Below are 230686 nucleotides of genomic sequence, written 5' to 3'. Positions count from 1 at the left end.
CGGGAGCGCGTGTTCACCTGAGTGGCGCAGCCGGGATAACACTTTACCCGCCACTTTTGATTCAAGTTTTGGCTCTCCCTTGTTTGCGGCGCGGATGGCATCGGCGATTTCCGCCGCTTTTGAGGTTTTCAATAGATAGCTGAGCGCGCCAGCTTCAATGACTGGATATACTTTGTCATCATCAATGAAGCTTGTGAGCACAATAATTTTCGGGTCGGGAAGTTCCCGGCAAATTTGCTTTGTGGCTTCAATGCCATCCATGCCCTCCATGACAAGATCCATTAAAATCACATCAGGCGACAGCTCGGCAGCAAGCCGTACGCCTTCTCTGCCGTCAGATGCTTCGCCGATGACTTCAATGTCGGGCTGCGCCTCCAAAAAAGCCGCGAGTCCCATTCTTACCATTTCATGATCATCAATCAATAATACTCGAATCACGTTCGTTCTCTCCTTTTTCTTCCGGGAAAATCGGAACCTTCACTTCGATTTGTGTGCCTTTTCCTTCTACTGATATCACTTCGGCGACTCCGCCGATTTCGCTTGCACGTTCTTTCATAGAGTTCAAGCCGTATGAGGATGCTTTTACCTGATCCATTTTAAATCCTTTTCCATTATCTATCACCTTCAGCCGGAGCTGATTGTTCTTTATGCCCAGAATCACTGATACTTTTGAGGCTTTTGAATGTCTAAATACGTTTGAAAGGGCCTCCTGGACGATTCTGAACAAATGATCTTCAACACCTTTGGATATCGCTGTTTCTTGAATATCCCAATCGATATCAAGCGGCTGTTTCTTCCGGAACTCGTCCAAAAGCTCCGTAAGCCCCTCCTTCAGCCCTTTTCCTTCAAGAGTAACAGGCCTTAAATGGAGCAGCAGCGCCCTCATTTCATTTTGGGCTTCACCTGCCATATGCTCGACCATCTTGATCCGCTTGACTGTTTTATCATCAGCATCCTTCACGTGTTCCAGCACAGCTGATGTCATCATTGATATGGCAAAAAGCTGCTGGCTGACTGCATCATGCAGATCTCTTGCCAATCGCTGGCGTTCTTCTGATATGACCGATTTCTTCATTTGTGCCTGCCACTCTGCACGTTCATTGGAAAGTTTCTGCAGGGAAGCGACTTGGAGCTCCACGCGCTTCGCCATTTCGTTCAGCTGATCGGCGGCCAGGCCAATCTCATCATCTCCAAGCGGCGGTATCCGATAAGCGAAATTGCCGTTTTCAAAGGTTAATATTGATTCGACCAATGTATCAACCCTTGTCTTCAGCCGGTTGCCGTACATATACCCTGATGCAAAGCCGACCGTCACGCTGATAAGCAGCAATATTAGGATAAACGGAATTCCGAACCAGCTTGACGACAGCAAAACAAGCGGATCAAGCCGATAGTAAAACATCATAAAAGAAATCAAGCAGGCAAAAAGCAGCAGGCTGATTCCCGTTGTCATGCGGATGGCGCGCCACTGGAGGCTCACAAGCAGTTTATTTCTCATACGTACTTCACATCCACATCACCGATAAATAAGGAAACGGACACTTTGACCCGGCGCTTTGACTCGCTGAAATCAGATGACGCGGCATATACCTTCGTGCTTAATCCGCTTTTCTTTGTGCCGATCAGATTGATATCCCCAATAAAAACAGCCGAGCTGACAGCTACTTCAAGGTCTGATGGCACATAAATATCCACGTTTCCAATGACTCCGCTTATGACGATCGTACTTTCTCCCTCGGGAATCATCGCTTTAGACAAATCGATTTTGATATCACCGATAAAACCAGAGATATTTAAATCATTCAGGTCAAACGGCTGCTTCATCATTTGCAGCTCTCCGATAAAAAAGCTGCGCATGTCGGGATGTTTGACATCTTTTGGCGGCTCATGCTGTTCTTTTTTATTGAGGTTGACCCGTTTCTCATTCGGTTCAAATACCGGCTTCCCTTTCACAAGCCTGTAGCCGGCGTAAATCAGAAATGCGGCAAACGCGTAGCCGAATAAATTAAAGGTGATGCTGAAGAGGTTTTTCAAAAATAAAAACGCGGCAAAGATGTACATGACGGAGCCAAGCCAATCACGGGAATATTTTTTTAAGAAATAGCCGGCAATCAGAAAAAAGAGCGGCCAAAACAGCAGATCGCCTATTCCGATAATTTGCAAAAACATACTGATGCCGAATAAAGCAATGATAAATCCAAGAAGCTGTTTTTTTGTCATTCCTGGTGTCCGCCTCCTTTCTTCTGCCTGGTGCTACCGTATCACCAGATCCCCGCTGTCCGTTTTGATTTCGATTAGATGCCGGCCGCTTCCTTGCGAGCCTGTGAGGTGATGCTGTTCTTTATGTGCTGTATCAGCAAATGAATACGATGAACTGACGTCGCCGCTCGCTGATTTCGCATCGACTGTAAAGCTGCCGTTTTGGGGAAGGGTCAGATCCGCATCGCCGCTTGTCAGCATGACAGATACATGGCCCGTTACCTTTTTCAGTGAAGCCTCAAGATCTCCTGAAGTCATTTTTACTTCAAGAGAGCCTGATACATCAGCCAGGTTAGCGTCTCCTGAAGCGATATCAATGCCGGCCGTTTTGGATACGGTATTTGAAATGGTGACATCTCCCGATGACCCCTTCACGTTCAGGTCTTGAAGGCGGACATCCGTCACACTTATATTTCCGCTCGCAGATATTGCGTGCAGCCCGGAAATCGCAAGATGATCATTCCCGTCTACAGATACGTCGCCGCTCGAGGTTCGCACCGTCAGGTCACCTTTATAATCATAAGGAACGCGGACGACAAGGGAAGAATCGTTAAATCCATTCAAAAATTGAAATTCTTTTTCCTTTGCGGTCAGCTCCAGTTTTCTTCTGTTTTCAGTAACAAATAACTTTCCAGAGTCTCCAGAGATGCCTGCCGATATGTCATTTCGTTCTTCCGCTATGATCCGGACATTCTTGTGATCCGACTCAATGACTACGCTGTCAATGTCCCGCGGTGATGCACTGGCTGACTCGGCTTCTGTGCCGTTTATGAGACCCAAGCCTGCTGCAAAAACATCTTTTACAATGACGGCAAACAATATGAGAATACCGGCAATGATCAGCAGTCTGCCCAGCATTTTTTTCATTTCATTTCATCCTTCTCATTCATTCTATTATAAAGGAAAAGCCTGTGAATTGATACGTGCGGAAGGGAAGGACTTGACCGCAAATCCTTCCCCGTTCTGCTTATTCATTTGCTGCTTGTGATGCCTTATCTGATTTTTGCAGCGAAAGCGCCCGCATTTTTTCAATCTCCGCTTCCACATCGTCTGCGAATTCTTTGCGTGTGAGTTCTGTGCCGGCTTCCGCTGACTTTGAATAATTTGCTCGGATTTCCATTTCCTCAATACGGTTTTCAATACGCAAAAACTCACGATATGCGCTTTCGCTGTCAATTTTGTCAAATGTCGTATTCATATGCTCTTTTGCTTTCGCCGCATTTGCCCGCGCAATCAGCGCCTGTTTTTTATCCTTTACGTCCTGAAGTTTTGTCTCAAGTGCAGCCAGCTGTTCTTTCAGCTCTGCAAGCTGACTGTTCGCTTGTTCATAGGACGCTTTATGCTCAGCAGCCTTTCCTTCTAAATACTTCATTTCAGTCAGCGCCTTTTTCGCCAGTTCTTCTTCACCTGCGTCAAAGGCTAGCTGTGCCTGTTTTTTGCGTTTTCCTGCCACTTCAGCTGCTTCTTCATATTGTTTCTTAAATTGATAGGCAATCGTATGCTGTTTTACAATCGTTTGTTTTGCTTTTGCTATGTCGCTTTCCATATCGCGTACATATTGATTCAGCATCACCTTTGGGTTCTCCATTTTATCAAGCCCTTCATGAACTGACGCAACAAACATGTCTCTGATTCTTTTTAATACCATACCTGATTCCTCCTCATATCCTGTTATTATTTTTTCTTCAAAAATTCTTCCCATTCATCATCAAAGTGAGATTGGTAGCCAGTTGAAGCCGGTTCAGGGTCAAAAGATGACACACCGTTATCAGCTGATCCGTTTTTCATCAGCTTCCAGCCGTAATACACCATAGCGGCCGCAAGCGCGATCCCGACGATAAACGGAAGTGAGCAGATAAGCATGATCGCTCCGATACCGCCCAAGATGACTCCTGTGATGGCTTTTCCTGCAGCAAACCTTTTGATTCCTGCGTATGTCATCAAGCCCCCGATGGCGAGCGGGATGATAAAGCTGAAGCTTCCTCCTCCAAAAAAGACGGAGATTCCAAATATAATTAATAAGAATCCGCCTATCGTTTTTTTGTTTATCTTCATGCAGATCCTCCTTTCGTTTTCCTTGTCTTCATCTTAAACAAATTGGCATTTGTGCAAAACGAATCAGAGATTGATTTTGATATAAGACCGGAGTCGTATCTTGCACCAGACCCATCGGCACAAAAAAACGCCATGCACGAGGCATGGCGTTTCAAAACCCTTTATAGATGAACACTCGCTTCCCTTTCTTTGATCAGGTCTGACCGTTCTGCTTTGGCCAGCTTTGTAAACAGCAAAATTCCGATACCCGCAATAATTTCGACAATCCCTCCGGCAGCGATCACCTTCCCTGAACCAAAAGCGTTTGCCGCATACCCGCAAATGACAGCTCCGGCAGGGATGGAAATATTTGAGATCATGTGTATAACAGCGTAGACCTGAGGCTGATCCTCACTATCCACAGATGTCTGGATAATCGTGTACTCAGGAACATTAACAGCACTGACTGCGGCGCCAAAGGTAAACGCAGCGAGAAAGACGAGCGGCAAAAAGGTGTTCATCCCGGTAACAAAGAAAGCGAATCCTTCAATAATGCCGGCAGTTACGAATAACAGGCCGTACCTGTTTACTTTGACTTTCGCCAACACAAATCCCAGTAAAAACGCGCCTGCGGCGGTGGTGGCCTTTAAAAGCGAGTAAACGATCGGCTGACCGTTTAAATCTTCCGCAACGTAAACGGCTGAGAGTGCCTCCCAAGGGGCAGCCGCGAAATTCATGAAGATACAATAAATGGCGAGCGGATATAAAATCTGGTGTTTTCTCACAAGCATAAAACCGCGTTTCAGCCTGCCGATATATGTGCCTCTTTGCGTAACGGCAGCAGACTCTGATTGAGATTCAACCGCAGTATACTTAATAAAAAGAACCAGAAATCCAGACACCAAATAAAGTATAAGTGCGATAAGCATCGTATAAGAAGGGCTGATAAATGTAAGAAAAGCGCCGCATAACGTGACAGCTCCAAGCCGGACAATTTGAGCGGAGGATTGCAGCACAGCGTTTGCTTTTTGAATACCCTGTTCATTAACGATTTGGGGAATTAATGCTATGGAGGCGGGATTGTAGGCAGCACCCGTAGCAGAATGCACAATCATAAGCGTCATGACAAACCATAACGGAGAAAAGCCCGCAAAATGACAAAGAGGGATAATTAAGACAATCGCTGCCCTTGTCAGATCTGAAAAGTACATCCAAAATTTCAGCGTGTTCTGTTTCATGAACGGACCGGTCACAGGCGCCAGCACAGCTTCCGGCAAAAAGGTGACAGCAATCAATAAAGCAGTGCCGATCGCACCCTTACCGTCATAAATTAAAAACCATAGTATCGAATTGAATGCGAACATATCGCCGGATATCTTGACTATTCTTGAGAAAAAAAGATAATTGAAATTTCTCTTCCAGATGCTATCACTTTCAATTAATTTCACCATCCATCAGAGCCCCCCACTGCCTATTTTTTACATCTATTTGTTACAATATCTCATTTTCTTATTTTTCAGTCAATAATTCATATGGTTCATTTTTTGTCGTAAAATGGGAGATTGACAGAATGAAAAACAAAAAAGCCGGCATGCAGGGAACACGCCGGCTTTTGTTTTCCTTTTTTATGATTCGCTGCTGTTTTTGTCCCGAAACACTATAGCACTTCTTTCATATTCTACATCGCCAATGCCGCTTCTCACATTCACAACCCGTGCAGCAGCAAAGAAATAGTCGGACAGACGATTGAGATAACGCAGCACTGTTTCATGAATCTCCTCCGATTTCATCAGCGCCACCACTCGGCGTTCCGCCCGCCTTGTAATGGTGCGCGCTGCATGGAGAAGCGATGCGCCCCTTGATCCACCCGGAAGAATAAATTTCTTCAGTTCTGGCGCTTCTGCTGTATAGGCATCAATACGCGATTCTAAAAAGGAAACGGATTCTTCCGTTAATGTATAGTCTTTTCTTTCTGTAACGATTGCCAGATCGCCACCGCAGTCAAAGAGCTCATGCTGGATGGTCAGCAGCTCGGCTGTCAGATCCTCAAAGCGGGGCTTCCCGGAAAGCTCTGCTAAAGCAAGCCCGACAAAGCTGTTCAGTTCATCAATCGTGCCGTAGCTTTCGACGCGGAGGCTGTCCTTGTCTGTTCTGCCTCCGACTAAGCTCGTTTGTCCCTTATCGCCTGTTTTTGTATATAATTTCATACATATGTCTCCTTTACAGACTTATTCAAACACCTTTGCAGCCTCTTTTACGCATTCAGCAATTCCTGACTGTATCAATTGGTTCATCTGCTTTTCTGTATGTCCAGATTGAGTAGTTTGCGTCGCGGCGACAAGAATATCACCCTCTGCCCGTCCGTCTCCCAGCACTTTCGTCCGCTCTGCTTCGGCAGCCATAAGAGCCTTAACAAAGAATTGATCTGCCGCATAGCCATTGATCAAAATCCATATCGAAAAGCCGGCCATGACGCATATCGTAATAGATAGCTCGCCCTCTTCATACGTCCGATGCACGAAACGGTCAAGCCTTCGAGGAGAAGCCATCGCACAAGTTTCCGGCAGATGAAAACCGTTTTCTGACAGATAAACTGTAAGCCCTTCTACAGGATCTGTCTGAACCGGCAGCCATTTATGTATCAGTGTCCTGCTCCATGAAAATCCTGCACCGACAGGCGCTGAAGACAATGTACGAAGCGGGATTTCTGTTTGCAGAAGAATGTCATCTTGTTCCGCTTGGAGCAAAGCTTCAAATGGGATAGGCTGCTTCTTTAAGCTGTCTTTTTCAGGCTGAATTGCAATCATCGGTTTAGGTGAGCTGTGATGGGCCAAGGTGGTGACATCCGTATCGTACACCGCTTTTATGTGATGTTCTGTGACTGCATATTCCGGTTTTTGCTTAGACCCCGCTGTACCGTTTTTCATAAACAAGAGTTCGTCACAGTACAGGCTAGCGGTGTTCAGGTCATGAAAAACGCTGACAGCCGCCAATCCGCTTTCTCTTGTCAGGCGTTTGATGAGATCAAGCAGTTCCTTTTGATAAGCCAAATCGAGAAAATTTGTAGGCTCGTCTAGAAATAAAATACGCGGCTGCTGCGCCAAAGCTTGGGCCAAATATACCCGCTGCTGTTCTCCTCCGCTAAGATCACGGATCGATTTTTCCGCAAAAGCAGCCACTCCAGTTTGCTCCATTACTTCCCGTACAATGGCTTCATCCTTTTCAGTCTGCTGTCTAAACAGTCCTGTTTGGAATGGATATCTCCCAACGGCTACTGTTTCTTTGACGGTGAAGGTAAAGGCTTGATCCGTTTTTTGCGGGAGGACGGCCATGATTCGCGCCAGTTCCTTCGGTTTATAGTCCGCAAGCGGTTTGCCTTCCAAATAAACGCTCCCTTCCTTGGCGGGCAGCGTACCTGTGAGCAAGTGCAAAAGCGTGGTTTTTCCGCTTCCATTAGGACCGAGAATTCCGAGAAATTCACCCTTCTCCACTGTTAAACTGACATGATTGATCAAACAGCTGTCTGCGTATCCTCCTGACAGCCCTTCTGCCTTCATCATAAGCTTCTCCCTCCGCGGTGCTGGCGAATTAAAATAAGAGCGAAAACAGGCGCCCCTGTCAAAGACGTAATAATCCCAATCGGCAGTTCAATCGGCTCAATAATCGTTCTGGAAAGCAAATCGGCCAAAACGAGAAAACCCGCTCCTAGCAAGGCTGACAGCGGCAGTAAATGCCGATGGTCAGTCCCCCACAAAAGCCGGGTGATATGCGGAATCACAAGGCCGACAAAGCCGATCGTGCCAGATACAGCCACAGCGCTTCCCGTCAAAAGAGACCCGGCAATCAAAATCAGCATTTTTTTCTGCTGAACGCTGACTCCGAGAAGCTTTGCTTTGTCTTCTCCATATGTCATTACGTTCAGCTCTCTTCCGTTTATGATCAGTAAAATGGTTCCTAAAAGAAAAAACGGGAGAAACAGCACAACATAGCTCCAGCCTCTCATTGAGACGCTGCCAAGCAGCCAATGCACAATCGGAAGCAGGTTGTCGCCTGTCAGGGCAATGATAAGAGAAATAAATGCGCCCAAAAATGAGTTGATGATGACACCGGTCAAAATGAGGGTGGCAACAGACATCGATGCGTGAACGAGGCGGCTGAAGGAAAGGACCGCCGCCATCGTGACAAGTGCCGCGGCTACACTCATAACCGGGAGTGTAAACCCTCCAAGGACGGGAAGCTGCAGGCTAAAGAATAGGGTCACAACCGCCCCCACTGATGCACCGGATGAAACACCGAGCGTGTAGGGATCCGCAAGCGGATTTTTCAACAGCCCCTGAAAAGCGGCCCCTGCGATAGAAAGAGCCGCCCCCACTAGGGCGGCCAGCACAACTCTTGGCAGTCTGATATTCATCATGATATTGGTGTACATCGGATCATCAGAGCCGATAGAGCCGCCGAAGCCTTCATGCCAAAAGACACGAAAGATAGCAGGGACAGGAATTTGCAGGCTGCCGCAAGAAATTCCTAAGATGATGCTCACGGCTAAAAATGAGAAACCGATGATATATGCAGCAAAACGATTATTCCTTAAACGTATCCGGGTAAATGCTTTCCGCAAGTTCTTCGATCCCTTCGATCAGACGGGGGCCGGAACGTGTCACAAGATCAGGATCCACATCATACACGCGATGATGTTTCACAGCATTGATTTCGCTCCAGCCATCGCGTTTTTCCACTGCTTTCGCTTTCACTCCGTCTGTTGTCACGATAGCATCAGGATTAAGTTTCACGATCGCCTCGTCTGTCATTTGCACCCAGCCTGTTTGGTCCGCTGCTGCGTTTTTAGCATGGATGACATTCAGCATTTCATTCATAAACGTGTCTTTTCCGGTTGTATAAATGTCAGGATCGGGAGAAACCTCGATAAATACGCTTTTCTCCTCGTCTTTTGATATGGTCTTCGCTTTTTCTTGAATATCCTGCAAATCTGATTTCATGCTTTTCACGAGCTGATCGGCTTTTTTCTCTGCCCCGGCAGCTTCTCCGATCATTTCGATTGATTTGTACACCTCGGAAAATGATTGTGCGTCATTGACAGTCAGCACGGTAATGCCCGCGTCCTTCAGCTGTTTGATGGCATCCGCTGAGGCTGACATGGAAGACTCATGGGCAAGAACGAGATCCGGCTTTAGAGAAACGACTTTCTCAACGTTTACATTCATGTCTCCCACCTTTTCCACCTTTTTGACTTCCTTTGGGTATGTATCATTTGTGGTGACGCCAACCACTTTGTCACCGAGGCCGAGAGCGTATGTAATTTCTGTGTTGCTCGGCATTAATGAAACAATCTTTTTCGGCTCCTTTTTGATTGTCACATCTTGCTTTGATGCATCATCAATAGTGACAGGAAACGCTTCTGACCCTTCAGTCTTTTCTTTTGCCTTAGAATCCTTCTGATCTGCATTGCCGCAGCCTGCCAGCATAACAGCAGATAGCAGAAGCACAGTCCATATTCCGGCTCGTTTCTTCATAACCTTTCCCCCTAAATGAACTAAAAAAAGCATCCCTACGCGGTAAAGATGCTGTAAACAACACAAATAAGCCTATTGTTTACACATCATCTGTCCTCGCAGACTTCGTGCTGATCAAACAGGCAGGTATCCTGGCTCTTGGCGCTACGGCCAATTACAGTGGCGGGACCGCACCGGCTTTTACCGGTTTCCCTATTAAGCCGGCTGTTGTTCACGGACCGGCACCTGTTTGACATTCGTATCCTTTTTTCGGAGTAATTATACTATATGACTGACAGGCTTGTATATCGTCCTGAATGACTTTTCCCCCATATGATGCATGGAAGCAAAATCCTCGTAAACACTAAATTTGATCTTGTATACTTAATACCATCATCAATCAAAAGGAATGATTCTAATGGATTTACAGCTAAAAGACAAACTCGTCTTAATCACCGGCTCGACGTCCGGCATCGGGAAAGCCGCAGCAAAAAGCTTTCTGCAAGAGGGGGCGGCTGTCATTGTCAACGGACGCAAGCAGGAGACTGTTGACCGCACGGTAGAAGAGCTTTCTGCATATGGAATGGTGCATGGTGCGGCTGCCGATTTGTCAAAAACAGATGAAGCAGCTGCTTTTATTGAGAAAGTAAATAAAATCGGTGATATTGATATCCTTGTCAACAACCTTGGTTTCTTCGAGGTAAAAGACTTTGCCGATGTAACTGATAAAGAGTGGAATCAATATTTTGAAGTAAACGTGATGAGCGCGGTTCGGACAAGCCGTCACTTCCTTCCAAAAATGCTTGCCAAAAACAGCGGCCGCATTTTAAATATCGCAAGTGAAGCAGGCATCAAACCGCTTCCGACGATGATTCCATACTCCATGACAAAAACAGCGCTGATCAGCCTTTCAAGAGGGATGGCCGAAATGACGAAAGGCACAAATGTAACGGTCAACTCAGTGCTTCCGGGCCCTACTTGGACAGAAGGCGTCGCATCCTATATGGAAGGTGCCGCACAAGCTGCCGGCCAGGATACAGATACATTCATTAAAGACTATTTCAAAGTCAATGAGCCGACTTCTCTTATCCAGCGATACGCGACAGCAGAAGAAGTTGCTAAGACAATCGTATTCCTCGCGTCTGACGCTGCATCCGCCATCAACGGCACGGCGCAGCGTGTGGAAGGCGGCATTATCCGGTCTCTGTAATATGCAAAAAAACGCATCCGTATGTCGGATGCGTTTTTTTATACGTCTCCACCGAAAGGAACCGGCTGGTATCCGCCTGTTTCCAGTTTTGCTGAAAACAATCCTCCCGCGTGAGGCTGCTCGTATCTCTCTTTTTCCGTCATTTTTTCTGTTGCCGTTGTAATGTAAAGGGTTTTTAAATCTCTGCCGCCGAACGCGCAGCACGTGACATATTTGGCCGGCACGCTGATTGAATTGATTTCTTTTTTCTGAAACGGGTCTATGTGAACCACGCGGCTGCCGCCAAACAGCGCCACCCACAGCATGCCATTTTGGTCGATTGTCATGCCGTCCGGCAATCCGTCTGATTGATCAAAACGATAGACAGGTTCTGGGTTTGAGACATCTCCGCTTTCAGGATCATAGCTATAGCGCACAATCTCCTGTGTCGGCGTGTCGATGTAATACATCAAATTCCGCTCGCGATCCCAATCCAAACCGTTTGAGGTAGAGACTTGATCCTTCATTTTGACAAGACTGCCGTCTAGATTCAAACGGTACAGTGAGGCCTGTTTTTGCTCGCCTTCCATGCTCGTCGTCCCCGCCCAAAGCCTTCCGTACGGGTCACATTTCGCATCGTTAAAACGCAGGCTCTCATGCATGTCCTTCGGCTGTTTGATCTTTTCCAAGCTGTCATCCTGAAGGTGATACAGGTAGAACCCGTCCTTCATCGTCATAATCAGCTCATCCTTTGTATATTTCGCAAGTGCCGTCACAAAGGACTTGAATTTGATTGACCGGTTGATTTTTTGTTCAGGGTCAAAGATGTGGAGCTCGCTTCCTAAGATATCCACCCAATATAAGCGGCCGTTTTCTTCATCCCATAACGGGCCTTCACCAATCACTGCCCGAGTGTCTGCTTCCAATACTGCATCCATGTGTTACACCTCTTTAGCTTCAGTCTATATATTGTTATTCCCGGCAAAGAGGTGTCCAAACCACATGTTTATTGTTTTTTGAAAAGGATGGTAATGACAGTTCCAATGTTCATCCTGCTGTTCACATGGATCGTCCCGTTATGCAGATGGACAAGCTCCTTGGCAATAGCGAGCCCGAGGCCCGTTCCAGCGGATGGATCTTTTGTGTTCGTCCCCCTGTAGTAACGGTTAAACAAATGGGTAATCGTTTCTTCATCCATTCCTTTCCCATTATCCTTAACCTTCAAAGAAATGTGGTTTTTTGTTTGTTCCAGAATGACCTGAATCTCTGTTCCTTTGTCATTATGCTTCACAGCATTCCCAAGCAGGTTTTCTAAAATGCGCCTGAACCACGCCTCATCAAGCGCAAATTCAATATGCTCTTCTTTGGAAACAAAGGAGATATCATACCCTTCAGAAAAAGGATTTTTCTTGAAATCCTCAATGACATTTTTAAAAAACGGGATAAGGCTTGTGAGCTTTCTCTCAATAGGAAGCGCATCATTTTTCAGCCGATATGTTAAATTTAAGTCTTCAATCAGCTTGGACATATATTCAGATTTTTCTCTGACAACCTGTCCCATTTCTTTCACTTCTTCCGGCGACCAGTCATACTGCTTCGACTCAAGCATCATGCTGTAGCCGTAAATGCTGCTGAGCGGTGTTTTTAAGTCATGCGACAAACCGGCAATCCATTCTTCCCTTGTGGCCTGGATTTTTTCCCTGTTTCTTTTATCCCGTCTCAGCGTTTCAGTCAGCTGATCCATGGATTCAAAAATCTCACCGAAGAAGCGGTACGGCTGTTTGATTTTCCCCTTTTTGTTTTTGCTGACAGGACGGCCTTTCCGGTTTTTCGGTTCCTCAAGCTTCCCTTTTGATAGATTGACCAGCCATTTAATCGTGTGAAAAATCGGCAGCCCGAATCGGAACATATACCAAACGGTCATCCAAATGATATACAGAAACAGAACCCCCATAATCAGGAACATCGCCTTTAGCACAACCTTCAGAAACGATTTGTTAAACTCCTGATCGGTCACATAGACAGGGTTCGGAACCGTGGCGACCATCCATCTGTCTTTATTGAGGATCTTAACGGAGATTTCCCGCTTATAGTTCCAAGGCTTAGAGCTGTATTTAAGGAGCTCCAGCTGGTTCATCGTTTTTCTTTCACTCTTAGTGCTGTTGATGCTGTCGAGTATGGTTCCATTGCTGTCTAACAGGTAAATAGCGCCCTTTGCCCGTTTAATATAGTCGATGGTACTGGACTTATAATGTGCTAGAGAATCTATTTTTTGTTCGCGCTTTTCAACGGAAGTCAGCAGCTGTTCGCTCTTTGATTTCCAGCCGGACAATAGAAGATACGACTTATCTTCAATATTGATGGCCCAATAATTCAGCTTATAGTTATGAAGCTTTTTGGTTTTATAAATAGACAGAAGCTCTTTCTTGGTATACGTGCCGGGCACGTCTTTCGGCACGCTGTAGGAATAATCTGTTTTCCCTTCGGAATCAATGATTTGCATCCAGCCATGCTGTTTATCGACAGATTTCTTCAGAAAATTATCCACTTCCCATGATCCGTCTTCGTTTACATCGAGATATGCTTCAAGTGTATCGGTCGTTGCCTTTGTCAGCCCAGAATTGGATTCCGCATCGCTAAATCGAGCGTCCAAATAGAAAAACGATGCAACAAGCATAATCGTAAGCAACAGGATCACAATGAGCATCTGCCCGAAAAAGTGAAACAGAAACTTCCATCTTAACCTCATGGCCGCTTGCCTTCAGGATTTGGGATAAAACGATAGCCGAGACCGCGAACAGTTACAATATACTCCGGATTGCTCGGATCGCGTTCGATTTTTTCCCGAAGCTTGCGGATATGAACCATGACGGTGTTGTTATCACCGTAGGAAGGATAGCCCCAAACTTTTTCATAAATTTGATCTTTGGAGAGCACCACATTGGGGTGTTCACAAAAATACTGCAAAAGCTGCAAAAGCTGAGCTGAACAAGCAACGGCTTCCCCGCCTACGATCAGCTCGGCATTTTGCGGAGAGAATGTAAAATAATCATATGTAAAGGTTTGAGTTGAGCTCATTTCTTTCGGCTGATATGTGCGCTTGAGGTGCGCCCTGATCCGCGCTGCTAATTCCAGCGGATTAAATGGTTTTGTAATATAGTCATCAGCCCCAACCGCGAAGCCCGACAGTTTATCCGCGTCGGATGATCTTGCCGTCAGGAAAAAAATCGGAGCGTCTGAATACTCTCTGATCAGCGTACAGGCTTCAAAACCGGACATTCCGCCCATCATGACATCCAGAATGATCAAATCAACCTTATTGGCTTTCACAACCGGAATCGCTTCCTCTGCGCTTGGCGCATCAAGTATATTTCGATAACCTTCTTTTTCGAGAACGCGTTTGATCATATCCACAATCGCTTTCTCATCGTCTACGATTAAAATTGACGCATTTTCCACTTTTATGTTCCTTTCTGTCACTGTTTTTTTCATCTTATCATTATATCGTTTATTTTTGGTACATTTTTGAATAGGAAGAGTCTTGCCGGGCATGACAAACAGAAAACGGGAACATGGAAGTTCCCGTTTTTTCATATTTTCAGATGATAAAAGTTATGAGTTCTCATCTATCATATACAAAATAAACTCCCAAAACCCCGGAACGTCCTGGCATAAAAGCATATCAGCCTTTTCGAACATTTTGATCTTCAGCTCCTGCTCTAAATCTTCTCTTTCTTGATAGGACGTATTGCTGAGTTTTTTTCTGATCATCGGTGAGAAGCATGCAATCAGATGTTCAATGTCATACACGTCGTCGTTTTGTTTCTTTTGTTCAAACTGGCCGTTCACAGCTACTTTTCCCCCTTTTTTTGCGCCGCGAGCTGCTTTCTGATATTCTCAAGCCCCTTTTTATGAATGTTGGAGATGTTTTGCCGGGACTCCCCTAATGAATCCGCAATCTCCTGCATCGTGGCACCATGAAGATAAACTTTCGTCAGCACACTTTTTTGTTTGTCAGTCAGCTTCTGGATCGCTTGATAGAGCTGATAATCCTGGACATGCTGGCTCAAATCATCCTGCCGGTCTAAAAATGCCTCAAACGCATCGCTTCCCGCTTCGGAAGGCAGGCGTTCTCCTGCTTCCGGATGATCGACCGTCAGCGGATACCGTTTTTGGTTTTTGCGAACCCGCTTATCAAAATCAATAGAAAAGATGCGAATCATAGAATTCATATACTTGACGATGCGAATCTCCTTATAAAATTGCTTAAATTGCTCGTCCAATGATTTTGCATCTTTTTCGTTCGGGCTTTCCATTATGTTTTTGAACAAACGGTAATGCTGAGGGTTGCTCAAAAAATGCTTCACGATGGGATGCTTCATTATCTCCTTACATTTTGACCGCAAAAGACCTTGATAGTCCATCAAACCGCCTCCCTACTAAATTAAATGAAGGAAAGCAAAAAAAAGTAAACTACTACTTTCTGACTAGCGATTTCGTGAATGCTCCTGCAGTTTACATTTTCTTGGATTTCCTTCACTTACATACATGACTGCCAAAAAAGAAGGGAGGTATTTTCCATGGATCAGGTTTTTATAGAGGAAGTTGTCAAACAGATTGGCAATCTGGGGTTTCCTGCGCTGATTGCCATGTACCTGCTGACACGATTTGAGAAAAAGTTTGATCAGCTTATAGAACTGATGACAGAGCTGAAAGATCAGAAAGCAAAAAATTAATTTTCAATCGAAGTTGACGTTTCACTGTTTTTTTTCACTTAACAAGACAGAAGGGAAAACGAAAGGCCTTTCACCTTCTCTTTCTGTTCACACATTTATTTTTAAGGAGGAGAAAATTACATGAAAAAGCAAAATGATATTCCGCAGCCAATCAGAGGGGACAAAGGAGCAACGGTGAAAATCCCGCGCAATATTGAAAGAGACCGGCAAAATCCTGATATGCTCGTTCCGCCTGAAACCGATCATGGCACCGTCAGCAATATGAAGTTTTCGTTCTCTGATACTCATAACCGATTAGAAAAGGGCGGATATGCCCGTGAAGTCACTGTACGGGAGCTGCCGATTTCAGAAAACCTCGCATCCGTAAATATGCGGCTGAAGCCAGGTGCCATTCGCGAGCTGCATTGGCATAAAGAGGCAGAATGGGCTTATATGATTTACGGTAGCGCAAGAGTCACAATTGTCGATGAAAAAGGGCGCAGCTTTATCGATGATGTAGGAGAAGGAGATCTTTGGTACTTCCCGTCTGGCCTGCCTCACTCCATTCAAGCGCTGGATGAAGGTGCCGAGTTCCTGCTCGTGTTTGACGATGGATCGTTCTCCGAAAACAGCACGTTCCAGCTGACTGACTGGCTTGCCCACACCCCTAAAGACGTCATTGCTGCGAATTTTGGTGTGACAAAAGAAGAAATCGCCAATTTGCCTGGCAAAGAAAAATATATATTTGAAAACCAACTCCCAGGCAGTTTAAAAGATGACATTGTGGAAGGGCCGAACGGCGAGGTCCCTTACCCGTTTACTTACCGCCTTCTTGAACAGGAGCCGATTGAATCAGAAGGGGGAAAGGTGTACATTGCAGATTCGACAAACTTCACAGTGTCTAAAACGATCGCATCCGCGCTCGTGACGGTGGAGCCCGGCGCCATGAGAGAGCTGCATTGGCATCCGAATACTCACGAATGGCAATATTACATTTCGGGCAAAGCAAGAATGACCGTTTTTGCATCTGACGGCCATGCCAGAACGTTTAACTATCAGGCCGGTGATGTCGGATATGTTCCATTTGCTATGGGTCATTACGTTGAAAACATCGGGGATGAACCGCTTGTCTTTTTAGAAATCTTCAAAGACGATCATTATGCCGATGTCTCCTTAAACCAATGGCTTGCCATGCTTCCTGAAAAATTTGTTCAGGCGCACATTGACTTAGGCAATGACTTTACCAATGTCCTTTCGAAAGAGAAACATCCGGTAATAAAAAAGAAATGCAGGAAATAATAGACTTGCAGCTTGCAGAGAGCACTCGTTCTCTGCAAGCGCTAAAAAGGAGCTGAACCAGTGAAACATCAAACTTCTTCTAAACGCTTATTGCGGCTTTCCGTACAGTACGTGCTGGCTGCAGCAGCAGTGGTGTTAACCTATTTTGGAATCATGTTCACGTTGTTTTCTTTAGCGGGAACGAGCTACCGCTCAGCAGCTCATGTCCTGCTTTTTGCCGTGATGTTCCTTGTTCTCGGGTTATGCTTTGAACCATTTGAACGCCTGATGATACATAGTTTTACATTTTTCAAAACAGGAAAACGTCTATTCATTCTTCTTGCCGGAATTGTACAGCTGCTGTTTTTGTGGATGACTGCTCATACAACAGACCAATTGATCAGCGACATCTGGCTATCCACCACAGAAGAAATGATCGTCGCAGCCGTTTTTCTGGTTTTAGACAAATGCAACTCGGCTCTTCCAAGCTAAAAAAAGAACGCATTCCGATTGGATGCGTTCTTTTTATTCATAGCGAAGCGCGTCTACAGGCTGAAGCTTCGATGCCTTGATGGACGGCAGCAAGCCGAAAATAATGCCGACTGCCATTGAAAAGATAAGTGCTCCGACAACCGCCGGAACGGAGACAATAAAAGGCATCGGAAAAACGACCGTCAGCAGCTTAGCAATGCCGAAGCCTGCCAGCACACCGAGTATTCCGCCAATACTTGTCAGCACGACAGCCTCAGTTAAAAATTGAAATAAAATCACACGCCGCTTGGCACCGAGCGCTTTCTTAATCCCGATTTCCCTCGTGCGCTCCGTTACGGAAACGAGCATAATGTTCATGACGCCGATACCGCCAACCAAAAGTGAAATACTGGCGATTCCGCCAAGCAGCAATGCAAATGACTGATTAAAGGATTCCACTTCCTGCGCGATCTCCTGAAGATCCATCACACTGTACTCTGCTTTTTCCAGCTCAGCATCTGACAGCCCTTGGTTTAAAAGATCCGCAGCCATTACACCGGCTTCTTGGATATGCTCAGAAGAATCGGCCTGTACGGCAATTTGCGTTGGTGCATCAAATCCTTCAATGAGCGGCCACACTTTTTTCGGAACATACAACACCGGGTTTGCGTAATCTCCTTCAAACATGCTTTCCTGCTGATTTTTTTCTTTAAAAACGCCTGCAACCTTAAACGGCACACCATTCATCTCAATGTTTTTATGCAGCGCGTCTCCGTCTGGAAACAGTTCATCTCTTGCAGCTTCATTGATCATCACCACTTGGTGTGTACTGTTTAAATCGTGTTCTGTCAGTTTTCTCCCTTCAGTTATACGGATTGGGAACATATCGAAGTAATCATCGTCAACTCCGTACACTTGAGGGTATGAGACATTTGTTAAGTGAAAAACACTAGCGCCTTCAGACAAATAATATAAGGATAATCCTTTGACCATAGGATCAGATTTAATCGCTTTTACTGTTTCTTCGGCTACAGGCGGAGCGGACGTATATGAAACCTGAGAGCCGCCGCCCTCCTCTTCCCCGCCCGACGGCTGGTAGACAACATTGATGGCGTTATTTCCCATGCCGATCATGCTTTGCTTTAATTGCTCGCTTTGGCCCTTCAGCAACGAAACAATTGCGATAATTGCCGCTATGCCGATAATGACACCGAGCATTGTCAGAATCGATCTTAATTTATGAGAGAAGATCGATTGAAAGGAGATTCGGATATTTTCAAGCATGGCTGATGTCCCCTCTCTCATCTAATACCAGTTCTCCATCCCTGATAAAAACCGTTCTGTCAGCTTTTTTGGCGACGTCCGGGTCATGGGTAATCATAATAATGGTCTTGCCTTCCTGATGGAGTTCAGAAAACAGCGACAAAATTTGTTCGCTTGATTTGGTATCAAGCGCCCCGGTAGGTTCATCAGCTAAAATAAACCTTGGCTGATTGACAAGAGCCCTCGCTATCGCCACCCGCTGCTTTTGTCCGCCGGACAGCTTTGGCGGCTTGTAAGAGACCCTGTCTTTTAAACCGACCTTCTCCAGCGCTTCATAAGCTCTTTGCCTTCTCTCTTTTTTCTTCACTTTATTGTAGATCATCGGCAGCTCGACATTTTGCAGCGCGGTCAGGCGCGGCAGGAGATGAAAGGTTTGAAACACAAATCCGATTGATTCGTTGCGTATCTCGGCTAAGGCACCGTCTTTCCCTTTCAAAATATCTATCTGGTCAAGCGTATAGGTTCCGGAGGTCGGCCTGTCCAAGCATCCGATGATATTCATCAGCGTTGACTTTCCAGAACCGGAAGGCCCCATAATAGCCAGGAACTCACCAGCCTGGACAGTCAGATTGATATGTTTCAAGATTGGAACTTCTTCTTTTCCCAGCTTGTACGATTTCGAAATATTATTCAGTGTCAGCATTGACTGTAACCTGCTTTCCTTCCTTGACCGCGGGATCAGGATAGATCACATAATCTTCCGGCGTCAGGCCGCTCTTAATTTCTACCATGTCATTTTCATCAGTCTCCCCGATTTCAACAGGCTGTTTGATCGCCTTCTGCTCCTCATCAGCTTTCCACACATACGGTTCGCCATCATCCTGAATCACCATGTCGGACGGCAGCTTGATCTTGTCCGCATCAGCATCATCACTCATTACTTCGATGTTGACATGATAGCCGACTTCAAGACCCTTATGGCTGTCTAATAAAATGGTGAAAGGATAGTTAGAGGATTGAGGATTCATTTCTTCTTCAGCAAAACTTTCTGATTCCTCTCCCTCGCCTGCTCCCGCAGGAAGCTTGCCGATCGAGGTGACCTTTCCTTTCCACTCGCCTTCACCGCCTGTTTTCAGCGTGACTCTCACTTTGCTGCCTTTTTTGATAGTGTCCATTAACAGCTCATTGATTTGGCTTTTGACTAGATATTTGCCCGTCGAAACAATTTGGATATACGGTCCTGCTGCCTGGTCACCTGTTGCCCCGTCAGCGATATCCTGATTGACGCTTTGAACGATCCCATCATGCTTGCTTGTAATGACATTGGAACCTTTGTTTTTCGTCAGGGCAGCAAGCTCCTTTTGGTGCTGCTTCAGTTCAAGCTGGCTTGTTTTCAAATCGAAATTGGCCTGATCAAGTTCATCTTGAAGCTGTGATTTCTCTTCTTTCCCGGCCGTTTTCAGTTTCTTTTCCGTTTCCGTAATTGATTTTTGCAAACGGCTGATTTGCAGGTTTGTCATTTCGATTTGTAAATTGGCTTGCTCAACTTCGTCAGAATGATCCTCACCCTCATACTCAAAAAGCTTATCGCCTTTTTTGACCTGGTCGCCTTCTTTGACGTATGTTTTTTTAATGCTGCCTTTTTCTGAATCTATGTATACTTTCTGCTGTTTCTCTGGTTCAACCTTTCCAGAAAACGTTTGGCCTGATTCTGATTCTCCGCCCATGTATACCGCTACCGATTCAGCATAGGGCTCTGATGATACGGCAACTTGGTTCATGTGGGTAAAAAAGTAAAAACCGCCGGCGCCGATCCCTGCCAATACAAGCACTCCGGCACATATTGCACCGCCAATAAGCCATTTTTTCTTCTTGGACACAACGATCTCCTCTTTCTGTAAACAATGTAATATTTTCGAAACATTCTAACCAATATTATCTATTAATTCAAAAAGACTTGCAATCTTTTTATTGAAAGGATAAAACCAAATAAAAAAATGGTATTTTTCACGGCCGAAAATAAAAAATCCCGGCTTTGAACCGGGATTTTTCTCACACTGAAAGAAGCGTTTTTTCGTTTTTAATCAGGTCATAGGTCAAGCATACAGGTTTATTTGTGCGTGGATCAGTCACGATTTCGGCATCAATCTGAAATACTTGCTTCAAAATGTCCGGGGTCATAACCTCCAGTGCGGTGCCTTCTCTGATCACCGTGCCTTTTTTGAGCGCGATCATATAATGAGAAAAACGGGCCGCATGGTTAAGATCGTGAATGACCATTAAAATCGTCCGTCCCTGCTCTTTGTTGAGTCTGTCAAGCAGCTGCAGAATTTCAAGCTGATGTGCAAGATCAAGATACGTGGTGGGTTCATCCAGCAGCAGCAGTTCTGTCCCTTGCGCAAGCGCCATGGCAATCCACACACGCTGTCGCTGTCCGCCTGACAGTGCCTCAATCGGACGGTCAGCGAATTCAGCCATGCCTGTTTCTTCAAGCGCCCATTTGATAATTTGGCGGTCTTCATCATTTAATCTGCCGAATCCTGATTGATGCGGAAACCTGCCGTACGATACCAATTCATACACCGTTAAACCGCTAGGCGCTTCAGGTGTCTGCGGCAGTATCGCCATATCTTTCGCAATGTCCTTTGTAGACATTTTATGAATCGCTTTGCCGTTTAAATAGACGGCACCTGCATGTGAACGCATAATTCTGGACATTGTTTTTAAAATCGTTGATTTCCCGCAGCCGTTCGGGCCAATTAAGGTGGTAATTTTCCCTTTAGGAATCGATATATTTAAATCTTCTACAATCACCCTATCGCCATATCCGATTCCAAGCTGCTCCGTTGATAATGAATTCATATTCGGCCCCCTCCTCTAGTTCGCTTTCATCAATAAATATATAAAGTAAGGCGCACCTAACACAGAAATGACAAGTCCGACCGGAATTTCCGACGGTGCCAATACATTTCTCGCCAGCGTATCAGCAAGCAAAAACAGAAATGCGCCGATAAAGGCGGAGACCGGTATCAGCGTCTGGTGGCGGGGACCGGTAAGCCTTCTTGCCACATGCGGCGCGATCAATCCGAGAAACGCGATCCCGCCTGCAGCTGCCACGCATGAAGCGGCAAGCGTGACTGCTGCGAGAAGAAGAATTCGTCTCTCCCTTTCAACAGCAGTACCCAGCCCGGTCGCTAACTGGTCTCCTAGCTGCAAAATGTTCAAATAACGTGCCTTATATAAAGTAAACGGGAGCAAGACTACAATCCAAGGCAGGATCGCCCAGATCATATTCCAGTTCGCCCCCCATATCGAGCCGGATATCCAAACTGCGGCTTGCATAAAATCATGAGGGTCCATCTTGAGCTGAAAAATCAGCAACATGGCGTTGAATCCGGCATTCACCCCAATGCCGACTAAAATCAGCCGAATCGGTGTCACGCCTTTTTTCCAAGCCAAAAGATAAATGAGAAACGCGGCGAGGATTGCACCTGCCAAAGCGCTGAACGGCAGCATAAATGTTCCGAAAAAGCTGAGATCTGAAGCTGATCCTTGATAAAAGTAAATAAAAAGTACAACAGCAAGTGAGCCGCCGGCGTTAATTCCGAGAATACCAGGCTCAGCCAGATCATTTTGAGCCACGCTTTGCAAAATGGCCCCGGCAACAGCGATTCCTGCACCAACGAGCAAGGAAAGGATGATCCGCGGCAGCCTGAACTCAAATAAAACAAGCTCATCACGTGCCGTTCCCTGGCCAAAAAAGACCTGGAGCGTTTTAAGCGGTGCAATTTTGATAACGCCCAGATTCAGGCTGATAAAAAAGACCAGCACGATGAGCAGAAGGGTTACAGCCATGACAACGAGCGGTTTTTTCGTATTTGTTTTCATTACAGCCCTCTCCTTTCACGACGCGCCAAATAAAAGAAAAAGGGAACGCCGATGAGAGAGGTCAGCGCACCGACAGGCGTTTCAAAGGGCGCGTTTACAAGTCTTGCCGCAATGTCAGCAAAAACAAGCAAAACAGCGCCCAGCACCGCCGAGCAAGGAATGATCCACCGATAATCGACACCGACCAAAAACCGGGTCACATGCGGAATAATTAAACCGATAAATGCGATGGTGCCGGCAATAGAAACCGCAGCTCCCGTCAAAATGACAACGACAAGCATGCCAATCAGTTTCACTGCTGATGTGTATTGTCCAAGCCCTTTCGCCAGATCGTCACCAAGACTTAACACTGTCACAGACCGGGCGATGATCAACGCAAGACTCAAACCGACAGCCCCTGCAATAAGCAAAAGGTGGACTCCTGACCATTTCACACCCGCTACCCCGCCTGCGTACCAAAAGCTGATATCCTGAGCGACATCAAAGCGGATGGCAATGGCGGTTGAAATGCCGGTAAAGAAATACGTAACTGCTGTTCCCGCCAGCGCAAGCTTTACAGGTGTAAGTCCGCCCCGTGAAAACATGCCGATGCCCATTACCGTTGATGCCCCAAGCCCCGCTCCTGCAAAGGACCATAGCACAAGGCCCATAGCAGAGAGCCCGGGAAAAAAGGCAAATGCAATCGAAACGGCAAACGCAGAGCCCGAGGTGACCCCCATAATCGAAGGCTCCGCCAATGGGTTTCTTGTCATCCCCTGCATGATTGCCCCCGACACCGCTAACAAAGCGCCGACAAGCGCAGCAGCAGCCGTTCTCGGCAGCCGAAGATCATGTATAATTTGGTGGGACGTCTCTTTCGGCTGGAAATGAAAGATGGCGTCCCATACAGTACGCAAATGAATATCCGCAGCACCGAGGGATATGGATAAAAGTGCGCCAAGGCATAACAAGCATAGCCCTGCAATAAGCACAATGACCGCGCTGAATGACCTTGACGTCCATTGGATTTCTTCTGATATCGTCGGTATATTTTTCTTTTGACTCAACAGCCGTACTTCCTTTCTGATACTGATAATGATTATCAATTGCTGTTCCAGTATATCACTTTTTTCTGCTGATGTAATAGAGCGTTTTGAACAAAAATGAGAATATAATTGCAAAAAATATCGTGTCAACTGGCACTTGTAGTGGTATAATCACATCGATAATGATTCTCTTTATCATCTATTTTTATCAGAAAGAAGGTATGAGATATGACCCATACATATAAGAAACTCGGAGCCGCGTTTTTCGCTCTGCTATTGATTGCAGCGCTGGCAGCCTGCGGGAATAACTCAGAAAGCAAAGGCTCTTCCTCTGATTCAAAAGGCGAAGAAACCTTTACATACAAGGCTGAAAACGGAAATGTAAAAATTCCCAAGCACCCTAAACGGGTGGTTGTCATGGCTGACGGCTACTACGGGTACTTCAAAACACTTGGCATCAACGTTGTCGGTGCGCCTGAGAATGTATTTAAAAACCCATATTACAAAGGAAAAACCGACGGTGTCACAAACATCGGAGACGGCACTTCCGTAGAAAAAGTCATCGATTTGAACCCAGATTTGATTATCGTCTGGACAACGCAAGGCGCTGATATGAAAAAACTGGAAAAAATTGCGCCGACTGTTGCGGTAAAATACGATAAGCTCGACAATATCGAACAGCTGAAAGAATTCGCAAAAATGACGGGAACTGAAGATAAAGCAGAAAAATGGCTGGCTGAGTGGGATAAAAAAGTGGCGGCGGCTAAAACAAAAATCAAAAAAGCCGTCGGTGACAAAACCATATCCATTATGCAAACGAACGGAAAAGACATTTACGTCTTCGGTAAAGATTTCGGAAGAGGCGGAAGCATCATTTACAAAGATCTCGGCCTGCAGGCGACCAAGCTGACAAAAGAAAAAGCCATTGACCAGGGGCCTGGATATACAAGTATTTCATTAGAGAAGCTCCCTGACTTCGCCGGAGATTATATTTTCGCAGGCCCATGGCAATCTGGCGGTGACGATGGCGGCGTTTTTGAAAGCTCCATTTGGAAGAACCTGAATGCCGTTAAAAATGGCCATGTCTACAAGATGGATCCGATCGGATTCTATTTCTCTGACCCGATTTCATTAGAAGGCCAACTGAAGTTTATTACAGAAAGCCTAACAAAATAAACAAAGGAGCCGCCTTAGATGCGGCTCTTTACTTATTATTAAAAAAGAATGGCACGATTCACAGTAAACAGTACCTAATTCGCTTCAATAACTTGAATTTGACATATCGAAAAAAATCGATATATAATATGACCATGAAACCGATCGATGTATTCAAGGCCTTATCAAATGAAACTCGGCTGAACATTTTGCATTGGCTGAAGGAACCAGAGAAGCATTTCCCTAAACAAGGCGCTCACCTGCCGAAGGAGGTCAGTGTTAAAGGAGGGGTATGTGTAGGGGATATACAAGAAAAAGCCAAAGCTTCTCAATCTACAGTTTCACATTACTTACATTTGATGCAAAATGCCGGCCTGCTTGAATCTGTTCGTTATGGCCAATGGACCTATTACAGAAGAAATGAACAAGTGATTCAGCAGATAGCTGAGTATTTTAAAACAGAAATCTAAGATGGATGATTTCTGTTTTTCAATCCGCTTAATATCGAAAATTCTAGATATTTGAATATATAAGGAGAGGATTTAATGCGTTACATTGCATATATACTGGCATTATTAGCAGGGTCAGCACTTAGTTTTGAGGGAGCAATCTACGGTGAACTAGGGAAAACAATAGGCCAACTGGAGACTAGTTTTTATAATTTCTTGATGGGGTCAATCATTATGGGTTTACTGTGGATATTTTTTGGAAAAGGGAAACTTTCATATGCTGCTGAAGCACCGAAATGGTCACTTCTTGGAGGGGTTTTAGGTGTTGTCTATTTAACATCAATTGTGATTAGTGTTCCTTTTGTTGGTGTTGGACTCACCATGGTAGCAGTCATTATCGGCCAATTAATCATGAGTATGATTATTGAACATTATGGTTGGCTTGGCAGCAAGAAAACGAGAATCAATAAAGAAAAAATATGTGCAGTTATTTCGATGATTATTGCTCTTATTTTAATTTACTAGGAGGCCTGAAATGGGTATATTGATGATTTTATTCACTTTATTAGGCGGGATCACATTAAGTGCGCAATCGTCTATTAATGGCTCCTTTAGCCGAAAAGCTGGAACAATTGAAACAACACTCTTAACCTTTATAACCGGATTCATGTTTCTTGTCATTTTTATTCTTTTTTTCGGTCATGGAGATGTGCTTGCTATACTAGAAGCGCCTAAATGGCAGTTAAGCGCTGCATTTTTGGGAACGATGTATTTGCTTCTAACTGTTATGGCTGTACCAAGAATCGGGGTCATTGCAACGAATATTGCTGGGATTATTGGCCAGCTTGTCATTGGATTGATTATTGACCATTTTGGCTGGTTTAATAGTTTAGCCATACCTTTAGATTTGAAACGTTTTTTTGCATTACTCTTTATGTTGATTGCCCTTTATTTTATCTATAAAGGAAATAAACGCCCAAACGATGAAAAACAAACACAACGTAAATAAAACGCTGCAATCGATATTGCAGCGTTTTTCATTGAAAAGAAAACCTATTTAGAAGCTAAACAAGATGTACCTTTTCGGATTATTATGCTTGTTTTTCTTTCGAGAATTTCTTAATCACAAACGGATAAATCGCCAGACCGACAAAGAACAATCCGATGCCGAGAATAAATGTCGTTAAATCTGCTGTGCCTGTTACGATAACAAACACTGAGTACGCACACGCTAATATCGCAATCAATCCGTCTTTTACACGGGAGCCTTTCAGCTGGTCATACGTTTCGCCTTTGATGACAAGCTTTAAGCTGTAGATCGCTGATACCAAATACGGAATTAAATACGCAAGCGTTGCCGCTGTCGTTAAAAACGTAAATGCGTCACTTATTGTCCGGGAAATAACCGAGAAAATGAAGACCTGTGACATAACGTTTGTAATAATCAGTGCAATAACCGGACTTCCCTTTTTATTCGTTTTTGCAAAGAATGCCGGGAAATCCCCTGCTTTAGCAGCTTGATATGGAACCTCTGAGCCAAGCAAAATCCAGCCGAGCATCGTTCCGAATAAACAAAGAATAGCCAAAAGTGCCATAATCACGCTTCCCGCGTTACCGACAATCGCATACAGCACATCAACGAAAGGTTTTTCAGAGCCGACAAGCTTATCATGCGGCAGAACACCCATCGTAATTAAAGTGACAATAATATAAATGCTTAAGGCAATCAGCAAGCCGGTAATTGTCGCCCGTTTTACATCACGCTGAGAGCGTGCACGGCCGGATAGGATTACCGCTGATTCAATTCCGACAAACGCCCACAGTGTAGAAATCGCGGCGTTATGCACCTGACCGCCAATTCCAATGTTTGTGCCGTTTTCTCCTTGAACCGGAAAATAAAAATGATCGAATAATGTTGTTTGAAACACAAACAATCCGGCAACGATAAAGAAGACAAAACCTAAAACTTTAGAAAGCGTTGTAACAAAGTTCAATTTACTTGCACCGTTAATGCTTGCAACGAGAATCGTGTGCGTTCCCCATAACAGGATCGTACATACAGCAAACGTCAGCAATTGGCCGAGTGTCACCTCTTGCCCGCCGATCGAAAACATTTCACGTTTATCAACCAAGATCGGGAAGAACGAAGTCAAGTAACCGGCGAGACTTGTGATGATCGCCACGTTACTGATCCAGCTCGCTACCCAGTAGCCCCATACCATTGTGAAACCGGCAGCGTTCCCTTTCTTCGGATCAGAGAACAGCGCTCTTGCATAACTTTGCGGTCCCGCTGTCAGCTCAGGCTTGCGGATGGACAAGTGCCCAAAAACAAGCGCGATCATCAGCACACCGGCACCTGTCAAAAGCCAGGCGGACGTCGCGCCAAACGGACTCGCGATTGAAGCAAGCGAGCTCGGCAGGGAGAAAATTCCTGATCCAACCATATTTCCAACGACAAACGCCGTTAATAACCAAAAACCCCATTTTTTTGTCTGTTCCATTCCAGTACCTCCATGATTCTTTGTACGGACCAGACCCCGAGATCATATAAACGCAAAAAAAGCCTGAACAAAAGTCCATGCTTAAAGAAACACACACCCTTGATCTCCGGATAGCCCTCCGCGAAAAAGCACGCGGCAGTCCTGCACTTATTCAGATACAGTCCCAGCATAGAGAAGGATCGGCTTTCTCCACACTTCGGCGCTGATGCCTTTTACACATGTTTAACAGCCCCTGTCAGCCTGGCATGTGTGACTCATCATCCGCGCAACCTCTACCTCACTGAGAAAGAGTGAGGATTTAATTATTCAGTTACTCCCAGAAGGTTATCAAAGAAAGGATGATCTGTCAAAGGGAACAGATGGAAAATACGGATAGAGCCAAGCTCTATCCGCATGTGGTTATCGATTATTTTTCTTTTTCTGCACAGCTTCTTGAAGCGGATCATCTTTTAGAGCTGAGCCCGCATCTTCAAGAGCTCCCTGGATTACGTTTTTCTCTTTTTCGGAACGTTTTCCTTTATCTTTATTAAAGAAACCCATTCGAATCACCTCTTTTAGAAAAATAGGTACATGCTTAAGATGCCTTTTTCCTTAAAAATTATGCGGGAAATTTTTATCGTCCAAAGTCCTGTTGATCAAACATACATTCTCTTGATATATTTGTAATTCAGAGATTTTTGCAAAAGATAAAAGGAGAAGCGGGAAATGACAGGAAAAACACACATCATGGGAGGCATCGCTTCTTGTACGGCAGCGGCTTATTATTATGGATTTGATCCAGTGCTTATGGCTGCGTCCGGCGCGGTTGGAGCATTAATTCCCGATATCTGCCACACACAAAGCAAAATCGGGAGAAGATTTCCTATCTTATCGAAAGCGGTCAGCTCCATTTTTGGCCACAGAACCTTTACGCACAGCTTGCTGTTTCTGCTCATCATGTTTTTTATCACAGCCACATATATTCCAGATAAAAACATATCGGCCGGGCTGATGATCGGAATGGCGAGCCACTTAATCCTTGACGCCTGGACGGTGAACGGAATCAAATTATTATTCCCTTCTACGATTCGCGTGCGGCTCCCATTATATATGAAGACAGGCAGTTTTTCTGAGCAGCTTGTGTTAGCCGGCTTGACAATTGCTTCATGTTATTATTTTTATATGCTGTTCCATGGGCGCATGTTTTAAACATAAGTGCTAATACTTGTCTGAATGGACTGTTTTTAGTAGGTTTTACATAAGAAGCATTTCATGCAGAGATCAAGGAAACGTGAGGAGTCATATTGATGAAAGGAACCTTTTTTCACAATCAGCGTTTTTTATGTTTTTCGATTGTATTCATGTGGATCAAAACGTATGTGATCTATAAACTGGGCTTTGATTTGCAGATCAATACTCTGTTGGAGGAGCTGATTTTGCTGATCAACCCGCTCAGCTTTATCCTCCCTTTATTCGGGATCGGCCTGCTTCTGAAAGAAAACAAGCAGCGGGTCTTTTTGCTGGTTGCCAATTTGGTTCTGACTGTTATCTTGATCTCCAATACGATTTTTTACGGCTTTTATATCGATTTTATTACCATCCCGGTTTTATTTCAGGCCAGTAACATGAGCGATATGGGCAGCAGTGTAAAAGAACTGTTCAATCCTCTGTTTATCGCCCTATTTGCGGATTTGGCTTTTCTTCTGCTGCTTGCCCGAAAAGAGAAGCGCCCGCAGATAAAAGCTGCCCCCCGTACAATTAAACGGTACTATGCAGCATCCTGCGGCATGGTTTTATGCACCCTGGCACTTGCAGAAGTACAGCAGCCGAAGCTTTTGGCGCATACCTTTGATCGGGAAATGCTCGTCAAAAGCATTGGCCTGTTTCAGTTCCATATCTACGACACAATTTCTCAGACTGTTAATATCAGCGCGAAAGCATTCGCAGACGAAGACAGCATGACTGCGATTAAGAACTACACAGAGGCTGATTACAGCAAGCCTGACCAACGCAAATTCGGGCTGGCAAAAGGACGCAATGTGATCTTTGTGACACTTGAATCGACTCAAAGCTTTGTTCTGAATAAAAAGGTAAATGGAAAAGAAATTACCCCGTATATGAATGATCTCATCAAAAAAAGCTATTACTTTGATCATTTCTATCAGCAAACAGAGCAAGGCAAAACATCTGATTCAGAATTCATCGTCGCTAATTCCCTGTATCCTTCTCTTAGCGGTGCTGTCTTTTTCACGAAAAGCGACCATCAATTTCATACTATGTATAACTCACTGAAACAACATGATTATTATTCAGCCGTTTTTCATGCCAACCATAAAACATTTTGGAACAGAGATGTGATGTATGAAACATTTGGGATTGACCGCTTTTTTGATGTGAATGACTTCCATGTCACCCCCAGAACATCGACAAGCTGGGGCTTAAAGGACAAAGAATTTTTAGAGCAGTCAGCCGGCAAGCTCAAAAGCCTGCCGCAGCCGTTCTACAGCAGCTTCATCACGTTAACGAATCATTTTCCGTTTGAGATTGATGAAAAGGATCAGCTGATTGATGAATATGACTCAAGCAGCGACCTGTTAAACCGCTATGTGACCACAGTGCGTTATGAAGATGAAGCATTAAAGCATTTTATCAAAAGACTGAAAGACGAAGGCTTATACGAAAATTCGATGATTGTATTTATGGGAGATCATTACGGTATTTCAGAAGCCCATAATGAGGCGATGGCTGAGTTTTTAGGGAAGGATGAAATCACGCCATTTGACAACGTTCAGCTCCAGCGGGTGCCGTTTATCATACATATCCCGGGAATCACAGATCAAAAGCCGGAAACCATCTCTGATGCCGGAGGACAGGTCGATGTCAGGCCAACGCTGATGCATTTGCTCGGCGTTAATACAAAGGGTGATATTCAATTCGGCAATGATTTGCTGTCAGACGACCGCACCCCATTCGCCGTGCTGAGAAACGGGAGCTTTATTACAAACGATTATGTATACACGAAAAACACGTGCTACAGCCAAAAAACAGGAGAAGTGCTGGAAGATCGGGAGGCGTGCCTTCCTTATAAGGAGAAAGCAAACGAAGAACTGTCTCTCTCTGATAAAATTTTAAACGGTGACCTGCTCCGTTTTTATGAATAAAAAAATCCCTCTATTACAGAGGGATTTTTTACGTTTCAGCTATTACTTTGCCGGTCAGCTTCGTTTCATAGCCTTTTAAATGAGACAGATTCGCCTTGTATTCCTCAGAATTCAAGATCTCCTTTACGGCCTTCAGCAGCTGCTCATGTTTTTTCAAAACGACGATATCATATTGTTCATCAATGAGCGGGATAAAATCAACATTGCCCATATGTGCAGCATGCTGCGCTCCGATTCCCGCGTCAGCCTGTCCGCTTGAGACTTGTGAAGCGACAGCGTAATGATCGGTAGCGATATCACTGTATCCCTTTACATCAGCCGGGTTCACACCAAGCAGGCGAAGCTGTTCATCAAGGAGCACTCTTGCGCCAGACCCCTTTTCTCTATTGATGATCAGGATATCAGTTCTTTTCAAGTCTTCCCAGCCTTGAATATTTTTTGGATTTCCTTTTTGAACATAGAGTCCTGCTTTGCGGAGAACGGCGTTGATCAGACAAAACGGCTCCCCCGACAAAATCCGTTTGACATAAGGCGTATTATACTGGCCCGTTTCTGCATCGTACAAGTGCACGCTGACAATGTCACACTTGCCCTGATACATATCAATCAGGCTATTTAAGCTTCCTTTATATTTGCGGAGCGGCGTCTCCTGAATGACCTTCTCCAAATGTTTGCTGATCAGATCCATTGAAATGTCCTGTCCGCTGATCATGACATTCGGTCTGCCGTCCGGCTCCGCCTCCTGCATCATTTTCGGCTCTTCAGCAACAGCAATGGGCTGAGCCATTCTCATATTCATCTTATATTGCTTTAAATCTGCTTCGTCCACACGCATCTGCCTGCCGACACGATAAGCAGGGATCATGCCTTTTTTAATCAAATCATAAACGGTCAGCTTTGACACCTTCAGCAGACCTGCAACTTCTTCTATCGTATAGGAAGTGGTTTCATTCATCATCATCACTCTCCTATTTTATTATACCTTTTCATCGAATGTAAAAAAACCCACATGAACCAAACATAATCAGTTATAATTAGATATAACTAATCATAAGGGGTGCAATCATGTTTAAAAAGTATTCCATGTTAACAGCAGCCTTAACCGCTTTCGTGCTTGCAGCAGGCTGCTCTGCAAACCAATCTTCAACAGACAGCGAGAAAAAAGTAACGTTAACCGTCTCAGCTGCCGCCAGTGCGCAGGATGCACTTGAGGAAATTCAAAAGAACTATGAAAAAGAACATGAAAACATTACAATCCAAGATAACTATGGCTCATCCGGCACTTTGCAAAAACAGATTTCTCAAGGAGCAGGGGCAGATCTGTTTTTCTCAGCTGCAGAGGATAAATTTCAAAAGCTGGTGGATGATGGGGATATCGCAAAAAAAGACAGCACTGATTTAGTCGGCAATGAAATTGTGCTGATCGTGCCGAAAAACGGAGAGTCACCTGTCACAAACTTCAGCAATCTGGCTGACTCAGAAAAAATCGCCCTCGGCACGCCGGAATCCGTACCGGCAGGAGCTTACGGGAAAGAATCACTGACAAAACTGTCTCTATGGGACAAAGTGAAGGATAAGATCGTTTACGGAAAAGACGTTCGCCAAGTTCTTTCTTATGTCGAAACCGGCAATGTGGATGCAGGCGTTGTTTATAAAACAGACGCACTGATCTCAAAAAAGGTCAAAATAATTGACGAGGCAAAAGCAGATACACACAGCCCGATTGTCTATCCGTTAGGAATTGTAAAAGCTACAAAACACCGTAAGGAAGCACAGAAATTTTACGATTATCTGCAAACTGATGAAGCAATGAAAGTATTTGAGAAATATGGTTTTACTGCCGAATAGCATAAGCGCTTCAGAATTTTTCACACCTGTTGTGCTTTCCTTTCAAGTGGCGGCAGTTGCCGGAATTGTTGTTATTATTCTCGGAACACTGGCTGGAGCTTGGATGTCGCGGGCATCATTTTTCGGAAAAACGGCTCTCGAAACTTTTTTTATGCTTCCGCTCGTCCTTCCGCCTACAGTTGTTGGTTTTATCTTGATCGTCATTTTCGGAAAGCACAGTTTCGTCGGACAAGCCATCGAGTGGTTCTTTCATCAGCCGGTCATATTTACCTGGTGGGCCGCTGTGATTGCTTCTGCTGTTGTCGCCTTTCCGCTTATGTATCAATCCGCCAAAACCGGATTTGCTGACATCGATCCCGATATACAGGGCGCGGCAATGGTAGACGGCGCAAGCAGATGGAAGGTATTTATCCATATTTCCGTCCCGCTCGCCTATCCTTCATTACTGACCGGAAGCATCCTCAGCCTTGCGCGGGCGCTTGGAGAATTTGGCGCAACACTCATGTTTGCAGGGAACATTCCGGGTGTTACGCAAACACTGCCGACGGCCATTTATGTCGCATTGGATTCCGGCAACAATGCTCTTGCCTGGGCGTGGGTGGTCTGTATTGTTGTCATTTCCTTTTTCATGCTGTTTTTCATTCAACAGAAAAAAACAAACTAAAAAAACTCCCCGTGCCATGACGGGGAGTTTTTCATTAAAACAGAAGCTCATCGGGATTTGGGCCGACACGCTCATCTTTGTTTAATGCGTCAATTTTGTCCATGTCTTCTTGAGACAATTCGAAATCAAAAATATCAGCGTTTTCGATAATACGGTGTTCTTTAATGGATTTTGGAATGGTTACAACCTCATGCTGAAGATCCCAGCGCAAAATGACTTGAGCCACAGATTTATTGTGTTTTTCAGCAATCTCTGCGAGCACTTCGTTATCCAGAAGCTGTCCCTGCATGAGCGGAGACCACGCCTCAAGCTGGATGCCTTGCGCTTTGCAGTAATCTCTTAATTCCTTTTGTGTCAAACGCGGGTGAAATTCTACTTGGTTCACCATCGGTTTGATTTCAGCATCTTTCAACAGCTCTTCTAAATGATGAACTTGGAAGTTGCTGACGCCGATCGCGCGGATTTTGCCGTCTTTGTACAGCTTTTCAAGCGCGCGCCATGTATCTTTATATTTATCCTTGCCAGGCCAGTGGATTAAATATAGATCTAAGTAATCAAGCTGAAGTCTTTCAAGGCTTTTTTCAAAGGCAGTAAGCGTTGTTTCATAGCCTTGATCCTCATTCCATACTTTTGATGTAATGAAGAGCTCTTCTCTTGCCACACCGGATTCCTTGATTCCGATGCCAACGCCTTCCTCATTTTTGTAGACAGCTGCTGTATCAATGCTGCGGTAGCCGTTTTTAATCGCCGCTTTCACAGATTCAGTCGCTTCACTTCCGTTTTCTACTTTAAAAACACCAAGACCGAACCACGGCATTTCAACTCCGTTATGTAGCTTTACAGTATCTTTTAAACTTGTTGGCACTTGAACATCCACCCTTTCACTGAAATGTAAGCGTCTATATTATCTCACATTCCTCTCAGCCGATACCAATAATACGCTTAAGAGCCTCTTTTTGCTTCTTTTTTTACAGCACGGTTAAACTGGTGTACCATTTTTTTCCTATTTTAACAATATTGAGATTATAGAAGAAGCTAGCGGGGTATGCGAATAATGTAACCAACAATAAACAAAGGAGGAACTACATTGAAACGTGTTCGTATTCCAATGACACTTGCACTTGGCGCCGCTTTGACAATTGCCCCTTTGTCCCTAGCTTCAGCTGAAGAAAACCCCGCTCCGAAGATCTCGCAGACAACAGCAGCCGGAACAACTGCCACTGAGGTCGGTTTAAATGTAAACCTTGATGTGCTTGGCATTGCCAATCAGATTGCCGACGCCATTAAATCCGCACAGAACCGGGATGGATTTGTGAAAAACCTCATGGAGTCTTCCTTTTACGCTTCCGGCCAAAAATACAATGTCATGGTATTTAATTTAAGCCAGGAATATGAAGATCACTTAAACGGTGTGCAATTTTACGGTTCTGCCGTTTACGACGGCATTACGTACGGCATTTGGGTATTTGAAGACGGATCCTTTACAAACAAAGGTGATGGCGGCTGGATCAACTGGGCCTTCAGAGGCTGGTTCGACCGGGATGGCAGCACTGTCAATTTCCATCGTCCTTAATACAGAAAAAAGCTGGCGTTTCAGCGCCAGCTTTTTTACTGCATCTATTCGCCGCCTTCAAGCATGGCGGCTTCCACATCATTAATGTATTGGCGAAGCTCATGGGAGATATCCCGGGAAATTTCTCCCTCCTCAAAGAGCGTTTGAATTTCATTTCTGATTGCCTGCACAGCCTTCAGCTTCACTTCCAGCTTCTGATTTTCAAAATGGGCGCTTGATTTCAGCTCATGATGGCTGTGCTCCAACCTGAAAATGAGCTGTTTATAGAATGAAATGACAGACAAAAATACTTCTTTATGTTCATCTGCCTTATGTTTTTCCAAATATTCTATCGCTGCTTTTGCCGTTTTCACTCTTGTTGCCCGTATCAACCCTGCTTCATTTAAAATCGACATCTCCGGCTTTTTATGCTCACCGAAGAAAATCCAATACATCAGCCGCTTAAGCCTTGTTTTTGATAATCCGACCTTAAACGGGTTGGCATACAAAATTTCCAACTCATTAAATCGTTCTTGCAGCACGTTTGCCGTTTCTTCCGGGATGTCTCCCCGCTCCAGCATTTTCATCAATGCCTCTTGCTCAGCCTTAACCCCTTGTGCACGGACTTTTCGCTCTTGCCTTTTGATGCGATTAGTTGATGTATATTGCTGAAAACGAAGATTTTTCATTTTCTCATTGTATTCAGCTATCACCGCAAGGGAGGCCGTTTTGTTTGTATCATTCATGTCTTCTTTAATCGTTTGGAGAGCTGTTTTGATCAATTTGCGTCTCGCCGTCAGCAGCTTCTTGTTTCGTTCCTCGTCCTCTTCTTCTTTTTCAGTCAGAAGCGGCAGGACAACGGTGGCAATAACAAGTGTGCATAAAATGACACCGGCTGCTAGAAAGAGAATCAGGTTTCTTTCTGGAAACGGCGTGCCGTCCTCCAGGAAATACGGAATGGAGAAAGAACCTGCAAGCGTTACAGCTCCGCGCACACCAGAAATCGAAATTAACAGCGTGGAACGAATACCCGGTTTATAGATGTTCTGATCTTTATTAAAGAACCACTTGCCGTTCCAGAAGAACAGCACCCACAAAAATCTGAGGAGCATTAACGTAAATGTGATGACTAGAATATAGCCGATCACCTTCATGTTGCTGATAGCGGTGTCGTTAAAAATGACAGAAATGACGTCTGGAATCTGCGTTCCGAGAATCACGAATACCAGGCCGTTCAAAATAAATAAAATAATGTTCCACGTACTTGAGGAGACGATTTGCAGCTTGATCATCGTTGATTCCAGACGATCCTGTTCCACTGCATGGGTAATACCTCCCGCCACAACGGCCAAAATCCCGGAAACGCCGATTTCTTCTGCTGCCAAATAGATCACAAACGGCGTCAGAATTTGAATCAGCATATGCATCGTGACATCCTGCATACCTAGACGGCGCAGGAAGAGGCGGAAACGAATAATCAAGAACGAAATGACAACCCCGCACAGCAAACCTCCGAGAGAAATAAAGACAAAGCTGACAGCCGCTTGCGCTAATGAAAATGCTCCAGTCACTGCTGCCGCAATCGCAAACTTAAAGGCCACCAGACCTGATGCGTCATTCATCAGCCCTTCCCCTTCAAGCAAGCGAAGAATCCCTTTTGGCATTTTCACTCTTCCTGATAATGCGCTGACAGCGACGACATCAGTTGGTGAAAGAATGGCCGCAAGTCCGAAAGCCGCTGCCAGCGGAATATCAGGAATCATCCAGTGAATTGTGTAGCCTCCTACAATTACAGTCGCAAATACAAGACCGAGTGCAAGCAACAAAATCGGAGCCCTTAAATTCCAAAGCTCTGCCCGCGGCGTTCTCTTCCCATCATTAAATAGAAGGGGTGCGATAAACAAAACAAAAAACAATTCGGTGTTTAATTCAAAATGAAGCCCCTGGGGAAATGAGGCGGCAAGAATCCCAAGCGCCACCTGAATCAGAGGCACGGGAATAAACGGAATAAACCGATTTACGATATTGGATATCGCAATAATCGTTAATAAAACGAGAACGACTAAAAATATGTCCAAATACATGACCTCCTTCGTCTGTTGTGTTAGTACATGATGAATCAATGATTCTGCTTGTCTAAAAGAGGCTGAGGCTAGGATGGCCTTGCATCCGATATATGATGTCGCAGGAGTTCCCTCCACACTTGTCTTCTTTTATAGTACCCTTTTTAGGGTATTATTTCTCATGATATGCTCATAGTGAACTTTTTTGCCGCAGAGCAAATTCCAGACCAAAAGAGACAGGGAGCTATTCCCTGCCTCTCGTTTCCCTGTATTAATCGTGAAAATTCGTGCCGTCAGTCGTTGTTTTAATGATGCCTGCGCGGATGACAAAGTCACCAAAATGCTCGCCTTCCTCGCGTTCTTTCGCATAACGGGAAAGCAGGACGCGAAGCTCGTTTAAAATTTCCTCTTCACCGATGTTTTCCCGGTACATTTTGCTTAAACGGCTCCCGTCAAATGCAGCGCCAAGATACATATTATATTTGCCCGGCGCCTTTCCGATAAATCCGATTTCTCCGAGCGCATGGCGTGCACATCCATTCGGGCATCCTGTCATGCGAATGGTGATTTCCTGTTCACGAAGGCCGTTTTCATCAATAATGTCTTCAATCTTATCTAAAAGTGTCGGCAAATATCGTTCAGCTTCAGCCATGGCCAATCCGCAGGTCGGAAGAGCGACGCACGCCATCGAGCTGCGCCGGAGCGCCGAATGATGCTTGCCGTCAGTGAGTCCGTATTGCTCGATTAACGCACTGATCTCTTCTTTTTTATCGCTTGAAACGTTCGCGATAATCAAGTTCTGGTTGGCTGTCAGACGGAACTCTCCTGTATGGACTTTGGCAATTTCCCGCAAGCCTGTCATCAGTTTATAATCATCGTAATCTGTCACACGGCCGCCTTCGATAAACAGCGTAAAATGCCAGTTATCCTCAATGCCTTCAACCCACCCGTAGCGGTCGCCGTTATGATCGAAATGATACGGCTTCGCTTCTTCCAGGCGCCAGCCGAGGCGGTTTTCCAATTCCTCTTTTACTGTTTCTAAGCCGAGGCGGTCAACCGTGTATTTAAAACGCGCATTTTTGCGGACAGAGCGGTTTCCGTAATCACGCTGAATCGTAATCGTTTTTTCAGCAACATCATACATTTGCTCAGGACGGCAGAAACCGATCACCTTGGCTAATTGCGGATATGTCGCTGTGTCGCCATGCGTCATTCCCATACCGCCGCCGATTGCCACATTAAAACCGATCAGTTTGCCATCTTCGACAATCGCAATGAATCCGAGATCTTGTGAAAAGACATCAATATCATTAGACGGCGGAACAGCAATACCGATTTTAAATTTCCGAGGCAGATAGAGCGGTCCGTACATTGGCTCGACTTCTTCCTCCGGCGTGCCGGCCACTCTTTCCTCATCAAGCCAAATTTCATAATATGCCCTCGTCCGTGGCAGCAGGTCATCACTTAATTTTTTAGACCACTCGTATACCTCTGAGTGGATTTCAGACTGATAAGGGTTTGATGCGCACATCACGTTGCGGTTTACGTCCCCGCAGGCTGCGATCGTATCCAAAAGAGCCGAGTGGATCGTCTGAATGGTTTTCTTCATATTCCATTTCAAAATTCCGTGCATTTGGAACGTTTCACGTGTCGTCAATTTTAATGTGCCGTTCCCATATTTCTGAGATAGATCATCCATGACAAGCCATTGCTCAGGCGTTGAAACGCCCCCTGGCATACGCACGCGCAGCATAAATTGATATGCCGGCTCAAGCTTTTGCTTTTGGCGTTCATTGCGGAGGTCACGGTCATCCTGCAAATAACTGCCGTGGTGTTTCATCAGGCGGTTGTCATCATCCGGAATTCCGGCACTGATCCGATCCAGCATGACTTCTTTCAGTGTGCCGCGCAAATAGTCACTTTCTCTTTTAATGCGTTCAACATCACTTGGAGCGCCGTCCGGTGCTTTTAAGATTTTGGTCACCATGTTGAAAAACCCCTTTCAAGTCAAATCAGTATACATCACGCTGATAGCGTTTTTGCTGCTGCATGTCGGCAAGATAAGCTTCCGCTTCTTCGCGGCTCATATTGCCTTCTTTCTCGATAATCTCAAGCAATGTGTGATGGACGTCATGCGCCATGTGCTTTTCATCACCGCAAATGTAAACAGCCGCGCCTTCTTGAAGCCATTCGAACAATTCTGCGCTCTGTTCAAGCATGCGGTGCTGCACGTATACTTTTTCTTCCGTATCACGTGAAAACGCGACATCCATTTTTGTCAGCACACCGTCTTTGAGCCACTTCTGCCACTCTGTCTGGTAAAGGAAATCTGTGACAAAGTGCTGATCGCCAAAGAACATCCACGCTTTTCCTTCGGCTCCTGTCTCCTCTCGCTCCTGCATAAAGGAACGGAACGGCGCGACGCCTGTCCCTGGGCCGACCATGATAATCGGCGTTTCAGGATCTTTCGGAAGCTTAAAGTTTTGATTGTGCTGGACATAAACCGGCAATGTATCTCCCGGCTGCAGACGCTCCGCGCATAAAATCGAGCAGACGCCTTTACGTTCTCGGCCATGCGCATCGTAGCGGACTGCGCCGATTGTTAAATGCACTTCATCCGGATTTGCGGATAAACTGCTCGCAATCGAATAAAGGCGGGCCGGCATTTTTCGCAGAATCGAGACAAACTCCTGCGCCGATACACTGAACGGGCCATAATCACGGACGAGATCAAGCAAATCGCGTCCTTCTATATACGCTTTTACATTCCCCTCATTTCCCGGGGCTAAAAGCGCTCTAAGCTCATCGCTTCCCGTCAGCTGGGCTGCCTGTTCAAGAAGCGGTTTTGTGAGAACGGTAATCTCAAAGTAAGAAATCAGCGCCTCTTTCAGCGGGCGGACATCGCCTTGCTTATTAAGCGTCACAATTTCTTCAGGGTCCCAATTCATTTCCTTCAGCAGCTGATCAACAAGCTCCGGATCGTTTTCCGGATAAACGCCGAGGCTGTCACCTGGCTCGTAAGTCAGGCCAGAGCCTTCCAGAGAAAGCTCCACATGGCGTGTTTCTTTATTCGACCCTCTGCCGTTCAAATTTAAATTTTCTAACACTTCAGCCCGAAACGGGTTTGTTCTGGAATACGAAGACTCACCGGTTTGAGGCGTTGCTGCTGGCGCAGGTGCGGCACTTCCGCCCCCGGCTTCACTTAACCCTTCAAATACGCTCTCAAGCCACTCGGCTGCCGGCTCATCATAATCAAGATCGCAATCAACGCGCGGAGAAATCCGTTTTCCGCCGAGCTCTTCTAAGCGCTGATCAAATTCTTTCCCTGTCTGGCAGAAGAATTCGTACGAGCTGTCACCAAGCGCCAAAACAGAAAAACGAAGATCTTCAAGCTTAGGCGCCCGTCTTCCATGCAGAAATTCATGAAATGATAGCGCGTTATCAGGCGGATCGCCTTCACCGTGCGTACTGACAACGATTAAAAGATTATTTACTTTCTTCAGCTGATTCGGCTTAAAATCGCTCATGGAGGAGACGGTCACTTGAAAACCGCGCTGCTCGAGCTGCTTGCCGGCATTCTCTGCAAGCCCCTGTGCGTTGCCTGTCTGTGAACCGTAAAGAACGGTTACCTCTTTTGAAACGGCTGGTGCCGCCGCTGCTGCAGACACAGCCGCCGGCGCCCCTGCAGTTTCTTGGGCGGGAACAGATTGCGCGGATAAATATCCGCTCAGCCAGATTTTCTGAGATTCGGTCAAGGTTGGCAGAAGGCGGTTAAGGAGCTCTGCCTGCTCCTGATTAAACGGACTGTTCATTACCTGAAGTTGCAACGTATCCACCTCACAAAGTTATAAACTGATCGAAAATTGCATCTAATTGAACTTTACCGGAATACTCGGGTTAAGTAAAATATATTTACATGATGACAACTATTAGGAATCCTAATGATAAAACCGCTTTGTTTCATTTAAATAGAAAAAAGAGAAGGGTTCCCTTCTCTTCATTCAGCATTCTGATATAAATGAGGCGGCACAGCCGTTACAAACGGACTTGCCTTACCTGTATGAAACACCGCCAGTATATGCATCGCACGGGTGCAGGCCGTGTATAAGAGCCTGCGGTCGTGCTCTGTTTGGTAATGTTCTTCTGACGCATCATAGACAAGCACTGCGTCAAACTCAATTCCTTTCGCTAAATACACCGGAATGACACAAACTCCCTTTTGGAATGTTTGATTTTCTTTATGAATCAGACGGATATTTGTATACTCACTGATGTGAGCATGCGCCTGTATGGATTGCTGCGCTGTTTTGCATATAACGGCTATCGTTTCATGTCCTTGTTTCTTGAGCCGTTCAATTTCTATCGTTAGCTTTTGGCACAGGTCCTCACGTCCTTCGGTTTTGAAAACAATAGGCATTTCCCCGTTTCTGTTGAAAGGCTCAATGTCCGCTCCGTCCTGAAGCATTGCTTTCGTAAACTCGACAATCTGCCTTGTCGATCTGTACGTTCTCTTTAAACGAACATATTCAGCCGGTTCATCTTCAAAGCACGCATCCATACGTTTAACGCCGTGTATGGCATGGGCGTAGATGGACTGATTGATGTCACCGAGCACTGTCATGCTGGCAGCCGGAAAAATGCTTCTCATGTACGCCATCTGAAACGGCGAATAGTCCTGAGCTTCGTCGATAAAAAGGTGTTTGATTTTCGTATTTTTCTTTCTGCCTTCAATCAGATCCTGCATATAAAGAAAAGGCGCCGCGTCCTCATAGAGCAATTTATTTTCCGCAAATGCCGATTGGGTCAGCTCTCCTAGCGCTGCCATCTTCTCATGCCGAGATTCCTCTCCCCATCCGGAAAACAATTGCAAATACATCTGCTTTACATCAAGAAATGCAAGGAGTTTGACCGCCTGTTTGAGCGGTTTGAAAGCCTTTTTCACAATGATGGCGGCAAGGAGCTGCTGCTCTCTTTGATAATCGTTAAACGTACTCTCACTGAATCGTTTCCTTTCCTGCAGCTTTTTGTACACATCCAAGTAATCCTCTTTATCGAGGAGCTCAGCTTCCTGAACGACCCAATCCTTACGCCGTTCCTTTTTCTCAAGCTTGTTAAGCTCACTCAGCAGCCACTTGGCCGTATGCTCCATCCGGTTCGGAATGGACTGGCTTTGATCCAGTGAGTAAAAATAGGATTTAATTTTTTCCTTAGTGATCAATTTCTCTCCGCGAAAGACGATATTTTTAAAGATCATCCCTTCAGAGGCCAGCCATGTGACGTATTCATCAATGAATTGCTGAAATGATAAGCCCGCCTTCCATGTGATTCCCGCAAGCCTTGTTGGAAAGTCGCCTTCCTTTGTTTCTGTCAAGCAATATTCGAGCTGATCAAAGGGGCTTTCACAATGGAACTTGCGGCCAAGCCGAAGCTCAATATATTCCTGAAATGTCGCCTGCTCCATGTTCTCTTCTCCTAGCTCAGGCAAAACAGAGGAGACATAGCTGTTAAATAAGAAGTTGGGAGAAAATAAAACGATTTGTCCGGCATCAATAACGCCGCGGTGCCTGTATAACAAATAAGCGACACGCTGAAGCGCTGCCGATGTTTTCCCGCTGCCAGCCGCTCCCTGCACAATCAGGAATTTGCTTTTTTCATTACGGATAATCTGGTTTTGTTCTTTCTGAATCGTAGACACGATGTTTTTCATTTGAGTGTCAGAGTGATGGCTTAATACTTCCTGCAGCATTTCATCGCCGATCGTCATATCTGTATTAAACATCGCCTTGAGAGCGCCGTTTTTGATGATAAACTGGCGTTTGAGCACCATTTCCCCTTCTATCGTTTCACCGGGCACTTCGTACTCCGCTTTTCCTGGGGAATAATTATAGTACATACTTGATATCGGCGCCCTCCAGTCATAGATCAGAAAGTGTTCTTCCTTTTCATCCATACAGGAAGCTAAACCAATATAAATCCGCTCCGCCTGCTCCTCACCATTTTCAATAAAATCAATCCGGCCAAAATAAGGCGATGCTTTTAATTGATGAATTCGTTTGAGCTGCTGATCCATATGTCTATGATTCCGTTCCCGATCAGACAGCAGCTCTGCCTGCTGCTTAATGCTTGCCATCGTTTCAACCGCTTCATGGGCATCATCAAAATTAACCCTAACATCCTCCCAAAAGCTTTTTCTTAATCCGATAACATCATGCTTTAACCCGCCTGCAGCCGTTTCCAGAAACCGCTCTTTTTTGCCAAGCTCCTGCAGCACCTCATCTATTCTTAACTGCTCTTCCTTCCATTCCTTATCCTGCTGATTCATGAACGGCACCTCCAGAAAATAGTTGACAAACACAGATGAAATACTGTACAATATAATTGGATACATATAATAAATATATGATAAAAATCAGTAAATACAATTTATCTTAGCACATTCACCCAATATCAATCAAGGTTTGGGTTATTTATATGCAAAAAAACCGATTTCAAATTGAAATCGGTTTTTTTAATGATAGTTATCTAAACGAAAAGAACGGTTTGGCAGCTTCCAGTTAAACATATAGGAGCAGACGCGGCAAACAACAAGCACAAAAAACAGTACGTACAAGCCAAACGAGTTTCCAAGCCAGCCCAAGCCGACGATTAAACCGCCGAGAGCTGCCCAGACCGCGTAAATTTCTGCTTTCAGCACAAGCGGCTTGCGTCCGGCAAGAAGATCACGAATGATGCCCCCGCCGCTTCCCGTCAGCACTGCTGCTACGATGACAGCACTAAGCGGATGGCCCATTTTGACGGCATACAATGCGCCTTGGATAGCAAAGGCTGCGAGACCGATCGCATCTGATAAATTGCCCCACTTGTTCCAATGCTTCAGCAGCAGCTTCGGGAACAGAAACACAATCGTTATGGATAAGAGCGCGATCTGAAAGTACGCTCCCTGCTCCCATAGTGCTGATACTGGAACACCGATCAGCAAATTACGGATCGCTCCGCCTCCAAAGGCTGTGACAATCCCTAATATATAAACTCCTAAAATATCATATTCCTCTTCCATCGCAACAATTGCGCCGCTGACTGCAAACGCAATGATGCCAATCACACTAAGCAGCTCCCAAGCCATTCTGATGACTCCCTTTATGTTTGTTAAATTTTCTGACGACCTCTAGATTTTATAATCGCTCCAGCGTAAAATCAATAACATTTTTACGATAAAAAAAGATAAATTTAGAGGGAGTACACCAAACGCTATGGAGCATGAGTTTTCGAGATGAAAAAAGCGCCCGGCATACTGCGGGCGCTTTTTTTGTCATTCAGATTTTTCGCCTTTCAGCAGGCACATAAAAACGATAATCAGGATAAAAGCAATCAGGGCCAGGAATGGAATGGTAATAAAACCAAACCAGTTAATATATTGGCCTGAGCACGGCACGCCGCTTACACACGGCTTAATGCCGGTAAAGCCGGGCACTTTTTGCTCTAAGTAGTGCATGATCGAAATAAATGCCCCGATAATCGCCATTGGGAGCACATATTTTTTCACGCGTGTGTCACCTTGAAAGGTGGCGATGCCTAAAATCAGGACGAGCGGATACATGAGGATACGCTGGTACCAGCACAGTTCACATGGAATGAACTTTCTGATTTCACTGAAATACAGGCTGCCCAGCATAGCGACAAGAGCCACAACCCAGGAAGCATATAAAAATACAATTCTATTTTTCATATGATTACTTCCCTTTCAGCTCTTTTTCTATTGTTTCTTTGATTTCATTATAATCCGCAAAGTTTTTGATCACTTTATCATTGACGTAAATCGTCGGTGTTGCGTTTATGTTCATTTTTTGATTAAGGTCAGAGTCCTTTTCCACTTGAGAAGCAAATGTTTCCTTATCAAGATTCTCCTTGAGCGTCTCAGGTTTTATTATTGTGGTGCTTTTTGCAAGATCACCAAGAACGGCTGGGGTCACCCATTCCTGTTCTGTGTCCGGCTGTTTTTCAAACAGCTTTTCATGGAATGTCCAGAAAGAGTCAGGGTCTTCTTTCCATACTTCTTCTGAAGCAAGAGCCGCTAATCTTGAGCCTGTTCCGTGGAACATGACGTTCACAAATGAAAATTTCACATCGCCCTTATCAATAAAGTCTTTTTGTATCTTTGGAAAGATGTCACTGTTAAACACCTTGCAAGACGGACATTTGTAATCTCCAAATTCTACTACAGTTACCGGTGCATCATCCTTGCCAAGCACAGGCTGGCCTTTGATAGACGGCTGTCCGGAAACCGCTTCATCGCCTTGTTCCGTTTTGTTATTAATGATGACAATGGCTGCTAACAATACAACAACCACAACTGTAAGGATGACCGCGAATTTCGCAGAAGACTGCTGTTTCTTTTTCACTCCGACACCTCATCGTTTTAAAATTAAAAAAGAAGCGGATCGCAATTGACCCACTTCTTTATTTTAACAAGACAAGCGCCTATAAGAAAACCCCGAAAAAATGAATTCTCTCCGACAATTTATCTGTTTTTGAGACGCATAACGCGCATGGCGTTTGCTACAGCGAGCAGTGTAACACCGACATCTGAGAAAACCGCCTCCCACATCGTCGCAATCCCAAATGCTCCGAGAATGAGAAAGATCGCTTTTACACCTAACGCAAAGCCAATGTTTTGCCACACGATTCGCCGTGTCCGTTTCGCAATCCGAATCGCTTCCGCTATTTTTGACGGCTGATCCGTCATCAGCACCACGTCTGCGGCTTCCACCGCGGCGTCAGAACCAAGGCCTCCCATGGCTGCTCCAATATCCGCGCGCGCAAGAACCGGGGTATCATTGATGCCATCGCCGACAAAAATAAGTTTTTCGTTTGGCGAAAGCTTTGCTTCCAATGCTTCGACCCGCGCCACTTTATCCTGCGGCAGCAGCTCTGCATATACCTCATCGATGCCAAGCTGTTTTCCAACGGCTTCTCCTGTCTGCTTCGAATCACCTGTCAGCATAACTGTCTGCTTGATTCCAAGCGCCTTCAGGTCGGCAACCGCCTGTGACGCATCTTCTTTTACTTCGTCCGCTATGATGATTGCTCCGGCATAGCGTTGATCAACAGCAACATGTACGATTGTTCCAGCACTTTCATCCGGGACGCCCTCAATCTGTTCTCTTTCCATAAGCTTCTTATTTCCAGCAAGGATTTCTGTTCCGTTTACGTTTGCAAAAATGCCGTGGCCGGATATTTCCTCATATGACTCTATGGCGTCAGAGGAAAGCATTTTTCCGTAAGCTTTACGTACAGATTCTGCAATCGGATGCTGGGAATGAAGCTCAGCGTATGCCGCCGCTTCAAGTAATCTGTCCTTTGTAAATCCTTCCGCAGGTTTGATTTGTGTCACTTCAAAGCTGCCTTTAGTTAACGTTCCTGTTTTATCAAACACCGCGTATTTCACTTGATTCAAGGCCTCTAAATAATTGCTTCCCTTCACAAGCACTCCAGCCTTTGAGGCTGCTCCGATTCCGCCAAAGAAACCGAGCGGAATTGAGACGACAAGCGCACATGGGCAAGAAATCACTAAGAAAATAAGCGCGCGGTACACCCAATCGGAAAGCGCTGCGCCAGGAACCACCAGTGGCGGTACAAAGGCCAGCAATACCGCGATGATCACAACCGCAGGTGTATAATACTTGGCAAACTTTGTGATAAAGTTTTCTGTCCGGGCTTTACGGCTGCTCGCATTCTGAACCAAATCTAGTATTTTTGATACTGCAGATTCCTGGTAGACCTTTGTGACTTCAATGTGCAGAACGCCGTTTTGATTGATAAAGCCTGACATTACATCTTGTCCTTCTGCAGCTTTTCTCGGCACGGACTCACCTGTTAAAGCAGACGTATCAACCATCGCTGATCCCTGCACAACCCTTCCGTCAAGCGGTATGCTTTCGCCCGGATTGACCACAATGATGTCCCCTGTCTTTACATCCTCTGGAGAAACCAGTTCGATCCCGTTCTCTGTTTTGACATTGGCGTAATCAGGCCGTATGTCCATTAACGCACTGATTGATTTTCTGGACCGGCTGACCGCAGCTCCTTGAAAAAGCTCACCAATTTGGTAAAACAGCATAACGGCGACGCCTTCAGGATATTGCTGAATCAGAAAAGCGCCAATTGTGGCAAGAGCCATTAAGAAATGCTCATCAAACACCTGACCGCGGCTCATGTTTTTGACTGCACGGATGACAATATCACCGCCGATGATCAAATAGGCAGCGAGGAAAAGCAAAAATTTGATTGTTTCGGAATGAACGACATATGCCGCTGCTCCGAGTATGACGGCCGCAGCCATCCTTACCAGCATCTTGATCATTCGATGACGATAGCCGTCATCAGCTGATTTCTGTTTATGCTTTTGGCGAACCGTTACATGCGGATCGATTGATTTCACCTTTTTCTCTACCTTACTGGTGACCCATTGCTCTTCTTTTCCATCGGCTGAGACAGTCAAGGTGCTTGCTGCAAAATTAACCGCGCATCCGTCAATGCCTTTTATGCCTTTAACTCCGTTTTCGATTTTTTGGGCACAATTGCTGCAATCCAAACCGTCCAGAACGTATTCCTGTTTCACTAGTCTCACCTTACCTTCCGATTTAGGCTTCCCTCTTCAAAGCGTATCAATGAGTGTTGGTCATGAATTTTTATATATGAGCACATACTCATATATGGGTTACATCTATTATATGGCGTTTCCCAAGAAAGTGTCAATGAAAAACAAAAACCGGCATTTGGCCGGTTTTTATTTTACTTTCTGCAGACGCAGGGCATTCAGAACAACGGAAACGGAGCTGAATGCCATTGCCGCTCCCGCTATCCATGGCGCTAAAAATCCGAGCGCTGCGACTGGGATGCCGAGGCTGTTATAGCCAAGCGCCCAGAATAAGTTTTGTTTAATATTTTTCATTGTCAGTCTGCTCATGCGAATGGCGTCGGCAATGCTGTTCAAATCTCCGCGAATAAGCGTAATGTCCGCTGTTTCCATCGCAATGTCCGTGCCTGTTCCAATTGCCATGCCGATATCGGCTGTGGCAAGCGCCGGAGCATCGTTAATTCCATCGCCTACCATGGCCGTCTGGCGTCCTTCTTTCTGCAGGCGGGAAATTTCGGCTGCCTTTTGTTCGGGAAGGACTTCGGCAATGACACTTGTAATCCCCGCTTCCTTCGCAATTGCTTCTGCAGTTCTGCGGTTGTCACCTGTCATCATGATGACATCCAGGCCCAACTCTTTCAGACGGGCCACGGCCTCCCGAGAGGTGTCTTTTATCGTATCGGCAACCGCTACAAGCCCTGCTGCTTCTCCATCAATGGAGACAAGCATAACCGTTTTCCCTTCTCCCTCAAGTTCTTCCATTTGGGCAAGAAGAGCCCTGTGCTCCACCTGTTCGCTCTCCATTAACTTTCTTGTGCCGACGAGAACGGTTTTGCCTCCGGCTTCAGCCAAAATGCCTGCGCCGATTTTCGCTTCAAAACGTGCCAGCTTTGGTATTTCAAGCCCTTTTTCCTTTACACCGGCAACAATCGCTTCGCCGAGCGGATGCTCCGATCCCGTTTCAGCTGCCGCCGCAAATTGAAGCAGTTCTGTTTCTTCAAATCGGCCGAACGGAATAGCATCTGTCAGTCGCGGCTTTCCGTTTGTCACAGTTCCGGTTTTATCAAGAACAATCGTATCGAGACGATGTGTTTTTTCTAAATGCTCGCCGCCTTTAAAGAGAATTCCAAACTCAGCAGCGCGGCCAGATCCAGCCATTATGCTCGTCGGAGTGGCAAGACCCAGAGCGCAAGGACAGGCAATGACGAGAACGGCAATAAACTTGCTGATCGCGTCGGCAAAATCGCCGGGAGCCGCCCATAGATACCAAATGAGGAAAGTAAGAACGGCAATCCCCAAGACGATGGGCACAAAAATGCCAGAGATCTGATCAGCGAGACGCTGGATCGGCGCTTTTGATCCTTGTGCTTCCTCAACAATTTTGATGATATGGGAAAGTGCGGTATCCTTTCCGACGTTGACAGCTTTGATTTTCAGAAAGCCGTTAGAGTTGACGGTTGCACCTGTCACACTGTCACCTGGATTTTTGTCAACAGGAAGGCTTTCTCCGGTAATCATTGATTCATCAACTGCCGAGCGGCCTTCCACCACCTCTCCGTCGACAGGAATTCGTTCGCCCGGTTTGACGTAAACAACATCATCGACAAGCACTTCGTCTATCGGGATGATTTGTTCCTGTCCGTCTCTGACGACAGTCGCTGTTTTCGCTTGGAGCTTCATCAGCTTTTTAATCGCATCAGAAGAACGCCCTTTTGCCTTTGTTTCAAACAGCTTGCCTAATAAAATCAGCGTCAGCAAAATCGCGCTTGTTTCATAGTAAAGACCTTCTGTATGCCCATGGGAGCCGAGGCTTTGGATGGTAAGATAAAGGCTGTAAGTGTAAGCAGCCGTCGTTCCGAGTGCGACCAATACATCCATATTGGCGCTTTTATTTCTGAGCGCCTTATATGCACCCGCATAAAACGGCCATCCGATCAGAAACTGAACTGGTGTCGCCAGCGCAAACTGCATCCACGGATTGAGAAATAAATCCGGCACCCAAATAAACGATGTGAACGTAAAATGGCTCACCATCGCCCAAAGCAATGGAAATGACAGGACCGCTGAAAAGATCAGTCTCGCCGTTTGCTTCCGTTCTTCTTTCTTTTTAGAAGCTGCCGCTTCACCTTCCTCATCACCCTTCAGCTGCAGCTTATATCCCAGCTTATCTACTGCTTCTTTCAAATCGCCTACAGACGCTTCTTTCGGATTGTACTCGACCGTAACCGTTTCTAAAGCGAAGTTTACAGGAGCATTTGTGACGCCTTCTATTTTATTAAGCCGCTTTTCAATCCGATTGGCGCAGGCAGCACACGTCATGCCTTCGATATCAAATTCAGCTTTTTCTGTTACGACGTGATAGCCTAGCTTTTCAATTTTTTCCTGAATCGCCTCAGCCCCTGTTTCAGCAGGATCGTAGGTGACATTTGATGTTTCCGTTGCCAGATTGACATTGGCATCCGTAACTCCGGGCATCCGCTTCAGGCCTTTTTCAATTCTGGAGGCACATGCCGCACAGGTCATTCCAGATACCTGCATCGCGATTTCCTTTTGTTCACTCAACATACTCACTCCTTTATATACACCAGGGGGGTATATAAAAATGAAAGAAATATCGCGCCTCCCTAAAGGCGCGATACCTTGAATCAATCAGCTACATCATAGCCCTGATCTTCTATGGCATCCGCAATGTCTTTGACTGATACTTTGCCAGCATCAAACGAAACATCGACTTTTCCCGCTTCCAGATTGACATGAACAGCACTGACGCCGTCCAGTTCTCCTACGCTCGTTTCCACTGCTTTGACGCAGTGCTGACAAGACATTCCTTCAACCCGCAATGTTTTTTGTTCCATTTGAATTCCTCCTGTTTATCTTTCTGTTTCCATCCTACCATACCCCCGTAGGGTATTACAATAAAAAAAGACTTTATGATTTTGTGAACTTTTTAAAAACGTCTAAAAGCTCAGAAATGGCTTGTTCCCCGTCACCGCTTTTGATGGCATCCGCTACACAATGATGGGCATGATCCTCAAGCAATTGAAGCGCCACATTTTTCATTGCCGCCTGAACAGCTGAAATCTGCACAAGAATATCTACACAATATCTATCGTTTTCCACCATGTTTTGAATGCCTCTGACTTGGCCCTCTATCCGCTTCAGCCGGTTTGTGATTTGATCCTTTTCTTTCGAGCTTTTATGGTTTAATGCTTTATGTTCGTTATGCTTTTCCATGCGTACACCTCTGTTTCTTATACTAATTCCCATTATACTGATTGTCCAAACTGTTGTCTAAGCATGCCTCTGCAAAAAAAATGAATCAGTTAGGTTTTACCATTTGATCAGGAGGGTATATATTTCTTATGAAAACGTTTTAAAGGGGAGAAGAAAAGTGAATACGATAAAGGTTGGGATATTAGGGTACGGACTGTCCGGTTCTGTTTTTCACGCGCCGCTGCTTGCTGTTCTGGATCAGTATCACATCAGTAAAGTCATGACATCCCGGACAGAAGAAGTGAAACGGGATTTTGCGGATGCTGAAGTTGTACATGAACTTGAGGAAATCACAAATGATCCAGATATTGAGCTCGTTATTGTCACAACCCCGAGCGGCCTTCATTATGAGCATGCTATGGCATGCATTGAGGCTGGAAAACATGTTGTCATCGAAAAGCCGATGACCGCGACGGCCGAAGAAGGGGAGACATTAAAGAAAGCTGCCGATGAAAAAGGTGTATTGTTAAGTGTATATCATAACCGGCGCTGGGATAACGACTTTTTAACAATTAAAAAGCTGATCGCTGACGGATCCCTTGAAGATATTCATACATATCAAGTTTCCTATGACCGCTACAGACCTGAAGTTCAAGAACGGTGGCGGGAAAAAGAAGGCGCTGCCACTGGTACGCTGTATGATCTCGGCTCCCACATCATAGACCAAGCCCTGCACCTATTCGGGATGCCTAAAGCCGTTACAGCAAACGTGATGGCCCAGCGAGAAAATGCAGAAACTGTTGACTACTTTCATTTGACTTTGGATTACGGAAGACTCCAAGCCATTCTGTACGGAGGTTCGGTTGTTCCGGCAAACGGCCCTCGTTATCAAATCCACGGACAGCATTCAAGCTTTATCAAATACGGAATTGACGGACAAGAAGACGCACTCAGAGCGGGAAGAAAACCGGAGGATGACAGCTGGGGAGCGGATGATCCGGAGTTTTACGGCCAACTGACAACCGTTCATGGCACGGACAAAAAAACAGAAACCATCCCATCAGTAAATGGCTCCTACCTTACATATTACCGCAAAATAGCGGAAAGCATACGGGAAGGCGCCGCGCTGCCCGTCACCGCTGAGGAAGGAATTGATGTCATCCGCATCATTGAAGCCGCGATGAAAAGCAGTGAAGAAAAGCGAACCATTATCCTGGAGCAATAAACAAAGCCTCCCCAAGTAAAGGGGAGGCTTTTTCATTAAAATGTTTTTCCTGCTTCTTTCGCACGCGCAATTGCGTCTTCTTTGATTTGCTGTGCTTTATCAGGTTCCGCATTGTGTCCCTCTACGAAAATGCCCTCAAATGATGGTACACCGAAGAAGTTCATCATGATGCCGATGTAGCGATGCCCCATTTCCATTTCAGCCGCAGGGCCTTCTGAATAGTAGCCGCCGCGCGCTTGGATATGAATTGCTTTTTTATCCGTTAACAAGCCGATAGGGCCTTGTTCAGTGTATTTGAATGATTTTCCTGCAACAGCTACAGAATCGAGATACGCTTTCATCACTGGCGGGAACGAGAAGTTCCATAATGGAGTAACGAATACATACTTATCTGCAGTAGCAAATTGATCGCTAAGTTCTCCCAGACGGCCCACTTTCGCTTTTTCGTTTTCAGAAAGCTCCTCAAAGCCTGTGCCTGACTGGAGCTTGCCCCAGCCGCTGAATACATCCGCGTCAATGTGAGGGATGTTTTCTTTGTACAAATCGATATGTACAACTTCATCATTCGGATTCGCTTCTTTGTAAGATTCGATAAATGCTTTACCTGTTGCCATACTGTAAGAAGTAGCTTCATCATGCGGGTGAGCAGTGATATACAATACTTTTGCCATTTTTACCAGCCCTTTCGTTTTTAAAATCACACATCAATTATTATCATACAGATGCATTATGATTATTCTGTCTCTCTTACTCTTTATTATAGGGGCACTAAAAATTACTTTCAAGTAAAATATCTCGAATTAAAGATTATTTTCCTTTTCCAAACGGCTCACTTCTCAAAAGCTGTCCTTAGTCCGGAATAGAGTGCGCAGAGCTCTTTGCTGATTCGCGGGTAATATGAAACTTGCGGCACCTGAATGTCAGCCGGGTTCCTTTTCATCAAAACGGACTGCTCAGCCTGTTCAAAAAACGTTCTCAGCTGGTCCATCTCTACTTTGGAAAACGGTGCTGATGGACGATGGTGTGCTTGGGCCGAAAGCAAATAATACCCTAAGTGCTGAACGCCGGAGATGGCAGGCCAGAGCGCCTCCGCATTCGCATGAGGAAATTCCCCAAGCGCCTTGTCATACGCATCCCGAAGCCTGACCAAGCTCAGTCTTAATTTGTGTCCGTCTGCTTTCTGTCCTGATAACAGCTTCTCCATAAACTGCCCCTCCAGCCGGATCACGTCTCTCATCAGCTCTGGCAGCCGCTTCGTTGAAAATCTTCTCCACAAAAGCATTGTTCCCAATAGCCCGATCACGCTGCCGACAGCGACATCCGTCAGCCTCGCTAGCATAAAATAGCCGACGTCCTCACCGCCATGCATGCTTTCTGTAATAACCAGCGCATTAGCAGTTAAAAAAGGAACCGCCAGTGCATAATTGCGGACAATCAGCATCTCTAGAAGACATTGCAGCACTGCAATACATAACGCTATATAAACACCATCCGGCTTACATAACAGGATTGCGCCCGCCAGCCCAACACCAATTACGGTTCCGGCTGAACGCTGAATGGCCCTGTGCAGCGTAAAGACAACAGTGGTGCCAAGCATGACCGCTGCTGCCGAAAGCGGAATCCAATAGGAGCGTGCAAAACCGAATGCGAGGGCAAACAGATCGGCGGCAAACAGTACAATTCCGTACTTTACCGCCCGTATCAAAACCGGAGACTGCCAGTCAAAGGCATTTCTCAAAAAGTAAAAAGAGGCTGGCAGGCGGCTCGGTTCCAGGTCCAATTGCATATCGTTTCGTCCTGAAGCGATATGCAAAGCCTCATTGATTTCTTCAAGCAGCTTCCGGCTTGGCTCTGGTTCATTCTCTTTGATCTGAAACACACTGGAACTGCGGACACACCCCAGTGCATCTCCTGCTTGACGGAGTGCCTTTTCAATCTGAGCTGTCTCTCTGCCTGGCGTTTCAGCCGAAAAATGAATAATGGCAAGGAATATGTCGTCAGCTTTTTCGAGCAGGCGGAAAAAGCGTTCATCATGCTGCGACTTTTTTCCCCTATTCCCTTTGCCGAGAATGGTTTGACGGGCTGTTCTGAGCATAAGCACCGTCTGATGCTGTGCGTTATGAAGGCCTGGCGTTCCGACGGCAGAAAGACATGCGGCCAGCTGATGATACGTTTTTTGCAGCACAGCCTCCTCCGGTCCATGTTTGTTCCATAACCAGCTGATTAAAGCGATACACATGGCGAAAATGCCGCCAAGAAACGTCAGTCCCGCTCTGAACAGCGCTTGTGAAGGATCAGCCGGCAGCCCGGAACTGACTAAAAAGGCAAGGACAAAAAACATTGGCGCCGGGCCTTGTATACCAAGCGAGCTAAAAATAAACATCGCCGCTGCGCCGATCAGCCCCAGAGCAGCCGCCATCATCCAAAACATCCCGGACAAAAGCGTCCCTAATCCAAATGAGAGGGCGATCCCAATAGAGACCAAGAGCAGCTTCAAAGCGCGCTTTTTATACGATTCACCGCCCGCATACAAATAAACAAAGCCCCCGATGCTTGCAATTAAACCGTAATCCGTGTGACCCGCCAATGCGCCAATCAGCACAGGAAAACCGGAAGCGATGCCTGATCCGATCGCCTTTTTCCATGGAAATGGATTCGCACGAATGCGGAAGGCATCCTTCACGATACTTGGCATGGTTCTTTGTTTGTTCTCAGCAGTTTTGTTCATTTGACAGAATCCTTTTCTATAAATGTATAGGACTTTTCCCGATGATTCGCCATAGTATGCCCCAAAAACACCTTCGCTGCTCAATAGATGCCCTCAAAAAAACAGAGACCATCGTCTCTGCCTGTTTTACTCTACATCCTGAATCGGCTTGATCCAGTTGCTATACGTCAGCTCGGCAGCTTTTTTCCGATACTTTGATTATGTCAATTTAATTAGGAATAACACTATAAAAAAACCTCTCCTTTTGGGAGAGGTTTAAAAGACACTGCGGACCAAACCGCCGTCAGCCCGAAGCGCCGCGCCATTGATCGCGGAAGAAAGCGGGCTGCTTAAAAATGTAACGAAGTGGGCAATTTCTTCCGGACGGATCAGTCTTTGAATAATGGATGTCGGCCGGTTTTCTTTCATAAAACGAATCTCAGCTTCTTGAACAGTCAGGTTTTCGCCAGGATACAGCGAGTTCAGCATGGTTTCTACCCCCTCTGTTAAAGTCGAGCCCGGCATGACGGTGTTGACCGTGACATTCGTGCCGGTCGTCAGCTCCGCCAGACTGCGGGAAATGGACAGCTGCATCGTTTTCGTCGCACTGTAATGGGCCATTTCCTGTGACGGCATAATCGCCGCTTCACTGGCAATAAAAATCACACGCCCTTCTTTTTTCTCTATCATGTTGTGCAAATACCTGCGTGTGAGCCTTACCCCGCTCATAATGTTCACTTCAAAAAACCGGAACCATTCATCATCGGGAATATCAAAGTACTCCGCCGGTTCAAATATTCCTAAATTGTTGATTAAAATATCAACCTCTGGGTATGCCTGAAACAGCTTATTGCAGCCTTCTTCTGTTCCCAGATCATATGCAGCCGGATATAGGACGGCTTCAGCGTACTGTGTTTTTAATTCATTTATCGTCTGATTCACTTTTTCTTCCCGGCGCCCGTTAATGATCACTGCCGCGCCTTCTTCAGCTAACGAAGAGGCAATGGCTTTTCCGATCCCCGATGTCGAACCAGTCACCAGTGCGGTTTTTCCTTGTAAATTCAGCTTCATTTGTTCATCCCTCCGTTTTTGATTCTTCTTATTTATTGACAGAAACGCGATTGGTGAAACATCTGCTCTGCAATCAGTATGAAACAGCTGGGATTAAAATGGTAGTACGCACTTTTTGGTGCCTGTGGTCCGGAGAAAAAATAAAGCAGAACCCCTTAAGAGGTTCTGCTTTATTGTCAGTATGTATGGAGACGGTGGGAGTCGAACCCACGTCCAGAAACATCGATTACTTAAGCGTCTACGAGCGTAGCCTGCATATTTATGGTTTCACTCATCTTCTTGCCTGCGGGCGGGCCTTCCGAGAGCTAGTCTGTTCATCTCTTCTTACGTTCTCAGACGGGAACGCAAGCGTAGCCTACTTGGATGTGCTCTTCACAGACACATAGGCAATGTCAGGAAGAGCTCGCTGCGTTTATTAGGCAGCTAATGCTACGTTTTGGTTAAAACTGTTAGTTTTGCCAGTTATATTTAAGTGCGTGTTTACGAGATCGCCTCTCGGCTCGCAGCTCAAGCTCGATCCATCCCTGTCGAATCCGTAACGTCCCCTTGTTATAAGGGAAATACGGGAGAAAATATCAAGCTCTCACTCAAACTGGCTATAGTCTTATTATAACATGATCACGGCTCTTTTCAATTGTCAAATCCTTCAAATGAATGGCGTCGTGATCTGATCATGAACACAGTATAGCACAGGCCTGATTTTTGAATCAAGCACTATGCCTTTAAAAGCCTTTTTGCCTGTCTCTGAACGCTCTTTCAATTTCCCGCTTCGCGTCCTTGCGCTTCAGGTCTTCCCGTTTGTCATAGTTCTTCTTCCCTTTTCCAAGGCCGAGAAGCACTTTGGCGAAGCCGTTTTTCAAATACAGCTTCAGCGGAACGAGAGAATAGCCTTTTTCCTTTGTTAACCCGATCAGCTTATTAATCTCCTTGCGGTGCATTAACAGCTTTCTCGTCCGGAGCGGATCGTGGTTATAGCGGTTTCCCTGCTCATACGGGCTGACGTGCATATTATGGAGAAACACTTCTCCCCGTTCGATTTTGGCGAAGGAATCCTTAAGGTTTACACGGCCGGCGCGAATCGATTTGATTTCGGTTCCTTGCAGAACGATGCCTGTTTCATAGGTTTCTTCTATAAAATAATCGTGATTGGCTTTCTTATTTTGAGATAATACTTTTCCTGACCCTTTTGGCATGCCAGAACCTCCTCTCTCTAAGGAAAAACTGTCCACCTTTTGCGATACGCTCTATTTTACCAAATGTCACGTACCGCTACAATGAAAAGCTGTTCCGAAAGAAAGCAAATAGAGCACTGCGGCCCTATTTGCTGGTTTGAGCTGCTATTTCTTCTTTTTCCGTTTCTGTTTCGGCGCATTTTGGAAGCCGCGTTTTTTCTTTTTCTTCTTCGGCTTAGTGAACCACTCGCCTTTTTCCTCAGACGGAGCTGGAGAAACAGGCGTATTGGTGCTTTGAACGCGTTTTCTGGCAGGCTTTCCGCGTTTTCTGCTCCGGCTGCTGTCCAATTCTCTCGGACGCCGCGGAGTGCCCTTCATGCCGACGATTTCAAAGTCGATATTACGCTCATCTTTATTGACATCGACGACCTTGACTGTGATTTCATCCCCGATTCGGAAGACGTTGCCTGTCCGCTCGCCGATCATTGCAAAATGCTGTTCGTCAAAGCGGTAGTAGTCATCCGTCATAAAGCTGACGTGAACGAGTCCTTCGATTGTATTCGGCAGTTCGACGAACATTCCGAAGTTTGTCACAGAGCTGATCATGCCGTCAAACTCTTCACCGATTTTATCAAGCATGTATTCCGCTTTTTTCAGATCGTCTGTTTCACGCTCGGCGTCAACTGCACGGCGCTCCATTGAGGATGTATGCTCGGCGATATCCGGCAGGCGTTCAGCCCATTTTTCCTGTGTCGCTTCATCGACCTTGCCGTTGATTAAATACGTTCTGATCAAACGGTGAACGATTAAGTCAGGGTAACGGCGAATCGGCGATGTGAAATGCGTATAGAATTCCGTTGACAGACCGAAGTGCCCCAAGCTTTGCGGGTCGTATTTCGCCTGCTTCATCGAACGGAGCATGACAGTTGAAATAACTGTTTCCTCTGGCCTGTCACGAACAGCGTCCAGAATGCTTTGCAGCGCGCGCGGATGAATATTTCCCGCCGTTCCTTTCACCACATAGCCAAATGTCGTTACAAACTCTAAAAACTTTTGCAGCTTTTCAGCGTTCGGCTCTTCGTGGATCCGGTATATAAACGGAACGTTCATCCAATGGAAGTGCTCCGCTACCGTTTCGTTCGCCACAAGCATAAATTCTTCGATCAGCTTCTCGGCGACAGAGCGTTCTCTGATGACAACGTCTTTAACCGCTCCTTCGTCATCGACAAGCACCTTGGCTTCTTTAAAATCAAAATCAACGGCGCCGCGGTTCATCCGCTTATCGCGCAGAATTTCAGCCAGGCGCTCCATGTCTTTGAACATCGGAACGAGAGGCTCGTATTTTTGTTTCAGTTCTTCGTCATCGTCAACAAGAATTTTATTCACATCTGAATACGTCATTCTTTCCGTTGTTTTGATAACACTTTGGAAGATCTCGTGCTCCGTCACCTGACCCTGACTGTTAATTGTCATTTCACAAGAAAGCGTCAGGCGGTCAACCTTTGGATTTAAGGAGCAGATGCCGTTTGACAGTCTGTGCGGAATCATTGGGATGACACGGTCAACCAAATACACACTCGTCCCTCTTTCAAGCGCTTCTTTGTCAATAGGAGAGTTTTCGGTTACGTAATGGCTGACATCAGCAATGTGAACACCGAGCTTGTAGCTTCCATCATCAAGCTTCGTCACGGTAACTGCATCATCCAAATCCTTCGCGTCCGCACCATCAATGGTGACAATCACCTGGTCACGGAGATCACGGCGGTCTTTCAGGTCTTTTTCATCAATTGTGTCAGGCGTACTTGATGCCTGTTCCATTGCGTCAGCAGGAAATTCTCCCGGCAGGCCGTGCTTATGAATGACCGATAAAATATCAATGCCCGGATCATTTTTATGGCCGAGAATGGTTTCAATCTCGCCTTCTGCGTTCATGCGGCCTTCAGGATAGCTCGTCAGTTTGACAACAACCTTGTGCCCTTCCGCCGCTCCGTTTTTCCCATTTTTCGGGATAAAGATGTCACTCGTGATTTTTTTGTCGTCCGGAATGACAAAGCCGAAGTTTCTTGTTTCTGTATACGTACCGACAACCCGCTGAATCGCTCTTTCTAAAATGCGGATGACGGTCCCTTCCTGTCTGGAGCCGCTTGACTGTGAATTCAGACGAACCATGACGATATCGCCGTTCATTGCCGTATTCAGCTCAGTAGGCGGAATAAACACATCGCTTAACGACGTATCCTCAGGCAGCAAAAAGGCGAAGCCTTTTGCATGTGCTGAAATCTTTCCTTTTATTAAATTCATCTTCTCCGGAATGCCGTAGCGGTCGCTTCTCGTCCGTACGATAAGCCCTTTTTCTTCCAAGGCGACTAACGCTTTGACGAGCTCTTTAAACTCCTCAGCTTCCGTAATATTTAACATCTCCTCAAGTTCCTGAACGGTCAGAGGCTTGTACGCCTCTTCCTTCATAAACGAGAGAAGCTTTTCCATAAATGCTTCTTTTTCCATTATCCGACCTCCTGTTGGTTACCAATCGAGCTTCTCTAAAAATTCATACACATCCTGATGGACGAGGTCACGTTCTTTGTCAAGCGTAATGACATGGCCTGATTCCTCGTACCATTTCAGCTGTTTATCGTCAGTTTCCACTTCGTTGTAAATAATATTGGCGCTTTCTGTATTAATCATGTGATCATGACGGGCCTGCACCACAAATGTCGGTGAATAAATCATATCGACATTGTTCCGCACATCGGCAATTAATTCTTGCAGCGCCTTAAGGGTGTTCATCGGCGTTTTTTCGAATTCCTTCATTTCCTCTTCAATTTGCTCCTGGCTTTTCCCCTCGAATTTTTTGTAATTGCGAGCGTATGAAAGGACGCCCTGATACATCACTTCTTCACTCTTAATATGCATTGGCGCGCACATTGGAACAATTCCCTTTATGGGTACAGTGTAACCCAATTTCAGCGAAAAAACCCCGCCAAGCGACAGTCCGCAGGCAGCAATGCTCTCATAGCCTTCAGATTTTAAGTATTCATAGCCATCCATCACGTTTTTCCACCAGTCTTCAGGCCCTGTATGTACCAGTTCTTCAGGGGGAACGCCGTGTCCTTCATATTGAGGCGCGTGGCAAGTATAGCCCCGCTCATTCAAATAACGTCCCAGCATTCGTACGTCCGCTGTATTTCCTGTAAAGCCGTGCAGCAAAAGCACCGCTTTGTCCCCGCCTTTAAATGTAAATGGTTTTGGTGTCACAACTTTCATGCTCATGTCTCCCTTTCTATCTGCACGATCATTTTAGTTTTCCACAGTTTGATCAGAAAAAAACACTTTGAATATCATCCAGAAACGTGAAAAAGGCCTGACTTCACATCAGACCTTATACAAACATTGCCCTATAGGATATAAGCAAGCGCAATCGTTAACACGAAAAACAAGACTGCCAGCACAACCGTGATGCGGTGCAAAATCAAATCAAGACCTCTTGCTTTTTGTTTCCCGAAGAGCTGCTCCGCTCCACCTGAAATCGCACCAGATAATCCGGCACTTTTACTGGATTGAAGCAAAACGACAATAATAAGTGCAATGCTGACGATAACCAATAAGGTAATCAAAACCGCGTGCATCCCTTACACCTCCAGACTCACTGGCCTACATTACTTCTATTTTACATGAAAAGGGTTGGCATGTCACGCTGTATCAGACGCCAAATGGCGGGTTAAGACGTATTATCTTGGTTACCCTATTTAGGAAAAGGCCAAAAGGAGAAAAACGATGCCGCTGATCAGCATAGTTAACAGAAAACATCTTTATTATGAAGAATATGGACAGGGAATCTCTATCATCTTTATCCACCCGCCGGGCATGGGACGCAAGGTTTTTTATTATCAGCGCCTTCTTTCCGAACATTTCAGGGTGATTTTTCCCGATTTAAGCGGCCACGGTGACAGTGACCACACAGATGAGCCCGCTTCTATTTCCTATTACGCAAACGAGATCGTGCAATTCATGGATGCTCTTCACATTGACAAGGCTGTCTTATTTGGGTATTCCGCCGGCGGCTTAATCGCGCAGCACATCGGCTTCACCCGCCCGGACAAAGTGTCGCACCTCGTTCTGTCAGGCGCTTATCCTGTAGTCCATAACCTGATCGGACAGAAGATACACAAAACGGGGATGTATCTGCTCGAAAAAAACGCCGGGTTGCTCATAAAAATCCTTGCCGTCAGCCACACAAAAAATCAAGAGCTTCGGCACATATTGACAAGCCATATGAAAAAAGCAGACCTAGCCCCTTGGCATCAATATTATCAGGACTCGCTCAGCTATAACTGCATTGGACAGCTGCCCCATTTACACATGCCGATGCTGTTTATGTATGGCGGCCTGCGGGACTGGACCTTCCCAGCATCAGGCTACTACCGTAAAGCTTGCAGCCATGCTGAATTTTTCAGATTGGAATATCAGGGGCATCAGTTGCCGACAAAACAATGGAAAACATGCAATGAACTGGTGACAGGTTTTGTGCTGACACATCATGATTAGGGATAGAAAACGCTTGGTTACCTTGCGTTTTCTATTGCTTTATTGACTTTTGTCAATAAAATCGTAGTAAAAAAGATCCTCGAATTTCAAATTAAAATAATGAAGCATTTTACCGATCACTAGCTGCCCCGGCCGTCTTTCTCCATTCAGCACGCGGCTCAGTGTGGCGGGTGAGACTCCGATTTCCAGCGCAAGCTGATTAAGGGAATAATCGTTATTGACCATATACTGCAAGACATAATCGCGTCTAATCTGTATCTTTTCTACTGGCACTTTCCTCACCTTCCGTTCCTGAAAAAACTTTTTCTATACTTTTACATTACGGCTTATGTTAACTTTTGTCAATACATTTCCAGCTTACCTATTCCCTTTAGTCAATAAACATACTAAAATATGAGTAACAGTGAGGGACGGGGTGAGACATATGGAAAGCTTTGGCGAACAATTGCGGGCATTGCGCGAAGAGCGAAAGTTAACAGTCAACCAGCTTGCAACTTATTCAGGCGTAAGTGCCGCAGGGATCTCCAGAATCGAAAACGGCAAACGGGGCGTTCCCAAACCTGCCACTATCAAAAAACTGGCGGAGGCCTTAAAAATTCCTTATGAAGGGCTTATGTATAAGGCCGGTTACATCGAGGAAGTGCATGAAGACAGGGCTCCTTATGAAACGAAGTGCAAGCTGCTTGAAAAAGCGGAGGCCTATGACCTGAAAAACCTTGCTCTTCTTAAGAACGAAAAGTGGCAATATCTCAATAAAGAAGATTTGCTCATGCTTGATCATTATTTTTCATTTATCTCAGACGAAGCCAAAAAACGGTCTGCTGTTGACTAACTCTGACAGGAATGTGAGGCAATCACCATGTCACCATTCGGACAGCAATTACGAGAGCTGCGCCGCGCCCGCAAACTGACTGTGAATCAGCTTGCGGTGTACTCAGGCATCAGCTCGGCCACCATTTCAAAAATTGAAAACGGCAAGCGCGGCACCCCCAAACCTGCCACCATCAAAAAACTGGCGGCTGTACTGAAAGTGCCCTACGAAAACCTGATGGCTGCCGCTGGTCATATTCAAGCCTATCCAGAAGAAATCGGCGAGGCTTCGGAAAGCTATCAGTCCATTTATGACATTTACCAGACAGCTGTCACTCGCGGAGCGGAGCACCTCCCGATTTTCAACAGCCATAAATGGGAACATCTATCAAAGCAGGATATTGAAAATCTCAGCAAATACTTCGATTTTTTAGCTTCCGAAGCGAAAAAACGCACCTCTTCTTCGTAATCCCCTGTCTCTCCTTCTCATTTTATCAATCACCCTTGCATACCTTCCCTCGTTATTTGCGTTATAATAGTGACAGACGAGGTGAAAAGTATGAACCAATCAGAAATGTGTCCTAGATTTGAAAAGGCAGTCGACATCTTAAGTAAACGCTGGGTCGCTTTAATCGTATTTCAGCTCTTGAACGGGTCACAGCGATTTAGCGAAATTGAAGCAGCACTTCCAAATCTAAGCGGCAGAGTTCTGTCAGAACGGCTGAAAGAACTTGAGCTTGAAGGAGTGGTGAAGCGGGATGTCATCCCTGAAACTCCGGTTCGCATCGAATATTCTTTGACTGATAAAGGAAAGGCGTTAGCTCCCATTTTAGGTGAGATTTCAAAATGGGCGACAGAATGGATTGACCCTTCCTTTCTTGACTGATTGCTAAAACGGTTCTGATCTCCAAGACGAGAAAAGAGCCGTTTTTATTTTCCAGGTGAAAAAACAATTTCTCAGCCGATATATAGTACATCCACACACATTACGATTTTAAAGGAGACCACTTATATGCGACTGACGATTTCCCGCAAATTCAGCCTGGTATTTTTGATACTGATCCTGATCAATTAACTTGTCGGCGGAATAGGCGCTTTTAATATGCAGCATATCATTCAAAAAACAGACGAAATCAACACGAAATGGATTGACGGTATCAAAGAAATCACATCGATTAATTAAAATACTTAGAAAGCAGCTTTACAGAAGTCGAAAAAGGAACAGAAAACCTGACAGACACCGGTCAGGCTATGCAGCATATCAAACAGTCCGTCACACACGTTGCAGACAGCATTAAGGAAGTAACGGACGGCCTGAAGCGGTTAACAAACCAATCGATCACCATCAATCAATCGATTGAAAATATCGCTTCTGTATCTGAAGAATCGGCTGCCGGCATTGAAGAAACATTTTCCATTACCGAGCAATCCGCCCATTCCATGGATCAAGTGCTCCAAAATGCCGAAGAACTTGAGCAGCTGGCGAAGGAGCTTCATGAGAAGATGGATCAGTTTACGATTTAGATAAAAAAAGAGGCTGGAGTCATCCAAGCCTCTTTTTCTATTCTATGCAGCGGTTTGAACGTGTTTCGCTCTGGTTCTTTTTTTCTTTACCGGGCTTAATGCCCGCTCCAGCCAAGCCATTAGCAAATCAGCGGCAACCGCCATGACCGCAGTCGGTATTGCTCCCGCGAGAATAATTGCAGTTCCGTTTGTCGCGTTTGATCCGCGGACGATCATATCCCCGAGCCCTCCGGCGCCGACAAATGTACCGATTGCCGTAATCCCGATGGCAATGACGAGAGCCGTGCGCAAGCCCGCCATCATGACAGAAAGCGCGAGCGGGAGCTCAACCATCCGGAGAACCTGGAATTTCGTCATGCCCATCGCTTTTCCCGATTCTAAGTAGGCATGTTCAATGCTGACTATGCCTGTGTACGTGTTTCGGATAATCGGCAGAAGGGAATACAGAAATAATGACACAATCACCGTATTTGCCCCGAGCCCCATGACAAGCATCAAGACGGCCAGCATGGCGAGCGCGGGGATTGTCTGAATAACGTTTGTTACTGCGAACACCCAGGCTGACAAACGGCGAAAATGCGCAATGAGGATTCCGACCGGAACTCCGACGGCAGCGGCAAACAAAACACCGTAAGCCGACATGAGAAAGTGCCGGGCGAATTCTTCCATAACGTAGCTGCCATTCTGCGCATAATACGTCATGACCTGTTCAAGCACGTTCATTGGCTACTTCCCCCTTTCACGATTCGAAGTAATGATGCTTTTCTAAATATTCCTTGGCAACGACAGACGGTTCTTTTAAGTTGCCGTCGACCTCATAGTTAAGCTCCTGCATTGTGGCTGTGTCGATTTTCCCGATCATTTTCCGGATGATGCCTTCAAGCTCAGGATGTTCTTTGAGCACTTGTTCCGGCACAACCGGAGAGCAGTCATACGGCGGGAAAAATTGCTTATCATCCTTTAGCATTTTAAGGCCATAGGACTTGATTCTTCCATCCGTCGAATACGCGAGGACAATGTCCATTTTTCCGCTTTTCACCGCGTCATACACAAGCCCGATCTGCATGGGATACGTGCCGCCGAATGTCATGCCGTAGGTTTTCGTAAAGTCCTGATAGCCGTTTCCCTTGAGCTTCATCCAATAGTTATCGACACCCAGCTTTAATTGCGTCGCCCATTTTTTAATGTCTGATACGGTTTCTAAATGGTATTTGTCTGCTAGCTCCTTGCTGACTGTAAAAGCATATGTATTATCAAACCCATAGGAGTCATACCATTTTAAATCGTATCTTTTTTTAAACTCCTGCTGTGTTAATGCCAGTGCTTTGTCCGGATCCTTCTCTGGTGCCATTCTCAGCGTGCCTGTCAGCGCATCGCCGGTATATCTTGTGGCGGCAATGTCGATTTCCCCGTTCATTAAGGCCTGTTGCTGCACCGCGTTGGAGCCGAGATTTTTAATGGTTGTTGTTTTGAGATCAGTATGATGTTCAATCAGCTGGCCAAGCATATTTGCGATGATTTCTGATTCGCTCATGCTCTGCGCGCCGATTTTAATGGTCTGGTCTGAAGCGGCGCTGAGACCCGGAAGCGAACAGCCGCTCAGCATCAGCATTGCTGCAAGTATTAAACCGATCATCCATTTGTGATAGTTTCTTTTCATGAGCCGCCTCCTTATGAAACTTCCTTCAATCTTTGCATGCCGGCAGGTGTCAGTTTTCGTTCAGTCACCGCCAGCACATAATCAATCACAATCGCTAGTATCGTGACGGGAGCCGCGCCTCCGATGATGTATTCCGGCTGATATAAATTCAGGCCGATAAAAATGTAATCACCCAATCCGCCGCCTCCGATAAAGGAAGCAAGCGTGGCCCAGCCGATTAAGTAAATTGTTGATGTTCTGATTCCCGCCATGATAACAGGCGCAGCAAGCGGCAGCTCCACCAGGCGGACTTGTTCAGCCGGTGTCATTCCGATGCCTTTACCAGACTCGAGCAGATTTTTGTTGACGCCGCGAATGCCAGTATACGTGTTTCGGAGAATCGGCAACACGGAATAGAAAAACAGAGCCGCGATGGCAGGAACCTTTCCGACACCTAGGAGCGGAATAAAGATAGCAAGAATTGCCAGACTCGGCAGCGTCTGAATGATATTGACGATGCCGATAATGGTGCTGGCTCCCTTCTTCATTCTCGTAAGCACAACCCCGAGGGGTACGGCAACGAGCACACCCAAAATGACAGCAATGAACGATATCATGATATGCTCATATGTTTTATAAAGGAGCTCGTCCCCGTTGGTTTGCAAAAATTGAACAATATGATTCACAACTTATCGCCTCCCTATGACAATACCGCGAGCTGCTTTTCTTCTCCCCAGATAGAGTCATACACAATATCGACCAGACTCGCTCTCGTCACAATTCCAATTAAGCGCCGGTCTTTATCCACAACAGGGACATATTTAACACCCCGTTTTAAAATTTTCCGGACCGTGTCCCTTAGCAGTGTGCCGCCCAATACTGTATAAAGATCTTCATGTAAAACCTCTCCTACGAGATTGGCTTTTTTCCGGGATTGATCAATGATTTCAACATCTACATAGCCCTGCAGAACGTGACCGTCATCGACGACAAGCAGTGAATCGACACGCTCCTGCCTCATCAGCTGAATGGCTTCAGAAAGCGTTTTATCCGCAGTGATCGTCACAGGCTGTGTGTTCATAATCTGATCAACCCGTTCAACATCCGGGCTGGATGACTCGATCAGCCGCTCCTTGCCGATAAATTCCTCGACAAATTCATCAGCTGGATTTCTTAAAATGTCATCGGGTGTTCCAACTTGAACGATTTCTCCCGCTTTTAAAATCACAATCCGGTCTGCCAGTTTAATCGCTTCATCCATATCGTGGGTAACAAAAACGATGGTTTTATGTAAGGTTTTTTGCAGTTTTTTAAATTCTTCCTGAAGGGAATCCCTCGTAATCGGGTCAAGTGCCCCAAACGGTTCATCCATTAAGATAAGCGGTGGCTCCGCGGCAAGTGCCCGTAATACACCAATTCGCTGCTGCTGTCCCCCGCTTAATTCATGAGGGTAACGGTCTAAATATTCAGGCCCCATATCAACTAATTTCAGAAGCTCCCGCGCCCGTTCTTTCCGCTGCTGCTCCGGCCAATTCAGCAGTTTGGGGACAAGTGAAATATTCTGCTGAATGGTCATATGAGGAAACAGGCCGATTTGCTGAATGACATAGCCGATCTTACGCCTAAGCTCTACGGGGTCCTGTTCCATAATGTTTTCGCCGTCAATGAAAATCTTGCCGGCGGAAGGCTCAATTAATCGGTTAATCATTTTCATTGTTGTCGTTTTTCCGCAGCCGCTCGGGCCGATAAAACAGATAAATTCGCCTTTTGCAATCTTAAGATTCACGTTGTTCACAGCTTTTTTGCCGCCCTTGTATGTTTTCGAGACATTTTCTAATGTCAGCAAACATCGCACCTCCAAAGTTAAGTTTATTCAATTCATTCAGTTCGTATTTAATTTTTCAGACAATTGAATGGTTCCCATTATAGAATAAAGTTTATAAAATAAAAAGTTTACAATTTGTTCATATTATTTATAAAGTATGTGTAAACGCTGATTTACCTGCATTGACCTGTAATGATCTCCTTATTGCTCCAATTTCCTGCCAAATTCTCTTGTTACAGCATTTCCGCCGCATCAAAAATGTGGTATATTGACATCGGAATTGTTAGCTGAAAGGATTGAAACCGTTGGAGAAAGATCCGTTAACGATCATTGAACAAGCTGAGGACCATTTAATAGAAAGACTCGCGGAAAACATGCATGCATTTGGAATGCCCTCTACCGTCGGACGTGTGCTGGGCATTATTTATATGAATCGAAAACCGATGACGCTGACCGAACTTTCCGAAGCGACCGGCATGAGCAAAACACGCATGAGCCAGGTTGTGCGGGAAATGCTGGATGCCAACATCGCCGAGAAGGTGTTCGAAAAGGGCGTGCGAAAAGATTTATATGAGGTCGAACAGGATTACTACCAAACGTTTATTACCCTGTTTACAGCCACTTGGAGCAAAGTCGTCAGCAAGAACAAAATGATGCATAAAAAACTCAATCGGGAACTGCTCAGCGTCTTGGACGAAGAGCTTACTCCTGAAGCGGAAGAAAAAGTCAATGAGCTGCTGAAGGAACTAAAGGAATGGCTCGATTATTATAATTGGCTCGGGCGATTGATTGAGTTTTTTGAAAGCGAAGAAATTTTTAAATATGTGCCGAAGCCGTAAAAAAACGCCCTGTCATTCACAAGGCGTTTTTTCTTATGCGGCGCCGGCCAGATTTTTCTTCTTTTTCTTTTTAATCGGGCTTAACGTGCGTTCAAGCCAGCCCATCACCAAATCGGCTATCACCGCCATCAGAGCCGTGGGGATTGCACCCGCCAGTATAATCGCGGTTCCATTTGTTGCATTTGATCCTCTGACGATGATATCCCCGAGACCGCCTGCACCGACAAATGTCCCGATCGCTGTAATGCCGATGGCGATGACAAGCGCGGTGCGGAGGCCGGCCATAATAACAGAAAGCGCAAGCGGAAGCTCGACCATCCGCAGCACTTGACATTTTGTCATTCCCATCGCTTTTCCGGATTCCAAATAGGCATGTTCAATGCTGATAATGCCTGTATACGTATTTCTGATAATCGGCAGAAGAGAATACAGAAATAATGACAATATCACTGTATTAGCACCCAGCCCCATGACAAGCATCAGCACGGCAAGCATGGCGAGAGCCGGGATGGTTTGAATGACGTTCGTCACCGCAAAAACCCATCCGCTTAATGTTCTGTATCTGGCTATCAGGATGCCGAGCGGAATCCCAACAATGGCGGCAAACAAAACGCCGTACACCGACATCAGAAAATGGCGGTAAAACTCCTGCAGCACGTAGCTGCCGTTTTGCGAATAGTAAGTGCCAAGCTGCTGTAGTACCTCCATATGATCCACCTCTTTTCTTAGTCAAAATAATGATGTTTCTCTAAAAATTCCTTCGCTACGACAGACGGCTCCTTCAGCTTGCCATCCACCTCGTAGTTAAGCTCCTGCATCGTTTCCGTATCAATTTGCCCGATCAGCTTATTGATCACGCCTTCAAGCTCCGGATGTTCCTTAAGCACCTTTTCAGGAATCACCGGTGAACAGTCATACGGCGGGAAAAAACGCTTATCGTCCTTTAAGATTTTGAGATCATAGGCTTTAATCCGTCCATCCGTTGAATAAGCCAGAACAGCATCCATTTTTCCGTTTTTGACTGCGTCATAGACAAGCCCGATCTGCATCGGATAAGTTGTGCCGAACTCAAATTCATATGTGCTCACAAAGCCTTTATACCCGTCGCCTTTCCGTTTCAGCCAAGCATTATCGACGCCTAATTTATAATGAGAAGCGTTTTTCTTCAGGTCAGATACGGTGTTGATACGCTCCTTTTCCGCAAACTTTTTTGTTACGGTAAAGGCATATGTGTTCTCAAATCCGTAGGAATCAAACCATTTATAGGCAAAGCGCTTTTCAAATTCGTTCTGCACAATGTTCAGCGCTTTTTTCGGATCTTTTTCTGCTTCCTTGCCGAGGGTGCTTGTTAAATCTGTTCCGGAATAGCGCGTGGCAGAAATATCAATGTCACCGCCCAGCATCGCTTGGTGCTGAACATAGTTTGACCCGAGGTTTTTCACTAAAGCGGTATTCAAATCTGTATCATGTTCAATAAGCTGTGCGATCATATTCGCTACAATTTCTGATTCTGTCATGCTTTGCGCCCCGACTTTGATCGTGTCGTCTGAAGCGCCGCCGAGCCCTGGCAGAGAACAGCCGCTCAGCAGCAGGACAAAGGCAATAGCGAACGCGCCAAGCCATTTGATTTTTTTCGTTTTCAACAGAGCCAACTCCTTACGAAACTTCCTTCATCCCTTGCAATCCTTTCGGCGTCACCTTTCGTTCGGTCACAGCCAGCACGTAATCAATGATAATGGCCAGGATCGTGACCGGCACGGCGCCGCCAATGATATATTCAGGCTGATACAGGTTTAAGCCGATAAAAATGTAATCACCGAGACCGCCGCCCCCGATAAACGATGCAAGTGTCGCCCAGCCGATTAAATAGATCGTTGATGTGCGGATCCCCGCCATAATAATCGGGATCGCCAGCGGGATTTCAACGAGCCGAATCTGTTCCCAGCCGGTCATGCCGATCCCTTTTCCCGATTCCAGCAGATTTTTGTTGACACCTTTAATGCCGGTATACGTGTTGCGCAGGATCGGCAGCACCGAATAGAAAAATAAAGCGACAATTGCAGGCACTTTTCCGACACCGAGAAGCGGAATAAAGAAGGCTAAAATCGCCAGGCTCGGCAGGGTTTGCACAATGTTGACGGCGCCTATAATCGCGCCTGCGCCTTTCTTCATTCTGGTGAGAGCAACGCCTAGCGGCACCGCAACGATAATGCCCAATACAACGGCAATGAGTGAAATATATAAATGCTCACCTGTTTTATACAGCAGTTCTCCGCCGTTCGTTTGCAAAAAAGTCATCATTTGATTCATCTTAATAGAGCTCCTCCCCTGGTCAGATCGTCATGAGCTGGTCTTCCTCGCCCCATATGGAATCGTATACGATATCAACAAGGCTCGCTCTCGTCACAATTCCTGCTAAATGATTCTGTTCATCCACCACAGGAACATACTTGATTCCCTGCTTCAGGATTTTCCGGACCGTATCGCGAAGAAGCGCTCCTTTTTGCACAGTATATATATCCGAGCGGTATACATCGCCAACGACGCTCGCTTTTTTGCGGTTTTGATCAATCATTTCCACATCAACATAGCCCTTCAGCACATTTTGCCGGTCCACAACAAGCAGTGAATCGACACGTTTTTCTCTCATCAGCTGAATCGCCTGTGAAAGCGTTTTGTCCGCTGATACCGTCACAGGTGTTCTGTTCATCATTTGCTCTACCCGCTCGATATCCGGTCTCGACTGGATCAGGCGTTCTTTCCCGATAAATTCTTCAACAAATTCATTTGCAGGGTTCCGGAGAATCTCATCGGGTGTGCCGACTTGAACGATTTCTCCCGCTTTTAAAATCACGATCCGGTCAGCCAGCTTAATCGCTTCATCCATATCATGGGTTACAAACACAATCGTTTTGTTTAAGGTTCTTTGCAGTTTTTTGAATTCTTCCTGAAGGGAATCACGCGTAATTGGGTCAAGCGCTCCGAACGGTTCATCCATTAGAATGAGAGGGGGTTCCGCAGCCAGTGCACGCAGCACGCCGATTCTTTGCTGCTGTCCGCCGCTGAGCTCATGGGGGTAACGGCCTAAATATTCCGGGCCCATATCCACAAGCTTTAACAGCTCTCTCGCCCGTTCTTTCCGTTTTTCTTCAGGCCATTTCAGCAGCTTTGGCACAAGTGAGATGTTCTGCTGGATGGTCATGTGGGGGAACAGACCGATCTGCTGAATCACATAGCCGATTTTTCTCCTCAGTTCAACCGGGTCCTGCTCCATAATATTTTCTCCGTCGATAAAGATGTTTCCTGACGATGGTTCAATTAATCTATTGATCATTTTCATCGTCGTCGTTTTTCCGCAGCCGCTCGGGCCGATAAAACAGATAAATTCGCCCTTGGCGATATCTAAATCAATGCTGTTCACAGCCTTTTTGCCGCCTTTATATACTTTTGACACTTGTTCTAATTTCAGCAATCCGTGCACCTCCGCAGGTTCTCTTTAATTTTCTGAAAAGTATAATCTTTATTATAGTTTGAACTTTATAAAATAAAAAGTTTACAATGTGTTGAAATTATATGTTATTTACAGATTATCTATTGTTATGACCAAGACGGAGAGGGTGTTCTTACAATTACGCCGGATCCCTCCCTCTTCCTCTGCATTCAGCTATTTTCAACAACTGTCAGAAATATGTTATATTGACACCATCAATTGCCATTTGAAGGGATGATCAGCTGTGGAAAAAACTGCTCTCGACATCATTGAACATGCTGAAGAGCATCTCATTGAGAAGATTGCCGAAAATATGCATACGTTTGGAATGCCTTCAACTGTCGGGCGTGTGCTTGGAATTATCTATATGAATCGAAAACCGATGACGCTAAGCGAGCTGTCAGAGGCAACAGGCATGAGCAAAACACGGATGAGCCAGGTTGTCCGTGAAATGATCGATGCCAATATTGCCGAAAAGGTGTTTGAAAAAGGCGTACGAAAAGACCTATATGACGTCGAGCAGGATTATTATCAAACCTTCATTTCATTATTTGCGGCGAACTGGACAAAGGTCGTAAGCAAAAACAAAGTGCTGTATAAAAAATTAAACCGGGAGCTGACTGATCTTTTACAAAGGGACGGGCTTACCCCGGAAGCGGAAGAGAAAGTCAATCAGCTGCTGAATGAATTAAGAGAATGGCTCCATTACTATGACTGGCTGAGCAGATTGATTGAATTCTTTGAGAGCGAGGAAGTCTTTCAATACGTGCCGAAAACAAAAGAAAGCAGTTTCCTGAAGTAAGGGAACTGCTTTCTTTTGTGGATAAAATGTTGTGATTTTATCAGTTATAGCCTGACAGAAACACTCCATGCTACAATAAAGTGACAAATGGAATAGGAAGGACGTATGCAGATGTTCAAAAAAATTGCAGCAGATGCACTGGGCTTATCTGATATCGGAAAAATTATCGACCCTCAGGATTATGACAAAACAGATGCTGATGACTATGTCATGCATGAAGACAATGAGAAAATATATTTCTTGATTAAAACAAAAGCAGACGAATACTGCTTTACGAATCTGGCTCTGATCCATGTAGACGGCGAACGCGCCACTTCCTCAAAACGAACATTGAAACGCTATCCTTATTCGCAGTATAAAATCTCTGACGTTTTTCTGGAAACCGCCGGAAAAGTCGATTTGGATGTTGAAATTAAGTTCAAGCTGGGCGGTGAACAATTCGACATCGATGTGCACAAAGACCAAATTGAAAAGTTAAAAGACCTTTATAAAGCACTGCTTCGTATCGCAGAAACAACCTATGAAAATGATATTTTAATCAATCAAGCGGAACAAAGCTTGGATAAAGCCGCAACGATTCTTCACCATACCCGTCCAGAGCACGTCAATATTGAAACGCAATATAAAGAGCTGACTGAATTCGGATTCACTTGGCTGACATCCGTTCGCTCGCAGTATCATATTAAGGATTTTGGGGATGTATTTGAGAAATATATAAATAACTAGCATATAAAAACGACACAGCTGCTATTGGGCTCGTGTCTTTTTTATATGGTATTTTTGTATGAATATTGGTTACTTTACAACTTTTTTCTTTTATAATAAACCTATTAGTCTATTTTCCCTATATTATAGATAAAGGAGTTATTTTATGTATTGTCCTCAATGCGGCCATCAAACAGATGGCGGAAAGTTTTGTGAGAAATGCGGATCACCTCTCCCTGGTCAATCAGGCCAACAGCAGGCAGCTCAAACCGGAGCCACTGCAAAACAAGCTGCAAAGCAGTTCGGTTCTTTTGTCCTTGCCGTCCTGAAACGCCCTTATCAGGAGTGTAGAACAACAGGCGGAGAGCAGCTGATCAGCGCAGTTATTACGATGGTTCTATTCAGTTTGCTGACCCCTTTGATGTTGTACACTCTTCTATCAGACGGTCCCGGAAGCGTAAGCTTTACAGCAGTCTTCTTAGAACCAACCATTTACTTTGCCCTGTTTCTTTTCGGTTTGCATGCCTTGATCTTTTTCGCTTTGAAAATCGCGGGAAACCAAGTATCTTTCAAGGATTCCTTTTCAAGGTTTGGTGCGTTTCTCATTCCGTTTACAGCTATTTTGATTTTTGCCCTTTTATTGTTTTTATTACATACAGACATTTGCTTTACCGTGTTAGCCGTTGGTTTAATCGGTGCATTTTTTGCCATTCCTCCTGCGATGATGAGCAGTTACCAGCATTCATATAAAGGAAAGGCTGATATCATTTACTCAACGATTGTGATTTATCTGATCACCTGCGTTACATTTCAGCTTATGATCGAACACTATATCAAGGAGATTTTCCGTTATATGTTCTTTTAAAAAAACAACCCCATCACCAGCTGGCGATGGGGTTGTTTTTATTGAATCGACGTTAAGTAAATTCTTCCGTTCTTCACTACGCCGGTATAAGTCCAATTATATGTTCTGAGCTTTGGACTGCCGCCTGATTTTGTGATATAGAATTCTTCGTACGTCTTAATTGTAATCGCTGATCCATTTTGGCTCCAGCTTTTCACTTCATAGTTATTAAAGTCTTCCGTTGTTCCCTCTTTATTTAATTTCGCCACGAGATGCTGCTGGTCGGAATAAAGGGAACTGCCTTTTTCAAGGCTGTCTTCCATCAGTGAGAAATTATTTTGATTCACGGCATCTGCCTGATTTTGCAGATAACTGCCCATGAATAATGTCACTTGTTCATCTGTAACATCACCGCTTGCAGAGCTTTCGCTGTTTTTGTTTTTCGAGCCTGCCCAAGCGGATGTGTACGTCTCCGGTTTGTCATTTTTGATTTTCTTTATATTTGTACCGGCAGATTCGAATGTTGATTCTGCATCTTCAAAAATCCATTTTTTCTGTTTTTTATCATATGAAAGAAGATATTCATAACTCGGACTTTCGTCAGTCATTTCAGATTTTGTATAGTCGTTATACGAAGAAGACTGGTGAAGTTCTTTTCCTGTTACCGATACCTGCCACGTTCCGTCGTTTTTCTGAGAGAGGGCAAATGTGTCCAGGTCAAAATCAGTTTCCAAGTATCTATCTTTTAAGTATGAATCCGCGCTTTTCATAGAATCGACGGTGTCCTTCGTCTCCGCCTTCCAATTGGCACTTGCCTCTGTCATCTCGGCTGTATTCCCATCAGATAGCGCTTTGGAGTATTGTTTTGTTGTTTTGACAATTGTGTTCATAATCTGTTCCTGTGTAGCTTGATCAGGAATTAACGTTAACTCCATTTCTTTATGATCGATCGGAACGCCCGCTGTTTTTGTTTTCCCCCATGGAAATGCTGCCTCGACTGAAGCCGTCATGGATCCGTCTGTCAGAAGCGGTCCGTATGTTACAGATTTGAACGGGTCTTTATGAATCGACTTGCCGTTAATCAGCAAGTCTCCCTTCCCGCTCTTGATGTCATCTGCTAAGCTGAATGTCACATCGTCTGCTTCTAGTGAGAGATCAACACGAAAGCTGTTATCGCCCACCGCCTGTATGTCTTCCTTTTTCACAAGATCGACTACATCGTTTTTCAGTTTGGCTGAGACTGTATATTCGCCGGGGATGTACGGCCCTAGAGTTTGTGCTTGATCCGCTTTCTTTACAGATCCGGCATCCTCTTTATTGACATATAGATCGGTATTTTTATAATTGCTGGTCACTTCAAAATAAACAGGTGCTACCTTTAAGTCATAATGGTCAAAAACAAGCAAGCTTTTCCCGTCTTTCTCCGCGTATACGATATCCTTTTGGGCTGTTTCAGCACGCAGCGATGCAAAAAGCTCATCTTTTTTGTCAGGATGATCCTTTAAATATGTAAGAAACGGCTTTACATTATTTTTAGTAAGCTTAAGCTTGTCATTTACCGGCGTAAGAAGAGACGCGATTTGGTCTTTATCCTCATCATTTACAGCCTGTTCAAACTTGTCGACTAACCTATCCTTTGAAGTAAAGTACGCTCCGGTTTTATATGCGGCGAATACTATCACGCACGCTGCGGCAATGCTGCTCCATAACATGATGGTTTTCTTAGGGATTGGTTTTCTCGGAGCCTGCTTCGTTTCAGCAGTGCTTGCTGTTTCTTTATGTGCCTGTCTGCTACTTCCTCCTATCGGGGTGCCGCATTCTTTACAAAACTTGGCCCCTTCATTATTTTTTTGACCACATTCCTTACAAAACATGTGACTTTCCTCCTAGTTGTTATCCACTATTTTGTACAGATTTCCTATGTTACATATTTTATAATAGAATGGTATGAAATTGGAGGAAATCACGAAAATATCTCTATAAGAATGTGAAAAGGTGGAATGATCATGCAACATCTCACCATTCAAAAAGCAACAAACTATGATCAAGCGCTGTATGAGCTTCTGCTGCTCGCCGACCCATCAATAGAAATTGTTGATGAATATTTGGCCAGAGGAGAGTGCTACACAGGCTATCTATCAGGCGAATTAGCCGGTGTATACGTGATCATCACAACTCGGCCGCAAACGGTAGAAATCGTTAACATCGCAGTAAAACAAACAATGCAAAAACAGGGCATTGGCAAGCTTCTTATCCGCGACGCCATTGAAAAAGCGAAACATATGGGAGCAAAGGTGATTGAGATAGGCACTGGAAATTCCAGCATCCATCAGCTGTCTCTATATCAAAAATGCGGATTTCGCCTTCAAGGAATTGACCATGATTTTTTTATCAGACACTACGAGGAGGAGATTTTTGAAGACGGTATTCAATGCCGTGATATGGTGAGGCTTTATATGGACCTTTGAAAGCATAAAAAAACCGCCGAGAGAAAATCCCGGCGGTCATTTTATTACTTATTCAAGTTGTAGAAAGAGTTAATACCGTGGTATTGAGCAGTTTCAGCCAACTGATCTTCGATGCGAAGAAGCTGGTTGTATTTCGCAACACGGTCCGTACGAGACGGAGCACCTGTTTTGATTTGTCCTGCGTTTGTTGCCACAGCGATGTCAGCGATTGTGCTGTCTTCAGTTTCACCTGAACGGTGAGAGATAACAGCTGTGTAGCCTGCGCGTTTCGCCATTTCGATTGCATCGAATGTTTCAGTCAATGTACCGATTTGGTTTACTTTGATCAGGATAGAGTTGCCTACGCCGTTTTTGATGCCTTCAGCAAGTTTTTTCGTGTTAGTAACGAAGAGGTCGTCACCAACAAGCTGAACTTTATTGCCAAGACGCTCAGTAAGAAGCTTGTGGCCTTCCCAGTCGTTCTCATCAAGTCCGTCTTCGATAGAGATGATTGGATATTTAGAAACAAGCTCTTCATACCAGTCAACCATTTCAGCAGATGTTTTCACAACGCCTTCGCCAGACAGATGGTATTTGCCGTCTTCTTTGTTGTAGAACTCAGAAGATGCAGCATCCATAGCAAGTTTTACTTCTTCGCCAGGTTTGAAGCCGGCTTTTTCGATTGCTTCAACGATTGTTTGAAGCGCTTCTTCGTTAGAACCAAGGTTTGGAGCGAATCCGCCTTCATCACCTACAGCAGTGTTTAAGCCTTTTGCGCTTAATACTGATTTCAGGCTGTGGAAAATTTGAGCGCCCATGCGAAGTGCTTCACGGAAGTTTGGAGCACCTACAGGCATGATCATGAATTCTTGAATATCCACGTTGTTATCAGCATGCTCTCCGCCGTTGACGATGTTCATCATCGGTACAGGAAGCGTTTTTGAGTTGAATCCTCCAAGGTATTGGTAAAGAGGAATCTGTAAGAAATCAGCAGCAGCACGCGCACAAGCCATAGATACGCCAAGGATTGCGTTCGCACCAAGTTTGCCTTTGTTTTCAGTACCGTCAAGCTCGATTAAAAGCTGATCGATTGCGTTTTGTTCAGTTACATCAAAGCCAAGAAGCTCTGGAGCAATGATTTCGTTAACGTTGTTAACAGCTGTTAACACGCCTTTTCCAAGGTAACGGTCTTTGTCGCCGTCACGAAGCTCAACCGCTTCGTATTCACCTGTAGAAGCTCCGCTTGGCACTAATGCGCGGCCGAAAGCTCCTGTTTCTGTGTATACTTCAACTTCAACTGTTGGGTTGCCGCGGGAGTCTAATACTTCGCGTGCATAAACATCAACAATGTATGGCATGAGTTTTGTCTCTCCTTTGATTTTCAAATTATTTTTGAATTAAAGATGTTCCTGTCATTTCTTTCGGTTTTTCAACACCGAGAAGGTCTAATAACGTTGGTGCAAGGTCGCCTAGGATTCCGCCTTCACGCAGCGTGATGCCTTCTTTCGTAACAATCACAGGGACTGGGTTTGTTGTATGTGCAGTGTGCGGTTCGCCTGATTCTGTAATCAGAATATCAGCATTACCGTGATCAGCGGTAATGATAGCGTGTCCTCCTTTAGCGAGAATCGCGTCAACGACTTCGCCCAAGCATTCGTCCACTGCTTCAATTGCTTTAATTGTTGGTTCAACCATTCCGGAGTGGCCGACCATATCAGGGTTTGCGAAGTTAAGAATGATCGCGTCATGCTTGTCTGCTTCAATTTCTTTGACAAGCGCGTCCTTCACTTCATACGCACTCATTTCAGGCTTCAAGTCATATGTTGCAACTTTCGGCGAGTTGATGAGAATACGCTCTTCCCCCGGGAATTCAGCTTCACGGCCGCCGCTCATAAAGAACGTGACGTGCGGATACTTTTCAGTTTCTGCAATTCGAAGCTGTTTTAATCCGTGCTGGGATAATACTTCTCCGACTGTGTTATCAAGATTCATCGGTTTAAACGCTACATAGCCGTCAACTGATTCACTGAAGTGAGTCAGGCAGACGAAGTGCAGGTTCTTCGGATAATTCTCGCCGCGATCAAAGTCACGGAAGTCTTTATTTGTGAACGTATTAGAAATCTGAATCGCACGGTCAGGTCTGAAATTATAGAAAATGACAGAATCGCCGTCGTGGATTTTCGCAACAGGCTCACCGTTTTCTTTTGTGATGACAGATGGAATCACAAATTCATCATAAATTCCGTTCGCATAGGAATCATCAACAACATCCAGTGCGCTGCGGTATGTCGGGCCTTCGCCGTATGCCATTGCGCGGTACGCTTTTTCTACACGGTCCCAGCGTTTGTCGCGGTCCATAGAGTAGTAACGTCCGGAAATGCTGGCGATTTCACCCACACCGATTTCCTTGATTTGTTCGTTCAGCTGGTTGATGTACGTTTTCGCCGTTTGCGGACCTACATCACGGCCGTCAAGGAAGCCATGGATATATACCTTTGTCAGCCCTTCATTTTTCGCAAGCTTTAAGAGCGCGAATAAATGGTTGATATGGCTGTGCACGCCTCCGTCAGATAAAAGACCGAACAGGTGCAAGGCTTTGTTGTTTTCTTTCGCGTGCTTCATGGCGTCCAGGAATGTTTGGTTGCGTTCAAACTCTCCTTCGCGGATCGCAATGTTCACACGTGTAAGGCTTTGGTACACAATACGCCCTGCCCCGATATTTAAATGTCCTACTTCAGAGTTCCCCATTTGCCCTTCAGGAAGGCCTACAGCCTCTCCAGAAGCAGTCAATGTTTGATGAGGATACTGGTTCCAGTAGCGGTCAAAATTCGGTTTTTTCGCTAAAGCGACTGCGTTCCCTACTGTTTCGTTTCGTAATCCGAACCCATCAAGAATGATGAGTGCAGCTGGTTTTTTACTCATATTGACCTTCCTCCAATAATTGAACGAATGACTGTGGCTCAAGGCTCGCGCCGCCGACCAAAGCACCGTCAATATCGGACTCTGCCATATATTCTTTAATGTTTGCAGGCTTTACGCTTCCGCCATATTGGATGCGAAGCTTGTCTGCAGCTTCTTGGCCGAAGCTTTCAGCGACGGTTTTACGGATATGCGCACACACGTCGTTCGCATCTTTCGCTGTAGAAGATTTGCCTGTTCCGATTGCCCAGATTGGCTCATACGCAATAACAGAAGCAGCAACTTGTTCTTCAGAAAGACCAGCCAGGCCTTTTTTCACTTGGTCAGCGACAAGATCATTTGTTTTGCCGGCTTCGCGCTCTTCAAGCGTTTCACCTACACAGATGATCGGCACAATGCCGTGTTTGAAAGCAGCATGTGCTTTTTTGTTGACTGTTTCATCAGTTTCAGCGAACATTTCACGGCGCTCAGAGTGGCCGATGACGCAATAGTCAACGCCAAGGTCTTTCAAAGCAACCGGGCTGATTTCGCCTGTGAACGCGCCGCTTTCTTCAAAGTGCATGTTTTGAGCGCCGACTTTAAGGTCAGTGCCTTTAACAGCAGAAGTAAGCTTTTCTAAGAAAAGCGCTGGCGCGCAAACAACAGCTTCCGCTTTGTCTGCTGCTGGAATGGAAGACTTTACTTCTTCAACGAAGCTGACAGCTTCGCCGAGTGTTTTGTTCATTTTCCAGTTACCGGCGATAATTGGTTTTCTCATCTGTTCCACTTCCTTATAGCAGTTTTGAGATTATTTATCGTTCAGTGCAGCTACCCCTGGAAGCTCTTTGCCTTCCATAAACTCAAGGGATGCGCCGCCGCCTGTTGAGATGTGGCTCATTTTGTCAGCAAGGCCGAATTTTTCAACCGCTGCCGCAGAGTCTCCTCCGCCGATGACAGAGTATGTATCTTTCGCCTCTGCCAATGCTTCCGCAACCGCTTTTGTTCCTTGAGCGAACAAGTCGATTTCGAATACGCCCATCGGTCCGTTCCACACGACAAGTTTGCTGTTTTTGATGACGTCAGCATACGTTTCGCGTGTTTTCGTACCAATGTCGATTGCTTCTAAATCACTAGGGATTTCAGAGATCGGCACAATTTTCACGTTTGCATCGTTAGAGAAATCATCTGCAACGAGTACATCTTCAGGCATGTAGAAGTTAACGCCTTTTTCTTTCGCGCGGTCCATAAATGACTTCGCAAGCTCGATTTTATCTTCTTCAAGAAGAGATTTACCGATTTCATAGCCAAGCGCTTTAACGAATGTATAAGCAAGACCTCCGCCGATGATCAGGTTGTCTACTTTATCAAGAAGACTTTCGATTACACCGATTTTGTCTTTTACTTTCGCTCCGCCGATGATTGCTGTGAACGGGCGCTCAGGGTTAGAAATTGCTTTTCCTAGCACGTCAAGCTCTTTTTCCATTAAGAAACCTGCAACTGCTGGCAGATGCTCGGCAATTCCAGCTGTAGATGCATGAGCACGGTGGGCAGCACCAAATGCGTCATTTACATATACCTCTGCAAGCTCAGCAAATGCTTTTGCAAGCTCAGGATCATTTTTCTCTTCACCAGGGTAGAAGCGTACGTTTTCCAATACAAGAACGTCTCCGTCCTTCATGTCAGAAATTTGTGCTTTAACAGCATCACCGTAAGCTTCATCTGCTTTTTTCACTTCTTTGCCAAGCAGTTCGCCGAGACGTGCAGCGACAGGAGTTAAACGAAGCTCCTCAACCACTTCGCCTTTCGGGCGGCCTAAGTGGCTCGCAAGAAGGACTTTCGCGCCTTGGTCTGCAAGGTGTTTGATTGTTGGAAGCGCAGCACGGATACGTGTATCGTCTGTTACTTCCCCGTCTTTCATTGGAACGTTAAAGTCAACGCGGCAGAATACAACTTTGCCTTTTACGTCGATGTCTTTGAGAGTTTTCTTATTCATGCCTAGGAGATCCTCCTTCAAAATGGTTTGCATACAGCACGAAAAACGTGAAACCGCCTGGTCAAGCGATAACTCCGCTAGGGCAGATCGCAGTCTTTTTCGGCACAGGGCAGTTCGTCTGAAGCCAGGGCAGCGGTCTCAGGCGAAAGCGCCGGCAAAGCTGCAATAACGCGGTCGTTTCTCTATCACAGAGCGTTTTCTGAAAGCCGGTCTTCATGGAAAAAGGGAAAGGGAGTCCGTCCCCTTCCCATGTCCGCTTTCATTATAGCGCTTCTATTCAAAAGAACCAAGTCAGGTCCTTTTTTCAGCTATAAATTAAAGACCTTTTTTTGCGATGTAAGCTGCAAGGTCAACAACGCGGTTAGAGTAGCCGCTTTCGTTATCGTACCAAGAGATTACTTTTACCATGCTGCCTTCCATAACCATTGTAGAAAGAGCATCGATAGTAGAAGAGTTTTTGTTTCCGTTGTAGTCGCCAGAAACTAATGGCTCTTCGCTGTAGCCAAGGATTCCTTTAAGATCTCCTTCAGCCGCTTCTTTAAGAGCTGCGTTTACTTCTTCAGCTGTTACTTCTTGGTTCAGTTCTGCAACCAAGTCAACTAGAGAAACGTTTGGAGTTGGAACACGCATTGCTCCACCGTTCAGTTTGCCTTTTAGTTCAGGAAGAACTAGAGAAACTGCTTTAGCAGCACCAGTTGATGTTGGGATGATGTTTTCAGCTGCTGCACGCGCACGACGGTAGTCTTTGTGCGGAAGATCAAGGATTTGCTGATCGTTAGTGTAAGAGTGAACAGTTGTCATCATACCGCGTTTGATGCCGAATTTATCGTTAAGTACTTTTGCAAACGGCGCAAGGCAGTTTGTTGTGCAAGATGCGTTAGAAATAACATGGTGGTTAGCCGCATCATATTTATCTTCGTTAACACCCATAACGATTGTGATATCTTCTTCGTTAGCAGGAGCAGAGATGATTACTTTTTTCGCGCCAGCTTCTAAGTGTTTCGCAGCGTCTGCGCGTTTTGTGAAGAAACCAGTAGATTCAACTACGATTTCAACGCCTTGTTTGCCCCAGCTAAGTTTAGCAGGGTCGCGTTCTGCAGAAACTTCAATTGTTTTGCCGTTAACAACAAGGTTGTTACCGTCAACTGAAACTTCAGCGTCTAATTTTCCGTGTACAGAATCATATTGTAAAAGGTGAGCCAGCATGTTAGCATCTGTTAAATCGTTAACCGCTACTACCTCAACTTCAGGATTGTTTAATGCTGCGCGGAATACGTTACGTCCAATACGACCAAAACCGTTAATACCGACTTTTACTGCCATGATTGTTTCCTCCTTTAAATAAGTGAGAGATATTTATATTGAGGGATTATTCATCCCTTAATAACTTCTTTGCGGCTCCTTCGTCTGTGACGAGAACCGTGTTGCGGGGCTTTTTAAAGTAAGCCTCGATCGCCTCGGCTTTTGATGATCCGCCCGCTACTGCAATAATATCGGGGATGTCGTCTATGTCATCCAGCTGCATTCCGACAGAATGCACTTTGTGGACTACTTCGCCATCCGCGTTAAAATAGTAGCCGAACGCTTCTGTCACCGCGTTGTTATCATCTATTTTCTTTAAGTCTTCTAAAGGTGTGTTTCTTCGCTCAGCCATGGTTTTAGCTTCGCCGATTCCGTGAACCAGCATACTCGCTGATTTAATCGTCTTCAGCACCTCTTTGACAGAAGGCTCTTCAATAATAGATGAATAGGCGCCTTGTGACAGCTGTCCCGGAACAAACAAAAGCCGGTAAGTGCCTGAAGCCTTCTCCGCCATATGCGCACATATGGTGTTCGCCTGGTTTTTCACGTCTTCGCCTAAACCGCCTCTTGCAGGCACAAACAAAAGCTCGCGGTTTTTAGAATCCGGCGTCATCATTTCGGCGACAGCTTCAATTGTCGTACCGCCAGTTACAGCGACGATATTTTTGCCTGAAAATCTTTTTTTCATACATGCGACAGCCGCTCTTCCCATTTCTTTTTTGACCCATGGGGATTGATCGCTGTCTCCGGATACGATAATGGCATCCTTTAGATTTAACCGTTCTTTTAATGTCTTTTCCAAAAGCGTCAAACCTAAAACATCTTTCATCGTATCTTCCAGAACGGAAAGCAGTTCATAGCCCTCTTCTGTCAATGTCATGCCGTTTGTTTTAATATCGACCAGGTTCTGTTCCTTTAAAAACTGAACCTCGCCCCTCAGCACACGCTCACTGATTCCGAGACTGGCAGACAGGCTTCTTCGCCCGATGGGTTCTGTCAGCCTGATATACTGCAAGATTTCAAACCTCTTTTGCATAACGACCAGAAGATCAGGCAATAATTTTTTTTGAGCTTGTATTAACTGGTTCATGACTCAAACGTTCCTTCCTTTTTTTGCTGGACATTAAACGTCCCGCTATGACAAAAAACGTCCCATCATAGCCAAAAAAAATTATTTCTGCTTTCTTTAATTATTTTAACAGGGTGGAATTGTTTATTCAACTGTTAAGAGCCAATTCATCGACAATATTCGCAGAGTTTTCATGCCGTGGCGATTATCCAGCATTATTTTTTCCTATATATCTTTATCTTATACAGAAAACGCCAAAAGGTGCATCCCAACAAAAACAGCCCTTCCAATAGAAAGGGCCTGCTCTTTTAAAGCGTTTTCATTTTATCCAAAGCTTTTCAATCTCTTCAAGCGATTTGTTCTTCGTTTCCGGGCAGATCGTAACGACAAACAGGAAGCAAAGGATGTTAATCACTGCAAAGATCCAGAATGTATAGGCGAGCCCGAATGAGTCGATCATCATTGGCACAAACTGCCCGATCGCCCAGTTTGCCCCCCATAAAAAGATGGTCGCAATGCCCGCAGCACGCGCACGCAGATGGTTCGGAAAGATTTCAGAAATCATTATCCATGTGATCGGTCCGACTGATACACAGAAGGCAGCCACAAAACCTAAAATAAAGAAGATCAGCATAAATCCGCTTGTTAACTGAAAGTAGAACGACGTCCCGATTAAGATCATAAAAATAGCCATAAAAGCAGAACCGATGGACATCAATTTTTTTCGTCCGACTCTATCAATCAGCAAAACCGCAATAACAGTAAAAATGACTTCTACAACCCCAACGATACAGGTTGTCACAAATCCGGCGTTTTGACCGAAACCCATCATTTTGAAGATTTCCGGCCCGTAGTAAGTAATGGCGTTCATGCCAATGACTTGGTTAAAGAGCGCAAGCAGGATGCCAATGATAAGCGCCTTTCTGAGACCTGGCTTAAACAGCTGGGAGAGCGACCCCATTTGTTCTATTTTTAAAGAGTTCTCAATGTTCTTTAATTCTTCTTTTGCAACAGTTTCTCCATTAATACGTGTCAGGATCTTTAACGCTTCATTTGTTTTGCCCGCTTTCGCCAGCCATCTCGGACTTTCCGGCACGACAAGCAGGACGAGGAAAAAGATCACAGACGGCACCATCCCATAAGCGAGCATCCATCTCCAGCCGGTGTGGACGCCCCATTCATATGTTCCGGACCGCTGCACAGCGAGATTAATAAAGTACGTTGCGGATATACCCAATATCGTAAAGAGCTGATATAAGGAAGAAAGGCTTCCCCGTATGGCAGGCGGCGCTGCTTCCGTAATATACGTAACAGATAGTGATGAGCCCATCCCAATCCCGAGGCCGCCGATAATTCTTGCAATGATTAAAGTGGACACGTCTTGAGAAAGCGCTGAAACGATTGCGGATACCGCAAATAACAAGGCCGCTGTCATTAAAATTTTTCTCCGGCCGAATCTGTCACTTAGAAATCCGGATATCCCGACGCCCGCCACTCCTCCAATCATAATGCTGGAAATCACAAGACCTTCCATAAACGGACTCAGGCTGTATAAATCTTTCAGAAAACCGATGGCGCCGGAAATCACTGCCGTGTCATAGCCATACAATAGGCCGCCAAGACCCGCCGCGCATGAAATCAAAATGACAAATCCCATTGAATGGCTTCTTGTTACAGGAGCATTTGGTTCTAATTGCGTTGGAGTATTCTTCATTTCCCTGCCCTCCCGAATGTTGAGTAAAGCGTTTACATTTCTCTTTGTGTTTGTACGTACTTATATTAAAATTTAACGAAAATTTCATTTAATTAGTACGTACAAATATAGAATAATCGTCTTTGCATTTTCTGTCAATGTTTTCTTACAAAGAACGCTGTGATATACTGAAATTTGTCCGTATACATTTTGGAGGAATGGATATGTTACCAAAATACGCGCAAGTAAAAGAAGAAATCAGTTCATGGATTAACCAAGGCAAAATACTGCCTGATCAAAAGATCCCTACAGAAAACGAATTAATGCAGCAATTCGGCGTCAGCCGGCATACCATTCGCAAGGCGATCGGAGACCTCGTATCACAAGGCCTGCTGTACAGCGTACAAGGCGGGGGCACCTTTGTCGCTTCACGCTCTGCTAAGTCAGCGCTGCATTCCAATAAAACGATCGGTGTTCTGACAACCTACATATCAGACTATATTTTCCCGAGCATCATCAGAGGAATCGAGTCTTATTTAAGCGAGCAGGGGTATTCGATGCTTTTGACAAGCACAAACAACAACCCCGACAATGAAAGAAGAGGGTTAGAAAACCTGCTGTCCCAGCATATTGACGGACTCATCGTAGAGCCGACTAAAAGCGCCCTGCAAACACCAAATATCGGCTACTATCTGAATTTGGAGAAAAACGGCATTCCTTTCGCGATGATTAACGCATCATATGCCGAGCTTGCCGCACCGAGTTTTACCTTAGATGATGTGAAAGGCGGGATGATGGCAGCGGAGCATTTGCTTTCTCTCGGCCACACGCATATGATGGGCATTTTCAAAGCAGATGACACGCAGGGCGTCAAACGGATGAATGGGTTTATTCAGGCACACCGGGACCGTGAGTTATTCCCTTCCCCAGATATGATTGTAACGTTTACAACGGAAGAAAAAGAATCAAGACTGCTGGAGAAAGTAAAGTCCACATTGGAGAAAAACAGCAAGCATATGCCGACAGCCATTCTTTGTTATAACGATGAAATTGCGCTGAAGGTGATTGATATGCTAAGAGAGATGGATCTTAAAGTGCCAGAGGATATGTCTATCGTCGGATATGACGATTCGCATTTCGCGCAAATCTCCGAGGTCAAATTAACCTCTGTCAAGCACCCGAAATCCGTGCTCGGACAAGCAGCGGCCAAATATGTTATTGACTGCTTAGAGCATAAAAAGCCGAAGCAAGAGGATGTTATATTTGAGCCTGAGCTGATTATTCGCCAGTCGGCCAGAGAACTGAATGAATAAAAAAAGCAATGTATGGGATCTCCCCGCTACATTGCTTTTTTTATAGCTGTTATCTGTTTTTCCAAACATCTGCGATGATTTCAAACGAGCGCATTCTGTCTGCGTGTTCAAAGGTTTCTGAGTTGACCATAATTTCATCAGCCTGCGTCGTTTTGACAAAGTCTTCGAGCTTCGCTTTCACTTCTTCTGGACCGCCGACAATCGTCGAACTCAGCTGCTCATTTACCATTTCTTTTTCATACGGGCTCCAGATTTGGTCCATATCTTCAACAGGCGGCTTTAGCTGGTTCGGCGTGCCGCGGACAAGATCAAGAAATCTTTGATAATGCGACGTCGCAAGGTGCTGCGCTTTCTCGTTTGTATCTGCCGCGATAATGGTAACACCGACCATCGCATAAGGTTCGTCGAGCACTTCTGACGGCGTGAAGGAATTGCGGTACAGCTCCAATGCGGGAACCGTATTCGCCGGTGAGAAATGGGCGGCAAACGCAAATGGAAGACCGAGTTCGCCCGCCAGTCGGGCGCTGAAGCCGCTTGATCCCAGCAGCCAAATCGGTACATCTATGCCCTCTCCCGGAATGGCGCGGACTTGATTGCGCACATTCCCGGTCGGTTTAAAGTAATTACGCAGTTCCTCTAATTGCTCTGGGAAATCTTCACCGCTGTTGATATTTCTGCGCAGCGCTCGTGCTGTCAATTGGTCCGTTCCAGGAGCACGTCCGAGCCCCAGATCAATCCGTCCGGGATACAGTGTTTCCAGTGTGCCGAATTGCTCAGCAATTACCAGTGAAGAGTGGTTCGGGAGCATAATGCCGCCGGAGCCGACGCGGATTTTCTTTGTGCCGCCGGCAATATGGCCGATCAGGACCGCGGTGGCAGAGCTTGCGACACCTTCTATATTATGATGCTCAGCGAGCCAGTAGCGGTGATAGCCCCATTCCTCCGCACGGCGCGCCAAGTCCATGCTGTTTCGGAATGATTCTGCGATCGTTCCTCCCTGAACAACCGGAGATAAATTCAAGACAGAAAGCAAGGTATCTTTGCGTTGTTGAGTAGACATGTTTTTCTCCTTTGCAATTGTGATATCAATAAACAGCCTCAAGCTGTCAAGTCATGATCGAAAGGACTTCTATCACACCATAACACAACTGCATTCAGGAATAAAAGAATTTGATTCGATGAAATTCGAACAATATAAAACGAACAGTTGGGCACCATTATTCTGTCCCAAACTGATCCTGCGCCATCTCAATAAAGAGTTTAGCCGCCAGAGAAGCTTCCTTCATCGACGGAACAGCAAGCTGCACATCACGGTATACCTGCGGGTCCAAATCCCGTGTCACCACATGCTCAGGCAGCGGCATGCCCGACATGGACATTTCTGATAAAATCGCCAGGCCCAGTCCTTCTCTGATCATACTGATCGAGGTATTCATGTTATAGACTGTGAAAGCGGCGTTCAGCGTAGCACCCGCCTGCCGGAACATATCGATAAAAGGTGATTCATAGCCGCCGTCACAGACGATCATCGGTTCATGGTCAAGCTCTTTCAGCGTAATGGACGCGTGACTGGCAAGCGGGTGATCGTCCCTGAGCACGACAGCCATTTTATCTTTTTTCAAATGAATGTACTCCATCTCCTCTGTTGGATATAGAAGGATGCCGACATCTATCATTCGCGTGTGAAGCCACTCCTTGACTTCATTTACAGTTCCCTCGTGCAGCACAAGCTCCAATTTCGGATATTTTTGTTTAAACTCACTGATCAGCTTTGGCATAAAATAAGCCGAAGCAGTTGAGAATGTGCCGATATGGATTGTTCCCAGTTCAAGCCCTTTTTCCGCGGCTGCGACTTGCTCAACTTTTTCAATGCCTTTTAGGACTTCCCTGATGTGGACTAAAATCTTTTTTCCTGTATCCGTCAGCATCAGGCCATTGCGCCGGTCACGAATGATCAGCTTCACATCAAGCTCTGCTTCGATCGCAGAAATCGCATGGCTGACAGCCGGCTGTGTCATGTTCAGCGCCTGCCCCGCTTTTGTAAAGCTTCCCGTTTCAGCTATTTTTACGAAAACCCTTAATTGTGTAATGGTCATAACAATTTACTTATACTCCTTATAAAAAAGATTCATTTTATTTATCTTATGTTCTACCGTATCATATGATGGAAACGTACTACAAGGAGTGATTGAACAGTGAAGCAGCTCTCAAAAACGCGGACAGCTCTTCTTCTCGCCTTTCTCGTCATCATGTGGGGCATCAACTGGCCGCTGTCGAAGGCAGCACTCGCTTATTCCCCGCCATTATTATTCGCGGGCATCCGGACGCTGATCGGCGGACTTTTATTAGTCATTGTCGCATTGCCGCGTATTCATAAATTACGCTTAAAAGAAACGTGGCCGATTTATCTTGTTTCTGCACTTTTAAATATTACGTTGTTCTACGGCCTGCAAACGATCGGGCTGAATTACCTTCCTGCCGGCCTGTTTTCCGCGATCGTCTTCTTTCAGCCGGTGCTGATGGGCGTGTTTTCTTGGCTGTGGCTCGGCGAATCCATGTTTGTTCTGAAAGTAATCGGGCTGATCCTCGGCTTTGCCGGAGTGGCCGTCATCAGTGCCGCAGGCTTTGGCGGGCATATTTCTGTCATTGGAGTTCTGCTGGCTCTCGGCTCCGCACTCAGCTGGGCGCTCGGGACAGTATATATGAAAAAGACAGGCAGCCGCGTCGATTCCATCTGGATGGTCGCTTTGCAGCTGACGATCGGAAGCGCGTTTCTGCTTATATCCGGCTTTTGGACAGAAAGCTTTTCTGCGATCCAATGGACGGTTCCGTTTATTGCCAGCCTGTTGTTCATCTCTGTCTTCGTTATCGCGCTTGGATGGCTTGTCTTTTTTACACTTGTCGGCTCAGGAGAAGCAAGCAAGGTCGCATCCTACACCTTTTTGATTCCGCTCATTTCGATCGTGGCCAGCTCCATATTCCTGCATGAACCGCTCACCTTGAGCCTCTTGGCAGGTCTGCTGCTGATTGTGACGAGCATCTGCCTCGTAAATTCAAAATCAAAAGCACAGAAAGCCGCAGCGATTGGTGTAAATGAGAAAGCTGCACAATAATAAAAAAACCTCTTGTCGATGTGACAAGAGGTTTCTCATTTACTGATGTTTGCGGCCATTGATCCAATACGCAATTGTAATCAAAAGATAAATCGCCGCCGTGATAAGGGTTATGACAATTGATGTTGTCATGATAACCCCGACCAGAATGGCAAGTAACGCCAAAACCGCAAACCATGTCGTGTAAGGGAACCATTTTACATAATAGGCCGGTGTTTCTGTTTGCTGTTTTCTCGATTTCAAATGGGCGAATCCGATGATCAGCCAAATGAATAAAACGGTATATCCCAATGAACCCATTAGGTAATTAAACGTTTGGCTTCCAGCGAACAGAGAAATCAATACGCCAATATAGAGTGAGGAAGTGCACATCAGAATCGCAAACATTGGTACATTTTTTGATGAAAGCTTCGAAAAGATCTTCGGAAGCCTTCCGTCAGTTGCCTGTGTATACAAAATGCGTGATGATCCGTATAAACCTGAATTCATTGAGGAAATGATTGCCAGCAGAATCACTGCGTTCATGATATGATCGGCGCCCGGAATGCCAACCATTTTAAAGACCATCACAAAAGGACTTTCCGGAACGGAATTGACCTGATTCCATGGGATCAGGCTGACGATGATGAAAAACGGCAGCAGGTAGAACGCGACAATCCGTGTCAATGTGCTGCGGACAGCTTTCGGGACAACTTTTTCAGGATTCTTTGTCTCAGCAAGCGTTACACCAATAATTTCTGTCCCGCCATACGAGTAAATCACAACAAGCATTGCCGTAATCAGCCCTGTGCCGCCATGCGGGAAAAATCCGCCGTGCTCTGTCAGGTTTGAAAACCCAGAGGCTGTATGATCACCGAATGATACAAATAAGAGCAGCAATCCTAATATAATAAAGACAATAATAACGGTAATCTTGATCATGGCCAGCCAATATTCGGTTTCAGCAAAGATTTTAACAGAAAGCAAGTTCACAATCGTGACGACAAGCGAGATTCCTAATGCCAGCACCCAGATCGGGCAGCCCGGCAGCCAATATTGAATAAAGATCGCAGCGACAACAGCTTCAGCCGCTATGTTAAGCACCCACATTTTCCAGTATATCCAATCCAAGAAGTAAGCAGCGTAATTTCCTAACACCTGCTGGACAAGATCCCGGAAGGTTCTGGCGTTTCGGTTGCGCACAGCCATTTCCGCGAGCCCCTGCATAATAAACAGCAAAATAATTCCGCCGAGCAGGTATGCGATAATGACAGATGGACCTGCCACATCGATCGCTGAGCTGCTCCCTTTAAATAAACCTGCGCCGATGGCTCCGCCCAGCGCCATCATCATAATATGGCGGGACGTCATCGTGCGTTTTAACGTCTGATTGTCCTTTTCCATCCTCTTCTACCTCTCCTTCTCGTTTACAAAAACAAAAAAGCCCGCCGTCTCCTATCTAATAGATAAAGAGACGACGAGCCTTTGGCTGACCGCGGTACCACTCTTGTTGATTCTTCATAAAGAATCCAGCTTTTGACCTGTAACGAAGGTTAGCCGTTAAAACATAGGGAATATTCAATCTATTCCGTTCCGTCTTACCACTCCCGGGCGAGTTCAAAGAAGAATCAGGCTGCGTCGCACCACCCCGCAGCTCTCTTTTCTGATCGCTTTCTTTTACTGCTCCCATTCTATGTGTTGTAGTTTTCTGAAAAACTTAAATTTTATGATCTGAATATATTAACATAATATACGTGCTTCTCTTTTCCCTGTCAATAACTTCAGAGAAAAAAAGAAACTGTTATTTTGTCCCTTTTTGAATGGCTTTCCAAAAGGATTCAGACTCGTTTCCTAATGCATAGACTGAGACGCCTGCTATTTTATATTGCTTTGCCAGATGGCTTTTCGTTTGAATTGTTTTTTCGTTTTCATACCACACGACATGTTTATGCTTCTTTTTGTCAACGTAAGAAAACGTCATCGAACCTGATTTTTTGTTGAATGCCGGCTTTGCTTTCTGCTTCTTGATGAGGGACTTGAGCTCATTCCATTCTCTCGCTGCGCTGCCGCTTCCGTCTTTTACATCCCAGTCATAACCGTACGCAGGAATGCCCATGATGACTTTATTGGCTTTGATTTTTTTGACTGAAAACTGCAGAGAGCTTTTAATCCAGCTTGTGCTTGCCACTGATCCCGGCTCGCCCCATATGCCGTGTTCGTCGTAAGTCATGACCTGTACGTAGTCGGCATATTTACCGATTTTCGCATAATCATACGGCCAGCTCCAGTCATCGTTTTGATCATCGGCGCTTTTGGCTGGAACGGATACCATTGTTTTGATCTGTTTCTTTTTCAGAGCCTGAGAAACATATTGAATAAAGCTTGAATATTTGGATCGGTCTTCTGGATTCACAGCTTCAAAATCAATATTGATCCCGTAGTATGAGTGCTTTTTGGCCAATGCTATTAGCTCGTTTGTGAATCGTTTTTTCGCTGTTTGATTACTCATGACTCGACTCGCTAAATCTCCGTCAAAATCGTAAATGGCGTCATTATAGTTTGAAATGACAGCCCATGTCTTGATTTTTTTCTTTTTCGCATATGTCAGCTGCCTGCCCGGGGCTTCGCCAATGACGTGTCCGTTTTTTTCAAACGCAAACGTATCTGTGGCGATGGAATTCATGTATGTATGATATCTCTCAAGAGAATTGTATGAGGCCGTATTCCCAGTCGTGTAGCCCAATGTTATGCCAGCCGCTTTTGCTTCTGCATTTGAATACATAAACAGAACGATCGCAATCGCCAGTGAAATAGCTGCGATCAGCCATTTTTTCATCGCATTTCCTCCTTTTTTCAAGTCATACTCTTCTCATCGGACAAAAAAATGGAAGTTGAAGGTTTTTCAAGCAAAAAGCCCGGCTGTATAAGCCGGGCTTCCTGTGATCAGCGGTCAGATACGAGAATATATGCAGCTTTTACAGGTCCGTGCACCCCGACGACCAAATCCATTTCGATGTCGGCTGAGTTGCTCGGTCCGGTAATATAGTTGACGCATGAAGGAACAGTGAAGCCGTCCGCAATGTTTTGGCGGATGATTTCACTGGCTTGTGTCATTCTAGGCACGATACTTGATTTGGGCACAATCGCAATATAGGTCGTTGGCAGAAGGCTGACAGACCGGCCGATATCTTTTGAAGAAAAGAGGACAACCGTTCCCGACTCAGCCAGCGTGATTTCACTGAATGTGATCCCTACATTGGCTTGCTCCGCTTTTTTGATATTTTCTTCGCCTTTGTCAGCATCCCACTCCCAGACCGGCGTTCCTTCGTTCGGCCAGTCCTTGGTGAGCAGGCTTTTTAATCCGTATGCTTCAAAGCGGGGGTCCTTCGGAATGATGACAGGGCCTCCGGAAAAGCGGCTGACCTGCTCGCGAAGAGCATCGTAAAGGCCGGTTGAATCGGTTTCAATCAGCTCTGTATGGATTTTGACACAATGGTTTTTGAGCACTGTGACTAAGTCATCGACTGAATATCCCTCAAGTGTTTTATATTGCGGCTGATGCGTCCACTCAGGGACTGCCACGCCTCCTGTTCTTCTTTCACGGCCCAGGCGAGAAGCGATCCGGTTTAGAAAGCTCTCTTGATTCTGAACGGTTCCCTTCATCATCACTGCTCCTCCTTCGTGTGTTCACGTGATTCTCTGTCTGTAAACCAGTCTCTAAACCTTGATTTGTGCGGAGCCGGGAAATCGCGGATCTGGGTCCAGTTTTTGAGCGGGCCAGGCCCTTTCGAAATTTTTTCATCTTCTGTAAAAGGTGTCATGGCGGCTGGCGCCCATTTTGATCCCACTTTATAAAGCGACAAAGAGGACGCGCCAAGTCCGAACGCTTTCATCGCAAGCTTTTCACTGATCGGCGCTCTGCCTTCTTTTTCGACGATGTTCTGGCGATGCTTGAGAAGCAGCTCATGAAGCGGAATTTTGACAGGGCAGGCTTCTGAGCAAGCCGCGCACAATGTGGACGCGTACGGCAGCTCCTTATAATCGTCATAACCGCCAAGCAGCGGCGATAAAACCGCTCCGATCGGCCCCGAATAAATTGAGCCGTATGAGTGTCCGCCGACATGGCGGTACACAGGACAGACATTGATACAGGCAGCACAGCGAATACATTGCAGCACAGACTGAAATTCCGTACCGAGAATATTGGACCGGCCATTGTCAACAATGACCAGATGGAATTCCTCCGGCCCGTCCACTTCCCCTTCCAGCTTCGAGCCTGTCAAAGCCGTAATATAGCTCGTCAGCCGCTGTCCGACAGCGCTTCTTGTCAGCATGCTGACAAGGACTTCAAATTCAGAAAATGATGGAACAATCCGCTCCATTCCCATCACGGTGATTTGCGTTTTCGGCAAGGTGCTCACAAGTCGTCCGTTTCCTTCATTGGTTACAAGGCTGACAGACCCCGTGTCAGCGATGGCGAAGTTACAGCCGGTAATGCCGATATCCGCTTCCAGAAATTTTTCACGGAGAATGGCGCGCGCATGCATGACAAGCTCTTCCGGTTTTTCTGTATGTTGATAGTCCAGCCTTTCTTTAAACACATCGCGTATCTGCTCTTTATTTTTATGAAGGGCGGGCGCTACGATATGTGATGGCGGGTCATGATCATCAATCTGTAAAATATACTCGCCGAGGTCGGTTTCGATGACTTCACAGCCTTCCTTCTCCAGCACCTCGTTCAGATTGATTTCCTCTGTGACCATTGATTTTGATTTCACGATTTTCTTCCCGTTCTTCTTTTGAATGACGTCGCGAATATAAGAAGATGCCTCTTCCGATGTTTCCGCGAAATAAACATGCCCGCCTCTTTTCGTTACATTTTCAGCAAGCTGGCCGAGATAGAAATCGAGGTTTTCAAGGACATGCTGCCTGATTTCCTCTGACAGCGAGCGCCACTCTTCCCAGTTTCCCAGCTCTTCGGCTGCTTCAAGGCGCCGTGTCCGGAGACGTTCCTGCGCACCTGAAACAGCGCCTCTCATAAACTCATTATCTATCCCCTGTGATACCCGCTCTTTAAAAGCGTCAGTACCGATTTTCATCGCCATGATCCTTTCCCCCTCTGAATCCAGTTTTATCTGCTGTTGAGCACTTCGGCGATGTGCATCACTTTGACATTCTTGTCTTTTCTGTCAAGCCGTCCCCCGATATTCATCAAACAGCCGCAGTCAGCACCGATCAGCACCTCTGCTCCTGTTTCTTCGACACATGCGACTTTTTCATCGACCATCTGCTCAGAGATCTGCGCCATTTTGACGGAAAACGTTCCCCCGAATCCGCAGCAGTTATGTTTGCCCGGAAGCGCTGTGAATTCCAGGCCCTTTACATGGCTCAGAAGCTTCATCGGCTCCTCCCGAACCCCAAGCAGCCTTGTCATATGGCACGACGTATGTAAAGTCGCTTTTGTATGAAGGGTCGCGCCGACATCCTCTACCCCAAGGACGTTTACGATAAAATCCGTCAGTTCATACGTTTTATCCGCAAGCTTTTGCGCTTTGTCAGCCCATTTCGGATCATCCTGAAACAGATGCGGATACTCCCGGAACATCGTCGTGCAAGAGCCGGAAGGACTGACAACATATTCGGAATCCTGAAACGTTTCAATCATCCGTTTCATTGCTTTTTTGGCGTCATTTACATAGCCGCTGTTGTAAGCCGGCTGCCCGCAGCAGATCTGCCCCTCCGGAAAATCAACCTCACATCCAAGCCGCTCCAGCAGCTGAACCGTTGCTTTTCCGACGTTTGTTTGAAACATATCAACAAGACAAGTGACAAAAAGTGAGACTTTCATGATGAACCCCTCTCTCATCCCCAATATATGATCTGGTCATCAGATGACCTGAGTTAAAATAACTATATCAATATCGTACACTATTCTGACAATAGAAGGAAAGGGTTTTCTGGGGATATTTTCATTTGCAGGCATATAAAAAACACTCCTGATCTTCCAGAGTGCAGTAAATAGTGAAAAGTTTATGGTTAGATCCAGCCTTTTTCCTCAGCAATGCTGGCGGCTTCTGTCCGATTTTTCGCATGAAGCTTTTGGATGATTTCTGATATATAGTTTCGGACTGTGCCTTGAGATAAATAGAGCTCCAGCGTAATGTCTTTTGTTGTTTTGCCTAAAGCCGCAAGCCTCAGAATTTCTTGCTCTCTAACGGTTAGCGGATTTTCGTCTCGCATCATATTAAATGTCAGCTCGGGGCTGAACACCCTTTTTCCCTTTACACACTTTCGGATGGCATCGGCCAGGTCGTCAATTTCTCCGTCTTTCAGCAGATAGCCATGTACGCCTGCTTTAACGGCGCGTTCAAAATAGCCGGGGCGGGCAAAGGTGGTTAAAATAAATGACCTTGCTGCCGCAGCCTTTTTGCACCAATTCCTCTGCTACATCCAGTCCGCTTCGAACCGGCATTTCAATGTCCATAATGCATACATCCGGCTCCAGCTTCAATACAGCTTGTAACGCCTCTTCCCCATTTAGTGCTTGTCCGATGACTGTCATATCCTCTTCTAAATCAAGCAGAGATCCTAAAGCGCCCAACAGCATTCGCTGGTCCTCAGCAATAAACAGACGAATCATTCTTTTCGTCCTCCTCATTCGGCTTTTTTAATCAGCGGAATCGTCAATGTCACAACCGTTCCGTTATGATCTGAAAGCGTTAATCCCCCTTCAATGAGCATCAGCCGTTCTTCCATTCCGCTCAGCCCATTTCCAAACGTTTTCTCCTTTGCTCCCTTTCCGTCATCCCGTATCACAATTTTCATTTTGTCAGCAAACTGTGAAATGGTGATGGCGCAGTGGGTTGCTTTGCTGTGCTTGATGATATTGGTCACGGCTTCGTATACACATACTGATAATATTTTGAGTAACGGGAGATATTGCTGAAAAGTCTTCGTCCCCTTCGTATTGAAAGGTAATGTTCCCTGTTTTTAATATGTGCTGAATGTTGGCGAGCTCCTCTGTCATTGTGACCGTTCTCATGTCAGAAACAAGCTCACGAACCTGCTTGAGTGCGGCTCGAGAGCTTATTTCCATTTCTTTTGCCTCAAGCCGGGTCCGATCTGAATCAGATGTTGCCAGCCGCTGAATCAGCTGGCTTTTTAATGTAAGGAGCGACAGGGTATGGCCGAGGGTATCGTGAAGATCACGGGCGATTCGCACGCGCTCCTGCCTTTTGGAGAGTTCCTTTATCTGTTCATTTGCTTGGTCAAGTTTCGTTTCAAGCTCAATTCTCCGAAACATAGAACGAATTCCGAATGGAGAAATGAGCATGATGACGAGAAACGGGAGAACAGAAAAAAGCTCCCGGAGCGAGACTGAGTTCGCGAAAAATTGATAAAAACAGGGAAAAAGCAGCATAAAGAGTAAACCGCAGAACGCACGGTTAAACTTTGTTTTCTCTTTGTAATAACCAACAAAGTTTGCCGGAAAAAAACCTAAATAGATATAGGTAATATGGTAAAACAGACTGTATACCAAAATCACTGCCATTTGCACGATAAGCCAATACGTAAATGAGATTTTGCCCACGCTGCAAAACAGCTGGCGATATGCCGCAACAAAAAGAAGCAGCATGCCATAGCCAATCACCTGTTTGATGCCTGATTCTTTCAATAAAGAAAGGAACGGCATAACCGTGTACACCAAAAAGATATAAGGGAAAAACCCGAATTCCTTCGGGAAGATTGCTATTGCCTTTTTCATGTATTACACCGCTTCTTGTTTTCTTCTCATATACTTAAATAGTAGCATGAAGAACATCAAATAAGCGATTAATATTAGAATATGTTTCCCGGACGGGCTCCCGCCTTGGACAAGTTCCCACGCTCCGCTCCCGAAATGATAAGACGGAAGCCACCGGCCAATGTTCTGCATCATGTCAGGCATGACCTCAAACGGCATCCACATGCCGCCGCCTAAAGCCAGCAGCATGTAAAGCACATTACTGATTCCGGCCGCTGTTTCTACCTTTCTCATGAGACCGATTAGTGTGCCTAATGCTAAAAACGGGAATGCGCCAAACAAAATCCACAGTCCGCTCATGATCCATTCAAACGGCGGCAAGGCAATGTCATTGATGATTGCGCCGAACAGAAAAATGACGGCAATCGATAAAACGTGAATGACACTTTGGCCGATCATCTGAGCTGATAAATAGATATAACCCGGAAGAGGCGTAATGCGGAGAAAGGAAGTCCAGCCTTGTGACCGTTCTTGAACCATACGGATGCCAAGCGTCATGATAGAGGAGCCCATCACGCTGAAGACTGTCATCGACATTAAGTAATGAGCGTCCCATGCACGCTGGTCAGGAACGTTGGTATTGACTACATTTGTAAATAGATAATAAAAAGCAATCGGCATGATCAGCGACCAAAGCACAAAGTACTTATTCCTAAGAACCCTTTTTATTTCAGCGATGCTTTGCTTCTGCAGCATGTTCACTCACATTCCCTCCCTGTTTCCGTCAGCCAGTTGGCGAAATGCCTCATCGAGCGTTCCTTGCTCAATCCGGATATCGCGCGCCTGTATGTTTTCTTGAAAGATCAGTGCTAACACTTTGTCTGTACTTGATGTTTGGATGATGGTTCTTTGATGCTTTTGGATCACTCTCTCTACTTCCGGGTGTCGAGACAGCTTTTCCAATGATTCATCTGAATGGAGCGTAAAGGAAACAGACTGTTTTTGAATTCTAGAGCGGAGCTGCATTGGTGAGCCGTCTGCCACAAGCCGCCCTTCAGCAAAAAATAGGATTCGCTGTGCGGCATCATCTGCTTCCTGTAAATAATGAGTTGAAAAAATAATTGTTTTTCCTTGGTCCGCCAGTCCATGAATGGTCTGCCAGAACCGATGTCTTGATGATGTGTCCATTCCGACGGTCGGTTCATCGAATATAAGCAGCTCCGGGTTCCCGGCAAGAGCCAAAGCAAAGTTCAAACGGCGTTTTTGTCCGCCGGATAATTTTTCTGCTCTTGTTTTCAAATCTTCTTTTGTGAGTGCTGTTAACGCAACGAGTTCTTTCATAGACAATGGATGCGGATAATAGCTTTGAAAGAGCTCGAGGATTTCAATCACCTTTAAACCCGGCATGACACTCACGTCCTGAAGCATCGCCCCCATCTTTTCCCGCACCTGTTGATCATCGGGAACCCGATTAAATAGTTTGATATCTCCCTCACTTGGTTTCAGCAATCCTAATATCATAGAGATGACAGTCGTCTTCCCTGCCCCATTCGGCCCGAGAATAGCTGCAATTTCTCCTTTTTCAATGCTGAAGCTGATGTTGTGTACAGCTGTTTTTTGCTGAAAATGTTTTGTCACATTGCTTACTGATACTGCCTCATTCATCACATGAGCACCTCCTGATCGCTTACATTGATTGTAAAATGACGGAGAAGATGACGTTAGTATGGGGTGTCATGATATCAAAGTGACATATGTCATATTCTTTCTAACCGCAGAGTTCTAGACAATCCATCCTCTCTACATCTTTCAATTCAACTAGCTTGCCTATGCCGCCTTTTTCTTTTAAACTAACTTTTATTGAAAAACACACTATTGCAACCTATGAGTGGTATGATATACATATTGAACTTTATTTTCCGGCTGAAAGGAGCCAATCATGAACAAAGCGATTTTGTCTCGAAATGATGTGAAGGTGAGTGGTAGCGGCAAAGCATCTATCATTTTCGCTCCTGGTTTTGGCTGCGATCAAAGTGTGTGGAATGCCGTCGCGCCAGCTTTCGAAGAAGAGTATCGGGTTATTTTATTTGATTACGTCGGTTCCGGGAATTCGGATTTACGCGCATATGATCCGAATCGTTACGGAACACTTGACGGCTATGCCCAAGATGTTCTTGATGTTTGTGAAGCTTTAGAACTGGAAGAAACCGTATTTGTAGGTCACTCTGTCGGAGCTGTGATTGGGATGCTCGCTTCCATCCGCCGTCCGGCGCTGTTTTCCCACCTGGTCATGGTAGGTCCTTCCCCATGCTATTTGAATGATCCGCCTGAGTATTACGGAGGTTTTGAGGAGGAGCAGCTCCTTGGCTTGCTGGAGATGATGGAGAAAAATTATATCGGCTGGGCAACTGTATTTGCGGCTACTGTTCTGAATCAGCCAGATCGCCCTGAAGTCAGGGAAGAACTCGAAAGCCGTTTTTGTTCGACTGACCCTGTGATTGCCCGTCAATTCGCAAAAGCCGCATTTTTTTCTGATCATCGGGAAGATCTTTCGAAGGTAACGGTTCCCTCTTTTATTCTCCAATGCGCAGATGATATCATTGCCCCTGCAACAGTAGGTGAGTATATGCATAAACATCTGCCTTATAGCAGGCTAAAACAAATGGAGGCTCGCGGTCATTGCCCCCACATGAGCCATCCGGAGGAAACAATACAGCTGATCAGCGATTATTTGAAAGTACACGTGTAATATAGGAACGAAAGGGATTGAGGTGACCCTCTGAATGGACAAACAATTGAATAATGCACCATGCGGTTTCCTCACTTTGTCAGAAGAGGGTTCAATAATAGCGGTCAACCGTACTCTGCTCAACATTCTAAAATACGATCAGGAACAGGTAATCGGCCAGCATATGGATACAATCTTGACTGTTTCCGCACAGCTTTTCTACCAGCTCTATTTTGTTCCGCTTCTGAAACTGGAGAAGCACATTGAAGAAATGTACATTTCCCTAAAAACAAGAGATGGAGAAGACATTCCCGTCCTTGTCAATGCCGTGGTAAGAGCAGATCGCGGAGATTCTATTACCGAGTGTGTTCTGATTCCAATGCGGAAGCGAAATGAATATGAAAATGAACTGTTGATGGCCAAAAACGCGGCCCAGGAAGCTTTGCATGCCAAACAGAAAGCCAATGCGGAGTTAGAGATTGCGTTGGAGACTCTGAAGGCAAAACAAGAAGAACTCCTTGAGAGCAACAAGCAAAATCAGCAATTTAAATTAAACACCAAAAGAGAGCTTGAGCTCGCCAGAAGAATTCAGGAAAACTCGTTAACTGAGCCGATTGTAAACGGTCAAATTCAGATTGATTCTTATTACAAAGCATCCAGTGACTTATCGGGTGATCTTTACGGATTTTATCAAATCGATGAACATCGTTACGGCATTATTATCCTTGATGTGATGGGGCACGGGATTTCATCCGCTCTGATTACAATGTCACTTCATCCTTTGTTTCAGCGCCAGATCACGCAAGGCCTCGGTCCTGTCAAAGTCATGAAGGAATTAGACCGCCACCTTCATAGCTTGTTTCAAAATGATGAGGAAGCCAGACATTATTGTACTGCCATTTATCTCGTCGTTGATACTGCGCGGCAAAAAATTGATTATGTCAACGCAGGGCATCCTCCCGCATTATGGCAGGACGCCGATGGAACTCAACATCTGCTGCAAGCAACCTCACCTCCGATCGGGATGTTTGAAGACGCGGTGTTCCAGTCAAAGAGCCTTCCATACACGAAGGGCGGAAGGCTTCTTCTTTATACAGATGGTGTGATGGATCCTACGGCTTCATGTTATTTATTTGATTTATTAAAGGCTCATCCCGATTTGCCTATTGCTGACCTGAAAGAAAACATCCTTACATCACTTGATCAACATAAGGAAGCCCAGCATCAAAGTGATGATGAATGTTTTATATTAATTGACCTAAAATGATCCATGAGACATAACAATGATTTGTTGCATCTCATGGATTTTCTCTTTCAGCGTTTCTTCAGGTTATGGCCTGTCTCTGCATATCGAAATACCTGCAAGGAAGGCAACGGGTGTCCGGTAAAATCAAACAAAGCTTGGTTATCTACAGCACTTCCCCCAAACCACTTTCCGGCATCTTCAGGGTCATATTCAGCAGCATAGCTGGAGGCCCACCCTGAACCGTATGTTTCCCATAACAGTTTGTTTTTCTCTATCTGCGTTTTCGGCCCGACTGGAATCCACGCCGGCTCCCAATAGAAAACGCCAAGTCCTGCCGTACCCGTATTTGCTACGGCTTCCATCACATCTCTTACCGCATCTGCCTGGCCTTGAACGGAAATCGGGTATGGCAGCGTCTGCCCGCTTTTAGGCGCTGTATTTTCATGCCCGTCGCCATCCTCAGCGGTATAGGTGTATGACGTTTCTGCCACCATGACTTTTTTGCCGTACGTATCAGCGACTGCCTTCAGTACGGAGGTCAAATTTTGTAATGTGCCGTGCCAGAAAGGATAATAGGAACTCGCAAATACATCATAATCCACTTTGTTTTTGCTGAGGGTTTCCGCAATAAATGAATACCTTCCAGTTGTTTCAGGATTGGTAAAATGCAGGGCGACCAAGATGCTGCGGTCTGTTTCCCTGACCGCTCGGCTTCCTTCATTAAACAATTGGCTCATCTTCGCCCAATCCGTTTCGCCGGCAAAAGCCCCTGTTGTTTCATTTCCGACCTGAACCATGCCGATGTCTACGCCTTCCTTGATCATCTTTTGAAGGCTTTGCTTCGTATATTCATAGAGCTTTGCTTTTTTAGCTTCAAAGCTGAGATTGGCCCAAGCTTTGGGCACCTTCTGTTTCCCAGGATCAGCCCAGAAATCAGAATAATGAAAATCAGTCAGCACCTTCATTCCGTTCGCTGTCGCTCTTTTTCCGATAACGATGGCTTTTTGAACATCATTGTTTCCCCCGCCATACCCATTGCCACTTGAATCATATGGGTGATTCCAGATGCGGACGCGAACATAGTTGACTCCAGCCTGCTTTAAAGTTGTAAAAATGTCCTGGCGTTTCCCGCTTGTATCGTAAAAGGTGACACCGCTGTTTTCCAAAGCAATAATGCTGGACACATCTACTCCTTTGATAAAGTTCTTGTTCATGCCCGCTACCTTTTTAACGAAAAGGTCATTTGTCCGAAGCCCTGGCACATGTTTCTCTGCCTCAATGGCCGCAGCATATCCTGATGAACTACATGCACTCCACACGATGGCAGCCACAAAGAACATTTTCACTTTGCTTTTCATGATTTCATCCCCCGATTTAGTAAGCGTCTTCATTCCGTAGAAAAAAGAATCCGCCCATACCGAGCGGAGCAACAGCCTAATGTGTGTTTACAACAATTCTCACTTCATACTTTTCCATCGTCAGGTCGCCTGACAATATGTCTCCTGTCATCATATCCTTCACACTCTGGTCAAACGTGACCAGCTGCTTTTCTTCCGTAAAATTCATGACAAATATATAATCATTGTCCTGATCCTGCCTCGCTTGTACGGACACGCCTTTTCCGTGCAGAACCGGAAAAACAGGAGAAAGAGACAGATCTGTAATCAGCCCTTCATAGAAATCACGATGAAATTGATCTTCCAAACGCGCACCGATAAAATACGCCTTGCCCTGCTGGTATTGATGGCTTGTCACTGCTGGCGTACGCGCATAAAAATCTTCTTGATACACCGCTTCTGCTGAAGCGGTCTTTACATTGATCACCGTTGCATAATCCTTCATTTCATAGGTTTGGCTGCGGTAGCTGACAGCATTTCGATCCTTCGGATACAGCGTGTCAGTTTCAAGAGGCTCAATCCCGAAAATAGCCTGCAAATCCGGATGCCATCCGCCTGTGTACGTTAAGTCATGCTCATTTACAATCCCGCTGATATACGTCATAACTAAAGTGCCGCCATCAGCCGTAAACGCTTTTAAACGGGAAATAGTGTCCTCGCTGATTAAATACAGCATCGGGACGATCAGCAGTTTGTATGGTGAAAAATCTTGTTCTTTCGTAATGACGTCAACAGGGATATCATGCTCCCAGAACGTGCGGTAATGCTGCTGAAGCGTTTGCGGATAACGTTTTGTCGCCTTCGCAAATCCCTGAGCATCCTCGAGCGCCCAGTGATTTTCCCAGTCATATAAAATAGCGGTTTCAGCCGGACGCTTCGTCCCGACAACCTCGGACAGCCGTTCCAGTGTCTCGCCGACTTTGGCCACTTCTTGAAAGACGCGGTTCTTCGGGCTATTGTCATGATCCACAACCGCCCCGTGCAACTTTTCTGATGATCCGCGTGATTTCCGGTATTGGAAATAGAGAACGCTGTCCGAGCCGTGGGCAATCATTTGCATGGACGACAGCAGATTCATGCCCGGGCGCTTTGCTTTGTTGACGTGATGCCAATTGACTGCGCTTGGCGTACATTCCATTAATAAGAAAGGCTGCTGCTTCAAGCTCCGGTATAGGTCATTGATGAAGCCCACCTTCATCGCCAAATCGGCTGTGCTTTCCCAGTCATTGTGCCAGACTGGATAAGCGTCCCAGCTAATCACATCGACATGCTTCGCAAATTTGCTGTAGTCGAGGCCCTGATACGGAATCAAATCCGGCGTGTCTGCCATAAAGTTCGTTGTGATCGGAATATCAGGCGTCAATTCCTTCAGCGGAACGATTTCGTTTTCATAAAACGAAATCGTCTGATCTGTGACGAACCGGCGCCAGTCTAAGTTCAAGCCGTGCAAGCCATTTTCACCGATCGGCGAAGGGCTTTCAATTTGTGACCAATCATTGAATGTGTGGCTCCAAAAATGAGTCCACCATGCATGGTTCAGCGCCTTGAGGCTGTTGTCATATTTCGATTTCAGCCACTCCCTGAAGGCATGCTGGCATAGATCACAGTGGCAATCTCCCCCGTATTCGTTTGAAATATGCCACAATAACAGCGCCGGGTGATTGCCGTATCGTTCTGCTAATAAGCGGTTGATGTGACGTGTTTTTTCTCGGTAGACTTTAGATGTGAGGCAGTGGTTGTGCCTTCCGCCGTGCAGCTGTTTGACACGGGAGGCATTGACACGCAAAACCTCAGGATAGGTTTGCGAAAGCCAGGCAGGACGCGCCCCGCTTGGCGTTGCTAAGATGACTCTGCCGCCTATGCTGTGAATCTGTTCAAAAATATCATCCAGCCATTCAAATTGATATACGCCCTCCTCCGGCTCAAGTGCGCTCCATGCAAAAATGCCGACAGAAAACGTATTCGTATGAGAAAGCTTCATCAGCTTGATATCATCGGCTAAAATATCGGGCCGATCGAGCCACTGATCGGGATTGTAGTCTCCTCCGTGGAGCATAAATTTTGCTTCTGTTACGAGCGTTTTTTCAAGCTTTGACATCACATTCTCCTCCTTATTCTCTTAGCCTTTCGTTCCCCCTGCGGTTAAACCGGACACAAAATTCTTTTGCAGCATGATAAAGATGACAGCAACCGGTATGCTGATGAGGAGAGCTCCGGCTGCAAATGTCGTATAGCTGGCCCCCATGACATCATTTACTAAATTGAATAGACCGACGGGCAATGTATAGGATTCAGGCGTTCTCAATATGGTTGAGGACAGCACAAAATCTCCGAGCGGGCCGGTAAAACCGTTCATGGCGACCACTGCCGCCATCGGTTTTGATAGAGGCAGAATGATCTGGAAGAAGATTCTTGTGCTGCTGGCTCCATCAATCTTGGCGCTTTCATCTAAATCCATCGGAATGGAATCCATGTATCCTTTCATCAAATACGTATTCATCGGGATCAGGCCGCCGATATAAAGCAAGATTAACAGCCAGTGGCTATTGATCATCCCCAAGATTTGCGCCAATACAAACAGGGCAATTAACGCTGAAAACTGGGGAATCATTTGCAGCAATAAAAAGAGAGTTAAAGCGTATTTCCTCCCTTTAAATCGAAACCGCGAAAACGCATAGGCGGTAAATGTCACACAGATCAAAGACCCTGCCATCGTAAACAGGCTGATCTTCATTGAGTTGATATACCACTGCACATATTGAAGGCTTTCTTTGCCCGCAAATAATTCCTTGTAATGGTCGAGAGTCGGATGCTTCGGAATGATGGATGTACTGACCAAGCTGTTGCCGGGGTTAAAGCTTGCGCCTGCTGTCCAAAGGAGAGGATACACAATGATGACTGCCATACAGGCTAACAGCAAGTAAGAGAAAAGGAGACGGATATATTTTCTGACCTTCATATCTGCCAGCATGCCTCATGCCTCCTCTTTAAAAGACTTTGTCCGTCTGAACTGCCACAATGCGATGGAAATGACAAACACAGATAATAGAATTGTTAAAGCAGCGGCAAGTGAATATTGGCTGGACTGCATTGTCAATTTATAAATCCATGAAACGAGAATATCTGTCCCGCCGGCTGTTGATCCGGTTACAGCCGGACCTCCGCCATTAAATAGATAGATAATATTAAAGTTATTAAAATTAAACGTAAACTGGGTAATGATAATCGGAGCCATAGCAATGAACACCATCGGAAGCGTAATGTACCTCAGCTTTGATAAGACAGAAGCGCCATCAATCGTTGCCGCTTCATACAGATCGTCCGGTATGGATTGCAATACGCCTGTTGAGACGAGAAAGATGTATGGAAACCCGAGCCAGCCCTGCATGAGAATCAGCGCAAGCCTCGACCAATTGGCATCTGTCATCCACGGAAGCGGATCTATACCGAAGAAAGCCAAGATGTCGTGATTCATCGCGCCGAAGCTGTCATTAAACAGCCCTGCAAAAATTAAAATCGTTACAAATCCGGGAACGGCCCATGGCAAAATCAGAATCGTCCGGAAAAAGCGTTTAAAACGAATGTCTTTCTGATTGACGATGATCGCGAGAAAAATCCCAAGGCTGACTTGCAGTGTGGATGCAGCAAGTGTCCAAACCACCGTCCAAGCCAGCACATCAAAAAAAGTCGACCTCCATATATCAACTGTGAAGATATTTGAGAAGGTTTGAAAACCGACCCAATCGATTAATTTTGCAGGAGGAGAATGATACAAATCATAGTTTGTGAAGGCTAATGCAAAGCTGAATAAGATAGGGAATATCACGGCGAAAATTAAAATAAACAAAGATGGGCCGCTGACGACATAAGGATAGCCCTCAGAAATGATATGCTGGTATTGTTCCTTTAAGGAACTTAATGGCTTGTTTTCATCACGCTGTTTTCCGCTTTGAAACGCATCGCGAAGATTCACATAATACACCGCAAGGCCAAAGCAGGCCACAATCACAGCGATAATCCCTTCTGCCAGCAGAAACACGGAATTATCCCGCGGCACCTCTGTTCCCAACGTAAAGATTCCCCAAAACCCCATATTAAGCAGATCTCCAAAGACCGCAAAAAACGATGCGCCTAAGAAAAGAAAGACAAAACCTTTGATCCATTGCTTGTTATAAAATTGCCCCAGCCCCGGAATAATTGACAGCAACAAAGCGATTTGACGATGCTGCACCGTTTTCACCTCTCTTACAATACAAATCTAGGTTTCTCTTTATTTTCCGCTGTGCTTTGCCTTGATTTGTCCTTTGGCCGTTTCAGCAGCTTGATCCAATGCTTGTTTTGGGTCCGCTTTTCCGGTTGCAATTGTTTGTAATGCTGAATCAGCCGGCGTCCATATTTCATTCATTTCCGGGATATTTGGCGTCAGCTCTGAGTAGCGGGATTGTTCAGTAACCGCCCGTGCCGCCTCGCTTTTCATAATTGCCGGATCATTGGCTAAGGATTTCACAGCAGGGACTTCTTTCGTTTGTTCATATCGTGTTTTAGAATTTTTTTCGTTTGCCAAATAAACAGCTAATTCTTGCGCCAGCTCCGCATTCTTTGAAAATGCACTGACGTTGTAGCTTTTGACGCCGATAAAGGAACTCATGTTTTTCCCATTGTCCAGCTTCGGCAGCTTCGTTATGCCAAAATTGATTCCTGCCTTCGAAAAAGCTTCTACATTCCACGGGCCTGAGATAATCGCGGCGGCTTTTCCTTCAGTGAACAGCGATTCCAGCACATTAATCCCTTGCTCTCCAATAATGCCTGCCGGGAATAAACCCTCTTTATAAAACTTTTGAATCAGCGCCGCACCTTTGACAGCGCCTTCATGATTGATCCCGATGTCAGACGGGTTATAGCTGCCGTCTTGATCCTTTCCGAAAATGTATCCGCCATATCCGCTCATCACACTTTCCGCGTAATAAATTTGATCGAACAGGGCTAAAAATCCAAACTTTCTTCCGTCAGCTGTCTTTTTAGAATAGTCGAACCACTCTTCCAGTGTTTGCGGCAATTCCTTCTCTGAGATGAGATCTTTGTTGTAAAAAAGCACTGTCGTTTCCACTGCTTTAGGCAGACCATACAGCTTTTTGTCTACCATTTGAGACTGAATAGAGGCGTCAGTATAAAGCGATTGAACGTCCTTTTTGACATGTAATTCCTTGAGTAATCCCTCCGTGACAGCTGTTCCGATTTGGTCACCGGGCATTGTTAGCACGTCAGGGCCTGTACCGGCCGGTCCGTCCATTCGCAAATCTTCAATCTGCTGGGCATACGGTTTTTCCACGACTTTAACCTTTATATCATGCTCTTTTTCAAATGCAGCAACAGCGTCTTTGATGCCGATGCTTTTTTCTTTATCCTCCCATACGACAAGCTCTGATCCTTTTGAACTTGATTTGGCACTGCTGCTTTCCTTTGGGCCGCAGGCCGCCAAAGATAAACTGACAGCCGCGCATAGCATGAATACGGAACACTTTTTTATCATTTTCATCGATTGTCACCCTTTCGGCATAAATGAAAGCGCTTTTAAAATAATATAGCACGACTGAGAAAATGTGTAAACAAACTATTTACTTCTAAAAGTAAATTTTTTTACTTAAACAAAAAATGGCTTAGTCTCCTAAGCCATTCTCAATTCATACTCTTTCTGACGATCAATTCCCCGCCAATATACAATGTTTTTACCGTTCTTCTCTTGTCCTGCACTTGTTCAAGCAGCAACTGAACAGCATTTTTACATAATTCATATATATCAATGTGAAATGTTGTCAAAGGGGGCGAGACATACTTTGCGAAGCTGATGTTGTTGATGCTTACAACGCTGACCCTGTTCGGTATGGCAATACCATTTTCGTTCAGGGCTTGCAGACAGCCTACTGCAATCGGGTCCGCCGCGATCATAAAAGCGGTCGGGAGCTGATTGCCTAATGTGTCAATTGCTGCTGTCATCAGGCGGTAGCCGTTTTCTACAGAGAACCCGCGATGACAGAAAATATACCGCTCGTCCAGCATGCCTTTTTCCTTCATATAGGATCTGAAGGTTTGTTCACGGATGTCCATTTCATCTTGATTGGTGTTTGGATTTTTGTATGTGCCGCCGATAAAACCGATGTTCTTATGTCCCTTTTCGCTCAGCATGTTTATCGTTTTTCTTGTCATTTGGGCTAAATCAGGCCTTACTGAGTCAAAATGATCGGGATCAGGCGTTGAATCGATAAACACGCCGTTTTCAGTGAGATTTCTGAGGAAAGCCAGCTCTTGATCAGAAAATGTGCCGACGGCAATAAACCCTTCGGTATGTTCAGGGATGCGTTCGATTCCATCCGATATTTTATACGTTGTCATGTCGACATTGAATGCTTTCGCCAGTTTTTCTACTTCTAATCTCATTGTTTTAAAATAGACATCTTCTAACTCCTCTTTATCTGTCAGCCAATATAAAAAAGCAATATGTTTCACCAGCGGCCTTACTGTTTTCTTGCGGTAATTGAGCTTTTCCGCTGCTTCATAGATTTTCTCCCGTGTCTCATCAGGAACAGAAAGGCTTTCATCGTTATTTAAAACACGGGAAACGGTTGAGATCGAAAATCCCGCTTCCTGTGCGATATCTTTAATTGTCGCCATTGCATCTGCCTCCATTATTCAGCTTGCCGTTCATTTTAGTAAAACATTTTACTTTCTTTCCCGCAAATGTCAAGTGTACAAAGCCCCTGCTGCTTCATGTAAAAAGACTGAACCCTTTGCGGCTCAGTCTCAGTTGTTTGTATCATGCAGCACCGGCGGAATTGCCCGGGAAATGAGTTGATTATTGCACATTTTCCTCGAAATATCCCGAAAGCACAGCTTCCACATTCGTTAAATGCGCCAGCATAGCAGCCTCCGCCTGCACTCCATCCTGTGCAGCCACGGCGTTGTAAATCCGCTCATGCTCCTCATAAAGCCGCTGAACTGAGGTCTTCTTGGAAAACAGCCAGATTTTCCGTGTTTCCCTCATTGTTTCCAGCAGCAATGATGACACGTGATTCATCAGATGTTTAAGAAGATCATTTTGGGAAGCGTCAGCCAGCGCCAGATGAAATGCGAAGTCTGCTTTCTCACCCAGCTCTCCGTCCCCTTCAATGCTGCCCATTTCCTTTAACGCAGCATGAATTCTTTCGAGGTCCTCTTCTGTCCTTTTTTCAGCAGCTAATGATACAACGCCGATTTCAAGCAATTTTCTGACCTCAAGCAGCTGCTTAACGTCCTCTTTTTTCATGAGAAGCGCGGCTGAGAGCGGCTGAGAAATTTGATTCGGTTCAAATTCCTTCAAGTATGTGCCTTCTCCCTGTTTCATTTCGACTAGCCCCATCGCTTTTAATGCAGAAAGTGCTTCACGGACCGCTGAGCGGCTGACTTGAAAGCTTTCAGAGAGCGCCTGAACGGAGTCTAATTTATCTCCCGGCTTCAATTCGCCGTTTTTGATCATATCTAATAGTGCATCCGCCACTTCTTCATATATTTTCTTTGTTTTAATCTGTTTGTATTTCAATGCAATTCACCCCGTAACTTGTAGGTCTGGCTGGTTACGATCTATTATACTCTGTTTTCGGGGCCGCCAAAAGATTTAGACAATTTTGTCAAAAAGTCTTGTACTTTGATTTTTTTCAAAATATAATGCTAGGTAACTGGTCTTATTACCCAGTCATCAGATGATCATATCATCTTTAGAAACCGCTTACATATAACGCCAGTTTATGTTTCAAGGAGGGGTTTGGGATGCAATGGACACAGGCATTTACGCCTATAGGGGGAAATTTGCTTTTATCAGCGCTCGCCGCACTGGTACCGATTATTTTCTTTTTCTGGGCACTCGCGATTAAACGCATGAAGGGGTATACAGCGGGCTTGTCCACCTTGGGGATCGCACTTGTCATTGCTGTATTGGTTTATCGGATGCCTGCGGAAAAAGCGCTGATGTCCGCTACACAAGGAGCCGTATACGGAATGTTGCCGATCGGCTGGATTATTGTGACGTCTGTTTTTTTGTATAAAATCACTGTGAAAACGGGACAGTTTGATATCATTCGCAGCTCTGTCCTCTCGATAACTGATGACCGCCGGCTTCAGGCACTCTTGATCGCTTTCTCATTCGGTGCTTTTTTAGAAGGAGCGGCGGGCTTCGGAGCACCGGTTGCCATTTCTGCCGCTCTGCTGGTCGGACTCGGCTTTAACCCTCTTTATGCGGCGGGAATCTGTTTGATCGCCAATACGGCCCCTGTGGCCTTTGGGGCGATTGGGATTCCGATTACAGCCGTAGAAGGGCCGACAGGGATTCCGGCGATGGAGATTTCACAAATGGTCGGGCGGCAGCTGCCGTTTCTATCCGTATTTATTCCTCTTTATCTAATCATCATCATGAGCGGGTTCAAGAAAGCCTTGGAGGTTTGGCCGGCAATTCTCGTTTCCGGTGTTTCCTTTGCTGTTGTTCAATATCTCAGCTCCAATTTTTTAGGGCCTGAGCTGCCGGATGTTTTGTCGGCACTTGTTTCGATGGCTGCGCTTGCAGTGTTTTTAAAATGGTGGAAGCCGAAAACAACATTCCGGTTTGCCAGTGAACAGGAATCGGCCGCCGCGATTGAAACGGCGAAAACGAATCAGGCAGCGCCTGCGTACAGCGGCGGACAGATTTTCATGGCCTGGTCGCCATTTCTGCTGCTGACAGTCATGATTTCTGTATGGGGCATCCCATCTGTCAAATCGGCGCTGACCGGCCATTATGAAGGCTCCGCTGTTTTCTTGCAGTGGCTGAATGCCGTTGGGCAAAAACTGACTTTTGCCCCTGGTGTGCCTTTTTTGAACAATCAAATTATCAATGCTGACGGCACGCCGATTGAAGCGGTTTACAAGCTTGAGGTGCTTGGTTCGGCCGGCACCGCGATCTTGATTGCCGCTTTGCTGTCAAAGTTCATCACGGCGATTTCGTGGAAAGACTGGGGAGCCGTTTTTAAAGAAACAATCCAAGAGTTGAAGTTTCCGATTTTGACCATCGCATCTGTCGTCGGTTTTGCCTATGTCACCAATTCCTCGGGAATGAGTACGACACTCGGGATGACACTCGCGCTGACGGGTTCGATGTTTACCTTCTTTTCGCCTGTTCTCGGCTGGCTCGGCGTCTTCATTACCGGCTCGGATACTTCTGCCAACCTGCTGTTCGGCAACCTGCAGAAAGTCACCGCGTTATCAGTCGGCATGGACCCTGTTCTGTCAGTCGCCGCCAACTCATCAGGCGGTGTCACAGGAAAAATGATTTCGCCGCAGTCAATTGCGGTGGCATGCGCCGCGGTAGGACTTGCCGGAAAAGAGTCAGATCTTTTCCGCTTTACCATTAAGCACAGCTTGTTTTTGCTGCTGCTCGTTTGTATCATCACCTTTTTGCAGCATCATGTATTCAGCTGGATGATTCCTTAAAAAATCCTCCCATCACGGGAGGATTTTATTTATACCGTTTTCTTGCTGCCGACGACGGAATGTTCATTTGGTCGCGGTATTTGGCGACTGTGCGTCTGGAGATTTGGATGCCGTTCTGTTCATATAGCAAATCGGCAAGCTTTTGATCTGAGAGCGGTTTTGTTTTGTCCTCTTGATTAATCAGGTCTTCAAGATGCGTTTTGACTGCATAGTTAGACGTATCTCCATCTCCTGAAGCCTCAGCTTTTGCTGAGAAAAAGAGTTTCATCTCAAACAGCCCGTACGGCGTTTGTATCGTTTTCCCTTTAATTGCCCGGCTCACAGTTGATTCATGAAGGCTTAGGCAGTCCGCTACCTCTCTAAGAGTCAGCGGCTTCATTGCGCTTCGCCCTTTCAGAAAGAAATCCTTTTGCCGTGTGATCAGCTCATTAACAATTCTCGTGATCGTCTGTTTTCGCTGCTGCAGCGCGCGGCTCAGCCAGCGCCATTCCTGATACTTTGCCGATAAATATGAAGCGGTATCCTGACAGGAGCCCGACGATAAAAGCGGCCTGTACTGCGGATGCAGGTCTATCTCTGGAAACGAGCGGGTATTCAGCTCCGCAGCAATGTGCCCGTTTTTCACGGTAATAAAAATGTCAGGCTCGATATACACATCTTGCTCCGGCCGGGCAAACAGAAGGCCCGGTCTTGGGTGAAGAGCTGCGATGTCATCAGAGATATCTTGAATCGTATGAAGCGGAATTCCCGTCTCCTTTGAAAGCGCTTTCCAGTTCTTTTGCGCAAAAGCATCAAAATGAGCAGAAACAAGCATTTCCGCTTGTTCATTTCTATTCGGCAGCCGCTGTAATTGGAGAAGAATGCATTCCTGCAGAGATCTTGCGCCGATTCCAGCTGGCTCTAACGACTGGAGTTTTGCCAAAACAGCCTCCGCTTCCTTAGTCGAAACAGATAATCGCCGTGCTGCCTCCTCCATATCTTCTTCCAAGTACCCATTCGAATCAAGCGAATGAATCAGATAATTAAAAATCTTTTTTTCAGAGTTTGTCAAATTCATATCGAGTGACTGCTGTTTTAACACATCCTGCAGTGTTTTTTGCGGATCACTTAATTGAAGGCCTGCTTCCTGTGCATTCATCCTGTTTTTATTTGTTTTATGGTAAGATAGTGGCGGTGTGTCTGATTCCTTTCGTTCAATAAGAGGGTTTTCCAGTGAGAGCTCATCAATGTATTCGGCGAGTTCTGCCGAATGATAGCCAAGCAGCGTGATGGCCTGCCTGAGCTCCTGTGTCAGTTGAGGCTTTAATACTTGTACTTGCTGAAGTTTCATATCCATCTTGCTCACTCCCCTTTCTTCATTGTACATGATTGAGATCACACCGTATACATTTATGAAAAAGGAGCTGCCAAAGAAATGTCTGAACTTTTTTCCGTCCCTTATTTTATTGAGAATTTAAAACAGCATATCGAAATGAATCAATCAGAGGATAAAATCCACGCGATGAACAGCTATTACCGTTCCGTCGTCTCAACGCTTGTGCAGGACCAGCTGACGAAAAACGCAGTCGTTTTGAAACGGATTCAGCATTTAGATGAAGCGTACAACAAAGTCAAACGGGGAGAATCAAAATAAACCTTCCGCTCACATGTGAGCAGGAAGGTTTTCCTTCTTAGAAGCGTTCTGGATGAGCCGGGTGTACGGCACTCCTTCCATCCAGGTGTGATAGTAATTGGCGTTTTTCCCGTAGGAATTATCGATGACCGTGTTTTCTTTTTGGAGAAGAGAGGACAAGATGTGTCCGTGCAGCCTTGACGTTTCGACCGTTTCGTAACGGCTGAAGAACCGGATCGCTTTTTTGACGATATAATCCGAGTATTTTTCCCATATAAACGCGATCGGCAGAGGGTTGCCCGCTTTTTTGTTCAGGACGTTCAGCGTTTGCAGAAAAGCGATCGTCCGGCGGTCTGAAGCTGACAGCACTGTGCGCCAGTCGTAGCTCTCCGCTCTTGCGTGTTCCTGAAGCTCCTCGTTTGCTTCATGATCTGTCCTGATAAATTTCAGCTTTTGATTGAACGGCTGCTGCGTCGGAGCGATGGGAAAAAGCTGATGAGCCATATCAGGCAGAAGCTTAATATGATTGCTTGTAAAGTAAGCCTGCGCCGTTTCATAGGAGGCTTTTTCCCTTGCGATGATGTGGAGATTCGAATGTTTAGAAAATATCTCAGCTGTCCGTTTGAGATTGTCTTTTTGTTGAAAGTAAATCGATTGCGGCAGAATCACGATTTTGTGGTTCGGATAGGTTTGGACGATTTTCTCTCTAAAGCCTTGATAATACGGATACAAATCCCCAAAGTTTCCGCCTCCCTGGCAGACGATGATGAGATTCGGATCCAGCTTCCGTCCGACAGGAAAATTGTCAGGATTCCAGCGTTTTCTGACACGGATCCCATGTTCTTTAAAGAAGGCTTCTGTTCCCTTCATAATAAATAAATCCCCTACATTTCCATATAGAGGATAGTCGGCGTATATGATCTCGGATTGTTTCGGAATGACGTCGAGCAGCCCGGACAATTTCTGTTTCAGGCTGATCATCGAATACTTGCTGTCCATTTCTTCACCTCGGCTGTTTGGAATAAGTTTACTAGCACATCAATGACCCGGTTTTGTTCTTCTTCCGTCATATTGGATCCAGATGGGAGACAGATCCCGCGCTTAAAAAGATCTTCGCATATGCTTCCTGTCCCTTCATGAGAATAAAACAAAGCCGGCTGAAACAGCGGCTGTGTATGAAGCGGCTTCCACAGCGGACGCGCTTCAATGTTTTCTTCAGCAAGGCGTTCCACTACGTCATATGGACTGAGTCCGTTCTCAAGTGTGAGTGTGGTAAGCCAGCGATTGGATACGCCTGCTGCATACTCCGGCATAAAGCGGACACCATCTATGTGACCGAGTGCATGTTTATATCTCGTAAAAATGGCCCTTCTTTTCTCCACCCGCTCATCCAGCACCTCAAGCTGGGCAATGCCTACACCGGCTAAGATATTGCTCAGCCTGTAATTGTGCCCGATTTCGCTGTGCTGATAATGAACAGCCGCATCACGGGCCTGTGAAGCGAGAAATCTTGCTTTTTCAATGGCGGCTTCATCATTTGAAACGAGCATCCCTCCGCCTGATGTGGTGATGATTTTGTTCCCGTTAAATGAAAAAATGCCGAAGCGCCCGAATGTCCCGCTTTGCTTCCCTTTATAAACTGTACCGAGAGACTCGGCTGCGTCTTCAATGACAGGAACTCCGTATGCATCACAAAGGCTTACGATTTCATCCATTTTCGCGCTCTGTCCATATAGATTGACAGCAATCACCGCTTTTGGCAGCGTTCCCTTTCTTTTTGCTTCTTCCAGCGCTCTTTCAAGGGCTTTTGGCGACATATTCCACGTATCAGGCTCAGAATCAATAAAGACAGGCACCGCTTTTTCATATAAAATCGGGTTGGCGGTTGCTACAAATGTAAAGGACTGGCAAAACACGTTGTCCCCTTCTTTTACTTCAAGCAAACGCAGCGCCAGGTGGATCGCTGCCGTTCCTGAGCTGACTGCAGCGGCCCCTTTAACACCGACGCGTTCAGCCAGCTGTTCTTCAAATGAATTCACGAGAGGCCCAAGCGGTGCAATCCAGTTAGAGTGAAAGGCTTCTGAAATATAATGCTGCTCTCTTCCGCTCATATGAGGGGGAGATAAGTAGATTCTTTTATGCATATAATCATCCTTTGTTTTATGTTTGAATGGAAGAAATAATGCGCGCTGGCGCACCGGCCACCGTTACCCTGTCCGGTATAGAACGGATCACCGCGGAGCCGGCGCCGACAATGCTCCACGATCCGATTGTGAGCTGCGGGATGACGGCCGCGCCGGTTCCGACGTGGGCGCCTTCCTGAACGGCGACCGCTCCTGACAGCGTGACACGCGGAGAGAGATGGACATAATCGCCGATTTGATTGTCGTGCTCTGCCACGGCGCCTGTATTGATGATGCAGTGAGCGCCGATACGCGCATCCGCCTGAATGATCGCGCCCGCCATAATCACGGTCCCTTCCCCGATGACAGCCGACTTGCTGACGATGGCTGACGGGTGAATCAATGTAATAAAATCTTCTTTCTTCAGGTCCAGGCGTTCAGCCACCTGTTTTCTGACACGGTTGTTCCCGATCGCGATCAGAAACAACACATCGGGGACCAGCCTGCGCACCTCAGAAACGGCTTCCGGCGGGCCTGTGAACCACTCTTCTCCAGCTTCAAACGTTCTGAATTTATCATCCAGCACCGCCGCTAAACGCGTGTCTGACCGGGCGTTTATCAGCTCTCTGATCACCTTTCCGTGTCCGCCGTCACCTACAATGGCCACGTTTCTCATGAGGATACATCTCCGCTTCCTGTAAAGCGTTCCGCAGTCACATGATTGGTTTGCTGAATCCCTTCTGAAACAAGGACCTTTCGCACCGTCAAACACAAAATTTTCAAATCGAGAAAAAATGATCGGTTATCAACGTACCAAACATCTAATTCAAATTTCTTTTCCCAGGAAATCGCGTTTCTGCCGTTGATTTGCGCCCAGCCTGTGATGCCCGGCTTCACCTCATGGCGCCGTGCCTGTTTTTCTGTATAAAGCGGCAGATAGTCCATTAGGAGCGGGCGCGGGCCGACAAGGCTGAGATCGCCTTTTAGGACATTCAGCAGCTGCGGAAGCTCATCGATGCTCAGCTTTCTGATCAGCCTCCCCGTTTTGGTCAGCCGGACTTCATCGGGCAGCAGGTTTCCTTCACTGTCCCTTTCATCCGTCATCGTTCGGAATTTATAAAGGGTGAATGGTTTGCCGTGCAGGCCCGGCCTCACTTGCTTAAAAAAAACAGGGGATCCTATTTTCAGCCTGACAACAGCGATGGTAAACAGAATGATCACACTCGTACAGCACAACAACAAAATGGTGGCCGTCAGATCAAAAAGTCGTTTCAGGATCAAAGATTCACAGCTCCTTTCGTTTTTCGAAACCGTTTCAGTACCAGCTGTCTTTCTTCTTTCGTGCAAACAAGTGTAAATGCGAAAACGGCGTAGCAGCAGCTGACTGCCATTCCCGTCGCAATCAGTGACGTCCAGCCGTCAATCTCGATAAATAACTGGATTGCCTCACAAACCGTCCAGGCAAACACAGCTGCTGAAAGAGGCCCAAATATGCCTTTAAAAAACACGTGCTTTTTGTAGCCGGTAATGCGGGATACGTACAGCGGTGTAAAGATGGCATTTTTCAACATCAAGGAAATCGCCCCGGCCAATGTAATGCCGTACAAGCCAAGATGAGCCGGTCCGCTCAGAGTGACGGCCAGCACCACATTCACCGCGCCTAACAGCAGGGTAACAATCGCCGGTGTTTTTTGCTGATTAAAGGCGGTCCAAATATAAAACAGCGGCATAAAGGCGAGGCTGACCACCAAGTATCCGGCATGAATGTATAAAAGCGGCGCTATAGATGAAAAAGACGGACCGAGCCAGATCGTCAGAAATGGTCCCGCCAATCCGCCCAATAGTGCAGCAGGAAGCGCCAGAAGAAGACCGTTCAGCCTCACTGCTTTGTTGGCGTAATTCACCAACCCGTCCATATCGCCTTTTGAATAATAAGAAGTGATCAGAGGCGCAAACAGGGATGCGACCGTACCAGCCAAGCTGCGCAGCAGCAGCGGGAACTGGATGATCGCCGCGTATTTCCCGGAGGCAGCCGCCCCCAGCACCAAGTTGGCGGTTAATAGATCAATCTGCAAAAAAAGCAGCACGCCGATTTGATTGACGGAGCTCCATGTGCCCGCCTGAAACAGCTCCCTGCTTGTGCGGAATGAAAGATCTTTCATACGAAACGAAAACCACGGAATCAGCTTTTTGAAGAAATAGAAAGACAGCGCAGACGCGATGACAGCACCAGCTAAAGCAGCAAGCTGAATCTGCCATATTTTCGGCGTAAAGCATGCAAACAAGAGAAGCACAGACAGCACGCGCACAAGCATTTGCACCGCCTGAATTGAGCTGGTGATATAAAGGCGGTTCGCATAAAATGGAGCAGCGCCGAAACCCGCCATCAGAAACGTTAAAATAAACAGCAGACTGCCGATCAAAATCGATAAACGCACATCTGACAAAAGCGCCTGTGGCACGTTCATCACACGGTCAATAAAAAAAGCCGAGCCGGCAAGCGGCAGCAAAAGTAGCAATGATATCAGAACAGACGCTGCCAAATAGTTGCTGATATACGCATTGGCTTTCTCCCGCTCTCCCCTATGGGCGGCGACAGAAAAGAACCGGACAACAACCGAGCTGAGCGCTACGGTAATAATCGAAAAGTAATTAATCACATTTTGTGTCAAATGAACAAAGCCGAACGCTTCAACACCAAGTGTTTTGACAATGAAAGGCGTCATCCAGACCGACAGGAAAACGGACAAGAGAAAAGCCGTGAGATTAGCGCTGAAGTTTATCGTGAATTTCATGCCTGCTTCGCACTGCCTTTCATCGTCCCCCGCTGCTCAAAAAACAGCTTAATGAGAAATATGAGCCGCAGTTTGCACAGGCCTAATACCAAACGCTCGCCTCTTAATAATTTCTCATGCTGAAACGGTGTATGTCTGACAGCCTGCCGCACCATGTCATAGGATAAAATCTGTCTGATCTGCTTTTTAATGGCTTTCGGCGGATTTGGAGAAGCACAGGCGTTTGCCAGAAGCATCGGAAGCTGGTGCCTGCAAATGTACACATTCAGATCTTCCTTGCATGCACCTGCTAAGCCGTAATGATTGTAGAATGCAATTTTCGCCTGATATTGCTTTTGAATCTGTTCATCCATCGCAGGCTTATAAGGCATTTCCGTCAGGCTGTTCGGGTTTTCACGATAGACGTACAAGCCTTCATCCAGCATTTTCACACGCTCCGCTTCAAAAAAAGCGGACAAATTGAAGGGAGAGTCTTCCGCAAAACGGATGTCTTCATCGAACATCAGGTTTGCCCTTTCCAAAAGCTCACGGCGATAAAGATAACGCCATACATACCAGATAAACCTCGTTTCGTGAGCATGCTTGAGCCGTTCAGCGATTTCCGTTTTTGTCAGCACGCGGTTAGTGTCAAGCTGCGGCGGCACATACATCCGACTGTCCGCTGACAGCTTGTAAAAACCGCATCCAGCGATGTCGAGCCGATTCTCCTCCGCCTCTTCAACCAGCCTCTGGAACATAGCGGAAGATACATAATCGTCTCCATCGACAAAGCCGACATACGTGCCCCGTGCTGCCTTTATTCCCGCATTTCGCGCTGAGCTCAGTCCGCCGTTTGTCTGATGAATGACCTGAATTCTCGCATCCTGCTTTGCATAGTCGTCTGCAATTTCGCCTGAACGATCCGGCGTTCCGTCATTCACGAGGATGATTTCAATATCAGAAAGCGTTTGGCGAAGCAGAGAATCAATACACTCCTCTATATATGGTTCAACGTTATACATCGGGACAATAATGCTGACGAGCGGGGTCATTGCGCTTCACCGCTGATTTTATCCCGCAGCCCTTTAAAATACACATCTCTCGGAAAGCCGGCACGAGGTGTTTCTTTTGTTAACAGCTCTTTCACTGCGGCTGTCACGCACTCGGGGTCGGGGTGTTCAATCAGTACCATCGATGGGATGTCTTTGAGCCATTGATAGCCTTCCATCACCTTGTGGTCAAAGGAGCGGATGACGACACACGGCGTTCCTGTCAGCGCGCAAAAGATCATGCCATGAAGCCTGTCAGTAACAACAGCTTCTGCCCTTTGCAGCTTAGACCACAGCGCTTCAAGCTCCTGCTCCCGGGAGTCGCGGCTGACCCGGCGCCCGATCGTTGTCGTAAAGGATTTGATCTCGCCAAATGCTTCAATAAGCGCCGCCTTCACCCGATTTCTCTGGCCCTCCTGCAGCACGCTTTCCTGATCCTCACGCAAACACATATAAACCCCTTCGCGCTCTGCGGGGGTCTTGCTTCTATCTAAATACAGCACCATGTCCGGCTGCTTCAAAATCGTTTTTTCCTGAAAATGCTGCTTCATAAATTGATATGTTGTTTCATCGCGCGCCATCAGCAACAGGCCGGGATGCGCGTTATAAATTTTCTGTGCCCGTTTCAGCTCTTTGCGCCCCTTTTTCGTATCAGAAAAATGAGCCGTTGCCGGAAGCTGGACAACTCGATAGTCGTGAAATGTTTTAATGATGAAACGGCGCGTCCACTCCTCATAACGGTATAAATCCCCCATGTTTCCGCCGCCGATGATAAAGACCATATCCTCCGGATGGCGCGAACGAAGCAGCGCTTTTGCTGATTTATAAATGTCCTTCATATCGACCTCGATGATGTCGAAATCGGGGTACTCCCGCTCAAGAAACGCCTTGCTGGCATAAGCAATCGCGTGATCCCCCAAATTGTCATGGGACGGCAGCAGGGTCAGAATGATTTTTTTCTGATGTGCTGCGGCCTTTACCGGCTGATCGGGGGCACCCAGCCAATATTGGGACGGGTATTTGAGCTTAAGCAGCAGCCATTCTGCAAGATTGATTTTCAACGATTGTAACGACATGTCCTCACCCTCTGTTTCTCATTTTGTACTCGATTACCCGCTGATACACGGCTGACGCCATAGCGACCAACGGCGTCATTCTGTATTTCGCCATCAGAAGCAGGCATGACCGTTTTGCGTCAAAAGGCGCAGTACCCGTTTTTGAGAGGCTCTCCTGAAACACCTGGTCCGCGCAAATCATACCGACATTTCTAAACCTTTCAAACAGCCGGCGGCTGCCGCTTGTTTTCCATTCATTCAGCATACAGATGCTGCTGTGAAGCACGATAAAGGTATCAAGCTCTTTCTGATACTCCTTCAGTTTGTTGTTCTCCTGTAAAAACGTCGCGTTAGCTTCATATAACGCAAGTCCTGATTCAAACAGTTTTTTCTGATAGCGCTGCACGATGGAGGAAAGGTGAATTCGGTAATGATAGAGCGGCGCTTTTACATAGGATACCGAGCGGGCGAAAAAATGAGCCCGGAAGCTGAAAAACTGATCCTCGACATGCTCCAGCTCTCCTCGGAGCGGAAACGACAGCCGATGTGCTTCAACCATGCTTCTTCTGTACAGTTTGTTCCATGAAAACCCTCTGACCTTCCCTTCGAATAATGCCTTGATATAGTGCTCCTTCGGCTGCCCTTGATAGGTTTCCGCAATGTCAGAGACCATGGTTTTCCCAGTGTCCTCAAACTCCGCGGCGTAATTGCAAATGACAAGATCAGTTTCATCGCCTGCCGCCTGAAGCATCTGCTCGCAATAATCAGGCTCGATCCAATCGTCTGAATCTATAAACGCAATAAACTCGCCGCGGGCTGCCTCAATGCCCTTGTTTCGAACCGCGCCGAGACCCTGGTTCTCCTGATGAATCACCTTGAACCTGTTATCGATTTTGGCGTATTCCTCTGCAATATCCGGGCTGGCGTCTGCTGAACCGTCATTGACGACGATGATTTCAATATTGTCTACCGTCTGATTCCGCAGCGACTCGAGACACGTTTTGATATATGTTTCCGTGTTATAAACAGCGACTAACAGACTAACCGCAGGTGTTTCCATAATGACCGGCTCCTCTTGCATAAATTACCGGGAAAAAATCGTTCTGTAGGGCAGAACGGACGAATCAACCGGCATAAGCAAATAACTGTAAAGAAAATAACAAACAATGATAGCGATATAGATCAGGGCATTCGATTTTTTATCAAATATCCTGACGAAATAAGGGACTAGAATCATTTGATACAGGCCGAAATAAATGTTGAACCTGGCAAAGATCACGTCCTTAGTGGCCAAAAGCCCAAACAAAAATCCGAGCAGGCACAAATTGACGACGATATCGATTTGCGGCCACAGCTTCCGCAAACGCGCTCTGTAGCAAAAGGCGAGAAACAGCGGCAGAATCAAGACAGCGATTTTAATGACATTCATTCCGTTCGTGTTGGACATGAGCCATTTTTCATAATGGCTGTACGAGCTGTTTTCCAGCACAACGACAAACACAGAAATAAATTTCTGGTATAAAAACGTCATGCCGAGAAATAAAGCGGATAAGACGAATATCGCCGGTGACCAGGCTTTTCTTCTGACAACAAAATACACGGGAATCATAATCAGCGCCGAGGAATGAAAGAGCGAGCTGATCAGCACGATTAGAAAATATCGTTTCCAGTTCCCGCTGATGATATAGCGGATCGCCCAAAACAAAACGGCTGCCACCATGTATTGCCTGATGCCGTTGAAAGACGCGTAATAATGAAAGGTTCCCAAAAATAAAAAGACACTCAGCTCAAACGGCCTTCCGTAGTCGGCGAGTGTCTTCATAATAAAGCTGTAGGTCACAGCCGCAACCGTTATATACATGATTTGCGGATCCTTCGTGATGAAATTCATCAGCCAAAGCAGCGCGGTAAAACCCGGATCTGTCGCCGTTTTCGCAGTACCGAAACCGAATATCTGCCATACGTTTTGGTAATCGCCCGCCAATTCGTACAGCAGCGTGTACGTCTGAAAATCCGTACCGACTTTGTAGCGAAGACCCGACACGAGCACTAGTGACGTGAGCGGAATCCAGATCAGAAGCTTATTCGGCCGATACCCCGTGGCGAGCGAATCGTCACGTCCGCCGCACATTTTGGCGAACCAAGACCAAATATATACAATTCCCATATTGACAGCATACACAATCATCGTTTATTGTCCTTTTCCGCAGCTGATGTTATATACATTCAGCAGCGCTCCAACATTTTGCTGTGCATCGTAGCCAAGTTCGGCGAGGGTTTCTTTGATGAGCTCACGCTTCGGCCGGCCTGCGGCGGCTGCTCTTGCAATGGTTTCAGCCCAGATGCCAATCGGCTCGGAAAGACTTAATCTCGTCACAAGTCCGAGACCGGCATCGACTTTTTCTGTAATGGTATCTGATATGATGCATGGAAGTCCTGATGCCTGCGCTTCCACAAGCACAACCGGCAAGCCTTCATACAGAGACGGCATGACAAACACATCAAATGTACGCATCAATTCATGAATGTGTTCTTCGATGCCCAAAAAGAGCACGTCTGGCAGCAGGTTCTGCCGCCGCGCCTCCTCCTCCATTTTCTCGCGCAGCGGTCCGTCTCCTGCAAGAACGAGCTGAAAGCGAACCCCTCGTTCTTTGAGATGCGCGGCAAGCTTCAGCAGAAACGCGTGGTTTTTCACTTCATGAAACCGGGCCACATGTCCAATAATGAGACGGTCACCTGCAATGCCGCGAGTTGCTTTTTCTTTAACAGCCGCCTGCCCATTTGGGGCGAACAAATCAAGATCAATTCCGTTTGGAAGAAGATGAACACGCTCCCGCTCCATGCTTGACTGTCCGAATAAAAACCTGCCCGCATCCTCTCCGCAGGCACACAGTGCTGTCGCATTGGCCAAAATAAGCCGTCTAAACACCATCAGCTGCAGGCGGTCCTTCCAATTGAAGCCCGTCTTCCACGACGTATTGTGGGAATGGCATACCCTGACCGGCACTCCGGCAAGCCGTGCTGCAAGGGCGATAAAGCCCGTTTGGAAATCTGTGTGCGCATGAACCGCACTGAACGGCCCGTTTTCTTTTATCGTGTTTTTTACATTCCTTACAAATGTAAGGGGATTGCTTTGTCCAATGCTCGGAACATAAAAAAGCCGCCCGCCTAAAGATAAAATTTCTTCATCATAAGCGCACGGATCATTCCGATATGTTAAAAAATCAAATTGCACTTTGCTTCTGTCCGTTTTCCGATATAAATTCATCACCATAGTTTCCGCACCGCCCCTGTTCATGCCGCTGAGAACATGGAGCACACGCTTTTGGCCGCTATTCATGCTTAACAAGCCCTTCCTTTTGGTTCATCACTCTTTTTTTGTGATAGCGATTCATTACGGCTGCAGGCATAAAGGCGCGGATTAACGGTTTTGCGATATATATGTAATCAGATAAAGGAAGCTTCAATCGTCTGCATGCCTGATAGACAAGGATGGCGTTATCAATGGAATACGTAAATGACCGCCGTTTGAATGCATCGCTGTCTTCCCTTACTTTATACAAGGCTTCCTGGAGATTATAGCCCCTGAAGCCCTCTTCAAAAAAGCGAAGCCACAAATCAATATCCTCCATTCGTCTCGTCCGCCGCACCGAACGGTAGCCTTTCAGCGTGCGGTAGGCACTCGCTCTCATCATAATCGTTCCGTGGCAAAACGGGGTCCCCTTTGCCATGATGCCCGGCTCCGGTACAGAAGGCAGGATACGTGTGCCTCTTACGCCGCATTCATCAAATACTAGCATGCCGGTCCCCACCACCTGGTAATGCCGATGCTTTTCTAAAAACGCGACCTGCTTTTCCAGACGGCGCGGGTACGAGAGGTCGTCTCCGTCCTGGCGGGCGATATACTGGCCTGTTGCGTGCGAAAGACAATGATTTAATGAAGCAGCCAGCCGCTTATTTGTTTTGTTTTGAATCAGCTTGATGCGGTCGCTGTAATGAGCGGCATACTGCTTCGCGATGCGGAGCGTGCCGTCAGTTGACGCATCATCACACATAATCAGCTCCCAGTTTTTATAGGATTGGCTGAGAATGGATTCAACGCTTTCTGCCAAAGTGCGTTCACAATTATAAATGCCCATAATGACAGAAACTTTTGGTCCTGAGTTCATACGCTTTTCTCCTTTATATCCATGTACGCGGAATAAATATCTGCCATTTCTTCTACCGTTCGCGCCTCGGAAAAACGCAAGGCTGTTTTTCGGCCTTCCTGGCCCAGCTTTTTGCAGAGTTCCGGCTTATGATAAAGCTCTTCAATCCGGCCAGCAAAAGCAGCACTGTCACCGATTTTGATCAGAAAACCGTTCTCTCCGTCCCGGATGATTTCCCGGTGTCCGCGGTTATCTGTGGCAATTGCCGGTTTTTCTGCCGCCATCCCCTCCAGCACATTCATGCCGAGGCCCTCTCTGATGCTGGAGGCGACAGATACATCTGCAAGCTGAATCAGCTCGTGAATGTCGCGGCAAAAGCCGTAAAAGCGGATATTGCCGGAAGCGCCAAGCTTTTCAGCCAGCGTTCGATATGTTTGTTCCATCGCCCCTTCTCCAGCAAATACAAGGCGGAGCGACGGAATTTTATCTTTCAGCAAGGCAGCGGCTTCAATTAGCAGCTTCTGATTTTTGTTCAAATTAAGCTCAGCCGGATAAACCAATATAAAATCGTCTTCCTGGAATCCATGTTTTTTTCTGAGTTTTTGCTGTTCTTCCAGGCTGACAGGCCGGAACCGCTCGGTATTGACGCCGATGCCGTGAATTTTCTGCGTCTTTCCGCCCGGCCTTTGAAGTCCTTTCGCCCGTGTGTAATCCTCTTCATTAATCGTAATCAGGCAGTCAGTATATGCCGAAAGCCATTTCTCAACCGGATAGTAAAGAAGCCAATTTTTTATCGGCGCTCCGCTGCAGAAGTGAAAGCCGTGCGCTGTGTACAGCACCTTTGTTCCGTGCCGCCTTGCTTGCCTCGCCGCTAGTCTGGCAAGCACGCCGCCGACCGGCGTATGGCAATGGACAATGTCATATTGGTTGTTGTCGATCACGTCCTTCAGCTGTCTGTAAACGGCCAGATTCTGAGGATGAAAGGGCGATCTGCGAATCGGAATGGAAATTTTCTCATCCACATACGGCAGCTTGGTTTGTCCGCTCGCGGCGACATGAACCTCCCAGCCCATTCGTTTAAACCATTGAAAGTAAGGGAGGTGAAAGGCCTTAAAATGATAATCAACGGTCGCGCAAAACAAGATTTTTTTCGTCATCTTCACTCCCCCTAATGAACACTGGCAGCCGTCATTTTGTCTGATGTATTGATGGCCGCAAACAGCCTCTCTCTCAGGTCAGCTTCCGGCAGGTCATGAAAATCCTCGATAAAGCGCATCAGCACCGGCCAATCGCCGTCCACCGCTTTGCCGATATGAATTTTCGGAAAGATTTGTTCAGCGTGTACTTCATTTTTGTTCAGCAATTCCTCATACATTTTTTCACCGGGACGAATGCCTGTGAATTCGATTGGGATCTGCTCAGTCGTGTAGCCGGACAAATGAATGAGGTTTTTGGCAAGATCCACAATTTTTACGGGTTCTCCCATATCGAGCACAAAAATCTGACGTCCTTTTGCCAGTGCCCCCGCCTGAATGACAAGCCTTGAGGCCTCGGGAATTGTCATGAAATAGCGGGTCATCGCCGGATGTGTGACCGTCACTGGGCCGCCTTTTTCAATCTGTTTTTTGAAAATCGGAATGACGCTGCCGCGGCTCCCGAGCACATTGCCGAAGCGGACAGCCACAAATTTGGTGCTGCTGAATTTTCCGAGATTCATAATAATCATCTCGGCGAATCGTTTTGTTGCCCCCATCACATTGGCCGGGTTTACTGCTTTATCCGATGAAATCAGCACGAACGTTTCTGTCCCTGCCATATCGGCTGCTTCCGCGACATTTTTTGTCCCGATAATGTTGTTTTTGACAGCCTCTTCAGGATTGTGTTCCATTAAAGGCACATGCTTATGGGCAGCTGCATGGTAGACCACGTGCGGCTCGTACTTTTTCATTAAGGTAAACATTTTATCGCGGTCCTGCACATCCGCAATTTCCGTATGGAACACAATCTGTTTGCCGAACCTTCCATTTAATTCTGTATAAATCGAATGAATGCTGTTTTCTCCATGGCCGAGAAGAATGATTTCCTTAGGCCGGAACATGCTGATCTGCCGGCAGATTTCCGAACCGATTGATCCGCCCGCTCCCGTAACGAGAACTGTTTTTCCTTTGATGCGGTTTGAAATTTCGCTTGTGTCGAGGGTGACCGGCTTTCTGCCGAGCAAATCCTCAGCTTTTACATCTCTGATTTGCCCGGCAGTTCGTGTGCCGAGCAGCATTTCATCAAAATGAGGCATAATTTTGATGTTTACCCCTGTTCGCACACATTCTTTATATAACACCTGAAGCTCATGGGTGCGGAGCGAAGGAATGGCAATAATAATATAGTTAATTTTGAGCTTTTGCACCGCAGGCATGATACTTTCTTTTCCGCCAATAACGGGCAGTCCCATAATTTCTAATTTATGCTTCGTTTGGTCGTCATCAATAAAAGCGACAGGTATGATGTCAGGATCATCTTTCGACAGCAGCTGCCTGACCATCAGAGTTCCTCCTGATCCCGCCCCGATAATCAGCGCGCGGGACGAGGCGCTGCGTTTTTTTCTGATGCTTTCTTTTAACACTCTTGATAAAACACGGGTTCCTCCAATAGACAAAAACTGAAGCACCCAGCACGCGGTTAACAGACGGAAGAACATCGTATGATACACCGCATACTGAATCACGCCGGTCACAGCGGCCGAAAGCGTAATGCCCTTAAGCAAGACGATCAGCTCTCCGAGTCCGGTGTATGTCCACACCTGTTTATACTGACGGAACAGGAAAGCACATACATGATAGCTGAGGAGCAAGCTGACAGCGGTAAGCAATAATGCTCCGGAGTCATAAAATTGATAGGAATCTTTTAAAAATTGATATCCTGCAATAACTGAATTTAAAACGAGGTACGTATCCAGCGCAATAATCATTGACAATCTTCTCCGGTAACTCAACCTTTTCCCCCCTAATTCTTTTATCGGTTTAGCTGCGGCGGTTTTCGTCTAAAAAAATCGGCAGCAGCTAAACCGACAACACATCCTATGTATATATCAGATAAGTGGGCATTTAACCCGTCCTCACGCCCCGCCAGCGACGACCAGCATCTAAGGCAGCAATATCAGCTGCCCACAGCAGAGCCGAGTGCCTCCATTGATACAGGTCAGGAGACATCACCTTATAATCTATTTAGTAGGAATAGTGTTCCGATTTTTTCATTTTCTTTTTGTTTAAAAGAGCGCCTAACAGCTTTGCATTGGATTGCTCCAGTGCGTCCTTCGCTTTCAAGACGGTATCGGTTTTCGTTTTTCCGCTTAAAACGACGAGCACGCTGCCGTCTGTCTGATTGGCTAAAATCTGGGCATCTGCAACAGACAAAAGCGGAGGGGAGTCAAAGATGACGAGGCTGAATTGTTCATAGATGTCAGAGATTAAATCTCCCATAGCTTTTGAAGACAAGAGTTCAGCCGGATTCGGCGGGGTCGGCCCGCTTGTCAGCACATATAAGTTGTCGATCGGCGTCTTTTGCACCGTCTCACTGAGTGAAGCATTACCGACCAGTACATTTGTCAGCCCGGTTACATTCTCAACCTGAAACGTCTGGTTGATGGTCGGTTTTCTTAAATCGGCATCCACCAGCAGCACTTTCTTTTCCTGCTGCTGTGCAAATACAGCCGCAAGATTCGCTGCACTGAACGATTTACCTTCACCAGGCACAGAGGAGGTAACGAGGATAGACCGCAAGTTGGTCTGGACGGATGAAAACTCAATGTTTGTCCGAATGGTGCGGTATTGTTCCGCAACAATTGATTTATTGTGTAAAACGGATATTTGAGCCAAACCTCGCCTTGCTTTCTTTTTTCTAAAGATCACTCGCTTCACTCCCCGAAATGTTTTATCCCGCGATTCCGCCCTTTTTGGACATCAGGAACGGAGCCTAAGCATGGCAATCCGGTTCTCTCGCTGAGCTGACGTGCGCTTTTGCACGTATCATCGAGAAAATGCAGAAAAAATGCCAGTGTAATGCCGCCCATGACAGCTGCGCCAAAAGCCATGACCATATTTCGCAGCCTGGCAGGCTTGATCATTTGACTTTCAGAAGCCTTCGCCTCTGATAAGATATGTACGCCTTGTACATTCATTCTTTCATCTACTTCTTTTTCAAACTTGTTCACTAACGTGTTCGCAATCTCAGCCGCTCTCGCCGGATCGTGATCCTGGACGGCAACATTAATAATTTCTGATTCATTCTCACTGCTGGTCATCACTTTTCCTTTCAGAGAGGAAGCCGATTCAGAAAGATGCAATTCCGCCTTGACCTCTTCCATCAAGGCAGTGCTTTTCATTATCGATTGGAACGTGCTGCTGTACTGAAGATTTCGCTGGATGTCACTGAGATTCGAGTTTTCTTCACCGTCTGATTCATGAACCAGCACCTGTGTCGACGCCTGGTAGGTCGGTGAAATGACCTTATATTGCACAAAACCCGTAATAAGGGTGACGCCGATTGTGATGAGCAGAATCAGCACGAATCTGTGTTTGACAATCGCATATAATTCTTTAAAACTCATATTCTCATTCATGTATTCATAGCCTTCAGCCTTCCCGCGGCTGGCTTCCCGCGCCCCTTTCTGTTAATGATTGGATTATAAAAGAAAATGTTATTATTTAAAAATTGCAAAATAAGCCAATAAGTTCTCTTTAGAGAACAAAATCATGATTTTCCTCTAATTTACTGCACTTCCCTTATTATTTTAAATTTTATAAAGAACGAAAAATTCCTTATAATGAACGAAATAACGACAGGAATAGAGGAGAATTTCATATTATGATTGGGAGAACTATCCGTTTGTACCGTAAAAGAAAAGGTTATTCTATAAATCAGCTGGCTGTCGAGTCAGGTGTATCTAAATCCTATTTAAGCAAGATTGAAAGAGGCGTTCATACGAATCCGTCCGTTCAATTTTTAAAAAAAGTTTCTGCCACACTGGATGTTGAATTAACAGAATTATTCGACGCTGAAACGATGATGTATGAAAAAATCAGCGGCGGTGAGGACGAATGGCGCGTCCATCTTGTGCAAGCTGTTCAAGCCGGAATGGAAAAGGAAGAGCTGTTCACTTTTACGAACAGATTAAAGAAAGAACGGCCCGAAACCGCTTCCTACCGCAACCGAAAACTGACGGAGTCCAATATAGAAGAATGGAAAGCGCTGATGGCAGAAGCAAGAGAAATCGGCCTGACCGTCCAGGAGGTCAAATCATTTTTCAAAACGATGGGAAGATAATGTCGACTAAGGGCTGACGTTCGCATTCTCAGGAGAAATCTGTTTATAATGGGGGAAAAAGGGAGAGGAAGCAATGTCTCATAAAACAGTAACGACTCAATACGGCAGAGTGAAAGGCACAACAGAAAATGGCGTACATATATGGAAAGGCATCCCCTATGCCAAGCCGCCTGTTGGGCAATTGCGTTTTAAAGCACCGGAAGCTCCGAAAGCGTGGGAGAACGAACTGGACGCAACAGCGTACGGCCCGATTTGCCCGCAGCCGTCTGATTTGCTGTCACTTTCATACGCTGAGCTGCCCCGCCAGTCCGAGGATTGCCTGTATCTCAATGTATTCGCGCCCGACACTTCAAGTCAACACCTTCCTGTTATGGTGTGGATTCACGGCGGCGCTTTTTATCTCGGTGCAGGCAGTGAGCCATTATATGATGGGTCAAGACTTGCAGTACAAGGAGAAGTCATTGTTGTTACACTGAACTACCGGCTGGGTCCGTTTGGATTTTTACATTTGTCTTCATTTGATGAAGCGTATTCCGATAACCTCGGACTGCTTGATCAAGCCGCAGCGCTGAAATGGGTCCGAGACAATATCTCAGCGTTTGGCGGTGATCCGGATAACGTAACGGTATTTGGAGAATCAGCAGGCGGCATGAGCATTGCCGCGCTGCTTGCTATGCCTGCGGCAAAAGGCCTGTTCCAGAAAGCGATCATGGAAAGCGGCGCTTCCCGAACGATGACGAAAGAAAAAGCGGCGAGCACTGCGGCTACCTTTTTACAGATACTTGGGATTAACGAGAGCCAGCTGGACAGATTGCATACTGTATCTGCAGAAGATTTGCTTAAAGCGGCGGATCAGCTTCGGAAAGCAGAAAATGAAAATATTTTTCAGCTGTTCTTCCAGCCCGCCCTTGATCCGAAAACGCTGCCTGCTGAACCAGAAAAAGCGATCGCAGAAGGGGCTGCTGCCGGCATTCCGCTGTTAATCGGAACAAACCGCGATGAAGGATATTTATTTTTCACACCGGACTCAGAGGTTCATTCTCAGGAAACGTTTGATTCCGCGCTCGAGTATTTATTAGGGCAGCCGCTGGCCGAGAAAGCCGCCGATCTGTATCCGCGTTCTCTGGAAAGTCAAATTCATATGATGACGGATTTGTTATTTTGGCGCCCGGCTGTTGCCTGCGCCTCTGCCCAGTCCCATTATGCGCCTGTCTGGATGTACCGGTTTGACTGGCACCCGGATCAGCCGCCGTACAATAAGGCGTTTCACGCATTAGAGCTTCCTTTTGTTTTCGGAAATCTGGACGCGCTAGAGCGGATGGCAAAAGCGGAGGTTACCGATGAGGTGAAACAGCTTTCTCTTAAAATACAATCGGCGTGGAACTCGTTCGCCAAAACAGGAAACCCAAGCACCGAAAATGTTACATGGCCGGCATATCAAGAAGATACAAGAGAGACGCTGATTTTAGATTCAAAGATTTCGATCGAAAACGATCCTGAATCTGAAAAAAGGCAAAAACTATTCCCTTCAAAAGGAGTATAAACATGGGGAAAACAGGATACAGGCGCTGTCATCGTTGTGGCAGCCTGTATCATCATTTTATCAACTGTAATATGTTTACGGGACACAGCCTATAACCAGCCTATGCGCTGGACTGGCATCATATTGTTTTTCGCAGGAATTGTGATGGTTCCCGCCTACTCAGCAAAAAACCCGGGAAAGAGGAGTAACTCTCTTTTCCGGGTTTTTCGTTTCTTACAATTTTCCCGCGCGGATATCGTCTGTCATTCCTTCATAAGGAGCTTTTGAAATCACTTCTTCATTGTCAATTCCCTCATTTTTCAGGAATGTAATTTCGGCAAATTCAGGTACAACGTATTTAGGATACGTTTCATATTTTTCACGGGATTCTTTCATCAGATCAATGTGGTCATTTTGGTAGCAGACCGTAATTTCAGGATGCTCATGCACCCATTTCGGGAAGAAAATAATGCCGTGCATGCGTTTTTCATTCGGCATGAAGTTTAAAGAAACATCTGTGCCTGTCGGCTCTGTCCAAGACACCTTATATACGCCTTCTGTCAGTTTGACAATATTAACTTCCTGATCCCGCACCCAGCGTCCGGCAACCATTCCGCTATGAATTCTATAATCAATTGTATGGTCGTTTTTAATATAGATTTCGTATTCCCAACCATTTTCATAAGTATAAATCATGTGGCTTCCGATAAAGTTTTCCATCTTTTACACTCTCCTTAGTCTTTACTGTACTTCATAAATGTCTAGTCGAACGTAATCAGGGCTTCTTTCTGCGGAACCGATAAACAAACGGTCATGCAGCCATCGATAGGCTTCACTGCCTGTTTCAAATCTCGGCACCGTACGGAAATAAACATGCTCCGGATCAATGATTTCCCCGGCCGCGGCTTGTTTTCGAAACGGCTCGCTGACTTGCCGTATTCCATTGTTTTCGATGTAAATGACTTCATGATCTGCTGTTTCAATCACATACCTGGCAGATAAATCTGTTCTGCCGTCAGCGCGAATGATTTGTGAATCGGCACCGCCCGGCAAAATACGTCCCTTTACTTCTCCGGTTATTGTTCCCGAACGAATCGGAATGAGTCGTCTCAGTCCCAGGCCTGTCTCACCAATGGCAATAGGCGGATCAACCTTGATTTCTAAAGAGGCGAATGGTTTTAAAACCGGCTTCTTCATAAGCACCACCTCACCTTCGAAAAAATCATGTAACTATTTACATGTTTACTTTAACACCATTGAGTGTAACTGTCAAACAATAGGACATAAAAAAACAAGGACTGTTTGAAGACAGTCCTTGTTAGCTTTGATAGGCAAGATATGTGCTGACAGTGCTTTTTGCCAGACAGTCAGAGGAATCAATAATCGGAATCTCACTTTGGATATGATCTAACACCGCATTTAAATCCGTACAGGCTGAAATAATGATGTCTGCTTGCTGACTGATTTCTTCATATAGCTTCTGCCACAATGCTTGTGTATGCTGCATTTGATTCGGCTGTTTAATTGCGGCGATTAGCTGATTCACAGCCTGCTGCCAATGATCTTTGTGAACAATTTCTTGTCCGTTTGCCTTCAGCCCTTTTTGATAGATGGCAGATTGGATGGTTGAATCTGTTCCTAAAACCGCCGCTTTTTTTGCATAATGCGGAATCTCTTTTATCGTTTCCTCAATGATATGCAACAAAGGAACCGACAATGCCTGCTGAATCTCTTCATAGTAGACATGTGCCGTATTACAAGGCAGAGCAATGAAATCAACGCCTGTTTTCTCGAGCTTTACCGCCCCGCCAATAATCGCTTTTTTCATCTCAGCATGGTCAATCGGACGATCTGCATAGAAGGGTGTCGGACATGAATAAATCATCATGTGCGGATAGTCGATATCGTTTGAAGCCCCATACAGCTTCTGACAGTAGTCAATCACCTTATCGATAAACGGTGAGGTCGATTTTGGCCCCATACCGGCTAATATTCCGATCATCGCGCTCATTCCTTTCTAATTCGTGCGGACCGCTTCTTCTTCTGAGCCATCCTCATAGAGGATAAAGCTTTTCGCAGCATCCTCACCTAACATAAATTCGACTTCAACAGACAATGATCGCAGAAAGAAACGGGTTTCCGAGGAAGGGAATAATTCCAGTCTCAGCTGCCCGGTGATCTCCAAATAAAGCCGTTCATTCTCGGCTGTCACCCGTGCAGCCGTCCCATCTTGAAACGAATAGCTGCCAACATAGCGGCTGTATATCGCTGTATCAATTGCTTTTTTCTTTTTGTCAGCGGGGAGTTCCGGAATCTCATATGGCTGTCCAAATAGAATATGTTCCGCCGCCTTCAGAATTGCTTGTTCATATTCAGCATCCTCTTCCTTATTGCTCAAATAGATCAGCGTTTTACGATGATCGATATATCGGATCATCGTCGTTGAATAGCCGGGCCATCCTCCGGTGTGGCTGACAACCCGCCCTTTTTCAGGACTGTTTTGAAGCACCCAGCCAAAGCCGTAATCAAACATTTCCCCATTGTTAAGGCGTACAGGTGAAAATGCGGCTTCCTTCGAAGCATTGCTGATCAATTCATCCTGATATAACGCCTGATCAAATTGAAACAAATCGCTTGTGACAGAGTTAACTGTACCGTCTCCCTGTATCCCATCAAGGTACACAACGTAGTTCGTTTCCTCAAGATCGTCAGGGAGGACGTGTGTTTCGGAATGTACATCATACACATATCCATATGCATAATCATCCATCCGTTCAGGCCGAAGTCTCCGATTATACACTCTCGTTTCATTCATGCCGGCCGGTGAAAAAATATATGTTTTCATAAAGTCTGCATAGTTCATGCCAGATGCTTTTTCAATGATAACCGCCAGCAGCACATACCCCGTATTGCTGTACAGCCAGCCTTCATTCGGCTCAAAATAACCAGGCAGCCCCTCATTCATCAGCATATCCACAATATCCTGATTCACCGCGATCTTATGTGGATCCCAATTGGTAAAAAACCATTCCATATAATCAGGAAGCCCTGACGTATGGTTCAATAAATGCCGAATCGTTACGCCCCGATACGGAAAACCGGGCAGCCAGCGCTCCACTTTATCTTCGTATCCAAGAGTCCCCTGCTCCTCCAGCAATATGATTCCCAAAGCTGTAAAAGGCTTTGACAGAGATGCTAACTCAAACAAAGAGTTTGTTTGCAAGGGGCGTTTTTCCTTCAGTTCTGCATAACCGAAAGAGTGGTGATAGATGATATCGCCATCCTCCGCAGCCAGAACCGTCCCGTTGAACTGATGTTTTTCGCCTAATGTCTCAAATAAATTCTTGAAATGCTTCCTTTTATTCTGCTTCATTCCTCCACCTCCTATATCTCTGTACGTTACTCAGCTAGTAATGTTTCAAATATTTTGAAAATAGAAAAAGCTGATGATTCCTCAAACAGGAAAAATCAACTTTAATATAGATCGCTATTAGATCTGCACGATTCAAAAGATCCCCTTTTTACGAAGTCGGAGAAGGAACTCTAGCGGCAGCAAAATGGGTTCTCGCAGTCGCTTGAATGACTCCGGCCGCAGTACTTCTCATTGCAACTGTCACCGTATCTCCGGCGTTTAACTGAAGAATTTCGGTAATGGCTACGACAGCGGGGAGATTCCCTGCTTGAAATTGGTTATTTCCGCCGCCTACCACATCTTGATTCACGAGAAATACGACTTCTAAGTTGAAGCCAACATTCGCATTCGCTTGAAATTCAACTGATGCATTAAGAGAATACACGCCTGCTGTTCTCGGTGAAAATGTAGATGTGCCGGGGTTATATTCATTCGCCAAATCAAATTGGACATTTTGAAAAAGAACTCCGCTGGCTGCATTTGCAGCAACTGACAGATTCATATTGCTGGTGGCTCTGAAAGCAGAAATAGGCTGGTTCGTCATTGGTGCGAAGGACTGGTTTTGTTGAGCTGATGGGGTATTTCCATTTGTGACACTTGGTGATAAAAGAGGTTCCGGTCGATCGTTCCTCTTAATCCATTTAGTTGGCCGTGGCGGCATGGCATTTTCCTCCTTATCAATCTTACGCTTCTATCAATTGTTAGCTAGCAATACATTATTATATTGTTCGTTACGAGCATTGAAACGGTATCTGCCCCACAGTGCTCAAACATAGAAATGACAGCATCAAGTTCCAAAAAAACGGATAAACGCATTTGATCCAAGGCTATTTCAAGGCTTGCTTCCCCAAGGATGACCATTTTCTGAATCATCTTCAAAAGGTAACTTTATGCCCATTCATCAGACGTTATTAAGAATGCAGATCATAAAAAGAAATAGGAATCTTCGTTAGTTCTTTAGACCTGTAACTTTTAAATTCATTTATGATTTTCTATCAAACAAAAGAGGAAAATAGACCAGTTGCAATCCAAACGAGAGTCTAATAGAATGATGTCGAAAAGTAAATCACGCAGGTTTGTTACTGATAAAGCAGGCAAGACCTAAAATGTGTAAAGGGCAAAGTGTATACTTTGGCGTCGCCCCTTACATATTTTAGGTCTTTTTTATTGTGTGTAACTGACTTGCCATCTCAAACAGGAGGGCTGGAAGAAGCAGACCGCTAACACAGTACATAAAAAAGGAGACATGAACGATGAACATCAAAAAGTTTGCTAAACAAGCAACAGTATTAACCTTTACTACTGCACTGCTGGCAGGAGGCGCAACTCAAGCATTTGCGAAAGAAACGAACCAAAAACCGTATAAAGAAACATACGGCATTACCCATATTACACGCCATGATATGCTGCAAATCCCTGAACAGCAAAAAAATGAAAAATATCAGGTGCCCGAATTCGATCCATCCACAATTAAAAATATCTCTTCTGCAAAAGGCCTGGATGTTTGGGACAGCTGGCCATTGCAAAACGCTGACGGCACAGTTGCAAACTATCACGGCTACCACATCGTCTTTGCATTAGCCGGAGACCCTAAAAATGCGGATGACACATCCATTTACATGTTCTATCAAAAAGTCGGCGAAACGTCTATTGACAGCTGGAAAAACGCTGGCCGCGTCTTTAAGGACAGCGACAAATTCGATGCAAATGATTCTATCCTAAAAGACCAAACGCAAGAATGGTCAGGTTCAGCAACATTTACATCTGACGGAAAAATCCGTTTATTCTACACTGATTTCTCCGGTAAACATTACGGCAAACAAACACTGACAACTGCACAGGTTAACGTATCAGCATCAGACAGCTCTTTGAACATCAACGGTGTCGAAGATTATAAATCAATCTTTGACGGCGACGGCAAAACGTATCAAAATGTACAGCAGTTTATCGATGAAGGCAACTACAGCTCAGGCGATAACCATACGCTGAGAGATCCTCACTACGTAGAAGATAAAGGCCACAAATACTTAGTATTCGAAGCAAACACTGGAACTGAAGACGGCTACCAAGGCGAAGAATCTTTATTTAACAAAGCATACTATGGCAAAAGCACGTCATTCTTCCGTCAAGAAAGCCAAAAACTTCTGCAAAGCGATAAAAAACGCACGGCTGAATTAGCAAACGGCGCACTCGGCATCATTGAGCTAAACGATGATTACACACTGAAAAAAGTGATGAAACCGCTGATTGCATCCAACACAGTCACAGATGAAATCGAACGCGCGAACGTCTTTAAAATGAATGGCAAATGGTATCTGTTCACTGACTCCCGCGGATCAAAAATGACGATCGACGGCATCACGCCTAACGATATTTACATGCTTGGTTATGTTTCTAATTCATTAACTGGCCCATACAAGCCGCTGAACAAAACTGGCCTTGTGTTAAAAATGGATCTTGACCCTAACGACGTAACCTTTACTTACTCACACTTCGCTGTGCCTCAAGCAAAAGGAAACAATGTCGTGATTACAAGCTACATGACAAACAGAGGTTTCTACGCAGACAAACAATCAACGTTTGCGCCAAGCTTCCTGTTGAACATCAAAGGCAAGAAAACATCTGTTGTCAAAGACAGTATCCTTGAACAAGGACAATTAACAGTTAACAATTAAAAACGCAAAAGAAAATGCCGATATCCTATTGGCATTTTCTTTTATTTCTAATTAACATCATAAAGGTGAATCCCCTATGAACTATAAAAAAGCAGGCAAATGGCTAACCGTATTCCTCACCTTTGCAGGAATACTGCTGTTTATCGATTTATTGCCAAAAGAAGAACCTGTCAAAAAATCAAAATCGACACATAAGCCTGACTACCGGGCTGCATATCATTTTACGACACCCGACAAATGGAAAAATGATCCCCAAAAACCGATCTATTTTGATGGCAAATATCATTATTTCTATCTGTATAACAAGGATTATCCAAAAGGCAACGGCACAGAATGGCGCCATGCCGTATCAGAAGATTTGGTGCACTGGACAGATGAAGGCGTGGCGATTCCAAAATATACAAACCCGGACGGTGACATTTGGACCGGTTCCGTCGTGGTGGATAAAGAGAACACAGCCGGGTTCGGGAAAAATGCGCTTGTCGCGATTGTGACACAGCCTTCAGCCAAAGACAAAAAACAAGAGCAATATTTGTGGTACAGCACAGACAAAGGTAAATCATTCAAATTCTACAGTGGAAATCCCGTTATGCCTAATCCGGGCACAGACGATTTCAGAGATCCGAAAGTCATCTGGGATGACCAGGATAACAAATGGGTCATGGTTATGGCAGAAGGATCAAAAATCGGCTTTTATGAATCCGATAACCTGAAGGACTGGCATTACACAAGCGGATTCTTCCCAGAGCAGGCGGGAATAGTGGAATGTCCTGACCTCTACATGATGCGGGCAAGCGACGGTGCTGAAAAGTGGGTTCTCGGCGCCAGCGCGAACGGCAAACCATGGGGCAAACCAAATACGTATGCCTACTGGACCGGAAGCTTCGACGGAAAAGAATTTACAGCGGATCGGACCGAAGCCCAATGGCTTGACTACGGCTTTGATTGGTATGGCGGTGTGACGTTCGAAGACAGCAAAAGCACAGATCCATTAGAAAAGCGTTATGCGCTTGCCTGGATGAACAATTGGGATTATGCCAACAACACACCGACAATGAAGAACGGCTTTAATGGCACAGATTCTGTCATACGCGAACTCCGGCTGCAGGAAGAGGACGGAGCATACAGCCTTGTCTCACAGCCGATTGACGCTTTGGAGCAGCTGACGGTTTCAACTGACGGCATAGAGGATCAGGAAGTGAGCGGATCAAAAACACTGTCGGTGACAGGTGATGCGTATCAGCTTGATATCGATCTTTCTTGGTCAGAGCTAAAAAATGCAGGCGTCAGACTCAGAGAGTCAGAAGACCAAAAACGCCATATTGATGTCGGCATTTTCGCTGAAGGCGACTATGCGTATGTCAACAGGGCGGCCACAAATCAGCCTGACAAAAGCAATACCTATGTCGAAAGCAAAGCTCCTTACGATGTAAGCAAACGGAAGGTGCATTTGAAAATTCTCGTGGATAAAACAACAATAGAAGTATTTGTCGGCGACGGGAAAACCGTTTTATCAAATGAAGTGTTCCCAAAACCTGAAGATAAGGGCATTACCCTTTATTCTGATGGAGGTACAGCCTCATTCAAAAATATAACGGTGAAGCATTTTGATGCAATCCATCAATAAAAAACAGGTGCAGGCGGGCTGCACCTGTTTTTTTATTAGAGCGGTATTCTCTGTTACATATTGGGCATTGTAAGGAATATAAGGCTGGTTTTTAAGGAGGAAGCGGATGTCTAAACAAGGAAATTTTCAAAAATCAATGTCACTGTTTGATCTGATTTTGATTGGGATGGGAGCCATCTTTGGATCAGCATGGCTGTTTGCTGTCAGTAATGTCGCTTCAAAAGCAGGACCCTCCGGCGCTTTTTCCTGGATCATCGGCGGAGCCATTATTCTGTTAATCGGGCTGGTATACGCGGAGCTCGGAGCCGCTCTGCCCCGTACCGGCGGCATCATTCGATACCCCGTTTATTCACATGGCCATCTTGTTGGCTATCTCATTTCATTTGTCACAATTGTCGCTTACACAAGCCTGATTTCAATTGAAGTCACGGCCGTCCGGCAATACGTGGCCTATTGGTTTCCAGGCCTGACCATAAAAGGATCTGATTCGCCGACCATCGCTGGCTGGATCCTGCAATTCGCCTTGCTATGCTTGTTTTTCTTGCTGAATTATTGGAGCGTCAAAACCTTCGCTAAGGCGAATTTCATCATATCGATTTTTAAATATATTGTACCGATTACCATCATTATCGTGCTGATCTTTCATTTTCAGCCGGAGAATTTATCGGTCGAAGGCTTTGCGCCGTTTGGTTTCACAGGTATTCAAGCAGCCATTTCGACTGGCGGCGTGATGTTTGCGTATCTTGGCCTGCACCCGATTGTGTCTGTGGCAGGTGAAGTGCAAAATCCAAAACGCAACATCCCAATCGCTTTAATCATTTGCATTATCGTTTCAACCATTATTTACACTGTTTTGCAGGTCACCTTTATTGGCGCCATCCCGACAGAAACGCTGAAAAATGGCTGGCCGGCAATCGGGCGGGAGTTCTCATTGCCGTTTAAAGATATTGCGGTCATGCTCGGTTTAGGCTGGCTTGCAACGCTTGTCATTTTAGACGCCATTCTGTCTCCCGGAGGAAACGGGAATATTTTCATGAATACGACGTCTCGTCTCGTTTACGCCTGGGCGCGTAACGGCACACTATTCAGCATATTTTCAAAGGTGAATAAAGAAACGGGAACACCCCGAGCTTCACTCTGGCTTTCGTTTGCCATGTCGATTTTCTGGACGCTCCCCTTCCCTTCGTGGAACGCGCTTGTCAATGTCTGTTCTGTCGCGCTCATCCTTTCTTATGCAATTGCACCAATTTGTTCAGCAGCGCTGAGGGTCAATGCGAAGGACTTAAACAGGCCGTTTTATTTAAAAGGAATGAGCATCATCGGGCCGCTTTCCTTTATTTTCACGGCGTTCATCGTGTATTGGTCAGGATGGACAACCGTTTCCTGGCTGCTCGGTTCACAGCTCGTGATGTTTTTGATCTATCTCTGTTTCAGAAAATATGCGCCTCAAGAGGATGTCAGCCTTGCCCAGCAGCTGAAATCAGCGTGGTGGCTTGTCGGGTTTTATATCATGATGCTGATCTTTTCCTACATCGGTTCTTTCGGACACGGTTTAGGCATCATCAGCAATCCCGTCGACCTCATTTTAGTCGCCATCGGCTCACTTGCGATTTACTACTGGGCAAAGTATACCGGACTCCCGAAAGCCGCCATTGATTATGATAAATAAAGAAGCAAGAGTTTTTCTTGCTTCTTTCTGCTTTACAAATAAACATACCCGCGTTAAAGTGAATGATAGTCAGTCATTACAGGAGGGTTCCTTATGCCAAAACAAACATCAGGCAAATATGAAAAAATTCTGCAGGCTGCCATTGAAGTCATTTCTGAAAAAGGCCTCGACAAGGCCTCTATTTCTGATATTGTCAAAAAGGCCGGCACTGCACAAGGAACGTTCTATTTGTATTTCTCATCTAAAAATGCTCTGATCCCGGCAATCGCAGAAAATCTTCTCACCCATACACTGGATCAAATCAAAGGAAGACTGCATGGAGACGAAGATTTTTGGACCGTTTTAGATATATTAATTGAGGAAACATTTCTCATTACAGAACGCCATAAGGATATTATCGTTCTTTGTTACTCCGGGCTTGCGATCGACCATTCCATGGAAAAATGGGAGACGATCTATCAGCCTTATTATTCCTGGCTCGAAAAAATCATCCATAAGGCCATTAATAACCACGAGGTGACTGAAGGAATCAATGCAAAATGGACAGCCAGAACGATTATCAACTTGGTAGAGAACACAGCTGAACGATTCTATATCGGGTTTGAACAGGATGAAAATATTGAAGTGTTTAAAAAAGAAATCTTTACTTTCTTAAAACGAAGCTTAGGTACAGCTTAAAAAATGACTGGGTAACACCGCTCATTTTTTAATGCCTTAAAAATGACTGACGTTCATTCATAATATAAAGAGGTGTTTCATATGAACTGGGTGCTTGTTTTTATTGCAGGTCTTTTAGAAGTGGTTTGGGCATCTTCCCTTAAACATGCCGATTCGCTTTTGGATTGGGTCATCATATTTATCTTGATCGCAATCAGCTTTATCCTGTTGATCCGCTCTTATCAAAAAATTCCGATGGCCGCGGCATATACTGTATTTGTCGGAATCGGAACCGTTGGAACATATATCACCGGAATTGTGTTGGGCGAATCCTTCTCAGCAGCGCAAATGTTCTTTTTAGCTCTATTGCTGGCCGGTATTTTAGGAATGAAGCTATTTACGAAAGAAAGCAAAACACAGCCCGGAGGTGAAAAATAATGGCATGGTTTTTATTAGTGATTGCCGGCATAGAAGAAATTATAGCTGCTGTTGCCATGAAATATATTGACGGCACTAGAAAAAAATGGCCGATCATTGTGATGACTGTTGGATTTGGCTTATCCTTTTTCTGCCTGTCGCAAGCGATGATGGCCCTGCCTGCCGGAGTTGCTTATGCCGTCTGGACCGGCATTGGCAGTATTGGCGTTTCGGCGGTTGGTTTTATCTGGTTTAAGGAACGGTTTCAGCTGCCACAGCTGATTTCTCTTTTCCTGATCCTTGCCGGAGTCATCGGCCTGCGTCTGACGTCTTAATAGCAAAAAAGGGCATATACAGCTGTATATGCCCTTTTTTCATTAATCGTCTTGATGGTTGTGAAGATGGAGCGGCGGCGGGATGAGCCAGCCTTTGTTTTTTAACAGCCTTAAGTATTTTGCGCCGGTTGCCGCTTTAGATACATGGAATTGCCCAAACATCATGGCAATATCCTCACGAATGGACTGTCCCATAATTTTGCTGCATGTCACAAGGCCTGCAGCGTTTTGTGCTGCAGCAGAAGCCGCCACATCCGGATCGAGGAACCGTGCCCCTGGCGGAATATCGTTCAGATCTGCAGCCGGCGGCTCAGGAGAAGCCGGCGGAAGCGCCACTCCGTTTTCTTTCAGGATCGTACTGACTTGTTTCATTTCATCTTGGCACTTCTCAATGGACTCACGAAGCAGCTTCTTCAGGTCGTCATCACCGACATGATGCAATAACATCTGGTAATTGCCGACCATTTTATTGCCTGCCATCACATAACTCCACAAACTGAATACTTCACCGTAATGCATCGGTTCATCCTGCGGGTTTCCGCTTAAAATACCCATATTCATCCTCCTCGCAAATTCAATATCACACATTTCATAACGTGCCCGAGAGAAGGAAAATTTATGTTACAGCGAGAAAGATTTATGAAACAAAACAAAAAAGACAAGAGCGGCAAATGCCAAACCCTTGTCTTTCCTGTTGTTCTATTGGACGCGCTCGGAGGGATTCGAACCCCCGACAGACGTGGTACCGGAAACCACCGCTCTATCCAACTGAGCTACGAGCGCATATTGACTGCATTAAGAGAACGTCAGCACAACTAATTATACGATAATTTCATTGAAATAACAACCCTCTATTTCAAGAGCCGTTTTTTAAACCAGACACACATCTGATTTGGCAATCTAACATAAGATGGTTTGAACCCATGTATTTTTGGGGAAAATGGGAAAAAGAGACGACTTTGCATATCAAGCCAGCTTTTTGTTTGACCTTTATTGACCAAAAATGTATCATGTAACTACATACTTACCTAAAAGGTGAAGGAGGAGCATTATGAATTTAATACCTACAGTCATTGAACAAACGAACCGCGGAGAAAGAGCGTATGACATTTATTCTCGTCTATTAAAGGATCGTATCATCATGCTTGGCTCTGCGATTGATGACAACGTTGCAAACTCCATCGTGTCACAGCTTTTATTTTTAGCAGCAGAAGACCCTGAAAAAGAAATTTCTCTTTATATCAACAGCCCTGGCGGCTCTATAACAGCCGGTATGGCGATCTATGATACCATGCAGTTTATCAAGCCGAAGGTATCTACAATTTGCATCGGTATGGCTGCGTCAATGGGCGCATTCCTGCTTGCAGCAGGCGAAAAAGGCAAACGCTATGCGCTTCCAAACAGTGAAGTCATGATTCACCAGCCTCTTGGCGGTGCGCAGGGTCAGGCGACAGAAATTGAAATTGCCGCGAAACGCATTCTCTTGCTTCGCGACAAATTAAACAAAGTCCTTGCTGAACGTACTGGCCAGCCGCTTGAAGTAATCGAACGCGACACAGACCGTGATAACTTCAAGTCTGCTGAAGAAGCGCTTGAATACGGCCTGATTGACAAAATTTTGACTCACACAGAAGATAAATAGTCATAACAAAACCTGCAAGAGCCGCGTCTCTTGCAGGTTTTTTCATTTAAACACTTTTGATTCTATGCTGCTCCCATTCCTCATGTAACAGATCAAGCGTTAAATCACCAGTTCGCTTCACAATCAGATCAGCACCCAGCATTGACTGTTCATGACCGACTCCAACCGCAAACATCCTAGCAGATTTGATTGCAGAGATGCCTGCTTCAGCGTCTTCAATTGCCGCACAATCAGCCGGGAAAACGCCGAGCAGCGCTGCAGCTGTTAAAAAGATTTCGGGATCAGGTTTTCCTTTCGCGAGAGCGGTCGGGTCAACAATGGCATGAAAATCATCAATGATCTCCAAACGTCTTAAAATCTCGGGAGCATTGCGGCTTGAAGATGCTAACCCGATTTTTATATTTTCACGTTTTAATTCACAAAGAAGCCTGCCGATTCCCGGCAAAAGATTTTCCGGCGTCAATTGGCTGATCAGCGTTTGATAATATTGATTTTTTTGATGCATAAGTTCTCGTTTCTCCGCATTTGTATACTTTGTTTCCGCACCGCCAAAGATCAGTATGCTTTCAAAAGACTCTTCTCTGCTGATCCCTTTTAGCCTTTCATTTATGCTTCTGTCAAAGGAGATATCGATTTGTTCTGCGATATGCTTCCAAGCGTGAAAATGATATTCAGCAGTATCTGTTATCACTCCGTCTAAATCAAAAATGACCGCTTTCATATACTAATGCCCATCACAGCTTCATAAGGTTTGAGGCAAATGCTCTTCAAGTCAGCCCGCTCATGCGGATAGTTCGAAATCAGCACCTTCCAACGCTCATGAATCAATTCCGGAGGCGCTTCGAACAGAGCCTTTTCTTCCGACAAGTTCACAACGACGAGAAGCTTTTCCCCTCGATATTCTCGGAGGTAAGAAAAGATTTGCGGATCATTCTCCTGCAGCAGCTGATAATCTCCATATATCATGATCTTATATTGTTTTCGTAATTGAATGAGCTTCTGATAGTAATAGAAAATCGAATCTTGATCTTGCAGAGACTCTTTCACATTGATATCTGGATAGCGGGAATTTACCGCTATCCAAGGGTCTCCGGCAGTGAATCCCGCATGTTTTCCGGCATCCCATTGCATCGGTGTTCTCGCATGATCCCGCCCTTTTTTCGTTACGGCTTTCAGAAACTCCTTTTCTGACATCGTTTTATTTTCGGCGACTAGTTCACGATATGCATTCTTTATTTCAAGATCGTCATACATTTCCAGCGGCATATCACTGTTGACCATGCCGATTTCTTCTCCCTGGTAAATAAACGGCGTTCCTTTCATGCCGTGGAGAACCGTTGCAAATGCTTTTGCACACTGCTTTCGCAGCTTACCGTCATTGCCCCAGCGTGAAATAACCCTCGGCTGATCATGGTTTTCAAAATACAGGGTATTCCAGCCGACATTCATTAACCCGGTCTGCCACCTTGTCATTGTCTTTTTTAAAGCAATCAAATCAAACGGCTTGATCTGCCATTTCCCATTTGGCGAGTTATGTTCTGTATCAATATCCATATGTTCAAATGTAAAGATCATATTCAGCTCTTGCCTGCTTGCATCTGTGTACTTTTTCGCCTCTTCAATATCAGAGCCGTTTGCCTCTCCGACCGTCATGCAGTCATAATGGGAAAGCACTTCCCTGTTCATCTCTTGAATAAACTCATGAAGACGGGGGCCGTTAGAGTGATAACGGCCGACGATATAGCTCCTGGTGTTATCCGTTTCGTAGTCCGGAAAATCGGTGTGCTTGGAAATAGAGCCGATCACATCCATCCGCCAGCCATCAACGCCTTTATCCATCCAGAATCTCATCAAATCATACACTTCCCGGCGAACCGCTTCATTTTCCCAATTTAAATCAGGCTGTTTTTTTGAAAAATAGTGCAAATAATACTGTCCTGTCCCTTCATCGTATTCCCACGCCGAGCCTGAAAAGATCGATCCCCAATTATTCGGCTCTGAGCCATCCGGTTTAGGATCTTTCCAAAAATAATAATTCCGATAAGGATTGTCCTTCGACTTGCGGCTTTCAGCAAACCAGGCATGCTCATCTGATGTGTGGTTGACGACCAAATCCATGATGATTTTCATTCCGCGCTGATGCACTTCGTCAATTAGCTGAACCATATCTTCATTTGTCCCAAATTTTTCGTACATGTTTCTGTAGTCGCTGATGTCATAGCCGTTGTCATCTTGCGGGGAATCAAACACCGGGGAGAGCCAGATGACATCCGCCCCAAGATTTTTGATGTAATCCAGTTTTTGAATGACGCCTTGCAAATCCCCGAATCCATCACCATTGGAATCATAAAAACTGCGCGGGTAAATTTGATAAACGACAGCTTCTTTCCACCATTCACTCATCAGACGTTCTCCTTTCATATCGTCCATTTAAGACAACCGGTTCTTCATAAACTTTCATGTGCAGCGGCTCGCCTTTTACAAGCTCAAAGATGGCAGCCGTTTCACCAACCGTAACATTGATTAATCGGTTTCGATAATTTATTTTGAACGAATATCCGTCCCATTCTTTCGGCAAAAACGGATGAAATGTCAGCGTCTCATTTGCGATGCGCATGCCTGCAAAACCCTGAACGATCGCAAGCCAGCTTCCCGTCATCGATGTAATGTGCAGGCCTTCTTCCGTGTCATGATTGTAATTGTCGAGATCGAGCCGAGCTGTACGCTTAACTAATTCCAGCGCTTTCTTTTCCTTTCTGAGCTCGGCTGCAAGAACAGCATGGACAGAGGGTGACAGGCTTGATTCATGAACGGTCATCGGTTCATAAAATTCAAAGTTCCGCCGTTTTTCTTCCATTGTAAAACGGTCGTTAAATAGGTAAATGCCTTGAAGAACATCTGCCTGCTTAATAAAATTAGAGCGAAGAATCTTGTCCCATGACCAGTTCTGATAAAGAGGCCGCTCAGCTGGATTTAACTCGTCCGCTGTTTGCAGGTCTTTATCCAAGAATGTGTCATGCTGAATGAAAACTTTCAGCTCTTCACTATACGGATAGTACATGTGCTGTATAATATTTCTCCAGGCTTTCAGCTCTTCGTCCTGCACATCAAGCAGGCGGTGTTTTTCCGCTGAAATACGTTCGAGATTTTCTAATGTATACTCCAACGTCCAAGCCGCAATGAGATTTGTATACCAATTGTTGTTGACATTGTTTTCATATTCATTCGGCCCTGTGACGCCATGGATCATATATTTGTTTTTTCGTTTCGAGAAGTGAACGCGGTCGGCCCAAAATCTGCTGACTGCCACAAGAACGTCTATCCCGTATTCTTCCATATAGCCACGGTCGCCTGTATAATTGATATAATTGCAGATCGCATAACAGATTGCCCCATTGCGGTGAATTTCCTCAAAGGTGATCTCCCATTCATTGTGGCATTCATCACCTGTAAACGTCACCATCGGATAAAGTGCTCCCTTCATCCCCAATTTTGAGGCGTTTCGTTTGGCAGCCTCCAATTGATGATAGCGATACAAAAGCAGGTTTTTCGTCACCTCCGGCTCTGCTGTCGCCAAATACATCGGAACGGCGTATGCCTCAGTATCCCAATATGCAGCACCCCCATATTTCTCGCCAGTAAATCCTTTCGGCCCGATATTCAAACGGGCATCGCCCCCGTAGTATGTCGAGAATAATTGAAAGATATTGTAGCGGATTCCTTGCTGAAGCTCCTCATCTCCTTTAATCTCTATGTCTGCTTTTGCCCACCTTTCTTGCCATCGATCGGTGTGCCTTCGTTTGGCTTCTTCATAACCGTTCTCAACAACATCTGCCAAAAGCTCCTTCGCTTTCGTTAACAGTTCTTTCTCCCGAAAATCACGGGAAGTCGTGACAATAATAAACTTCTTCAAAGAAGCCTTCGTTTGGTAACTGTAGCGATTCTCGACATACATCCCGGCTGTTTGAGAGCTTTCACTGACAAAGCCCTCTGTCACGTTTGCCATTGCGGCTGAAACCGTAAAGCGCGGTGTTTCAAATGGGTTTTCGATCGTTTTTGCCACTAAATGGCCGCGGTGAGGATCAGCCCCTTTCGCTTCTTCCTGCCAAAACTGTTCTTCGTAGTTGGAATCTTCATTTGCGACATTTCCATTCAGATAAGGAACAAGCGTAATGACCGCATCTTCTGTCAGACACTCCGCTTCATAATGAATCGCACAGAGTTCTTTTACGGCAAGGCTAAGAAATCGCTCCGATCTGAGTCTGACGGTTTTATCCTGAATACGGACCACAGCGCTTCGCCGCAGAATCCCCTCTTTCATATTGAGCTCTAACTCAAATGATTCGATTGGATGTTGATAGAGATCGATTTTTTCACCGTCAACATATAAGCCTATGCCAATAAAGTTCATCGCATTGATCACTTTTCCGAAATATTCCGGATACCCGTTTTTCCACCAGCCTACTCGCGTTTTGTCTGGAAACCACACGCCTGCAATGTATGTGCCTTGGTGGCTGTCACCTGAATAGCCTTCTTCAAAATTCCCCCTGACCCCCATGTAGCCGTTGGCAAGAGACGTGAGGCTTTCGAGCAGCCGTGGGTGCTCCTTTGGAAATGTACTAGTTTTGATTTTCCATTCATCAATCTCAAATAACCGCTGATTTATCATCATTTCCTCCCGAATGTAGGTTTCCATTATCACGGCGCATTTTGGCCAAATGTCTAAATGCAAAAGAAATCATCAAAGTGACGCCGCATGAATGGATCATCAATACAGTAATCAAGTCAAAATGAACCATACCGATAGCTGCTGCTGCAAGTGCCGGCAGCGCTGAGGAACAAATCGCCGTAGATGCTGCTTCCTTGCATGACGCAATAGAGATCATGTTTGATATTTTTGTGATCCAGATGCCCCCCGCAAGAACGGCCGTTAACAAAAGCTGGATCATAAAAATCACCGCATATGCCAGCAACATGATCATTGGCTTATACTGTGCAAACCACAATGTATCGATCAAAACCTCTACGTCATGGACGTTTGGTTTCTTGAGCTTAGCGTCCATTTTTGCATAACCAACGGAAAACCCCGTTCCGTTTTGATCAGTGATCACCAGCTGATCAGGTTGAAATACAATGGCGTTATCATATCCAGTTACCTTCAATCGCCCATTTTCGCCGTTTGTCTGATATCCATATTTCATATCAACCGCCAGCAAATTCTGGCCATCTTCAATCCGCTGAGAGCTCTTCCCGCCAGTCAATTTTCCGTTTCTGATTTGGAAACCTTTTAATTGATCAGCAAATGTATCATTAACCTTTTCAATAGCTGATGGCATGAAAGTTGAAACGCTGAAGCGATCCATTTTCATAAACGAAACCGTCAGCGGGACCATCAAGGAGGCCGTCAAAAACATAAAGAGAAAGGAGAGCTGCAGCCAGCTGAATGTATTCCCGTAACGGCAAACACCTGATGGAGACGCAGCCGCTTTCAGGCAGCGGATGATAAAGCTTTCATTTTGCAGATTTTTCATCGAATTACCCCTTTGTTCCGCCAGCTGTCAGCCCGGACACAAAGTTTTTTTGGAGAAAAAAGAACAAGACGCATATCGGCAGTGCAGCAAGTATAGCTCCGGCCGCAAACAGGGCGACTTTTTGCTGCTGCGGATTTGAAATGAAGGACTGCAAGCCTACAGCAATGGTCAGTCTTTCCGGTGAGCGAAGCAAAAACTTCGCCAGCAAGTAGTCGCCAAACGGTGCCATAAACGCCCAAAGCGCTTGCACCGCAAGCATCGGCTTAACAAGCGGCAGGACGATGGAAGCGAAAATCCTCAGATGTCCCGCTCCATCAATTCGCGCGGCTTCATCAATTTCTCTCGGCACAGTGTCAAAATAACCTTTCATCAGCCACGTGTTCATCGGAATTCCCCCGCCGATATAGATCGCTGTCAAAAACCAGTATTGATCGAGTGCGCCTATCAGCATTGCCAGAACGTAAAAAGCAGTCAGCGCTGCCATCGTCGGCACCATTTGAATGATTAAAAAGAATACCAGGCTCTTTTTTCGGCCTGCAAACCGATAACGGCTATACGTATACCCGGCAAGCGTCACAATCGCAACCTGAAATATCATGACCGATAGCGCGATGACAAGTGTGTTGCTGTACCAGTGAAGATATAGCGTCTCGTCAAATAGCCGCTTAAAATGATCCAAAGTCCAAGAACCTGAAAAATCAAGCTGGAAAGCCGCCGTATTTCCGACACGGAAAGCGGATGAGGCCGTAATCAGCAACGGATAGATAATGACAATACTTAATAGTGTTAAAAATAAATAGGTACAGATTCTATTCAGCATTCTGGCAGTTCCCACATTCACCTACATAACCTCCTCATTGCCAAAAGCATTCGATTTTTTAAAAGCAATCAGGGAAATTCCAATGACAATGAATGAAATTAACAGTGTAACAGCCGCCGCTACGGAATATTGCGGTGATGTGCCTGTTGTCAGTTTATAAATCCAGGAAATTAAGATATCGGTCGACCCGGCCCCCGCTCCTGCGCTCCCCGGTCCTCCCTCATTAAATAAGTAGATAATCGAGAAATTATTGAAATTAAACGTATACTGGGTAATCATCACAGGCGCTGTCGCAAATAAAATCATCGGGAAAGTAATATGTTGAAAACGCTGAATAAAAGTGGCACCGTCAATCTTTGCCGCTTCATACAATTCATCTGGAATCGCTTGAAGCACTCCCGTTACCATGACATAAATATATGGAAAGCCGAGCCACGTCTGAATCATAATGAGGGCTGTCTTTGTCCAGAAAGGATCGGTCTTCCATGCGATCGCAGGCAGCTCGACAAACGGCAGGTGATTGAATAATGGAATCACCTGTGCATTCATCGCCCCTACGCTGTCGTTAAACATGTTGGAAAAACTCATGATTGTAATAAAAGCCGGAATAGCCCATGGAAATAAAAAAATCATTCGAAATATCCGCTTGCCTTTTATAAAATCCTGATTGACGAAAAGTGCTGTCACGATACCTAAAATAATTTGCAGCGTTGTTGCACAGATTGTCCAGATGACCGTCCAGCCCAGTACATTCACAAATGTTTCACGATAAGAGCCGAGGAAAAAAATATTCAAGAAATTTTTAAACCCGACCCAGTCAATCAGACTAGTAGGCGGAATATGATAAAAATCATAGTTTGTACATGCAACAAACAGAGTCACCAACACCGGAAAAATAATCACAAACACCATCATGATATATGCCGGCAGTGTAAATAAATATGGAAACCCTTTATCACCCGCATGACAGATCATATCCTTAGCCGTTGTATTGACCTCCAAACCCGCCGCTTTCATAGCGGCGGTCTTACGCGCATCATGAATATTAAAGATATAGAACATGAGGAAAATCAGCGTCACGATCAATTGCAGCGTGCCTTCAATCAGCATAAACAGTGAGTGGTCTTCTCCGGGAACACTTCCCAATGTCATCAACCCGATTAGCGCCTGAAAACCGAAAACGCATAATTCAAAAGCAAACAAGCCTGTGATGGCAAAAAACAAGATCCCCTTTGACAACTGCTGGTTCGCAACCTGCCCAAGCCCTGGAATGATGGATAAAAGCCCTGCCTTTCGTTTTTGCTTTGCAAGTGTATAGTGTGTATTCATTTTTTTCGCCCTCTATTCTACCGGACGCGATCCCGCCGTTTTATTTCACATACTTTTCTTTGATATTTGCCTTTATGACGTTTACGGCATCATTCGCTGATGTTTGTGCCGCTTTTTTTCCTGAAACTGCATCAAACATCAAACTTTCCGCTCCTGTCCATACCTCAGCCATTTCCGGAATAGTTGGAGTCGGCGTCGCTGTTTCATATTGTTTAATCACAGCTGACGTCAGTTCATTCTTTTGCTCATCAGCTTTTTTCCTTGCATCCGTGTTGGCTGGAACTTCGTTTGTATCCTCATAAAAAGCGTAAGCATTGGCATCATTTGCAGCATACTCAAGCCATTTTTCAGCCAGCTCGGGTTCTTTTGTATATTTTGAAGCCACCCAGCCCTTTCCGCCGGCAAACGGAGCATACTCTTTTCCATTTGGCAATGTCGGAATAGGAGCTGCCCCGTAGTTCAATTTAGCCTCTTTATAGTTGGCAGCTGACCAAGGTCCGCCGATGATCGCACCCGCTTTGCCGTCTAAAAACATCTGCTGAATAAAATCGTCAGCGCTTGAATTGTCTTGCATGCCTTTTGGCCAATAGGTTTTAAACCATTTCTCCGCATATTTCACCGCTTCTACAGCCCCTTTATTGTTCAGGCCGATGTCTCCGGAATCTGTGCCGTTTTTTCCAAATACATATCCGCCGTAACCGGCCAACAAACCGTACGACATGTAAAAGTCAGTCCATTTCGCTAAAAAGCCGGTTGATTTTCCTTTTTCCGAAGCAAACGCAAACCGGGAATCCTCTGTTAATTTTTCAAGATCTTTAAATGTTTTTGGTGCTGTTTGTAAGAGATCTTTGTTGTAATACAAAACAAGCGTTTCAATGACTAGCGGCATTCCATACACCTTGCCGTCAACCGTCACCTGCTGCATTTCTTTATCTCCAAAACTTTTTGTGTTAGATGGCTTAATATCAAGTAAATGTCCTTGTTGGCCCAAACCGCCGATCCGGTCGTAAGCTGCAAGCATAACATCAGGTGCATTACCTGCCGGGCCATCAAGAGGAAGCGCTTCCAACTGCTCGAACATTTGCTTTTCAACGATTTTTATTGTGACGTCATTCTCTTTTTCGAACTTTGTCTTTATGCTTTCGATATAATCTTTATAGGTTTCTTCGACAGACACAGTCAGTACTTTTTTGCCGTCAGAGCTTGCCGGATCTTTTGAGTTTGAACAGGCGGCAAGACCGAATGTCAGGACTGATGCTGCCAATAAGGCAAACCCTTTTTTAAAAGGTATCATCTCTTTTCCCCCTTCTGTTTATGAATCTATCACAATTGTATGGTTCTGCAGAAAGCGGTTACAACACATTTTGGTTTGTTACCGATAACAGAATTTAAACAGGGGCGGCAGCACCTAAAATGAAAAATTCTCCCGGCTGAATGGCAATCACATCGCTATGATGAAGCGGCTGCTCTGTCCATACATCGTAGATTTTCTTATCCCTTTCAATATTCAAATCTCGCAAACTGACATGTCGAGCCGCATTTCCTTGATTAAAGAAATAAATCAGTTTTTTTTCATCGAGAGTCCTCGAAAAGCGAATAAAATCGTTTTGGTCATCCAGCAGATTCCAGTCAAAATCTCCATAAGTCAATAAAGTGTTTTCCTGTTTGCGTAAAGCAATTAACCGTTTCATAAATGTGAGCATCTCTTGATTTTGCTTTTCTTTTTCCCAAACCATACATTTCCGGCATAATGGATCATTATCGCCGTCCAGCCCGATTTCCGTTCCGTAATAGATGCAGGGTGAGCCTGTCTGGGCAAACATAAAAGCAAGCAACGCGCGTGCTTTCTTCTCATCATTGTGGCATCTGGTCAGCAGGCGTTTTGTATCATGGCTATCCAGTAAATTAAACATCACCTCATTGACCTGCTTCATCCCATTCATCAAATGCGCATTGACGCGGTGGGCCAGACGTGAGGCTGGGATCGTCCGGTCAGCAAAGTATTCCATCATAGGCTCTGTAAAAGGATAGTTCATCACCGCATGAAATTCATCTCCTCTAAGCCATGGTTCGGCCGTATGCCAGATCTCTCCTACAATATAAATGTCAGGCTTTTCTGCTGATACGGCCTGCCTGAATGTCTTCCAAAAAACGTGATCCACTTCATTTGCCACATCTAAACGCCAGCCGTCAATGTCAAATTCCCGAATCCAATACAAAGCAATATCAAGCAAATATCTCTGTACCTCAGGGTTAGCCGTGTTTAGCTTTGGCATATTGGGTGTAAATGCAAACCTGTCATACTTGTCTTCTGTGACAGGAAAAGAGTGAATATGGAACCAGTCTTTATAGCGGGATTGAGCTCCTTTCTTCACGACATCCTGCCACTGCGGAGAAGCGCTTCCTATATGATTAAAAACAGCATCAAGCATAATTCTCATCCCCCGCTGATGAAGCTGGCTGACCAATGTACGAAAAAGCTCGGGGTCCCCAAAGTGCGAATCAATGGAATAGTAATCAAGCGTGTCGTATTTATGATTAGAAGGCGCGGAAAAGATCGGCGTCAGATAAATGCCGTTCACCCCTAACTCCTCTAAATAATCAAGCTTGTCAACAATCCCTTGCAAATCCCCTCCGAAAAAATCATTGACGCCCGGATCCTTGCTCCCCCACGGCAATGCATTCTCCGGCGACAGGTCTTCTCTTCCATTTGCAAAACGCTCCGGGAAAATTTGATACCAAACCGTTGATTTGACCCACTCAGGCGCTTGAAATGTATCGGCTTCGTGAATAAATGGCAATTTAAAATAATAATGAATCGTCTCCAGCGTTTTTTCGTTATAAGGGCATACACCTGAACTTCCAAAAAAGATATCTTCATGATCGTCTGTGATAACAAATGCATATTGTAAACGCCTAAATGGCGGAACCACTTCAGCAAACCAATAGTCATGCAATTCTGTTGCGGCAATTTTCCTCATCGGCTGCTCGTTTGCCGACCACCTGCCGTCATTGTACTCATAGGGATCACCCCAAATAAATCGAATGCGGTTTGCATCATCTTTTTTCGTCCGAATCTTGATATGAACGGTCCGCCCATCATAAGAATAAGCATCAGTGCTGAATGGCTGATGGTGAATCGCTGCATATTCCATCATGTTTCCCCCTTTGATTTCCGTTTTATAGAAGCCGGCTCATGGTTTGAAAGTATCATGATGAAATAGCGGGAACAATCCTTTTTACCTTGTTACCGATAACAGAATAGGCGCTTACAGCGTTGATTCACGCACAATTAATTCCGGCTCAAAATATAGATGTCCTTGGGCAGCACCGTCTTCATTCATTTTTTTCAGTAACATTTTCGCACAGGCTTCCCCCATTTCAACAACAGGCTGTCTGACCGTAGTCAACCGTGGAGAGGAGATGCGATCAAGAAACACACCGTCATTCCCGGTAACTGCAACATCTTCTGGAATTCGCTTTCCAAGCGATTGTGCCGCACGAATGACGCCGAGCGCGATTCGATCAGATGCGCAGACAAATGCCGCCTGATTGTCCATGGATTTCAGCAGTTCTCTTGCAAGGCATTCACTCTTCTTAGAACTGTTGTCGATCCGAAACAAATTCGATTTTTTAAAGCTTTCATTCATTGCCCGTATAAACCCTTGTTCTCTTGAACGTTCGAAAGGCTCATCTAAATCAATGCCAAAAAAGACCACTTCCCGCTCACCCAGCCCCATCACATGGCGGGTTGCCATAAAAGTGCCTTTCTCGTTATTCACATCGATAAAGTCATAGCCCATTTCATTTTGCCCGAATACGACGAGCGGCTTCTCAAACGCTTTTATGACACCTTCAAAATCAGCCTTTCTCAAGCCCGTTGCAATAATCCCGTCGCATTGGCCAATATTGAGAGAATTTCTTGTCACAAGCTGGAGTGCATAGTGATTGCGATCCAGTTCTCTGCTGATTCCGGTCAGCAGGTTCATGTAATATGGTTCTGTCGTATCCATTTCCTCAAGAATCAACAGTTTCACAACCTGTGTTCTGTTTTGCACGAGCGCTCTTGCCGCATAATTAGGGATGTAATTCAGCTCTTTCATCGCAGAATGAACAAGCTTTTTTAACTCATCTGTCACCGTCTCAGGGTGGTTGATCACTCGTGATACCGTCATTTTCGATACATTTGCTTTTTTCGCCACATCTGACAATGTTGCCATTTTCATCCCCTCCTTATCTGTGCTTATTATCCAAACTAGTGAAAAAGTCCTCTATTACTGCTAAATATACGAGGCAGGCAAAAGAGAAATAAAAAAGAGATTTCCTTCAGGAAACCTCACATTGTGAAAAAACTTGATTTTTAATGAATTCTCGCCCGGCAATCCACACGAGAAAGTCGCTTTTTTAGATTTCTGTCCACTTTTTTTCTAAAATCGGATAAGAATAATTTTGCATCTGCTCAATTAACTCATCTGGCCGTGACGAGCTGTGAATCAGTTTTAGGTGCGATTCGTTAGAAAACCCTTCTTGAATGCTGTATTTCACCATTTTCATCATCGGTTCAAAATATCCGTTCACATTGTACAGTCCAATTGGCTTTTGGTGGATGCCGATCTGCGCCCAGCAAAGCACTTCAAATAATTCTTCATATGTACCGAAGCCGCCCGGCATGGCGATAAAGCCGTCTGCCAGCTCGCTCATTTTAGCCTTTCGTTCATGCATCCCATTTACTTCAATCAGCTCAGTCAGGTTTTGATGGACAACCTCCCCGCTGAACAAACCGCTCGGCATGACCCCGATAGCAGTTCCGCCGTTTTCCATCACCGCGTCAGCAATCGAGCCCATCAAGCCTACGCGGGAGCCCCCATAGACAAGCCCGATTCCCTGCTCAGCCATGTACGCACCAAGCTCTGCCGCCTTTCTTTTATACGCTTCATTTCCCCCCGGGTTTGAGCCCGCAAATACACAAATGGTTTTCATTCTGTCATCTCCGCATCTATATATCGTGTTAAACATTCAAAAATACACTATATATTGTCCCACCTTCATGTGATAATATCAATATGAAATACATAAAGAATGCGAGTGATAATGGTGCAGCTGGCTGATGCTGAAAAATGGATGAAAGAGTTTTACGAAAGAAGAGGCTGGACAGAATACGGACCGTTTATTCGAATCGGTTTTTTAATGGAGGAAGCCGGAGAACTGGCCCGGGCTGTCAGGGCATATGAAATCGGCAGAGACCGGCCGGATGAGGAAGAATCGACACGAGCTGAGCAAAAACAGGAATTGATTGAAGAAATGGGAGATGTCATCGGAAATATCGCCATTCTTGCTGATATGTACGGAGTCTCTTTAGAAGACGTGATGAAGGCCCATCAGGAAAAATTGACAAAACGATTTGAGCATGCATAAAAAAGCGGCCGCAATGGCCGCTTTTTTAACCTGTGATTTCATCATGGTGATCAAAGAAATGCTGCTTCCCTATTTTGTGAAATAAGCCTGTTTTATGCAGCAGCTCCTTCGGCTGCGATTGCAGTCCTACAATCATCAGCTTTCCGTTGTGGCGTTTAATTCGGTTCATAATGTTGCCAAGCACCGCTTCAGCAGACGTATCCATATAGTGCACCTTATTCATGAGCAGAATGAGGGTCTTCGGCTTTTTCTGTACATGCTCCAGCAGTGAAGATTCAAGTGAATCAATTGATCCGAAAAACAGCGGCCCTTCTATCGCATACATGCTGACAGATGGATCTTCTTTCTTCGCCAGAACAGGATGCGATTCCTGATTGTGGATGCGGGTCGCTTCGCTCATTCTTCTGATGAAGAACACAAATGCGAGCAGCAAGCCGGTTGCCACACCGATGATTAAGTCAAACAAAACCGTAAGGGCGAAGGTCGCCGCCAAAATAAAGGAATCAGCGTTTTTCAATCTCAGCATGTTTGCGACTTCCTTTCGCTCACTCATATTCCACGCGACCACCATGAGAATCGGTGCCATACTGGCCAGCGGCACATGGGACGCATAAGGCGCAAATACGAGCAGGACAAGAAGAACGACTACACCGTGAACGACGCCGGAAACAGGCGACACAGCTCCGTTTTTAATATTGGTTGCCGTTCTGGCGATCGCTCCTGTTGCCGGGATTCCGCCGAACAGCGGCGCTGCCATATTTGCAATCCCCTGGCCGACAAGCTCCTTGTTGCTGTCATGCTTTGAGCCCTTCATGTTATCAGCGACCATTGCGGACAAAATCGACTCAAGTCCGCCAAGAAGCGCGATGACAAGCGCTGCCGGAAACAGCATGACCATTTTATCCAAAGTAAACTCAGGAAACTGAAATTCCGGCAAATGTCGGGGGATTTCTCCATAGGTTGACCCAATCGTTGCCATGCGGTCAGGGAAAAAGACAACTGCAACCACTGTGGAAATCAGAAGCGCCAACAAAGCGCCCGGCACTTTAGGCATCACTTTGGCGGATACTAGCAAAATGATGAGCCCGATCACAGCAGTCAAAATGGCATACACGTTAAAGGTGCCGAGCTGCTGCACAATTTCAAACATGTTGTGATGAAAGTTTTCATGTTTTTCAACATTTCTCAATCCGAGAAAATTAGCGATTTGTTCCGTAAAGATGAGCACGGCAATTCCGGCTGTAAAACCGACGATAACCGGTTTGGGCACGAATTTCATGATTTTCCCGAGCTTAAACAGCCCAAACAGCACCAGCATTACCCCTGCCATAAACCCTGCAATCAGCAGATTCTCTAATCCGTACTGCATGATAATGCCGAACAGTATCGGGACAAAGGCGCCTGTCGGACCGCCAATTTGATATTTAGATCCTCCGAACAAAGAGATACAAATCCCCGCTATAACAACAGTGTACAGCCCGTATTCAGGCTCGACTCCCGAGGCAATGGCAAACGCCATCCCTAAAGGAATTGCCACGACACCTACTACGATACCTGCAATCAGGTCTTTCTGAAATTTCTGTAAATTATATCCCTTGAATCTCCCTGAGAATCGCATATTTTGTTATAACCTCCCTTATAAATGTGTGTTTATGAGCTCAGTTTCATAACCGTTAATGACGACATCAAGTTTTCCTGTTTCAGGGTGAATGACAAGCCCGTGAACCGGCACCTTTTTCGGCAGCAGCGGATGGTTCTTAATCATGTTCACACTATGGGAAACGCTTTCTTCTACGCTGTGAAAACCGGTCAGCCATGATTTCAAATCAAGTCCGGCGCTCGACAGCAAATTCAGGCAGCTTTCTTCCACTCCGCGCTCCTTCGCTTTTTCGAGTATCGAAGACGCATTCAGTCCTGACATCCCGCATTCATGGTGGCCGACAATGCACACCTCTTCAGCCTGCAATTCATAAATCGCTACCAGTATGCTTCGCATCACGCTTCCAAATGGGTGAGAAACGATGGCTCCCGCGTTTTTTACAATTTTAGCATCGCCGTTTTTAAGCCCCATTGCTTGCGGAAGAAGTTCTGTAAGCCTTGTGTCCATACAGGTGACAATGACGAGCTTTTTAGAAGGAAACTTTGTCGTTTTGTACGGTTCATACTTCTTCTCTCTGACAAACCGCTGATTGTGTTCCAAAATTGACGTTAAAGAAACCATTTGATTCATCTCCCATCCATATGATTTTGCAAGCCTTCTTACCCAGCTTACAGTAAGGAATTATAGCATAGGAATAAGCCAAGAAAAGGCTTTCAAAAAAAGACACTATAATTGGACTGTAGAATCAAAACATAAAAATTTATATCTTTCAAAGATAATAAAATTTATATTTAATGAATCCTATAATCCGGCTGCAGCTCGCATATTGATGATTTGTCTGACAAAAAATATAGGTGAATTCAGATAATTAAAAAACTTTTTTAAGCAAAATTAGCTGTTGATTCGATTTTTATATTCATTTTAAGTTCAAAAGAACCAGAAATTAAAAACAACGCAGCTATATTTTTAACATCTTTTTATTTCCGATATAATGAAATAGACAACAGCCATAAAGGGGGAGCCTTGTTGAAACCATTTGTATTTGTCACAAAACCAATTCCTGAAGAGATTGAAGCATTCATCGGTGAACATTGCCGTTATGAAATATGGCAGGAGGATACGCTTCCGAGTGACGTGCTATTTGAGAAACTAAAAGATGCTGAAGGGCTTTTAACGTCAGGAACGTCCGGACCGTCCATCAATCGTGAACTGCTTAAACATGCGCCTAAGCTCAAAGTGGTCAGCAATCAATCCGTTGGGTATGATAACTTCGACATAGAAGCCATGAAAGAACGAGGCGTCGTCGGCACTCATACACCTTATACACTGGATGATACAGTTGCGGATCTGGCCTTTTCTCTGATTCTATCTTCCGCCAGACGTGTCGCCGAACTGGACCGTTTCGTCAGAGCCGGAAAATGGGGAACAGTTGATGAAGAAGCGCTGTTCGGCATTGACGTTCATCATCAGACATTAGGCATTATCGGCATGGGCAGAATTGGCGAACAAGCCGCAAAACGCGCCAAATTTGGTTTTGATATGGAAGTGCTTTATCATAACCGCCATCGTAAACAAGAAACGGAAGACAGCATTGGCGTTAAGTATGCTGAGCTCGATACATTGCTGGAGCAATCTGATTTTATTCTGCTCATCACACCGCTGACTGATGAAACGTATCACATGATAGGGGAACGCGAATTTAAGAAGATGAAGGATTCAGCAATTTTCGTCAATATTTCCCGGGGAAAGACAGTTGATGAAAAAGCACTGATTCGCGCCCTTCAGGAAGGCTGGATCAGAGGAGCAGGGTTAGACGTGTACGAAGAAGAACCTGTCGCAAAAGACAACCCCCTCTTGAAGCTAGATAATGTTACTTTACTGCCGCATATTGGCTCAGCAACAGCGAAAGTACGCTTTAATATGTGTAAACAGGCTGCCGAGAACATGCTTGCAGCCATCCAAGGGCAGACGCCGAAAAATCTCACAAGAGAATTTCAATAAAACAAAAATCCGGTCTGATCCAGACCGGATTTCATCTTACATATGCTGAAGAACAGCACGCTTATAAATATGGCGGGTGACGATATAATAAACAGCCTGGAACACAAAATAAATGAAGATGACAATCACGGCCTCAAGAAATAAGTTAGAATTCAGCATATTACTTAACGCTGCATACGCAAAGCCGGCGTGAATGGTGCCCGCGATAAATGGGATGAAGAACAAAAACCCGATTTGCTTTCCGAGGATTGAGTGAATCTCTTTGTCCGTAATGCCCATTCTCTTTAGTGCTAAAACTTGCACTCTCGTATCTTCTATTTCCGTAAACATCCGCAAATACAGCATGCTTCCTTGCACGATAAAAAACAGCACGCTGACAAACAGACCGATAAACAGCATGAATGCGACTCCCTGCTTCACAATTTGAAAACTGGGAGCACGTGTTTGAAAATCAGATGTATGTTCCTTCGGCACCATGTTTTCAAGCTTTTCAGAGACATCCACCGTCTCCTGCCAATGCTCAAGCTCATACCCTACCACTCTCATCTGTTCCTTCAGCGGCACATCATGTGTCAGGCTGTCAAAGCTCTTATCGCTGACAACCAATAAACGGCTGACTCCATCGACTGACATCAGTATCCCTTTGTTTTGCTGCTTTTTCATGATGTAGGAAAATGTTTTTCCTGACTTCATATGAAATGCTGCGGTTTCCCCTTCTCCAAATGTATCTTTCACCATCATTTGAAAAGGAACATTGATAAACGCTTCATTTTCTTGTAAATGAATAACAGGAAAACCTTTTTCCTTTGCGACTTGATTATAGATTTTCTCTGAAATCAGCAAGGCTTCCGTTTCCGCTTTCTTATTCCCATACGGCAAGTCTGATTGAAAAGTGACAGGAATCCCTGTGGCATCCACCTTATACTTGATATCAGCATCAGCTTTTTTCAATGTATCCTCAGCTAAATCAGGCTTCATAACCTGAAAGCGGGAAGCGTCTTTTTCCACCCAGGCAACAGATTGAGGTATGCTTTGCTCCTCCTGTCTTTCTAAATCAGCATAAAACATATAGATAACACCTGTAGCGGTTAAAATGACCGCTGTAATGACAGAGGTTAGAAACAGCATGCGTGCATGATCTTTCAGCCTGAATATCATGTTGGAACGGACAATGATATTCGTACCTTTATAAAAGCTGTGTTTCTTCCTGTACAGCATGCGGAAGAACGCCACGCTGCTTTGTGTAAAAAAGAAATACGTCCCGATTAACACGAAGATCAAAATCGGAAAAACGCGAAATACCATATCAATCGCATTCGCTGTGGCAGACAGATAATAACCGCCAGCCAGACACAGCAAGGACAAAACAGTGAGCCACTTTGAATAAGCCGGCAAGCTTTTCGGCTTTTGGGCTGCTTTAATCAGCTCAATGATTTCCAGCTTGCGAATCCGTGCCAGCGATAAAACAAGCAGCGTCTGAAACAGGATGAGAAAGCACACAGCTGTCATCACAAACGCTTTCGGCACAATGACAAATGAGATCGGCACCTTCACGCTGAGCATCCAAGTCATGATCATAAAAAACAGTTTTGAAAATAACAGCCCTGCACCAATGCCGGCAGCAATCGCCGCTAGAGAAATGAGTGACTGCTCATAATAAATCATCTTGCGGAGCTGCTGCTTTGATGTTCCAAACAGCGTCAGCAGCCCAAACTCTTTCTTTCTCGCCTGCAAAAATGCCGAATTCGAATAGGAAATAAAAAATATACAAAAGACAATGATGACGACAAGGGCTGCGCTCAAGCACGTTTTGACAAGACTACCGCCATATACATTTTCTTCATTGACATCAGGATGAAAAATAAAAGATGTGAAGACAAAAAACACCGAAACGGCAAATACACAGCTTAGAAAGTAGGCGACATACCGTTGCAGATTTCCAAGAATGTTTTTACGGGCGATGGTTCTCAAATTCATGAAAATCGCCTCCCAACACACTCAAGGTATCCAGTATACTTTGATAAAACACCTGCTGGTTTGCCCCTCTGTGAATCTCTGAAAAGAAACGGCCATCTTTAATGAACACAATCCGTTTACAGAAGCTTGCCGCTGTCGCATCGTGCGTGACCAACAAAATCGTCGCTTCCTTTTCTTCATTCAGCTGAGCCAGCGTGTTCATCACTTGCTTAGCCGATTTTGAATCAAGGTTTCCTGTCGGTTCATCGGCAAGAATGAGCGCCGGATTGTGAATAATGGCTCTGGCACAGGCAGCACGCTGCTGCTGACCGCCCGACACCTCGTATGTCCGGTGGTCAAGAATATGCTTGATTTGAAGCGTATCGGCCAGTTCATCGAGACGGGCCTCCATTTCTCTCAGCTTTACCTTGTCCAATGCAAGCGGCAGCAGGATATTTTCACGAATCGTCAGCGTATCAAGCAGATTAAAATCCTGAAAGACGAAACCGAGTTCTCTTCTGCGAAAAAGAGCCAGCTCTTGATCCTTTAACGTTTTCGGCTGGATGCCGTTAATCATCATCTCACCCTGGGTCGGCTTATCAATGGTAGCCAGCAAGTTCAAAAGCGTGGTTTTTCCGCTTCCAGACGGCCCCATAATCCCGACAAATTCCCCTTTCGTCACACTGAGGTCAAAGTCGCAGAGTGCTTGAAATGAGATTGTTCCTTTATTTGAATAGTATGTTTTCGATAGATTCGTTGTTTGTAACACGTTCATGTTCTGCTCCTCCTTTTTCTTTATTATAAAAAGGAAGTCAGCAGCCTCCCATCGAACTTTCTTTCAATTCTGCTCTCCAACCTTACAATGCTGTCACATTCACTAGGGTGTCACTTGAAAACACGATGGTCATCACAGTGCCAGCCCCTTCTTTTGATTCCGCATACAGCTTATGGCCAAGCCGGCTGCACACCTGTTTTGCTAAATAAAGGCCCATTCCCGTTGCCTCTTTCATGCTTCGCCCGTTTTCCCCGGTAAAAAATGCGTCAAAAATCCGCGGCAGATCCTGCGGAGGTATGCCGATGCCTTCATCCGCAACCGACAGCCGCGTCTCATGTCCCTGCGTTTCAATCCGGATTGTAATGCGGTCTCCCACCCCTTGCTTTGAATACTTTAAAGCATTGAACAGAATTTGCTCAACAACAAAGGAAAGCCATTTTTGATCACTGGAAACCTGCACGGCGTTAGGCGGCACATGTAGCTTTGGAAAAAGGCGCCGTTTGATAAACTGCCGTTTTTCCTGATTGATAAGTGAACGGACAAGCTCGGCCAAATCAAAGGTTTGCGGCCTTACATCAAACGCAAATTCCTCCAGCCGGGCCGTTTGCAGCATCATATCCAGACCATGGCGAAATCTCTCATTTTCATCCTCCAGCTCCTCTAAAAACGTCGGAAAAGAAGAAGAGGTTCCGTTTTTTCCTTCCTGAATCATTAAAGAAATGACAGATACCGGTGTTTTCATATGGTGTATCCATTGATTGGTGAAGGTATAATGCTGTTTTTGCTGATTGATATATTGTGAGAGCCTGCCTTCGTATTGCTGTCCGAGCGCGTTGATCATTTTCGTCCAAAGGGCTTGCTCTCGTGTTCTTGGCTTTCGGGCCCTCAAAATCTGTCCGACGTCATTCGGTGAATTCGCTTGTTCTGCAAGCTTTTTAACAGATGCGAGAAAGGAAAACTGCCGAACGTAATCAGCAGCAAAACCCGCAGCTATAAGAGCACCGGGCAAAATCCATATGTATATCATATTTTCTGCGGGAGGTTCTGCCCCGCTCTCTATAATGCTTAAATACGCTATCAGCATGGCGGACCCTATTCCTAATAATGAAAATAAAATAATGGCGAAGCGGTCGATGAGATAATTCTTTAACACTCCGGTTCATCCTTCCGATTGACTTGAAATTGATAGCCTTGTCCTCTTATCGTTGAAATGCAATCCTTCAGTCCGGCATTCTCCAACTTTTTTCGCAGCCGATTGACATTGACCGTTAGCGTATTATCATCGACAAAATCGACGTCATCCCATAACGCCTCTAATAATTCATCACGGGAGACGATTTTTTTATGCTCCCTCACAAAAATCGATAGAAGCTGAAATTCCTTTTGTGAAAACAAGATGCGGGTGCTGTTCCACTCGGCCTCATTCTGATCCGGATAAACCGTCAGCCCGCCAAGCTCGACTATTCTTGATTCCTGTGACAAAGAGGGCGAGTATTCACCATAGGTGCGGCGCAGGACGCTTTTGATTTTGGCCATCACTACCTCTAAATGGAACGGCTTGGTGATATAATCATCGCCGCCATTTTCAATTGCCATCACCTGATTCAGCTCATCGGTCCTTGCCGATATAAAGATAATCGGCGCATTGGAAATGGTACGGATTTGCCTGCACCAATAAAACCCGTCAAAAAAAGGCAGGTTGATATCAAGCAGCACAAGATCCGGCTTCATTTCTGCAAATTCAAATTTTATATCATTCAGCTGTTCAGCTACTTTGACTTCATATCCGTATTTTTGAAGATGACCGCCCAGCAAAGAAGCAATCCGCTCATCATCTTCCACGAGCAAAATCCGATACACGTTTATCCCCCTTATATTCTGCACGAAGATTTTTCTAGAAGATTCCAAAATTATTATAGCATGCGGCGAAGTAGTAAATCGGTCTTTTTCTGTTCATTATGGTAGAATAAAAAAGGAAAAAATTTCATGATAAGCAGGTGTCATTATGAAGAAAATCATGCTGCTCGTGACCATTACGTCAATTCTTTCAGCATGCCAGCCGAACTATACCGGGAAATACATAGAAATTGGGGATTCATTAACTGAATATGAAAAAGAGTGCTTTAAAGAGAACCACATTCCTTATCAATATGAAAAGGGAAAACTGTATATCCCTGAAGATGCATTTGATGCAGCAATCTACACTTGTTCATAAGAAAAAGCTTGCAGACATGCTGCAAGCTTTTTACGTTACAAAAAATGGAGATTTAATTTCTCTTCAAACTCTGAAGGGGCTATGTCACGTTTTTGGCCTTCCCCGCCGTTTTCATGAATCGTGAAATGGCGGTCTGACATGACCATCCGTCCGTTCGGTGTCAGCTTTGAAGCGAGCAGTGATTTGTTAAAAGGAGATTTTTCATGAGAATGAATCAGGTTCTTCATGTCATCTAAATCACCGGGATCGCTTTCTTCAAGGGTAAAGGCGTAACCGATTTGCCAGCCTTTCCCTTTATCCATCAACAGAACGTGGCTGCCCTTTTCTGTCTCTTCCTCTTTGATTCGGAATGACCCGACAGGTGATTGTACCGTATCTCCGGAAAGCGGTATCGGCTGGAGTGCCAGATTAATGCCGAATCCAATATCAACAATGTAATCACCTTTTTCCGCAGATAGCCATACAGCAGCGTGTGTTCCATCTAATGCCCACTCATCTTGATCTCCTGCATAAACCGTTCCCCGAATAAGCTTTACATTAAATCCGGCCTCATGCAAGACAAAATAAAGGAACCCGTTTAAATCGTAGCACAGGCCGCCGTGCTGTTCCTTGACCAGACGGCGCCATAGCTCTTCTTTTGTTACCTTATAATTCTCTTTTGCGAGTACGGCGCGGTTTTCAAATGGAAAACGGTATGCCATTGCTTCGAGAAAAAGGGGGAGATCGCCGAAGCTGACATGGTCTTTCTCCCAGCCGATTTTCTGAAAGCACTCTTTTAGAAAGTCATTCATCTTTATCACCTAAACTTCTTCTTGAACATAAGCAGCCAGCTTTTCCAGCGCTTCTTGTTCATCTTCCCCCTGGGCAATCAAGGTAACCTCAGTGCCAGTGCTTACCGCAAGGCTCATCAGCCCCATGATGCTTTTCGCGTTTACTTTTTTCCCATCCTTCTCAAGAAACACATCTGACGTAAACCGGTTTGCTTCTTGTACAAACAACGCAGCAGGACGCGCCTGCAGTCCTGTCTTTAATCGAACTTCCACTTTCTGTTGAACCATAAGATCTCCCCTTTTCTTTACGGTTATTTTAAAGTGACGGATTGCCCTGTCCGCAGCTGTTCTGCGATTTCGTCAAGTTTTCTCAGCCTGTGATTGATTCCAGATTTGCTGATTTTCCCGCTAGCTACCATTTCCCCCAGCTCTTTCAGCGTCACTTCCTGATAATCAATCCGCAGCTGCGCAATTTCCCGAAGTTTTTCAGGAAGCGCATCCAGGCCGATTCTTTCATCGATGTATTTAATATTTTCCACCTGTCTGAGCGAAGCGCCGATCGTTTTGTTTAAGTTGGCTGTTTCACAATTGACGAGGCGGTTGACCGAATTTCTCATATCCCTGACGATTCTGACATCCTCAAATCGCAGTAGCGAATTGTGGGCGCCGATCACGTTAAGAAACTCAGTAATCTTTTCCGCCTCTTTTAAATAGGTGATATAGCCTTTTTTCCGTTCGAGCGTTTTGCTGTTTAGCTGAAACTCATTTAACAGGTCGCATAATGAATCGTTATGCTCCTTATAAAGAGAGAAGATTTCTAAATGATACGAGGAGGTTTCCGGATTATTGACCGAACCTCCCGCCAAAAATGCCCCTCTCATATAAGAACGCTTGCAGCATCTCTTTTTGACCAGCTCTTCCGAAATACTTCGTTCAAACACAAAATTCTCTCCGAGTATTTTTAAATCCTCTAAGATTGCTTTTGCATTTTCTGAAAAACGCACAATATAGACGTTATTCTTTTTCAGCCGCATTTTCTTTCTGACCAGCAGCTCGACCGACACATCATATTGTTTTTTCAGCAATGTATAAATGCGTCGGGCAATCGCCGCATTTTCGGTTTGAACATCAAGTACGAGATGGCGGTTTGTAAATGATAAAGCTCCATTCATCCGGATAAGTGCAGACAGCTCTGCCTTAATGCAGCAGTCTTTCACTTCCAGATTCGTTAATTCTTTTTTTGTTTCAGATGCAAATGACATATAGCCACCTCATTTCAAGGCTTCATTCTTTCAGTAAATCGACAAGAAGAGAGGCCACTTTATGTGTATCGTGACGAATTACGTCATTTTTATACGTTACAATTTGATCTCTGATGACTTCAAGCCCCATCGCTTTCAGCTCTTCGATATCAAAATCAACAGGACGCGCCGATTCCTTTTCGTACTTACGCTTTATTTCGTCGGGAATGTCTTCGCTGTTCACTAATATCGTGTCAATAAAACCGCAGCCCATGTGCTGATTGAGCGCTTTCACATGATCAGCAGCAGTGTAATGGAGCGTTTCGCCAGGCTGAGTCATCACGTTGCAAATGTATACTTTTTTTGCCGGCGCCTTCACCACTTCTTCCCCGATCTTTGGCACAAGCAAATTGGGAAGAATGCTTGTGTAGAGGCTTCCCGGGCCGATAATAATCAAATCCGCTTCCCTGATCACGTCTATCGTTTCCGGCAGCGGATCAATATGTTCAGGCGTGAGAAAAACACGCTTAATGCGCTGTCCGTACGCCGGAATCGTGGACTCTCCTGAGACCACGCGGCCGTCTTCCATCTCAGCATGCAGAACGACACTGGCATTGGCAGCTGGCAAAACCTTTCCTCTTACATTCAGCACCTTGCTCATTTCTGTGACAGCGTGAAAAAAATCACCGGTTATATTTGTCATCGCTGCCAAAATTAAATTTCCGAGAGAATGGCCTGTTAAGTCATTCCCCTTATTGAAGCGGTGCTGAAAAAGATCTTCAACAAGCGGCTCCACATCGGATAAAGCGGCGAGCACATTTCTGATGTCTCCAGGAGGCGGAATTTTCAGTTCATCCCGCAGACGGCCAGAGCTTCCCCCATCATCGGCAACTGTCACAATGGCCGTAATGTCAACAGGTTTATGCTTTAGGCCCCGAAGCAATACAGAAAGGCCCGTACCGCCGCCAAAGATTGCGATTTTCGGCTTTTGTCCCATCTTATTTCCGGCTTCTCTTTTCAATGTCCCGGTGAGTAACATGAGTATAGTAATCCTTTTTGAAATAATCAGCTAGATTCTCAGCTAATGTCACAGAGCGGTGCTGGCCCCCTGTGCAGCCGATCGCAATGACAACCTGGCTTTTTCCTTCTCTTTTGTAAGAGGGAAGCATAAAGCTTAGCAGATCAATTAATTTCTCATTGAACTTTTGCGTTTCATTCCACTTCATGACGTAAGAGGAAACCTCTTCATCCTTACCAGTCAGCGGCCGCATGCTTTCAATATAATAAGGATTCGGCAAAAATCTGACATCAAAGACGAGGTCTGCGTCAATCGGGATACCGTATTTAAAACCAAATGACATCACATTTACGGTAAATGTCTCTCCTTGGTTAGTCGCAAAGTGCTTGACGATTTTTTCGCGCAAATCACGAGGCTTCATGTCTGACGTATCGTAAATGATTTGAGAGCGGCCTTTTAATTCCTCTAACAGCTCACGTTCCAGCGCGATGCCTTCAAGCGGCAGGCCAGTCGCTGCCAGCGGATGCGAACGTCTCGTTTCTTTATATCTTGTAACGAGAATGGAATCCTTCGCGTCCAAGAATAAAATTCGCGGTGTGATCCATGGATTTTCCGCCATTTCATCAAGCGCTTCGATCAGCCGGTCAAAAAATTCACGACCGCGCAGATCCATTACGAGCGCAACCTTGCTCATTTTCGAATTTGATTCCTTCATCAGCTCTAAAAATTTCGGAAGCAATGATGGCGGAAGATTATCGACGCAGAAATAGCCGAGATCTTCAAAGCTTTGAATGGCGACAGTTTTTCCCGCTCCAGACATTCCGGTTATAATGACAAGCTGAATATCATGTGATTCACTAACACTCATCCTTCTCCCCCCTGACTTGTCTTTCTATTTGATATGCTGCGGATCTAAACGATAACTGAGCAGCTCAAAGTCCGGTGTATACGTAAATGTGCCGTGCAGCAGCCCTTGTCCCTTCATCATAAAATCAAGGATATGGCCGTCTCCCGGGGCCATAGGCAGGTTTTGTATGTCATTGACATCGTGCCACTGCAGTTTGCCTTCCTCTGATTCTGATACATTTTGTCCGGTATAAGAATCAGCGACAAACGTAAACATCATCCACTCAGAGACAATATGGTCACCGTCTTTAATAATAAAGGTAAAAACGCCTTTTAACTGAGGATTTATGATATAGATACCAGTCTCTTCTCTGTACTCTCTGATGACGGAGTCTCTGACTGATTCTCCGCTCTCCATCTTGCCTCCCGGCGCGACCCACCAGCCGCGTCTCGGCTTTTGAAGCAAAAGAACTTTGTCATCCGTCTGAAGCACACAATTTGTCACTCTTTGCAAGTACGTCACCTAACCTTCTCGTCCTGTCATCGTCTCTTTATTATACCGCTTCAAGATGCCTCCCACAATGAAGAGACATTGACAATCTTTTCTTCTATTTTACAGCATATTCATGTCTGCCGTTCAGATGGTTTTACTGTAACAGGCATTTCTCTTTATTTTTGGACAAAAAAAGGACACGGATAACTGGAGAATCCGTGCCAAAAAAGTGTATTCATTATAAAAAGGGGGTCAATTACTTTATTAATCATAACCGAAAAGCATTACACATGTGTTACAGCGGAATTAAAACCCAGTAACGTTATGTGAAGCTCGTATGACAGCCTTTTTATTTTAAGGTTTTCAGCGTTTCTTGGAGCTCTTCGACATAATGCTGAACGCTTTGTGCCGCAATACTTCCGTCTCCTGTAGCCGTTACGATTTGGCGCAGTGATTTTTCGCGAATGTCTCCGGCAGCGAAAATCCCTTCAACCTTTGTTTCCATGCGGTCGTTTGTTTCGATGTAGCCTTCTTCATTCGTAATGCCCAGATTTTCAAACGGTTTAGACAGAGGAAGCATGCCGATGTAAATGAATACGCCGTCTGTTTTGAATTCACTTTCTTCACCGGTTACCGTATCGACAAGCGTTACGCTACCGACTTTGCCGTTTTCCTCATGTATTTCCTTCACGGTTTTGTTCCATAGGAAGTCAACTTTTTCATTATCAAATGCTCTCGCTTGAAGAATGCTTTGCGCACGAAGTTTATCACGTCTGTGAACAATCGTTACTTTTGAAGCGAAACGTGTCAGATACACACCCTCTTCAACAGCAGAATCTCCGCCCCCGACAACAACAAGCTCTTTGCCTTTAAAGAAAGCGCCGTCACATACCGCACAATAAGACACACCGCGGCCGCCCAATTCTTTTTCGCCAGGCACGCCGATTTTTTTATACTCAGCACCTGCCGCAATGATCACGGCACGCGCTTTATATTCTTTTGAACCGGCTTTGACCACTTTGTACTCTTTGCCGTCAACGACTTCTTTAATATCGCCATAAGCGTATTCAGCGCCGAATTTTTTCGCGTGTTCAAACATTTTGTTAGAAAGCTCAGGTCCGAGGATGCTTTCAAATCCAGGATAGTTTTCTACATCCTCCGTATTGGCCATTTGACCGCCTGGAATCCCTCTTTCAATCATTAATGTCGATAAATTAGCTCTTGATGTGTATACTGCGGCCGTCATCCCAGCAGGACCCGCGCCGATTATAATCACGTCATATATTTTTTCTTCTGACACACTATTCACTCCTTAAACCATCTTTTCAAGTTTGGGCTCTTTCCTATATGATAAGAATCCCCATCAAACGTATTCCTTACCCATATCCTATAAAATCTCATGGTGATACGCTATTTTTTTGCTCATATTTTTTTCTAATCACGATTAAATGTATTTCAAAAGGGTATATATGTTAATAAAGAAAGAGCCTTCTGTTCAAAGAAGGCCCTTGTCTTATTTATTATTGAACAACACGTCTTACAACGCCTTTAAATGCTTTTTTCCAGTAAGGATTGCTCATAGAGTCAACAGATACACCATGAGATGTATTGTCGTTTAGGAACGTACCGTTTCCTAAGTAAATGCCAACGTGACCATTAGTTTTATATGTGTCAAAGAAAACTAAGTCTCCGCGTTTCATTTCAGATGCGCTGACAGCTTGTCCTCGGCCAACTAACGTATCAGTTGTTGTACCGCCAACAGGTCCAAGGTTAACACCTGCAGAAGCGTATGCCCAGCGTACGAATGATGAGCAGTCAAAAATACGGTTGTTGATATCAGACTGAGTGCGTCCGCCGCCAAATTTGTATGGAGATTGTCCTACAATGCTTGAACCAACGCTGATTGCACCTTCAATTCCGCCTGAGTTGCTGATAACAGTGCCGCCTGAATTGCTGTTTGAGCCGCTGCTCTTCTTAGAAGATGAGCCGTTAGACGAACTGTTTGATGAACCGTTAGAAGAGTTGCCTGAAGAATCATCATCAGATGAGCTTGCTTTTGCTGTTTCAGTTGTAGCCGTTTGGCTGTCATCTGTTTGTGTTTCATCAGATGCTTTTTGTGCTTCTTCCTGCTTTTTGATCAAAGCAGCCGCTGCTTCTTGTTCTTTTTTGATGCGTGCTTGTTCAGCTTCAGTATCCGCTTTTTGATTTGCAAGTTCAGACGCTTCTGATTTTAATTCAGAAATCGCAGCAGCCGTTTTCTTCTGGCTTTCTTTTGCTTCGTCGAAAAGCTTGTCTTTTTCATCAAGCTGTTTATCAAGGTCTTTTTGCATTGTTTCTAATTTAGCTAATGCAGCTTGAACTTCTTTCAGCTTGTCATTTAAATCCGCTTCAGAATCTTCAAGCTTCGCTTTATCCTGCTCTTGCTGCTTGATTAAATCTTTGTCTGCATCCACAATAGATGAAACCGCAGTCGCGCGAGAGATAAAGTCACCAAAGCTTGTTGATCCTAAAAGGACATCTATGTACCCTTGAGATCCGCCGCTTTCCTGTAAAGAACGAACGCGTTTTTTCAGGATTTCGTTGCGTTTTTCGATGCGGGCTTCAGTCTCTTTAATTTCTTTTTTCAGTTTTTTGATTTCTTCTTTTGTTTTATCGTTTTCTTCTTTTTTATCTTCGATCTTGTTGCTTGTATCAAGCGCCTTAGCGTTAATGTCTTTCAGTTCTTTTTCAATCTTTGATTGATTTGCCTGAAGCTCGGTTAATTCTTTCTCTTTCGCTTCAATGCTGGAAGCAACCTCAGATTGCTTGCTTTCGATTTTTTGTTTCTTTTCATCTAATGTTTCCGCCGATGCAGTTTTACTTGTAAATGGGATCAAAAAACTGCTTGTCCCGATGACGGAAGCCAAACCAAGTGTAATTAAACTCTTTCTCACTTTTTATATCCTCCCTTTTACTGTGAACCTGTTCTCATTTGGAATCGTATTTTGAACATCAAGTTTCGTTCCTCATACTCTACGAGGAATGATGGTTGTTTATGGTTAATTATTCTGTGCATCTCTTATTCTGGTTGTATAGCGTTTATTTCACATCATATGTAAAAAACACTAATTCCTTATGTACGAGAATCATTATACCATCAAGTTTCGACAAATTAGCGATAAATTTTATTACATTTGTGTTTCAAACAGATGTCAAGCCGCGCACCGTTTGTCATTTTTCTTAAATCAATAAAAAAACTGTCGATATTATTTTCTTAATATAATCTACTAAACAAAAAAAGAGTCGATTCTACAAATCGACCCTTCAAAATATTCTATTCTAGAATATCATCAATATATTTCATATATTTCGTCAAAGTTGCCGGAGAGATGCCGAATCGGGCCGCTGTTTCTTTTTTCGTGCCATGTTTCCCGTGAGCTTCTTTCCAGATATAACAGATTGCCGCTGCCCAGCCTCTCTCATTTTTCAATGGAGCGGCTGCGCGGATTTGCTGGATGACATGGAACACCCAGCAGCTCATGACTTCTGTTTTCATCTCTTCTTTTTCGGCGTGCTCTAATAATTTGACGGTTTGATAGGCGAAACGTGCATCCTCTGAAACGTCTGCAGCCGCGGAATCTCCATTCAAAAGCAGCTTAACAAAGTGATTTTCGAATGGAGCGGTAATTCTCTTCGAACGTATCACCGCTTCAAGATGCTCCGTTTCTCCCTTTGTGCTGCTGATATAATAAGCGGCGAGACGCTGTTCTACAGATGAAGGAAGTGCTTCCCTGCGCTCAATCCAGGGAGCCGGGCGGTCTTCTCCGGGGTATTGCGACTCGACTTTTCTCCATATTGTTTCGGCAAATTCAGTATGTCCCGTAAAATAAGCTGAGCACGAGAGCCAGTAAAAGAATGTGTCGTCGCCTTCAAAGCCGGCTTTATATAGTGATTTGAGCCATTTATATCCGATCTCATAACGGCCGACAAGAGCCAAAGTGGCCCCCAGTTTATAGCGCTGTTCCAATAGCATCGGATATACATTAGACAGCTGATCACTCAATTCAGCCACTTTTTCATCTTCCCTTTCATAATAGTAGAAAACGAGAAGATTGCATAAGGCGTGAAGATTCCCTTCATTATGACTGAGCACTTGGTAGGCGGTTTGCTTCGCTTTTACAATGTTGCCTGAATAGAAATAGGCAAGCGCCAGATTATTGTATGCTGACCAAAGCTCTGGATAATCGGCTGTGATTTCCTCCAGCGCCGCAACTGCTTCAGCAAGCTGGCCGCTTTCAAGCAGTGACTTTGCCTGATCCTGCTTCATCAGCAATTCATCCTGATCATACAACGAATCCTCAAGGCCGTCGTCCCCTAGATCGAGCAATTCAAGCAGACTATCATTTTCTTCAGCGAATTCACCGTCCGGATCCGCATCTGCATAAGCGGCCGCTTCTTTATAAGCTTCTTGAAAGAGTCCCAAATGGGCAAAGTTATTCGCTTTAAAATAATGGCACTCCGGCATTTCGGCCTCCAGATTTGCCATAATATAATCAAGAAGATCATTCGACTCTTGATACTGGCCCATTTCTGAATAAATGACCGCAAGCTGTGACAGCATCTCTGAATCTTCCGGCTCCAAATGAACCGCGCGCTGAATCAGTTTGCTTGCCCGTTTCAGATTGCGCTCTTTATACGCTTTCAAGCCTTTATGAAAAAAATATTGTCCATCTTGAAGCAGCTGGACAATTTGTGCGTGATTTTTATGTTCAGAAGTGTGTTTTCCCACAACTACCCTCCGTTTTATACAATATTACCGTCAGTAGTATACCATAAATCGTAAGCCCCTCAATAGTTCAAAAGGAAGGATTGGGAAAATCCCTCCTCTTTTTTTATTGGCTGATTCGACCAAAAATTACCCGGCTTTGTTTTCTAAATCCGCGTTCATTTTCAGCTGCTGTTCAGCAAAATCCCTATAAAGATCATGGGAAGCCATTAATTCATGGTGTGTGCCCCGTCCGGTAATTTCTCCTTTTTCAACAAACAAAAGCTGGTCCGCGTCTACAACGGTAGATAAGCGATGAGCGATGACAATCGTAGTGCGTCCCTTCATCAGCACCTCAAGCGCCTGCTGGACTGATTTTTCAGATTGGCTGTCGAGACTTGAGGTAGCTTCATCCAACATAAGTATGCTCGGATCACGGAGAAGCGCTCTCGCAATCGCGATTCTTTGCCGCTGTCCGCCTGACAGCATAATGCCGCGTTCGCCCACTTCTGTGTCAAGCTGATCCGGCAGCTCCTTTATGAAATTGAGCGCATATGCCATCTCCGCGGCTTTTTCGATCTCAGCATCTGTTACATCTCGTTCTAACCCGTAGCAAATGTTTTCTCTGATCGTTCCCGACATTAACGGGCTCTCCTGTGATACATACCCAATGTGCTCCCGCCACGATTCAAGTGAATAAGTTTCAATCGGCTCGTCCCCCAGCCGAATGGTCCCTGCAGTCGGCGAATAAAAACGTTCAAGCAGCTTAAACAGCGTCGTTTTCCCGCCGCCGCTCGGACCGACAATGGCTGTTACTTTCCCTGCCTCAATGACAGCGCTGATCTCTTTCAAGATCAGCTGATCAGACTTATAGCCAAAAGATACATGGTCAAGCTGAATAGGCAGATGTGCGTTTTCAATTTGTTTTCCTGTAACTGTATCTTCCTCTTCCTCTGCCAAAATCTCAATCATCCGTTCTGTTGCACCGATTGATTTTTGCAGCTGTGTGAAGAACGTTGTGATTTGGCCCATCGGCATAATAATTTGAAACAAATATAAAATAAAAGCCACAAGCGCTCCGGCGGTGAGCTCACCTGATGAGACCTGCATGCCTCCGTATCCGATGACAGCCACGAGAGCTGCCATTAATACTAGTGAGATGAGCGGGCCGACAAGTGACTGAACCTTTGCTTCACGAACTCCAAGTTTAAATAATGAAGAAATCCCTAGCTTCCCGCGCCCATATTCAACATCCTCCGCATTTGAAGCCTTGACGAGTCTGATTTCCGGAAGAATTTGATTCAGCAGGCCAGTAAAACGGGCTGTTTCATCTTGCGTTTCCCGTGAAATGGTGAACATTTTCCGTCCAATCGGCACCAAGATAAGAGCAGCCAGCGGTACGACCACCAAAACAAGCAGTGTCAGCTTCCAGTTCATAATAAACAAGATAGATAGGGATCCGATGACAGAAATGATACCTGTAATAAATCCGCTGATATGGGTTGTAATCAGTTCTTTGACCACCATCGTATCATTCGTTATCCGGCTGACAGTTTCTCCCGAAGCGTTTGTGTCGAAATAGGAGACAGGGAGCTTAATTAATTTCTTCCATAATAAATCCCGCAGCCCGGAGATGATTTTTTGTCCATTATAATTAAGCGCATAGGTGGCATAGGCGCTTAAACCCGCTTGAACGAGAAAAACAAGCGCAATCAGCCCGATTTGTGTCCCTGACAGAGCTGACATTGAAAATCCATCAACAAGCTGCTTCGTTAATAATGGAATCAGCAGGCTGACCAGTGTGGTCACAATACTGAGTATCAGCGCAAAGGCAAGCTTTCCATAAGAAGGATTGGTCTGCTTGACTAATGCAAAAAAAGGTTTCCATTTACTTTTTGATTTTTGTTTCTGAGTAGGCATATATTTTTCCTCCTGTTTCAGCATTCAGAAAGGTGAAAATGGCATATCAAAAGGATGATTTTTACTCTTTCTCAATCATATCAATGGCGAGAGACTTTTTCAGTATATTTTTGCCGTGATGAAAATAAAAATCTCCTACTCATTGTTTGAAATAGGAGATTTTTATTTTAGATATCTTTCATAGGCTTCTTTTTTCTGTAAGTCAATGTCACATCCTGCTTTCGCAGGTCTTCAATCATCATTTTATATCGGTCAACTTTCGCAGTATGCTCTTCTTTTATCATTTGAAGTGCAGCTTTTCGTTTTTCGCTATTAGACTCAAGCTCTTTTTTTATTTTTTTTACAATCAACCCTTTTTGCCCTTTGATTTCCTCTTTTAGCGAAGACTCAAATTTCTTTGTCAGGCTGAGAATGTCGTTGATCGTTTTTTTGAGGGCGCCTGCTTTACCCTTCATTTCGTCTTGGGTAAGAAACATATAGGTGGTTGATACAATTTCTGTTTCACTTTCTGAAAATAAGGAAGTCACTCTTCATATTCCTCCTAAGGCTGAAAATCAAATAACTGAGAAATCATTTCTTCTTTTTCAAACAGCTTTTCAATACTCTCGCGGATGTTTTTGATGAAATCTCTTTTTTCTGTTGCCTGTTTTTTTAATTCAGCAACAATTCCATCATTAGCAGGGAGCGCACCTGTGTGGAGCGATTCATGAACTGAGATTTTCTCCAATTATCGAATGTGTGGCTGAAACCGGACGCAAGCCGGAATTGAAGATCGAAGGCATAGTGTGAAGGATTTTCTTCCATATGATGAATAGCCGCGATGATCGCCTGTTTTTTATTTACAAAGTCTTCATCGATTTCCTGACTGTAAACCTTCTGGTACTTAAAAATCGCATCTTCCATATCTTCAACGATTTTCATACCGTTCTGATAGATTCTCACAGCGGATGAGAGATTGACTTGAATCGTTTCTCCCGAGCCGCTCTTTCCTGTAAAGTAAATATCGGAGCCTTTATAGCTAAAGCCTTTTTCCTTTGATAAAGCGTTCAGCATTTGAACGATGCTGTGGCCGTCAACGATGAGTTTTAATGCGTCTTTTGTTTCTGTGTCGAGTGTTTTCAACGAGGACAAGATGGATTTAACATAGTCCACTATTTCACCAACGTCTTTTAAAGCTTGCATAAATTGACCATGCTTTAGATGGTCAATGAAATGTTCGTACCGTGATTCTATGCCTCGCATACTCGCATTAATATTCGTTACTTCTTTTTTGATCACTATCTTTTGGGTTTCATCAATATACCCATTTTCGGCTAACTGATCTACGACCGGTCCGCTGTTTCTCAACAAGGTATGAAGAAAACCTAAAAACGATGGGAGTTCCTCTTTTATTCGGACATACATTTGCTTGACATCATCAAAATTCTCATATAGGACACTTACTTTCTTTAAAGCGCCGTCTGTATTTTTCACTTCTTCAATCAGGTCTATGTCTATCCCGCTGGCAGCCTTTATAAAACCGTTCAAGCCGTCTCTTTCATAGTCATCCTTATACTTTTGAAGGAATTTTTGAATTGACCTCACGTCTTCATCTGGGATCCCATCCATAATGTTACGGATGCCCTTTACACTTGTGTTTGTATCTGCCATCTTCACTTCACCGAATGTAATAAAATCTGCCTTGCCGCTCGATCCGTACAGCGGGTCATCCTTTGAGATTCGCTGAGTGATGTTTGTTGTGACACCTTTGTCTTTGTAGTATTGGGTGATGGCTTTTTTAAGGTCATCTTTTGGAATTGAATTTAACTCTTTAAATGTATTCACTTTGAACTTCTTAATCATTGTGTACCTTAAATAATCATCTGCTTTTAATAAGTGATCTACACTTATTTGAGCTCCGTTCACTCCATAAACCTCATCATATTCCCCATCTATTAATTGCACCATTACTTGATTATTATTGGCAAGTGAATGCCCCATACTATACGTTTTTAAACTTTCATCCTTGCCAGCTTTCTTTTTGGCTTCTCTAGTAAACTCTTTTGTTGCATTATATTGGCTGTCATCCATTCCAAGAAACAATCCAAAAAAGTTATAAGTCCAGTCTTTATTATCTGCGCTACCTTCAGAAATAATTTGCAACTGATTCACTTCGTGCTTTTTATCTACAATATGAATAGCAGTACCATCATAACCAGATTCTTCATTCTGGCGTACAAGCTCTTTAGATGTATAAATTTCAATATTTTGTGTGAGTTCTTGATGAGTTTCCATAAATTCTTCGAATGTCTTCTTCAAAGTCTTTCTTAGCTTCTTGTATTTCTTTGGGATCGGAAGAAGCGAATTTCTGTTTATAACTGTATTCTAAATTTATAATACGCAGTTTTATATTTTCATTTTCAAAAATATTTTTATTTCCCATCTTCCCTCTCCTCTAAATGGAAAGTAACAGAGTTTAATATTTTTTTAACCTTTTCTTCATAGCCTTTTGGATTTAACTTACATGTCTGTGCATTTGCTGAGCAGCTAAACATAAAAGAATATTCCATCCCTAAATAATCTTGTTTCTTTGATTTTATATAACCAAGATAGATATAAGAAGGATTCTCTTTGTTGTCAAAGTTTTCTTGTTTTGAAGCAAAATAAATATCCTTATCCTTTGCTTCTACTTTTTCAAATTTACCTTTGTAATCATTTTTACCGCTAACAATATCCAACATGGTCTCCGGGTTGTTTATAAATGATTCATTTTGATAGAACTTTACTGAAGCATTCATTACTATATTCGTTTTATTATTAATACTGTCGAAAAACAGTGACTCGTTTGTCTTTGAAGTTTCAGAGTCGGAATACTCTCCATCCTCTGGAAACAACATCCTAAACCCCTTCAGCTTAGACTCAAGCAAATAGTACCCAGGCTCCTCTTCTTTCGTTGACACCATGTACTCTCTCGTTTTCTCGTCCTGAAACGCCGAAACCTGCGGCAGGTCTTTTGGATCCATGTCTTTTGGTTTTACGGCTTCTGTTTTATTGTCATTTGTGTTGTTTTTTTCATTGTCGTTCATACTGCATCCTCCTGTCAGGGCAAGTAATAAGCTGAAGCATATAAAGATGATCTTTTTCATTACGAACCTCCATGGGTTTTGTGAGAATAGTATTCTATTTTCATCCTAAAAATAATTCTATTGGCCTGGTTAGCGGGTGATTCATTTATCCTTTTCCATGTTGCAACATGGCGGAATTTGGATAAATAGGAAATCTGACTTGGTTTTACTCTTCTTTTATTTACTAATTATGCAAAACACCGCATACACTTCTAAATACCCAATACTATCTTCACGCAAAAAAAAGAGCCGTTATCATCCGGCTCTTTTACTCTTCCTTTTCAAAATGGCGTTTTTTCAATACGTCAAGCACATCATCCAGCGGCAGAGCTTGCTCCCTGAGCAGGACAAGCAGGTGATAAAGCAGATCTGCCGCTTCCCATTTGAGTTCCTCGTGGTCTCGGTTTTTCGCGGCGATGATGACTTCAGAAGCTTCTTCACCGACTTTTTTCAAAATCTTATCAACGCCTTCTCGGAAAAGGTAAGTGGTGTAAGCACCTTCAGGCATTTCCGCTTGGCGTTCCGCGATGACGCGCTCCAGTTCGTTGATGATGTCGAACCGGCCCGCAGCCTGTTCTTCTGTTTGGTCCTTTGTAAAACAGCTGTAACTGCCAGTGTGGCAAGCCGGGCCAGACGGTTCTACGAGCACAATCAGCGCGTCCTGGTCGCAGTCATACCGGATACCCTTGACGGCTTGTGTGTTGCCTGACGTTTCACCTTTATGCCATAACGCTTGGCGCGAGCGGCTGTAAAACCATGTTTCTTTCGTTTCCAACGTTTTTTCATACGATTCCTTATTCATATAGGCAAGTGTCAGCACTTCTTTGTTTGCCGCATCCTGCACGATGGCAGGAATTAATCCGTCCTCGTTAAAACGCAATTCATCCGCCTGCTTCATCTCACATTCACCCCGTGATCTTTCAAGTATGATTTCACTTCTTTAATTGATGTTTCTTTATAATGAAAAATAGAGGCAGCCAGTGCGGCGTCGGCTTCTCCTTTTGTAAAAGCCTCAAGCATATGCTGTGCGTTACCCGCGCCTCCTGAGGCAATAACCGGCACAGGAACAGCTTCAGAAATAAGCTTTGTCAGCCTGTGGTCAAACCCTTTTTTCTCACCGTCAGCGTCCATGCTCGTCAGCAATATTTCTCCGGCTCCGCGTTTGACGCCTTCTTTTGCCCATCTTGTGACTTCCCAATCTGTTTTCTTTCTGCCGCCGTGCGTGTAGACCTTATATGTGTCAGATTCTTCGTCATACTTGGCATCGATGGCAAGAACGATGCACTGGGAACCGAAAAACTCGGCTCCTTCTGTAATCAGCTCAGGGCGGAGAACAGCTGCCGTGTTCACCGACACTTTGTCCGCTCCGGCACGCAGAATCGTTTTCATATCGCTAAGCTGATTGATGCCGCCGCCGACTGTAAACGGAATCGCGAGCTTCGCGGCAACCTGCTCCACAACGTCAACCATCGTTTTGCGTCCTTCATGCGAGGCAGAAATATCAAGAAAAACGAGTTCATCCGCGCCTTCCTGGTCGTACACTTCCGCCAGTTCAACTGGGTCACCGGCATCCATCAATTCAAGAAATTGAATTCCTTTGACAACGCGTCCTTCTTTAACATCAAGACATGGAATAATCCGTTTTGTAATCAATTCCGCTTCACCCTTTCAAGCGCCTCGCTCAGCGTAAACTGATTGGTATACAGCGCTTTTCCGATGATCGCTCCAGAAACGCCGTCCGCCTGATAGCGGGCGAGGGCTTCGAGCTCCACGACGGAGCTGACTCCGCCGGAAGCGATCACAGATTTCCCCGTTTCCTTCGCAAGCTCGACAGTGCTTTCAATATTGGGGCCTGACAGCATTCCGTCTGTCGCGATGTCAGTAAAAATAAAGACTTCCGCACCTTCATTGGCAAGCTCTTTGCCTAGTTCGGTTGCCTTAAGAGTTGATGTTTCCAGCCATCCTTCTGTTGAAACAAAGCCGTTTCTCGCGTCCAGTCCGATTGCAATTTTCTCGCCATATTGTTTCAGCATTTTTTTTACAAACGGTGGGTTAGAGACAGCTGAGCTCCCCAGGATCACCCGATCAACTCCGCCTGATAAGTATTCATAGACGTCTTTTTCGGAACGGATCCCGCCGCCGATCTCAACTTTCAGATCCAGCTTTTGCGCAATCTCAAACACATGGCGGTCATTTACTCTTTTCCCTTCTTTGGCTCCGTCGAGATCAACGAGATGGAGCCATTCGGCACCCTCACCCGCAAATAATGCGGCCATGTCGTACGGTGAGTCGCCGTAAATGGTTTCCTTATTATAATCTCCTTGGACAAGACGGACACATTTGCCGTTTCTCATATCTATTGCCGGATATAATGTAAAAGCACTCATTTTTTCACCTTCTGTTCTGCTGCCATTTTCGTGAATTGGGTTAAGATGGACATTCCGACCGTGCTGCTTTTTTCCGGGTGAAATTGGGCGCCAAAGACGTTCCCTTTTCCGACTACAGCAGGCACTTGCACACCATAATCAGCGCTTGCCAAAAGTGCGTTCTCCTGCATCCCGTCAATGTAATAAGAATGTACGAAATAAGCGTACCCTTCCTCTGTTTCAGCCAGCAGCGGAGATTCATTATGAAAGGAAAGTCGGTTCCAGCCCATATGCGGAACCTTCAGCTTGTTTCCTTTCTCATCTTCCGCTTTCAGCCTGACCGCTTTTCCTTTTAACAGCCCGAGTCCTGACGCGGTGCCGTTTTCTTCGCTTTTATCAAATAAAAGCTGCATGCCGAGGCAGATCCCGAGAAGCAGCCTTCCCTCTGAGACCATATCGTGAATTAATTGATCCAGCTTCGCATGGCGCAAATTGTCCATAGCGTCTCCAAATGAACCGACCCCCGGCAAAATGAAGGCATCGGCTTTTCTCAGCTCCCCCGGCTTTTCAGAAACAAAGTACGGTACGCCGACACGCTCAAGCGCCTTTGAGACACTGTATAAATTGCCCATTCCGTAATCTATCACGCCAATCATTTACAGCATCCCTTTCGTTGACGGGATTCCTTTAACACGCGGATCGATCGTTGTCGCTTCATCAAGCGCACGTCCCAGCGCTTTAAAAACAGCTTCAATCATGTGGTGCGTGTTTGTTCCGTAATGAACGATGACGTGCAGGTTCATCCGCGCTTCAAGCGCCAGCTTCCACAAAAATTCATGTACAAGCTCCGTATCAAATGTTCCGACTTTAGCTGCCGGGAAGTCCGCGCGCATTTCTAAGTGCGGCCGGTTGCTTAAATCAATCACAACCTGAGCAAGCGCCTCATCCATCGGAACAAACGCTGATCCGTAGCGTTTAATTCCTTTTTTATCGCCTAAGGCTTCAAGCAGCGCCTGACCTAAGCAAATGCCGATATCTTCAGTCGTGTGGTGATCATCTATATCAACATCGCCTTTCGCGTTAATGGAAAGATCAAATTGCCCGTGTTTCGTAAATAAATCCAGCATGTGTGTCATAAACGGCACGTCTGTTTTGATATCCGCTTGCCCCTCGCCGTCTATGGCGAATGCCAGCTCAATATCTGTTTCGTTTGTTTTTCTGGCGCGCTCCGCTTTTCTCATTTTGAATTCCTCCGTTCTCTCGCTTCGATTGATCTGGCATGCGCTTCTAATCCTTCAAGTCTGGCAAATGCCGCAATGCTTTCGGCATGTTCTTCAAAGGCTGATTGACTGTAAGAAATAATGCTCGATTTCTTTTGAAAATCCGTTACGTTTAATGGACTTGAAAATCTGGCTGTTCCGTTAGTCGGAAGCACATGGTTCGGTCCGGCAAAATAATCGCCGACAGGCTCAGGGCTATATCTTCCTAAGAAAATCGCACCCGCATGTTTGACTCTGCCAAGCAAAGCTTCGGGAGACTGTGTGATAATTTCTAAATGCTCCGGTGCGAGCGTATTGACCGTATCAATGGCTTCTTCCATTGTTTCCGCCACATAGATACAACCGTAATCGCTCACTGCAGCTTCTGCTATTTCTCTTCGGGGCAAGGTTTTCAGCTGCTCGTTTATTTCTGCTGATACCGCCTCGGCCAGCGTCATCGAATCTGTGACCAACACACATGAGCTGAGCTTATCGTGTTCCGCCTGTGACAGCAGATCGGCCGCAATTTCACGCGGAATCGCTGTTTCATCTGCCAGCACGACGATTTCACTCGGTCCGGCAATCATATCGATATCGACATCACCGAACACCTCTCGTTTGGCAAGCGCGACATAAATATTGCCCGGCCCTGTGATTTTATCCACCGGCTCAATGGTTTCGGTTCCGTATGCAAGTGCTGCAATCGCTTGGGCGCCGCCCATTTTGTACATGTCTTTTATGCCTAGCTCGGCAGCGGCGACTAAAACCCCGGGGGACAGCTGTCCGTCTTTTCCCGGAGGCGTCACAAGCACGATTCTTTCCACACCCGCTACGAGTGCCGGAATGACATTCATCAAAACAGAGGAAGGGTATGCCGCCGTTCCCCCCGGCACATATACGCCGGCGGAATCAAGCGCCGTCACTTTCTGCCCCAGCATTGTGCCGTCCTTTCTGTGATAAAACCAGGAGGATTGCATCTGTCTCTCGTGATATTCCCGAATATTTTTGATTGCCTGCCTAATCACCTGAAGGAGCTGTGAATCCAGCAAGGTATATGCTTTCTCAATTTCTTCTTTTGTGACCAGCGGGCTGTCGATTTCGATACCGTCAAATGTCGCCGTGTAGCTGCGAACCGCTTGATCACCATTTGCTTTAACATCTTCAATAATGGACCGGACCGTTTTTCTTTGCTCTTCCGTTCCGGCATCAATGGATCGCTTGAGAGAAAGCCGTTCTGCACTGCTGATGGTTTTGATCTTCATTTTGCCGTTTCTCCTTCCACAACAAGAGATAAACGGGATGCCATTTCGTCTATTACATCGTCTTTCATGCGATAGCTTACCGGATTCACGATAAAGCGGGACGTAATGTCACAAATGTGCTCCGTTTCAACAAGCCCGTTTTCTCTCAGCGTCTGTCCCGTGGAAACGATGTCCACAATTCGGTCCGCAAGCCCAATAAGCGGAGCCAGCTCGATTGACCCGTTGAGCTTAATGATTTCGACTTGTTCTCCCTGCTCCCTGAAATAACTGGAAGCCACATTCGGATACTTTGTCGCGATTCTCGGCGCTACGCCGCTCCAGTCTGCATTGGGAAGTCCGGCGACTGCCAAGTGGCATTTGCTGATTTTCAAATCCAGCACCTCATACACATCGCGCTCCTCCTCAAGCATGACATCCTTACCCGCAATTCCGACGTCTGCCACGCCATGCTCCACATATGTGGTCACATCCATCGGCTTCGCTAAAATGAAACGGAGATTTTCCTCCGGGACATCGATGATCAGTTTCCTCGAATCTTCAAACTCCTCTGGGAGCTTGTAGCCCGCCTGCCGCAGCAGCCCTGCCGCTTCTTCAAATATCCGGCCCTTCGGCATCGCCATTGTGAGTAACTTACCCATTTTGCTCTTCCTTTCTGGCACCGATAAAATAGGTGACGTTTGCAAAAGATTTTGTCATCTGATCGATATTTTTAATTCCAGATAAATCTTGAAGAACCACTTTGTTCCCTTTCATACGTTCTTCATTCGCATAAGCGATGGCTTGCGCCCGCTGCTCTTTGCTGAAAATAACAGCGTCAATGTCACAAGGTTCGTCTTTCAAATGAAGTGCTTCAATCAGCCGGTCGATCCGAAGCCCAAAGCCTGTCGCCGGTGCGGGTGAATCAAAATGGCCCAGAAGCTTGTTGTAACGGCCGCCGCTTCCAATGACAAAGCCGACATTTTCCGCGTACACCTCAAATAAAATCCCTGTGTAATAGCTCATGTGACTGACCATATTCAGATCAAGACGGACATTTTCCGTACATCTATAATCCTCGAGAATGCCCCACAGCGCCTTCAGCTCATCAACCACGCTTTTTCCTTGTGCAGAATCGACGATTTCCTCAGCACGCCCGCAAACTTCTATGCCGCCCCTCAGTTCAAGAAGCTCAAGCAGCCTGCTTTGATCAATGGAGGAAAGCGGGAGAGACTTGACATGTTCTCTGTAGCCAACGTAGTTCTTCTCATATAAAAACCGCCGCAGCACATCAGCGCGTTCAACGTTTCCAAGCACCTCAACAAACAGGGCATCCGCAATGCCGGCATGGCCGATAGCAATCTTAAAGGAAGCCAGCCCGGCGTTTTTTAACGCACCGATTACTAAAGCAATGACCTCCGCATCCGCGCTTGTCGTGCCGTCACCGATTAATTCCACTCCGACCTGCTCGAATTCGGCGGGACGTCCGCCTTCGCGTTCCTGAGCCCTGAACACATTTGCCGCATAGCCGACTCTAAGCGGATGATCGTGTTTCAGAAGCTTTGATGCCGCTACCCTTGCAATCGGTCCTGTCATATCCGGGCGAAGCACCAATGTCTTGCCGTCCTGATCAAGAAGCTTAAACAGCTGCTGCTCTTCAATTGCTGACTGCACGCCAACGGTATCGTAAAACTCCAGTGTCGGCGTTTCCATAAATTGATATCCCCATTTATCGATCAAATCGGTTAACGATTGTCTCACCTTTTTTTTCGTTTCGTATAAACCGGGCAGTGTATCTCTCATGCCGTGCGGTTTTTCAAACATAAACATCAACCCGAGCACCTCCGTTGCAGTGTTTGAAGGAAAATTCCGAATCCTTTAGTTCGCTAATATGATAATATGTTAGCAGATGAAAGAGCGAAAATCAATGCTTACCTTCAGTCAGGATTTTTTTAGTACAAATATCCTTCTCCTCATTATGAAAAAATCATGAATAATGTATTAAAGGTGCGTAATATCTCAAATTCTTTATGTTTAGCATGCTATAATACAAATCAAATAGAGAACAAGGAGATAAAGATGAAAACACTGCGAACTCTATGTGTCCTGATGATTCTTTCAGGCGTTATTTTTTTCGGACTTAAAATAGATGCAAAAGATATAGATATTCCTTTTTTGAACAGCCTTAAAAAAGTGGTTTCTGATAGCGATACAGACTCAGCTGCGAACAGCAAAAAGGAGCTGAAGGGAAGCGCCGAACCGCTGGATGTCATCCTTTATAACCAGATGGACGCGCCTCGGCTCTATAACGGCTGTGAAGTAACAAGCCTTGCGATGGTGCTGAATTACGCGGGATACGACGTAACAAAAAACACATTGGCAAACCAGATTGCCACAGTGCCTTTGACATACAGCAGCGGATTAAAGGGTGATCCGAATGACGGATTTGTCGGGGATATGGCAAATGGCCCGGGTCTCGGTGTCTATCACGGGCCGATCTATCAGCTGGCGAAAACCTACGCCGGCAACAAAGTGTCTGACCTGACTGGAAAAAGCATTTCCGCTGTTTATGCACAGCTTGAGAAAGGCAATCCTGTTTGGGTGATTACGACCGCCAACTTTACGCCAGTGGACAACATGCAGACATGGAAAACGCCAAACGGAACAATAGATATCACGTACAGTGAACACAGTGTCGCCGTTACGGGATATGACGAAAAGTATGTCTATCTCAATGATCCGTATGGCTACAAAAACAGAAAAACCGACAGAACGAGCTTTGAAAAAGCGTGGGAACAAATGGGCAGCCAAGCCATCGTTATTCAAAAGTAAACGGCTGAAAACTGTTCGTTTTTACAGTGCCCTATGCTCTCCCCTGAGCAAATACGACAATATTCATGCTTTTTGTTTCAATCGGTAATATCGATTCATTTTCCATTTATCATCCAAAATTGTCTTTACTTTCAGGCTGTCTGTTTTTATGATTAAAGCAGATTCAGCCTTGCCCCGATCTATGTGAGAGAAGCCGGTGCAAGACGCTGAAGCTTCTCTTACAAATTAAATATTCCGGGGAGGATTTTATCATTGAAAAGAATCGTGTCTATCCTATTTATGTTCAGTTTGGTTATAGGTTTCAGCCAGTTTCAGTCATCAACTGCATTTGCAGCTGACAAAGTGGTTCACGAAACAATTATCGTACCAAAAAATACAACATATGACGGGAAAGGACAGCGGTTTGTAGCAGGGAAAGAATTAGGTGACGGAAGCCAGTCTGAAAACCAGGAACCTGTTTTTCGCGTAGAGGATGGAGCAACCCTGAAAAATGTGGTGCTTGGCGCACCTGCTGCTGATGGCGTGCACACTTATGGAAACGTTAACATTCAGAATGTAAAGTGGGAAGATGTTGGTGAGGATGCGTTAACGGTGAAGAAGGAAGGAAAAGTAACCATTGACGGCGGCTCTGCCCAAAAAGCGTCAGATAAGATTTTCCAGATCAATAAGGCCAGCACATTCACAGTGAAAAACTTCACGGCGGACAATGGCGGAAAATTCATTAGACAGCTAGGCGGTTCAACCTTCCACGTTGATGTGATCATCGATAAGTGCACCATCACGAACATGAAAGAAGCGATATTCCGGACAGACAGCAAAACAAGCACGGTCAAAATGACAAATACACGCTACTCCAATGTCGGCCAAAAATGGATCGGCGTTCAGCATATTTACGAAAACAACAATACTCAATTTTAACAATAAAAAAGCCTGCTGATGTTTATTCAGCGGGCTTTTTGAATCTCTCTTGCATTTCTTCCTTCGTATAGATGATCCTCATCGGATTTCCGCCGACAAATGCCCCGGCAGGTACGTCTTTATGGACAAGCGTTCCGGCGGACACAATTGCGCCATCCCCTATTTCCACACCTGGCAGAATGGTCGTGTTCGCACCGATCATCACTTCGTCTCCGATCAGGACTTTGCCGATCCGGTATTCATGAATCAAATACTCATGGGCCAAAATGGTCGTATTGTACCCGATGATTGTATTTGTTCCGACTGAGATCTTTTCCGGAAACATAATATCCGGCATCACCATAAGGGCAAAGGATGTCTGTTTTCCTACCTTCATCCGCAGAAATGTACGGTACAGCCAGTTTTTCATACCGATAAACGGTGTATATCTCGCCATTTGAATGACAATAAAATTTTTGACAACCTTTACAAAAGGCACCGTTTGATAGACATGCCATAGTGAGTTAGCCCCCGTGACCGGATGGCGATCTGTTTTTCTCACAGATTACTTCACTCCAACGATTTGTAATAGATCACTCATTTTCTCAAGCATATAATCAGGCTCATGCTTCGCCAGCATTTCCGGCCCTTTAATCGTCCATGCGACTCCGGCCGTTTTTGTTCCGGCGTTTTTCCCTGCCAGCACGTCGTGGTAATTATCGCCGACCATAATGGCTTCCGCCGGCACGCTTCCAAGCTGTTTCAGCGCTAAAAGCACAGGCTCGGGATCAGGCTTTGCATTTGTCACATCATCAAGAGTGACGACCGTTTCAAAGAATTCGCCGATTCCTGTCAGCTTGAGGCCCATATTGACAGTATCTCTTAATTTCGTTGTCACAATCCCTAATTTAAAGCCGGATTTTTTCAGTGCATCCAAGGTTTCATACACGGTTTCATATTCAGTCACAAGTGTATCATGCATGTCATGATTGTACGCTCTGTACATGGCGATCATATCATCACATTTATCAGGGTCCATCGAAGAGAATGTTTCAAAAAGAGACGGCCCGATAAATGCGAGCACATCCTCTCTTTTATACTTGCTTGGGTAATAATGCTCCAGTGTATGCAAAAAGGACGCGATAATTAATTCATTCGTATTAATAAGGGTCCCGTCTAAATCAAACAAAATCGTCGTTACTTGTTTGTCACTCATACTGCTTCCTTTCCAACCGGTGAAGGTTTCCATTTTTTCCACGTATGTGCTATGACCATCGTCAGCAGTACTGCTGTGGCGACACGAATCAGAAGAAGAGGCCAGACCGGTATGCCGAGCGGAATAAAGACTAATGTATCTTCCACGACCGCGTGGCAGGCAACGAGAAAAATAAATGCCAACGTCATATCCCGCCTGCTCACACCGTCATCCTCGACAGCCTTGATCATGACACCCGCTCCGTAGGCCAGACCGATTGTCAGTCCCGCCACCATCGTCATAGACGTATTTTTATTCATGCCAAGCAGCTGCGTAAACGGAGACAGCCACCTGGAAAACCGATGCAGCCAGCCTAAATCTCTTAAAAACTGAATAATGATCATCAGCGGGATCACAATTGCCGCCAGCTGCAAAACACCAAGTCCGGCTTTCATTAAAGCCTCGGCCAGCATTGCCAGCCAGCCGTCTGGCGCCGTGCTCTTTGCGGCGATAAAACCGTACTGCGCCGTTTCCTGTCCGCCATGCCAAATGAGGTTGATGACGATGGCTGACACAGCGGCCAAACCGATGCGCACGGCCAATATGACGCCAATTCTGATGCCAACCTTTGCGGCAACTGTCGATTCGATAATCAAGTTATGACAGAATGAAAGCATAACAGCTAAAATAAAGACTTCCTTCACAGATAAATCCAATGTCAAAATCCCGGCAATTCCCGCATACAGATTCAGCATATTTCCCAGCACAAGCGGAATGGCCGCTTCACCTGAAAGCCCGAACAGGCCCATAACCGGTGTGATCAGCCGTACCAGCCAATCCATGACAGACGTATGCTGGAGCAAAGTGACCAATAGTGTTACCGGGAAAATGACTTTACCGAGCGTCCATGTTGTTTGAAGACCTGCCGCAAGACCAGCCAGAAAGATTTTCTTCATCCCTCAGCCCCCTTTGTTGACGTCTACTCCGCGTAACGCTCCTTCGAGTACCCCTTGACCCGTCTGAAGATGATGGCTCCCACAGCCAAAACAATCAATACGATTGAAATCACCTGAGCGATGCGAAGTGTATCAGCTAGCATTAAGCTGTCAGTCCGCATTCCTTCAATAAAGTATCTTCCGATCGAATACCAAATGATATAGGTCAAGAACAGCTCGCCTCTCCTTAAATTCGCTCTGCGCAGGAGGAGCAAAACGATGACGCCGACAAGGCTCCACAGTGATTCATATAAAAAAGTAGGGTGGTAGTATTGCCCGTTGATGTACATTTGATTGATGATAAATTCAGGCAGGTGCAGGTTTTCTAAAAAGGCTCTGCTGACTGCCTCGCCGTGCGCTTCCTGATTCATGAAGTTTCCCCAGCGGCCGATCGCCTGGCCGAGCAAAATGCTGGGGGCGGCAATATCCGCAAGCTTCCAGAATGAAAGGTTTTTCACTCTTGAAAACACATAACCTGTTAAAATGGCGCCGATTAACCCGCCGTGAATGGCAATGCCGCCCTTCCAAATCTTAATGATTTCTCCCGGATGCGCCGCATAATAATCCCATTCAAATGCAACGTAGTAAATTCGTGCGCAAATAATCGCAATCGGAATGGCAAACAGGACAAGATCGATAAACGTATCTTTCTGCAGCCCCCTTTTCTCACTTTCCCTCATGGCAATCCAAAGCCCGAGCAAAGCGCCGAGACCGATAATGATTCCGTACCAATGGACGGCTAACGGCCCCAGCTGAAATGCTATTGGATTGAGTGGTTCTATCGCTTCATTCATTTAACGCCAACTCCTATTCGTCTTGTTCACCGTCTTCAATGACATCCGCCAGCTTGTTGGTAAATTGTTCAGCGGCATTCAGCCCCATCCGCTTCAATCTGAAGTTCATTGCCGCCACTTCGATGATGACTGCGAGATTTCGGCCCGGACGGACGGGAATTGTCAGTTTTGTAATTTCCGTATCAATGATTTTCATGGTTTCTTCCTCAAGTCCGAGACGGTCGTATTGCTTACCCTGCTCCCAAAGTTCAAGGTTCATGACAATCGTGATTCGTTTATTGCTTCTGACCGCACCGGCGCCAAACAGCGTCATCACGTTGATAATGCCAAGCCCCCTGATTTCAAGGAGATGTTCAATTAATTCTGGAGCGTTTCCGACAAGAGTATCCTGATCCTCCTGCCGAATTTCAACGCAGTCATCGGCAACGAGGCGGTGCCCTCTTTTCACAAGCTCCAGCGCAGTTTCACTTTTTCCGACGCCGCTTTTTCCTGTGATCAGCACGCCGACACCATATATATCGACAAGAACGCCGTGAATCGCCGTGGTAGGCGCCAGCCGGCTCTCAAGAAAGTTAGTTAAACGGCTTGACAGCCTTGTCGTTTTCAGCGGTGATCTGAGGACAGGCACACCGTTTTTTTCAGAAGCGTCAATCAGCTCCTGCGGGATAGGCATATCTCTGGAAAGAATGATAGCTGGTGTTACATCAGTGCACAGAGAATCCATTCGCTGCTTTTTCTCCTCTTCCGGCAGCTGCTCAAAGAAAGAAAGCTCTGTTTTTCCGAGAAGCTGCACGCGCTCCCTCGGGTAATATGTAAAATATCCGGCAATTTCAATGCCTGGTCTTGATAAGTCACTCATTGTAATCGGGCGGTTAATCCCTTCTTCACCGCTGATTAATTCCAAATTGAACTGTTCCATTACGTCTTTTGTGCGAACCTTTGCCACGATATGTTCCTCCTGTTCCGGGCTGCCCCGAGCTTGCTCACAATACCTTCATTTTATCACTTTCGGGCTTGAACCTAAAACAGATTTTATAAAAGGCGGGAAAACACCTCAGCTGGTCTAGATCACTAGTCTGAAAAAGAGTAAAATAAATGTATTCATATTCCAGAAAGGCGGATCACCTATGGCAGAAAGTCTACTTATCCGAGACATCGCGATCGTGACAGAAAATGAAGTAATCAAAAATGGCTATGTCGGAATCAAAGGCGGAAAAATCAGCACAGTCTCAACAGAACAGCCTAAAGAATCTTATTCAAAAGAGATAAAGGCACCGGCAGATTCCGTTTTGCTTCCCGGTATGATTGACATTCATATTCACGGCGGCTATGGCGCCGATACGATGGATGCAAGCTTTTCCGCTCTCGACACCATGTCGTCAAGACTGCCCGAAGAAGGCACGACGAGCTTTTTAGCAACAACCATTACTCAGGAACATGGGCACATTTCTCAAGCTTTGGTGAATGCAAGAGATTGGAAAGCAGCTGAAGAATCCTCTTTACAAGGCGCTGAACTGCTAGGCATTCATTTAGAGGGCCCCTTTGTTTCACCTAAAAGAGCCGGAGCGCAGCCAAAGGAATGGATCAGGCCTTCGGATGTTGCGCTTTTCAAAAAGTGGCAGGAGGAGGCAGGCGGGCTGATCAAAATTGTCACACTTGCGCCAGAGGAGGATCAGCATTTTGAACTGATCCGCTATTTAAAAGACGAATCGATTATCGCGTCGATGGGGCACACAGATGCCGACTCCGCACTACTGTCGGAGGCCGCGAAAGCAGGGGCGAGCCATATGACCCATCTGTACAACGCAATGAGCCCGTTTCATCACCGAGAGCCCGGCGTGATCGGAACGGCGCTGGCTCATGAGGGGTTTGTGACAGAGCTTATCGCAGACGGCATCCACTCCCATCCTTTAGCGGCAAAGCTTGCTTTTCTGGCAAAGGGCAGCAGCAAACTCATTTTAATTACCGATTCCATGAGGGCAAAAGGACTGAAAGACGGAGTATATGAGTTTGGCGGCCAAAGTGTGACGGTAAGAGGAAAAACCGCTCTTCTTTCAGACGGCACACTTGCCGGTTCGATCCTCAAAATGAACGAAGGCGCACGGCATATGCGTGAGTTTACAAATTGCCCTTGGACGGATATAGCTAATATAACTTCTGCAAACGCGGCCAAACAGCTGGGCATCTTTGACCGAAAAGGCAGTGTGACAGAGGGAAAAGATGCGGATCTTGTCATTGTCAGCAGTGATTGCGAGGTGATTCTCACCATTTGCCGCGGAAACATTGCATTTATATCCAAGGAGGCTGACCAGATATGAAAGTAATGGAATGTCAAACATATGAAGAGCTAAGCCAAAAAGCAGCCAGCATAGTGGCAGACACAGTGAAGGAAAAACCTGCCGCCGTGCTCGGTTTAGCTACAGGCGGCACGCCGGAAGGCACGTATCGCGAGCTGATCCGCCTGCACCAAACTGAGAACCTCTCATTTAAAAACGTCACTACGGTTAATTTGGATGAATACGCCGGACTTTCAAGCGATGACCCGAACAGCTATCACTACTATATGAATCATCGTTTTTTTCAGCATATCGACAGCCAGCCAAGCCGGCATTTTATTCCCGATGGAAATGCAGACGATCTTGAAGCAGAATGCAGGCGGTACGACCAATTAGTCAAATCCCTCGGCGGCACTGACATCCAGCTTCTCGGCATTGGGCGAAACGGGCATATCGGCTTTAACGAACCGGGAACGCCTTTCAAGTCGCGAACACACGTTGTAACATTAAATGAACAAACCCGCCGGGCGAATGCCAGATATTTTTCTTCCATAGACAGCGTACCAAAACAAGCGCTCACAATGGGAATTGAGACGATCCTCTCAAGCAAACGCATTCTCCTGCTTATTTCCGGCAAAAGCAAAGCGGAGGCCGTGAAAAAGCTGTTAGAAGGAGACATAAGCGAAGATTTTCCCGCATCTGCTTTGCACCTGCATTCTGATGTTACGGTTTTGATTGATCGTGAAGCCGCGGCATTAAAGCCTTGAAAGGAACATGCTGACTATGAATATTGATAAACAATCGCCTATTCCGATTTATTATCAGATTATGGAGCAATTAAAAGCCCAAATTAAGAGCGGAGAGCTGCAGCCGGATATGCCACTTCCCTCTGAGCGCGAATATGCCGAACAATTCGGGATCAGCCGGATGACGGTTCGCCAGGCGCTTTCTAATTTAGTCAATGAGGGCTTCCTCTATCGCCTGAAAGGCCGGGGCACCTTTGTCAGCAAGCCAAAAATGGAACAAGCACTCCAAGGGCTGACAAGCTTTACCGAGGATATGAAAAGCCGCGGAATGATACCGGGCAGCAGGCTCATTGACTATCAGCTTATTGAGTCAACTGAGGAGCTCGCTGCAATATTAGGCTGCGGGCACCCCTCCCCTATCCATAAAATCACTCGGGTGCGGCTGGCGAATGATATTCCGATGGCGATTGAATCCTCGCACATTCCGTTTGAGCTTGCTGGGGAATTAAACGAATCGCATTTTCAATCGTCGATTTACGAGCATATTGAAAGGTACAACAGCATACCGATTTCCCGTGCAAAACAGGAGCTTGAACCAAGCGCTGCAACCTCGGAAGAAGCGGGCATTCTTGGCATTCAAAAGGGAGCGCCTGTCCTGTTAATCAAACGAACAACGTATTTACAGAACGGAACTGCTTTTGAACATGCCAAATCTGTTTACAGAGGCGACCGCTATACATTTGTCCACTATATGGACCGGCTTTCATAAAAAAAGCTCCAACCCTATTTAAGGATTGGAGACATGGCGAAAATCTAACTGGTCTGGCGCCGGACGATATGTTTCTTTTTTCGTCTTGAACTTCCAGATCGGTGATTTCGTTTTGCCGTTAAAACGGTCTTCTACAATCGTGTACCAATAATAAACAGAGTGCGGCTCAAGATGCTCCCAACGGAATTCAGCGGTACCCCCGCTTTTCACCTGCTCCCGCTTTCCGAGCTCTTCATTGGTATATACATTACATTCAAAATAATCGGTTTCCACCTTTTTGATCCTCGGCTTCAAGTCAAGCGAAAGGGAAAACTCATCCTTGTTGCCGTAGGTATCTGTATCATAATAGTTTTTATCTTGTAAATGCGGAGAGTACGTCGACACATGCACCATATCACTTGCCTGGTCAAACTGCAGCAAACGCAAATACCCTTGCCCGCCTTCCGGTCCGCCCTGATAATCGGCCAGCATTTGATGCACGAGGCGATCCGGTTTTCCATCACCATCATCATCCAGCTCATCTGTTTTTCTCATCGCACTATGATAATGCCCGCTTAACACCATTACCACATTCGGATTCGGCTTCACGACTTTTTTGAATATTTTCTCTCCGATCGGGCTTCTGTTTCCGCTGACCAGCAAATACTCATGAAAAGCTAAAACAGCCATCCGGTCAGGATGCTTCTTCAGCACCTGATTCATCCACGCGACGTCCTCATCCGTAATGCCCCATCCCATGTACAGCATGATATAGTCATTGCCGTTGCTGGAAATCAGGTCATAATGTCCGCGGTTATTTTTATAGGAACCGTCATAATGCAATTTTTTATCAAAACGATGACTGCCAAAGTATTTGCCAAACGCTCTGTAGGAGCCGTCCTTATGCCCGACATCGTGGTTGCCGGCCAGCACGCCGTAAGGAATTCCGTTCTTGTCCAGAACGGACATTGACCGATCAGCGTTTTTCCACTGTCTGATATCGGCAGAATCATCTACAATATCACCCGTGTGAAACACATATTTGATATTGAACTGCTTTTGATTATTTTTGATCCATGCGTTCTGTTTATCAAAAATATGCGGATAGCTTTCGGCGTAATACTGTGTATCGGACATCCAGACAAATGTGTACATATCCTTCGCAGGAGGAATTTCATCCTGGACAATCACATTCATCTTTGACTTCCGCACAAAATCGGAGACGATTACTGACGCCTTCAGCGTAAACGTTTTCTTATCCTTAGCAACGAAGCTGTCAATCGGCTGCCACTCGTTTGTCCGATAATTCCAAGCATACATCGTCACCTTTCTTCCCTGCAAAGAACTTCCTTTCCAGACCGCTTCCGCCAAGTCATTCTCATCAACTGACGGATCAACCGTCACTTCAAAGCGGTGATAAGGGAAAAGCTCCTTCTTTTCTGTCGATACTGCTTTTCCGTCAGCAGCAGATACCCGCTCCAATTCTTTATTCGTAAACGGGGCCTCACGTTCCGGCACAAAGTTTTTCGGCGGTTCAGTCAGTGATGCATGCTTAAATATTTTTACATTGTTTCGCGCTGTATATTGAAATCCTCTATAAAAAGCGACATCCATAGGGTCATCCGTCGGATCCTTCACCCGCACAGAAAGCTTCGCCTTATGCGTGTCGGCTTCGGTATCAATGACCTCCGGCTGATCCGGATGCTCACGTTCTGTTTTAAACGTCCGCTCAATGACCGTCTTATTGCCCGCGAGGTCCGTTGCTGTTATTTTTAAAGAATGTTTCCCCGGCAAAAGTTCAGAAGATGACGTATGGTAGGGAAGGGTAATGCTTTCACCGTCTAAAGACGCCTCCGCTTCCTCAATTTTGCTCCATTTATCATACATATCCGCCTGCAGAATGAGGTTTCCTTTATACGTTTGTCCCTCGGTGATATTCGGCTCAATGTGAGGCCCTGAATTATCCACCCGTACAACCAGGCTTACATTTTCCTTGCCATCGCTTGCTTGAATATGGTGAGCGCCTTCAGAAAGCTTTGATGTATCCCACTCCAGCAGCTGTGAGGTAAACAGTCCGTCAGGCAGATTGAATTGAAATTGCCAGCTTTTATTCGACCGCTGATTATCACCAATAAAGAGTTCCTTCTCAGGAGAAACCCTCTCATCCCTGATGACCGTACCATCCGATAACACCAATCGGGCGTTTTTGACTAAGAAATCATCTCGGTTTTCAGCCGTATCAAACGGAGACGCCTTTGAACCTGATCGTATCGTAATACGCTGCAGCTGCTTCCCTTTCCGAAGCAGTGTCTCTGGCAATGGAACAGAATAGGTGCGGTATTTATTTGTCGTGTCATCAAACACCTTTAACACTTTCCCTTCCATTGTTACCGCGTTTTTAAAGTAAAGATTCGTTTTTCTCGTATCGAACGCAAAATAGACTTCTTTTTCCATAGCGGGCTCTGTCACTTGTTTTTTGCCGTCAATCCACAGCTTAATGCTGTCCGTGCGCCCGTCTGTCGTCGCTTTGAGAAATTGAGTTCCCGAAAGCGTGTCTCTATTTTCAATGTTCAGCCGCAAACCATGCGACTTGCTTGTTTGCTTAATATCAATCATTTTAACCGGTGTTCTCGCTTCATTGATCCCATCCCCTGCCGCCACGTAATATTCAAGCTGATCCTTCCCGATCAGTTCAGGCGAATACACAATATAATGGTACAGATTGTCGTTGCGGTCTTTTTCAGCGAGAATGCGCTTAAACGGTTTGTTTTCATCCGTCCGGTAGTAAAAGGCTGCGGTTTTCACAAGACTGCGGTCCCGTATATCAGCCCGCAGCTCAATGCTTTCTGCAGGACGGACAGGCTTGCGGTCAGTCAAATCCTCAATGACCGGCTTTTCTTTATCAAGCTTGATTTTCCGTTTCTGCTCAGGCACCTGCGCCTGTAATACGGCTCCAGGGGATGGATTCTTTTCTCCGATTGAAATATTGAGAAGTTCTGCGGTTCCGTCAAGCGGATATTTGTACAGCACAGACGACAGCCGGCGCAGCGTATGTTTCCGATAGTGAGCAACCGAAATATCCTTTCCTGTATTCGTTGATATCACAACTGCCCGCGGCCTCGTATTGGCCATGCCCTCTGCCTCTTCAATCACCGCGAGGTTTTTCCCTTCCGTTAATTGTGTCTTGTAATACCGATTGAAATCTTCCGCCGTCAATTCCGGATGCCCGGCAGGCTTCAGCCAGACGACAAACGTTTCGCCGGATGGTATCAGGATTTTTTCATCAGGTCTCCAAATCAGATCGGAGTCAGGCCCTTCTTTTGGGTAGCGATAACGGATATGATAGTCTTTAAAATCAATCGTTCGGTCAGTGGTATTATAAATCTCAATAAATTCATACCCGTCTGCACGTCCTGTGTTCTTTGTATCAACTGCCAGCTCTGTGATCAGAAGCTCAGGAATATGAGCAAGATCAGCCTGATACCCTTCAAGCTTCAGTTTCTTCATCTCTGACTCGACCCGCTGCTTCCCATTGGAAACCACAATGTAATACTCAAGCTCGCTGTTCCAAATCAACCGTTTCGGGATTTGTGCCAAAAACTTGCGGACCGCTCCGGGTGTCGGGTCCATCGGCACCATTTTGTAGCCCAGCTCATTACTTTGTTTATAAAACAGAAAGGCAGAAAATGCTTGATATTCATTGTCACGCACTTGTGCCTCAATTATCAGATTGCTTTTCATTTCAGCTTTCACATCGATTTGAGGAGGATTTTCAAGCAAGGGTATGTAATGAGGCGTTTGAAATGGTTCCTGTTTTATAACAGGAACAGCTTTTGGTTCATGATGACCGCCATATAAAACTGAAAGAAATGACAAGAATAAAGAAGCAATAACTGTGGATTTCCTCATCAAAGCACCTCCCTTTTCATGTATTTTGCGTTTGAACAGGGAAGCTTATGAATTAATTTTTGTGTAAAGAGAACAAAAAAGCGTCTGCCTCTTGAAAATTCCACTATTCCCCAGTAAACTAAGGATAGTTAACCGGTTAACAATTAAATCAGAGAGGCAGATTGATGGACAACAGCATTCATGATGAATTATTTCAAGCTATACAACAATTCGCATTAAAAAGAGATAAACGCGTCTGGCAAAAGGTGCAGATTCCGTCCTCAAAACATCTCGACCACCTCAAAAAAGACTGGACATTGACCCAGCTTCACATTGTTTCCTGTATACATACCAGCAAAAATGTGAATAACAGCTTCTTAGCAGCCCGCTTACATATCTCAAAAGCAGCTGTTTCAAAAGCAATTCAAGCTTTGTTGAAACATAACATCATTACAGTGACAAAAAAGCCGGGCAACAAAAAAGAAATTTTTTATACGTTAACTGAAAGCGGCAAAGAACTGGCGGGGTTACATGAACGGCTTCATCAAAAAGCAAAGGAGCGATACAAACAGCTCTTCAATGAATTTTCAATTGATGAGTTGAAAACAGTGACTGCGTTTATTAACTTGTGGATCAAGCATATGTAAAAAAGCCTCACCCGCACGGGAGAGACCTTTCCATATTATTAAGCCCTGTCAAATACAATATGAAGTGAGACGGGTCCGCGTGTATACAGACCGGACTCAGCATAACAAAAGTCTTCCTCTAATCTGATATTCCGCATCTTATCCAGCACAATATTAGCTACAATTTCGATTTCGGTTTTGGCAAAAGCTGCTCCTACACAGTTATGAATGCCGGATCCGAAAGCGAGATGCCGGGCGGCGCCGCTAAAAGCGCTCTTGATGCCAAGATCCTCCCGATGAATATTAAACACGTCAGGCTGTTCAAATGCTTCAGGATCCCGGTTAGCCGCACCGATCATACAAAAAACAATCGTATCTTTTTTGATTTCCATACCGCCGACCACTGTATCTTGGGACAGCTGCCGCGGAATCAGCTGAACCGGCGGTTTATAACGCAATGTCTCCGCAATGGCTCTTGGAACTAAAGAACGGTCAGCCAAAACATCATTCATCTGCTCAGGATTGTTGAGCAAATGGTAGATCATCAGTGCCAGCGTCTTATCAGCCGGTTCCGTTGCGGCTAACAGCACATTAAGAATCAGTGCGAGTATATCCTTGTCCGACATCGCCATGCCTTCATATTCAGAAGTACATAGGATGGAAATTAAATCTGATCCCGGATTGACGTGACGTTCTTCAATGACCGGCATCAAGTATTGGGAAAGCTGTTCGCTGCACCATAACGAATGTGCCCGCGCTTCAGGAGATTGAGAGATACTCGTGATAAAATCGGCAACTCCGCTGTGCCACTCAGCGATTTTTTCATGGTCTCTTTTATCCAGCCCGAGCATGTCCATCGTGACGCACACCGCAAACGTCTTTCCAAAATCATTGACGAGATCAATTTTCCCTCTTTCAAGATAAGGCGCTAACAAGTTTTCTGCATTTTGTTTAATCAATGGAGACAGATGATCCAGTGCGTCACCGATGAAGCTCCTCACTACAATTCTTCTTTTGGCAGAGTGTTCTTTTCCATGCATTTGGGCCAGCACAGGGCCTCGCATGACTGGTTCGGCACGCTCAACAAGTGATTTCGTCGTGAAGATATCCGGATGCTGAAGGATATAGCGGACATCATGATAGCGGCTGATAAAATAACTGTCTATCGACTCTTCATAATGAACCGGATCTTCCTCCCGCAGTTGTGAAAAATAAGCATATGGATTGTTTTGAAATTGATCAGAAAGCACACTAAACAATTTAATCGATTGGCTCATGTTTTACTCCCCCTATCATCCTTCACATGTGATCCGTTTCTCAGAAAGCATCTGCGCCATTTCCTGTACAATGAGATACCCTTGATTCGGCCGCATACAAATAGAAAATTCATGGTTACTGATCTTCTCACCCAGCTTCCACGGACGATGATAAGCAAGGAGCGTCTCTTCCACCTCTAAAATATCCGGAGCTCCGATAAAAAACGGCAGCTCAGCTATGACATATTCCACAGCCAAATTCAGCATATCCTCACTGACTTCTTCCATCATCAAACTGACGCCCCGTGCACGCCCGATTATCGCTTCACGAGACATGTCCAAACAAGCATGTCGAAAATGAGGCTGCTCAAAAAAAGCATGTTCAACTTCTTGTCTCAACAGCTGGTAGGCTTTGTTTTCCATAAAATCAGAAAATGTATGAATCGCCTTCGGATCCCCGCCATGAGCCACAAGAGCTCTTTCTGCAAATCTCCTGTTTCGTGATACCTCTTTCCTTACTTTTCGTTCAGCCTTTCCTCTCGGAGTTCCAAGCGCTTCTAGAAGATTAGCCGCCTCATGCCCCGCAAGTAAAACAGAAACGCTTTTAAATTCAGCTTTCGCCCATCCAATTAATCTGTAAATATAATCCTCTGAAAACCTGCTGTTAAATGGGCTGATCCCCACCAACACATGCCTGCGCCGTTCAAATATTTCTCTGCAGTTTTCTGTTAATGGCTCAGCAATAAAATGCACAGACCTTCTTTCCGTTACCATTCCGGTCATCTCATTCACCCCTAAAACTTATCCCGCTTTAAGTCATCACCCTCAAATACAAGATGGAATAGCTAGAACAACTGAACAAGACGAATGGCAGGCAGCACTTAAAGTTTCCAAATGTTTTTTAAGTTTTTAATAATCATTTTCAATACCCATATCATGATAAATGTTTACTAGTAAACATTAGTCATTTTATCCCTTTTCCTTCCAAACGTCAATATGATCTGTACCCAAATATTTGAAAATAAATGTAAACATCACATTTTTCACACACTTTTTACACGCATATTCAGCATGACATATCAACAAATAGTCTAAACACCAACAATTGACAACGAAAACAAGAAAAGATAAAATAAAATTGTTCACCAGTAAACGATTATTGTTTCATCGTAAACTATTATTCCTAAGAAAGAAGGTAGCCTATGTCTGATTTGACAAAACAGATGATATACGACATATACGTGAGACTGCTGCACCTTAATGAACAAAAAGCGAACACTTCACTTCAGCAATTTTTTAAGGAGGCCGCAGAAGAGGATGTAGCTGAAATTCCCAAAAATATGACAAGCATTCACGTCATTGACTGCATCGGCCAGCATGAGCCCATTAACAATGCGGGGATTGCCAAAAAAATGAACTTATCGAAAGCGAATGTAACGAAAATCAGCACAAAACTGATAAAGGAAGAATTCATTAACAGCTATCAGCTGTCAGATAACAAAAAAGAAGTGTATTTCAAATTAACACGTAAAGGAAGACAGATTTTTGAGCTTCATGAGAAACTGCATAAAAAAAAGGAGCTGGCTTTTTACCAATTCCTTGATTCATTTTCTTTAGATGAACAGCGTGCTGTATTGAAATTTTTAGAGCAGCTGACATTGAAACTCGAAGCGGAACAAACCGATGCGACTCCGGACAAACCTGTACAGTAAACAAAAAGGCGGTGTACACTTTATGGCTCAAACAAAATCAAAGGCGGTATGGATCTTATATATTGTTTGCTTCAGCGCATTTTTTGCATCTTTAAGCCAAAACATTTATTCACCTATTATCCCGGTTATTAAAGAATCGTTCCATGTTTCCGCAGCTATGGTGAATCTGTCAGTCTCCGTCTTTATGATCGTGACTGCCATTATGCAAATTATATTAGGGACCATCATAGATTTTAAAGGCGCGCGTTTTGTCTTGATTGCCGGTATTCTGGCAACAGCAGCAGCCAGCATCGGCTGTGCAGTGACCACTGACTTTACTTTATTTCTGATATTCAGAATGATTCAGGCAGCCGGGTCCGCAGCACTGCCTCTTATTGCCGCCACAACGATCGGACAGCTTTTTACAGGCAGTGAGCGAGGGAGTGCGATGGGAACATATCAGATGCTCCTTTCCGCCGCGCCTGCTATCGCCCCTGTTCTCGGGGGATTCATCGGCGGAGCAGCCGGATACGAAGGGATCTTTTGGATGCTTACGGCCATCTCTGTCGTTATACTGGTAACAAACAGCATATACTTTCCTAAGGATTCTCCCGCTGAATGTAAGCAGCAAGCCAAGGGCAATGTGTTGACTCATTATAAATCTATATTTACAAATCGCACAGGAAACGTCATTTTAGCCTTAAGTTTTGTCCTCTTTTTCATTTATTTTGCAGTAATTGTCTACCTCCCAATATTGCTGACAGAGCATTACCATATAGATGTGGGTATAGCAGGACTGTTATATTTGCCGCTGGCGCTGAGCACGATTGCAGGTACGTTTCTGTTTAAAAGAATACAGGCAAAAATCGGGCTGCACACTTTGTTTATCGGAAGCAATGTGATTGCCGCCTGCAGCATCATTTTATTTGCTGTTACACATTCCGTTTCTCTCGTTCTCATGGCTCTGACGCTGGCACTGTTTGGCATCTCGATGGGGGTTATTCCTCCCTTGTACTCTACAATGATTACCAATGAATTTGAGCACAACAGAGGGAGTGCAATCGGAATGTTTAACTTTATCCGATATACAGGCATGGCAGCAGGTCCGATGGTATCTGCCTACTTGCTCACAATGATGCCGTCTGCCATGTCCTTTAGCCTCCTAGGCGTTGGATTTGCCGCATTGAGCTTTTGCCTTCTTCCTTCAATGTTTTCGCCGCAGAAGCGCACGAAACAAAAAAAGCACCACATGTAAAAAAGCTGCCATCTGTATGGCAGCTTATTTCTTTCGCAGCGGATCTAAAATGCCTTTTTGAATCAGCAAATGGAACACCGATAGGATAACGGATGCCCATATCGCTGTGCCGAAGCCGTCAATTTGAAAACTGTCACCCATAATGGAAGCAGTCATCATAAGCGTGATCGCGTTAATCACAAACAAAAAGAGACCAAGCGTCACCATCGTGACTGGCAGTGTAAAGATAATCAAAAGCGGTTTAATCAGCACGTTTAAGATCGATAAAATGAGGCTGGCGATAATTGCTGCCCCGATGCTGCTGATATGGATAGAATCAATATATCCATCAATGACGATTAATAACAATGCATTTACCAAAATGCTGACTGCCCATTTTACCATGTCATTTCATATCCCTTTCTGACGGGACGATATAAATCCAAATGATATAAATGAGCAAAACAGGGAAAACACTTGTCATAATAGCTAAGATGACCGTTATGACTCTGAGGAGTGATGCATCCCAATTGAAATATTCTGCGAGACCGCCAATGACACCGGCAATTTTCTTGTTTTTTTCTGAACGATAAAGCTGATTCATTCGATCACCTCTGTGAGTACTTTAGTTTGATGGCGCCTGTTAGTGATTCTGAGAAGACGGTGATGTTTTGATCGTGTGCCTGATTTGAAGTGAACATCATTTCTTTTTGAATGGTATCATTTTTTTCTTTCAGCATCTCAACATCCATTAATTCATGGGACAGCGAACCAAGATTGCTTTTCAGCTCCGCCTTCACGGCAAGATCGTCTGGAATCGAAAGCTCCACATTTCCAGTCGTCGTTTTCGAGTAAATGGAGCGGCAGTCCGATTCTGTTACGTTTATCGCAATATTCCCGTTAAAGCTTTGAACATCAATCGATTCGCTTCTCCCGCGGAGATCGATCAATCCGTTAATGGTTTCCGCTTCTATCGTGCCGCAGTTGTGGCTGGCAAGCTTAATTTGCCCGTTGGCCGTTTCCGCTATGGCTTTTTCGGCTGTTAAATGTGAAAACGACAGCACGCCGTTTGTCGTTTTCGCTGAGAACTCTTTTACATGTAAATGTTCCCCTCTGGCCGGACCGTTAAACAGCTTCACCCGAATCTTATCATACTCCTTCTGAGGAATGTACAGCGTCACATTGGTTTTCATCGTTTTCTTCTCAGTACGGATAAAAAATTTATTTCCTTTAATTTCACATTCAATATGCTGAAGAAACGCATGTCTCGCTGCGTCCTGGCTGTCAGCGCGATATACCTTCGCCTGGCATTCCGCTCTGATATCCTCGTCCTCCCAAGGGACGATATTCACGCTGCCGTTGGCGATTTGAAGCTCAACACTGGAAAAGTCAGTATCTTTAAATTGAAAAATGTGCTGAACATCATACGCATGGCCAAAGTTCAAATCGAGATCGACTTCCTTGACCTTTTTCACGGCAGAATCAATCCAATCAAACAGCTTGGCTCCTAAAGACGGCTTGCCGCTATCTTTTTTTGCTGCTGTAAATGGCTCTTCCTCGTCATGCACATGAACTGAGAGCGCTGTGATTTTGTCTTCCTTTTCCTTGTAGTCGCTGTCAAGCTTTTCAATCAATGTCAAAGCCTCTTGTGCTGTAAGCTTTCCTTCCTCCACAAGCTTAAGGATCCGTTCCTTTTCTTGCTTCATTGCGATCTCCTCCCCATTGTCTACTTATGCTGCACGCAGCACCTTAATGCCCTGAATCACATTCCAAATGATAATGCCAATGACAACCAAGAAATAAATAACCGCTCCACCAATAATCACAAATACAGGCAGCAGGCTGTCTCCATTAATCGCAACGGCTCCGCCAAGAAAAGCAATAAAAAGGACCAGCCAGCCGACAAACGGAACAATGTGAGAAATAAGAGAACGAAGCGCATGGCGTTTGGTTTCTTTCTCAGTCACAACAAAATAAGCGACAACCGGCACAATGATTGGCGCAATGAACACACTGAAATAACAAAGTGATGCAATAATAGCTTGATTACGATTCAATTCGTTCCACACTCCTATTGTGAAATGACCATGACAAAAGATCAGGGACGTTTTACTTATTCATACGTTTAAAACCTCTTCAGGGTTTCAAATTCATTCTTTAGACATGCTCCGATTTACGGAAATTGGATTTTAAAAAGTTTTAGAAGTAGAATCTTTCCGCTGTACCGATTACAATATGTAAAAAGCTTACGGCAATCAAGGAGGCTGGACAAGCAATGGAGAAAGATCCCAGTGACTATACAGTAACACAAGAATCGGTGTTACAACTAATTCATGAACAAAAAAGAATGAATCGTGAAATGATCGCCGAGCTTGAACAGATTCACGGACCTTTTCCGATCTCTCACGATATTCAATATATAAAAGTGCTGCTCGATAGCAGCAATACGCATATTGTTCAAGATTTAATGAGTGTCAGCAAGCAGCTGTATAAGAAGACTTTGTAAGATATACTGCAAAGAAAAGACAAAACCCTCTACTAAATAGAGGGTTTTAAGATGTAGCCGTTTCTTTCGCTTCCAAGATCAATTTCATGCGTTTTTTGTCACGCTCCATAACAGGCTTCAAATAGCGGCCTGTATACGATTCTTCCACTTCAGTAATTTCCTCAGGCGTGCCCGACGCGACAATGGTTCCGCCTCCGGCTCCGCCTTCTGGCCCCAGATCCACAATATAATCCGCTGTCTTAATGATATCGAGATTGTGCTCGATGACTAAAACCGTATCTCCGTTGTCCACCAAACGCTGAAGCACGACAAGAAGTCTGGCGATATCGTCGACGTGCAAACCTGTCGTCGGCTCATCTAAAATGTAGAGCGTGCGCCCTGTTGACCGTTTGTGAAGCTCCGATGCGAGCTTCACACGCTGCGCTTCTCCGCCCGACAAGGTCGTCGCCGGCTGGCCGAGCGTAATATAACCTAAACCGACATCATAGAGAGTTTGGAGCTTACGCTTGATTTTCGGGATATTTTCAAAGAAAGAAAGAGCATCTTCCACCGTCATATCAAGCACATCAGAAATACTTTTTCCTTTGTACGTCACTTCAAGCGTTTCTCGGTTATATCGTTTACCATGGCATACCTCGCACGGAACGTATACATCAGGAAGGAAGTGCATTTCAATTTTAATAATCCCGTCTCCGCGGCAGGCTTCACATCGCCCGCCCTTCACGTTAAAGCTGAAACGGCCTTTTTTATAGCCGCGCACCTTCGCTTCATTGGTCTGTGCGAATACATCACGAATGTCATCAAACACACCGGTGTATGTCGCAGGATTGGATCTCGGCGTTCTTCCGATTGGCGCCTGGTCAATGTCAATGACTTTGTCTAAATGGTCCAAGCCTTTAATCTCTTTGTGGCTGCCGGGCTTCGCTTTGGCTTTATGAAGCTTTTGCGCCAGCGCCTTGTGCAAAATTTCATTAACGAGGGTACTCTTTCCTGAGCCGGAAACCCCTGTAACCGCTGTGAACGTTCCAAGCGGGAACTTGGCATTCGCTTTTTTCAGGTTATTTTCTGCAGCGCCTTTAATCTCAATGTAACGGCCGTCCGGCTTTCTTCTTTCAGGAGGCAATGGGATAAACTTTTTCCCAGATAAATAGCTGCCCGTCAATGAGTTTGGATCTTCCATCACTTCTTCCGGCGTACCTGCAGACGTCACCTGTCCGCCGTGAATGCCGGCGCCCGGTCCAATATCAATTAAATAATCGGCTGCCATCATCGTGTCCTCATCGTGTTCGACAACAATCAGCGTGTTTCCAAGGTCTCTCATATTCTTCAAAGCGCTGATCAAACGGTCGTTATCACGCTGGTGCAGGCCGATAGACGGCTCGTCTAAAATATAAAGGACACCGGATAAACGTGAACCGATTTGCGTTGCCAGCCTGATGCGCTGCGCCTCTCCCCCGGACAGTGTTCCCGCAGCCCTGCTCAATGTCAGGTAATCAAGGCCGACTTTGTCCAGAAAGCTTAAGCGCTCCACAATTTCGCGCAGAATCAAATCAGCAATCTTCATATCTTTCTCGGAAAGAGTAAGGCCTTTAAAGAAAGCCAGTGCGTCACCGACAGATAGCTCGGTAATTTTCCCGATATGGCGTCCGTCAATCAATACGGCAAGCGCCTCTCTCTTTAACCGGTAGCCTTTACAAGTGGGGCAAGACTTCTGAGACATATACTGCTCCATCTGCTCACGGATGAAATCAGAGCTAGTCTCCTTATACCGTCTTTCGATATTGTGCAATACGCCTTCAAATTGAATTTCGCCCTCACGTATTTGCCCAAAGTCATTTTCATAACGGAAATAAATCAGATGATCTCCGCTGCCGTACAGCACTTTATCCAGCTGGTCCTTCGGCAGGTCTTTTACCGGCACATCCATATCAATACCGTAATGGGTGCAGACCGCCTCAAGTAGCTGCGGATAATACTGTGAACTGATCGGTGTCCAAGGAGCGACGGCATTCTCCTTTAATGATAAATCTTGATTGGGGATGACGAGATCCGCATCCACTTCAAGCTTCATTCCGAGACCATCACACGTCGGACACGCTCCGAATGGGCTGTTGAACGAAAACAGCCGCGGCTCAAGCTCACCGATTGAAAATCCGCAGTGCGGGCAGGCATGATGCTCACTAAACATCAGCTCTTCCTCACCGATGACATCAATCATGACCCGCCCTTCACCTAAACGAAGCGCCGTTTCAAGTGAATCTGACAGACGGGCTGCCACGCCTTCTTTCACCACAATCCGGTCAATGACAACCTCAATCGAATGCTTTTTATTCTTTTCTAATTCAATATCATCAGAAAGCTCTGCCATTTCGCCGTCAATTCTGACTCTGACATAGCCTTGTTTTCTGATCTGGTCAAGCACTTTGACATGAGCGCCTTTTCGGCCCGATACAATCGGGGCCAGCACCTGAAGCTTTGTCCGTTCCGGGTATTCAAGAATTCTGTCAACCATTTGCTCGATGGTTTGCGATGTAATTTCAATCCCGTGCTCCGGACAATGAGGCTTCCCTACTCTCGCATACAAAAGACGCAGATAATCATAAATTTCAGTTACCGTGCCGACAGTAGACCTCGGATTCCGGCTCGTGGTTTTCTGATCGATGCTGATAGCGGGAGACAGCCCCTCAATTGCATCAACATCCGGCTTATCCATTTGCCCTAAAAACTGGCGGGCATAGGCAGACAGCGACTCGACATACCGTCTCTGGCCTTCTGCATATATGGTGTCAAAGGCAAGGGAGGATTTCCCTGATCCAGACAATCCTGTAACAACGACAAGCTGATCTCTTGGAATTGTCACATCGATATTTTTCAGGTTATGCGCCCTGGCTCCCTTCACCTCTATCCGATCCATAGCCATTGTTCATCATCCTTCCGCTTTTAGCTCTAAAAGTAAATCGCGAAGCTCCGCGGCTCTTTCAAAGTCAAGCGCCTTGGCGGCTTCTTTCATTTCGTGCTCCATCTGTTCAACGACTTTCTGGCGTTCTTTCTTCGTCATTTTCGACAGCTTCGGCGCGGCTTTTGTTTTGTATTCCGCTTTATCCTCAGCCGCTACCGTTGCACGAATGACATCGCGAATTTCTTTATTTATTGTTTTCGGCGTAATGCCGTGCTCTTCATTAAACCGCTCCTGCTGCTCGCGGCGGCGTTTAGTTTCATTAATGGCAATTTCCATAGACTTCGTGATTTTATCAGCATACATAATGACACGGCCTTCCGCGTTCCGCGCTGCACGTCCGATGGTCTGGATAAGCGACCGCTCCGAACGAAGGAAGCCTTCCTTATCTGCGTCCAAAATCGCAACGAGAGAGACTTCGGGAATATCGAGGCCTTCTCTCAGCAGGTTGATGCCGACAAGCACATCATACTTGCCGAGGCGCAGGTCACGGATGATTTCAATCCGTTCAAGCGTCTTAATCTCTGAATGCAGATAGTTTACTTTAATGCCGATTTCCTTCAAATAATCAGTCAGGTCCTCTGACATTTTTTTCGTCAGGGTTGTCACGAGCACCCGTTCATCCCGTTCGATTCTTGCTTGAATCTCGCCGATCAAGTCGTCAATCTGGCCTTCAATCGGACGCACATCAATAAGCGGGTCAAGAAGCCCTGTCGGACGGATGATCTGCTCGACCATTTCATCCGTATGCTCAATTTCATACGGACCCGGTGTTGCTGATACATACACGATATTGTGCATATGCTTTTCAAATTCCTCAAACCGGAGCGGACGGTTATCAAGCGCTGATGGAAGCCGGAAGCCGTGATCCACGAGCACCTGTTTCCGCGCCTGGTCTCCGTTAAACATGCCGCGCACCTGAGGAATCGTCACATGCGACTCATCCACCACGATCATAAAATCGTCTGGGAAATAATCAAGAAGCGTATATGGCGTTGAACCCGGAGGCCGAAGCGTCAAATGTCTTGAATAGTTCTCAATGCCGGAGCAGAAGCCCATTTCCCGCATCATTTCAAGATCATATCTTGTGCGCTGCTCTAAACGCTGTGCCTCAAGCAGCTTGCCGTTTTCATGCATGACCTTCAGCTGCTCCTCCAGTTCCTTCTCGATATTTTGAATGGCTTTCTCCATTTTCTCCGCCCGCGTTACGAAGTGGGACGCCGGGAAAATCGCAACATGGTCGCGGTCGCCGAGAATTTCACCTGTCAGGGCATCCACTTCCCGGATCCGTTCGATTTCGTCACCGAAAAATTCAACTCTGACACAATGTTCATCACGGGAGGCAGGGAAGATTTCCACTACATCTCCGCGCACACGAAACGTACCGCGCTGAAAGTCGATATCGTTGCGGGCATACTGGATGTCTACAAGTTTTCTGAGCAATTCGTTGCGCTCAATTTCCATTTCTGGCCGCAGCGACACGACCATTTCCCGGTATTCTTCAGGCGAACCGAGTCCGTATATACAAGACACACTCGCAATAATAATGACATCTCTCCGCTCAAATAAAGCCGAAGTAGCAGAGTGTCTCAGTTTATCAATTTCATCATTAATACTTGCGTCTTTCTCTATAAATGTATCCGTTTGAGGCACATACGCCTCCGGCTGATAATAATCATAGTAGCTGACAAAATACTCAACAGCGTTGTTCGGAAAAAATTCTTTGAACTCACTGTAAAGCTGTCCGGCGAGGGTTTTGTTATGGGCTATCACGAGAGTCGGCTTATTGACTTCTTTAATCAAATTGGACACCGTAAATGTTTTGCCCGTTCCTGTCGCACCCAGCAGAGTCTGATGCTTCTTGCCCTCCTGAATTCCTTTTACAAGTTTTTCAATGGCTTTCGGCTGATCTCCCTGGGGCTGGTATTTCGAGACTAACTCAAAGCGATCTTTCACAAAATAAGCCTCCGTTTCTTTACGAAATCTTCCTATAGATATAGTAACACAATAGGATGCAAAATCACTAAAAATACGAACTAAAGTTCGGTGGTTTTTTATTTCCAGCTGTTTTCGTGTATAAAAAACCTGCTTTTAAAACGTAAAAGCAGGAATTCAGTCGTTATATTCATTATGTCCGATTTATTCTTCTTTTTTCTCAGCAGCTTTTTTGGCCATGTACAATCCGCCAGCCACAAGAGACACAACATCCAATCCTACAATAAAATACGTTTCTGTATAGCCTTTTAAATAAGAGGCAAACAGCAATGCAGCTGTTAGAGCGATCGCTACATAATGATTAAAGGTGACTCTTGTAAAAAGGACAACAAGCATAAAAGGGAAAAACAATGCAAAAACGGCTTTTGTAATCAACAAAAACCCTCCTCAAGGATTCTTCATCTGATCTGATTATAGTAAAAAATGAAGAATCGGACAATCGTGCAATCGTTCCCTCTTTCTACACCATACCCTTTTTCAGCCTAAATCAATCATCATCTCTGCACTTTGGTCCCAGCCCACAGAAACATCGACAGATCAAACCATGATAATGAATAAAATAGAATATAAACAATAAAAATTACATTATGGTTGTGAGGGCTGGCCAGTACTCCATGAAAATGGAGTGGACAAATATGAAGTTCAAGTTCGTATGTGACTCCCGAGAAAGCAATCAGTATCATAAAGTAAATAAAATACAAATAACACACAGTGCCGCTGTTCTTATCAGCGGCACTTTTTTATGAATGCATGACCGCTGTCAGTCTCCGAGAATAATAGAAAATAGGCATACAGCACCAGTCCCGCACCATTTTTCATGATAATCTAACTAACTTAACTATTCATTTTATTTAGGACTTTCTGAGTTTGACAGCATTTTCCTGAAAATCTACAATTGAATGATAGTGTTTACTATCATTTTTAAACACTGGCTCCGCCATAAAAAGACTAGAGAGAAAAATAAAATGAAGGAAAGAGGGGTTTCAAATATGTATTCTGTTTTATTTCGCCAGGCAGAAGAGTCCAGCCAGCTGGCTGGAGCAAAAGGAATGAATTTGATTAAATTGACCAAACACGGTCTTCCTGTTCCGGACGGGTTTATTATTCAAACGAATGCGCTCGCACGTTTTATGGAGGACAACCAGCTTCAAGAGACTAGTGAAAACGTCGAAAGCGGGATCATTTCCGGAACATTTTCGGTTGAGCTGAAAAATGAGCTGACTAGTTCCTTTTATAAGCTTAGAGAATCATATCGATCCGTAGCCGTGCGTTCTTCGTCTGCCTCGGAAGATTTAGAAGGCGCCTCATTCGCGGGTCAATATGAAACCTACTTAAATATCAAAACAGAGGAAGAGTTTCTGGCTAAAGTGAAAGAATGCTGGGCCTCATTTTTTTCTGGGCGGGTCAGCAGCTATAAGAAAAAAATGAACAATCAAATCGCAGAGCCGTTAATGGGAATAGTCGTTCAGGGGCTGATCGATTCAGAAATGTCAGGTGTTATCTTCAGCCGCAACCCTGTTACCCATGATGATAGAGAGCTTTTAATCAGCGCCAGCTACGGGTTGGGTGAAGCTGTTGTTTCAGGAAGTGTTACCCCAGACACGTTTATCGTTAATAAATCTTCGTTTGAGATTCAGAAAGAAATAGGTGCTAAGGAAATCTACATGGAGTCTGCGGCAGAAGGAATTGCTGAAAAAGAAACGAGTGAAGACATGCGCAGCCGTTTTTGCCTTACAGATGAACAAGTGATTGAATTGGCTGAAATCACAAAAAAAACCGAAGACCTGTACGGATATCCTGTCGATATAGAATTTGGAATTGCTGATCATCAAATATACCTTCTGCAGGCTCGTCCGATTACAACCATTGATCAGGACAAAAAGGCGGCAGAAGAAAAACGCAGCTTCATGATTACCGACACTGATATGAATGATTTCTGGCTTAACATGGAGTCTAATATTGAAGGTCCGGTGAGTCCGTTATTTTCATCCTTCATCGTGCCGGCATTGGAATATGGTTTGAAGAAGAGCATGCAAAAGTTTCCGATTGGTGTAGTTGTTGATGAAGTAAAACTTTATCGCGGACATATTTATTCCAAAAACCAAGGCGGACAGCAGCCTCCTTCTGAAGACTGTGGCAAAGAGCTTTTCCCGATTTTATCGGAGCATATGTATGACATCATCAATCACACATACCTCCCTTTTTACCGGACACTGGACCAGCTCGCACAAACTGAGCATACCGCAGAAAGCGCACTGGATGCTTTTCAAAAACTAAAGGCCTTTTATCTCACGGCTTATGAAGAGCACTTCAATATCGTTTTCCCGCAAATCCTTTTAACAAACAAACTGCAAGCGATGTATCAGGACATTCAAGGAGAGTCCGAAAACGCTCATTTTTACGAGATGCTGACAGGAAAAATGAACAAATCACTGGAAACGGACCGTTGCTTATGGCTATTTTCTATGGAAGTTCAGGAGAACCCGAACCTTCTGGCCATTTTTGAAAACAACAAGCCTGAACAGCTCCAGGAGAAATTGGAACAAACAGATGAGGGAAAACACTTCCTGAAGAACGTCCATGAATTCTTGCAAGAATACGGATGGAGATCTGTTAAAAGTCATGATCTGATTGAACAAATCTGGGTGGAAAATCCGTATTTCGCTCTGGCCAATATTCAAAATTATGTCCGTAATGGCTATCATTTTGACAATGAATTTCAGAAAACGAAAGAAAAACGAGAGAAATTATACAATGAATTCTTGGAAAACATAGAAGATCCCGGTTTACGCACTGAATTTGACCGCCTTTATCAATGGACGCTGAGCTCTGCAAATATAAAAGATGATCACCACTTTTATATTGACGCCATGCTGGATGCCAAGGCGAGAATCTTTCTGCTGAAGATAGGTGAATTGCTGGCGGAAAACGGTGTCATTCATGATCGTGAGGACCTTTGGTTCTTATATGATGACGAAGTGGAACAAGCGCTTCTTCACCCTGTACCCCTGCAAGAAAAGGCTGAAAAACGCAGACAGATTTTTCAAGAGTATGAGCTGGCCCAAGCTCCTGCCTATCTCGGCACTCCGACTAAAGAACAGCTTAAAGCTGCTGAAGAAATTGTCGGCGCGGTGATAGAGGATGAAAAAAACACGGAGAATCATATATTTGGCATTGCAGCATCAAGCGGCATTGCAACAGGTCCGGTGAAAATCATTCGGGACGCCAGTGAATTTTCTCACTTCGCGCCTGGGGAAATCCTTGTTTGCAAAATGACCACACCGCTATGGACCAGCCTGTTTCAAGACGCAAAAGGAATTATTACAGACACAGGGGGCATTTTGTCTCACGCTGCGATTATTGCCCGCGAATACGGCATTCCCGCCGTTCTCGGCACACGTACAGCAACGGAAAGACTTCGGGACGGAGACATCATCACTGTTGACGGAAGCAGCGGCAAAATCACGGTAGTCAGCCGGGCCTGATGCGTTCTCCCTCTTTCTTATACAAGCGGGGCAGGTGTATACTTGTCCTGCCAGTATATTCGTGAGGTGAAACGTATTGAGACCGACAAACAAGAGAATCCTTGACGCTGCCATGCAGCTGCTCGTCAAAAAAGGATATCGCGCAACGACTACAAAAGAAATTGCAGAAAAAGCAAATGTAAGTGAAGCGACGATTTTCAGGAATTTCAAAAACAAACAGGGGCTAGTCGAAGCTTTGCTTTCTCAGCATTCTCCAAACAGAAGCAGCATTTTGGAACAAACAGAAGGCGATTTGTACAAAGACCTGCTTCATATCGGAACCTGTCTCTTGGAGGAGCTCGAACAAAGAAAAGATATCATTAAAATCAGCTTTCGTGAACCCGCCATGTTTCAGGATGTCATCAACCATGTCACTGAATATCCTCAATCTATGAAACAGCTATTGGTTGATTATCTCAAAACGATGGGCGAAAAAGGGGTTATTCAGACAGGACATGAAGCGGAGCATGCCGATGTGTTCATGTCGATCATTTTCGGTTATTTTATTCACCGTCTCCATTTGGGAGACCGGGTGATTTCCATGCCCCAGGAAAAAATGCTGGAGCATAGCACAGCTCTATTTGTCAAAGGAATTTCTTGATGATCTCCTTGGCATAACAAAAAGGAGGATCCCCATGAGCTCAAGAAAAGAATGGGCGCTGATCGTCTCGCTATTATTGGGTGCCATCCTGGTTCCCATTAACTCAACGATGATCGCGGTTGCGCTCTCATCTATATCCCATACGTATAACGAGTCCATCGCAAGCATCACCTGGGTGGTTACCGTTTATTTAATCGTGATGGCAGTCACACAGCCGATCGCGGGAAAACTCGGGGACATGTACGGCAATAAAACCATGTATTTATGGGGCGTCGGCCTTTTTCTTATCGCGTCCTTAGGCTGCGCACTCTCACCTAGCCTGCTGCTATTGATTGTGTTTCGGGCATTGCAGGCTGTAGGCGGCGCACTGCTTACGCCAAACAGCATTGCCATTATCCGCCACGTAGTTTCTGAAAAACGCCTTCCGAAGGTATTTGGATTTTTTGGGCTTGGCGCAGGACTTGGAGCAGCACTAGGGCCTTTCATCGGCTCTATGCTGATTGACAGCTTCAGCTGGCATTCAATTTTTTGGGTGAATATCCCGTTTCTCGCCATTGCTTTATTTACAGCATTCACGATGTTTCCTCAGTATAAAGAAAACAAATCTGACGCGCCGCTTGATATTATCGGCTCTCTCTTGCTCGCAGGCAGCATTGTTTCAATTATCCTGCTGACCAAAAATGAGGCTTCGTGGGGTTATGCAGTATACAGTGTATTGATACTTCTTTTTGTCCCGCTTTTTTTCAGAAGAGAAAAACGCACACAGCACCCAATTATCGATTTTACACTGTTTAAAAGCTCAACCTTTACAAATGCCAATCTATCAGTTTTGCTAAGCAATCTGATGATGTATGCCGTCTTATTGATCATGCCGTTATTCATGACGAGCCAATTTGGGCTGAATACGTCGAACAGCGGCATGGCGCTTTCTGTGTTTTCGATCTTTATGTCAGCCAGCAACTGGGTCGGCGCCCAGCTCCATCACAAATGGGGGGCAAAAAAAATCATTTTTCTTTCATTTGCCATGATGGCTGGAGCGAATCTATTATTTTTGTTCTTAAGCAGCTCTCACTCGGTCTTATTCCTGATGATTTCTCTCATCCTCGGAGGGCTCGCATCCGGAGTCGGACTGACCAGCATGCAGGTGTCGTCCCTTGCTACAGTAGACTCAAGCATGTCAGGAGTGGCGTCCGGCATTTTCTCGACCTTCCGTTATTTCGGAAGCATCATTTCATCTGCCTTAATCGGCCTGATTTCCGGATATCACACGTTATTTATGATTCTCTTTGCCGTCTCCATCATTGGCGTTTTTGTTTCATTAGGGATCAAATCTGATAAAACGGAACAGGTGGAAAAAAACTCAGCGTAACACAAAACAGCCCGGCACCGCTTCTCCTTGCGGTGCCGGGCTGTCTCTTATGATCCGGACAAAGCGGCGGCTTCGTCCTCACGGTCATCCTTTACGAAAAGGATGCCCAATTCATGATGTTCTCCCTCATAAGAAGCACGCTGATCAAAACGAATTTCTCCATTCAAACCGATAATCTCAAGCTTCACATATGCACGGTTATGCTGGAGCGCTTCATAAAAATCAGATACGTTCTTAACGGGTATGCCATTGACTTTCGTAATGATTTCCCCGATTTTCAATTCCAGATCCTCAGCTGGCGTATTTGGTATAATCCCAAGCACCATTAAGCCCTGATCACGTTTCGAGAAATAAAACGGAGCCGCGTTATCATTCACCCTTTGCTTAATGGACAGAAAAATACGCCCTAATACAGCTGCACAGACGGCTGCACCCGCAAGCGGCGTCCACAGTATGCTTGCTGCACCGAGAGCTGTGACAACAAGGCCGAGAATACAAACCCGTTTCGCTGTGATCCTTATGCTCGTTTCAGGCAGAGATCCCTGCACCCTTTGTCCGAATCCGACAAAGTAAGGAATCCATAGAAAGTGGAATGATCCGCCGGGAACAGTAAACACAGGCCACCAGCTGAGGTGCGATTCTAATCCGTTGCCGGGTACGAGCAGGAACAGCGGCAAAAGCCATATCCGGTTTGCCAGCTGCTGGCCGATCGGCAAACCGCGGCTGCTCACGACAAGTGCCGGTGACGTTCTCACATGTGCAGAGCGATAAGCAACCGCTCCCTCGATGATAACCAGCAAGCCTAAAAACACAGCCATAGCCGGCCAAACAACTGCAAATCCTTGCGGAAATCTCTCTAGAAAAGGTTCCGCCTGATTCATTTGCAGTCCAAAACCGATCAGCATACTCACGCTGACGATATATGCAGCAGACATCCAGTTTGCGCGAAGAGTGAGCGCTGCCGCTGCAGTGATAACGGCAATAATCGCAAGTAAACCGAGAGGAACTGAAATTCCAAGTACCCCTAAAACAACCGACAGAAGGATACCTGGGATCAGTCCCTTTGTATAAGTAAATTTCAGTTCATCATAAATATCTGCAATTCTTGTATGAAAGGTTTTTCGTTCCCGTTTGATTCTTACATAGCCGAAAGCCAGACTTATGATGATAAAAAACCAGAAAAGCGGGTGTAAGAAGAAGAGGCCCGCACTTTTTAACAGTTCAAATCCCCATTGAACAGACACTATCTTTCACCGCCTCAAGCCAAACATGTTACTCATATTCTATCAAATATTAAATGGCTTGGATATCCTCAGGAGTGTTTATCCTTCTTGCGTCATCCACAGCGTGACATTCGATAGTGAAAAATCCTTTAAATAATGGTTTACGTCCACATCCAACAACCCGCTGATCAGGTGCATCGACCTTTTGATATCTGTCAGATTGATGCCTAATCGTTTATGGTTTTTCATTAAGTAATTAAAATAATGTTTGGCACATTCTTCATTGATATCATTTACTGATTCGACATTGGTATAATTGACCAAATATCTGCTGAATAGCATAAGAAGACTTAGTGCTTTTGTAGCTGAAAATGTTACGTCTTGTGTTCTGTCTTTTAATTGTTCCACTAATTCATAATATTTTTTTTCACGCACAATACTTGCCCTCTTCAATTGTGAACCCCCATTTTCATTATACAGATAAGCACGGGCCAGTATAAGCAGCAGTACTGGAGTGCTAACAAGCATTCTCGTTATCGTTACCCTGTTAAATACCTGTCGTTCAGCTGCCATAAACCTGTTTACTGTTCTTTTTAGAACCTTCTTATATTGTATGAAGTAAACAAAGACTAGGCAACTTGCAAAAGTTTCATTTTAAATGCATATTAACTCGTTAGAAAGTCTCTCTCATATATTGATATCGGGTAATCACAGTCCTTTATAAATGTTTATTTGTGAAAATTTTTTTAAATTCTTGTCAAAAACTCATTTTTTATGTGACTTATGATCCATTACCTCTTTAAGCACAAAGAAACAGGAGATGGAATTCCATCTCCTTTAATTAATAACTAATGATTTCAGTGCTGTTTGAAGCTGCAAGTCATTTTTTTCATCAGATTTTTTCTTTTCGATCAGCTGATTTAATGTCTCTGCGGTGCGTGTGTCGATTACGCCCGTTTTATCCAGTTTGTTCTGATCCTGAAAGGCCATGACCGCTTTTTTCATGTCCTTGCTGAAATAGCCATCTTCACGTCCCGGATCAAAACTGAGGCCTTTTAATAATACCTGTGCATGCTTGACGTCTTCATTGTTCATATCCACTTTAAGCGGTTCCTTCAGCTGCAAAGGCCCGGCGGAAAAATAATCAGGCTGTTTAATCGCAATGGTCGGCTGAATTCCTTTTTTATGAATCCAATTCCCATTTGGCGTCAGCCACTTGTAAAGCGTTAATTTAATGTTGCTTCCATCTCCCATCGGAACCGCCTGCTGAACAGTTCCCTTACCAAAGGACGTATCACCTACAACATCATAATGCCCTGCTTCTTTTAATGCCCCGGCAAGGATCTCTGAGGCGGAAGCACTCCCTTTATCTGTGATGACATTGACAGGATACGCTTTTTTCTGGGCCAATGTTGAGAAATACCGTTTTTTATCACCGTTACGTTCAGCAATTTGAATGTACGGCTGATCCTTTGTGATGAATTGCTTAAGAATTTCTTCCACACTTTGAAGATACCCGCCCGGATTGCCGCGGACATCAATGACCAGGCCTTCAATTCCTTTTTTCTCAAGATTGCCCAGCGCCTTTGTAAAGTCCTCTGCGGTATGCTCAGAAAAAGTTGAGATGGCGATATATCCGACAGTGTGCCCCTGTACTTTTTTCTCTGAAGCAAAAACCGTTTCGAGCGGAATCTCAGCTCTTTTGATCCGGAATGACAGCTGCTTCTTCGTACCGGGCCGCTGAATCTTCATTGAAACGCTGGACCCTTTCTTTCCTCTTATTTTTAGTACAGCGTGGTTTAAATCCTTGCCGGCCATCGATTCTCCATTAATGCTGATAATTTCATCATTAGGCTTGAGCCCGGCTTTTTCTGCTGGTGATTTCTTAAATGGAGACACAATGATAATTTTGCCGTCCTCCATTCCAACCTCAGCCCCAATACCTTCAAATGAGGAATCAAGAGAATCAGAAAATTGCTTAGCCGTCTGCTTGTCCATGTAGACAGAATAAGGATCATTCAGCGTAGACAGCATTCCTTGGATGGCTCCCTCGAGCAGCTTTTCTCTATCAACTTTTTCAACGTACTCATTCGAAATTAACTCGTACGCTTTTTCGATTTTATCCATCGCCTTATCCCGTTCAGAATCAGCCTGTGCCGTCGCGGCAACAGCTGCGGTCTGGGGCTTATCCACCTCAAGCAGGTTCATTCCCGCATATACGCCGGCGCCCCCGAACAGCATGCTCCCCGCTGCGATCACAGCCATTATTTTTTGATTCATCCTTTACTCCTCCTGTATGCCAGACTGTCTTTATCAAAACCTAGAGATAGTATATGTAAAGGATGGAGATTTCATGTAATCATAGAAGAAAAAGAAGGCAAAAGAAAAGCCGTCCGGTAGCGGAACGGCTTTTTTCTCGTTATACTCGCAGAAACTTGCGGATGGAAGTCAGGCTTCCCCATACTCCAATCACTGCGCCGATTGCAATCAGCACTAATGAAACTTGGAATACAAATGGATTATAAGGAAGAAGAGAGACAAATGATCCCTGAACCTTCGGAACGACCCATCCGATGACGTATTGATAAGTGCTCAGCACCAGTGCGATCGGAATCACGGAACCGAATACGCCAAGCAGCAATCCTTCTAGGAAAAACGGCCAGCGGATAAACCAGTTCGTCGCGCCTACAAGCTTCATGATTTCAATTTCTTTTCTTCTTGCGAAAATTGTAATTTTAATGGTGTTGGAAATTAAGAACATCGCCGTAAATACCAGGCCGATAATTAACGCGATTCCAATGTTGCGGGAAACGCCGACCACTTTAAACAAACGGCTGACCTCTTCTTTTCCGTAAGTGACTTTATATACATGATCCATTTTTTCGATCTTTTTCGCCACATTCGGCGTATCATGCGGATCTGTCGTTTTGACGACAAACGCATCATTAAGCGGATTCTCCTGATCCTGCATCGTCAGGGATTTACCGCTGTCACCAAAACTGTCAACCAGCTGGTCTAGCTCTTTTTCTTTAGATGAAAAAGTGACACTCTGAATGCCCTTCAGTTCCTTAATATCGTTCTGAAGCTTGTCCTGTGCCTTCTGATCTGCAGTCAGATCGATCAACACTTTGATTTCGACTTGTTTTTCAGCATTCGTGGCCATGTTATTCAAATTCAGCATAATCACTAAAAACACGCCGACTAAAATCAGCGTAACGGTTACAGCACTAATGGATGCAAATGTCATCCATGTGTTTCTCCCGAGAGATTTAAAACTCTCACGCAAGTGGCGCCCGAGAATTTTAATCATATGAACCATACTCCCCTCTTGACTCATCACGCACAATGATACCATCTTCGATTGCAATGACACGTTTCTTCATGGTGTTTACGATTTCTTTATTATGTGTCGCCATCACGACTGTTGTCCCGCGGTTATTAATTTCCTCCAGCGTCTTCATGACTTCCCAGGATGTATCCGGATCAAGGTTTCCTGTAGGTTCATCAGCAATGACAACATCGGGGTTGTTCACAATGGATCTGGCAATAGATACACGCTGCTGCTCCCCGCCCGAAAGCTGGTCAGGAAATTGTCTTGCTTTATGCTTCAGCTGTACGAGATCAAGCACTTCAAGCACCCGTTTCTTAATGACAGACGGCTGTTCTCCAATCACCTCAAGGGCAAATGCCACATTTTCAAAAACAGTAAGCTTCGGCAGAAGCTTGAAATCCTGGAAGACAACGCCTATTTTGCGACGCACGAAAGGAATCTCTTTTTCTTTAATTGTAGCGAGATCTTTATGATTGATTAAAATTTGTCCTTTTGTTGGTTTTTCTTCTCTGTAAATCATTTTAATAAAAGTAGATTTACCCGCCCCGCTCGGACCGACCACATAAACAAACTCGCCGGGATGAATGGTAACAGAAATCCCATTGAGCGCTTTTACGCCGTTCGGATAGGCCTTGTATACTTCTTTCATCTCTATCATGAAATCACCTAATCTTTTATATCATTTTATGTATCACACGGTCATACTCTTCGAATGCATTCGACAATTTATGACCCACTCATTTGTAAAAAGATGAAAAATCTGAAAGTTTCTTTTTTCAATACACTTCATTATACGTCAAATTTAGACATAATACTATTACAGTTTCTTTTCATTCATATTGTCATGGCATAAAAAATCCTTGCCTGCATTGCGGCAAGGATTTTCTCATCTTACTTTTTTTCTGACAGCCATTTGGCAATAACGGCGGCTTCTTTATCTTCTACAAGCCCCTTTGGCATATTGCCGCGGCCGTTTTTAATAATGCTTTCAATTTTGTCCTCGTCGTATTTGCCTCCGACCTCCTGGAGATTAGGACCTGATACACCTTCTAAATCCTTGCCGTGGCAGCCTACGCAGCTTTGCTGATATAACTCTTCCCCTTCGGATGCAGAGGCTTCGGTCTTGCTGCCGGTGTCTGTCTTCTCTTCTTTTGCATCATTTGAACCGCAGGCAGCCAACAGAACAGAAAGCGCAAATACAAGCATTAGTATCGATAACTTTGATTTCATGTTGAGAAGCACAACTCCTTTACGATCTCTTCCATATTATAACCTCGTTTAAGCGCGTTTGAAACCCTCGCCCAGCACCTCGCTCGCGTCTGCCACGATCACAAACGCAGACTCATCAATCTGTTTGACGATTTGTTTCAATTTGGTGAATTCAGCTTGCCCAACCACACACATTAAAATCGGACGTTCATCGTCCGTATATCCGCCGACCGCAGAGATTTTCGTAACGCCTCTGTCAATCTTCTGTAAAACGGCTTCCTTAACAGCCTGCTCCTGCTTTGTAATAATGAGCGCCATTTTTGAACGATTGAAGCCGACTTGAACGACATCAATGGTTTTGCTGGAGACAAAGACCCCAAGCATGGCATATAAGCCTTGCTCAATATTAAATACAACCATAGCCGAAACGACAATCAATCCGTCAATGAGGGCGAGACACGTCCCCAACGACAGACCGGAGTACTTATGAATAATCTGTGCAGCCAAGGCCGTTCCTCCCGTCGATCCTTTCCCTAAGTACACAATCCCAATGCCGACACCGATGCCGACACCGCCAAAAATCGCCGCCAGAAGCTCATGATGAGTAGCGGGCTGAATATCCCTTGTCAAAAATACAACAAGCGGCAAAAACACAGAACCCGCAAGCGTCTTAAGGCCAAATTTTCCGCCAAGCAAAATGACACCGGCAATAAATAAAGGGATATTAATAATCCACTGTACATATGCAGCTTCAAAACCATACGACTGTAAAATTGTACTAATTCCGCTGACACCGCCGGCGGCAATCTTATTTGGAAGCAAAAATACATTAAAGGATACGGCTGTAATCGCTGCCCCTATCAGTATGTATACATAATCCCGCAAAACCCGTAGTGTTTGATTCCGAACATCCATCATATATCCTCCGTTTCTCCAATGCTCTCCGATAGCATTTTAAGCCTTCCCCGATTAGATGTAAATAACACCCAAATGCAGTGGTAATATGCTAAAGCAGCAGTGAAATCAAGGGTTGAAGGAATGAAAAAACACACCTGCATCTATCAGGTGTGTTTTTCTGGTTATGAAAGCTTAGAACGCAGGTAGGCATCGATAAATGTATCAATATCTCCGTCCATTACCGCTTGAACGTTCCCCATTTCTGTATTGGTTCGATGGTCTTTTACCATGGAATACGGATGGAATACGTAAGAGCGGATTTGGCTGCCCCAGCCGATTTCTTTTTGTTCACCGCGAATTTCATCAAGCTCTGCCTGCTGTTCTTCAATTCTGCGCTGATACAGCTTGGCCTTCAGCATTTTCATAGCTCTTTCACGGTTTTTAATTTGTGAGCGCTCCGTTTGGCACGTCACAACCACATTCGTCGGCAAGTGGGTAATCCGAACAGCTGAATCCGTCGTATTGACGTGCTGTCCGCCCGCGCCGCTTGCACGGTACGTATCGACTTTAATATCCTCTGTACGGATATCAATATCAATTTCATCGTTAAATTCAGGCATGACTTCACATGAAACGAAAGACGTGTGACGGCGGCCTGATGAATCAAACGGTGAAATCCGCACGAGACGATGGACACCTTTTTCCGCTTTGAGATAACCGTAAGCGTTGTGCCCTTTGATCAGCAATGTGACTGACTTAATTCCGGCCTCATCACCTGGAAGGTAATCGAGCGTTTCCACCTTAAAACCGCGGCGTTCTCCCCATCTGGTATACATTCTGAGAAGCATAGAGCCCCAATCCTGTGACTCTGTACCGCCGGCACCAGGGTGCAATTCTAAAATTGCATTGTTTTTATCATACGGCTCACTCAGAAGAAGCTGAAGCTCAAATTCATTGAACTCTTTCGTCAATGATTTTAGTTCTTTTTCAAGCTCAAGCTGGAGGTCTGCGTCCGGCTCTTCTTTCAAAAGATCATGAGTCATTTGCAATTCTTCATGGGATTCATTCAATTTTTTATACGAATTGACGTAATCCTTTATACCGTTAGCTTCATTGATGACTGTTTGGGCTTTCTGCTGATCATTCCAGAATTCCGGATCAGCCATTTGTTCATCTAGCTCAGCAATGCGGGCCTCCTTTGATTCGAGGTCAAAGAGACCCCCTAAAGTCCGCTAAACGAGAAGCCATATTTTCGAGCTCTGCTCTGATTTCTGATAATTCCATTCCATTCACCTCATTAAAAGATCCGCGGGCGCCACAGGCGCCGCGGTCAGTACCCTTGCCTAAGCGAACTATTCAGTCCGGCCGCAGCAATTTTTATATTTTTTTCCGCTTCCGCAGTGGCACGGGGCATTTCGGCCGATATCAACCACTTTGCGAACCGGTGCTTTTTTTGCTTTCTTGTTATCATCGCCTTCTTGCGGCTGATGGGCCGTTGTCTGGCCTTGTACAACCTCTTCACGCTCCAGATTGTTTTCAATCTCAGCCTTCATCACAAATTTTGCGACTTCATCCTCAATTGATTCAATCATATGCTCAAACATCGCAAAGCCTTCCATTTGATACTCACGCAGCGGGTTTGTTTGCGCGTAAGCACGAAGGTGAATCCCTTGGCGAAGCTGATCCATCGCATCGATATGGTCCATCCATTTGGAGTCGACGGCGCGAAGCACGATGACTTTCTCGAATTCACGCATTTGTTCTTCGCCGAATTTTTCTTCTTTTTCATCATATTTGGTCATGATGCGGTCCATGATGAGCTCATGCATTTCATCCGGCTCTTTGCCGAAAATATCGCTCTTCTCAAGCGCACCTTCATCAAGGTAAGTCGTGTTGACGAGCTCAACAAGACCATCAAGCTTCCATTCCTCAGGAAGCTCTTCTTTTGGCGTATAGGCTGCAATTGCCCGTTCGAGAGAAGATTTGATCATATTTTCAACGATTTCACGCAGGTTTTCAGAGTCGATAACTTCAAAGCGCTGCTTATAAATGACCTCGCGCTGCTGGCGGAGAACATCATCATATTGCAGAAGCTGTTTACGTGAATCGAAGTTATTTCCTTCAACGCGTTTTTGAGACGATTCAACCGCACGGGATACCATCTTGCTTTGAATTGGAGTAGAATCGTCCATTCCGAAACGGTCAAGCATCGCCATTGTCCGCTCAGCCCCGAATCTGCGCATCAATTCATCTTCCATAGAAAGATAAAATTGGGTAATCCCCGGGTCTCCCTGACGTCCGGAACGCCCCCGAAGCTGATTGTCAATCCGGCGTGATTCATGGCGTTCCGTTCCGACAACAGCAAGGCCGCCAAGCTCTTTTACACCCTCGCCAAGCTTAATGTCCGTTCCGCGCCCCGCCATGTTTGTCGCAATGGTAACTGCGCCTTTTTGGCCGGCCTCCTCAATGATCTGCGCTTCGCGTTCATGGTTTTTGGCGTTTAACACTTGATGCGGGATCCCTTTGTTTTTAAGCAGCTTAGAGATCAGCTCAGACGTTTCAACCGCAACCGTACCGACAAGAACAGGCTGCCCCGTCATATAACGCTGTGCAACATCCTCTGCAACCGCCTTAAACTTTCCTTCCATCGTGCGGTAAATTAAATCCGGGCGGTCGTCACGGATAACAGGTTTGTTAGTAGGGATCGTAACAACCTGCATATTGTAGATGTTGCGGAATTCTTCTTCCTCTGTCTTAGCCGTACCCGTCATACCGGCAAGCTTTTCATACATCCGGAAGTAGTTTTGGAACGTAATGGTCGCCAAGGTCATGCTCTCATTTTGAATTTCAAGCCCTTCCTTTGCTTCAATCGCTTGGTGAAGACCTTCGCTGTAGCGGCGGCCTTTCATCAGACGTCCCGTGAAGGAGTCTACAATGACAACCTGGCCGTCTTCCACTACATAGTCAACATCCTTCTGCATCGCAGCGTGCGCTTTTAAGGACTGGTTGATATGGTGGTTGAGCGCGACATTCTTCACGTCAAACAGGTTATCGATGCCAAACGCTTTTTCAGCCTTTGTCATTCCTTCTTCCGTCAGCTGTACACTCTTCGTTTTAATATCATACGTATAATCCTTTTCTACTTTTAACGTACGGACAAAAGCATTTGCCTGTACATACAGCTTAGTGGATTTTGCAGCTTGTCCAGAAATAATCAGCGGCGTTCTCGCTTCATCAATTAAAATAGAGTCAACCTCATCGATTACCGCAAAATGAAGCGGGCGCTGAACCATCTGCTCTTTATAAAGAACCATATTGTCACGCAGATAGTCGAAACCAAGCTCGTTGTTTGTGGAGTAAGTAATGTCAGCGGCGTAAGCTTCCCGTTTTTCGTCTTTTGACATTGAGTTTAAATTCAAGCCGACAGTCAAACCGAGAAACTCGAAAATTTTCCCCATCTGCTCAGCGTCACGGCTTGCCAAGTATTCATTGACAGTCACGACGTGTACGCCTTTACCGGTTAACGCATTTAAATAAACAGGCAGAGTCGACGTTAACGTTTTCCCTTCCCCTGTTTTCATTTCCGCGATATTTCCATCATGAAGCGCCACGCCCCCCATGAGCTGGACTTTAAACGGAAACATGCCCGTTACACGGCGTGAAGCTTCCCGAACAACGGCGAATGCTTCAACAAGAAGATCATCAGTTGTCGCCCCTTTTTCAAGGCGTTCTTTAAATTCAATCGTTTTATGTTTCAGCGCGTCGTCAGAGAGATTTTCATAGTCTCCGCGAATCGCATCAATATCGTTAGCTATTTTTTCGTATCTATTCAGCGTACGTTTTGTTGGATCAAACATTTTATTTAAAATTCCAAGCATTTATAACGCTCCTCTATCTTTACATGCCTGTTTTGCAGGCATGTATACATAATTTGCTAGTCCATGTATACCTCTCATTATCATATCATACCTTTTGTTATTTCCAAAGAATTTGCAAATAAGAAAAACAAAAACCTTCCGCAGATATCGCGGAAGGCCTCTCTTCATTATTCAGTCGGTTCAATCAAGCCATATTTCCCATCATTTCTGCGGTACACGACATTTGTAAGGTTTGTTTCCGCATTAGTAAAAACGAAGAAATTATGGCCTAGCATATTCATTTGCAAGATCGCTTCTTCACTATCCATCGGCTTTAAATTAAACCGTTTCTGACGGACAATGTCCAAGCTCTCCTCATCTTCTATTTCATCCTGAACCGCAATATCTGTTTCTGAGCCAAGGCCGTTTGCCAGTAAATATTTTGGAGAGCCCTGCTCACGGAATTTACGGTTTACTTTCGTTTTATGCTTACGGATTTGACGTTCCAGTTTGTTTGTTGCGAGATCAATTGCGTTGTACATATCCTCGTTATGCACCTCGGACCGAAGCGCCAGATCTGTCATCGGAATTGTAACCTCAACTTTAGATTCCTTGTCATTGTAAAACTTCAAGTTGACGTTCACATCAGCATTCACGCTATGGTCAAAATAACGCTCCAGCTTGCCGATCTTCTTCTCGACATGATCCTTTAACGCGGGTGTCACTTCAATATTTTCTCCTCTGATGTTATAGTTCATCAAAGAACGCCTCCCTTTTATTAAGGATATGTATCTATTTCTCCTTTACCCTTTACAATTCCTGCTGAAACGTAAATATTATGTGAAAATTCAGTGAACTTTGTCGAATTGTGTTTGTAGTGCTGATGTATTGGCGGTTTGGAGGTATATGTATATGCTGATTGTAAGAAACAAATACCTCTCCCTCGCCTAATTGATTACAAAGGGCTCCATACATTGATGAATGGACAACATCCATTTTCTATAATGAATCAAAAAATGTTCTTTTAAAAACTCACAGAACTCATGAGAGGGAAAAGAGAAAGATACCAATTGATCAAACTCCTCAAATATTTCGTCAAATGCTTTAACACATATTTCAGCACACCGCGTATTCATCACAAACAGGAGTGTTGAATGTGTGGAATCCAAATAAAAAAAGGCTTGGATCAGATCCTGGTAGATCCGATCCCCTTCTGTTTTTGATAAATTCTGTTCAGCTTCTATCAAATAACATAGCCCTTCCTCAATGGTAAAAAGAAGATGATAATAAGCTGATAAAAGCGTATAATCTTCAATGCTCTTCAAGGCACTCACCTATTTACGCTTGTCATAATATGTGCCGTCAATCGTAAGGTTGTTATAAGGATTTAAATACGTCGTGTGCATCACTCGTTTCCTTTTTACCTGCTGAAGTTCTGCTGCGATTGACTGCTTCAGTCTTTCCATTTCCTTCACAATAAGCTGATCCCATGTCAGCACAAGCTTTATCTGCTTTCGCTCTTCATCAGAAAGCGGCAGAGATATCTCCTGAATAAGGTCAGAGCGTTTAGCCACAAAGTCTTCAATCTGCTTTAAAAGTTCATCGCTTTCCGGTGTATTTTGTATGTGTGACAGCATACTCTCCGTCTCAGTGTATAGTTGATCTATGTTTTTCATGCGATCCCGCCTGATCCGTGCCGGTCCTTCCGTTCACTTTGAATGGCCTGTTTCCAAGCATCGCGAAAATCTGTTACATAGCCTTCAACCTCAGCCAGCATACCCGTATCATTTTTGATATTTGCCTGCACCAATCTTCGATACATATAATCGTACATCGCACCCATGGAAGCGGAAAGCTCTATATTACGGTTAAGCGTAAAATTTAATTCCTGAATGATATTTTGCGCTTTAATCAGGTTTTCATTTTTACGTTCCATATCATCATTCTCAATGGCCTGAGAGGCAAGTCTTATAAATTTCAAACAGCCATTATACAGCATAAGCGTCAGTTCACCGGGTGTAGCGGTATTCACTGAATTTTGCTGATAGGCTGTATAAGGATTTTGGATCGCCATGTGTCATCCTCCAAATTACATTTATTGTACAAGAAGCTGTGATAAATAGGACGCTTGTTCGTTCATTTTTTGAATCGCAGAATCCATTGCACTGAATTTTGTATAATAGCGGTTTTCTATGGTATTCAATCGGTCCTGCATTTTTGTGATATCTGTGCTGATCGTATTTAAATTTTTACCGATTGAGTAGTCATTGGTGCCCATTGTCGAGTTGCCGGCTTTTGCTTCAATGCTTTTCACTGTACTTTTCAGTGTGTCACCGATGCGTTTCATAATTCCTTTTTCACTATAGGCACTGCTGTTCGTTCCGCTTGTAAATAAGGCGGCAACACTTTGCGGATCTTCTTCTATTTTTGCTTTCAATTTTTCTTCATTAATCTCTAAATGTCCTCGCAATTGGTAAGCGCTTGAGGTCGTGATGCCGAATTCAGTCAGTTGATAGGTTTTTCCATCCGCATTTACTTGAGAATAAAAATCAGTCCGCATTTGGTTCGTTCCGGTGCTGATGCTGGTATCATTTCTTAGCAAACCGCTTTTCGCCTTCTCTTCCCAAAGTTCTACCTCTTTATCGGACATTGCTTCTTTTTGTTCACTCGTCAGGGGAGTATAATCTCTGTACTTCTCTTCTTGCAGCTTTTCATTCAGGCTGTCTACCAATTCATTGTATTTATCTACAAACTCTTTAATTTGGTTATAAATCCCGTCAACATCAGTTGAAACAGATGTTGTAACAGGGCCTGTCGCTGCAGTTGTATTTTTGATCGAGTAAGTAACGCCATTAACCGTGAAATTGTTTGTCAGCTTCTCCATTTCAAAGCCATTAA

At 45.2% G+C, this 230686-nt stretch carries 216 protein-coding genes, 1 tRNA gene, 1 other RNA gene, 6 pseudogenes, 2 riboswitches and 1 other annotated feature (2 of these 227 only partly in view); of the genes and pseudogenes, 55 read left to right on the top strand and 169 right to left on the bottom strand.

Features of this window, described 5'->3' with window-relative positions; genetic code table 11:
• The 11 genes from liaR to MOB98_RS10730 form a co-directional block, all read right to left on the bottom strand.
• Positions 1 to 438 carry the 5' portion of a two-component system response regulator LiaR gene (gene liaR, locus MOB98_RS10780; protein WP_268360781.1) on the bottom strand. Its footprint begins 198 nt before the window's first position, so the window shows 438 of its 636 coding nt (coding positions 1-438); it begins with the start codon at positions 436 to 438; the stop codon falls past the left edge of the window.
• Complete coding sequence (gene liaS, locus MOB98_RS10775; protein ID WP_268367123.1) at positions 416 to 1498, bottom strand: two-component system sensor histidine kinase LiaS; 1083 nt, start codon at positions 1496 to 1498, stop codon at positions 416 to 418. Before liaS ends, liaR begins: the two co-directional genes overlap by 23 nt.
• Complete coding sequence (liaF, locus tag MOB98_RS10770) at positions 1495 to 2220, bottom strand: LiaRS two-component regulatory system accessory protein LiaF (RefSeq protein WP_268360782.1); 726 nt, start codon at positions 2218 to 2220, stop codon at positions 1495 to 1497. The genes liaS and liaF overlap by 4 nt, the downstream gene beginning before the upstream one ends.
• A gap of 33 nt (positions 2221 to 2253) precedes the next feature.
• Positions 2254 to 3126 carry a DUF4097 domain-containing protein gene (locus MOB98_RS10765; protein WP_268360783.1) on the bottom strand — a complete coding sequence of 291 codons (873 nt, stop codon included), beginning with the start codon at positions 3124 to 3126 and terminating at the stop codon, positions 2254 to 2256.
• Positions 3127 to 3226: 100 nt separating this feature from the next.
• Positions 3227 to 3907, bottom strand: coding sequence for a stress responsive protein LiaH (gene liaH, locus MOB98_RS10760; RefSeq protein ID WP_268360785.1), 681 nt, complete (start codon positions 3905 to 3907; stop codon positions 3227 to 3229).
• Positions 3908 to 3933: 26 nt separating this feature from the next.
• A complete protein-coding gene (gene liaI / locus MOB98_RS10755; RefSeq protein WP_268360786.1) occupies positions 3934 to 4314 on the bottom strand; it encodes a cell envelope stress-induced membrane anchor protein LiaI in 381 nt (126 codons plus the stop codon).
• Positions 4315 to 4475: 161 nt separating this feature from the next.
• The gene (locus MOB98_RS10750) at positions 4476 to 5744 is read right to left on the bottom strand and encodes an MFS transporter (protein WP_268360788.1); all 1269 of its coding nucleotides are present in this window, start codon (positions 5742 to 5744) and stop codon (positions 4476 to 4478) included.
• Positions 5745 to 5918: 174 nt separating this feature from the next.
• Positions 5919 to 6500 (bottom strand): cob(I)yrinic acid a,c-diamide adenosyltransferase, encoded by a 582-nt coding sequence (locus tag MOB98_RS10745; protein WP_268360789.1) that lies wholly within the window; start codon positions 6498 to 6500, stop codon positions 5919 to 5921.
• A gap of 21 nt (positions 6501 to 6521) precedes the next feature.
• Entirely contained in the window at positions 6522 to 7850 is a 1329-nt protein-coding gene (locus MOB98_RS10740) for an ATP-binding cassette domain-containing protein (RefSeq protein ID WP_268360801.1), read from the bottom strand.
• On the bottom strand, positions 7850 to 8911 hold the full coding sequence (locus MOB98_RS10735) for a FecCD family ABC transporter permease (protein WP_268360790.1): 1062 nt from the start codon (positions 8909 to 8911) through the stop codon (positions 7850 to 7852). The genes MOB98_RS10740 and MOB98_RS10735 overlap by 1 nt, the downstream gene beginning before the upstream one ends.
• Entirely contained in the window at positions 8874 to 9824 is a 951-nt protein-coding gene (locus MOB98_RS10730) for an ABC transporter substrate-binding protein (RefSeq protein WP_268360792.1), read from the bottom strand. The genes MOB98_RS10735 and MOB98_RS10730 overlap by 38 nt, the downstream gene beginning before the upstream one ends.
• A 103-nt stretch (positions 9825 to 9927) precedes the next feature.
• Positions 9928 to 10068, bottom strand: a riboswitch (cobalamin riboswitch).
• Positions 10069 to 10221: 153 nt separating this feature from the next.
• Between MOB98_RS10730 and MOB98_RS10725 the strand changes: the two genes are divergently transcribed.
• Positions 10222 to 11013, top strand: coding sequence for an SDR family oxidoreductase (locus tag MOB98_RS10725; RefSeq protein ID WP_268360794.1), 792 nt, complete (start codon positions 10222 to 10224; stop codon positions 11011 to 11013).
• 38 nt (positions 11014 to 11051) lie between these two features.
• Here MOB98_RS10725 and MOB98_RS10720 read toward each other — a convergent pair whose 3' ends face one another.
• From MOB98_RS10720 to sigO, 5 genes are all read right to left on the bottom strand, one after another.
• The gene (locus tag MOB98_RS10720; protein WP_268360795.1) at positions 11052 to 11930 is read right to left on the bottom strand and encodes an SMP-30/gluconolactonase/LRE family protein; all 879 of its coding nucleotides are present in this window, start codon (positions 11928 to 11930) and stop codon (positions 11052 to 11054) included.
• Between the two features lie 68 nt (positions 11931 to 11998).
• Positions 11999 to 13741 (bottom strand): two-component system sensor histidine kinase YvrG, encoded by a 1743-nt coding sequence (gene yvrG, locus MOB98_RS10715; RefSeq protein ID WP_268360797.1) that lies wholly within the window; start codon positions 13739 to 13741, stop codon positions 11999 to 12001.
• The gene (yvrH, locus tag MOB98_RS10710; RefSeq protein ID WP_268360799.1) at positions 13738 to 14451 is read right to left on the bottom strand and encodes a two-component system response regulator YvrH; all 714 of its coding nucleotides are present in this window, start codon (positions 14449 to 14451) and stop codon (positions 13738 to 13740) included. The genes yvrG and yvrH overlap by 4 nt, the downstream gene beginning before the upstream one ends.
• Before the next feature lie 153 nt (positions 14452 to 14604).
• Entirely contained in the window at positions 14605 to 14841 is a 237-nt protein-coding gene (gene rsoA, locus MOB98_RS10705) for a sigma-O factor regulator RsoA (protein ID WP_268360800.1), read from the bottom strand.
• A gap of 2 nt (positions 14842 to 14843) precedes the next feature.
• Positions 14844 to 15374 carry an RNA polymerase sigma factor SigO gene (gene sigO, locus MOB98_RS10700; RefSeq protein ID WP_268367126.1) on the bottom strand — a complete coding sequence of 177 codons (531 nt, stop codon included), beginning with the start codon at positions 15372 to 15374 and terminating at the stop codon, positions 14844 to 14846.
• A 198-nt stretch (positions 15375 to 15572) separates the two neighbouring features.
• Between sigO and MOB98_RS10695 the strand changes: the two genes are divergently transcribed.
• The 3 genes from MOB98_RS10695 to MOB98_RS10685 all read left to right on the top strand — a co-directional run bounded on the left by MOB98_RS10695 (position 15573) and on the right by MOB98_RS10685 (position 17477).
• Positions 15573 to 15728: a YvrJ family protein gene (locus tag MOB98_RS10695; RefSeq protein ID WP_003221632.1), complete on the top strand. Its 156-nt coding sequence runs from the start codon at positions 15573 to 15575 to the stop codon at positions 15726 to 15728.
• Positions 15729 to 15848: 120 nt separating this feature from the next.
• A complete protein-coding gene (gene oxdC / locus MOB98_RS10690) occupies positions 15849 to 17006 on the top strand; it encodes an oxalate decarboxylase (protein WP_268361659.1) in 1158 nt (385 codons plus the stop codon).
• A gap of 60 nt (positions 17007 to 17066) precedes the next feature.
• Entirely contained in the window at positions 17067 to 17477 is a 411-nt protein-coding gene (locus MOB98_RS10685; RefSeq protein WP_268361661.1) for a regulatory YrvL family protein, read from the top strand.
• Between the two features lie 33 nt (positions 17478 to 17510).
• On the opposite strand, the gene MOB98_RS10680 is transcribed toward MOB98_RS10685, so the two are convergent.
• The 6 genes from MOB98_RS10680 to MOB98_RS10655 all read right to left on the bottom strand — a co-directional run bounded on the left by MOB98_RS10680 (position 17511) and on the right by MOB98_RS10655 (position 23653).
• Positions 17511 to 18740 (bottom strand): ABC transporter permease, encoded by a 1230-nt coding sequence (locus MOB98_RS10680; protein WP_268361662.1) that lies wholly within the window; start codon positions 18738 to 18740, stop codon positions 17511 to 17513.
• Positions 18733 to 19422 carry an ABC transporter ATP-binding protein gene (locus tag MOB98_RS10675; RefSeq protein WP_268361664.1) on the bottom strand — a complete coding sequence of 230 codons (690 nt, stop codon included), beginning with the start codon at positions 19420 to 19422 and terminating at the stop codon, positions 18733 to 18735. The genes MOB98_RS10680 and MOB98_RS10675 overlap by 8 nt, the downstream gene beginning before the upstream one ends.
• Positions 19406 to 20599, bottom strand: coding sequence for an efflux RND transporter periplasmic adaptor subunit (locus tag MOB98_RS10670; protein WP_268425319.1), 1194 nt, complete (start codon positions 20597 to 20599; stop codon positions 19406 to 19408). Before MOB98_RS10670 ends, MOB98_RS10675 begins: the two co-directional genes overlap by 17 nt.
• 172 nt (positions 20600 to 20771) lie before the next feature.
• Entirely contained in the window at positions 20772 to 21581 is an 810-nt protein-coding gene (locus tag MOB98_RS10665) for an ABC transporter ATP-binding protein (RefSeq protein WP_268361665.1), read from the bottom strand.
• Between the two features lie 15 nt (positions 21582 to 21596).
• Positions 21597 to 22607, bottom strand: coding sequence for an iron ABC transporter permease (locus tag MOB98_RS10660; protein ID WP_268361668.1), 1011 nt, complete (start codon positions 22605 to 22607; stop codon positions 21597 to 21599).
• Positions 22607 to 23653: a FecCD family ABC transporter permease gene (locus MOB98_RS10655; protein WP_268361669.1), complete on the bottom strand. Its 1047-nt coding sequence runs from the start codon at positions 23651 to 23653 to the stop codon at positions 22607 to 22609. Before MOB98_RS10655 ends, MOB98_RS10660 begins: the two co-directional genes overlap by 1 nt.
• 207 nt (positions 23654 to 23860) lie before the next feature.
• Here MOB98_RS10655 and MOB98_RS10650 point away from each other — a divergent pair, with 207 nt between their 5' ends.
• From MOB98_RS10650 to MOB98_RS10635, 4 genes are all read left to right on the top strand, one after another.
• The gene (locus MOB98_RS10650) at positions 23861 to 24808 is read left to right on the top strand and encodes an iron-hydroxamate ABC transporter substrate-binding protein (protein ID WP_268361671.1); all 948 of its coding nucleotides are present in this window, start codon (positions 23861 to 23863) and stop codon (positions 24806 to 24808) included.
• Between the two features lie 134 nt (positions 24809 to 24942).
• Complete coding sequence (locus MOB98_RS10645; RefSeq protein ID WP_268361730.1) at positions 24943 to 25257, top strand: ArsR/SmtB family transcription factor; 315 nt, start codon at positions 24943 to 24945, stop codon at positions 25255 to 25257.
• A 75-nt stretch (positions 25258 to 25332) separates the two neighbouring features.
• A complete protein-coding gene (locus MOB98_RS10640; RefSeq protein ID WP_268361673.1) occupies positions 25333 to 25761 on the top strand; it encodes a DMT family transporter in 429 nt (142 codons plus the stop codon).
• 10 nt (positions 25762 to 25771) lie between these two features.
• Positions 25772 to 26245 (top strand): DMT family transporter, encoded by a 474-nt coding sequence (locus MOB98_RS10635; protein WP_268361675.1) that lies wholly within the window; start codon positions 25772 to 25774, stop codon positions 26243 to 26245.
• A gap of 82 nt (positions 26246 to 26327) precedes the next feature.
• Here MOB98_RS10635 and MOB98_RS10630 read toward each other — a convergent pair whose 3' ends face one another.
• Both MOB98_RS10630 and sspJ read right to left on the bottom strand, forming a co-directional pair.
• A complete protein-coding gene (locus tag MOB98_RS10630) occupies positions 26328 to 27737 on the bottom strand; it encodes an amino acid permease (RefSeq protein WP_268361677.1) in 1410 nt (469 codons plus the stop codon).
• Between the two features lie 103 nt (positions 27738 to 27840).
• Positions 27841 to 28020, bottom strand: a riboswitch (Lysine riboswitch).
• Between the two features lie 116 nt (positions 28021 to 28136).
• On the bottom strand, positions 28137 to 28277 hold the full coding sequence (sspJ, locus tag MOB98_RS10625) for a small acid-soluble spore protein SspJ (RefSeq protein WP_003221612.1): 141 nt from the start codon (positions 28275 to 28277) through the stop codon (positions 28137 to 28139).
• A gap of 165 nt (positions 28278 to 28442) precedes the next feature.
• On the opposite strand from sspJ, the gene MOB98_RS10620 reads away from it, so the two are divergent.
• Both MOB98_RS10620 and MOB98_RS10615 read left to right on the top strand, forming a co-directional pair.
• Positions 28443 to 28925, top strand: a complete 483-nt coding sequence (locus tag MOB98_RS10620; RefSeq protein WP_268361678.1) for a metal-dependent hydrolase — start codon at positions 28443 to 28445, stop codon at positions 28923 to 28925.
• Positions 28926 to 29023: 98 nt separating this feature from the next.
• Complete coding sequence (locus MOB98_RS10615) at positions 29024 to 30877, top strand: LTA synthase family protein (RefSeq protein ID WP_268361681.1); 1854 nt, start codon at positions 29024 to 29026, stop codon at positions 30875 to 30877.
• A gap of 28 nt (positions 30878 to 30905) precedes the next feature.
• On the opposite strand, the gene MOB98_RS10610 is transcribed toward MOB98_RS10615, so the two are convergent.
• On the bottom strand, positions 30906 to 31832 hold the full coding sequence (locus tag MOB98_RS10610) for a substrate-binding domain-containing protein (protein WP_268361683.1): 927 nt from the start codon (positions 31830 to 31832) through the stop codon (positions 30906 to 30908).
• A 110-nt stretch (positions 31833 to 31942) separates the two neighbouring features.
• Between MOB98_RS10610 and modA the strand changes: the two genes are divergently transcribed.
• Together modA and modB are read left to right on the top strand one after the other, a co-directional pair.
• Complete coding sequence (gene modA / locus MOB98_RS10605) at positions 31943 to 32725, top strand: molybdate ABC transporter substrate-binding protein (protein WP_268361684.1); 783 nt, start codon at positions 31943 to 31945, stop codon at positions 32723 to 32725.
• Positions 32697 to 33389 carry a molybdate ABC transporter permease subunit gene (gene modB, locus MOB98_RS10600; protein ID WP_268361687.1) on the top strand — a complete coding sequence of 231 codons (693 nt, stop codon included), beginning with the start codon at positions 32697 to 32699 and terminating at the stop codon, positions 33387 to 33389. Before modA ends, modB begins: the two co-directional genes overlap by 29 nt.
• Positions 33390 to 33423: 34 nt before the next feature.
• Here the strand turns inward: modB and pgoN are convergent, their stop codons facing one another.
• Positions 33424 to 34254, bottom strand: a complete 831-nt coding sequence (gene pgoN, locus MOB98_RS10595) for a glyoxal/methylglyoxal reductase (RefSeq protein ID WP_268361689.1) — start codon at positions 34252 to 34254, stop codon at positions 33424 to 33426.
• Positions 34255 to 34476: 222 nt separating this feature from the next.
• Here pgoN and yvgO point away from each other — a divergent pair, with 222 nt between their 5' ends.
• Entirely contained in the window at positions 34477 to 34962 is a 486-nt protein-coding gene (gene yvgO / locus MOB98_RS10590) for a stress response protein YvgO (RefSeq protein ID WP_268361690.1), read from the top strand.
• A 44-nt stretch (positions 34963 to 35006) separates the two neighbouring features.
• Here the strand turns inward: yvgO and MOB98_RS10585 are convergent, their stop codons facing one another.
• The 11 genes from MOB98_RS10585 to csoR form a co-directional block, all read right to left on the bottom strand.
• Entirely contained in the window at positions 35007 to 37019 is a 2013-nt protein-coding gene (locus MOB98_RS10585; RefSeq protein ID WP_268361691.1) for a Na+/H+ antiporter, read from the bottom strand.
• A gap of 256 nt (positions 37020 to 37275) precedes the next feature.
• On the bottom strand, positions 37276 to 38991 hold the full coding sequence (cysI, locus tag MOB98_RS10580) for an assimilatory sulfite reductase (NADPH) hemoprotein subunit (RefSeq protein WP_268361693.1): 1716 nt from the start codon (positions 38989 to 38991) through the stop codon (positions 37276 to 37278).
• 25 nt (positions 38992 to 39016) lie between these two features.
• Positions 39017 to 40831 (bottom strand): assimilatory sulfite reductase (NADPH) flavoprotein subunit, encoded by a 1815-nt coding sequence (locus MOB98_RS10575; protein WP_268361695.1) that lies wholly within the window; start codon positions 40829 to 40831, stop codon positions 39017 to 39019.
• Between the two features lie 170 nt (positions 40832 to 41001).
• Positions 41002 to 43326 carry an RNA polymerase recycling motor HelD gene (helD, locus tag MOB98_RS10570; RefSeq protein WP_268361696.1) on the bottom strand — a complete coding sequence of 775 codons (2325 nt, stop codon included), beginning with the start codon at positions 43324 to 43326 and terminating at the stop codon, positions 41002 to 41004.
• Between the two features lie 186 nt (positions 43327 to 43512).
• A complete protein-coding gene (locus MOB98_RS10565) occupies positions 43513 to 44127 on the bottom strand; it encodes a trimeric intracellular cation channel family protein (RefSeq protein WP_268361698.1) in 615 nt (204 codons plus the stop codon).
• A gap of 186 nt (positions 44128 to 44313) precedes the next feature.
• Positions 44314 to 44730, bottom strand: a complete 417-nt coding sequence (locus MOB98_RS10560; RefSeq protein WP_003235152.1) for a disulfide oxidoreductase — start codon at positions 44728 to 44730, stop codon at positions 44314 to 44316.
• 4 nt (positions 44731 to 44734) lie between these two features.
• Positions 44735 to 45403 (bottom strand): disulfide bond formation protein BdbD, encoded by a 669-nt coding sequence (gene bdbD / locus MOB98_RS10555; RefSeq protein WP_268361701.1) that lies wholly within the window; start codon positions 45401 to 45403, stop codon positions 44735 to 44737.
• 119 nt (positions 45404 to 45522) lie between these two features.
• On the bottom strand, positions 45523 to 47631 hold the full coding sequence (locus tag MOB98_RS10550) for a heavy metal translocating P-type ATPase (protein WP_268361703.1): 2109 nt from the start codon (positions 47629 to 47631) through the stop codon (positions 45523 to 45525).
• 159 nt (positions 47632 to 47790) lie between these two features.
• On the bottom strand, positions 47791 to 50202 hold the full coding sequence (gene copA, locus MOB98_RS10545; RefSeq protein WP_268361705.1) for a copper-exporting P-type ATPase CopA: 2412 nt from the start codon (positions 50200 to 50202) through the stop codon (positions 47791 to 47793).
• Positions 50203 to 50285: 83 nt separating this feature from the next.
• The gene (gene copZ / locus MOB98_RS10540) at positions 50286 to 50495 is read right to left on the bottom strand and encodes a copper chaperone CopZ (RefSeq protein ID WP_268361707.1); all 210 of its coding nucleotides are present in this window, start codon (positions 50493 to 50495) and stop codon (positions 50286 to 50288) included.
• Positions 50496 to 50568: 73 nt separating this feature from the next.
• On the bottom strand, positions 50569 to 50874 hold the full coding sequence (gene csoR / locus MOB98_RS10535) for a copper-sensing transcriptional repressor CsoR (protein WP_003220011.1): 306 nt from the start codon (positions 50872 to 50874) through the stop codon (positions 50569 to 50571).
• A 121-nt stretch (positions 50875 to 50995) separates the two neighbouring features.
• Between csoR and MOB98_RS10530 the strand changes: the two genes are divergently transcribed.
• Complete coding sequence (locus MOB98_RS10530) at positions 50996 to 52078, top strand: oxidoreductase (protein WP_268361733.1); 1083 nt, start codon at positions 50996 to 50998, stop codon at positions 52076 to 52078.
• Positions 52079 to 52113: 35 nt separating this feature from the next.
• On the opposite strand, the gene azoRB is transcribed toward MOB98_RS10530, so the two are convergent.
• The 8 genes from azoRB to secG all read right to left on the bottom strand — a co-directional run bounded on the left by azoRB (position 52114) and on the right by secG (position 60654).
• Positions 52114 to 52749: an FMN-dependent NADH-azoreductase AzoRB gene (gene azoRB / locus MOB98_RS10525; RefSeq protein ID WP_268361709.1), complete on the bottom strand. Its 636-nt coding sequence runs from the start codon at positions 52747 to 52749 to the stop codon at positions 52114 to 52116.
• 158 nt (positions 52750 to 52907) lie between these two features.
• Positions 52908 to 54806: an FUSC family protein gene (locus tag MOB98_RS10520; RefSeq protein WP_268361711.1), complete on the bottom strand. Its 1899-nt coding sequence runs from the start codon at positions 54804 to 54806 to the stop codon at positions 52908 to 52910.
• A gap of 255 nt (positions 54807 to 55061) precedes the next feature.
• On the bottom strand, positions 55062 to 55856 hold the full coding sequence (locus MOB98_RS10515; protein ID WP_268361713.1) for an SDR family NAD(P)-dependent oxidoreductase: 795 nt from the start codon (positions 55854 to 55856) through the stop codon (positions 55062 to 55064).
• Positions 55857 to 56039: 183 nt separating this feature from the next.
• Positions 56040 to 56402: a transfer-messenger RNA gene (gene ssrA, locus MOB98_RS10510) on the bottom strand.
• 176 nt (positions 56403 to 56578) lie between these two features.
• The gene (gene smpB / locus MOB98_RS10505) at positions 56579 to 57049 is read right to left on the bottom strand and encodes an SsrA-binding protein (protein ID WP_268361714.1); all 471 of its coding nucleotides are present in this window, start codon (positions 57047 to 57049) and stop codon (positions 56579 to 56581) included.
• Positions 57050 to 57193: 144 nt separating this feature from the next.
• Positions 57194 to 59533, bottom strand: a complete 2340-nt coding sequence (gene rnr / locus MOB98_RS10500) for a ribonuclease R (RefSeq protein ID WP_268361717.1) — start codon at positions 59531 to 59533, stop codon at positions 57194 to 57196.
• An 18-nt stretch (positions 59534 to 59551) separates the two neighbouring features.
• On the bottom strand, positions 59552 to 60292 hold the full coding sequence (locus MOB98_RS10495) for an alpha/beta hydrolase (protein ID WP_268361720.1): 741 nt from the start codon (positions 60290 to 60292) through the stop codon (positions 59552 to 59554).
• Between the two features lie 131 nt (positions 60293 to 60423).
• The gene (secG, locus tag MOB98_RS10490) at positions 60424 to 60654 is read right to left on the bottom strand and encodes a preprotein translocase subunit SecG (RefSeq protein ID WP_003220028.1); all 231 of its coding nucleotides are present in this window, start codon (positions 60652 to 60654) and stop codon (positions 60424 to 60426) included.
• A 148-nt stretch (positions 60655 to 60802) separates the two neighbouring features.
• On the opposite strand from secG, the gene MOB98_RS10485 reads away from it, so the two are divergent.
• Positions 60803 to 61573 (top strand): alpha/beta fold hydrolase, encoded by a 771-nt coding sequence (locus tag MOB98_RS10485; protein WP_268361721.1) that lies wholly within the window; start codon positions 60803 to 60805, stop codon positions 61571 to 61573.
• Between the two features lie 39 nt (positions 61574 to 61612).
• Here the strand turns inward: MOB98_RS10485 and MOB98_RS10480 are convergent, their stop codons facing one another.
• Positions 61613 to 61846 carry a helix-turn-helix domain-containing protein gene (locus MOB98_RS10480; RefSeq protein ID WP_003220031.1) on the bottom strand — a complete coding sequence of 78 codons (234 nt, stop codon included), beginning with the start codon at positions 61844 to 61846 and terminating at the stop codon, positions 61613 to 61615.
• A 151-nt stretch (positions 61847 to 61997) separates the two neighbouring features.
• Here MOB98_RS10480 and rghR point away from each other — a divergent pair, with 151 nt between their 5' ends.
• The 4 genes and pseudogenes from rghR to MOB98_RS10460 form a co-directional block, all read left to right on the top strand.
• Complete coding sequence (gene rghR, locus MOB98_RS10475; RefSeq protein ID WP_268361724.1) at positions 61998 to 62405, top strand: transcriptional repressor RghR; 408 nt, start codon at positions 61998 to 62000, stop codon at positions 62403 to 62405.
• A gap of 27 nt (positions 62406 to 62432) precedes the next feature.
• Positions 62433 to 62852 carry a helix-turn-helix domain-containing protein gene (locus tag MOB98_RS10470; RefSeq protein WP_268361727.1) on the top strand — a complete coding sequence of 140 codons (420 nt, stop codon included), beginning with the start codon at positions 62433 to 62435 and terminating at the stop codon, positions 62850 to 62852.
• A gap of 90 nt (positions 62853 to 62942) precedes the next feature.
• Positions 62943 to 63269 carry a catDE operon transcriptional regulator CatR gene (gene catR / locus MOB98_RS10465; protein ID WP_003242888.1) on the top strand — a complete coding sequence of 109 codons (327 nt, stop codon included), beginning with the start codon at positions 62943 to 62945 and terminating at the stop codon, positions 63267 to 63269.
• 293 nt (positions 63270 to 63562) lie between these two features.
• Positions 63563 to 63907, top strand: a pseudogene (locus MOB98_RS10460) (methyl-accepting chemotaxis protein); the annotation flags it as partial.
• Positions 63908 to 63949: 42 nt separating this feature from the next.
• Here the strand turns inward: MOB98_RS10460 and opuBD are convergent.
• Genes opuBD through opuBA form a run of 4 tightly spaced genes read right to left on the bottom strand, consistent with a single transcriptional unit; the run spans position 63950 to position 67392 of the window.
• Positions 63950 to 64630, bottom strand: a complete 681-nt coding sequence (gene opuBD / locus MOB98_RS10455) for a choline ABC transporter permease OpuBD (protein ID WP_268360887.1) — start codon at positions 64628 to 64630, stop codon at positions 63950 to 63952.
• Positions 64631 to 64646: 16 nt separating this feature from the next.
• The gene (gene opuBC, locus MOB98_RS10450) at positions 64647 to 65567 is read right to left on the bottom strand and encodes a choline ABC transporter substrate-binding lipoprotein OpuBC (RefSeq protein WP_268360889.1); all 921 of its coding nucleotides are present in this window, start codon (positions 65565 to 65567) and stop codon (positions 64647 to 64649) included.
• An 11-nt stretch (positions 65568 to 65578) separates the two neighbouring features.
• Positions 65579 to 66232 carry a choline ABC transporter permease OpuBB gene (gene opuBB / locus MOB98_RS10445; protein ID WP_268360891.1) on the bottom strand — a complete coding sequence of 218 codons (654 nt, stop codon included), beginning with the start codon at positions 66230 to 66232 and terminating at the stop codon, positions 65579 to 65581.
• A 14-nt stretch (positions 66233 to 66246) separates the two neighbouring features.
• Positions 66247 to 67392: a choline ABC transporter ATP-binding protein OpuBA gene (opuBA, locus tag MOB98_RS10440; RefSeq protein ID WP_268360893.1), complete on the bottom strand. Its 1146-nt coding sequence runs from the start codon at positions 67390 to 67392 to the stop codon at positions 66247 to 66249.
• Positions 67393 to 67676: 284 nt separating this feature from the next.
• On the opposite strand from opuBA, the gene MOB98_RS10435 reads away from it, so the two are divergent.
• Entirely contained in the window at positions 67677 to 68210 is a 534-nt protein-coding gene (locus MOB98_RS10435; protein ID WP_268360895.1) for a GbsR/MarR family transcriptional regulator, read from the top strand.
• A 33-nt stretch (positions 68211 to 68243) separates the two neighbouring features.
• On the opposite strand, the gene opuCD is transcribed toward MOB98_RS10435, so the two are convergent.
• From opuCD to opuCA, 4 genes are read right to left on the bottom strand one after another with little or no spacing between them, the layout of a single operon-like run.
• Positions 68244 to 68918, bottom strand: coding sequence for a glycine betaine/carnitine/choline/choline sulfate ABC transporter permease OpuCD (gene opuCD / locus MOB98_RS10430; protein WP_268360896.1), 675 nt, complete (start codon positions 68916 to 68918; stop codon positions 68244 to 68246).
• A gap of 17 nt (positions 68919 to 68935) precedes the next feature.
• Positions 68936 to 69853: an osmoprotectant ABC transporter substrate-binding lipoprotein OpuCC gene (gene opuCC, locus MOB98_RS10425; RefSeq protein WP_268360898.1), complete on the bottom strand. Its 918-nt coding sequence runs from the start codon at positions 69851 to 69853 to the stop codon at positions 68936 to 68938.
• Positions 69854 to 69866: 13 nt separating this feature from the next.
• Positions 69867 to 70520 carry a glycine betaine/carnitine/choline/choline sulfate ABC transporter permease OpuCB gene (gene opuCB / locus MOB98_RS10420; RefSeq protein WP_268360900.1) on the bottom strand — a complete coding sequence of 218 codons (654 nt, stop codon included), beginning with the start codon at positions 70518 to 70520 and terminating at the stop codon, positions 69867 to 69869.
• Between the two features lie 22 nt (positions 70521 to 70542).
• Positions 70543 to 71682: an osmoprotectant ABC transporter ATP-binding protein OpuCA gene (gene opuCA, locus MOB98_RS10415; protein WP_268360902.1), complete on the bottom strand. Its 1140-nt coding sequence runs from the start codon at positions 71680 to 71682 to the stop codon at positions 70543 to 70545.
• 262 nt (positions 71683 to 71944) lie between these two features.
• Here opuCA and opcR point away from each other — a divergent pair, with 262 nt between their 5' ends.
• The 3 genes from opcR (at position 71945) to MOB98_RS10400 (ending at position 74072) form a co-directional block, all read left to right on the top strand.
• Positions 71945 to 72502, top strand: coding sequence for an opuC operon transcriptional regulator OpcR (gene opcR / locus MOB98_RS10410; RefSeq protein WP_268360903.1), 558 nt, complete (start codon positions 71945 to 71947; stop codon positions 72500 to 72502).
• Positions 72503 to 72613: 111 nt separating this feature from the next.
• Positions 72614 to 73228: a PH domain-containing protein gene (locus MOB98_RS10405; RefSeq protein WP_268360905.1), complete on the top strand. Its 615-nt coding sequence runs from the start codon at positions 72614 to 72616 to the stop codon at positions 73226 to 73228.
• 145 nt (positions 73229 to 73373) lie between these two features.
• Positions 73374 to 74072, top strand: a complete 699-nt coding sequence (locus tag MOB98_RS10400; RefSeq protein WP_268360907.1) for a zinc ribbon domain-containing protein — start codon at positions 73374 to 73376, stop codon at positions 74070 to 74072.
• Positions 74073 to 74110: 38 nt separating this feature from the next.
• Here MOB98_RS10400 and MOB98_RS10395 read toward each other — a convergent pair whose 3' ends face one another.
• Positions 74111 to 75925, bottom strand: a complete 1815-nt coding sequence (locus MOB98_RS10395; protein WP_268360909.1) for a zinc ribbon domain-containing protein — start codon at positions 75923 to 75925, stop codon at positions 74111 to 74113.
• 132 nt (positions 75926 to 76057) lie between these two features.
• On the opposite strand from MOB98_RS10395, the gene MOB98_RS10390 reads away from it, so the two are divergent.
• Positions 76058 to 76519, top strand: coding sequence for a GNAT family N-acetyltransferase (locus MOB98_RS10390; protein ID WP_268360910.1), 462 nt, complete (start codon positions 76058 to 76060; stop codon positions 76517 to 76519).
• 44 nt (positions 76520 to 76563) lie between these two features.
• On the opposite strand, the gene eno is transcribed toward MOB98_RS10390, so the two are convergent.
• The 7 genes from eno to araE all read right to left on the bottom strand — a co-directional run bounded on the left by eno (position 76564) and on the right by araE (position 85474).
• Positions 76564 to 77856 carry a phosphopyruvate hydratase gene (eno, locus tag MOB98_RS10385; protein ID WP_268360912.1) on the bottom strand — a complete coding sequence of 431 codons (1293 nt, stop codon included), beginning with the start codon at positions 77854 to 77856 and terminating at the stop codon, positions 76564 to 76566.
• 28 nt (positions 77857 to 77884) lie between these two features.
• Positions 77885 to 79420, bottom strand: a complete 1536-nt coding sequence (gpmI, locus tag MOB98_RS10380) for a 2,3-bisphosphoglycerate-independent phosphoglycerate mutase (RefSeq protein WP_268360914.1) — start codon at positions 79418 to 79420, stop codon at positions 77885 to 77887.
• On the bottom strand, positions 79413 to 80174 hold the full coding sequence (gene tpiA, locus MOB98_RS10375; RefSeq protein ID WP_268360916.1) for a triose-phosphate isomerase: 762 nt from the start codon (positions 80172 to 80174) through the stop codon (positions 79413 to 79415). The genes gpmI and tpiA overlap by 8 nt, the downstream gene beginning before the upstream one ends.
• 30 nt (positions 80175 to 80204) lie before the next feature.
• Complete coding sequence (locus MOB98_RS10370; RefSeq protein ID WP_268360917.1) at positions 80205 to 81389, bottom strand: phosphoglycerate kinase; 1185 nt, start codon at positions 81387 to 81389, stop codon at positions 80205 to 80207.
• Positions 81390 to 81704: 315 nt separating this feature from the next.
• Complete coding sequence (gene gap / locus MOB98_RS10365) at positions 81705 to 82712, bottom strand: type I glyceraldehyde-3-phosphate dehydrogenase (RefSeq protein ID WP_268366692.1); 1008 nt, start codon at positions 82710 to 82712, stop codon at positions 81705 to 81707.
• A gap of 46 nt (positions 82713 to 82758) precedes the next feature.
• Positions 82759 to 83781, bottom strand: coding sequence for a gapA transcriptional regulator CggR (cggR, locus tag MOB98_RS10360; RefSeq protein WP_268358090.1), 1023 nt, complete (start codon positions 83779 to 83781; stop codon positions 82759 to 82761).
• A 298-nt stretch (positions 83782 to 84079) separates the two neighbouring features.
• Entirely contained in the window at positions 84080 to 85474 is a 1395-nt protein-coding gene (gene araE / locus MOB98_RS10355; RefSeq protein WP_268358091.1) for an arabinose-proton symporter AraE, read from the bottom strand.
• A 203-nt stretch (positions 85475 to 85677) separates the two neighbouring features.
• On the opposite strand from araE, the gene araR reads away from it, so the two are divergent.
• The gene (araR, locus tag MOB98_RS10350; RefSeq protein WP_268358092.1) at positions 85678 to 86766 is read left to right on the top strand and encodes an arabinose utilization transcriptional regulator AraR; all 1089 of its coding nucleotides are present in this window, start codon (positions 85678 to 85680) and stop codon (positions 86764 to 86766) included.
• Between the two features lie 49 nt (positions 86767 to 86815).
• Here the strand turns inward: araR and MOB98_RS10345 are convergent, their stop codons facing one another.
• Together MOB98_RS10345 and MOB98_RS10340 are read right to left on the bottom strand one after the other, a co-directional pair.
• Positions 86816 to 87826: an LLM class flavin-dependent oxidoreductase gene (locus MOB98_RS10345; protein ID WP_268358093.1), complete on the bottom strand. Its 1011-nt coding sequence runs from the start codon at positions 87824 to 87826 to the stop codon at positions 86816 to 86818.
• A 157-nt stretch (positions 87827 to 87983) separates the two neighbouring features.
• Positions 87984 to 88862 carry a LysR family transcriptional regulator gene (locus MOB98_RS10340; protein WP_268358094.1) on the bottom strand — a complete coding sequence of 293 codons (879 nt, stop codon included), beginning with the start codon at positions 88860 to 88862 and terminating at the stop codon, positions 87984 to 87986.
• A gap of 99 nt (positions 88863 to 88961) precedes the next feature.
• Here MOB98_RS10340 and MOB98_RS10335 point away from each other — a divergent pair, with 99 nt between their 5' ends.
• Entirely contained in the window at positions 88962 to 89879 is a 918-nt protein-coding gene (locus MOB98_RS10335) for a DMT family transporter (protein ID WP_268358096.1), read from the top strand.
• A gap of 39 nt (positions 89880 to 89918) precedes the next feature.
• Here MOB98_RS10335 and MOB98_RS10330 read toward each other — a convergent pair whose 3' ends face one another.
• From MOB98_RS10330 to MOB98_RS10290, 9 genes and pseudogenes are all read right to left on the bottom strand, one after another.
• Positions 89919 to 91262: an amino acid permease gene (locus tag MOB98_RS10330; RefSeq protein WP_268358097.1), complete on the bottom strand. Its 1344-nt coding sequence runs from the start codon at positions 91260 to 91262 to the stop codon at positions 89919 to 89921.
• 63 nt (positions 91263 to 91325) lie between these two features.
• Positions 91326 to 91561 (bottom strand) — a binding site (T-box leader).
• A 98-nt stretch (positions 91562 to 91659) separates the two neighbouring features.
• The gene (locus tag MOB98_RS10325; protein ID WP_268358099.1) at positions 91660 to 92694 is read right to left on the bottom strand and encodes a glycosyl hydrolase family 18 protein; all 1035 of its coding nucleotides are present in this window, start codon (positions 92692 to 92694) and stop codon (positions 91660 to 91662) included.
• Positions 92695 to 92801: 107 nt separating this feature from the next.
• On the bottom strand, positions 92802 to 93524 hold the full coding sequence (gene lutC / locus MOB98_RS10320; RefSeq protein WP_268358101.1) for a lactate utilization protein LutC: 723 nt from the start codon (positions 93522 to 93524) through the stop codon (positions 92802 to 92804).
• Entirely contained in the window at positions 93524 to 94963 is a 1440-nt protein-coding gene (lutB, locus tag MOB98_RS10315) for a lactate utilization iron-sulfur protein LutB (RefSeq protein WP_268358103.1), read from the bottom strand. Before lutB ends, lutC begins: the two co-directional genes overlap by 1 nt.
• A 26-nt stretch (positions 94964 to 94989) precedes the next feature.
• The gene (gene lutA, locus MOB98_RS10310; protein WP_268358104.1) at positions 94990 to 95706 is read right to left on the bottom strand and encodes a lactate utilization iron-sulfur protein LutA; all 717 of its coding nucleotides are present in this window, start codon (positions 95704 to 95706) and stop codon (positions 94990 to 94992) included.
• Positions 95707 to 95894: 188 nt separating this feature from the next.
• Positions 95895 to 96498: pseudogene (gene yvfU, locus MOB98_RS10305) on the bottom strand (two-component system response regulator YvfU).
• A gap of 14 nt (positions 96499 to 96512) precedes the next feature.
• Positions 96513 to 97623: pseudogene (locus MOB98_RS10300) on the bottom strand (sensor histidine kinase).
• Positions 97624 to 97626: 3 nt separating this feature from the next.
• On the bottom strand, positions 97627 to 98364 hold the full coding sequence (locus MOB98_RS10295) for an ABC transporter permease (RefSeq protein ID WP_268358105.1): 738 nt from the start codon (positions 98362 to 98364) through the stop codon (positions 97627 to 97629).
• Positions 98365 to 99270 (bottom strand): ABC transporter ATP-binding protein, encoded by a 906-nt coding sequence (locus tag MOB98_RS10290; RefSeq protein ID WP_268358107.1) that lies wholly within the window; start codon positions 99268 to 99270, stop codon positions 98365 to 98367.
• A gap of 271 nt (positions 99271 to 99541) precedes the next feature.
• Between MOB98_RS10290 and MOB98_RS10285 the strand changes: the two genes are divergently transcribed.
• Both MOB98_RS10285 and MOB98_RS10280 read left to right on the top strand, forming a co-directional pair.
• Positions 99542 to 100351, top strand: a complete 810-nt coding sequence (locus tag MOB98_RS10285) for an alpha/beta fold hydrolase (protein ID WP_268358108.1) — start codon at positions 99542 to 99544, stop codon at positions 100349 to 100351.
• Positions 100352 to 100385: 34 nt separating this feature from the next.
• On the top strand, positions 100386 to 101597 hold the full coding sequence (locus tag MOB98_RS10280; protein ID WP_268358109.1) for a SpoIIE family protein phosphatase: 1212 nt from the start codon (positions 100386 to 100388) through the stop codon (positions 101595 to 101597).
• Positions 101598 to 101644: 47 nt separating this feature from the next.
• Here MOB98_RS10280 and MOB98_RS10275 read toward each other — a convergent pair whose 3' ends face one another.
• The 7 genes from MOB98_RS10275 to lutR all read right to left on the bottom strand — a co-directional run bounded on the left by MOB98_RS10275 (position 101645) and on the right by lutR (position 110546).
• A complete protein-coding gene (locus MOB98_RS10275) occupies positions 101645 to 102934 on the bottom strand; it encodes an arabinogalactan endo-1,4-beta-galactosidase (protein ID WP_268358110.1) in 1290 nt (429 codons plus the stop codon).
• Between the two features lie 76 nt (positions 102935 to 103010).
• Complete coding sequence (gene ganA, locus MOB98_RS10270; protein WP_268358111.1) at positions 103011 to 105074, bottom strand: beta-galactosidase GanA; 2064 nt, start codon at positions 105072 to 105074, stop codon at positions 103011 to 103013.
• Between the two features lie 18 nt (positions 105075 to 105092).
• Entirely contained in the window at positions 105093 to 105944 is an 852-nt protein-coding gene (ganQ, locus tag MOB98_RS10265) for an arabinogalactan oligomer ABC transporter permease GanQ (protein WP_268358113.1), read from the bottom strand.
• 3 nt (positions 105945 to 105947) lie between these two features.
• Positions 105948 to 107204, bottom strand: coding sequence for an arabinogalactan oligomer ABC transporter permease GanP (ganP, locus tag MOB98_RS10260; protein ID WP_268358115.1), 1257 nt, complete (start codon positions 107202 to 107204; stop codon positions 105948 to 105950).
• 39 nt (positions 107205 to 107243) lie between these two features.
• A complete protein-coding gene (ganS, locus tag MOB98_RS10255) occupies positions 107244 to 108509 on the bottom strand; it encodes an arabinogalactan oligomer ABC transporter substrate-binding protein GanS (protein WP_268358117.1) in 1266 nt (421 codons plus the stop codon).
• 140 nt (positions 108510 to 108649) lie between these two features.
• Positions 108650 to 109642, bottom strand: a complete 993-nt coding sequence (gene ganR, locus MOB98_RS10250) for a galactan degradation operon transcriptional regulator GanR (protein ID WP_268358118.1) — start codon at positions 109640 to 109642, stop codon at positions 108650 to 108652.
• Between the two features lie 181 nt (positions 109643 to 109823).
• Positions 109824 to 110546 (bottom strand): L-lactate utilization/bacilysin biosynthesis transcriptional regulator LutR, encoded by a 723-nt coding sequence (gene lutR / locus MOB98_RS10245; RefSeq protein ID WP_284439438.1) that lies wholly within the window; start codon positions 110544 to 110546, stop codon positions 109824 to 109826.
• A 227-nt stretch (positions 110547 to 110773) separates the two neighbouring features.
• On the opposite strand from lutR, the gene lutP reads away from it, so the two are divergent.
• The gene (gene lutP / locus MOB98_RS10240; RefSeq protein WP_268358119.1) at positions 110774 to 112465 is read left to right on the top strand and encodes an L-lactate permease LutP; all 1692 of its coding nucleotides are present in this window, start codon (positions 110774 to 110776) and stop codon (positions 112463 to 112465) included.
• 25 nt (positions 112466 to 112490) lie between these two features.
• Here the strand turns inward: lutP and rpoN are convergent, their stop codons facing one another.
• Positions 112491 to 113801 carry an RNA polymerase factor sigma-54 gene (gene rpoN, locus MOB98_RS10235; RefSeq protein WP_268358120.1) on the bottom strand — a complete coding sequence of 437 codons (1311 nt, stop codon included), beginning with the start codon at positions 113799 to 113801 and terminating at the stop codon, positions 112491 to 112493.
• A gap of 78 nt (positions 113802 to 113879) precedes the next feature.
• Here rpoN and yvfG point away from each other — a divergent pair, with 78 nt between their 5' ends.
• Positions 113880 to 114098, top strand: coding sequence for a protein YvfG (gene yvfG / locus MOB98_RS10230; protein WP_003219905.1), 219 nt, complete (start codon positions 113880 to 113882; stop codon positions 114096 to 114098).
• Between the two features lie 9 nt (positions 114099 to 114107).
• Here yvfG and MOB98_RS10225 read toward each other — a convergent pair whose 3' ends face one another.
• From MOB98_RS10225 to MOB98_RS10155, 15 genes and pseudogenes are all read right to left on the bottom strand, one after another.
• Positions 114108 to 115076 (bottom strand): polysaccharide pyruvyl transferase family protein, encoded by a 969-nt coding sequence (locus MOB98_RS10225; protein WP_268358121.1) that lies wholly within the window; start codon positions 115074 to 115076, stop codon positions 114108 to 114110.
• A complete protein-coding gene (locus MOB98_RS10220; RefSeq protein WP_268358123.1) occupies positions 115055 to 116221 on the bottom strand; it encodes an aminotransferase class I/II-fold pyridoxal phosphate-dependent enzyme in 1167 nt (388 codons plus the stop codon). The genes MOB98_RS10225 and MOB98_RS10220 overlap by 22 nt, the downstream gene beginning before the upstream one ends.
• Before the next feature lie 16 nt (positions 116222 to 116237).
• A complete protein-coding gene (locus tag MOB98_RS10215; RefSeq protein ID WP_268358125.1) occupies positions 116238 to 116876 on the bottom strand; it encodes an acetyltransferase in 639 nt (212 codons plus the stop codon).
• Positions 116873 to 117481: a sugar transferase gene (locus tag MOB98_RS10210; protein ID WP_268358126.1), complete on the bottom strand. Its 609-nt coding sequence runs from the start codon at positions 117479 to 117481 to the stop codon at positions 116873 to 116875. Before MOB98_RS10210 ends, MOB98_RS10215 begins: the two co-directional genes overlap by 4 nt.
• A complete protein-coding gene (locus MOB98_RS10205; RefSeq protein ID WP_268358127.1) occupies positions 117478 to 118995 on the bottom strand; it encodes an MATE family efflux transporter in 1518 nt (505 codons plus the stop codon). The genes MOB98_RS10210 and MOB98_RS10205 overlap by 4 nt, the downstream gene beginning before the upstream one ends.
• The gene (locus tag MOB98_RS10200) at positions 118992 to 120026 is read right to left on the bottom strand and encodes a glycosyltransferase (protein WP_268358129.1); all 1035 of its coding nucleotides are present in this window, start codon (positions 120024 to 120026) and stop codon (positions 118992 to 118994) included. The genes MOB98_RS10205 and MOB98_RS10200 overlap by 4 nt, the downstream gene beginning before the upstream one ends.
• Positions 120023 to 121099, bottom strand: coding sequence for a polysaccharide pyruvyl transferase family protein (locus MOB98_RS10195; RefSeq protein ID WP_268358131.1), 1077 nt, complete (start codon positions 121097 to 121099; stop codon positions 120023 to 120025). The genes MOB98_RS10200 and MOB98_RS10195 overlap by 4 nt, the downstream gene beginning before the upstream one ends.
• Before the next feature lie 4 nt (positions 121100 to 121103).
• Positions 121104 to 122138 (bottom strand): glycosyltransferase family 2 protein, encoded by a 1035-nt coding sequence (locus MOB98_RS10190; RefSeq protein ID WP_268358132.1) that lies wholly within the window; start codon positions 122136 to 122138, stop codon positions 121104 to 121106.
• 24 nt (positions 122139 to 122162) lie between these two features.
• Positions 122163 to 123266, bottom strand: coding sequence for a biofilm exopolysaccharide biosynthesis protein EpsG (gene epsG / locus MOB98_RS10185; RefSeq protein ID WP_268358133.1), 1104 nt, complete (start codon positions 123264 to 123266; stop codon positions 122163 to 122165).
• A pseudogene (locus MOB98_RS10180) lies at positions 123263 to 124418 on the bottom strand (glycosyltransferase family 1 protein). The gene epsG and the pseudogene MOB98_RS10180 overlap by 4 nt, the downstream one beginning before the upstream one ends.
• On the bottom strand, positions 124411 to 125247 hold the full coding sequence (epsE, locus tag MOB98_RS10175; protein ID WP_268358135.1) for a glycosyltransferase EpsE: 837 nt from the start codon (positions 125245 to 125247) through the stop codon (positions 124411 to 124413). Before epsE ends, MOB98_RS10180 begins: the two are co-directional and overlap by 8 nt.
• The gene (locus MOB98_RS10170; RefSeq protein WP_268358136.1) at positions 125244 to 126383 is read right to left on the bottom strand and encodes a glycosyltransferase family 4 protein; all 1140 of its coding nucleotides are present in this window, start codon (positions 126381 to 126383) and stop codon (positions 125244 to 125246) included. Before MOB98_RS10170 ends, epsE begins: the two co-directional genes overlap by 4 nt.
• Before the next feature lie 11 nt (positions 126384 to 126394).
• Positions 126395 to 128215, bottom strand: a complete 1821-nt coding sequence (locus MOB98_RS10165) for a polysaccharide biosynthesis protein (RefSeq protein WP_268358137.1) — start codon at positions 128213 to 128215, stop codon at positions 126395 to 126397.
• A 232-nt stretch (positions 128216 to 128447) separates the two neighbouring features.
• The gene (epsB, locus tag MOB98_RS10160; RefSeq protein WP_268358138.1) at positions 128448 to 129131 is read right to left on the bottom strand and encodes a protein tyrosine kinase EpsB; all 684 of its coding nucleotides are present in this window, start codon (positions 129129 to 129131) and stop codon (positions 128448 to 128450) included.
• A 5-nt stretch (positions 129132 to 129136) separates the two neighbouring features.
• Positions 129137 to 129841 (bottom strand): YveK family protein, encoded by a 705-nt coding sequence (locus MOB98_RS10155; protein ID WP_268358139.1) that lies wholly within the window; start codon positions 129839 to 129841, stop codon positions 129137 to 129139.
• A 245-nt stretch (positions 129842 to 130086) separates the two neighbouring features.
• On the opposite strand from MOB98_RS10155, the gene slrR reads away from it, so the two are divergent.
• The 3 genes and pseudogenes from slrR to MOB98_RS10140 form a co-directional block, all read left to right on the top strand.
• A complete protein-coding gene (slrR, locus tag MOB98_RS10150) occupies positions 130087 to 130545 on the top strand; it encodes an HTH-type transcriptional regulator SlrR (protein ID WP_268358140.1) in 459 nt (152 codons plus the stop codon).
• A 73-nt stretch (positions 130546 to 130618) separates the two neighbouring features.
• Positions 130619 to 132088, top strand: coding sequence for a carboxylesterase/lipase family protein (locus MOB98_RS10145; protein ID WP_268358141.1), 1470 nt, complete (start codon positions 130619 to 130621; stop codon positions 132086 to 132088).
• Positions 132089 to 132090: 2 nt separating this feature from the next.
• Positions 132091 to 132268, top strand: a pseudogene (locus tag MOB98_RS10140) (hypothetical protein); the annotation flags it as partial.
• Positions 132269 to 132301: 33 nt separating this feature from the next.
• Here the strand turns inward: MOB98_RS10140 and padC are convergent.
• The 5 genes from padC to MOB98_RS10115 form a co-directional block, all read right to left on the bottom strand.
• Positions 132302 to 132787, bottom strand: coding sequence for a phenolic acid decarboxylase (padC, locus tag MOB98_RS10135; protein ID WP_242734236.1), 486 nt, complete (start codon positions 132785 to 132787; stop codon positions 132302 to 132304).
• Between the two features lie 21 nt (positions 132788 to 132808).
• Complete coding sequence (locus MOB98_RS10130; protein WP_268358142.1) at positions 132809 to 133264, bottom strand: DUF3237 domain-containing protein; 456 nt, start codon at positions 133262 to 133264, stop codon at positions 132809 to 132811.
• A 121-nt stretch (positions 133265 to 133385) separates the two neighbouring features.
• The gene (locus tag MOB98_RS10125; RefSeq protein WP_268358144.1) at positions 133386 to 134069 is read right to left on the bottom strand and encodes an amino acid racemase; all 684 of its coding nucleotides are present in this window, start codon (positions 134067 to 134069) and stop codon (positions 133386 to 133388) included.
• Positions 134070 to 134084: 15 nt separating this feature from the next.
• Positions 134085 to 135440 (bottom strand): serine hydrolase, encoded by a 1356-nt coding sequence (locus tag MOB98_RS10120; RefSeq protein ID WP_268358145.1) that lies wholly within the window; start codon positions 135438 to 135440, stop codon positions 134085 to 134087.
• 148 nt (positions 135441 to 135588) lie between these two features.
• The gene (locus tag MOB98_RS10115) at positions 135589 to 136140 is read right to left on the bottom strand and encodes a C1q-like domain-containing protein (RefSeq protein WP_268358146.1); all 552 of its coding nucleotides are present in this window, start codon (positions 136138 to 136140) and stop codon (positions 135589 to 135591) included.
• A gap of 592 nt (positions 136141 to 136732) precedes the next feature.
• Between MOB98_RS10115 and sacB the strand changes: the two genes are divergently transcribed.
• The 6 genes from sacB (at position 136733) to MOB98_RS10085 (ending at position 142859) form a co-directional block, all read left to right on the top strand.
• Positions 136733 to 138154 carry a levansucrase gene (gene sacB / locus MOB98_RS10110; RefSeq protein WP_268358148.1) on the top strand — a complete coding sequence of 474 codons (1422 nt, stop codon included), beginning with the start codon at positions 136733 to 136735 and terminating at the stop codon, positions 138152 to 138154.
• 76 nt (positions 138155 to 138230) lie between these two features.
• A complete protein-coding gene (levB, locus tag MOB98_RS10105) occupies positions 138231 to 139781 on the top strand; it encodes a 2,6-beta-fructan 6-levanbiohydrolase (RefSeq protein WP_268358150.1) in 1551 nt (516 codons plus the stop codon).
• A gap of 106 nt (positions 139782 to 139887) precedes the next feature.
• The gene (gene aspP, locus MOB98_RS10100; RefSeq protein WP_268358151.1) at positions 139888 to 141450 is read left to right on the top strand and encodes an aspartate/proton symporter AspP; all 1563 of its coding nucleotides are present in this window, start codon (positions 139888 to 139890) and stop codon (positions 141448 to 141450) included.
• A gap of 93 nt (positions 141451 to 141543) precedes the next feature.
• Positions 141544 to 142128, top strand: a complete 585-nt coding sequence (locus MOB98_RS10095; RefSeq protein ID WP_268358152.1) for a TetR family transcriptional regulator — start codon at positions 141544 to 141546, stop codon at positions 142126 to 142128.
• A gap of 81 nt (positions 142129 to 142209) precedes the next feature.
• The gene (locus MOB98_RS10090; protein WP_268358153.1) at positions 142210 to 142545 is read left to right on the top strand and encodes an SMR family transporter; all 336 of its coding nucleotides are present in this window, start codon (positions 142210 to 142212) and stop codon (positions 142543 to 142545) included.
• A complete protein-coding gene (locus tag MOB98_RS10085; protein WP_268358154.1) occupies positions 142545 to 142859 on the top strand; it encodes a DMT family transporter in 315 nt (104 codons plus the stop codon). Before MOB98_RS10090 ends, MOB98_RS10085 begins: the two co-directional genes overlap by 1 nt.
• A gap of 42 nt (positions 142860 to 142901) precedes the next feature.
• Here the strand turns inward: MOB98_RS10085 and MOB98_RS10080 are convergent, their stop codons facing one another.
• Positions 142902 to 143414 carry a DUF3231 family protein gene (locus MOB98_RS10080; RefSeq protein WP_268358156.1) on the bottom strand — a complete coding sequence of 171 codons (513 nt, stop codon included), beginning with the start codon at positions 143412 to 143414 and terminating at the stop codon, positions 142902 to 142904.
• A gap of 152 nt (positions 143415 to 143566) precedes the next feature.
• Positions 143567 to 143642 (bottom strand) — tRNA-Arg (locus MOB98_RS10075).
• 268 nt (positions 143643 to 143910) lie between these two features.
• Between MOB98_RS10075 and clpP the strand changes: the two genes are divergently transcribed.
• Entirely contained in the window at positions 143911 to 144501 is a 591-nt protein-coding gene (clpP, locus tag MOB98_RS10070) for an ATP-dependent Clp endopeptidase proteolytic subunit ClpP (protein ID WP_014665471.1), read from the top strand.
• Positions 144502 to 144547: 46 nt separating this feature from the next.
• Here clpP and pgmB read toward each other — a convergent pair whose 3' ends face one another.
• The 10 genes from pgmB to MOB98_RS10020 form a co-directional block, all read right to left on the bottom strand.
• On the bottom strand, positions 144548 to 145222 hold the full coding sequence (gene pgmB, locus MOB98_RS10065) for a beta-phosphoglucomutase (RefSeq protein ID WP_268358158.1): 675 nt from the start codon (positions 145220 to 145222) through the stop codon (positions 144548 to 144550).
• Positions 145219 to 146904: an oligo-1,6-glucosidase gene (gene malL, locus MOB98_RS10060; protein WP_268358159.1), complete on the bottom strand. Its 1686-nt coding sequence runs from the start codon at positions 146902 to 146904 to the stop codon at positions 145219 to 145221. Before malL ends, pgmB begins: the two co-directional genes overlap by 4 nt.
• On the bottom strand, positions 146897 to 149170 hold the full coding sequence (locus tag MOB98_RS10055) for a glycoside hydrolase family 65 protein (protein ID WP_268358160.1): 2274 nt from the start codon (positions 149168 to 149170) through the stop codon (positions 146897 to 146899). The genes malL and MOB98_RS10055 overlap by 8 nt, the downstream gene beginning before the upstream one ends.
• On the bottom strand, positions 149148 to 150032 hold the full coding sequence (locus MOB98_RS10050; protein ID WP_268358163.1) for a DUF1189 family protein: 885 nt from the start codon (positions 150030 to 150032) through the stop codon (positions 149148 to 149150). Before MOB98_RS10050 ends, MOB98_RS10055 begins: the two co-directional genes overlap by 23 nt.
• A 4-nt stretch (positions 150033 to 150036) precedes the next feature.
• Positions 150037 to 150873, bottom strand: coding sequence for a maltodextrin ABC transporter permease MdxG (gene mdxG / locus MOB98_RS10045; RefSeq protein ID WP_268358164.1), 837 nt, complete (start codon positions 150871 to 150873; stop codon positions 150037 to 150039).
• Entirely contained in the window at positions 150874 to 152181 is a 1308-nt protein-coding gene (mdxF, locus tag MOB98_RS10040; RefSeq protein ID WP_268358165.1) for a maltodextrin ABC transporter permease MdxF, read from the bottom strand.
• A gap of 40 nt (positions 152182 to 152221) precedes the next feature.
• Positions 152222 to 153475, bottom strand: coding sequence for a maltodextrin ABC transporter substrate-binding protein MdxE (mdxE, locus tag MOB98_RS10035; protein ID WP_268358166.1), 1254 nt, complete (start codon positions 153473 to 153475; stop codon positions 152222 to 152224).
• Positions 153476 to 153569: 94 nt separating this feature from the next.
• A complete protein-coding gene (locus MOB98_RS10030) occupies positions 153570 to 155339 on the bottom strand; it encodes a glycoside hydrolase family 13 protein (protein WP_268358168.1) in 1770 nt (589 codons plus the stop codon).
• A gap of 111 nt (positions 155340 to 155450) precedes the next feature.
• Positions 155451 to 156401 carry a LacI family DNA-binding transcriptional regulator gene (locus MOB98_RS10025; RefSeq protein WP_268358169.1) on the bottom strand — a complete coding sequence of 317 codons (951 nt, stop codon included), beginning with the start codon at positions 156399 to 156401 and terminating at the stop codon, positions 155451 to 155453.
• 184 nt (positions 156402 to 156585) lie between these two features.
• Positions 156586 to 157161 (bottom strand): TIGR00730 family Rossman fold protein, encoded by a 576-nt coding sequence (locus tag MOB98_RS10020; protein WP_268358170.1) that lies wholly within the window; start codon positions 157159 to 157161, stop codon positions 156586 to 156588.
• A 114-nt stretch (positions 157162 to 157275) separates the two neighbouring features.
• Here MOB98_RS10020 and MOB98_RS10015 point away from each other — a divergent pair, with 114 nt between their 5' ends.
• On the top strand, positions 157276 to 157596 hold the full coding sequence (locus MOB98_RS10015) for a MazG-like family protein (RefSeq protein WP_268358220.1): 321 nt from the start codon (positions 157276 to 157278) through the stop codon (positions 157594 to 157596).
• 25 nt (positions 157597 to 157621) lie between these two features.
• Here the strand turns inward: MOB98_RS10015 and MOB98_RS10010 are convergent, their stop codons facing one another.
• Together MOB98_RS10010 and MOB98_RS10005 are read right to left on the bottom strand one after the other, a co-directional pair.
• Positions 157622 to 159214 (bottom strand): SulP family inorganic anion transporter, encoded by a 1593-nt coding sequence (locus MOB98_RS10010; RefSeq protein WP_268358171.1) that lies wholly within the window; start codon positions 159212 to 159214, stop codon positions 157622 to 157624.
• Positions 159215 to 159232: 18 nt separating this feature from the next.
• The gene (locus tag MOB98_RS10005) at positions 159233 to 159826 is read right to left on the bottom strand and encodes a beta-class carbonic anhydrase (protein WP_080010878.1); all 594 of its coding nucleotides are present in this window, start codon (positions 159824 to 159826) and stop codon (positions 159233 to 159235) included.
• A gap of 393 nt (positions 159827 to 160219) precedes the next feature.
• Between MOB98_RS10005 and MOB98_RS10000 the strand changes: the two genes are divergently transcribed.
• Positions 160220 to 161197 carry a 2-hydroxyacid dehydrogenase gene (locus MOB98_RS10000; protein ID WP_268358173.1) on the top strand — a complete coding sequence of 326 codons (978 nt, stop codon included), beginning with the start codon at positions 160220 to 160222 and terminating at the stop codon, positions 161195 to 161197.
• A 36-nt stretch (positions 161198 to 161233) separates the two neighbouring features.
• Here the strand turns inward: MOB98_RS10000 and MOB98_RS09995 are convergent, their stop codons facing one another.
• From MOB98_RS09995 to psdR, 4 genes are all read right to left on the bottom strand, one after another.
• Positions 161234 to 163174 (bottom strand): FtsX-like permease family protein, encoded by a 1941-nt coding sequence (locus tag MOB98_RS09995; protein WP_268358174.1) that lies wholly within the window; start codon positions 163172 to 163174, stop codon positions 161234 to 161236.
• A complete protein-coding gene (gene psdA / locus MOB98_RS09990) occupies positions 163149 to 163928 on the bottom strand; it encodes a lantibiotic ABC transporter ATP-binding protein PsdA (protein WP_268358175.1) in 780 nt (259 codons plus the stop codon). The genes MOB98_RS09995 and psdA overlap by 26 nt, the downstream gene beginning before the upstream one ends.
• Positions 163929 to 164010: 82 nt before the next feature.
• Complete coding sequence (locus MOB98_RS09985) at positions 164011 to 165081, bottom strand: HAMP domain-containing histidine kinase (RefSeq protein ID WP_268358177.1); 1071 nt, start codon at positions 165079 to 165081, stop codon at positions 164011 to 164013.
• Positions 165075 to 165788 (bottom strand): two-component system response regulator PsdR, encoded by a 714-nt coding sequence (gene psdR / locus MOB98_RS09980; protein ID WP_268358179.1) that lies wholly within the window; start codon positions 165786 to 165788, stop codon positions 165075 to 165077. Before psdR ends, MOB98_RS09985 begins: the two co-directional genes overlap by 7 nt.
• Positions 165789 to 165933: 145 nt before the next feature.
• Here psdR and MOB98_RS09975 point away from each other — a divergent pair, with 145 nt between their 5' ends.
• On the top strand, positions 165934 to 166143 hold the full coding sequence (locus MOB98_RS09975; RefSeq protein WP_268358181.1) for a hypothetical protein: 210 nt from the start codon (positions 165934 to 165936) through the stop codon (positions 166141 to 166143).
• 35 nt (positions 166144 to 166178) lie between these two features.
• On the opposite strand, the gene MOB98_RS09970 is transcribed toward MOB98_RS09975, so the two are convergent.
• The 21 genes and pseudogenes from MOB98_RS09970 to MOB98_RS09870 all read right to left on the bottom strand — a co-directional run bounded on the left by MOB98_RS09970 (position 166179) and on the right by MOB98_RS09870 (position 186972).
• Complete coding sequence (locus MOB98_RS09970; RefSeq protein ID WP_268358183.1) at positions 166179 to 166943, bottom strand: arylamine N-acetyltransferase family protein; 765 nt, start codon at positions 166941 to 166943, stop codon at positions 166179 to 166181.
• The gene (locus MOB98_RS09965) at positions 166944 to 167201 is read right to left on the bottom strand and encodes an HPr family phosphocarrier protein (RefSeq protein ID WP_003219835.1); all 258 of its coding nucleotides are present in this window, start codon (positions 167199 to 167201) and stop codon (positions 166944 to 166946) included.
• A 23-nt stretch (positions 167202 to 167224) separates the two neighbouring features.
• Positions 167225 to 168175, bottom strand: coding sequence for a DNA-binding protein WhiA (gene whiA / locus MOB98_RS09960; RefSeq protein WP_268358184.1), 951 nt, complete (start codon positions 168173 to 168175; stop codon positions 167225 to 167227).
• 22 nt (positions 168176 to 168197) lie between these two features.
• Positions 168198 to 169151 (bottom strand): gluconeogenesis morphogenetic factor, encoded by a 954-nt coding sequence (gene mgfK, locus MOB98_RS09955; protein ID WP_268358221.1) that lies wholly within the window; start codon positions 169149 to 169151, stop codon positions 168198 to 168200.
• A gap of 1 nt (position 169152) precedes the next feature.
• Positions 169153 to 170040, bottom strand: coding sequence for an RNase adapter RapZ (gene rapZ / locus MOB98_RS09950; RefSeq protein ID WP_268358186.1), 888 nt, complete (start codon positions 170038 to 170040; stop codon positions 169153 to 169155).
• 24 nt (positions 170041 to 170064) lie between these two features.
• Positions 170065 to 170541, bottom strand: a complete 477-nt coding sequence (locus MOB98_RS09945; RefSeq protein WP_014481002.1) for an 8-oxo-dGTP diphosphatase — start codon at positions 170539 to 170541, stop codon at positions 170065 to 170067.
• Between the two features lie 319 nt (positions 170542 to 170860).
• On the bottom strand, positions 170861 to 171811 hold the full coding sequence (gene trxB, locus MOB98_RS09940; protein ID WP_060399565.1) for a thioredoxin-disulfide reductase: 951 nt from the start codon (positions 171809 to 171811) through the stop codon (positions 170861 to 170863).
• 220 nt (positions 171812 to 172031) lie between these two features.
• Positions 172032 to 173444 carry a peptidoglycan DL-endopeptidase CwlO gene (cwlO, locus tag MOB98_RS09935; RefSeq protein ID WP_268358188.1) on the bottom strand — a complete coding sequence of 471 codons (1413 nt, stop codon included), beginning with the start codon at positions 173442 to 173444 and terminating at the stop codon, positions 172032 to 172034.
• 380 nt (positions 173445 to 173824) lie between these two features.
• Positions 173825 to 175279, bottom strand: coding sequence for a tetratricopeptide repeat protein (locus MOB98_RS09930; RefSeq protein ID WP_268358190.1), 1455 nt, complete (start codon positions 175277 to 175279; stop codon positions 173825 to 173827).
• A gap of 126 nt (positions 175280 to 175405) precedes the next feature.
• Positions 175406 to 177175, bottom strand: a complete 1770-nt coding sequence (gene bmrA / locus MOB98_RS09925; RefSeq protein WP_268358192.1) for a multidrug resistance ABC transporter ATP-binding protein/permease BmrA — start codon at positions 177173 to 177175, stop codon at positions 175406 to 175408.
• A gap of 167 nt (positions 177176 to 177342) precedes the next feature.
• Entirely contained in the window at positions 177343 to 177702 is a 360-nt protein-coding gene (locus tag MOB98_RS09920) for a hypothetical protein (protein WP_268358194.1), read from the bottom strand.
• Between the two features lie 14 nt (positions 177703 to 177716).
• Positions 177717 to 179597 (bottom strand): annotated as a pseudogene (locus tag MOB98_RS09915) (DUF6792 domain-containing protein).
• A complete protein-coding gene (locus MOB98_RS09910) occupies positions 179587 to 180300 on the bottom strand; it encodes a lipoprotein YvcA (protein ID WP_268358195.1) in 714 nt (237 codons plus the stop codon). The pseudogene MOB98_RS09915 and the gene MOB98_RS09910 overlap by 11 nt, the downstream one beginning before the upstream one ends.
• 247 nt (positions 180301 to 180547) lie before the next feature.
• A complete protein-coding gene (gene hisIE / locus MOB98_RS09905; protein WP_268358196.1) occupies positions 180548 to 181177 on the bottom strand; it encodes a bifunctional phosphoribosyl-AMP cyclohydrolase/phosphoribosyl-ATP diphosphatase HisIE in 630 nt (209 codons plus the stop codon).
• Positions 181174 to 181932 carry an imidazole glycerol phosphate synthase subunit HisF gene (hisF, locus tag MOB98_RS09900; RefSeq protein WP_268358197.1) on the bottom strand — a complete coding sequence of 253 codons (759 nt, stop codon included), beginning with the start codon at positions 181930 to 181932 and terminating at the stop codon, positions 181174 to 181176. Before hisF ends, hisIE begins: the two co-directional genes overlap by 4 nt.
• Complete coding sequence (gene hisA, locus MOB98_RS09895) at positions 181929 to 182666, bottom strand: 1-(5-phosphoribosyl)-5-[(5-phosphoribosylamino)methylideneamino]imidazole-4-carboxamide isomerase (protein ID WP_268358199.1); 738 nt, start codon at positions 182664 to 182666, stop codon at positions 181929 to 181931. Before hisA ends, hisF begins: the two co-directional genes overlap by 4 nt.
• Positions 182663 to 183301: an imidazole glycerol phosphate synthase subunit HisH gene (hisH, locus tag MOB98_RS09890; RefSeq protein ID WP_268358201.1), complete on the bottom strand. Its 639-nt coding sequence runs from the start codon at positions 183299 to 183301 to the stop codon at positions 182663 to 182665. Before hisH ends, hisA begins: the two co-directional genes overlap by 4 nt.
• Entirely contained in the window at positions 183302 to 183886 is a 585-nt protein-coding gene (gene hisB, locus MOB98_RS09885) for an imidazoleglycerol-phosphate dehydratase HisB (protein ID WP_106019624.1), read from the bottom strand.
• Positions 183883 to 185166 carry a histidinol dehydrogenase gene (gene hisD / locus MOB98_RS09880; RefSeq protein WP_268358202.1) on the bottom strand — a complete coding sequence of 428 codons (1284 nt, stop codon included), beginning with the start codon at positions 185164 to 185166 and terminating at the stop codon, positions 183883 to 183885. The genes hisB and hisD overlap by 4 nt, the downstream gene beginning before the upstream one ends.
• Positions 185163 to 185804 (bottom strand): ATP phosphoribosyltransferase, encoded by a 642-nt coding sequence (gene hisG, locus MOB98_RS09875; RefSeq protein ID WP_268358204.1) that lies wholly within the window; start codon positions 185802 to 185804, stop codon positions 185163 to 185165. Before hisG ends, hisD begins: the two co-directional genes overlap by 4 nt.
• On the bottom strand, positions 185797 to 186972 hold the full coding sequence (locus tag MOB98_RS09870; protein ID WP_268358205.1) for an ATP phosphoribosyltransferase regulatory subunit: 1176 nt from the start codon (positions 186970 to 186972) through the stop codon (positions 185797 to 185799). The genes hisG and MOB98_RS09870 overlap by 8 nt, the downstream gene beginning before the upstream one ends.
• Positions 186973 to 187221: 249 nt before the next feature.
• Between MOB98_RS09870 and MOB98_RS09865 the strand changes: the two genes are divergently transcribed.
• Positions 187222 to 187974 carry a C39 family peptidase gene (locus MOB98_RS09865; RefSeq protein WP_268358206.1) on the top strand — a complete coding sequence of 251 codons (753 nt, stop codon included), beginning with the start codon at positions 187222 to 187224 and terminating at the stop codon, positions 187972 to 187974.
• A 252-nt stretch (positions 187975 to 188226) separates the two neighbouring features.
• The gene (gene pelC / locus MOB98_RS09860; protein ID WP_268358207.1) at positions 188227 to 188892 is read left to right on the top strand and encodes a pectate/pectin lyase PelC; all 666 of its coding nucleotides are present in this window, start codon (positions 188227 to 188229) and stop codon (positions 188890 to 188892) included.
• Between the two features lie 22 nt (positions 188893 to 188914).
• Here pelC and hprF read toward each other — a convergent pair whose 3' ends face one another.
• The 5 genes from hprF to hprK are packed head-to-tail and all read right to left on the bottom strand — an operon-like array spanning position 188915 to position 192801.
• Complete coding sequence (gene hprF, locus MOB98_RS09855; RefSeq protein WP_268358208.1) at positions 188915 to 189433, bottom strand: heptaprenylglyceryl phosphate O-acetyltransferase; 519 nt, start codon at positions 189431 to 189433, stop codon at positions 188915 to 188917.
• Between the two features lie 3 nt (positions 189434 to 189436).
• Positions 189437 to 190087, bottom strand: coding sequence for a pyrophosphatase PpaX (gene ppaX / locus MOB98_RS09850; protein WP_268367162.1), 651 nt, complete (start codon positions 190085 to 190087; stop codon positions 189437 to 189439).
• Entirely contained in the window at positions 190084 to 191022 is a 939-nt protein-coding gene (locus MOB98_RS09845) for a nucleoside recognition domain-containing protein (protein ID WP_268358210.1), read from the bottom strand. The genes ppaX and MOB98_RS09845 overlap by 4 nt, the downstream gene beginning before the upstream one ends.
• A gap of 23 nt (positions 191023 to 191045) precedes the next feature.
• Positions 191046 to 191855 (bottom strand): prolipoprotein diacylglyceryl transferase, encoded by an 810-nt coding sequence (gene lgt / locus MOB98_RS09840; RefSeq protein ID WP_268358212.1) that lies wholly within the window; start codon positions 191853 to 191855, stop codon positions 191046 to 191048.
• Between the two features lie 13 nt (positions 191856 to 191868).
• Positions 191869 to 192801 carry an HPr(Ser) kinase/phosphatase gene (gene hprK / locus MOB98_RS09835; RefSeq protein ID WP_268358213.1) on the bottom strand — a complete coding sequence of 311 codons (933 nt, stop codon included), beginning with the start codon at positions 192799 to 192801 and terminating at the stop codon, positions 191869 to 191871.
• A gap of 181 nt (positions 192802 to 192982) precedes the next feature.
• Between hprK and nagA the strand changes: the two genes are divergently transcribed.
• The 3 genes from nagA to nagR are packed head-to-tail and all read left to right on the top strand — an operon-like array spanning position 192983 to position 195646.
• Positions 192983 to 194173 (top strand): N-acetylglucosamine-6-phosphate deacetylase, encoded by a 1191-nt coding sequence (nagA, locus tag MOB98_RS09830; RefSeq protein WP_268358214.1) that lies wholly within the window; start codon positions 192983 to 192985, stop codon positions 194171 to 194173.
• Positions 194170 to 194898 (top strand): glucosamine-6-phosphate deaminase, encoded by a 729-nt coding sequence (nagB, locus tag MOB98_RS09825; protein WP_268358215.1) that lies wholly within the window; start codon positions 194170 to 194172, stop codon positions 194896 to 194898. Before nagA ends, nagB begins: the two co-directional genes overlap by 4 nt.
• Before the next feature lie 16 nt (positions 194899 to 194914).
• Positions 194915 to 195646, top strand: a complete 732-nt coding sequence (gene nagR / locus MOB98_RS09820; RefSeq protein ID WP_268358216.1) for an N-acetylglucosamine utilization transcriptional regulator NagR — start codon at positions 194915 to 194917, stop codon at positions 195644 to 195646.
• Between the two features lie 18 nt (positions 195647 to 195664).
• Here nagR and MOB98_RS09815 read toward each other — a convergent pair whose 3' ends face one another.
• Positions 195665 to 199534, bottom strand: a complete 3870-nt coding sequence (locus MOB98_RS09815; RefSeq protein ID WP_268367161.1) for a metallophosphoesterase — start codon at positions 199532 to 199534, stop codon at positions 195665 to 195667.
• Between the two features lie 164 nt (positions 199535 to 199698).
• On the opposite strand from MOB98_RS09815, the gene MOB98_RS09810 reads away from it, so the two are divergent.
• Complete coding sequence (locus MOB98_RS09810) at positions 199699 to 200160, top strand: MarR family transcriptional regulator (RefSeq protein WP_268360467.1); 462 nt, start codon at positions 199699 to 199701, stop codon at positions 200158 to 200160.
• Between the two features lie 38 nt (positions 200161 to 200198).
• Here MOB98_RS09810 and cypX read toward each other — a convergent pair whose 3' ends face one another.
• Both cypX and pchC read right to left on the bottom strand, forming a co-directional pair.
• Positions 200199 to 201416 (bottom strand): pulcherriminic acid synthase, encoded by a 1218-nt coding sequence (gene cypX, locus MOB98_RS09805; protein WP_268360468.1) that lies wholly within the window; start codon positions 201414 to 201416, stop codon positions 200199 to 200201.
• 15 nt (positions 201417 to 201431) lie between these two features.
• Entirely contained in the window at positions 201432 to 202178 is a 747-nt protein-coding gene (gene pchC, locus MOB98_RS09800) for a cyclo(L-leucyl-L-leucyl) synthase (RefSeq protein WP_268360469.1), read from the bottom strand.
• A 419-nt stretch (positions 202179 to 202597) separates the two neighbouring features.
• Between pchC and MOB98_RS09795 the strand changes: the two genes are divergently transcribed.
• On the top strand, positions 202598 to 203107 hold the full coding sequence (locus MOB98_RS09795; protein ID WP_268360470.1) for a MarR family transcriptional regulator: 510 nt from the start codon (positions 202598 to 202600) through the stop codon (positions 203105 to 203107).
• Positions 203108 to 203129: 22 nt separating this feature from the next.
• Positions 203130 to 204341: an MFS transporter gene (locus tag MOB98_RS09790; protein WP_268360471.1), complete on the top strand. Its 1212-nt coding sequence runs from the start codon at positions 203130 to 203132 to the stop codon at positions 204339 to 204341.
• 24 nt (positions 204342 to 204365) lie between these two features.
• Here MOB98_RS09790 and MOB98_RS09785 read toward each other — a convergent pair whose 3' ends face one another.
• The 4 genes from MOB98_RS09785 to yvlA are packed head-to-tail and all read right to left on the bottom strand — an operon-like array spanning position 204366 to position 206377.
• The gene (locus MOB98_RS09785; RefSeq protein WP_268360472.1) at positions 204366 to 204725 is read right to left on the bottom strand and encodes a phage holin family protein; all 360 of its coding nucleotides are present in this window, start codon (positions 204723 to 204725) and stop codon (positions 204366 to 204368) included.
• Position 204726: 1 nt separating this feature from the next.
• Positions 204727 to 204924 carry a PspC domain-containing protein gene (locus MOB98_RS09780; protein ID WP_268360473.1) on the bottom strand — a complete coding sequence of 66 codons (198 nt, stop codon included), beginning with the start codon at positions 204922 to 204924 and terminating at the stop codon, positions 204727 to 204729.
• Positions 204925 to 204928: 4 nt separating this feature from the next.
• On the bottom strand, positions 204929 to 206026 hold the full coding sequence (locus tag MOB98_RS09775; RefSeq protein WP_268360474.1) for a DUF4097 family beta strand repeat-containing protein: 1098 nt from the start codon (positions 206024 to 206026) through the stop codon (positions 204929 to 204931).
• A 24-nt stretch (positions 206027 to 206050) separates the two neighbouring features.
• A complete protein-coding gene (gene yvlA, locus MOB98_RS09770; RefSeq protein ID WP_268360475.1) occupies positions 206051 to 206377 on the bottom strand; it encodes a protein YvlA in 327 nt (108 codons plus the stop codon).
• Positions 206378 to 206595: 218 nt separating this feature from the next.
• Between yvlA and MOB98_RS09765 the strand changes: the two genes are divergently transcribed.
• The gene (locus tag MOB98_RS09765) at positions 206596 to 206826 is read left to right on the top strand and encodes a hypothetical protein (RefSeq protein WP_268360476.1); all 231 of its coding nucleotides are present in this window, start codon (positions 206596 to 206598) and stop codon (positions 206824 to 206826) included.
• 46 nt (positions 206827 to 206872) lie between these two features.
• On the opposite strand, the gene uvrA is transcribed toward MOB98_RS09765, so the two are convergent.
• From uvrA to MOB98_RS09750, 3 genes are all read right to left on the bottom strand, one after another.
• A complete protein-coding gene (gene uvrA / locus MOB98_RS09760; protein ID WP_268360477.1) occupies positions 206873 to 209746 on the bottom strand; it encodes an excinuclease ABC subunit UvrA in 2874 nt (957 codons plus the stop codon).
• Positions 209747 to 209752: 6 nt separating this feature from the next.
• Complete coding sequence (gene uvrB / locus MOB98_RS09755; protein WP_268360478.1) at positions 209753 to 211738, bottom strand: excinuclease ABC subunit UvrB; 1986 nt, start codon at positions 211736 to 211738, stop codon at positions 209753 to 209755.
• Between the two features lie 183 nt (positions 211739 to 211921).
• A complete protein-coding gene (locus MOB98_RS09750) occupies positions 211922 to 212152 on the bottom strand; it encodes a CsbA family protein (protein WP_003228053.1) in 231 nt (76 codons plus the stop codon).
• A 614-nt stretch (positions 212153 to 212766) separates the two neighbouring features.
• On the opposite strand from MOB98_RS09750, the gene MOB98_RS09745 reads away from it, so the two are divergent.
• The 3 genes from MOB98_RS09745 (at position 212767) to MOB98_RS09735 (ending at position 217271) form a co-directional block, all read left to right on the top strand.
• Positions 212767 to 215262 (top strand): PEP/pyruvate-binding domain-containing protein, encoded by a 2496-nt coding sequence (locus MOB98_RS09745; RefSeq protein WP_268360479.1) that lies wholly within the window; start codon positions 212767 to 212769, stop codon positions 215260 to 215262.
• Between the two features lie 76 nt (positions 215263 to 215338).
• Positions 215339 to 215902 carry a TetR/AcrR family transcriptional regulator gene (locus tag MOB98_RS09740; RefSeq protein WP_268360480.1) on the top strand — a complete coding sequence of 188 codons (564 nt, stop codon included), beginning with the start codon at positions 215339 to 215341 and terminating at the stop codon, positions 215900 to 215902.
• Between the two features lie 34 nt (positions 215903 to 215936).
• Complete coding sequence (locus tag MOB98_RS09735) at positions 215937 to 217271, top strand: MFS transporter (RefSeq protein ID WP_268360481.1); 1335 nt, start codon at positions 215937 to 215939, stop codon at positions 217269 to 217271.
• A gap of 47 nt (positions 217272 to 217318) precedes the next feature.
• Here the strand turns inward: MOB98_RS09735 and minJ are convergent, their stop codons facing one another.
• The 14 genes from minJ to MOB98_RS09665 all read right to left on the bottom strand — a co-directional run.
• A complete protein-coding gene (gene minJ, locus MOB98_RS09730; RefSeq protein ID WP_268360482.1) occupies positions 217319 to 218515 on the bottom strand; it encodes a cell division topological determinant MinJ in 1197 nt (398 codons plus the stop codon).
• A 78-nt stretch (positions 218516 to 218593) separates the two neighbouring features.
• The gene (gene swrA / locus MOB98_RS09725; protein ID WP_103747342.1) at positions 218594 to 218947 is read right to left on the bottom strand and encodes a swarming motility protein SwrAA; all 354 of its coding nucleotides are present in this window, start codon (positions 218945 to 218947) and stop codon (positions 218594 to 218596) included.
• Positions 218948 to 219331: 384 nt separating this feature from the next.
• On the bottom strand, positions 219332 to 220774 hold the full coding sequence (gene ctpB / locus MOB98_RS09720) for a carboxy-terminal processing protease CtpB (RefSeq protein WP_268360483.1): 1443 nt from the start codon (positions 220772 to 220774) through the stop codon (positions 219332 to 219334).
• Between the two features lie 139 nt (positions 220775 to 220913).
• Positions 220914 to 221804: a permease-like cell division protein FtsX gene (gene ftsX, locus MOB98_RS09715; RefSeq protein WP_268360484.1), complete on the bottom strand. Its 891-nt coding sequence runs from the start codon at positions 221802 to 221804 to the stop codon at positions 220914 to 220916.
• Entirely contained in the window at positions 221797 to 222483 is a 687-nt protein-coding gene (gene ftsE / locus MOB98_RS09710; protein WP_003228039.1) for a cell division ATP-binding protein FtsE, read from the bottom strand. The genes ftsX and ftsE overlap by 8 nt, the downstream gene beginning before the upstream one ends.
• 233 nt (positions 222484 to 222716) lie before the next feature.
• On the bottom strand, positions 222717 to 223055 hold the full coding sequence (gene cccB, locus MOB98_RS09705; RefSeq protein ID WP_268360485.1) for a cytochrome c551: 339 nt from the start codon (positions 223053 to 223055) through the stop codon (positions 222717 to 222719).
• Positions 223056 to 223103: 48 nt separating this feature from the next.
• A complete protein-coding gene (locus MOB98_RS09700; RefSeq protein WP_268360486.1) occupies positions 223104 to 223949 on the bottom strand; it encodes a YitT family protein in 846 nt (281 codons plus the stop codon).
• A gap of 164 nt (positions 223950 to 224113) precedes the next feature.
• Positions 224114 to 225215 (bottom strand): peptide chain release factor 2 gene (prfB, locus tag MOB98_RS09695; RefSeq protein ID WP_268360487.1). Its coding sequence is split into 2 segments (ribosomal slippage): positions 224114 to 225142 and positions 225144 to 225215, totalling 1101 coding nucleotides; the frame shifts between segments, so codons are not numbered across the junction.
• Positions 225216 to 225283: 68 nt separating this feature from the next.
• The gene (gene secA, locus MOB98_RS09690) at positions 225284 to 227809 is read right to left on the bottom strand and encodes a preprotein translocase subunit SecA (RefSeq protein ID WP_268360488.1); all 2526 of its coding nucleotides are present in this window, start codon (positions 227807 to 227809) and stop codon (positions 225284 to 225286) included.
• A 167-nt stretch (positions 227810 to 227976) separates the two neighbouring features.
• Positions 227977 to 228546, bottom strand: a complete 570-nt coding sequence (hpf, locus tag MOB98_RS09685; protein ID WP_268360489.1) for a ribosome hibernation promotion factor — start codon at positions 228544 to 228546, stop codon at positions 227977 to 227979.
• Between the two features lie 189 nt (positions 228547 to 228735).
• Positions 228736 to 229113 carry a hypothetical protein gene (locus MOB98_RS09680; RefSeq protein WP_268367160.1) on the bottom strand — a complete coding sequence of 126 codons (378 nt, stop codon included), beginning with the start codon at positions 229111 to 229113 and terminating at the stop codon, positions 228736 to 228738.
• Positions 229114 to 229122: 9 nt separating this feature from the next.
• Positions 229123 to 229464 carry a flagellar protein FliT gene (locus tag MOB98_RS09675; protein WP_268360491.1) on the bottom strand — a complete coding sequence of 114 codons (342 nt, stop codon included), beginning with the start codon at positions 229462 to 229464 and terminating at the stop codon, positions 229123 to 229125.
• Positions 229461 to 229862, bottom strand: coding sequence for a flagellar export chaperone FliS (gene fliS, locus MOB98_RS09670; RefSeq protein WP_014481041.1), 402 nt, complete (start codon positions 229860 to 229862; stop codon positions 229461 to 229463). Before fliS ends, MOB98_RS09675 begins: the two co-directional genes overlap by 4 nt.
• 21 nt (positions 229863 to 229883) lie before the next feature.
• Positions 229884 to 230686 carry the 3' portion of a flagellar hook-associated protein 2 gene (locus tag MOB98_RS09665; protein WP_268360492.1) on the bottom strand. 694 nt of this gene lie beyond the right edge of the window, so 803 of the gene's 1497 nt are visible here — the last part of the coding sequence; its start codon lies off the right edge, out of view — the gene reads right to left on this strand; it ends in the stop codon at positions 229884 to 229886.

It is taken from the genome of Bacillus sp. N13C7, assembly GCF_026790065.1.
Lineage (GTDB): Bacteria > Bacillota > Bacilli > Bacillales > Bacillaceae > Bacillus.
Note: the sequence above shows the minus strand (reverse complement) of the source record. Positions and strands in the feature narration are given on the sequence as shown.

Excerpts from the sequence above, each read along its gene's own strand:
- lutB (WP_268358103.1), bottom strand. The coding sequence starts at position 94,963 with ATGGCGATGAAAATCGGTACTGACGCTTTTAAAGAGCGGGTATCACAG.
- clpP (WP_014665471.1), top strand. The coding sequence starts at position 143,911 with ATGAATTTAATACCTACAGTCATTGAACAAACGAACCGCGGAGAAAGA.
- MOB98_RS10470 (WP_268361727.1), top strand. The coding sequence starts at position 62,433 with ATGTCACCATTCGGACAGCAATTACGAGAGCTGCGCCGCGCCCGCAAA.
- MOB98_RS10225 (WP_268358121.1), bottom strand. The coding sequence starts at position 115,076 with ATGGACAGCAAGTATTCGATGATCAGCCTGAAACAGAAATTGTCCGGG.
- MOB98_RS10005 (WP_080010878.1), bottom strand. The coding sequence starts at position 159,826 with ATGAATCAAATGGTTTCTTTAACGTCAATTTTGGAACACAATCAGCGG.
- mgfK (WP_268358221.1), bottom strand. The coding sequence starts at position 169,151 with ATGGGACAAAAGCCGAAAATCGCAATCTTTGGCGGCGGTACGGGCCTT.
- opuCB (WP_268360900.1), bottom strand. The coding sequence starts at position 70,520 with ATGAATCAAATGATGACTTTTTTGCAAACGAACGGCGGAGAACTGCTG.
- MOB98_RS09865 (WP_268358206.1), top strand. The coding sequence starts at position 187,222 with ATGAAAACACTGCGAACTCTATGTGTCCTGATGATTCTTTCAGGCGTT.
- MOB98_RS10155 (WP_268358139.1), bottom strand. The coding sequence starts at position 129,841 with ATGAATGAGAATATGAGTTTTAAAGAATTATATGCGATTGTCAAACAC.
- MOB98_RS10125 (WP_268358144.1), bottom strand. The coding sequence starts at position 134,069 with ATGATCGGAATATTAGCCGGTATGGGGCCAAAATCGACCTCACCGTTT.
- MOB98_RS10640 (WP_268361673.1), top strand. The coding sequence starts at position 25,333 with ATGCGTTACATTGCATATATACTGGCATTATTAGCAGGGTCAGCACTT.
- araR (WP_268358092.1), top strand. The coding sequence starts at position 85,678 with ATGTTACCAAAATACGCGCAAGTAAAAGAAGAAATCAGTTCATGGATT.
- MOB98_RS10280 (WP_268358109.1), top strand. The coding sequence starts at position 100,386 with ATGGACAAACAATTGAATAATGCACCATGCGGTTTCCTCACTTTGTCA.
- levB (WP_268358150.1), top strand. The coding sequence starts at position 138,231 with ATGAACTATAAAAAAGCAGGCAAATGGCTAACCGTATTCCTCACCTTT.
- MOB98_RS10720 (WP_268360795.1), bottom strand. The coding sequence starts at position 11,930 with ATGGATGCAGTATTGGAAGCAGACACTCGGGCAGTGATTGGTGAAGGC.
- opuBD (WP_268360887.1), bottom strand. The coding sequence starts at position 64,630 with ATGAACGTGCTTGAACAGGTCATGACGTATTATGCGCAGAATGGCAGC.
- padC (WP_242734236.1), bottom strand. The coding sequence starts at position 132,787 with ATGGAAAACTTTATCGGAAGCCACATGATTTATACTTATGAAAATGGT.
- MOB98_RS10080 (WP_268358156.1), bottom strand. The coding sequence starts at position 143,414 with ATGGGTATTTTAAGCGGAAACCCGCAGGATGAACCGATGCATTACGGT.
- MOB98_RS10645 (WP_268361730.1), top strand. The coding sequence starts at position 24,943 with ATGAAACCGATCGATGTATTCAAGGCCTTATCAAATGAAACTCGGCTG.
- fliS (WP_014481041.1), bottom strand. The coding sequence starts at position 229,862 with ATGGCGATCCAAAATCCTTATACAGCCTATCAGCAAAATTCAGTGAAT.
- liaF (WP_268360782.1), bottom strand. The coding sequence starts at position 2,220 with ATGACAAAAAAACAGCTTCTTGGATTTATCATTGCTTTATTCGGCATC.
- MOB98_RS09700 (WP_268360486.1), bottom strand. The coding sequence starts at position 223,949 with ATGGATGTTCGGAATCAAACACTACGGGTTTTGCGGGATTATGTATAC.
- cypX (WP_268360468.1), bottom strand. The coding sequence starts at position 201,416 with ATGAGCCAATCGATTAAATTGTTTAGTGTGCTTTCTGATCAATTTCAA.
- MOB98_RS10025 (WP_268358169.1), bottom strand. The coding sequence starts at position 156,401 with ATGGCAACATTGTCAGATGTGGCGAAAAAAGCAAATGTATCGAAAATG.
- MOB98_RS09745 (WP_268360479.1), top strand. The coding sequence starts at position 212,767 with ATGTATTCTGTTTTATTTCGCCAGGCAGAAGAGTCCAGCCAGCTGGCT.
- azoRB (WP_268361709.1), bottom strand. The coding sequence starts at position 52,749 with ATGGCAAAAGTATTGTATATCACTGCTCACCCGCATGATGAAGCTACT.
- sacB (WP_268358148.1), top strand. The coding sequence starts at position 136,733 with ATGAACATCAAAAAGTTTGCTAAACAAGCAACAGTATTAACCTTTACT.
- psdA (WP_268358175.1), bottom strand. The coding sequence starts at position 163,928 with ATGAACGTGTTACAAACAACGAATCTATCGAAAACATACTATTCAAAT.
- secG (WP_003220028.1), bottom strand. The coding sequence starts at position 60,654 with ATGCACGCGGTTTTGATTACCTTATTGGTTATCGTCAGCATTGCACTT.
- MOB98_RS09675 (WP_268360491.1), bottom strand. The coding sequence starts at position 229,464 with ATGAAAAACATAGATCAACTATACACTGAGACGGAGAGTATGCTGTCA.
- lutP (WP_268358119.1), top strand. The coding sequence starts at position 110,774 with ATGCAATGGACACAGGCATTTACGCCTATAGGGGGAAATTTGCTTTTA.
- MOB98_RS10400 (WP_268360907.1), top strand. The coding sequence starts at position 73,374 with ATGTATTGTCCTCAATGCGGCCATCAAACAGATGGCGGAAAGTTTTGT.
- MOB98_RS10740 (WP_268360801.1), bottom strand. The coding sequence starts at position 7,850 with ATGAAGGCAGAAGGGCTGTCAGGAGGATACGCAGACAGCTGTTTGATC.
- MOB98_RS10170 (WP_268358136.1), bottom strand. The coding sequence starts at position 126,383 with ATGACGAAAAAAATCTTGTTTTGCGCGACCGTTGATTATCATTTTAAG.
- MOB98_RS10765 (WP_268360783.1), bottom strand. The coding sequence starts at position 3,126 with ATGAAAAAAATGCTGGGCAGACTGCTGATCATTGCCGGTATTCTCATA.
- MOB98_RS10195 (WP_268358131.1), bottom strand. The coding sequence starts at position 121,099 with ATGTCGTTACAATCGTTGAAAATCAATCTTGCAGAATGGCTGCTGCTT.
- MOB98_RS10560 (WP_003235152.1), bottom strand. The coding sequence starts at position 44,730 with ATGAAAAATAGAATTGTATTTTTATATGCTTCCTGGGTTGTGGCTCTT.
- ganR (WP_268358118.1), bottom strand. The coding sequence starts at position 109,642 with ATGGCGACAATTAAAGATATCGCACAGGAAGCGGGATTTTCGATCTCA.
- cggR (WP_268358090.1), bottom strand. The coding sequence starts at position 83,781 with ATGAACCAGTTAATACAAGCTCAAAAAAAATTATTGCCTGATCTTCTG.
- MOB98_RS10030 (WP_268358168.1), bottom strand. The coding sequence starts at position 155,339 with ATGATGGAATATGCAGCGATTCACCATCAGCCATTCAGCACTGATGCT.
- yvfG (WP_003219905.1), top strand. The coding sequence starts at position 113,880 with ATGTCTGAACTTTTTTCCGTCCCTTATTTTATTGAGAATTTAAAACAG.
- MOB98_RS10205 (WP_268358127.1), bottom strand. The coding sequence starts at position 118,995 with ATGAAATTCACGATAAACTTCAGCGCTAATCTCACGGCTTTTCTCTTG.
- csoR (WP_003220011.1), bottom strand. The coding sequence starts at position 50,874 with ATGGAAAAGCATAACGAACATAAAGCATTAAACCATAAAAGCTCGAAA.
- MOB98_RS09785 (WP_268360472.1), bottom strand. The coding sequence starts at position 204,725 with ATGGTAAAATGGGCAGTCAGCATTTTGGTAAATGCATTGTTATTAATC.
- smpB (WP_268361714.1), bottom strand. The coding sequence starts at position 57,049 with ATGCCAAAAGGGTCAGGAAAAGTATTATCTCAAAATAAGAAAGCCAAT.
- uvrA (WP_268360477.1), bottom strand. The coding sequence starts at position 209,746 with ATGGCTATGGATCGGATAGAGGTGAAGGGAGCCAGGGCGCATAACCTG.
- MOB98_RS09790 (WP_268360471.1), top strand. The coding sequence starts at position 203,130 with ATGGCTCAAACAAAATCAAAGGCGGTATGGATCTTATATATTGTTTGC.
- MOB98_RS10675 (WP_268361664.1), bottom strand. The coding sequence starts at position 19,422 with ATGCTGACACTGAATAATATTTCGAAATCGTACAAGCTGGGAAAAGAA.
- nagR (WP_268358216.1), top strand. The coding sequence starts at position 194,915 with ATGAATATTGATAAACAATCGCCTATTCCGATTTATTATCAGATTATG.
- epsE (WP_268358135.1), bottom strand. The coding sequence starts at position 125,247 with ATGAACTCAGGACCAAAAGTTTCTGTCATTATGGGCATTTATAATTGT.
- MOB98_RS10120 (WP_268358145.1), bottom strand. The coding sequence starts at position 135,440 with ATGAAGCAGAATAAAAGGAAGCATTTCAAGAATTTATTTGAGACATTA.
- opuCD (WP_268360896.1), bottom strand. The coding sequence starts at position 68,918 with ATGGAGGTACTACAGCAGCTTGGCACTTACTATTCGCAAAACGGCAGC.
- MOB98_RS10330 (WP_268358097.1), bottom strand. The coding sequence starts at position 91,262 with ATGGAAAAGGACAATCAGACGTTAAAACGCACGATGACGTCCCGCCAT.
- MOB98_RS09965 (WP_003219835.1), bottom strand. The coding sequence starts at position 167,201 with ATGGTTCAACAGAAAGTGGAAGTTCGATTAAAGACAGGACTGCAGGCG.
- MOB98_RS10215 (WP_268358125.1), bottom strand. The coding sequence starts at position 116,876 with ATGAGAAACGTGGCCATTGTAGGTGACGGCGGACACGGAAAGGTGATC.
- hisIE (WP_268358196.1), bottom strand. The coding sequence starts at position 181,177 with ATGAAGCAGGCGGATGAATTGCGTTTTAACGAGGACGGATTAATTCCT.
- MOB98_RS09780 (WP_268360473.1), bottom strand. The coding sequence starts at position 204,924 with ATGAATCAGCTTTATCGTTCAGAAAAAAACAAGAAAATTGCCGGTGTC.
- ftsE (WP_003228039.1), bottom strand. The coding sequence starts at position 222,483 with ATGATAGAGATGAAAGAAGTATACAAGGCCTATCCGAACGGCGTAAAA.
- sspJ (WP_003221612.1), bottom strand. The coding sequence starts at position 28,277 with ATGGGTTTCTTTAATAAAGATAAAGGAAAACGTTCCGAAAAAGAGAAA.
- MOB98_RS09775 (WP_268360474.1), bottom strand. The coding sequence starts at position 206,026 with ATGAAGCAAGAAAAGGAACGGATCCTTAAGCTTGTGGAGGAAGGAAAG.
- MOB98_RS10485 (WP_268361721.1), top strand. The coding sequence starts at position 60,803 with ATGCCGCTGATCAGCATAGTTAACAGAAAACATCTTTATTATGAAGAA.
- copZ (WP_268361707.1), bottom strand. The coding sequence starts at position 50,495 with ATGGAACAAAAAACATTGCGGGTTGAAGGAATGTCTTGTCAGCACTGC.
- hisH (WP_268358201.1), bottom strand. The coding sequence starts at position 183,301 with ATGATTGGCGTGATAGATTACGGAATGGGCAATTTATACAGTGTCTCA.
- helD (WP_268361696.1), bottom strand. The coding sequence starts at position 43,326 with ATGAATCAGCAGGATAAGGAATGGAAGGAAGAGCAGTTAAGAATAGAT.
- MOB98_RS10665 (WP_268361665.1), bottom strand. The coding sequence starts at position 21,581 with ATGAATTCATTATCAACGGAGCAGCTTGGAATCGGATATGGCGATAGG.
- MOB98_RS10405 (WP_268360905.1), top strand. The coding sequence starts at position 72,614 with ATGTTCAAAAAAATTGCAGCAGATGCACTGGGCTTATCTGATATCGGA.
- MOB98_RS10010 (WP_268358171.1), bottom strand. The coding sequence starts at position 159,214 with ATGCGATTCTCAGGGAGATTCAAGGGATATAATTTACAGAAATTTCAG.
- MOB98_RS10055 (WP_268358160.1), bottom strand. The coding sequence starts at position 149,170 with ATGATAAATCAGCGGTTATTTGAGATTGATGAATGGAAAATCAAAACT.
- gpmI (WP_268360914.1), bottom strand. The coding sequence starts at position 79,420 with ATGAGTAAAAAACCAGCTGCACTCATCATTCTTGATGGGTTCGGATTA.
- MOB98_RS10370 (WP_268360917.1), bottom strand. The coding sequence starts at position 81,389 with ATGAATAAGAAAACTCTCAAAGACATCGACGTAAAAGGCAAAGTTGTA.
- MOB98_RS10610 (WP_268361683.1), bottom strand. The coding sequence starts at position 31,832 with ATGAATGAAACCACTTCCTATACGATAGAAGAAGTTGCAGGTCTGCTG.
- MOB98_RS09870 (WP_268358205.1), bottom strand. The coding sequence starts at position 186,972 with ATGTTTATGTTTGAAAAACCGCACGGCATGAGAGATACACTGCCCGGT.
- ganQ (WP_268358113.1), bottom strand. The coding sequence starts at position 105,944 with ATGCTGGCAGATATGAAGGTCAGAAAATATATCCGTCTCCTTTTCTCT.
- slrR (WP_268358140.1), top strand. The coding sequence starts at position 130,087 with ATGATTGGGAGAACTATCCGTTTGTACCGTAAAAGAAAAGGTTATTCT.
- oxdC (WP_268361659.1), top strand. The coding sequence starts at position 15,849 with ATGAAAAAGCAAAATGATATTCCGCAGCCAATCAGAGGGGACAAAGGA.
- MOB98_RS10200 (WP_268358129.1), bottom strand. The coding sequence starts at position 120,026 with ATGACCCCGCTCGTCAGCATTATTGTCCCGATGTATAACGTTGAACCA.
- bmrA (WP_268358192.1), bottom strand. The coding sequence starts at position 177,175 with ATGCCTACTCAGAAACAAAAATCAAAAAGTAAATGGAAACCTTTTTTT.
- MOB98_RS09910 (WP_268358195.1), bottom strand. The coding sequence starts at position 180,300 with ATGAAAAAGATCATCTTTATATGCTTCAGCTTATTACTTGCCCTGACA.
- gap (WP_268366692.1), bottom strand. The coding sequence starts at position 82,712 with ATGGCAGTAAAAGTCGGTATTAACGGTTTTGGTCGTATTGGACGTAAC.
- pchC (WP_268360469.1), bottom strand. The coding sequence starts at position 202,178 with ATGACCGGAATGGTAACGGAAAGAAGGTCTGTGCATTTTATTGCTGAG.
- MOB98_RS09995 (WP_268358174.1), bottom strand. The coding sequence starts at position 163,174 with ATGAATTTGAGAACCATCGCCCGTAAAAACATTCTTGGAAATCTGCAA.
- MOB98_RS10750 (WP_268360788.1), bottom strand. The coding sequence starts at position 5,744 with ATGGTGAAATTAATTGAAAGTGATAGCATCTGGAAGAGAAATTTCAAT.
- MOB98_RS09815 (WP_268367161.1), bottom strand. The coding sequence starts at position 199,534 with ATGAGGAAATCCACAGTTATTGCTTCTTTATTCTTGTCATTTCTTTCA.
- ganS (WP_268358117.1), bottom strand. The coding sequence starts at position 108,509 with ATGAAAATGATAAAAAAGTGTTCCGTATTCATGCTATGCGCGGCTGTC.
- MOB98_RS10635 (WP_268361675.1), top strand. The coding sequence starts at position 25,772 with ATGGGTATATTGATGATTTTATTCACTTTATTAGGCGGGATCACATTA.
- tpiA (WP_268360916.1), bottom strand. The coding sequence starts at position 80,174 with ATGAGAAAACCAATTATCGCCGGTAACTGGAAAATGAACAAAACACTC.
- epsG (WP_268358133.1), bottom strand. The coding sequence starts at position 123,266 with ATGATTGTGTATGCTGTCAATATGGGAATTGTATATATTTGGTCTTGG.
- lutC (WP_268358101.1), bottom strand. The coding sequence starts at position 93,524 with ATGATGAAGGGAACCGTTCAGAATCAAGAGAGCTTTCTAAACCGGATC.
- mdxF (WP_268358165.1), bottom strand. The coding sequence starts at position 152,181 with ATGAATACACACTATACACTTGCAAAGCAAAAACGAAAGGCAGGGCTT.
- rghR (WP_268361724.1), top strand. The coding sequence starts at position 61,998 with ATGGAAAGCTTTGGCGAACAATTGCGGGCATTGCGCGAAGAGCGAAAG.
- MOB98_RS10745 (WP_268360789.1), bottom strand. The coding sequence starts at position 6,500 with ATGAAATTATATACAAAAACAGGCGATAAGGGACAAACGAGCTTAGTC.
- MOB98_RS10650 (WP_268361671.1), top strand. The coding sequence starts at position 23,861 with ATGACCCATACATATAAGAAACTCGGAGCCGCGTTTTTCGCTCTGCTA.
- secA (WP_268360488.1), bottom strand. The coding sequence starts at position 227,809 with ATGCTTGGAATTTTAAATAAAATGTTTGATCCAACAAAACGTACGCTG.
- MOB98_RS10285 (WP_268358108.1), top strand. The coding sequence starts at position 99,542 with ATGAACAAAGCGATTTTGTCTCGAAATGATGTGAAGGTGAGTGGTAGC.
- lgt (WP_268358212.1), bottom strand. The coding sequence starts at position 191,855 with ATGAATGAAGCGATAGAACCACTCAATCCAATAGCATTTCAGCTGGGG.
- ctpB (WP_268360483.1), bottom strand. The coding sequence starts at position 220,774 with ATGAATCAAAAAATAATGGCTGTGATCGCAGCGGGGAGCATGCTGTTC.
- liaI (WP_268360786.1), bottom strand. The coding sequence starts at position 4,314 with ATGAAGATAAACAAAAAAACGATAGGCGGATTCTTATTAATTATATTT.
- MOB98_RS10660 (WP_268361668.1), bottom strand. The coding sequence starts at position 22,607 with ATGAAAACAAATACGAAAAAACCGCTCGTTGTCATGGCTGTAACCCTT.
- MOB98_RS09810 (WP_268360467.1), top strand. The coding sequence starts at position 199,699 with ATGGACAACAGCATTCATGATGAATTATTTCAAGCTATACAACAATTC.
- eno (WP_268360912.1), bottom strand. The coding sequence starts at position 77,856 with ATGCCATACATTGTTGATGTTTATGCACGCGAAGTATTAGACTCCCGC.
- hisB (WP_106019624.1), bottom strand. The coding sequence starts at position 183,886 with ATGAGAAAAGCGGAGCGCGCCAGAAAAACAAACGAAACAGATATTGAG.
- MOB98_RS10190 (WP_268358132.1), bottom strand. The coding sequence starts at position 122,138 with ATGGAAACACCTGCGGTTAGTCTGTTAGTCGCTGTTTATAACACGGAA.
- araE (WP_268358091.1), bottom strand. The coding sequence starts at position 85,474 with ATGAAGAATACTCCAACGCAATTAGAACCAAATGCTCCTGTAACAAGA.
- MOB98_RS10220 (WP_268358123.1), bottom strand. The coding sequence starts at position 116,221 with ATGCATAAAAGAATCTACTTATCTCCCCCTCATATGAGCGGAAGAGAG.
- MOB98_RS10275 (WP_268358110.1), bottom strand. The coding sequence starts at position 102,934 with ATGAAAAGCAAAGTGAAAATGTTCTTTGTGGCTGCCATCGTGTGGAGT.
- MOB98_RS10345 (WP_268358093.1), bottom strand. The coding sequence starts at position 87,826 with ATGTCTACTCAACAACGCAAAGATACCTTGCTTTCTGTCTTGAATTTA.
- MOB98_RS10395 (WP_268360909.1), bottom strand. The coding sequence starts at position 75,925 with ATGTTTTGTAAGGAATGTGGTCAAAAAAATAATGAAGGGGCCAAGTTT.
- MOB98_RS09795 (WP_268360470.1), top strand. The coding sequence starts at position 202,598 with ATGTCTGATTTGACAAAACAGATGATATACGACATATACGTGAGACTG.
- MOB98_RS10095 (WP_268358152.1), top strand. The coding sequence starts at position 141,544 with ATGCCAAAACAAACATCAGGCAAATATGAAAAAATTCTGCAGGCTGCC.
- ftsX (WP_268360484.1), bottom strand. The coding sequence starts at position 221,804 with ATGATTAAAATTCTCGGGCGCCACTTGCGTGAGAGTTTTAAATCTCTC.
- hisD (WP_268358202.1), bottom strand. The coding sequence starts at position 185,166 with ATGAAGATCAAAACCATCAGCAGTGCAGAACGGCTTTCTCTCAAGCGA.
- nagA (WP_268358214.1), top strand. The coding sequence starts at position 192,983 with ATGGCAGAAAGTCTACTTATCCGAGACATCGCGATCGTGACAGAAAAT.
- sigO (WP_268367126.1), bottom strand. The coding sequence starts at position 15,374 with ATGAAGCATCCCATCGTGAAGCATTTTTTGAGCAACCCTCAGCATTAC.
- MOB98_RS10020 (WP_268358170.1), bottom strand. The coding sequence starts at position 157,161 with ATGAAAACCATTTGTGTATTTGCGGGCTCAAACCCGGGGGGAAATGAA.
- MOB98_RS10725 (WP_268360794.1), top strand. The coding sequence starts at position 10,222 with ATGGATTTACAGCTAAAAGACAAACTCGTCTTAATCACCGGCTCGACG.
- MOB98_RS10085 (WP_268358154.1), top strand. The coding sequence starts at position 142,545 with ATGGCATGGTTTTTATTAGTGATTGCCGGCATAGAAGAAATTATAGCT.
- MOB98_RS10130 (WP_268358142.1), bottom strand. The coding sequence starts at position 133,264 with ATGAAGAAGCCGGTTTTAAAACCATTCGCCTCTTTAGAAATCAAGGTT.
- hpf (WP_268360489.1), bottom strand. The coding sequence starts at position 228,546 with ATGAACTATAACATCAGAGGAGAAAATATTGAAGTGACACCCGCGTTA.
- MOB98_RS10730 (WP_268360792.1), bottom strand. The coding sequence starts at position 9,824 with ATGAAGAAACGAGCCGGAATATGGACTGTGCTTCTGCTATCTGCTGTT.
- MOB98_RS09765 (WP_268360476.1), top strand. The coding sequence starts at position 206,596 with ATGGAGAAAGATCCCAGTGACTATACAGTAACACAAGAATCGGTGTTA.
- rnr (WP_268361717.1), bottom strand. The coding sequence starts at position 59,533 with ATGGAAAAAGAAGCATTTATGGAAAAGCTTCTCTCGTTTATGAAGGAA.
- whiA (WP_268358184.1), bottom strand. The coding sequence starts at position 168,175 with ATGTCATTTGCATCTGAAACAAAAAAAGAATTAACGAATCTGGAAGTG.
- MOB98_RS10620 (WP_268361678.1), top strand. The coding sequence starts at position 28,443 with ATGACAGGAAAAACACACATCATGGGAGGCATCGCTTCTTGTACGGCA.
- malL (WP_268358159.1), bottom strand. The coding sequence starts at position 146,904 with ATGAGTGAATGGTGGAAAGAAGCTGTCGTTTATCAAATTTACCCGCGC.
- hisA (WP_268358199.1), bottom strand. The coding sequence starts at position 182,666 with ATGAGTGCTTTTACATTATATCCGGCAATAGATATGAGAAACGGCAAA.
- MOB98_RS10115 (WP_268358146.1), bottom strand. The coding sequence starts at position 136,140 with ATGCCGCCACGGCCAACTAAATGGATTAAGAGGAACGATCGACCGGAA.
- opuBC (WP_268360889.1), bottom strand. The coding sequence starts at position 65,567 with ATGAAAAGAAACTATCACAAATGGATGATCGGTTTAATACTTGCAGCA.
- nagB (WP_268358215.1), top strand. The coding sequence starts at position 194,170 with ATGAAAGTAATGGAATGTCAAACATATGAAGAGCTAAGCCAAAAAGCA.
- catR (WP_003242888.1), top strand. The coding sequence starts at position 62,943 with ATGAACCAATCAGAAATGTGTCCTAGATTTGAAAAGGCAGTCGACATC.
- MOB98_RS10145 (WP_268358141.1), top strand. The coding sequence starts at position 130,619 with ATGTCTCATAAAACAGTAACGACTCAATACGGCAGAGTGAAAGGCACA.
- mdxE (WP_268358166.1), bottom strand. The coding sequence starts at position 153,475 with ATGATACCTTTTAAAAAAGGGTTTGCCTTATTGGCAGCATCAGTCCTG.
- yvrG (WP_268360797.1), bottom strand. The coding sequence starts at position 13,741 with ATGAGGTTAAGATGGAAGTTTCTGTTTCACTTTTTCGGGCAGATGCTC.
- MOB98_RS10090 (WP_268358153.1), top strand. The coding sequence starts at position 142,210 with ATGAACTGGGTGCTTGTTTTTATTGCAGGTCTTTTAGAAGTGGTTTGG.
- rapZ (WP_268358186.1), bottom strand. The coding sequence starts at position 170,040 with ATGAGTGTTAGTGAATCACATGATATTCAGCTTGTCATTATAACCGGA.
- cccB (WP_268360485.1), bottom strand. The coding sequence starts at position 223,055 with ATGAAATCAAAGTTATCGATACTAATGCTTGTATTTGCGCTTTCTGTT.
- liaS (WP_268367123.1), bottom strand. The coding sequence starts at position 1,498 with ATGAGAAATAAACTGCTTGTGAGCCTCCAGTGGCGCGCCATCCGCATG.
- MOB98_RS10390 (WP_268360910.1), top strand. The coding sequence starts at position 76,058 with ATGCAACATCTCACCATTCAAAAAGCAACAAACTATGATCAAGCGCTG.
- MOB98_RS10050 (WP_268358163.1), bottom strand. The coding sequence starts at position 150,032 with ATGAAAAATCTGCAAAATGAAAGCTTTATCATCCGCTGCCTGAAAGCG.
- MOB98_RS09735 (WP_268360481.1), top strand. The coding sequence starts at position 215,937 with ATGAGCTCAAGAAAAGAATGGGCGCTGATCGTCTCGCTATTATTGGGT.
- ppaX (WP_268367162.1), bottom strand. The coding sequence starts at position 190,087 with ATGAGTGACAAACAAGTAACGACGATTTTGTTTGATTTAGACGGGACC.
- MOB98_RS09845 (WP_268358210.1), bottom strand. The coding sequence starts at position 191,022 with ATGAAGAAAATCTTTCTGGCTGGTCTTGCGGCAGGTCTTCAAACAACA.
- hisG (WP_268358204.1), bottom strand. The coding sequence starts at position 185,804 with ATGGGTAAGTTACTCACAATGGCGATGCCGAAGGGCCGGATATTTGAA.
- pgmB (WP_268358158.1), bottom strand. The coding sequence starts at position 145,222 with ATGAAAGCGGTCATTTTTGATTTAGACGGAGTGATAACAGATACTGCT.
- rpoN (WP_268358120.1), bottom strand. The coding sequence starts at position 113,801 with ATGGATATGAAACTTCAGCAAGTACAAGTATTAAAGCCTCAACTGACA.
- MOB98_RS10515 (WP_268361713.1), bottom strand. The coding sequence starts at position 55,856 with ATGAAGCTGAATTTACAAGGAAAAACCGCACTGGTGACTGGTTCGACA.
- MOB98_RS10615 (WP_268361681.1), top strand. The coding sequence starts at position 29,024 with ATGAAAGGAACCTTTTTTCACAATCAGCGTTTTTTATGTTTTTCGATT.
- modA (WP_268361684.1), top strand. The coding sequence starts at position 31,943 with ATGTTTAAAAAGTATTCCATGTTAACAGCAGCCTTAACCGCTTTCGTG.
- MOB98_RS10565 (WP_268361698.1), bottom strand. The coding sequence starts at position 44,127 with ATGGCTTGGGAGCTGCTTAGTGTGATTGGCATCATTGCGTTTGCAGTC.
- MOB98_RS10695 (WP_003221632.1), top strand. The coding sequence starts at position 15,573 with ATGGATCAGGTTTTTATAGAGGAAGTTGTCAAACAGATTGGCAATCTG.
- MOB98_RS09975 (WP_268358181.1), top strand. The coding sequence starts at position 165,934 with ATGAAGAAAATCATGCTGCTCGTGACCATTACGTCAATTCTTTCAGCA.
- lutA (WP_268358104.1), bottom strand. The coding sequence starts at position 95,706 with ATGAAAGTCTCACTTTTTGTCACTTGTCTTGTTGATATGTTTCAAACA.
- MOB98_RS10630 (WP_268361677.1), bottom strand. The coding sequence starts at position 27,737 with ATGGAACAGACAAAAAAATGGGGTTTTTGGTTATTAACGGCGTTTGTC.
- aspP (WP_268358151.1), top strand. The coding sequence starts at position 139,888 with ATGTCTAAACAAGGAAATTTTCAAAAATCAATGTCACTGTTTGATCTG.
- MOB98_RS10495 (WP_268361720.1), bottom strand. The coding sequence starts at position 60,292 with ATGAAAGTTGTGACACCAAAACCATTTACATTTAAAGGCGGGGACAAA.
- liaH (WP_268360785.1), bottom strand. The coding sequence starts at position 3,907 with ATGGTATTAAAAAGAATCAGAGACATGTTTGTTGCGTCAGTTCATGAA.
- MOB98_RS10340 (WP_268358094.1), bottom strand. The coding sequence starts at position 88,862 with ATGACCATTACACAATTAAGGGTTTTCGTAAAAATAGCTGAAACGGGA.
- MOB98_RS10520 (WP_268361711.1), bottom strand. The coding sequence starts at position 54,806 with ATGAACAAAACTGCTGAGAACAAACAAAGAACCATGCCAAGTATCGTG.
- MOB98_RS10325 (WP_268358099.1), bottom strand. The coding sequence starts at position 92,694 with ATGAAAAAATGGCTGATCGCAGCTATTTCACTGGCGATTGCGATCGTT.
- cysI (WP_268361693.1), bottom strand. The coding sequence starts at position 38,991 with ATGGTGACCAAAATCTTAAAAGCACCGGACGGCGCTCCAAGTGATGTT.
- MOB98_RS10680 (WP_268361662.1), bottom strand. The coding sequence starts at position 18,740 with ATGCTTGAAAATATCCGAATCTCCTTTCAATCGATCTTCTCTCATAAA.